Origin of the sequence: Streptomyces sp. NRRL F-5126 (assembly GCF_000721265.1) — a bacterium.
Classification (GTDB): Bacteria; Actinomycetota; Actinomycetes; order Streptomycetales; family Streptomycetaceae; genus Streptomyces.
This window is the reverse complement of the sequence record NZ_JOFZ01000002.1, coordinates 112,802-339,966: the sequence shown is the minus strand read 5'-3', so window position 1 is coordinate 339,966 and position 227,165 is coordinate 112,802. Positions and strand designations below refer to the sequence as shown.

General features: G+C 72.3%; 201 protein-coding genes, 1 tRNA gene and 1 pseudogene (2 of these 203 running past the window's edge). 82 read left to right on the top strand and 121 right to left on the bottom strand.

Annotated features, from left to right (window positions below; all coding sequences use genetic code 11):
- Positions 1-351: the 5' portion of a methylmalonyl Co-A mutase-associated GTPase MeaB gene (gene meaB, locus IH48_RS0105770; protein ID WP_030899969.1), read on the bottom strand. It extends 606 nt beyond the left edge of the window; 351 of the gene's 957 nt are visible here — the first part of the coding sequence; it begins with the start codon at positions 349-351; its stop codon lies beyond the left edge, outside the window.
- 55 nt (positions 352-406) lie between these two features.
- The gene (locus IH48_RS0105765) at positions 407-1,606 is read right to left on the bottom strand and encodes an acetyl-CoA C-acetyltransferase (RefSeq protein WP_030899968.1); all 1,200 of its coding nucleotides are present in this window, start codon (positions 1,604-1,606) and stop codon (positions 407-409) included.
- Between the two features lie 172 nt (positions 1,607-1,778).
- On the opposite strand from IH48_RS0105765, the gene mce reads away from it, so the two are divergent.
- The 7 genes from mce to IH48_RS0105730 all read left to right on the top strand — a co-directional run bounded on the left by mce (position 1,779) and on the right by IH48_RS0105730 (position 11,118).
- Positions 1,779-2,207, top strand: a complete 429-nt coding sequence (gene mce / locus IH48_RS0105760) for a methylmalonyl-CoA epimerase (RefSeq protein ID WP_030899967.1) — start codon at positions 1,779-1,781, stop codon at positions 2,205-2,207.
- 156 nt (positions 2,208-2,363) lie between these two features.
- Positions 2,364-6,080 carry a polarized growth protein Scy gene (gene scy, locus IH48_RS0105755; RefSeq protein WP_030899966.1) on the top strand — a complete coding sequence of 1,239 codons (3,717 nt, stop codon included), beginning with the start codon at positions 2,364-2,366 and terminating at the stop codon, positions 6,078-6,080.
- Between the two features lie 125 nt (positions 6,081-6,205).
- Complete coding sequence (locus tag IH48_RS0105750) at positions 6,206-7,144, top strand: cellulose-binding protein (RefSeq protein ID WP_030899965.1); 939 nt, start codon at positions 6,206-6,208, stop codon at positions 7,142-7,144.
- A gap of 94 nt (positions 7,145-7,238) precedes the next feature.
- The gene (locus tag IH48_RS0105745; RefSeq protein ID WP_030899964.1) at positions 7,239-8,270 is read left to right on the top strand and encodes an ABC transporter ATP-binding protein; all 1,032 of its coding nucleotides are present in this window, start codon (positions 7,239-7,241) and stop codon (positions 8,268-8,270) included.
- 3 nt (positions 8,271-8,273) lie between these two features.
- Positions 8,274-9,053, top strand: a complete 780-nt coding sequence (locus tag IH48_RS0105740) for an ABC transporter permease subunit (RefSeq protein ID WP_030899962.1) — start codon at positions 8,274-8,276, stop codon at positions 9,051-9,053.
- Positions 9,054-9,178: 125 nt separating this feature from the next.
- On the top strand, positions 9,179-10,270 hold the full coding sequence (locus tag IH48_RS0105735; RefSeq protein ID WP_051839278.1) for an ABC transporter ATP-binding protein: 1,092 nt from the start codon (positions 9,179-9,181) through the stop codon (positions 10,268-10,270).
- Positions 10,267-11,118 carry an ABC transporter permease subunit gene (locus tag IH48_RS0105730; protein ID WP_030899957.1) on the top strand — a complete coding sequence of 284 codons (852 nt, stop codon included), beginning with the start codon at positions 10,267-10,269 and terminating at the stop codon, positions 11,116-11,118. The genes IH48_RS0105735 and IH48_RS0105730 overlap by 4 nt, the downstream gene beginning before the upstream one ends.
- 58 nt (positions 11,119-11,176) lie before the next feature.
- Here the strand turns inward: IH48_RS0105730 and IH48_RS0105725 are convergent, their stop codons facing one another.
- A complete protein-coding gene (locus IH48_RS0105725) occupies positions 11,177-11,509 on the bottom strand; it encodes a hypothetical protein (protein ID WP_030899954.1) in 333 nt (110 codons plus the stop codon).
- Between the two features lie 239 nt (positions 11,510-11,748).
- Here IH48_RS0105725 and IH48_RS0105720 point away from each other — a divergent pair, with 239 nt between their 5' ends.
- A complete protein-coding gene (locus tag IH48_RS0105720) occupies positions 11,749-12,792 on the top strand; it encodes an LLM class flavin-dependent oxidoreductase (protein WP_051839230.1) in 1,044 nt (347 codons plus the stop codon).
- A 197-nt stretch (positions 12,793-12,989) separates the two neighbouring features.
- Here IH48_RS0105720 and IH48_RS0105715 read toward each other — a convergent pair whose 3' ends face one another.
- Positions 12,990-13,382, bottom strand: coding sequence for an SCO5389 family protein (locus tag IH48_RS0105715; RefSeq protein WP_030899949.1), 393 nt, complete (start codon positions 13,380-13,382; stop codon positions 12,990-12,992).
- Between the two features lie 213 nt (positions 13,383-13,595).
- On the opposite strand from IH48_RS0105715, the gene nucS reads away from it, so the two are divergent.
- A complete protein-coding gene (gene nucS, locus IH48_RS0105710; protein ID WP_030899946.1) occupies positions 13,596-14,255 on the top strand; it encodes an endonuclease NucS in 660 nt (219 codons plus the stop codon).
- Positions 14,256-14,309: 54 nt separating this feature from the next.
- Here the strand turns inward: nucS and IH48_RS0105705 are convergent, their stop codons facing one another.
- From IH48_RS0105705 to IH48_RS0105690, 4 genes are all read right to left on the bottom strand, one after another.
- Positions 14,310-16,883: an ATPase AAA gene (locus IH48_RS0105705; protein ID WP_030899944.1), complete on the bottom strand. Its 2,574-nt coding sequence runs from the start codon at positions 16,881-16,883 to the stop codon at positions 14,310-14,312.
- Between the two features lie 207 nt (positions 16,884-17,090).
- Positions 17,091-17,414: an STAS domain-containing protein gene (locus tag IH48_RS0105700; RefSeq protein ID WP_030899941.1), complete on the bottom strand. Its 324-nt coding sequence runs from the start codon at positions 17,412-17,414 to the stop codon at positions 17,091-17,093.
- A gap of 225 nt (positions 17,415-17,639) precedes the next feature.
- A complete protein-coding gene (locus IH48_RS0105695) occupies positions 17,640-18,488 on the bottom strand; it encodes a 3-hydroxyacyl-CoA dehydrogenase family protein (protein ID WP_030899940.1) in 849 nt (282 codons plus the stop codon).
- Positions 18,489-18,680: 192 nt separating this feature from the next.
- Complete coding sequence (locus IH48_RS0105690) at positions 18,681-19,319, bottom strand: TetR/AcrR family transcriptional regulator (RefSeq protein ID WP_030899937.1); 639 nt, start codon at positions 19,317-19,319, stop codon at positions 18,681-18,683.
- A 97-nt stretch (positions 19,320-19,416) separates the two neighbouring features.
- Here IH48_RS0105690 and IH48_RS0105685 point away from each other — a divergent pair, with 97 nt between their 5' ends.
- The 3 genes from IH48_RS0105685 to IH48_RS0105675 all read left to right on the top strand — a co-directional run bounded on the left by IH48_RS0105685 (position 19,417) and on the right by IH48_RS0105675 (position 21,651).
- Positions 19,417-20,199 carry an ABC transporter ATP-binding protein gene (locus tag IH48_RS0105685; RefSeq protein ID WP_030899935.1) on the top strand — a complete coding sequence of 261 codons (783 nt, stop codon included), beginning with the start codon at positions 19,417-19,419 and terminating at the stop codon, positions 20,197-20,199.
- A gap of 65 nt (positions 20,200-20,264) precedes the next feature.
- Positions 20,265-21,044, top strand: coding sequence for an ABC transporter permease (locus IH48_RS0105680; protein WP_051839228.1), 780 nt, complete (start codon positions 20,265-20,267; stop codon positions 21,042-21,044).
- Positions 21,045-21,078: 34 nt separating this feature from the next.
- Positions 21,079-21,651, top strand: coding sequence for a cob(I)yrinic acid a,c-diamide adenosyltransferase (locus IH48_RS0105675; protein ID WP_030899930.1), 573 nt, complete (start codon positions 21,079-21,081; stop codon positions 21,649-21,651).
- A 28-nt stretch (positions 21,652-21,679) separates the two neighbouring features.
- Here the strand turns inward: IH48_RS0105675 and IH48_RS0105670 are convergent, their stop codons facing one another.
- From IH48_RS0105670 to IH48_RS0105630, 9 genes are all read right to left on the bottom strand, one after another.
- A complete protein-coding gene (locus IH48_RS0105670; RefSeq protein ID WP_030899927.1) occupies positions 21,680-22,465 on the bottom strand; it encodes an ABC transporter permease in 786 nt (261 codons plus the stop codon).
- Positions 22,462-23,466, bottom strand: coding sequence for a daunorubicin resistance protein DrrA family ABC transporter ATP-binding protein (locus IH48_RS0105665; RefSeq protein WP_037841057.1), 1,005 nt, complete (start codon positions 23,464-23,466; stop codon positions 22,462-22,464). The genes IH48_RS0105670 and IH48_RS0105665 overlap by 4 nt, the downstream gene beginning before the upstream one ends.
- Before the next feature lie 74 nt (positions 23,467-23,540).
- Complete coding sequence (locus tag IH48_RS0105660; RefSeq protein ID WP_030899921.1) at positions 23,541-24,383, bottom strand: DUF4097 family beta strand repeat-containing protein; 843 nt, start codon at positions 24,381-24,383, stop codon at positions 23,541-23,543.
- A 97-nt stretch (positions 24,384-24,480) separates the two neighbouring features.
- The gene (locus tag IH48_RS0105655) at positions 24,481-24,996 is read right to left on the bottom strand and encodes a hypothetical protein (RefSeq protein ID WP_030899919.1); all 516 of its coding nucleotides are present in this window, start codon (positions 24,994-24,996) and stop codon (positions 24,481-24,483) included.
- Between the two features lie 284 nt (positions 24,997-25,280).
- The gene (locus IH48_RS0105650) at positions 25,281-25,727 is read right to left on the bottom strand and encodes an NUDIX hydrolase (RefSeq protein WP_030899916.1); all 447 of its coding nucleotides are present in this window, start codon (positions 25,725-25,727) and stop codon (positions 25,281-25,283) included.
- Between the two features lie 38 nt (positions 25,728-25,765).
- Positions 25,766-26,320, bottom strand: a complete 555-nt coding sequence (locus IH48_RS0105645) for a dTMP kinase (protein WP_234434151.1) — start codon at positions 26,318-26,320, stop codon at positions 25,766-25,768.
- 73 nt (positions 26,321-26,393) lie between these two features.
- Positions 26,394-27,419, bottom strand: coding sequence for a radical SAM protein (locus tag IH48_RS0105640; protein WP_030899911.1), 1,026 nt, complete (start codon positions 27,417-27,419; stop codon positions 26,394-26,396).
- A gap of 54 nt (positions 27,420-27,473) precedes the next feature.
- The gene (locus IH48_RS34275; protein ID WP_051839226.1) at positions 27,474-27,821 is read right to left on the bottom strand and encodes a hypothetical protein; all 348 of its coding nucleotides are present in this window, start codon (positions 27,819-27,821) and stop codon (positions 27,474-27,476) included.
- A 157-nt stretch (positions 27,822-27,978) separates the two neighbouring features.
- Positions 27,979-28,380, bottom strand: a complete 402-nt coding sequence (locus IH48_RS0105630) for an ATP-binding protein (RefSeq protein ID WP_078849526.1) — start codon at positions 28,378-28,380, stop codon at positions 27,979-27,981.
- 241 nt (positions 28,381-28,621) lie between these two features.
- Here IH48_RS0105630 and IH48_RS0105625 point away from each other — a divergent pair, with 241 nt between their 5' ends.
- The 4 genes from IH48_RS0105625 to IH48_RS0105610 all read left to right on the top strand — a co-directional run bounded on the left by IH48_RS0105625 (position 28,622) and on the right by IH48_RS0105610 (position 33,104).
- On the top strand, positions 28,622-29,491 hold the full coding sequence (locus IH48_RS0105625; protein ID WP_030899906.1) for a DUF5753 domain-containing protein: 870 nt from the start codon (positions 28,622-28,624) through the stop codon (positions 29,489-29,491).
- Positions 29,488-29,706 (top strand): DUF397 domain-containing protein, encoded by a 219-nt coding sequence (locus tag IH48_RS0105620; RefSeq protein WP_030899905.1) that lies wholly within the window; start codon positions 29,488-29,490, stop codon positions 29,704-29,706. Before IH48_RS0105625 ends, IH48_RS0105620 begins: the two co-directional genes overlap by 4 nt.
- A 310-nt stretch (positions 29,707-30,016) precedes the next feature.
- Positions 30,017-30,895 carry a metallophosphoesterase family protein gene (locus tag IH48_RS0105615; RefSeq protein ID WP_030899903.1) on the top strand — a complete coding sequence of 293 codons (879 nt, stop codon included), beginning with the start codon at positions 30,017-30,019 and terminating at the stop codon, positions 30,893-30,895.
- A gap of 343 nt (positions 30,896-31,238) precedes the next feature.
- Complete coding sequence (locus IH48_RS0105610) at positions 31,239-33,104, top strand: glycoside hydrolase family 18 chitinase (RefSeq protein WP_030899899.1); 1,866 nt, start codon at positions 31,239-31,241, stop codon at positions 33,102-33,104.
- Between the two features lie 117 nt (positions 33,105-33,221).
- On the opposite strand, the gene IH48_RS0105605 is transcribed toward IH48_RS0105610, so the two are convergent.
- The 31 genes from IH48_RS0105605 to IH48_RS0105455 all read right to left on the bottom strand — a co-directional run bounded on the left by IH48_RS0105605 (position 33,222) and on the right by IH48_RS0105455 (position 65,699).
- On the bottom strand, positions 33,222-33,668 hold the full coding sequence (locus IH48_RS0105605; protein WP_030899895.1) for a DUF2550 domain-containing protein: 447 nt from the start codon (positions 33,666-33,668) through the stop codon (positions 33,222-33,224).
- Positions 33,669-33,809: 141 nt separating this feature from the next.
- Complete coding sequence (locus IH48_RS0105600) at positions 33,810-34,181, bottom strand: F0F1 ATP synthase subunit epsilon (RefSeq protein ID WP_030899893.1); 372 nt, start codon at positions 34,179-34,181, stop codon at positions 33,810-33,812.
- Positions 34,182-34,321: 140 nt separating this feature from the next.
- A complete protein-coding gene (gene atpD, locus IH48_RS0105595) occupies positions 34,322-35,764 on the bottom strand; it encodes a F0F1 ATP synthase subunit beta (protein WP_030899890.1) in 1,443 nt (480 codons plus the stop codon).
- On the bottom strand, positions 35,764-36,684 hold the full coding sequence (locus IH48_RS0105590; RefSeq protein WP_030899888.1) for a F0F1 ATP synthase subunit gamma: 921 nt from the start codon (positions 36,682-36,684) through the stop codon (positions 35,764-35,766). The genes atpD and IH48_RS0105590 overlap by 1 nt, the downstream gene beginning before the upstream one ends.
- Positions 36,685-36,704: 20 nt before the next feature.
- Positions 36,705-38,297, bottom strand: coding sequence for a F0F1 ATP synthase subunit alpha (atpA, locus tag IH48_RS0105585; protein ID WP_030899886.1), 1,593 nt, complete (start codon positions 38,295-38,297; stop codon positions 36,705-36,707).
- 148 nt (positions 38,298-38,445) lie between these two features.
- Positions 38,446-39,264, bottom strand: coding sequence for a F0F1 ATP synthase subunit delta (locus tag IH48_RS0105580; protein WP_030899882.1), 819 nt, complete (start codon positions 39,262-39,264; stop codon positions 38,446-38,448).
- Entirely contained in the window at positions 39,261-39,806 is a 546-nt protein-coding gene (locus IH48_RS0105575; protein WP_030899880.1) for a F0F1 ATP synthase subunit B, read from the bottom strand. The genes IH48_RS0105580 and IH48_RS0105575 overlap by 4 nt, the downstream gene beginning before the upstream one ends.
- A 36-nt stretch (positions 39,807-39,842) precedes the next feature.
- Positions 39,843-40,094: an ATP synthase F0 subunit C gene (gene atpE, locus IH48_RS0105570; RefSeq protein ID WP_030899878.1), complete on the bottom strand. Its 252-nt coding sequence runs from the start codon at positions 40,092-40,094 to the stop codon at positions 39,843-39,845.
- Positions 40,095-40,177: 83 nt separating this feature from the next.
- On the bottom strand, positions 40,178-40,984 hold the full coding sequence (gene atpB / locus IH48_RS0105565; protein WP_030899875.1) for a F0F1 ATP synthase subunit A: 807 nt from the start codon (positions 40,982-40,984) through the stop codon (positions 40,178-40,180).
- Positions 40,985-41,287: 303 nt separating this feature from the next.
- The gene (locus IH48_RS0105560; protein ID WP_030899872.1) at positions 41,288-41,758 is read right to left on the bottom strand and encodes a hypothetical protein; all 471 of its coding nucleotides are present in this window, start codon (positions 41,756-41,758) and stop codon (positions 41,288-41,290) included.
- Positions 41,759-42,086: 328 nt separating this feature from the next.
- Complete coding sequence (locus IH48_RS0105555) at positions 42,087-43,424, bottom strand: MraY family glycosyltransferase (RefSeq protein WP_037841128.1); 1,338 nt, start codon at positions 43,422-43,424, stop codon at positions 42,087-42,089.
- Positions 43,425-43,582: 158 nt separating this feature from the next.
- On the bottom strand, positions 43,583-44,854 hold the full coding sequence (gene glyA / locus IH48_RS0105550; RefSeq protein WP_030899867.1) for a serine hydroxymethyltransferase: 1,272 nt from the start codon (positions 44,852-44,854) through the stop codon (positions 43,583-43,585).
- A gap of 86 nt (positions 44,855-44,940) precedes the next feature.
- On the bottom strand, positions 44,941-45,594 hold the full coding sequence (locus tag IH48_RS0105545) for a low molecular weight phosphatase family protein (protein WP_030899865.1): 654 nt from the start codon (positions 45,592-45,594) through the stop codon (positions 44,941-44,943).
- Positions 45,591-46,238: an L-threonylcarbamoyladenylate synthase gene (locus IH48_RS0105540; RefSeq protein WP_030899863.1), complete on the bottom strand. Its 648-nt coding sequence runs from the start codon at positions 46,236-46,238 to the stop codon at positions 45,591-45,593. The genes IH48_RS0105545 and IH48_RS0105540 overlap by 4 nt, the downstream gene beginning before the upstream one ends.
- 136 nt (positions 46,239-46,374) lie before the next feature.
- Positions 46,375-47,214, bottom strand: coding sequence for a peptide chain release factor N(5)-glutamine methyltransferase (gene prmC / locus IH48_RS0105535; protein WP_030899860.1), 840 nt, complete (start codon positions 47,212-47,214; stop codon positions 46,375-46,377).
- Positions 47,215-47,303: 89 nt separating this feature from the next.
- Positions 47,304-48,383 carry a peptide chain release factor 1 gene (gene prfA, locus IH48_RS0105530; protein ID WP_030899857.1) on the bottom strand — a complete coding sequence of 360 codons (1,080 nt, stop codon included), beginning with the start codon at positions 48,381-48,383 and terminating at the stop codon, positions 47,304-47,306.
- A 132-nt stretch (positions 48,384-48,515) separates the two neighbouring features.
- On the bottom strand, positions 48,516-48,755 hold the full coding sequence (gene rpmE / locus IH48_RS0105525; RefSeq protein WP_030899854.1) for a 50S ribosomal protein L31: 240 nt from the start codon (positions 48,753-48,755) through the stop codon (positions 48,516-48,518).
- Between the two features lie 162 nt (positions 48,756-48,917).
- Positions 48,918-49,976: an LCP family protein gene (locus tag IH48_RS0105520; protein WP_051839224.1), complete on the bottom strand. Its 1,059-nt coding sequence runs from the start codon at positions 49,974-49,976 to the stop codon at positions 48,918-48,920.
- A 188-nt stretch (positions 49,977-50,164) separates the two neighbouring features.
- Entirely contained in the window at positions 50,165-52,249 is a 2,085-nt protein-coding gene (gene rho, locus IH48_RS0105515) for a transcription termination factor Rho (RefSeq protein ID WP_030899848.1), read from the bottom strand.
- A gap of 403 nt (positions 52,250-52,652) precedes the next feature.
- Complete coding sequence (gene thrB, locus IH48_RS0105510; protein WP_030899845.1) at positions 52,653-53,570, bottom strand: homoserine kinase; 918 nt, start codon at positions 53,568-53,570, stop codon at positions 52,653-52,655.
- A 252-nt stretch (positions 53,571-53,822) separates the two neighbouring features.
- A complete protein-coding gene (thrC, locus tag IH48_RS0105505) occupies positions 53,823-54,914 on the bottom strand; it encodes a threonine synthase (RefSeq protein WP_051839222.1) in 1,092 nt (363 codons plus the stop codon).
- A 6-nt stretch (positions 54,915-54,920) separates the two neighbouring features.
- On the bottom strand, positions 54,921-56,213 hold the full coding sequence (locus IH48_RS0105500) for a homoserine dehydrogenase (RefSeq protein ID WP_030899840.1): 1,293 nt from the start codon (positions 56,211-56,213) through the stop codon (positions 54,921-54,923).
- 111 nt (positions 56,214-56,324) lie between these two features.
- On the bottom strand, positions 56,325-57,698 hold the full coding sequence (lysA, locus tag IH48_RS0105495; protein ID WP_030899837.1) for a diaminopimelate decarboxylase: 1,374 nt from the start codon (positions 57,696-57,698) through the stop codon (positions 56,325-56,327).
- A 14-nt stretch (positions 57,699-57,712) separates the two neighbouring features.
- Complete coding sequence (nrtL, locus tag IH48_RS0105490; protein WP_030899834.1) at positions 57,713-58,723, bottom strand: ArgS-related anticodon-binding protein NrtL; 1,011 nt, start codon at positions 58,721-58,723, stop codon at positions 57,713-57,715.
- Positions 58,724-58,817: 94 nt separating this feature from the next.
- Complete coding sequence (locus tag IH48_RS0105485) at positions 58,818-59,249, bottom strand: response regulator (protein ID WP_051839220.1); 432 nt, start codon at positions 59,247-59,249, stop codon at positions 58,818-58,820.
- A 166-nt stretch (positions 59,250-59,415) separates the two neighbouring features.
- On the bottom strand, positions 59,416-60,804 hold the full coding sequence (locus IH48_RS0105480) for an LLM class flavin-dependent oxidoreductase (RefSeq protein WP_051839219.1): 1,389 nt from the start codon (positions 60,802-60,804) through the stop codon (positions 59,416-59,418).
- A complete protein-coding gene (locus IH48_RS0105475; RefSeq protein ID WP_030899824.1) occupies positions 60,804-61,622 on the bottom strand; it encodes an ABC transporter ATP-binding protein in 819 nt (272 codons plus the stop codon). Before IH48_RS0105475 ends, IH48_RS0105480 begins: the two co-directional genes overlap by 1 nt.
- The gene (locus tag IH48_RS0105470) at positions 61,598-62,635 is read right to left on the bottom strand and encodes an ABC transporter permease (RefSeq protein ID WP_234434142.1); all 1,038 of its coding nucleotides are present in this window, start codon (positions 62,633-62,635) and stop codon (positions 61,598-61,600) included. The genes IH48_RS0105475 and IH48_RS0105470 overlap by 25 nt, the downstream gene beginning before the upstream one ends.
- Before the next feature lies 1 nt (position 62,636).
- A complete protein-coding gene (locus tag IH48_RS0105465; protein ID WP_051839214.1) occupies positions 62,637-63,704 on the bottom strand; it encodes an ABC transporter substrate-binding protein in 1,068 nt (355 codons plus the stop codon).
- A gap of 79 nt (positions 63,705-63,783) precedes the next feature.
- Complete coding sequence (locus IH48_RS0105460; protein WP_030899817.1) at positions 63,784-64,272, bottom strand: flavin reductase family protein; 489 nt, start codon at positions 64,270-64,272, stop codon at positions 63,784-63,786.
- A 125-nt stretch (positions 64,273-64,397) separates the two neighbouring features.
- Positions 64,398-65,699, bottom strand: coding sequence for an ROK family transcriptional regulator (locus tag IH48_RS0105455; protein WP_030899813.1), 1,302 nt, complete (start codon positions 65,697-65,699; stop codon positions 64,398-64,400).
- A gap of 317 nt (positions 65,700-66,016) precedes the next feature.
- Here IH48_RS0105455 and IH48_RS0105450 point away from each other — a divergent pair, with 317 nt between their 5' ends.
- Positions 66,017-66,820, top strand: coding sequence for a VOC family protein (locus IH48_RS0105450; RefSeq protein WP_030899810.1), 804 nt, complete (start codon positions 66,017-66,019; stop codon positions 66,818-66,820).
- Between the two features lie 30 nt (positions 66,821-66,850).
- On the opposite strand, the gene IH48_RS0105445 is transcribed toward IH48_RS0105450, so the two are convergent.
- A complete protein-coding gene (locus IH48_RS0105445) occupies positions 66,851-67,747 on the bottom strand; it encodes a polysaccharide deacetylase family protein (RefSeq protein WP_030899807.1) in 897 nt (298 codons plus the stop codon).
- 241 nt (positions 67,748-67,988) lie between these two features.
- Between IH48_RS0105445 and IH48_RS0105440 the strand changes: the two genes are divergently transcribed.
- From IH48_RS0105440 to IH48_RS0105430, 3 genes are all read left to right on the top strand, one after another.
- Positions 67,989-68,552 carry a MarR family winged helix-turn-helix transcriptional regulator gene (locus IH48_RS0105440; protein WP_051839212.1) on the top strand — a complete coding sequence of 188 codons (564 nt, stop codon included), beginning with the start codon at positions 67,989-67,991 and terminating at the stop codon, positions 68,550-68,552.
- Positions 68,549-70,216 (top strand): MDR family MFS transporter, encoded by a 1,668-nt coding sequence (locus tag IH48_RS0105435; protein ID WP_051839211.1) that lies wholly within the window; start codon positions 68,549-68,551, stop codon positions 70,214-70,216. Before IH48_RS0105440 ends, IH48_RS0105435 begins: the two co-directional genes overlap by 4 nt.
- A 69-nt stretch (positions 70,217-70,285) precedes the next feature.
- The gene (locus IH48_RS0105430; RefSeq protein ID WP_030899799.1) at positions 70,286-70,822 is read left to right on the top strand and encodes a GNAT family N-acetyltransferase; all 537 of its coding nucleotides are present in this window, start codon (positions 70,286-70,288) and stop codon (positions 70,820-70,822) included.
- On the opposite strand, the gene IH48_RS0105425 is transcribed toward IH48_RS0105430, so the two are convergent.
- The 12 genes from IH48_RS0105425 to IH48_RS0105370 form a co-directional block, all read right to left on the bottom strand.
- Positions 70,785-72,776, bottom strand: a complete 1,992-nt coding sequence (locus tag IH48_RS0105425; protein ID WP_030899796.1) for an alpha/beta hydrolase family protein — start codon at positions 72,774-72,776, stop codon at positions 70,785-70,787. The two genes, IH48_RS0105430 and IH48_RS0105425, sit on opposite strands and share 38 nt — an antisense overlap.
- Positions 72,773-74,017: a M20 family metallopeptidase gene (locus IH48_RS0105420; protein WP_051839210.1), complete on the bottom strand. Its 1,245-nt coding sequence runs from the start codon at positions 74,015-74,017 to the stop codon at positions 72,773-72,775. Before IH48_RS0105420 ends, IH48_RS0105425 begins: the two co-directional genes overlap by 4 nt.
- Positions 74,014-75,051, bottom strand: a complete 1,038-nt coding sequence (locus tag IH48_RS0105415) for an ABC transporter ATP-binding protein (RefSeq protein ID WP_051839208.1) — start codon at positions 75,049-75,051, stop codon at positions 74,014-74,016. The genes IH48_RS0105420 and IH48_RS0105415 overlap by 4 nt, the downstream gene beginning before the upstream one ends.
- Positions 75,048-76,088 carry an ABC transporter ATP-binding protein gene (locus tag IH48_RS0105410; protein WP_078849524.1) on the bottom strand — a complete coding sequence of 347 codons (1,041 nt, stop codon included), beginning with the start codon at positions 76,086-76,088 and terminating at the stop codon, positions 75,048-75,050. The genes IH48_RS0105415 and IH48_RS0105410 overlap by 4 nt, the downstream gene beginning before the upstream one ends.
- Positions 76,085-76,945 (bottom strand): polysaccharide deacetylase family protein, encoded by an 861-nt coding sequence (locus IH48_RS0105405; RefSeq protein ID WP_051839206.1) that lies wholly within the window; start codon positions 76,943-76,945, stop codon positions 76,085-76,087. Before IH48_RS0105405 ends, IH48_RS0105410 begins: the two co-directional genes overlap by 4 nt.
- The gene (locus IH48_RS0105400) at positions 76,942-77,739 is read right to left on the bottom strand and encodes an SDR family NAD(P)-dependent oxidoreductase (RefSeq protein WP_051839203.1); all 798 of its coding nucleotides are present in this window, start codon (positions 77,737-77,739) and stop codon (positions 76,942-76,944) included. Before IH48_RS0105400 ends, IH48_RS0105405 begins: the two co-directional genes overlap by 4 nt.
- Positions 77,736-78,728 (bottom strand): ABC transporter permease, encoded by a 993-nt coding sequence (locus tag IH48_RS0105395; protein ID WP_078849501.1) that lies wholly within the window; start codon positions 78,726-78,728, stop codon positions 77,736-77,738. The genes IH48_RS0105400 and IH48_RS0105395 overlap by 4 nt, the downstream gene beginning before the upstream one ends.
- On the bottom strand, positions 78,725-79,684 hold the full coding sequence (locus IH48_RS0105390) for an ABC transporter permease (RefSeq protein ID WP_030899774.1): 960 nt from the start codon (positions 79,682-79,684) through the stop codon (positions 78,725-78,727). The genes IH48_RS0105395 and IH48_RS0105390 overlap by 4 nt, the downstream gene beginning before the upstream one ends.
- Positions 79,681-81,264, bottom strand: coding sequence for an ABC transporter substrate-binding protein (locus IH48_RS0105385; RefSeq protein WP_051839201.1), 1,584 nt, complete (start codon positions 81,262-81,264; stop codon positions 79,681-79,683). Before IH48_RS0105385 ends, IH48_RS0105390 begins: the two co-directional genes overlap by 4 nt.
- A 49-nt stretch (positions 81,265-81,313) precedes the next feature.
- The gene (locus tag IH48_RS0105380) at positions 81,314-82,540 is read right to left on the bottom strand and encodes a threonine synthase (RefSeq protein ID WP_030899769.1); all 1,227 of its coding nucleotides are present in this window, start codon (positions 82,538-82,540) and stop codon (positions 81,314-81,316) included.
- A gap of 552 nt (positions 82,541-83,092) precedes the next feature.
- Complete coding sequence (locus IH48_RS0105375) at positions 83,093-83,776, bottom strand: GntR family transcriptional regulator (protein WP_051839195.1); 684 nt, start codon at positions 83,774-83,776, stop codon at positions 83,093-83,095.
- A gap of 67 nt (positions 83,777-83,843) precedes the next feature.
- Entirely contained in the window at positions 83,844-84,908 is a 1,065-nt protein-coding gene (locus IH48_RS0105370; RefSeq protein ID WP_030899764.1) for a YeiH family protein, read from the bottom strand.
- 93 nt (positions 84,909-85,001) lie between these two features.
- Here IH48_RS0105370 and IH48_RS0105365 point away from each other — a divergent pair, with 93 nt between their 5' ends.
- On the top strand, positions 85,002-85,931 hold the full coding sequence (locus IH48_RS0105365) for a LysR family transcriptional regulator (RefSeq protein WP_234434141.1): 930 nt from the start codon (positions 85,002-85,004) through the stop codon (positions 85,929-85,931).
- A gap of 152 nt (positions 85,932-86,083) precedes the next feature.
- Positions 86,084-87,481 (top strand): APC family permease, encoded by a 1,398-nt coding sequence (locus IH48_RS0105360; protein ID WP_051839193.1) that lies wholly within the window; start codon positions 86,084-86,086, stop codon positions 87,479-87,481.
- Positions 87,482-87,511: 30 nt separating this feature from the next.
- Here IH48_RS0105360 and IH48_RS33045 read toward each other — a convergent pair whose 3' ends face one another.
- On the bottom strand, positions 87,512-87,790 hold the full coding sequence (locus tag IH48_RS33045; RefSeq protein WP_158710251.1) for a WXG100 family type VII secretion target: 279 nt from the start codon (positions 87,788-87,790) through the stop codon (positions 87,512-87,514).
- A 232-nt stretch (positions 87,791-88,022) separates the two neighbouring features.
- Here IH48_RS33045 and IH48_RS0105350 point away from each other — a divergent pair, with 232 nt between their 5' ends.
- Entirely contained in the window at positions 88,023-89,300 is a 1,278-nt protein-coding gene (locus tag IH48_RS0105350; protein WP_030899753.1) for an FAD-dependent oxidoreductase, read from the top strand.
- Between the two features lie 30 nt (positions 89,301-89,330).
- On the opposite strand, the gene IH48_RS0105345 is transcribed toward IH48_RS0105350, so the two are convergent.
- Positions 89,331-89,765 carry an OsmC family protein gene (locus IH48_RS0105345; protein ID WP_037841048.1) on the bottom strand — a complete coding sequence of 145 codons (435 nt, stop codon included), beginning with the start codon at positions 89,763-89,765 and terminating at the stop codon, positions 89,331-89,333.
- A gap of 219 nt (positions 89,766-89,984) precedes the next feature.
- Here IH48_RS0105345 and IH48_RS0105340 point away from each other — a divergent pair, with 219 nt between their 5' ends.
- Positions 89,985-91,391: an APC family permease gene (locus tag IH48_RS0105340; protein WP_051839191.1), complete on the top strand. Its 1,407-nt coding sequence runs from the start codon at positions 89,985-89,987 to the stop codon at positions 91,389-91,391.
- A gap of 41 nt (positions 91,392-91,432) precedes the next feature.
- Here the strand turns inward: IH48_RS0105340 and IH48_RS0105335 are convergent, their stop codons facing one another.
- Together IH48_RS0105335 and IH48_RS0105330 are read right to left on the bottom strand one after the other, a co-directional pair.
- On the bottom strand, positions 91,433-93,364 hold the full coding sequence (locus IH48_RS0105335) for a Xaa-Pro dipeptidyl-peptidase (protein WP_078849499.1): 1,932 nt from the start codon (positions 93,362-93,364) through the stop codon (positions 91,433-91,435).
- Positions 93,365-93,450: 86 nt separating this feature from the next.
- Positions 93,451-94,338: an alpha/beta fold hydrolase gene (locus IH48_RS0105330; RefSeq protein ID WP_030899741.1), complete on the bottom strand. Its 888-nt coding sequence runs from the start codon at positions 94,336-94,338 to the stop codon at positions 93,451-93,453.
- A gap of 101 nt (positions 94,339-94,439) precedes the next feature.
- Between IH48_RS0105330 and IH48_RS0105325 the strand changes: the two genes are divergently transcribed.
- Positions 94,440-94,919: a MarR family winged helix-turn-helix transcriptional regulator gene (locus tag IH48_RS0105325; protein WP_030899738.1), complete on the top strand. Its 480-nt coding sequence runs from the start codon at positions 94,440-94,442 to the stop codon at positions 94,917-94,919.
- Positions 94,920-94,961: 42 nt separating this feature from the next.
- Here IH48_RS0105325 and IH48_RS0105320 read toward each other — a convergent pair whose 3' ends face one another.
- The 4 genes from IH48_RS0105320 to IH48_RS0105305 form a co-directional block, all read right to left on the bottom strand.
- The gene (locus IH48_RS0105320) at positions 94,962-96,575 is read right to left on the bottom strand and encodes an MFS transporter (protein ID WP_030899735.1); all 1,614 of its coding nucleotides are present in this window, start codon (positions 96,573-96,575) and stop codon (positions 94,962-94,964) included.
- A gap of 80 nt (positions 96,576-96,655) precedes the next feature.
- A complete protein-coding gene (locus IH48_RS0105315) occupies positions 96,656-97,663 on the bottom strand; it encodes an NAD(P)/FAD-dependent oxidoreductase (RefSeq protein ID WP_030899732.1) in 1,008 nt (335 codons plus the stop codon).
- Positions 97,664-97,819: 156 nt separating this feature from the next.
- Complete coding sequence (locus IH48_RS34270; RefSeq protein ID WP_051839189.1) at positions 97,820-98,458, bottom strand: hypothetical protein; 639 nt, start codon at positions 98,456-98,458, stop codon at positions 97,820-97,822.
- Between the two features lie 238 nt (positions 98,459-98,696).
- A complete protein-coding gene (locus tag IH48_RS0105305; RefSeq protein WP_030899726.1) occupies positions 98,697-99,305 on the bottom strand; it encodes a TetR/AcrR family transcriptional regulator in 609 nt (202 codons plus the stop codon).
- A gap of 97 nt (positions 99,306-99,402) precedes the next feature.
- On the opposite strand from IH48_RS0105305, the gene IH48_RS0105300 reads away from it, so the two are divergent.
- The 6 genes from IH48_RS0105300 to IH48_RS0105270 all read left to right on the top strand — a co-directional run bounded on the left by IH48_RS0105300 (position 99,403) and on the right by IH48_RS0105270 (position 108,530).
- Positions 99,403-100,167 (top strand): SDR family NAD(P)-dependent oxidoreductase, encoded by a 765-nt coding sequence (locus IH48_RS0105300; protein WP_030899724.1) that lies wholly within the window; start codon positions 99,403-99,405, stop codon positions 100,165-100,167.
- A gap of 633 nt (positions 100,168-100,800) precedes the next feature.
- Positions 100,801-104,994 carry a carboxypeptidase regulatory-like domain-containing protein gene (locus IH48_RS0105290; protein WP_037841114.1) on the top strand — a complete coding sequence of 1,398 codons (4,194 nt, stop codon included), beginning with the start codon at positions 100,801-100,803 and terminating at the stop codon, positions 104,992-104,994.
- A gap of 128 nt (positions 104,995-105,122) precedes the next feature.
- On the top strand, positions 105,123-106,010 hold the full coding sequence (locus IH48_RS0105285; RefSeq protein WP_030899721.1) for a TetR/AcrR family transcriptional regulator: 888 nt from the start codon (positions 105,123-105,125) through the stop codon (positions 106,008-106,010).
- A gap of 58 nt (positions 106,011-106,068) precedes the next feature.
- A complete protein-coding gene (locus tag IH48_RS0105280; protein WP_199809894.1) occupies positions 106,069-106,962 on the top strand; it encodes a 3-keto-5-aminohexanoate cleavage protein in 894 nt (297 codons plus the stop codon).
- Between the two features lie 54 nt (positions 106,963-107,016).
- Entirely contained in the window at positions 107,017-108,021 is a 1,005-nt protein-coding gene (locus IH48_RS0105275) for a 3-hydroxyacyl-CoA dehydrogenase NAD-binding domain-containing protein (protein WP_030899718.1), read from the top strand.
- Entirely contained in the window at positions 108,018-108,530 is a 513-nt protein-coding gene (locus IH48_RS0105270) for a thioesterase family protein (protein ID WP_030899717.1), read from the top strand. The genes IH48_RS0105275 and IH48_RS0105270 overlap by 4 nt, the downstream gene beginning before the upstream one ends.
- A gap of 54 nt (positions 108,531-108,584) precedes the next feature.
- On the opposite strand, the gene IH48_RS0105265 is transcribed toward IH48_RS0105270, so the two are convergent.
- Positions 108,585-109,196, bottom strand: coding sequence for a TetR/AcrR family transcriptional regulator (locus tag IH48_RS0105265; RefSeq protein WP_030899715.1), 612 nt, complete (start codon positions 109,194-109,196; stop codon positions 108,585-108,587).
- Positions 109,197-109,312: 116 nt separating this feature from the next.
- On the opposite strand from IH48_RS0105265, the gene IH48_RS0105260 reads away from it, so the two are divergent.
- Both IH48_RS0105260 and IH48_RS0105255 read left to right on the top strand, forming a co-directional pair.
- Positions 109,313-109,738, top strand: coding sequence for a nuclear transport factor 2 family protein (locus IH48_RS0105260; RefSeq protein WP_030899713.1), 426 nt, complete (start codon positions 109,313-109,315; stop codon positions 109,736-109,738).
- Positions 109,735-110,613 (top strand): NAD(P)H-binding protein, encoded by an 879-nt coding sequence (locus IH48_RS0105255; protein ID WP_030899711.1) that lies wholly within the window; start codon positions 109,735-109,737, stop codon positions 110,611-110,613. Before IH48_RS0105260 ends, IH48_RS0105255 begins: the two co-directional genes overlap by 4 nt.
- Positions 110,614-110,672: 59 nt before the next feature.
- Here the strand turns inward: IH48_RS0105255 and IH48_RS34265 are convergent, their stop codons facing one another.
- On the bottom strand, positions 110,673-114,851 hold the full coding sequence (locus IH48_RS34265; protein ID WP_051839187.1) for a S53 family peptidase: 4,179 nt from the start codon (positions 114,849-114,851) through the stop codon (positions 110,673-110,675).
- 178 nt (positions 114,852-115,029) lie between these two features.
- Here IH48_RS34265 and IH48_RS0105240 point away from each other — a divergent pair, with 178 nt between their 5' ends.
- Positions 115,030-115,998, top strand: a complete 969-nt coding sequence (locus IH48_RS0105240) for a winged helix-turn-helix transcriptional regulator (RefSeq protein WP_030899708.1) — start codon at positions 115,030-115,032, stop codon at positions 115,996-115,998.
- A gap of 104 nt (positions 115,999-116,102) precedes the next feature.
- On the top strand, positions 116,103-116,900 hold the full coding sequence (locus tag IH48_RS0105235) for an SAM-dependent methyltransferase (protein WP_030899706.1): 798 nt from the start codon (positions 116,103-116,105) through the stop codon (positions 116,898-116,900).
- A gap of 42 nt (positions 116,901-116,942) precedes the next feature.
- Here IH48_RS0105235 and IH48_RS0105230 read toward each other — a convergent pair whose 3' ends face one another.
- Complete coding sequence (locus tag IH48_RS0105230; RefSeq protein WP_030899704.1) at positions 116,943-118,796, bottom strand: glycoside hydrolase family 76 protein; 1,854 nt, start codon at positions 118,794-118,796, stop codon at positions 116,943-116,945.
- Between the two features lie 268 nt (positions 118,797-119,064).
- Here IH48_RS0105230 and IH48_RS33040 point away from each other — a divergent pair, with 268 nt between their 5' ends.
- From IH48_RS33040 to IH48_RS0105215, 3 genes are all read left to right on the top strand, one after another.
- Positions 119,065-122,298, top strand: a complete 3,234-nt coding sequence (locus IH48_RS33040) for a lectin (RefSeq protein ID WP_037841047.1) — start codon at positions 119,065-119,067, stop codon at positions 122,296-122,298.
- A 267-nt stretch (positions 122,299-122,565) separates the two neighbouring features.
- The gene (locus IH48_RS0105220) at positions 122,566-124,323 is read left to right on the top strand and encodes a putative Ig domain-containing protein (RefSeq protein ID WP_051839186.1); all 1,758 of its coding nucleotides are present in this window, start codon (positions 122,566-122,568) and stop codon (positions 124,321-124,323) included.
- A gap of 90 nt (positions 124,324-124,413) precedes the next feature.
- Positions 124,414-125,394 carry a helix-turn-helix domain-containing protein gene (locus IH48_RS0105215; RefSeq protein ID WP_030899699.1) on the top strand — a complete coding sequence of 327 codons (981 nt, stop codon included), beginning with the start codon at positions 124,414-124,416 and terminating at the stop codon, positions 125,392-125,394.
- A gap of 11 nt (positions 125,395-125,405) precedes the next feature.
- Here the strand turns inward: IH48_RS0105215 and IH48_RS0105210 are convergent, their stop codons facing one another.
- From IH48_RS0105210 to IH48_RS0105185, 6 genes are read right to left on the bottom strand one after another with little or no spacing between them, the layout of a single operon-like run.
- The gene (locus IH48_RS0105210) at positions 125,406-126,383 is read right to left on the bottom strand and encodes a formylglycine-generating enzyme family protein (RefSeq protein WP_030899697.1); all 978 of its coding nucleotides are present in this window, start codon (positions 126,381-126,383) and stop codon (positions 125,406-125,408) included.
- 46 nt (positions 126,384-126,429) lie between these two features.
- Positions 126,430-127,938, bottom strand: a complete 1,509-nt coding sequence (locus tag IH48_RS0105205; RefSeq protein WP_078849497.1) for a sulfatase-like hydrolase/transferase — start codon at positions 127,936-127,938, stop codon at positions 126,430-126,432.
- Positions 127,935-128,936 carry an aliphatic sulfonate ABC transporter substrate-binding protein gene (locus IH48_RS0105200; RefSeq protein ID WP_030899693.1) on the bottom strand — a complete coding sequence of 334 codons (1,002 nt, stop codon included), beginning with the start codon at positions 128,934-128,936 and terminating at the stop codon, positions 127,935-127,937. The genes IH48_RS0105205 and IH48_RS0105200 overlap by 4 nt, the downstream gene beginning before the upstream one ends.
- A gap of 21 nt (positions 128,937-128,957) precedes the next feature.
- Positions 128,958-129,761: an ABC transporter ATP-binding protein gene (locus tag IH48_RS0105195; protein ID WP_107059242.1), complete on the bottom strand. Its 804-nt coding sequence runs from the start codon at positions 129,759-129,761 to the stop codon at positions 128,958-128,960.
- A complete protein-coding gene (locus tag IH48_RS0105190) occupies positions 129,758-130,615 on the bottom strand; it encodes an ABC transporter permease (RefSeq protein WP_030899691.1) in 858 nt (285 codons plus the stop codon). The genes IH48_RS0105195 and IH48_RS0105190 overlap by 4 nt, the downstream gene beginning before the upstream one ends.
- On the bottom strand, positions 130,602-131,885 hold the full coding sequence (locus tag IH48_RS0105185; RefSeq protein WP_030899689.1) for an ROK family transcriptional regulator: 1,284 nt from the start codon (positions 131,883-131,885) through the stop codon (positions 130,602-130,604). Before IH48_RS0105185 ends, IH48_RS0105190 begins: the two co-directional genes overlap by 14 nt.
- A 391-nt stretch (positions 131,886-132,276) precedes the next feature.
- Here IH48_RS0105185 and IH48_RS0105180 point away from each other — a divergent pair, with 391 nt between their 5' ends.
- Entirely contained in the window at positions 132,277-133,641 is a 1,365-nt protein-coding gene (locus IH48_RS0105180) for a family 43 glycosylhydrolase (protein WP_030899688.1), read from the top strand.
- Positions 133,642-133,661: 20 nt separating this feature from the next.
- On the opposite strand, the gene IH48_RS0105175 is transcribed toward IH48_RS0105180, so the two are convergent.
- From IH48_RS0105175 to IH48_RS0105165, 3 genes are read right to left on the bottom strand one after another with little or no spacing between them, the layout of a single operon-like run.
- Complete coding sequence (locus tag IH48_RS0105175) at positions 133,662-134,183, bottom strand: copper chaperone PCu(A)C (RefSeq protein ID WP_030899687.1); 522 nt, start codon at positions 134,181-134,183, stop codon at positions 133,662-133,664.
- On the bottom strand, positions 134,180-136,522 hold the full coding sequence (locus IH48_RS0105170) for a heavy metal translocating P-type ATPase (protein ID WP_051839184.1): 2,343 nt from the start codon (positions 136,520-136,522) through the stop codon (positions 134,180-134,182). Before IH48_RS0105170 ends, IH48_RS0105175 begins: the two co-directional genes overlap by 4 nt.
- The gene (locus IH48_RS0105165; RefSeq protein ID WP_037841046.1) at positions 136,522-136,758 is read right to left on the bottom strand and encodes a hypothetical protein; all 237 of its coding nucleotides are present in this window, start codon (positions 136,756-136,758) and stop codon (positions 136,522-136,524) included. The genes IH48_RS0105170 and IH48_RS0105165 overlap by 1 nt, the downstream gene beginning before the upstream one ends.
- Positions 136,759-136,946: 188 nt before the next feature.
- On the opposite strand from IH48_RS0105165, the gene IH48_RS0105160 reads away from it, so the two are divergent.
- The gene (locus IH48_RS0105160; RefSeq protein ID WP_030899682.1) at positions 136,947-137,741 is read left to right on the top strand and encodes a hypothetical protein; all 795 of its coding nucleotides are present in this window, start codon (positions 136,947-136,949) and stop codon (positions 137,739-137,741) included.
- 137 nt (positions 137,742-137,878) lie between these two features.
- Entirely contained in the window at positions 137,879-138,487 is a 609-nt protein-coding gene (locus IH48_RS0105155) for a sigma-70 family RNA polymerase sigma factor (RefSeq protein ID WP_030899680.1), read from the top strand.
- A 60-nt stretch (positions 138,488-138,547) separates the two neighbouring features.
- On the opposite strand, the gene IH48_RS0105150 is transcribed toward IH48_RS0105155, so the two are convergent.
- The 4 genes from IH48_RS0105150 to IH48_RS0105135 form a co-directional block, all read right to left on the bottom strand.
- The gene (locus IH48_RS0105150) at positions 138,548-139,261 is read right to left on the bottom strand and encodes a DUF5134 domain-containing protein (protein WP_030899678.1); all 714 of its coding nucleotides are present in this window, start codon (positions 139,259-139,261) and stop codon (positions 138,548-138,550) included.
- Positions 139,258-140,679: a PepSY-associated TM helix domain-containing protein gene (locus IH48_RS0105145; RefSeq protein ID WP_030899676.1), complete on the bottom strand. Its 1,422-nt coding sequence runs from the start codon at positions 140,677-140,679 to the stop codon at positions 139,258-139,260. Before IH48_RS0105145 ends, IH48_RS0105150 begins: the two co-directional genes overlap by 4 nt.
- A 187-nt stretch (positions 140,680-140,866) precedes the next feature.
- Positions 140,867-141,256, bottom strand: a complete 390-nt coding sequence (locus tag IH48_RS0105140; RefSeq protein ID WP_030899674.1) for a hypothetical protein — start codon at positions 141,254-141,256, stop codon at positions 140,867-140,869.
- A complete protein-coding gene (locus IH48_RS0105135; RefSeq protein ID WP_030899672.1) occupies positions 141,249-141,980 on the bottom strand; it encodes a DUF2249 domain-containing protein in 732 nt (243 codons plus the stop codon). Before IH48_RS0105135 ends, IH48_RS0105140 begins: the two co-directional genes overlap by 8 nt.
- Positions 141,981-142,085: 105 nt before the next feature.
- Here IH48_RS0105135 and IH48_RS0105130 point away from each other — a divergent pair, with 105 nt between their 5' ends.
- The 11 genes from IH48_RS0105130 to IH48_RS0105075 all read left to right on the top strand — a co-directional run bounded on the left by IH48_RS0105130 (position 142,086) and on the right by IH48_RS0105075 (position 152,708).
- Positions 142,086-142,757: a helix-turn-helix transcriptional regulator gene (locus tag IH48_RS0105130; protein WP_030899671.1), complete on the top strand. Its 672-nt coding sequence runs from the start codon at positions 142,086-142,088 to the stop codon at positions 142,755-142,757.
- 82 nt (positions 142,758-142,839) lie between these two features.
- Complete coding sequence (locus tag IH48_RS0105125; RefSeq protein ID WP_030899670.1) at positions 142,840-143,211, top strand: cupin domain-containing protein; 372 nt, start codon at positions 142,840-142,842, stop codon at positions 143,209-143,211.
- Between the two features lie 77 nt (positions 143,212-143,288).
- Entirely contained in the window at positions 143,289-143,723 is a 435-nt protein-coding gene (locus IH48_RS0105120; protein WP_030899668.1) for a hypothetical protein, read from the top strand.
- A gap of 219 nt (positions 143,724-143,942) precedes the next feature.
- Positions 143,943-144,863 (top strand): dihydrodipicolinate synthase family protein, encoded by a 921-nt coding sequence (locus IH48_RS0105115; RefSeq protein WP_030899666.1) that lies wholly within the window; start codon positions 143,943-143,945, stop codon positions 144,861-144,863.
- 20 nt (positions 144,864-144,883) lie between these two features.
- Positions 144,884-146,602 carry an L-arabinonate dehydratase gene (gene araD, locus IH48_RS0105110; protein WP_030899665.1) on the top strand — a complete coding sequence of 573 codons (1,719 nt, stop codon included), beginning with the start codon at positions 144,884-144,886 and terminating at the stop codon, positions 146,600-146,602.
- 143 nt (positions 146,603-146,745) lie between these two features.
- On the top strand, positions 146,746-147,411 hold the full coding sequence (locus IH48_RS0105105; RefSeq protein WP_078849495.1) for a GntR family transcriptional regulator: 666 nt from the start codon (positions 146,746-146,748) through the stop codon (positions 147,409-147,411).
- Between the two features lie 146 nt (positions 147,412-147,557).
- Complete coding sequence (locus IH48_RS0105095; RefSeq protein ID WP_078849494.1) at positions 147,558-148,823, top strand: extracellular solute-binding protein; 1,266 nt, start codon at positions 147,558-147,560, stop codon at positions 148,821-148,823.
- A gap of 14 nt (positions 148,824-148,837) precedes the next feature.
- Positions 148,838-150,004, top strand: a complete 1,167-nt coding sequence (locus IH48_RS0105090; protein WP_078849520.1) for an ABC transporter ATP-binding protein — start codon at positions 148,838-148,840, stop codon at positions 150,002-150,004.
- Complete coding sequence (locus IH48_RS0105085) at positions 150,001-150,969, top strand: ABC transporter permease (RefSeq protein ID WP_078849493.1); 969 nt, start codon at positions 150,001-150,003, stop codon at positions 150,967-150,969. Before IH48_RS0105090 ends, IH48_RS0105085 begins: the two co-directional genes overlap by 4 nt.
- Positions 150,966-151,823, top strand: coding sequence for an ABC transporter permease (locus IH48_RS0105080; protein ID WP_030899655.1), 858 nt, complete (start codon positions 150,966-150,968; stop codon positions 151,821-151,823). Before IH48_RS0105085 ends, IH48_RS0105080 begins: the two co-directional genes overlap by 4 nt.
- Positions 151,824-152,051: 228 nt before the next feature.
- Positions 152,052-152,708 (top strand): phosphoribosyltransferase, encoded by a 657-nt coding sequence (locus IH48_RS0105075; RefSeq protein WP_030899653.1) that lies wholly within the window; start codon positions 152,052-152,054, stop codon positions 152,706-152,708.
- 10 nt (positions 152,709-152,718) lie between these two features.
- On the opposite strand, the gene IH48_RS0105070 is transcribed toward IH48_RS0105075, so the two are convergent.
- Entirely contained in the window at positions 152,719-153,066 is a 348-nt protein-coding gene (locus tag IH48_RS0105070; RefSeq protein ID WP_267885302.1) for a hypothetical protein, read from the bottom strand.
- A gap of 3 nt (positions 153,067-153,069) precedes the next feature.
- On the opposite strand from IH48_RS0105070, the gene IH48_RS0105065 reads away from it, so the two are divergent.
- Together IH48_RS0105065 and IH48_RS0105060 are read left to right on the top strand one after the other, a co-directional pair.
- Positions 153,070-153,843 carry a methyltransferase domain-containing protein gene (locus IH48_RS0105065; protein ID WP_030899649.1) on the top strand — a complete coding sequence of 258 codons (774 nt, stop codon included), beginning with the start codon at positions 153,070-153,072 and terminating at the stop codon, positions 153,841-153,843.
- Between the two features lie 409 nt (positions 153,844-154,252).
- A complete protein-coding gene (locus IH48_RS0105060; RefSeq protein WP_030899648.1) occupies positions 154,253-154,465 on the top strand; it encodes a hypothetical protein in 213 nt (70 codons plus the stop codon).
- Between the two features lie 168 nt (positions 154,466-154,633).
- On the opposite strand, the gene IH48_RS0105055 is transcribed toward IH48_RS0105060, so the two are convergent.
- From IH48_RS0105055 to IH48_RS33035, 8 genes are all read right to left on the bottom strand, one after another.
- Positions 154,634-155,653 carry an alpha/beta hydrolase family esterase gene (locus IH48_RS0105055; protein ID WP_051839182.1) on the bottom strand — a complete coding sequence of 340 codons (1,020 nt, stop codon included), beginning with the start codon at positions 155,651-155,653 and terminating at the stop codon, positions 154,634-154,636.
- Between the two features lie 70 nt (positions 155,654-155,723).
- The gene (locus IH48_RS0105050) at positions 155,724-156,428 is read right to left on the bottom strand and encodes an amino acid ABC transporter ATP-binding protein (protein ID WP_030899641.1); all 705 of its coding nucleotides are present in this window, start codon (positions 156,426-156,428) and stop codon (positions 155,724-155,726) included.
- A 95-nt stretch (positions 156,429-156,523) separates the two neighbouring features.
- On the bottom strand, positions 156,524-157,276 hold the full coding sequence (locus IH48_RS0105045) for an amino acid ABC transporter permease (protein ID WP_030899640.1): 753 nt from the start codon (positions 157,274-157,276) through the stop codon (positions 156,524-156,526).
- Positions 157,277-157,289: 13 nt separating this feature from the next.
- On the bottom strand, positions 157,290-158,183 hold the full coding sequence (locus IH48_RS0105040; RefSeq protein WP_051839180.1) for a transporter substrate-binding domain-containing protein: 894 nt from the start codon (positions 158,181-158,183) through the stop codon (positions 157,290-157,292).
- The gene (locus IH48_RS0105035) at positions 158,180-159,010 is read right to left on the bottom strand and encodes a creatininase family protein (protein WP_051839178.1); all 831 of its coding nucleotides are present in this window, start codon (positions 159,008-159,010) and stop codon (positions 158,180-158,182) included. Before IH48_RS0105035 ends, IH48_RS0105040 begins: the two co-directional genes overlap by 4 nt.
- A 142-nt stretch (positions 159,011-159,152) precedes the next feature.
- Positions 159,153-159,839, bottom strand: a complete 687-nt coding sequence (locus IH48_RS0105030) for a FadR/GntR family transcriptional regulator (RefSeq protein ID WP_199809893.1) — start codon at positions 159,837-159,839, stop codon at positions 159,153-159,155.
- 812 nt (positions 159,840-160,651) lie between these two features.
- A complete protein-coding gene (locus IH48_RS0105020) occupies positions 160,652-161,080 on the bottom strand; it encodes a PIN domain-containing protein (RefSeq protein WP_030899630.1) in 429 nt (142 codons plus the stop codon).
- A complete protein-coding gene (locus tag IH48_RS33035; RefSeq protein WP_037841045.1) occupies positions 161,077-161,334 on the bottom strand; it encodes a type II toxin-antitoxin system Phd/YefM family antitoxin in 258 nt (85 codons plus the stop codon). The genes IH48_RS0105020 and IH48_RS33035 overlap by 4 nt, the downstream gene beginning before the upstream one ends.
- 130 nt (positions 161,335-161,464) lie before the next feature.
- Between IH48_RS33035 and IH48_RS0105010 the strand changes: the two genes are divergently transcribed.
- The gene (locus IH48_RS0105010) at positions 161,465-162,028 is read left to right on the top strand and encodes a GNAT family N-acetyltransferase (protein ID WP_158710250.1); all 564 of its coding nucleotides are present in this window, start codon (positions 161,465-161,467) and stop codon (positions 162,026-162,028) included.
- On the opposite strand, the gene IH48_RS34260 is transcribed toward IH48_RS0105010, so the two are convergent.
- From IH48_RS34260 to IH48_RS0104990, 4 genes are all read right to left on the bottom strand, one after another.
- Positions 162,029-162,481 carry a GNAT family N-acetyltransferase gene (locus tag IH48_RS34260; protein ID WP_078849490.1) on the bottom strand — a complete coding sequence of 151 codons (453 nt, stop codon included), beginning with the start codon at positions 162,479-162,481 and terminating at the stop codon, positions 162,029-162,031.
- An 88-nt stretch (positions 162,482-162,569) separates the two neighbouring features.
- On the bottom strand, positions 162,570-163,319 hold the full coding sequence (locus IH48_RS0105000; protein ID WP_030899625.1) for a dienelactone hydrolase family protein: 750 nt from the start codon (positions 163,317-163,319) through the stop codon (positions 162,570-162,572).
- Positions 163,320-163,555: 236 nt separating this feature from the next.
- A tRNA-Arg gene (locus IH48_RS0104995) sits at positions 163,556-163,627 on the bottom strand.
- 74 nt (positions 163,628-163,701) lie between these two features.
- Positions 163,702-164,577, bottom strand: coding sequence for a Ku protein (locus IH48_RS0104990; protein WP_030899623.1), 876 nt, complete (start codon positions 164,575-164,577; stop codon positions 163,702-163,704).
- Positions 164,578-164,627: 50 nt separating this feature from the next.
- Here IH48_RS0104990 and ligD point away from each other — a divergent pair, with 50 nt between their 5' ends.
- The 5 genes and pseudogenes from ligD to IH48_RS0104965 all read left to right on the top strand — a co-directional run bounded on the left by ligD (position 164,628) and on the right by IH48_RS0104965 (position 170,369).
- Positions 164,628-165,521: a non-homologous end-joining DNA ligase gene (ligD, locus tag IH48_RS0104985; RefSeq protein WP_030899621.1), complete on the top strand. Its 894-nt coding sequence runs from the start codon at positions 164,628-164,630 to the stop codon at positions 165,519-165,521.
- Positions 165,522-165,637: 116 nt separating this feature from the next.
- Complete coding sequence (locus tag IH48_RS0104980) at positions 165,638-165,946, top strand: zinc ribbon domain-containing protein (protein ID WP_030899618.1); 309 nt, start codon at positions 165,638-165,640, stop codon at positions 165,944-165,946.
- Between the two features lie 206 nt (positions 165,947-166,152).
- On the top strand, positions 166,153-166,635 hold the full coding sequence (locus IH48_RS0104975; RefSeq protein WP_030899617.1) for an SH3 domain-containing protein: 483 nt from the start codon (positions 166,153-166,155) through the stop codon (positions 166,633-166,635).
- 105 nt (positions 166,636-166,740) lie between these two features.
- Positions 166,741-168,078, top strand: a pseudogene (locus IH48_RS0104970) (FtsW/RodA/SpoVE family cell cycle protein); the annotation flags it as partial.
- Positions 168,079-168,893: 815 nt separating this feature from the next.
- On the top strand, positions 168,894-170,369 hold the full coding sequence (locus IH48_RS0104965) for a penicillin-binding transpeptidase domain-containing protein (RefSeq protein WP_030899613.1): 1,476 nt from the start codon (positions 168,894-168,896) through the stop codon (positions 170,367-170,369).
- A gap of 474 nt (positions 170,370-170,843) precedes the next feature.
- On the opposite strand, the gene IH48_RS0104960 is transcribed toward IH48_RS0104965, so the two are convergent.
- A complete protein-coding gene (locus IH48_RS0104960; protein ID WP_051839174.1) occupies positions 170,844-171,803 on the bottom strand; it encodes an ADP-ribosylglycohydrolase family protein in 960 nt (319 codons plus the stop codon).
- A gap of 237 nt (positions 171,804-172,040) precedes the next feature.
- Here IH48_RS0104960 and IH48_RS0104955 point away from each other — a divergent pair, with 237 nt between their 5' ends.
- The 4 genes from IH48_RS0104955 to IH48_RS0104940 all read left to right on the top strand — a co-directional run bounded on the left by IH48_RS0104955 (position 172,041) and on the right by IH48_RS0104940 (position 175,850).
- Positions 172,041-172,997, top strand: coding sequence for an AurF N-oxygenase family protein (locus IH48_RS0104955; protein WP_030899609.1), 957 nt, complete (start codon positions 172,041-172,043; stop codon positions 172,995-172,997).
- A gap of 35 nt (positions 172,998-173,032) precedes the next feature.
- Complete coding sequence (locus tag IH48_RS0104950; RefSeq protein ID WP_030899607.1) at positions 173,033-173,761, top strand: TetR/AcrR family transcriptional regulator; 729 nt, start codon at positions 173,033-173,035, stop codon at positions 173,759-173,761.
- A gap of 10 nt (positions 173,762-173,771) precedes the next feature.
- Positions 173,772-174,053: a hypothetical protein gene (locus tag IH48_RS0104945; protein ID WP_030899605.1), complete on the top strand. Its 282-nt coding sequence runs from the start codon at positions 173,772-173,774 to the stop codon at positions 174,051-174,053.
- A 657-nt stretch (positions 174,054-174,710) separates the two neighbouring features.
- Positions 174,711-175,850, top strand: coding sequence for a C40 family peptidase (locus tag IH48_RS0104940; protein ID WP_030899603.1), 1,140 nt, complete (start codon positions 174,711-174,713; stop codon positions 175,848-175,850).
- 12 nt (positions 175,851-175,862) lie between these two features.
- On the opposite strand, the gene IH48_RS0104935 is transcribed toward IH48_RS0104940, so the two are convergent.
- From IH48_RS0104935 to IH48_RS0104920, 4 genes are all read right to left on the bottom strand, one after another.
- Entirely contained in the window at positions 175,863-176,507 is a 645-nt protein-coding gene (locus IH48_RS0104935) for a GTP-binding protein (protein WP_030899601.1), read from the bottom strand.
- Positions 176,488-176,877 carry a DUF742 domain-containing protein gene (locus IH48_RS0104930; protein ID WP_030899599.1) on the bottom strand — a complete coding sequence of 130 codons (390 nt, stop codon included), beginning with the start codon at positions 176,875-176,877 and terminating at the stop codon, positions 176,488-176,490. Before IH48_RS0104930 ends, IH48_RS0104935 begins: the two co-directional genes overlap by 20 nt.
- Before the next feature lie 74 nt (positions 176,878-176,951).
- Complete coding sequence (locus IH48_RS0104925; RefSeq protein ID WP_030899598.1) at positions 176,952-177,467, bottom strand: roadblock/LC7 domain-containing protein; 516 nt, start codon at positions 177,465-177,467, stop codon at positions 176,952-176,954.
- Positions 177,464-180,532 carry a nitrate- and nitrite sensing domain-containing protein gene (locus tag IH48_RS0104920; protein ID WP_234434138.1) on the bottom strand — a complete coding sequence of 1,023 codons (3,069 nt, stop codon included), beginning with the start codon at positions 180,530-180,532 and terminating at the stop codon, positions 177,464-177,466. Before IH48_RS0104920 ends, IH48_RS0104925 begins: the two co-directional genes overlap by 4 nt.
- A gap of 383 nt (positions 180,533-180,915) precedes the next feature.
- Between IH48_RS0104920 and IH48_RS0104915 the strand changes: the two genes are divergently transcribed.
- Positions 180,916-181,695 (top strand): protein phosphatase 2C domain-containing protein, encoded by a 780-nt coding sequence (locus IH48_RS0104915; protein ID WP_030899593.1) that lies wholly within the window; start codon positions 180,916-180,918, stop codon positions 181,693-181,695.
- A 590-nt stretch (positions 181,696-182,285) separates the two neighbouring features.
- Here the strand turns inward: IH48_RS0104915 and IH48_RS0104910 are convergent.
- Positions 182,286-182,780 carry a MarR family winged helix-turn-helix transcriptional regulator gene (locus tag IH48_RS0104910; protein ID WP_078849488.1) on the bottom strand — a complete coding sequence of 165 codons (495 nt, stop codon included), beginning with the start codon at positions 182,778-182,780 and terminating at the stop codon, positions 182,286-182,288.
- 209 nt (positions 182,781-182,989) lie between these two features.
- Here IH48_RS0104910 and IH48_RS0104905 point away from each other — a divergent pair, with 209 nt between their 5' ends.
- Complete coding sequence (locus IH48_RS0104905) at positions 182,990-183,874, top strand: lysozyme (protein WP_030899588.1); 885 nt, start codon at positions 182,990-182,992, stop codon at positions 183,872-183,874.
- A 104-nt stretch (positions 183,875-183,978) separates the two neighbouring features.
- Here IH48_RS0104905 and IH48_RS0104900 read toward each other — a convergent pair whose 3' ends face one another.
- Positions 183,979-186,804, bottom strand: coding sequence for an AfsR/SARP family transcriptional regulator (locus IH48_RS0104900; protein WP_030899586.1), 2,826 nt, complete (start codon positions 186,802-186,804; stop codon positions 183,979-183,981).
- A gap of 83 nt (positions 186,805-186,887) precedes the next feature.
- On the opposite strand from IH48_RS0104900, the gene IH48_RS0104895 reads away from it, so the two are divergent.
- Positions 186,888-187,436: a hypothetical protein gene (locus tag IH48_RS0104895; RefSeq protein WP_158710249.1), complete on the top strand. Its 549-nt coding sequence runs from the start codon at positions 186,888-186,890 to the stop codon at positions 187,434-187,436.
- 217 nt (positions 187,437-187,653) lie between these two features.
- Here the strand turns inward: IH48_RS0104895 and lon are convergent, their stop codons facing one another.
- Complete coding sequence (gene lon / locus IH48_RS0104890; RefSeq protein ID WP_030899580.1) at positions 187,654-190,065, bottom strand: endopeptidase La; 2,412 nt, start codon at positions 190,063-190,065, stop codon at positions 187,654-187,656.
- Between the two features lie 228 nt (positions 190,066-190,293).
- Here lon and IH48_RS0104885 point away from each other — a divergent pair, with 228 nt between their 5' ends.
- From IH48_RS0104885 to IH48_RS0104870, 4 genes are all read left to right on the top strand, one after another.
- A complete protein-coding gene (locus IH48_RS0104885) occupies positions 190,294-191,031 on the top strand; it encodes a hypothetical protein (RefSeq protein WP_051839273.1) in 738 nt (245 codons plus the stop codon).
- Between the two features lie 139 nt (positions 191,032-191,170).
- Positions 191,171-191,908, top strand: coding sequence for a response regulator transcription factor (locus tag IH48_RS0104880; RefSeq protein WP_030899575.1), 738 nt, complete (start codon positions 191,171-191,173; stop codon positions 191,906-191,908).
- A complete protein-coding gene (locus IH48_RS0104875) occupies positions 191,905-193,038 on the top strand; it encodes a sensor histidine kinase (RefSeq protein ID WP_078849487.1) in 1,134 nt (377 codons plus the stop codon). The genes IH48_RS0104880 and IH48_RS0104875 overlap by 4 nt, the downstream gene beginning before the upstream one ends.
- A 375-nt stretch (positions 193,039-193,413) precedes the next feature.
- On the top strand, positions 193,414-197,256 hold the full coding sequence (locus IH48_RS0104870; protein ID WP_030899570.1) for a multifunctional oxoglutarate decarboxylase/oxoglutarate dehydrogenase thiamine pyrophosphate-binding subunit/dihydrolipoyllysine-residue succinyltransferase subunit: 3,843 nt from the start codon (positions 193,414-193,416) through the stop codon (positions 197,254-197,256).
- Positions 197,257-197,320: 64 nt separating this feature from the next.
- Here the strand turns inward: IH48_RS0104870 and fxsT are convergent, their stop codons facing one another.
- The 8 genes from fxsT to IH48_RS0104830 form a co-directional block, all read right to left on the bottom strand.
- Entirely contained in the window at positions 197,321-200,341 is a 3,021-nt protein-coding gene (gene fxsT, locus IH48_RS0104865) for an FxSxx-COOH system tetratricopeptide repeat protein (RefSeq protein WP_030899567.1), read from the bottom strand.
- A gap of 123 nt (positions 200,342-200,464) precedes the next feature.
- Positions 200,465-201,964, bottom strand: a complete 1,500-nt coding sequence (locus IH48_RS0104860) for an aKG-HExxH-type peptide beta-hydroxylase (RefSeq protein WP_420705447.1) — start codon at positions 201,962-201,964, stop codon at positions 200,465-200,467.
- On the bottom strand, positions 201,961-203,157 hold the full coding sequence (locus IH48_RS0104855; RefSeq protein ID WP_234434136.1) for an FxsB family cyclophane-forming radical SAM/SPASM peptide maturase: 1,197 nt from the start codon (positions 203,155-203,157) through the stop codon (positions 201,961-201,963). Before IH48_RS0104855 ends, IH48_RS0104860 begins: the two co-directional genes overlap by 4 nt.
- Positions 203,158-203,365: 208 nt before the next feature.
- Positions 203,366-203,614, bottom strand: coding sequence for an FxSxx-COOH cyclophane-containing RiPP peptide (gene fxsA / locus IH48_RS33025; RefSeq protein ID WP_037841044.1), 249 nt, complete (start codon positions 203,612-203,614; stop codon positions 203,366-203,368).
- Positions 203,615-203,770: 156 nt separating this feature from the next.
- Positions 203,771-207,286 carry an SAV_2336 N-terminal domain-related protein gene (locus tag IH48_RS0104845; protein ID WP_234434135.1) on the bottom strand — a complete coding sequence of 1,172 codons (3,516 nt, stop codon included), beginning with the start codon at positions 207,284-207,286 and terminating at the stop codon, positions 203,771-203,773.
- 7 nt (positions 207,287-207,293) lie between these two features.
- Positions 207,294-208,313 (bottom strand): AAA family ATPase, encoded by a 1,020-nt coding sequence (locus IH48_RS0104840; RefSeq protein ID WP_030899560.1) that lies wholly within the window; start codon positions 208,311-208,313, stop codon positions 207,294-207,296.
- Positions 208,314-208,461: 148 nt separating this feature from the next.
- Positions 208,462-210,537: a trypsin-like peptidase domain-containing protein gene (locus IH48_RS0104835; RefSeq protein ID WP_030899558.1), complete on the bottom strand. Its 2,076-nt coding sequence runs from the start codon at positions 210,535-210,537 to the stop codon at positions 208,462-208,464.
- Positions 210,534-211,019: a CU044_2847 family protein gene (locus tag IH48_RS0104830; RefSeq protein WP_030899556.1), complete on the bottom strand. Its 486-nt coding sequence runs from the start codon at positions 211,017-211,019 to the stop codon at positions 210,534-210,536. The genes IH48_RS0104835 and IH48_RS0104830 overlap by 4 nt, the downstream gene beginning before the upstream one ends.
- 172 nt (positions 211,020-211,191) lie before the next feature.
- Here IH48_RS0104830 and IH48_RS0104825 point away from each other — a divergent pair, with 172 nt between their 5' ends.
- From IH48_RS0104825 to IH48_RS0104815, 3 genes are all read left to right on the top strand, one after another.
- Complete coding sequence (locus IH48_RS0104825; protein WP_030899554.1) at positions 211,192-211,374, top strand: DUF6104 family protein; 183 nt, start codon at positions 211,192-211,194, stop codon at positions 211,372-211,374.
- A gap of 141 nt (positions 211,375-211,515) precedes the next feature.
- A complete protein-coding gene (locus IH48_RS0104820) occupies positions 211,516-212,421 on the top strand; it encodes a DUF4097 family beta strand repeat-containing protein (protein ID WP_030899552.1) in 906 nt (301 codons plus the stop codon).
- A 1-nt stretch (position 212,422) separates the two neighbouring features.
- Positions 212,423-213,475, top strand: coding sequence for a PadR family transcriptional regulator (locus IH48_RS0104815; RefSeq protein ID WP_030899550.1), 1,053 nt, complete (start codon positions 212,423-212,425; stop codon positions 213,473-213,475).
- A gap of 33 nt (positions 213,476-213,508) precedes the next feature.
- Here IH48_RS0104815 and IH48_RS0104810 read toward each other — a convergent pair whose 3' ends face one another.
- On the bottom strand, positions 213,509-214,471 hold the full coding sequence (locus IH48_RS0104810) for a zinc-binding dehydrogenase (RefSeq protein ID WP_030899548.1): 963 nt from the start codon (positions 214,469-214,471) through the stop codon (positions 213,509-213,511).
- A 98-nt stretch (positions 214,472-214,569) separates the two neighbouring features.
- Entirely contained in the window at positions 214,570-215,805 is a 1,236-nt protein-coding gene (locus IH48_RS0104805) for an NAD(P)-dependent malic enzyme (protein ID WP_030899546.1), read from the bottom strand.
- 418 nt (positions 215,806-216,223) lie between these two features.
- Between IH48_RS0104805 and IH48_RS0104800 the strand changes: the two genes are divergently transcribed.
- Genes IH48_RS0104800 through IH48_RS0104790 form a run of 3 tightly spaced genes read left to right on the top strand, consistent with a single transcriptional unit; the run spans position 216,224 to position 218,905 of the window.
- On the top strand, positions 216,224-217,156 hold the full coding sequence (locus tag IH48_RS0104800; RefSeq protein WP_030899544.1) for an ABC transporter substrate-binding protein: 933 nt from the start codon (positions 216,224-216,226) through the stop codon (positions 217,154-217,156).
- Between the two features lie 49 nt (positions 217,157-217,205).
- Positions 217,206-218,147, top strand: coding sequence for an amino acid ABC transporter permease (locus tag IH48_RS0104795; RefSeq protein WP_030899542.1), 942 nt, complete (start codon positions 217,206-217,208; stop codon positions 218,145-218,147).
- The gene (locus tag IH48_RS0104790; RefSeq protein ID WP_030899540.1) at positions 218,144-218,905 is read left to right on the top strand and encodes an amino acid ABC transporter ATP-binding protein; all 762 of its coding nucleotides are present in this window, start codon (positions 218,144-218,146) and stop codon (positions 218,903-218,905) included. The genes IH48_RS0104795 and IH48_RS0104790 overlap by 4 nt, the downstream gene beginning before the upstream one ends.
- 193 nt (positions 218,906-219,098) lie before the next feature.
- Here the strand turns inward: IH48_RS0104790 and IH48_RS0104785 are convergent, their stop codons facing one another.
- Positions 219,099-219,896, bottom strand: a complete 798-nt coding sequence (locus IH48_RS0104785; protein WP_030899538.1) for a class I SAM-dependent methyltransferase — start codon at positions 219,894-219,896, stop codon at positions 219,099-219,101.
- 90 nt (positions 219,897-219,986) lie between these two features.
- Between IH48_RS0104785 and IH48_RS0104780 the strand changes: the two genes are divergently transcribed.
- Positions 219,987-220,616, top strand: a complete 630-nt coding sequence (locus tag IH48_RS0104780) for a CGNR zinc finger domain-containing protein (protein WP_030899535.1) — start codon at positions 219,987-219,989, stop codon at positions 220,614-220,616.
- Here the strand turns inward: IH48_RS0104780 and sodX are convergent.
- On the bottom strand, positions 220,520-220,948 hold the full coding sequence (gene sodX / locus IH48_RS0104775) for a nickel-type superoxide dismutase maturation protease (protein WP_037841043.1): 429 nt from the start codon (positions 220,946-220,948) through the stop codon (positions 220,520-220,522). The two genes, IH48_RS0104780 and sodX, sit on opposite strands and share 97 nt — an antisense overlap.
- Before the next feature lie 149 nt (positions 220,949-221,097).
- Here sodX and sodN point away from each other — a divergent pair, with 149 nt between their 5' ends.
- Entirely contained in the window at positions 221,098-221,493 is a 396-nt protein-coding gene (sodN, locus tag IH48_RS0104770; protein ID WP_030899529.1) for a superoxide dismutase, Ni, read from the top strand.
- A gap of 194 nt (positions 221,494-221,687) precedes the next feature.
- On the opposite strand, the gene IH48_RS0104765 is transcribed toward sodN, so the two are convergent.
- On the bottom strand, positions 221,688-221,900 hold the full coding sequence (locus IH48_RS0104765; RefSeq protein WP_030899526.1) for a hypothetical protein: 213 nt from the start codon (positions 221,898-221,900) through the stop codon (positions 221,688-221,690).
- Between the two features lie 144 nt (positions 221,901-222,044).
- Between IH48_RS0104765 and IH48_RS0104760 the strand changes: the two genes are divergently transcribed.
- Entirely contained in the window at positions 222,045-223,409 is a 1,365-nt protein-coding gene (locus tag IH48_RS0104760; protein WP_051839173.1) for a WD40 repeat domain-containing protein, read from the top strand.
- Between the two features lie 243 nt (positions 223,410-223,652).
- Here the strand turns inward: IH48_RS0104760 and IH48_RS0104755 are convergent, their stop codons facing one another.
- Positions 223,653-224,504, bottom strand: coding sequence for a helix-turn-helix transcriptional regulator (locus IH48_RS0104755; RefSeq protein WP_030899521.1), 852 nt, complete (start codon positions 224,502-224,504; stop codon positions 223,653-223,655).
- Between the two features lie 85 nt (positions 224,505-224,589).
- Here IH48_RS0104755 and IH48_RS0104750 point away from each other — a divergent pair, with 85 nt between their 5' ends.
- Positions 224,590-225,375 carry an SDR family NAD(P)-dependent oxidoreductase gene (locus IH48_RS0104750; protein WP_030899519.1) on the top strand — a complete coding sequence of 262 codons (786 nt, stop codon included), beginning with the start codon at positions 224,590-224,592 and terminating at the stop codon, positions 225,373-225,375.
- Positions 225,376-225,469: 94 nt separating this feature from the next.
- Here IH48_RS0104750 and IH48_RS0104745 read toward each other — a convergent pair whose 3' ends face one another.
- On the bottom strand, positions 225,470-226,357 hold the full coding sequence (locus IH48_RS0104745; protein ID WP_030899516.1) for a GNAT family N-acetyltransferase: 888 nt from the start codon (positions 226,355-226,357) through the stop codon (positions 225,470-225,472).
- A 92-nt stretch (positions 226,358-226,449) separates the two neighbouring features.
- On the opposite strand from IH48_RS0104745, the gene IH48_RS0104740 reads away from it, so the two are divergent.
- Positions 226,450-227,165: the 5' portion of a M55 family metallopeptidase gene (locus tag IH48_RS0104740; protein ID WP_030899515.1), read on the top strand. Its footprint extends 115 nt past the window's final position; 716 of the gene's 831 nt are visible here — the first part of the coding sequence; its start codon is at positions 226,450-226,452; its stop codon lies beyond the right edge, outside the window.

The window sequence follows — 227,165 nt, the reverse complement described above, 5'->3', positions numbered from 1 at the left end:
CGTGGCCATCGAGCGGATGTAGACGCCGGGGTCGGACGCGTGCTCCGCCATGCGGACGCGGTCGCCGAGCAGCGCGCCGCCCGAGAACGGCGACGACGGGTCGACGGCCAGCACGCCCACCCGCCTGCCCGCCTTCCGGTACGCGGTGACCAGGGCGGACGTCGACGTGGACTTGCCGACGCCGGGCGAGCCCGTGAGACCCACCACGTACGCACCGCCGGTGAGCGGTGCGAGGGCCGCCATCACCTCGCGCAGCTGCGGCGATGCCCCCTCGACAAGGGAGATCAGCCGGGCCACCGCGCGGGGCCTGCCCGCCCTGGCCTGCGTCACGAGCTCGGAGACGTCCACCACTGCCCGGGTCCTCCCGTGTTCCGTGTCACTTCGCCGCGCGTTACCCGCCCGCGCGTTACTTCGCCACGCGCACGATCAGCGCGTCGCCCTGGCCGCCGCCGCCGCACAGCGCGGCCGCGCCGACGCCGCCGCCGCGCCGCTTCAGCTCCAGCGCGAGGTGGAGCACGAGGCGGGCGCCCGACATGCCGATCGGGTGGCCGAGGGCGATCGCGCCGCCGTTGACGTTCACCAGGTCGGGCGACACCCCCAGGTCCTTCATGGACTGTACGGCGACCGCGGCGAACGCCTCGTTGATCTCGATGAGGTCGAGGTCGCCCACGCCGATGCCCTCCTTGCCGAGCGCGTGCTCGATCGCGTGGGACGGCTGGGACTGGAGGGAGTTGTCGGGCCCCGCGACGTTGCCGTGCGCGCCGATCTCGGCCAGCCAGGAGAGCCCGAGCTCCTCGGCCTTGGCCTTGCTCATGACGACGACGGCCGCGGCGCCGTCCGAGATCTGCGACGAGCTGCCCGCGGTGATCGTGCCGTCCGCGGAGAAGGCGGGGCGCAGCCTGGCGAGGCCCTCGGCCGTGGTGTCCGGGCGGATGCCCTCGTCGGCCGAGACGAGGACCGGCTCGCCCTTGCGCTGGGGGACCTCGACCGGCACGATCTCGGCGTCGAACACGCCGTTCTTGCGCGCGGCCGCCGCACGCTGGTGGGACCTGGCGGCGAACTCGTCCTGCGGGGCGCGCTCGATGCCGAGGCGGGTGTTGTGCTTCTCCGTCGAGGCGCCCATGGGGATGTCCTCGTACGCGTCGGTCAGGCCGTCGTGCGCCATGGCGTCCAGCACTTCGAGGGAGCCGTACTTGTACCCCTCGCGGGACTTCGGCAGCAGGTGCGGCGCGTTGGTCATGGACTCCTGGCCGCCGGCGACCACGATGTCGAACTCGCCGGCGCGGATCATCTGGTCGGCCATGGCGATCGCGTCGAGCCCGGACAGGCAGACCTTGTTGATCGTCAGTGCGGGCACGGTCATGGGGATGCCGGCCTTGACGGCGGCCTGGCGGGCGGGCAGCTGGCCGGCGCCGGCCTGCAGCACCTGCCCCATGATCACGTAGTCGACCTGCTCGGGCCCGACGCCGGCACGCTCCAGCGCGGCCTTGATCGCCAAGCCGCCGAGATCCGCCCCGGAGAAGGATTTGAGCGAGCCGAGCAGCCGCCCCATGGGCGTGCGGGCGCCCGCGACGATCACTGACGTGGTGGTGTTCGATCCGGACATGAGCACGATCCCCTTTGCGTGCGGCCCGGCCGCCGGCCGGCCCTGAAGGTCCCTGACAGTGTGAACGACGGTTAACTTCCAATGTAGCGGCGGGCACGGACATCGGTCACCGGCCGGTCCGTGTGACGGCGCGCACGTTGCGTCACCGGCCGTACCGCGCTGGACTTGGCGGATGCTGACGCGCATCGACCACATCGGAATCGCCTGCCACGACCTGGACACGAACGTCGAGTTCTACCGCTCGACGTACGGCTTCGAGGTCCTCCACACCGAGGTCAACGAGGAGCAGGGCGTGCGGGAGGCCATGCTCCGCATCAACGGCACATCGGACGGCGGCTCGTCGTACCTCCAGCTACTCGAACCCGTGCGGGAGGACTCGGCCGTGGGCAAGTGGCTGGCCAGGCACGGGGAGGGCGTCCACCACATCGCGTTCGGCACCGGGGACGTCGACAGCGACTCCGAGGCCATCAGGGACAAGGGCGTCCGCGTCCTGTACGACGAGCCCAGGACGGGCACGATGGGCTCACGTATCACCTTTCTTCACCCGAAGGACTGCCACGGAGTCCTCACGGAACTGGTCACCTCCGCCACGGAGCACTGACTTCGCGTGTCCCGGGCCCGGTAGAGTGGGCCGGGCCGGGGCCGGGCCGGGGCGGCGCCCCCACCGATGATCTGACACCATTCCCCCGGGGGGCCGTTCACCTAGGACGGCGCTCGCTCAGCAGAGTTGCGACCAGGGGACGGATGGGACCGCGCAGTGCGGGGCTACGAACGCCAGGAGAGCCACCGGGCTGACGACCAGCTCTCGCGGATCGAAGCCGAGATGGACCGGCTGCGGACCGCGCGGGAGAAGGCCGTCCAGCACGCCGAGGACCTCGGTTACCAGGTCGAGGTCTTGCGCGCCAAGCTCCACGAGGCGCGCCGCAACCTCGCGATGAGGCCCTCCTCCTATGACGGCGCCGATCTGGGCTACCAGGCGGAACAGATGCTCCGCAACGCCCAGATGCAGGCCGACCAGCTGCGCTCGGACGCCGAGCGCGAGCTGCGGGACGCGCGCGCCCAGACGCAGCGCATCCTCCAGGAGCACGCGGAGCACCAGGCCCGCCTCCAGGCCGAGCTGCACGAGGAGGCCGTGCAGCGGCGCCAGCGCCTCGACCAGGAGCTCGCCGAGCGCAGGCAGACCGTCGAGTCGCACGTCAACGAGAACGTGGCCTGGGCCGAGCAGCTGCGCGCCCGTACCGAGTCGCAGGCGCGCAGGCTCATGGAGGAGTCGCGCGCCGAGGCCGAGCAGTCCCTGTCGGCGGCGCGCGCCGAGGCCGCACGGGTGGCCGACGAGGCCAGGCAGCGCCTCACCGCCGAGGCGGAGACGGCGCGCGGCGAGGCGGAGGCCCTGCTGCTGCGCGCCCGCAGGGACGCGGAACGGCTGCTGAACGCCGCCTCGACCCAGGCGCAGGAGGCCACGAGCCACGCCGAGCAGCTGCGCACGACGACGGCAGCCGAGTCCGACCAGGCCCGCCGGCAGGCCGCCGAGCTGGGCAAGGCGGCGGAGCAGCGCGTCCAGTCGGCCGATGAGCGGCTGCGGGAAGCACGCGCGGAGGCCGACAAGCTCGCCGCCGAGTCCAAAGAGGACGCGGCCAAGCGCCTCGCGGACGCCGAGTCGCAGAACGAGCAGCGCACCCGCACGGCGAAGGCGGAGATCGCGCGTCTCGTCGGCGAGGCGACCGAGGAGGCCGAGGCCGCGAAGGCGGAGGCGGAGCAGGTACTCGCGGACGCGCGAGCTGAGGCCGACAAGCTCGTCTCCGAGGCCGGGGAGAAGGCCCGCTCGGCGGCCGCCGAGGACACCGCCGCGCAGCTCGCCAAGGCGGCCCGTACCGCGGACGAGGTCCTCACCAAGGCGTCCGACGACGCCAAGGGCACCCGGCGCAAGGCGGGCGAGGAGGCCGAGCGGATCCGCCGCGAGGCCGCCGCCGAGGCGGACCGGCTGCGCGCGGAGGCCGCTGAGGCCGCCGACCAGCTCAAGGGCGCCGCCAAGGACGACACCAAGGAGTACCGCGCCAAGACGGTCGAGCTGCAGGAGGAGGCGCGCCGGCTGCGCGGCGAGGCCGAGCAGCTGCGCTCCGAGGCGGTCGCCGAGGGCGAGCAGATCAGGAGCGAGGCCCGCAGGGAGGCCGTCCAGCAGATCGAGGAGGCCGCCGGGTCGGCCGAGGAGCTGCTGACGAAGTCCAGGGCCGACGCCGACGAGCTGCGCTCGGCCGCGAGCGCCGAGAGCGAGCGGGTGCGCACGGAGGCCATCGAACGCGCCACGACGCTGCGCAGGCAGGCCGAGGAGACCCTGGAGCGCACGCGCGCGGAGGCCGACCGGCTGCGCGCCGAGGGCGAGGAGCAGGCCGAGGCGGCGAAGACCGCGGCCGAGGAGGCCGCGGCCCGGCTGCGCGAGGAGACCGAGCGCGGCGTCGAGGCGCGCAAGGCCGAGGCCGCCGGCGAGCTGACACGGCTCCACTCGGAGGCGGAAGAGCGCGTGGAGGCCGCCGAGTCCGCGCTCGCGGAGGCCCGCGAGGAGAGCGAGCGCATCCGCCGCGAGGCCGCCGAGGAGGCGGAGCGCCTGCGGTCCGAGACCGCGGAGCGGTCCAGGTCGCTGAGCGACCAGGCCGAGCAGGAGGCGGAGCGGCTGCGCACGGAGGCGGCGTCCGACGCGTCCGCGTCCCGCGCGGAGGCGGAGAACGTGGCGGTGCGGCTGCGCTCCGACGCGGCGGCCGAGGCCGAGCGGCTCAAGACCGAGGCGCAGGAGAGCGCCGACCGGATCAGGAGCGAGGCGGCGGCCGCCGCCGAGCGGGTGGGCACGGAGGCGGCCGAGGCGCTGTCGGCCGCCCAGGAGGAGGCGGCGCGGCGCCGCCGCGAGGCCGAGGAGCTGCTGGACTCGGCGCGCGGCGAGGCGGGGCGCGAGCGCGAGCACGCACGCGAGCAGAGCGAGGAACTGCTCGCCGCAGCACGCAAGCGCGTCGAGGAGGCGCAGGCCGAGGCACGGCGGCTGGCCGAGGAGGCCGACCGCGGCGCGACGGAGACGGTCGCGGCGGCCGAGCAGACGGCGCAGCAGGTGCGGGACTCCGTCGCGGGCCTGCACGACCAGGCGGAGCAGGAGATCTCCGGGCTGCGCTCGGCCGCCGAGCACGCGGCGGAGCGCACGCGCACGGAGGCGCAGGAGGAGGCCGAGCGGCTGCGGGCCGACGCCCACGCGGAGCGCGAGCGCGCCACCGAGGACGCGAACCGCATCCGTACGCGCGCCCAGGAGGAGTCGGACGCGGCGCAGGCCCTCGTCGAACAGACCGTCAACGAGGCGGCTGCCGAGGCGGACCGGCTCCGCGCGGAGGCCACGGAGCACGCACAGCGGCTGCGGACCGAGGCCTCTCAGGCGCGCGCGTCTGCGGAGACGGACGCCTCCCGCACCCGCGCCGAGGCGCGCGACGACGCGAACCGCATGCGTACCGAGGCTGCCGCGCAGGCGGACCGCCTCGTCACGGAGGCGACCGCCGAGACGGAGCGCATGCGCGCGGAGGCGGCGGGTACGGTCGGCTCGGCCAGGCAGGCCGCGGAGCGCATGCGCGCCGAGGCCGAGCAGATCAGGGCCGACGGCGAGGCGGAGGCCGAGCGGCTGCGCGCCGAGGCGCAGGCCGAGGCCGACCGGGTGCTCGACGAGGCGCGCAAGGACGCCTCCAAGCGCCGCTCGGACGCGGCGGAACAGGCCGACCAGCTCATGAAGGCGGCCCAGGAGGAGGCGCTGCGCGTCGCCACCGAGGCGGAGGCGGGCGCTGACGCCATGGTCGGCGCGGCACGCAAGGAGGCCGAGCGCATCACCGCGGAGGCCACCGTCGAGGGCAACACGGCCGTGGAGCGGGCGCGTACGGACGCCGACGAATTGCTGGTGGGCGCGCGGGGGGATGCCGCCGCGCTGCGGGAGCGCGCCGAGGAGGCGCGTGCCCGGGTGGACGCCGAGATCGAGGAGCTGCACGAGCGGGCGAGGAGGGAAACCTCGGAGCAGCTGAAGACGGTCGGCGAGCGGGTGGATACTCTGATGAAGGCGGCGAACGAGCAGCGCGCCGAGGCCGAGCAGAAGGCCAAGGAGGTGCTCGCCGCTGCCGATTCGGAGGCGAGCAAGGTCAGGATCGCCGCGGTGAAGAAGGCCGAGGGCCTGCTCAAGGAGGCCGAGCAGAAGAAGGCCGGACTCGTCAGGGAGGCCGAGCAGTTGCGTGCGGAAGCCGGCCGGGACGCCGAAAGGATGGTCTCGGAGGGCAAGCACGAGCTCGACATCCTGGCGCGCAGGCGCGCGGACATCCAGACCGAGATCTCGCGGGTCCAGGACGTGCTCGAAGCACTCGAGTCGTTCGAGGGCCCGGGCGGCTCCGGCAAGGACGGCACCGTCAAGGCGGGCGCCACGGCCGGGCCGACGCGTTCGAATGGTAAGCCTTCGGACGGGTAGTCAGGAGCGAACCACTCAAAAGGCTGGACATTCTGCATACCAAAGCCGCATCGACGCGTTGACACGCCGTACAGGCCCCTAGGATTCCCCCTATCACCTCACCGGTCTCTTTCGACAGGAACCCCATGAGCGACACTTCCTCACCCTTCGGCTTCGAGCTCGTGCGGCGTGGTTACGACCGCGGTCAGGTGGACGACCGCATTACCAAACTCGTCGCCGACCGGGACAGCGCGCTGTCCCGTATCACCTCTCTGGAAAAGCGCATCGAGGAGCTCCACCTCGAGACGCAGAACGCCCAGGCCCAGGTCAACGACGCCGAGCCGTCGTACGCCGGGCTCGGCGCGCGCGTCGAGAAGATCCTCCGCCTCGCCGAGGAGGAGGCGAAGGACCTGCGTGAAGAGGCGCGCAGGGCCGCCGAGCAGCACCGTGAGCTCGCCGAGTCGGCGGCCCAGCAGGTGCGCAACGACGCGGAGTCGTTCGCCGCCGAGCGCAAGTCGAAGGCGGAGGACGAGGGCGTCCGCATCGTCGACAAGGCGAAGGGCGACGCGACCACGCTGCGTGCCGACGCGCAGAAGGACGCGCAGTCCAAGCGCGACGAGGCGGAGGCCCTGTTCGAGGAGACGCGGGCCAAGGCCGCCCAGGCCGCCGCGGACTTCGAGACGAACCTGGCCAAGCGCCGCGAGCAGTCCGAGCGCGACCTGGCGTCGCGTCAGGCGAAGGCGGAGAAGCGCCTGGCGGAGATCGAGCACCGCGCCGAGCAGCTGCGCCTTGAGGCCGAGAAGCTGCGTACGGACGCGGAGCGCAGGGCCCGCCAGACGGTGGAGACCGCGCAGCGCCAGTCCGAGGACATCGTCGCGGACGCGAACGCCAAGGCGGACCGCATCCGCAGCGACTCGGAGCGCGAGCTCGCGGCCCTGACCAACCGCCGCGACTCGATCAACGCGCAGCTGACGAACGTCCGTGAGATGCTCGCGTCGCTGACGGGTGCCGCGGTGGCCGCGGCCGGTACGCCCGCCGACGAGGAGCCGGTCTCCCGCGGCGTGCCGGCGCAGCAGTCCCGCTGATCCGGGCACGGTACGCGGACCGTTCGGTAACAGTTCTGTCAGCCCCTCGCCACCCCGGTGGCGGGGGGCTTTGCGCCCCTCTAGGTTGGCCAGCATGATCGAGGTCGAGGGGCTCACGAAACACTACGGCCGCAAGCTGGCGGTCGATCACCTGTCCTTTCAGGTGCGACCAGGCGTGGTGACGGGTTTTCTGGGGCCGAACGGCGCCGGCAAGTCCACCACCATGCGCATGATGCTGGACCTCGACAACCCGACGAGCGGCTCGGTCCGCATCAACGGCCACGGCTACCACGACCTGCCGGACCCGCTGAAGCACATCGGCGCGCTGCTCGAGGCCAAGGCGATGCACGGCGGGCGTACCGCCTACAACAACCTGCTGTGCCTGGCCCAGAGCAACCGCATCCCGCGGCGCCGGGTCGACGAGGTGCTCGACATGGTCGGGCTCACGGCCGTCGCGAAGAAGAAGTCGAAGGGGTTCTCGCTCGGCATGGGGCAGCGCCTCGGCATCGCCTCCGCGCTGCTCGGCGACCCCGAGATCCTGATGTTCGACGAGCCGGTCAACGGCCTCGACCCCGAGGGCATCCACTGGATCCGCAACCTGATGAAGGCCCTGGCCGCCGAGGGGCGCACGATCTTCGTGTCGAGCCACCTGATGAGCGAGATGGCGCTGACGGCCGACCACCTCATCGTCATCGGCCAGGGCCGGCTGCTCGCGAACACGTCGATGGCGGACTTCATCCACCAGAACTCGCGCAGCTACGCGCGTCTGCGATCGCCGCAGCCCGAGCAGCTGCGCGAGGTCCTGCGGGACGCGGGCTACACGGTGACCGAGGCCGGCAGTGGGGCGCTGGAGATCGACGGCGCCGAGACGGAGCGCCTGGGCGAGCTGGCGGCCGAGCACCGGATCGTCCTGCACGAGCTGAGCGCGCAGCGCGCGTCGCTCGAAGAGGCCTTCATGCAGATGACCGCCGAGTCGGTGGAGTACCACGCGCACACCGGCGGCGAGGAGCCGGGCGGTCAGCAGCCGCCCGGGGGCGGCTGGGGGCAGCAGGAGGCCCCGCAGCCCGCCTGGGGGCAGGGCTGGAACCAGGGCGGGCACGACGGCCGCCGCGACAAGGAGATCTGAGCGATGGCATCCGCAGCGGCGGTCCTCCAGTCCGAGTGGACCAAGATCCGCACGGTCTCGTCCACGACGTGGACGCTGATCAGCGTGTTCCTGGCGACCGTGGCGATCGGCGGCGTGATCTCCGCCGTCTCCAACTCGACCTTCGGCGACCTCTCGGACGCCTCACAGGCGACCTTCGACCCCACGTTCACCAGCTTCGCCGGCATGGTCCTCGGCCAGCTCGCGATGGTGGTCTTCGGAGTGCTGGTGGTCGGCTCCGAGTACTCCTCGGGCATGATCCGCACCTCGCTGGCCGCCGTGCCGAAGCGGGCGACGTTCCTGTTCAGCAAGATCGGCGTGGCGGGGCTGCTCGCGCTGGTCGTCGGGCTGCTCACCGGCTTCGTCGCGTTCTTCATCGGCCAGGCGCTGCTCGGCGACCACAGCACCACCATCGGCGAGCCGAACGTGCTGCGCGCGGTGATCGGCAGCGGGCTCTACATGTGCCTGATCGCGCTCTTCTCCATGGGCATCACGGTGATGCTGCGCAGCTCCATGCTGTCGCTGGGGATCCTGATGCCGTTCTTCTTCCTGGTGTCCAACATCCTCGCGGCCGTGCCGAAGGCCAAGGACGTCGCCCACTACTTCCCCGACCAGGCCGGGCAGAAGATCCTTCAGGTAGTGCCGGACGCCACGAACGGGGGCGGCGGCTCCTACGGCCCCTGGGGCGGCCTCGGGATCATGTGCGCGTGGGTGGTCGCGGCGCTGATCGGGGGCTACCTGGTGCTGCGCAACCGCGACGCGTAGCGGATCACGCGCGCTGAGTGCGGGCGCGGGACGCGGGCGCGGGCCCGCGTGGTCGGGCTTGGCCCGTTCCGCGCCCGTACGGATATCCTCGCTGGTGCGAGTACCGACCGTCGATGGGGCTGGAGATGATCGAGGCCGCCGGCCTGACCAAGCGCTTCGGCGCCAAGACCGCCGTTCACGACCTCACCTTCGAGGTGCGTCCCGGGCACGTGACGGGCTTCCTCGGTCCCAACGGCTCGGGCAAGTCCACGACGATGCGCATGATCGTCGGCCTCGACCGGCCGACGAGCGGCACCGTCACCGTCGGCGGCCTGCCGTTCAGGCAGTCGCCGAACGCGCCCCGCAAGGTGGGCGCGCTGCTCGACGCGCAGGCCGTGCACGGCGGGCGCAGCGCGCGCAACCACCTGCTCTCGCTCGCCCAGCTGTCCGGCATCCCGGCCTCCAGGGTCGAGGAGGTGCTCGACGTGGTGGGCCTGCGCGACGTGGCGGGCAAGCGCTCCAAGGGGTTCTCGCTGGGGATGGGGCAGCGGCTCGGCATCGCCGCCGCGCTGCTCGGCGACCCACAGGTGCTGCTGTTCGACGAGCCGGTCAACGGCCTCGACCCCGAGGGCATCTACTGGGTCCGCACGCTGATGAAGCGGCTCGCCGCCGAGGGCCGCACGGTCCTGGTCTCCTCGCACCTGATGAGCGAGATGGCGGTGACGGCGGACCACCTGCTCGTGATCGGCAGGGGCAGGCTGCTCGCCGACATGAGCGTGCGCGAGTTCATCTCGCGCAACTCGGCGGACTTCGCGCGCGTGCGGCTCGCCGACGACGCCGCCGGACGCCGGGGAGAGCTGATCGCGGCCGTCGCGGAGGCGGGCGGCAGGGCGCTGGCGGAGCCGGACGGAGCGCTGCGCGTCACGGGGATCGGGCTGCCCCGCATCAGCGACCTCGCGCACAAGGCTGACATCAGGCTGTGGGAGCTCTCGCCGCACCACGCCTCCCTCGAAGAGGCGTACATGCGTCTGACGCAGGACGTGGTCGACTACCGCTCGACCGACGACGAGCTCGCTGGGTTCACGCACCCCGAGGACGACGGGCAGCCGCTCGACGGTGTACCCGGGCCGCCCGAGGTGCCCGAGGTGCCGCAGCAGGGCTGGTACGCACCCCCGCCGCCGGGCCGGGCACCCCACGGCCCGCGGCAGCAGCACGCCACGAACGAGGACACGCGTTGAACACCCCCTCGACCCCGTACCCGCCGCACGCCGCCACCCCCCAGGACGCGGGCGGCTACGTGTCGCCCATCGAGGTGCGCAGGGCGCACCTCGGGGACGCGATCCTCGCCGAGTGGACGAAGATGCGGTCCGTGCGCTCCACGATGTGGACGCTCGGCGCGCTGGTCGTCGTGGTGCTCGGCGTGGGCACGGTGATCCCGTGGGCGGTACGGAGCGACACCCCCGGCCCGCAGGGCGACCCGCCGCTCGCGTACGGCTTCTTCGGTGTGCTGCTCGGCACCGTCTGCGTGATCACGCTCGGGGCGCTGTCGTTCTCGTCCGAGTTCGCCACCGGCCTGATCCGCACGACCCTGACGGCCTGCCCGAGCCGCGCCCGGGTGCTGGCGGCCAAGACGGCGGTGTACTTCTGCCTGGTCTTCGCCCTGACGCTGGTCCTCACCGTGATCGCGGGCATCTTCGAGGTGGTGATCCTCGACTCGCCGAACCCGGCCCCGCTGGTGTGGGCGCCCGCGACGGTCGGGGTGAGCGTCTACATGGCGCTGCTCGGGGTCCTTTCGCTGGCCGTGGGCGCGATGGTGAAGCACGCGGCGGGCGCGGTCACGGCGATGCTCGGGATCGTGCTGCTGCCCCTGGTCGTCGCGATGTTCCTGCCCACGCCCCTCAGCGGCGTCAGGTCGGTGCTGCTGAACTACTCGATCCCGAGCCAGCTCGTGTCCTTCTACGGCGCGTTCGACGGCTTCGCCAACGGGTCGCAGCCGAGCGGCTGGGTGTCGCTGTGGATCCTGCTCGCGGTCGTCGCCGTGGCGATGGCCGGGGCGTATGTGGCCCTGGACCGGCGGGACGTCTGAGGCCGCGGCCGCCGAGCGGCGCGCGGGGCGTCCGTAGCGGGGCGTCCGTGGCAGCGCGTCAGTAGCGTGGCGCGTTCCTGGAGCGCTGGACGCGGGCGCCGCGCCGGTCCTTCGCGTTCCAGCACGACTGGTGCCAGTGGCGCCTGTCGTCGACGCCGCCGTACTCGGGCCAGGCCACGACGTGCGGCACGTGCGACGGGATCTCCTGGTCGCAGCCGGGGCACCGGTAGCGCTTGCCGGCCGCGCTGGCCCCCGCCACGTGGCGCACGGCCCAGTCCTCGCCCTGCCACGACTCGGTCCGCTGGAACCCGCCGTACCGGCTGCCCGCGTCGCCGCCGCCCCGGTCGGTCGGCATCTCGCCGCCTCGTGGGCGGTTGCGACGTGGGGACATGAGGCACCTCACGGGGCGTACGGCAGGACTGGCAGGACTGCGTTCCAGCGTAAGGGCTCCGTTACGGGCCGAGGGCGCACGGCGGCACGGCCGGGCGGCGCCATGGTGCCCTTTTCGCCACAAACAGGGGGCAATTACCGGACAATCGCAAGATCTTGGTCCTCAGCCGTGCCTTTGGCACGTGTCAGGCGTTACTGCCGGGAGAGGGGAGCCGCTTCGGCCGCGAGGAGGCGAAGGCGATGCGTGTGGGGAACGAGACCCGTACGAGAACGCGCCTGGGGACGTTTGTGCTGGCAGCGCAGTTCCCCGGGCAGGGACAGGGCGAGGCGCTGCACCGAGCCGTACGTACGGCGCAGGCCGTGGAGGACGCGGGGCTCGACGACGTGTGGCTGGCCGAGCACCACTTCGTCCCGTACGGCGTCTGCCCCTCGGCCGTGACGCTCGCCGGTCTGCTGCTCGGAAGGACGCGGCGCATCCGGGTGGGTACGGCCGTCAGCGTGTTGCCGAACACGCATCCGGTGACGCTCGGCGAGCAGGCGGCACTGCTGCACGTGCTCTCCGACGGCCGGTTCTCGCTCGGCGTCGGCCGGGGCGGGCCCTGGGTCGACCTGGAGGTGTTCGGAGCCGGTCTCGCCGCCTTCGAGCGCGACTTCCCCGAGGCACTCGACCTGCTGCTGCGGTGGCTGCGCGAGCCCAGGGTCGACGCGCTCGGCCCGCGCTTCGCATTCCGCGAGGTGCCCGTCGTACCGCGCCCGGACGAGCTGCTCGACGTGCCGGGCCCCGAGGTGGTGGTGGCGTGCACGTCGCCGAGGAGCGTGCGGCTGGCGGCCGAGCGCGGCCTGCCGATGCTGCTCGGCATGCACGCCGACGACGAGGAGAAGGCCGGCATGGTCGCCCTCTGGCGCAGGCACGCGCGCGAGGCGGGGCACGACCCCGGGGGCGCGCACGTCTCCGTGGGGGTGGCGCAGCTCGCGGACAACCGTGCGGAGGCCACGGAGGTACTCCTCAAGGCGATGCCCGGCTGGCTGCGCCAGGGGCTCGGCGCCCACACCACCGTGGACGGAAGGCGGCGTTCGATGCGTGACCCGCACGACTACACCGAGCTGCTGTGCGCGCTGCATCCGGTCGGGCCGCCCCGGCTGGCCGCCGACCGGCTCGCCGCGACGTCGGAGCGTACGGGCGTCACGCGTTTCGCCCTGATGGTGGAGGGGTCGGGCGACCTTGCCGCCACCGAGGAGAACGTGCGGCGCCTGGGCGCCGAGGTCCTGCCGCAACTGGTGTGACGTGGGGGGTTTGTGGGGCACGCAAGGCCTGGCCGAATCCAGTGGGTCACCGACCGGTCACACCGGCGTGCGCGCCCGCGCGCGGCGCGTGGCGGGCCCACCGGCCCGCGCGGTGCGGGCCGCCGCGGGCCGCCCCGCACCGATCACCCCCTCCGGTGCGAGGCGGCCGCGCCGCCGGGAACGCGGCTGCGTGCCCGTCAGCAGTCCCTCAGTTCGGGCGACTGGTTGAGCAGCTGGGCCCGCACGGACGTGAAGCGGGAGAGCCGCTCGTCGACCGACGGATCCAGCGGGAAGACCGCCACGCGGTGGCAGTTCTGGAACGCGAGACGCACTCCGAAGTGGCGCTGGAGCGCGCCCCGTATGGAGTCACTCGCGAGCGCGCGCAGCAGCTGACCTCGTGCGTGCTCGTCCGGCGGGGGCGTCTGGTTGTCGGCGAACTCGCCGCCGTCGACCTTCAGCTGGGCCACCAGTGAGCTGATCATCTCCCACGCGTAGGGCAGGGAGGTCCGTACGCAGTCGACGAAGTCGGCTTCGTCGACCTCACCTCGCTCAGCCTGCTCCAAGAGCGCCGGTGAGACGTCGAGCGACATGGGTTCTCCTCTCGCGACCCCGCGATCGAGGTCTGACGGGCAGGGACTGGAGGCCGGGGACGACGCAGAGTGCACGACTGGCGACCTCCTGCTTACACGTTAGGCGCGCCGCCAGGCACGCACCAGGCAGATGGGAGCACAACCGGCCACAGCGGAACGGGGCTTGTGGGGCGAATCGCGTCCTGGGACAGCAGTCGAGTAGCGTTGCGGACCATGCGTCTCGTCATCGCCCGCTGCTCCGTCGACTACGCGGGCCGGCTCACCGCCCACCTTCCGTCCGCTCCACGCCTCATCCTGGTCAAGGCCGACGGCAGCGTGTCGATCCACGCCGACGACCGTGCGTACAAGCCCCTCAACTGGATGTCGCCGCCCTGCACGCTCAAGCAGGCCGACGGCGTCTGGACCGTCGTCAACAAAGCGGGCGAGAAACTGATCATCACCATGGAGGAGGTCATGCACGACTCCTCGCACGAACTCGGCGTGGACCCCGGCCTGATCAAGGACGGCGTGGAGGCCCACTTGCAGGAGCTGCTCGCGGACCGCATCGAGACCCTGGGCACGGGCTACAGCCTGATCCGCCGCGAGTACCCGACGGCGATCGGCCCCGTGGACATCCTCTGCAGGGACGGCGACGGCGGCACGATCGCGGTGGAGATCAAGCGGCGGGGCGAGATCGACGGTGTGGAGCAGTTGACGCGCTACCTCGATCTGCTGAACCGCGACCCGCATCTGGCGCCGGTGAAGGGCGTGTTCGCGGCGCAGGAGATCAAGCCGCAGGCGCGGGTGCTGGCGACGGACCGCGGCATCGGCTGCGTGGTGCTCGACTACGACGCGCTGCGCGGCATCGAGGACGACAAGCTCCGCCTGTTCTGATCCGCGGGACCGCCCGCCGGACCGCCCGCCGGGCACCCCGGCGGGCGGCGGACGTCACTGCGCGGACCGCGAGGCCGACGCGGACTGCGCCGACTGCGCCGACTGCGCCGACTGCGCCTGTCCCCCGCCGGAGACCGTGTTCGAGGGGGACGTGCTGCTCGGCGGCGGTGACGTCGGGGTGGGCGACGTGGAGGGCGAGGTGGAGCCGCTCGGGGAGGTCGACGGCGACGTCGGCGAGCCGCCTGTCGGCGAGGACGAGGACGGCGTACCGGGCGACGTCGACGTGCTGCCGCCGGTCCCGGACGGCGAACCGGAATCCCCGCCGCCCGTCGTGGTGCCGGTGCCCGTTCGCGAGTGCGACGACCCGCCCGGCGCTCCGCCGCCGGCCCCGGGCGACGACACGGCGCCTGACGGCCCCGATGCGGACGGCGACGACGGGACGAGGCCGGCGCCGCCGTCGGACGGCGTCGCGTGCGAGTGCGTCGCCCGCGGCGCGTCCGTCGCCGGCTCCTGCGGCGGGAGCCCGTCGCCCTCGGGATCCGACTGCTCCGTCGCCGTGTGGGTGGACTGCGGGCTGTCGTCCGACGCCATGCCCAGGGTCACGACCGTGCCCATCACCGCGGCGAGCACCGCCCCAGCGCCCGCGGCGACCATGTTGCGCTTCGCGCCGCCGATGAGCCTTCGCCCGCCGCGCGGACGCGGCACGGGACCTGACACCACCGGCTCCCGCAGCGGCGCGGTCTCGGCCGCACCGGACGGCAGGGCCGCCACGATCGGCGTGGGCTGCGTCTCGTGCGGCTGCGTCTCGTAGGAGTTCGCCGGACGCGGCGTCAGGGCCACGGGCATCGTGCCGAGTTCCAGGTCGGACACGAGCGCGAGCGCCCGCCTGCCGGCCACCGTGCCGCTCTTGTCGGCGACGATGCCGCGCATGCCGATGGACGCCTCCAGTTCGGCCCGCGCCCTGTCGAGGTTGCCCGCGCACAGCGCGAGTACGCCGAGCTCGTGGTGGAAGTACGCCTCCTCGGCGACCTCGCCCGCCGCGCGTGCCGCGCCCTGCCCGGCCCGCAGCGCCTTCTCCCACAGCCCCCAGCGCAGCCCGGCGAGGAGCACGGGCGCTGCGCTGCGCGCCAGCCGCACGGCGGTGCCGGCCGCGTCGGGCACCAGCGGGCCCATCGCGGCGAGCACCGCGTCGCCCTCCTGTGCGACACGCTCGGCGGTGACGGAGGGGTGCCCCGTCCACCAGGTGTAGTGCTCGGCGGCGGCGCGCGCGTGCCCGGCCGCGTCGTCCCCGTAGCCGTACGCGAGCAGTTGCGCGGCGACGCCGGGCGCGAGGCGGTAGCGGCCGCCGACGGGGGTGAGCAGCGCGCAGGCGAGGAGTTCGCCGAGCGCGGCGTCGGCGTGGGTGTCGCCCACCAGCGCGGGCAGGTGTGCCTGGTGCGGCACCTCGCCGCCGAGCGCCACCGCGAAGCGGAGCGTCTCGCGCGCGGACTCGCTGAGCCGGGAGGCGAGCAGGCCGGCCGGCGCCGCTCCCTCGCCGAGACTGGGCAGTGGGACGTCCTGCCCGCCGTCCGCGCCCGGCGCGGTGTCGAAGGCCGGGTCGAACGGGGTCTCGGCGGCCGTGGCCGCGGGCCCTTCCGGATGCTCGGCATGCCCGGTGAACGCCTCGAACTCGTCGAACCGCTTCGGCGCGGCCCTGAGCCGGTCGCGCTGCCGCAGCAGCGCCCCGGCCTGGACGAACCGCAGGGGCAGGCCCTCGGACTCGAACCAGAGGTCGCCTGCCCAGTTCTTCTCCGCCTCCGTCAGCGGCCGCTCGACGGCCCGTTCGAGTATGTCGAGGGATGCGGCGCGGCCGAGGCCCGCCAGCAGAACGTCCTCCACGCCCGCGCCGGGCGACGGGGCGGGCACGTCGGGCGTCACGGCGAACAGGAAGGCGCACTCGGGGGTGGCGGACAGCAGGTCGTCCAGCGCCTCCCCGCCGATCTCCAGGTCGTCCACGAGGACGACGGCGCCTATCTCCCGCACAGCGGCGAGGAGTTCGACGCGGTGCGGCCGGTGGAGCGCGGGCGAGCCGAAGACCGTCGCGTAGAGCTCGTGGAGCAGGTCGGTCGCGGTGCGGCGGTAGCCGTTCAGGCGTATCAGCCCGTCGGGCGCGAGGGTCGCACAGCGTGCGGCGACGGCGTCGAGCAGCGCGCTGCGGCCCGAACCGGGGACGCCGAGCAGGCGTATGGAGCGCCCGCGGCCCAGCAGGCTGACGAGCTGGTCGTGTTCGGCCTCCCGCTCCAGCAGCGGCAGCGGCGGTGCCGCGGGCCCCGGCGGCACGGAGGGCCGTCCCGCACGCCGCAGGGCCGCGCGTTCGTGTGCGTCGCGCCGCACCGGCGGACCGGGGTGCTGCCCCGGCGCGCACGGCTCGATCTCGCTGCCGTCCACCGGGTTGACCGTGACGAGGAAGTCGCCGGATATCAGCTCGGCCGTGCGGGCGGGGTGCACGGCGGAGGTATGGGCGCCCGGCAGCTGCCCCGGGACGGCCAGGGCGGCCTCGCGCCGTGCCGGCCGGCGCTCCGGGAGTGCGGCGGGCCTGCGCTCCTCGCCGGGCCCGTGCTCCTCGGGTCCCGCGCTCATCGGGTCCATCGGCAAATCCCCCAGATCGTGGCAGTGCGGGGCCGGACAGCGAACCCCCGCACTGTATCCAGGAACGCCCGGGACAGCAGAGGCAGGTGGGGCAGGAAAAGCAGGCCCTGCCGGCAGCCGAGGAGGGTGCCCAGCTCAGCGCGGTGCCGGGCGCACCGCCGGCTCGTCGAACCCGACGCCGGCTTCCCGTACGCGCGGGCCGGCGTCTCAGACGCGCGGCAGCGACTCGGCGGCGAGCCCGCCCTCGATGGCGAGGATGCGGTGCAGGCGCGTGGCCACCAGCAGGCGCTGCATCTGCGGCGGCACGCCGCGCAGCACGAGCCTGCGGCCGCATCTCCCGGCGCGCCGGTGCGCGCCCATGATGACGCCGAGCCCCGTGGCGTCCCAGGAGTCGAGGCCGGTCAGGTCGAGCACGAGGTCGCCGACTCCGTCGTCGACGGCCGCGTGCAGGACCGTTCGGGCGTCCGCCGCGCTGCGGACGTCGAGGCGTCCCCCGACGACCAGCTCGGCGTGGTCGCCCCTGATGTGCATATGCGCTCCCCGAGAGTGCCGTACCGCTGCGTGCCGGCAGCGCCTGCGTCGCGCGCGCCGGTTTCGGCCTCGCGCCGGTTGCAACAACTGACTGCCCGAGGGGCCGGGAAGTTGCCGCCTGTAAGCGAACCGATATCGAACTCGCCTCCTTCTCACTCGATCGGGTGAGTGGATGCGGTCCGTCGTCGTGCCCGCCGCTTACGAAAGTCCCGTCCTTACGAAAATTCAGTGCTCGTAGAAGCCCTGCCCGCTCTTGCGCCCGATGTCACCCGCGTCCACCATCCGGCGCATCAGCTCGGGCGGTGCGAACTTCTCGTCCTGCGACTCGGTGTAGATGTTGCCCGCGGCGTGCAGCAGGATGTCGACGCCGGTGAGGTCGGCCGTCGCGAGCGGACCCATGGCGTGGCCGAACCCCAGCTTGCAGGCGAGGTCGATGTCCTCGGCCGTGGCGACGCCCGACTCGTAGAGCTTGATCGCCTCTACCACGAGGGCCGAGATCAGCCGGGTGGTGACGAAGCCGGCCACGTCGCGGTTGACGACGACGCAGGTCTTGCCGACGGACTCGGCGAACTCCCGCGCGGTGGCGAGCGTCGCGTCGCTCGTTTTGTAGCCGCGCACCAGCTCGCACAGCTGCATCATCGGCACGGGGGAGAAGAAGTGGGTGCCGACGACGCGCTCGGGGCGGGTGGTGCCGGCCGCGATCTTCGTGATCGGGATGGCGGAGGTGTTGGAGGCGAGCACGGTCTCCTCCCCCACGATCGCGTCGAGCGCGCGGAAGATCTCGTGCTTCACGTCGAGCTGTTCGAAGACGGCCTCCACCACGAGCTCCGCGTCCGCCACCGCGTCGAGGTCGGTGGTCGTGGTGATCCGGCCGAGCGCGGCCTCGGCGTCCGCCGCCGCCATCCTGTCCTTCGCGACGAACCGGTCGTACGAGGCCTTGATGGCGTCCGTGCCCCGGGTGAGGGCCGCGTCGGTGACGTCACGCAACACGACGTCCCAGCCCGCCTGGGCGGAGACCTGCGCGATGCCGGATCCCATCAGCCCTGCCCCGATGACCGCGAGCTTCCTCGCCACGACACACCTCTCGATTCTCCCGGGCGAGCAGCCGTGCCCTGACGGCCGGGCCGCTCTGTCGCTCCCTGACGCGCGCCGACAAGTGGGGCGCTCTGCGGAGGTTAGCGGTCATCGGCGGCCGTGTGGCGGTTCAGAGACACGCGTCACGTCTCACATGACGGACATCACACCGACGTGCCGCGGCGCGCCGGTTCAGGCGGTGCGCACCGCGTACGAGAGCACCGGCTCGCCCCACATCTCCTCGATGTCGTCGAGCAGCACCAGCGCGTCCCGCGAAACCGCGTCAGGCGTACGGGACTTGACCATCTCGCGCCCGATGAACCCCATCAGCGTGCTCTGCAGCCAGGCCAACTGACCGCCCACCAGCAGTGGCAGCGGGTCGTCCGCCGTGGCGCCGGCCTCCTCGCGCAGTGTCGCCTCGATGTTGTCCAGCGCCTCCTGCTGGATGTACCACAGGCGTGCCTTGAGGGTGGGCGCACCGTGCACGACCTTCATGAACCGGTCGTAGCCGGCGATGAGGCCCACCCTCGGCGACACCGCCTCGACCTCGTCCCGCATCTCCCGCAGGACGGCGCGCGCCGCGGACTCGCCGACGTCCCTCCCGCGCACGAACCGCGAGAGCCGCTCGACCACGCCCTTGCCGCGGTCGAGGAACAGGTCCTCCTTGGCCGGGAAGTAGTTGTACACGGTGTTGACGGAGACGTCGGCGGCCTCGGCGATCTCGGCGATGGTGACCGTGACGAAGCCGCGCTCCAGGAACAGGCCGGTCGCGATGTCGGAGATCTGCTGCCTGGTCTGCCGCTTCTTGCGCTCCCTGCGCCCCTCTTCCATGCATCCATCTTGCGCCATGGCAAGGTTCCCACAAGTTTGCCATGGTTCAAATTTTTAAGTCATTGCAAGTTTGCGTTCGCTCTGTTTTCCTGGAGCCATGCCAGTCATCACGACCTCCGGCCTCAGCCGGACGTTCACCACGAAGCGCGGCCCGGTAGAGGCGGTGCGCGGCGTCGACCTGTCCGTCGAGGCGGGCGCGATCCTCGGGTTCCTCGGGCCCAATGGCGCGGGCAAGACGACCACGCTGCGCATGCTCACCACGCTCCTCCCGCCCACGGGCGGCACGGCATCGGTCGCCGGGTGCGACCTCGCGTCGGACCCCGCGGGAGTCCGGGCGCGCACGGGGTACGTGGCACAGTCGGGCGGCGTGGACCCGCAGCTGACGGTGCGGGAGGAGCTGGTCACGCAGGGGCGGATGTACCGCCTCGGCAGGGCGGAGGCGGCCGCGCGCGCCGTCGGGCTCGCCGGGCAGCTCGGCCTCGACGAGCTGCTGGACAGCACAATCGCCACGCTCTCGGGCGGCCGGCGCCGCCGTCTCGACATCGCCATGGGTCTCGTCCACACGCCCGAGGTGCTGTTCCTCGACGAGCCCACGACGGGCCTCGACCCTGGCAGCCGCGCCGACCTGTGGGACCTGGTACGGCGCGTACGCGACGAGCACGGCACCACGGTCGTCCTGACGACGCACTACCTGGACGAGGCCGATGCCCTCGCGGAACGCCTCGTGGTCATCGACAAGGGCACCGTCGTGGCGCAGGGCACCCCGCCCGCCCTGAAACTCGCGCACGCGGGGTCCATCGACGCCTCGCTCCAGGACGCGTTCCTCGCGATCACGGGACGCGGCCCCGCGGAACGCGACGCCGCGCCCGTGGCCGTATGACCCGGCCGTCCTCCTCACCTCGCCTCGGAGCCCCCATGCCCGGCACCACGCCCGCAACGACAACGATGCACACCGCCGCCGGCGCACAGGAGCCCCTGCGCCGCCTCGCCGCCGACACCGGCCTGGTCTTCGGCAGGTACGCGCGCCAGACGCTGCGCTCCCGCTTCCAGATGCTGTTCGGCACGCTGACGCCGCTGCTGTACCTGGTGTTCTTCGGACCCCTGCTGACCCACATGCCGCTGGGGTCGAGCGGCGGCTCCTGGCAGGTGCTGGTGCCGGGGCTGCTGATCACACTGGGCCTGTTCGGCGCCACCTTCTGCGGTTTCGCCGTCATCATCGAGAAGAGCCACGGTGTGGTCGACCGGATGCGCGTCGCCCCCGTCAGCCGCCTCGCGCTCCTGCTGGGCCGCGTACTGCGGGACGCCGCGCTGTTCACGTTCCAGGCCGTCCTGCTGATCCTCGCGGCGCTCGTCATGGGGTTGCGCGCGCCGCTCGCGGGCGTGCTGATCGGCCTGGCGTTCGTCGCCGTCCTGACCGTCTCGCTGGCCTCGCTGTCGTACACCCTCGCCATGAAGGTCCGCACACCGCAGGAGTTCGGCCCGGTGATCAACGCCGTGACGATGCCGTCGATGCTGCTGTCGGGGCTGATCCTGCCGATGTCGCTCGCGCCCGGCTGGCTGGACGCGCTGTCGCACTTCATGCCGTTCCGCTACCTCGTGGACGCGGTGCGCTCGGCGTTCACCGGCCGGTACGCGACGCCGGAGATGGCCTACGGCGTGCTGGTCGCCGCCGCTCTCGCGGCCCTCTCCCTGGCCGCCGGCACGCGCGCGTTCCGCAGGGCGTGAGCGCCGGCGGCGGCCCCGTGCCTACCCTGAGGGCATGGTCAATCTGACGCGCATCTACACCCGCACCGGCGACAAGGGCACCACCGCACTCGGCGACATGAGCCGGGCACCCAAGACCGACCCGCGGATCGGCGCGTACGCCGACGCCAACGAGGCGAACGCCGCGATCGGCACCGCGATCGCGCTCGGCGGGCTGCACGAGGACGTCGTGAAGGTACTCGTGCGCGTGCAGAACGACCTGTTCGACGTCGGCGCCGACCTGTCCACGCCGGTCGTCCCCGACCCCAAGTACCCGCCGCTGCGCGTCGAGCAGCAGTACATCGACAAGCTGGAGGCGGACTGCGACCGCTACCTGGAGGGTCTGGAGAAGCTGCGCAGCTTCATCCTGCCCGGCGGCACGCCGGGCGCGGCCCTGCTGCACCAGGCGTGCACCGTGGTGCGCCGCGCCGAGCGCTCGACGTGGGCGGCGTTCGAGACGCACGGCGAGACGATGAACCCGCTGGCGGCGACGTACCTGAACCGCCTGTCCGACCTCCTGTTCATCCTGGCGCGCGTGGCGAACCAGGAGGTCGGCGACGTGCTGTGGGTGCCGGGCGGCGAGCGCTGAGCGCCGCACGCGCGGGTGGCCGTCCCGGCTACTTCGGCCCGCGGTCGAAGACCGACTTCGACCAGTAGTGGCCGAGCGTGCAGAGAGCCAGGCACCAGGCGAGGGCGATCCACCAGTTGTCGCCGATCGCGGTGCCGAGCAGGAGCCCGCGCAGGGTCTCGATGGCCGGCGTGAACGGCTGGTACTCGGCGATCGGCCGGAACCAGCCCGGCATCGTGGAGGCCGGGATGAAGGCGCTCGAGACGAGCGGCAGGAGGATCAACGGCATGGCGCTGTTGGAGGCCGCCTCGGCGTTCGGGCTCGCCAGGCCCATCGCCACGGCGATCCAGGTGAGCGCCAGGGCGAACAGCGCGAGCAGCCCGAACGCCGCCAGCCACTCCAGGGGCGTGGCGTCCGCGGAGCGGAAGCCGATGGCCACGGCGACGCCGCCGACGAGGACCAGGCCGGCGAGGGCCTGGAGCACGCTGCCGGCGACGTGCCCGATGATCACGGAGCCGCGGAGGATCGACATCGTGCGAAAACGGGCGACGATGCCCTCGGTCATGTCGGTGGCGACGGACACCGCGGCCCCGATCACCGTCGAGCCGATGGTCATCATGAGGATGCCCGGGACGATGTAGGCGATGTACGCGGAGCGGTCGGCGCCGCCGCCGATGCCCGCGCTCATCACGTCGCCGAAGATGTAGACGAAGAGGAGCAGCAGCGCGATCGGCGTGAGCAGCAGATTCAGGGTGAGGGACGGATAGCGCCGCGCGTGCAGCAGGTTGCGCCGCAGCATCGTGCGGGAGTCGCGGGCGGCGAGGGACAGGCTCATCGGGCATCCTCACTGGGCTCGTTGGGCTCGTTGGTCTGGTCGGGTACGTTGGCGCGGCCCGTCAGGGCGAAGAACACGTCGTCGAGGTCGGGGGTGTGCACGGCCAGCTCGTCCGCCTCGATGCCGGCCGCGTCCAGCCGGTCGAGGAGGGAGCGCAGCTCGCGCTGGCTGCCGTCGCTGGGGACGCGCAGCGTGAGTTTCTCGTCGTCCCGGGTGGCGGCGCGCAGCGTGGCGGCCGCGCTCTCGTAGGCGACCGGGTCGGTGAACCCCAACCGCACGTGCCCGCCGGAAATGAGCCGCTTCAGCTCGCCGGGGCTCCCCTGGGCCGCGATCTTCCCGTCGTCGAGGACCGCGACGAGGTCGGCGAGGTGGTCGGCCTCGTCCAGGTACTGGGTGGTGAGGAAGACGGTGACACCGTCGGTGACGAGTTCGCGGATGATGCCCCACATGGTGTTGCGGCTGCGCGGGTCGAGGCCGGTGGTCGGTTCGTCGAGGAAGATGATCCGCGGTCTGCCGACCAGCGTCATGGCGATGTCGAGACGGCGCTTCATGCCGCCGGAGTAGCTCTGCGCGGGCTTCTTGGCAGCCTCGACGAGCTCGAACCGCTCCAGCAGCTCCGCCGTGACCCGCCGCCCCTCGCGCTTGGGCAGATGGTGCAGGTCCGCCATGAGGAGCATGTTCTCCTCGCCGGTGATGAGCCCGTCGACGGCGGAGAACTGCCCGGTGACGCCGATCGCCGCACGCACCCCGTCCGGCGACGTGACGATGTCGTGGCCCGCGACCTGGGCCTGCCCGCCGTCGGGGGCGACGAGCGTGGAGAGGATCCGCACGGCTGTGGTCTTGCCGGCGCCGTTCGGTCCGAGCAGCGCGAAGACGGATCCGGCCGGGATGCGCAGATCGATGCCGTCGAGGACGGTCTTGCCGTCGTACGACTTGTGCAGGCCGACGGCCGAGACGGCGGCAGGAGAGCGCGGATCGCCACTCCGGGAAGACATGGGCATGACAGCAGAACCCATGGAGGCCTGCCTTTCGATGGCTGAAGGGGATCGGGGTGGTGAGTCGACGTGCCCGTCGCTCAGACTCGGGCACGCAGGATGTCGATGTTGCCGAACCGGGTACGGGCACGGATCTTGACGGTGTCCTCCGCCGCCTCCGGGGCGTCGGACGTGGCGAGCGCGTTGCGCACCTGCCCGGAGTCCGAGTGGAGGTCGAGCCACGCGGCCGTGCCTTCCCTTACGCCGACCTCGATGGCGCCGTACGAGGTCTCCAACTGCAGGCTGCCGCCGGCCGCTTCCGCCACGCGCAGGGCGCCGTAGGCGGTTTTCGCCGTGACGGAGCCCTCAGCGCGCCGGATCTCGATGTCGCCGTTGGCGCCGCTCACCCGCAGCTCGCCGGTCGTGGCACCGACGGTCGTGGTGCCATGCGAGTTCTTCAGCACGGCAGAGCCGTCGACGAGGCCGACGCGCAGGCTGCCTGAGCTGGTGGTGATCTCGGCCGCGCCCTCGACCCGGTCCACGGTGATCGAGCCGTGCGACGCCTTCAGGTTCAGCGGGCCGGTCGCGTCGAGGCGCACGTCTCCGATGGACGTCTTCACGCGGACCTCGCCGAGCAGGCCCTCGCCGAGCACCTGTGTGCACTCGCCGGTCACGTCGACGTGCGAGCCGGTGGGCAGTTCGACCGTCACATGGACGTCGCCGGTGGGCCCGATGAGACGGCGTTCCCTGGTGCTGACGGTCAGTACACCGCTCGCGTACGCGACATCGGTCTGCTCAGCGGCGCGCACGTCCTTGTCCTTCTTGGGATTGGCAGGCCGCACGACGACGACGGTGTCGAGGCGCTTACCGGCGGTGAACTGAACGGACCCGCAGCCCACATGAGCGGTGGCCCGGATCGGTTCGGGAGTGTCGAAAGTAGGCATGGGCGTCCCGTCCTCTTGGGTCTTCGACGCGTCCCCGCTGGTGGGACGTGGTGTGAGTGAAGTGGTGCGGGTGATGTGGTACGGGCGGTGGGCGCGTCTAGCGCACCCATCCGGTGAAGCTCTGTCCGAGGTTCCGGGTCCGCCCGGTCGCACGTGGCCGGGCGGACCCGTCGACGGCGGCCGAGACGACCCGGACCAGCCACGCGTTGGCCGACAGGCCCTCGCGGGCGGCCGCCTCCTCGGCGCGCGCCTTGAGTCGGGCCGGCAGGCGCAGGTTGACGCGGGCGATGCCGCCCTCGTCACCGTCGTCCGGGGCCGGGGCCGCGAGCTGTTCGAGGGGTGCCGCCGGTTCCGCGGGGACGCCGTCGGTGGGCGGCGGTGTCACCACAAAGTCCGGATCGAGCCCGCGCAGCCGTACGTCGACGGAGCCGGGAGCGAGTTCGCGGGTGATCTCCTCCATCGCGGCGGAGAGCACATTGAGCATGGCCAGCCGGGTCGCCGACTCCAGCGGAGCGGTGAGCCTCTCGGCCAGCGCACGGGCTTCGTCGCCGCCGGCCTCGGCAGCCACCGCCAGTTCACGGCGGAGCGAGTCGACATACGGGGTGAGATCCATGACGCCATCATGGCGCCTAGATGGCGTCATGTGCAAGCCCTATGGCGTCAGGCGCGCGGCGGCATTTCGCTATACCGCGCTTGAGCTGCGTGGATATGCGCCATCTGACCACGTGGACCATGACGCTATCCATGGCGTCAGCGATTGCCGCAGCGCCGATCAGCACAGCCCTGGCGCCATGTGATGCCACATGGCGCCAGGGGGCGCCACCGGTATTCCAGGCCGGTTCCGCGTGCACTGTCCCAGCGCCGCCGGACACGGTGCTGGAGTCGTGGCAGTCGCGGTCAGCGAAAACGGCTGAGCGAGTGCTCGGCGAGGAGCAGGGCGAGCGGGCCTCCTGGCAGGAGGAAGCGCCCGTCGGTGGCCGCTGCGGTCAGCGCGTCTTTGAAGGGCCACCAGGAGAGTTTGAAGTCCTGTTCTGTCTCGGTGAGTTCCTGCGCGCCAAGGGTGAGACGCCGGGCGAGGAAGAGGGCGACGCGCGCGGAGTCGCCGAGCGTGACCGCGTGGCTGGCGAGGTGCTGCCATGACTGCGCCGTGACGCCGGCTTCCTCCCGCAGCTCTCGGCGAGCGCAGTCCTCGGGGGTCTCTCCCTGCTCCTGGCGGCCGCCGGGGAGGAAGATGTACTCCCCGCCATGCCGGGGGAAGGGGGCGGACAGGATGGCGACGTGGTCTTGGCTGTCGAGTGCGACGACGACGGATGCGTTGGGGCTGCGGTGCGGGGGCGCGTCCATGGGCCGCGAGAATACTCCTGACTCAGGGCGGTCTGTCGTCATTCGTCCACGCTCTTCATGTGGTGGGTGATCAGGTCGGCGAGTTGCGCCGGGCTGCGGTCATCGGTGTCGATCAGGACGGCGGTGGGGTCCTGGGCGGCGGTGGTGTCGAAGTTGGCCCTCAGGCGTTGAAGTCGACCGGGGACGTTCATCATGTCGTCGTCGTCGCGGTTGCGGTCGCCCTTCGCGGCCATCCGCGCGGTCAGCGTGGCGTCCGTGCATCGCAGGTAGAACGTGTGGTCGGGCTGCACGAAGTACGGTGCGAATGGCGCGATGAGACCTCTCACCTGTTCGATATCGAGTAGGTGGACGGCGGAGTGGTAGGCGATGACCGAGGAGACGTACCGGTCCGCGACGACCGGCCCGCGGGCCAGGTAGCAGCGGATCAGGTCGGTGGAGTGCAGGACACCGGAGAGGTAGAACGCGAACTGCGCCAAGGCCCCGGCCTGCTCGTTGATCACCGGGGCCCACGGGGTGTGCGGCTCGGGCACCGTGTGCAGGGACGGTGCGCCGAGGCGCTGTGTGAGGAGTCGGGCGAGCGTCGACTTCCCGATGCCCGAGATCCCTTCGAGGACGACGAACGGGCCCGTGCCCGGTTGCCGGGGGTGTACGCGCCGTAGAGGAGGCTCACAGGGTTCCCTCCGTGAACGCTTCGAGGTGCCGGGCGACGGCGGCGGTGAGGGCGTCCGGGTCGGCGAGCAAGGGCCGGACGTCCAGGCGCAGGTCTTCGCGCAGAAGGCACGGCTGGACGCCGCCAGCGTGGTCCAGGCGCAGCGCCCACAGGCCTTCGATGCACTGGCGCCGCACGGGGCAGGTGCCGCACTGGCCCACGTGGTGGCGGCCGAGGTCGCGTTGGATGACGTCGATCTCGATGCCGTCGATCCGGAAGACCCGCCGTCCCTGTCCGACGCCGGCGATCTCTGTGCGCTCGTCGCGGGTGAGGGTGCGCAGGTGGTCGATGATGCCGGAGGCGGAGATCGCCGAGGAGCGGTGGGCGGCGTTGAAGTCGGTGTCCACCAGCTCGATGAACTGCACTGGTAGACGGCGCTGAAGCGCGTATTCGAGGATCGTCAGAACCTCGTGCTGGTTTTCCCGCTGCAGCAGGGTGTTGAGCTCGACGCGCTCGAACGTCTCGCGGGCGGCTTCGATGCCGTCGAGGATCACGTCGATACCCGCCGTGGACTTCGCGATCTTGTACAGGGACTCGTCGGAGAAGTAGTGCAGCGACACCTTCACCTTGTCCAGCGGGGTGGTGGCCAGCCAGGCCTGATGCCGGCGGACGAGGGTGCCGTTCGTGATGAGCGTGTACGAACCGGTCGGCCCGGGGTCAGGGAGACGACTGAGGACGGACCGCGCGAGCGGGGAAACCAACGGCTCCCCGCCGGTGAAGTAGACCCTCCTCAGTCCGGACGCGATCACGGCACGCAAGACGTTCAGGTAGTCGTCGGCGCTCAGGACCCGCGCGCGCGGCCGTGCCGTCCGGTCGGCGTGCGTGACCGGCGGAGGAACATCGCCTTCGTTGTGGCAGAACCAGCATCCGAGGTTGCAGCGGGGAGTGAGCGAGACGCGGAACTGACCGTGCAGAGCTGCGAAGTTGTGCAGTGCAGTGAGGTCGACGTCTGGTGCTACAGGCGGTAAGAGCGGAAGCGTCATGGCGGTTGCTCTACTTTCTTGTCGTGGTTCGAACTGGTCAGCGAGCGGCGTGGCTCAAGCTGCGACGCCATGCGCGCCGCTGCGAGGCGGGCAGCACGGCCTGCTGGGCATATAGGGCGACGGCGTGTTCTCGGGCACTGCGAGAATGAGCAGACGCGTCGCATGGTCGCAATCGGTGACCTCTACTCGGCAGGGGCGTCCCTCCGAGAGGTCCCGTATCGTCGTCTCGTACCGCTCAGGGGCCCCAAGCCACTCCCCCAGGCGGTGCACGGGCACGTACGACGGCGCGGGCGCCATGGGGGCGGTCGCGTAGACGGGCGAGAACGGGTCGGGGTTCAGCGCCCGCACGAGTTCCTTCACGGTGCGGGTCAGCCAGCGTGCGGCGAGTCTGGGCGAGCGCACCTGAGCGTTCCTGAGAAGGAAATCGCCCGGATGGCCGTCTTCAAGGCTGGTTGCGATAGCCGCGCAGCGCACCCGCCGCGGCAAGGCGGGTGCGCTCACCACGTTTTCCGCGCCCGCCTGCACGACGCCACGCCTTCGAGGAGTCCCCCACATGCCGTCACGGCAACTCGGCCCAGACGCGTTTGCCGTCGGGCAGGTCATCGACTCCCCAGGACTCGGCGAGCGAGTTCACGATGAGCAGTCCGCGCCCTCGCTCGTCGTCCAACCCGCCTCCTGGGTACGGACGATCGCGCGACCGGTCGTACACCTCGACACGGACACGCTTGGGCGACACGTCGAGAGACACGATGAGCGCCTCGCCGGGCTCGGTCCCGTAGCGGACAGCGTTGGTCACGAGCTCCGAAACCGTCAACACAACGTCCTCGACGCGGGCGAACCGACCGCGTGTACGTAACACCTCGTAGGCAAAGTCACGAGCGCTCCGCACGGCCTCAGGGTCTCCGTCGAGCATGAGAAGCAACGGATCAACGCTCGTTGTTTTGTCCGCTTTTACGGGCATGTTCACCGCGCAAATCTCCTCGCATCGGCACGCCAGGACACAACTAACTGCTGCCGAAGACACACAGTGAGTGAGCTTCTACTCGACACAGCTTGCACTAGGCGATTGAGTTTGCGCAACATCTCTAGGTTAGATTTGCAAAATTGCATATTCAGTCGAGAGGGCAGAAGCATCCCAGGTGACACGGCCTGCGCAGGGACGGCAGACTGTCAGTCACGACGACAGCGGAGGAGATGAAGCCATGAGTGCGCCTACCGTTCGCCGGCGCAGACTCGGCGCGAAGCTTCGCGCCCTTCGCGGCTCCGACACGACCCTCCAAGAGGTGTCCCAGCACTCGCGTGGGACGTGGACGGTAGCCAGGCTGTCGCGGCTCGAAACGGCAAAGAGCCGCGCGAAGGCCTCAGACGTCGACGAACTCCTCGACCTGTACGAGAAGATGGGCCGAACCGTGAGCCCCGAGCTTCGTACGGCTCTGCTGGCACTCACCCGCCAGGGGAACCAGCGGGGTTGGTGGCACTCGTACCGCGGCGTGCTCACACCCGTCTATGAGGACCTGATCAGCCTGGAGGCTGAGGCCACATCCTTGGAGACGTGGCAACAGGGCGCCATTCCCGGGCTACTGCACACACCCGGCTACGCCCGCGAGGTCATCCGGGCCACCGCCATGTCAGAGGCCGTGGAAGCGCGCGTCGACGCTCTCGTCCAGGTCCGCCTCGCGCGGCAGGCCGTCCTCACCGCCGATGAAGCCCCGCTCAGCCTGTGGGCCGTCATCTCCGAACACGCCCTTCAAGCTCCGTCGCACAGGGAGGGCGTCATGCATGACCAGCTCGGGCGCCTTCTCGACCTGGCGGAGCGCCCCAACATCAACATCCAGGTTCTGCCCACCGCTACGGCGCCACACGCAGGCGTGGTCGGCAACTTCACCATCCTCGGCTTCGACGACTACACAGACCTCGACGTTGTCCACCAGGAGAGTCTCACCTCGACGCAGTACATCGAGGACCGGGGACAGGTCGCCGTCTACCGGGACGCATACGCACGGCTGCAAGCGGCGGCACTGCCCGTAGAAGCATCCGCAGCTCGCATCACAGAGATTAGGAAGAACGCATGAGCCACATCGACGACGCATCCACCCTGCCCGTGACCTGGTGGAAGTCCTCGCGCAGCGATACCGGCGCCCAGTGCGTCGAGTTCGGCATCGTGGACACATCCACCGAGGCCGTGGCCATACGCGACAGCAAGAACCCGACCGGCCCTGCCCTCCTGCTCCCCCACGCGCCCGTCAACGGGCTTGTCGAAGCGCTCAAGCGCGGCGAGCTGCACTAAGGCGCGATAGACGATCCACCAACACCAGGGCCTCGCTCGGGGAGTTCGAGAACGGGGCCCCTGGTGTTGTCGACCGCGCAAGTACTCGGCGCTGCCGTCTGGGCTCCCGATGCCGACTTGGCCAGCATCCGAGAACCGTACTGCGGTGGAGCTGCGTCTGCACCGACGGAGCGGGCCGGGCCGCACACCGGGCGGATCCCGCGCTCACACCGGCGCCGTCGATTTCTTGAGCACAGGCAGACAAGACCTGTTGGAGCGGGTAGCGAGAAGGGCCCTGGCTCGCGCAGGTGCCGGAGACTAACTTCAGAGTATGCGGATCTTGCATCTCTCTGACACCCATCTCGATCGGTCCGACGGTCCTGATGCCGACGGAGCCGATGGTGCTATGGCACTCCGCCGCCTGTTGACGGAACTGAGCCATCTGCACGACCTCGACGCGGTGATGGTCACCGGCGACATCGCGGACGACGGTTCCCCCGACGCATATGCGCGGGCATGCGAACTCCTGTCCGACTACGCCCACCGACGAGGGGCGAACGTCTTCTACACGACCGGCAACCACGACGAGCGCACCGCATTCGCCGAAGTGCTGGGCAGCGGCCACGCCCAGCCAGAGGCGGTATACGAGGGAGCGGCGGGTGAGAGGGCTGGGGCAAGCACCGTCGCCGGATGGCGACTGGTCACGCTGGACACGCTCGTTCCGGGCAAGGGCTATGGTCGCCTGGACGGCGGCCAACTCGACTGGCTCCGCGTAATGCTGACCACTCCGGCACCGTGGGGCACCGTCCTGGCGTTCCACCACCCACCGGTCGCCCTGGATGTCGACGTCCAGCAGGCGCTCGGCCTGCGGAACAGCGCGGAGCTGGCCGAAACGATCCGCGGAACCGATGTCCAACTCATCCTGTGCGGGCACTTCCACCTACAGATTCTGGCACGCCTGGAACAGGCGACCGTGTGGGTCACGCCGGGCGTCGTCAGTCGCATCGACCTGACCGCCCGCCCCGGCACTGAGCGCGCCGTCCACGGCCCGTCAGCCTCACTCGTCCACCTCGGAACCACCAACGGGCCACTCATCCATACGCTGCATGCCCGAGACCCGCGCATGGGCGAGACGATCTACGAGGCCGATGAGGAGGAGATGCGCGAGGCCATCGAAAGACTCGGCCCCACCATTACGGGACTGCGCTGAATCCGAGGCTCTGCGGAGCACCGCCCGCCCGGCGCCCGCGCTGATCGGCAGACGGCGGGACCAGTCGGGACCAGTTCGGTCGGCCGCCGGCATCAACTCGGCCGAAGTCCCTTGTATGCGTCTCCCGAAGCCGCCTCCGGACGACCGGACGGCCCAAATCCGGGGCCAGTTCCTCGCCGCCGCCCCATGAGACCTTCCATGTCGTCGGCGACTTTGGTCTGGACCTATTGACGAGTGGTCCAGACCATTCTAGTGTCCCGGGCACGTCAAGGCTCCGGCCGGCGTCCGGCCGTGCCCGAAGCCACCACGAACTGTCCGGTTCGCATTCCCAGGAGCACCCGTGATGCCTTTCCGTACGCTCCCCCATCCCCGACTCAGATCGAGAACCGCCGCGGCGCTCAGCGCCCTGCTGCTGCCGCTCGCCGCGCTGGTGGCCCTCACCTCACCCGCCCACGCAGCCGCCGCGTCCACCTCGGCCACGGCGACATTCGTCAAGACGCAGGACTGGGGCACCGGTTTCGGTGGCCAGTGGACCGTGAAGAACACCGGCACCACCACCCTGTCCTCCTGGACCGTCGAGTGGGACTTCCCCACCGGCACGTCCGTCACCTCCGCGTGGGACGCCGATGTCACCCACTCGGGCAACCACTGGACCGGCAAGAACAAGAGCTACAACGGCACCCTGGCGCCCGGCGCCTCCGTCAGCTTCGGCTTCAACGGCGCCGGTCCCGGCGCGCCCAGCTCCTGCACGATCAACGGAGGCTCCTGCGACGGCGGCCCGTCGGCGCCCGGTGACAACCCGCCGTCCGCGCCCGGCACGCCCACCGCTTCGTCCGTCACGGACACCTCGGTGAAGCTCGGCTGGGCCGCCGCCACCGACGACAACGGCGTCAAGAACTACGACGTCCTGCGCGACGGCACGAAGGTCGCGACCGTGACCGGAACGTCCTACACGGACACCGGCCTGACCGCGGGCACCGACTACTCGTACACCGTGCAGGCGCGTGACACCGCCGGCCAGACGGGTCCTGTCAGCGGCTCCACCGCCGTGCACACCACGGGAGGCGGCACCGACCCCGGGGACCCGGGTACCACGGGCAAGGTCAAGATGGGGTACCTCACCGACTGGGGCACCTACCAGCGCAACTACCAGGTCAAGAACCTGGTGACCTCCGGCTCGGCGGCCAAGATCAACACCATCAACTACGCGTTCGGCAACGTCACGGGCGGCAAGTGCGCGATCGGCGACGCCTACGCCGACTACCAGAAGACGTTCACCGCGGCCAACAGCGTCGACGGCACCGCCGACACCTGGGACCAGCCCGTCGCGGGCAACATCAACCAGCTGCGCGAGCTGAAGAAGAAGTACCCGAACATCCGCATCCTCTGGTCGTTCGGCGGCTGGACCTGGTCCGGCGGGTTCGGCCAGGCCGCGCAGAACCCGGCCGCGTTCGCCCAGTCCTGCTACGACCTGGTCAAGGACCCGCGGTGGGCCGACGTCTTCGACGGCATCGACATCGACTGGGAGTACCCGAACGCGTGCGGCCTGTCCTGCGACACCAGCGGCCCTGACGCGCTCAAGTCCCTGACGCAGGCGCTGCGCGCCAAGTTCGGCAGCGACGCCCTGGTCACCGCGGCGGTCACGGCAGACGCCTCGTCCGGTGGCAAGATCTCCAAGCAGGACTACGCGGGCGCCGCGAAGTCCCTCGACTGGTACAACGTGATGACGTACGACTTCTTCGGCGCGTTCAGCCCGAAGGGGCCGACGGCCCCGCACTCGCCGCTCACGTCGTACGACGGCATCCCGACGCAGGGCTTCGACTCGGCGGACGCCATCGCCGCGTACAAGGCGCAGGGCGTGCCGGCGAGCAAGCTGCTCCTCGGCATCGGCTTCTACGGCCGCGGCTGGACGGGCGTCACGCAGGACGCGCCCGGCGGCACGGCGACAGGAGCGGCGCCCGGCACGTACGAGGCGGGCATCGAGGACTACAAGGTCCTCAAGAACACCTGCCCGGTCACCGGGACGGTCGCGGGCACGGCGTACGCACACTGCGGCAGCAACTGGTGGAGCTACGACACGCCCTCGACCATCGCGGGCAAGATGGCCTGGGCGAAGCAGCAGGGCCTGGGAGGCGCGTTCTTCTGGGAGTTCAGCGGCGACACCGCGAACGGTGAGCTGGTGACGGCGCTGTCCAACGGCCTCGGCTGAGGCGCGTACAGCAAGCTGATGGGGCGGCACCCTGCGGTGCCGCCCCATCACGCCTCAGGCCACATTCACTCTCCCCCGGACTTCGTCCGGGGGCACCCCCATCCAGAGAGCCGCCAATCAGGCCACATTCACTCTCTGGCCAGGCGGCGCCGCCTCCAGCCAGGCGAGGAAGCCCGTGAGCGCGTCGTCGCTCATCGCCAGTTCGAGGCGTACCGACCCGTGCCTGCACGCCAGCACCACCGCGTCCGACAGCAGCGCCAGCTCCTCCTCGCCCTCCGGGGCGCGGCGGGCGAGCACCTCGATCGCCGAGCGCTCCAGTGAGCGGCGCGGGCGGGGCGCGTAGGAGAAGACGCGGAACCAGTTGATGCGGTCGCCGTTGTAGCGGGCCACCCCGTACACCCAGCCCTTGCCGGACGGGTCGGGTGTCTCGGGCAGGTTCCAGCGGACGCTGCAGTCGAAGGTGCCGCCGGAACGCTGGATGAGCCGCCGGCGCAGACCGAAGACGAAGAGACCCAACGCAACCAGGGCGACGACCAGCGCCGCGACAAGCAGAGCGAGGGTCATCTACACCGACCTCCTCGCCTCATCCGGTCCGTCCACGCACCTGACCTGCTCCGTCCCTGCCACCCGCACCGCCTCAGCCGCGGCCCGGCTGGAGGTGTCCAGCGCGAAGCCGCGGCTGAGGGGTGAAGCAATCGGGCGGCGCTACTTCGCCGCCACCGCACGCATCCGGACGTCGGCGCGCCGCTCGGCGACCGCGTCTTCGTCCGACTTCGCACGCGCCAGCGCACGCTCGGCGCGCTCGGGGTCGATCTCGTCCGCCAGCTCGGCGACCTCCGCGAGCAGCGAAAGCTTGTCGTCGGCGAACGACAGGAACCCGCCGTGCACCGCGGCGACGACCGTGCCGCCGTCGCTCGTCCTGATGGTCACGGGGCCTGACTCCAGCACCCCGAGCACCGGCTGGTGACCGGCCATGATGCCGATGTCACCTGAGCTGGTGCGCGCGACGACCAGGTGGGCCTCGCCGGACCACACGTTGCGGTCAGCCGCGACCAGCTCCACGTGCAGATCAGCCAAGGGGGGCTCCTCGGGTCAGCACCCGGCCGTTCGACCGGGTGTCGATGTCAATTCTAGAGGGTGCTCGGGTGAGCGCCGGGAGCGGGGCTGCCGAATGCCGGCGGCCCCGCTCCCACGAGTGGTACGTGCGGCCCTCGGCGTCAGGAGACGCCGAGCTCCTTCGCGTTCTTCTTCAGGTCCTCGATGCCACCGCACATGAAGAAGGCCTGCTCGGGGAAGTGGTCGTACTCGCCGTCGCAGATCGCGTTGAACGCCGCGATCGACTCGTCGAGCGACACGTCGGAACCGTCGACGCCGGTGAACTGCTTGGCGACGTGCGTGTTCTGCGACAGGAACCGCTCGACGCGACGGGCGCGGTAGACGGTGAGCTTGTCGTCCTCGCCGAGCTCGTCCATGCCGAGGATGGCGATGATGTCCTGGAGGTCCTTGTACTTCTGCAGGATCGCCTTGACGCGGCTGGCCGTGTCGTAGTGCTCCTGCGTGATGTAGCGCGGGTCCAGGATCCGGGACGTGGAGTCCAGCGGGTCCACGGCCGGGTAGATGCCCTTCTCCGAGATCGGCCTGGACAGCGTCGTCGTCGCGTCGAGGTGCGCGAACGTCGTGGCCGGGGCCGGGTCGGTGAGGTCGTCGGCGGGCACGTAGATCGCCTGCATCGAGGTGATCGAGTGGCCGCGCGTCGAGGTGATGCGCTCCTGGAGGAGGCCCATCTCGTCCGCCAGGTTCGGCTGGTAGCCCACCGCGGAGGGCATGCGGCCGAGCAGGGTGGAGACCTCGGAGCCCGCCTGCGTGAACCGGAAGATGTTGTCGATGAAGAACAGCACGTCCTGGCTCTGCACATCGCGGAAGTACTCCGCCATGGTCAGGCCGGCCAGGGCGACCCGCAGGCGGGTGCCCGGGGGCTCGTCCATCTGGCCGAAGACCAGCGCGGTCTTGTCGATGACGCCGGACTCGGTCATCTCCTCGATGAGGTCGTTGCCCTCACGGGTGCGCTCGCCGACGCCCGCGAACACCGACACACCGTCGTGGTTGTTGGCGACGCGGTAGATCATCTCCTGGATGAGCACCGTCTTGCCCACGCCGGCGCCGCCGAACAGGCCGATCTTGCCGCCCTTGACGTACGGGGTCAGCAGGTCGATGACCTTGATGCCGGTCTCGAACATCTCGGTCTTCGACTCGAGCTGGTCGAAGTTGGGGGCCTTGCGGTGGATGGACCAGCGCTCGGTGATCTCCGACTCGGCGCTCGGGTCGTTGAGCACCTCGCCGAGGGTGTTGAAGACGCGGCCCTTGGTGACGTCGCCGACGGGCACGGTGATGCCCGCCCCGGTGTCGGTCACCGGGGCCTGGCGGACCAGGCCGTCGGTGGGCTGCATGGAGATCGCGCGGACCACGCCGTCACCCAGGTGCTGGGCGACCTCCAGGGTCAGCGTCTTGCGCTTGCCCGCGTCGGCCGGGTCGTCGACCTCGACCGTCAGGGCGTTGTAGATGTCCGGCATCGCGTCGACGGGGAACTCCACGTCGACGACCGGGCCGATGACCCGGGCGACGCGGCCCGTGGTGGTCGGCGCCTCAGCTGTGGTCGTCATTACTTTTCACTCCCCGCGTTCGCGTCGGCCAGGGCACTGGAGCCACCGACGATCTCGCTGATTTCCTGGGTGATTTCGGCCTGGCGGGCCGCGTTGGCGAGCCGGCCGAGCGTCTTGATCAGCTCACCGGCGTTGTCCGTCGCCGCCTTCATCGCGCGGCGCGTGGCCGCGTGCTTGGAGGCCGCGGCCTGGAGGAGCGCGTTGTAGATGCGGCTCTCCACGTAGCGCGGCAGCAGGGCGTCGAGGACGCCCTCGGCCGACGGCTCGAACTCGAACAGCGGCAGTGCCTCCGGCTTGCCGACGGCCTCGGTCGAGGGATCGTCCTCAAGACGCAGCGGCAGCAGCCGCGGCCCGACGGGCGTCTGCGTGAGCATGGACTCGAACTCGGTGAACACGATGTGGAGCTCGTCCACGCCGCCCTCGGCCGTGTCCTGCTGCACCGCCGCGATCAGCGGGGCCGCGATCTCCTTGGCGTTCGCGTACACGGGGTTGTCGGTGAAGCCGGTCCACGACTCCATGACCTTGCGCTCGCGGAAGCCGTAGTAGGCGACGCCCTTGCGGCCGACGATGTAGCTGTCGACCTCCTTGCCCTCGCCGCGCAGCTGCTCGGTGAGCCGCTCCGCCGCCTTGATCACGTTGGAGGAGTAGCCGCCGGCGAGGCCGCGGTCGCTGGTGATGAGCAGCAGCGCGGCACGGGTCGGCGAGGCCGCCTCCGTCGTCAGCGGGTGCTTGGTGTTCGACCCGGTCGCCACCGCCGTGACGGCGCGCGTCAGCTCCGTCGCGTACGGCGTTGAGGCCGTCACCTGGCGCTGCGCCTTGATGATCCGCGAGGCCGCGATCATCTCCATCGCCTTGGTGATCTTCTTGGTCGCGGTGACGGATTTGATGCGACGCTTGTAGACCCGGAGCTGCGCTCCCATGAGTCAGGTCCCTTCCGTCGTCACTTGGCCGAGTCGGCCGGGGCTTCGTCGCCGAGCAGCTTGCCGTCCGACGTCTCGAACTGGCGCTTGAAGTTGTCGACGGCGTCGCCGATGGCGGTGATGGTGTCGTCGGACATCTTGGCGCCCTCGGCGATGCTGGTGAGCAGCTCCTTGCGCTCGCGGCGCAGGTGCTCGTGCAGCTCCGCCTCGAAGCGCCGGATGTCCTCGACCGGGACGTCGTCCATCTTGCCGTTGGTGCCGGACCAGATGGAGACGACCTGCTCCTCGACGGGCATCGGCTGGTACTGCGGCTGCTTGAGCAGCTCGGTCATCCGCTTGCCGCGCTCCATCTGCTGCTTGGAGGCCGCGTCCAGGTCGGAGCCGAAGGACGCGAACGCCTCCAGCTCGCGGTACTGGGCGAGGTCCACGCGGAGCCGTCCCGACACCTGGCGCTGGGCCTTGTGCTGGGCGGAGCCGCCGACGCGTGAGACCGAGATGCCGACGTTCAGCGCGGGGCGCTGCCCGGCGTTGAACAGGTCGGACTCCAGGAAGCACTGGCCGTCGGTGATGGAGATGACGTTGGTCGGGATGAACGCCGAGACGTCGTTGGCCTTCGTCTCGACGATCGGCAGCCCGGTCATCGAGCCCGCGCCCATCTCGTCGGAGAGCTTCGCGCAGCGCTCCAGCAGGCGGGAGTGCAGGTAGAAGACGTCGCCGGGGTAGGCCTCGCGGCCCGGCGGGCGGCGCAGCAGCAGCGACACGGCGCGGTAGGCGTCGGCCTGCTTCGACAGGTCGTCGAAGACGATCAGGACGTGCTTGCCCTGGTACATCCAGTGCTGGCCGATGGCCGAGCCGGTGTACGGGGCGAGGTACTTGAAGCCGGCCGGGTCGGACGCGGGGGCCGCGACGATCGTCGTGTACTCGAGCGCGCCGGACTCCTCAAGGGCACCGCGCACGGACGCGATGGTGGAGCCCTTCTGGCCGATGGCGACGTAGATGCAGCGGACCTGCTTGTTCTCGTCGCCCGAGCGCCAGTTGTCGCGCTGGTTGATGATCGTGTCGACGGCGAGCGCCGTCTTGCCGGTGCCGCGGTCGCCGATGATCAGCTGGCGCTGGCCGCGGCCGATCGGGACCATCGAGTCGACGGCCTTGTAGCCGGTCTGCATCGGCTCGTGCACGGACTTGCGGACCATGACGCCGGGAGCCTGCAGCTCCAGGGCGCGGCGGCCCTCCGTCTCGATCTCGCCGAGGCCGTCGATCGGGGTGCCGAGCGGGTCGACCACGCGACCCAGGTAGCCGTCGCCGACCGCCACGGAGAGGACCTCTCCAGTGCGGGTGACGGGCTGGCCTTCCTCGACGCCGTCGAACTCGCCGAGGACGATCGCGCCGATCTCGCGCTCCTCGAGGTTGAGGGCGAGGCCGAGGGTGCCGTCCTCGAACTTCAGCAGCTCGTTCGCCATGGCTGAGGGCAGTCCCTCCACCCGGGCGATGCCGTCGCCGGCCTGGCTGACCGTACCGACCTCCTCGCGCGAGGCCGCGTCCGGCTGGTACGACTGGACAAAGTTCTCCAGCGCGTCCCGGATCTCCTCCGGCCGGATCGTGAGCTCCGCCATCTGGGTTCCCTGCTCTCCTTGTTGGGCCCGAAGTTTCTTTGGGGTCTGGGGGCGACCCCCAGGAATCTTCTGCAATTTCTGCACGGCCCAACCGGGCCGCTCCCTGCTCATTACCGTTGTGTCGCCGCGCTGCCCGGCGGTGACGCCGTCAGCGGCCGCCGAGCTGCCGGTTCGCCTCTTCGAGGCGCTCCTGGACCGTGCCGTTGATGACCTCGTCGCCGATGCGCACCGAGATCCCGCCGAGGACCTCGGGGTCCACATCGAGATTCAGGTGCATCTGCTTGCCGTACAGCTTCGCCAGCACGGCTCCCAGCCTGCGCTGCTGTCCGTCGGTGAGCGGGACCGCCGAGGTGACCACGGCGACCATCCGATCCCGGCGGGCGGCCGCGAGCCCGGACAAGGACCTGAGTCCGTCCTCCAGGCTACGGCCACGCGGCCGTGTGACGAGACGCTCGACGAGGCGGACCGTGACCGCGTCGGCGCGACCGCCGAGAAGCCTGGTCAGGAGGGTGGCCTTGGCGGAGGCCGGTGCCGCCCTGTCCGTGAGCGCCGCCCGCAGGCCGGCGTCCGACTCGACGATGCGGCCGAACCGGAACAGCTCGTCCTCGACGTTGTCGAGGCGGCCCGCGCCCTGCGCCGCCGTGAGGTCCGCGGTGGCGGCGAGCTCCTCGATGGCGTCGACCAGGTCGCGCGACTGCGACCAGCGGGACCTGACCATGCCGGACACGAGATCCGCAGCCGCGGACCCGACCTGCCCGTCGAGCAGCCGCCCGGCGAGCGCGGCCTTGGCGTCCTCGCCCTGGACCGGGTCGGTCAGGACGCGGCGCAGCGCCCTCTCGCGGTCGAGCAGCGACGTCACGGCGGCCAGGTCCTCGGCGAGGCCCGCCGCGTCGGCCGACGGCGCGTCGGTCAGGGCGTCGAGGCGCTCGCGCGCTGCGGTGAGCGCCTCGCGGCTCGCTCCGTTCATCGCGTCGCCTCTACGTTCGCGGCACTGCCCTCGAGCTGGTCGAGGAACCGGTCGATGGTGCGGCTCTGCCTGGCGTGGTCCTCAAGGGACTCGCCGACGAGCTTGCCGGCCAGTTCGGTGGCGAGCTTGCCCACGTCCTGGCGCAGCGCCACCGCGGCGGCCTTGCGGTCGACCTCGATCTGGGTGTGGCCGGCGGCGACGATCTCCTCGCGCTGCCGCTGCCCCTCTTCCCGCATCTGCTGGATGATCGTGGCACCCTGCTCGGTCGCCTCCTGGCGGAGCCGCGCGGCCTCGTGCCTGGCCTCGGCCAGCTGTGCCTTGTACTGCTCAAGGGTCTGGTTGGCCTCGGCCTGCGCCTCGGCCGCACGCTCAATGCCGCCCTCGATCGCGTCGTGCCGCTCCTCCAGCGTCTTCTGGATGTTCGGCAGGAGCTTCTTACCGAGGAAACCGAAGACGATCAGGAAGCAGAGGATGCCGACGACGAGTTCCGTCATGTCCGGGATGAGCGGGTTCTGCGCCCCCTCGGCGGCCAGGAAGGTCATCATGTCTGAACCTTTCGTCGAATCGGGATCGGGCTACTAGGCCGGGAAGATGAAGGGGACGACCAGGCCCAGCAGCGCCAGGACCTCACAGAGGGCGAAGCCGAGGAACATGTTGGTGCGGATGACGGGCATGGCCTCGGGCTGGCGGGCCATGGCCTCGATGGAGTGCCCGAAGACGACACCGATACCGACACCGGGGCCGATGGCGGCGAGACCGTACGCGACGGCACCCAGGTTGCCCTTGATCGAGATGGAGTTGGCGGCGAGGTTGACAAGCTCGGCAGACATCTTCCTGTCTTCCTTATGTGTGCGGGTCCGCTGGGGGGCTTCCCAGCGGAAGTCGGATTGGTGGGGCCGGCAGACCTGGGGGGTCAGTGACCCTCCTGGATCGCTCCCTGGATGTAGATGGAGGTGAGGAGCGTGAAGATATAGGCCTGGAGGAACTGGATCAGGACCTCGAAAGCGGTCATGCCGATGGCCAGGACGAACGACCCGGCGGCGACCGCGGACATGATCGACGGGGTGAGCAGGTACCAGGTCGCCGCGCTGAACATCACGATCAGCATGTGGCCGGCGAACATGTTGGCCCACAGCCGCACCGCCAGCGTGAACGGGCGGGTGATCACGTTCTGGATGAACTCCAGCAGGATGACGAGCGGCCGGATCCACCCCGGCAGACCCTCGATGTAGACGAGGTTCTTGACGCCGCCCTTGAAGCCGTTCTTCTTGAACGTCAGGTACAGGTACGTCACCCACACGCAGAACGCGAGGACGGCGGGGTAGGCGAACCGCGACGTGGCCGGGAACTGCGCCAGCGGGATCACCGACATGATGTTCATGATCCACACGAAGAAGAAGATCGACGTGAGGAAGGGCACGTACTTGGAGCCCTCCTTGCCGATCACGTCGCGCGCGATGCTGCGGGCGATGAAGTTGTAGCCGATCTCGCCGATCAGCTGCATCTTGCCCGGGACGAGCTTCGGCTTCCTGAACGCGAGCCAGAAGAGCCCCACGACGATCACCATGCAGATGACCGACAGGAGCATCGACTTCGTGAACTCGATGCCGCCGATGGTCAGGAAAGGCTTGAAGTCGAACGAGTTGAGGCCCGGCGCAGGGAAGCCACATCCGGTGTAGAGGTGGCATCCGCTCTCAGCGAGCAGCGTGTGGGCACTCACCCGTGACTCCTTCGTCGTGATGCATGGGAAACGGCAACCTTGTGTGTCAGCGCGGCGGATGAAGCCGCGGTTCGGCACGGGAGACGTGGTGTGGCGGTGCCGCCGCGATCCACGGGAAGTGTCGGCCGAGGACCGGGCAGTCCGGCTGTCTCGCTGTCGCCACAGCAGTCGGTCCGGTCGACTCGGAAACGCCGCGAGCCGTCAGAGATGGTTTCCGCCCTGCTCGTGAGCAGCGGTCGGACCCCGCGGCCGCAAGCGCTTCCGGACGATAGCAGATCGCTATCAGCCCTCTTCACGCCGGTCTCAAGCCGCATCGTAGGACTTCGCCTTCGACGCGCGTCCGGCCCCCTTGCCGGCGGCCGGCTTGCCGGGGAACGTCGCCTCGGTGTCGACGTAGAGCATCTTGGCGGTGAGGCTCTGCTTGACCTGGCCGCCCACCCAGGACAGCGCTGTCACCAGCAGTGTCAGGGCGAAGGCCCGCGCGTTGAACAGCGTGGTGTCACGGAAGACGATGATGAAGACGCCGATGAGCAGGATCTGCACCGCGTAGACCAGGAGTCCCGCCGTCATGGCGACCTGGGGGGTGTCCCGCGTCAGGCGCATCAGCGCGGCCGTGCCCGCGCCGAAGAAGACAGCCACGACGGCAAGCGCGACAAGTCCGCCGATCAGGCCCTTCTCACCGGCGACGATGGCGCTGACAACAGTGGCTACGACTCCCACGGGACCGGCGATGATCGCCGAACCCCGGAGAATCCGGGCGTCGTTGGACTGCATGAGGACAGCTCCAGCGGGACTTGGGGGTGGGTGTGCAGACGGTGGAGGACGGTGACGCGTCGACTCTCCGACGTCGCACAGAGGTTAGCTCCCCGGCCTGACAGACCTTCGGGTGCACCCCACCCGAAGGGCCGTTCCTGCCAAGGCCTTTCGGTGTCCCTCACCTGGTAGTGAACGGTATCACAAACTATTTGATGAGGTCTTTACCTCTTTGGTGTGCTGACTGTCACACGTGAGGGTCATTCCGCTCGCGTGTGCAGGACACGACAGCCCTCAACGTGCTAATGAGGCCGATTGTCCGCAATGACCCGTTCTCTACTTGTAGAGGTCAACGAGTTGACTCGGCTTTCCCGCGATCGGTGAGACGCGAACGAGCGCTCAGCGCCGTCGCTCCGTTGACGCCGACGGGCATGGGCGCCGGCTGCCCGGATTCTTCGGCACTTCCCTCCGTGTTCATGCCATCACCATCCGCCATGCCTTCGCGTCTGCGTGAGCGGCGGTAGCGGGGCGGCACGAACGACTGGGCCCAGTGCGGCGCGCGCGGCCTGAACCGCGGCAGCAGCAGGAGCACGAGGCCCACCGCGCTCAGGCCGACCAGCAGGGGCAGCACCCATGTCGAACCGTCCGCCGAGTACATGACCGAGTAGAGGACGACACCGAACGCGATCAGCGCCGACCAGAAATACATGATCAGCACGGCACGGGTCTTGGAGTGCCCGATGTCCAGCAGCCGGTGGTGCAGGTGGCCGCGGTCGGCCGCGAACGGCGACTTGCCGTTCCAGGTACGGCGCACGACGGCGAGCAGCAGGTCGGCGAGCGGGATGGCGATGATCGTCAGCGGCAGCAGCAGCGGGATGAACACCGGCAGCGCCGCGTGGGTCGCGCCGCGCGTGCCGCCCTCGAACAGCTTGAGGATGTCCGGGTCCACCTGGCCCGTCACCGAGATCGGGCCCGCGGCGAGCACGAGGCCGATCAGCATGGAGCCCGAGTCGCCCATGAAGATGCGGGCGGGGCTCATGTTGTGCGGCAGGAAGCCGAGGCACATGCCCATGAGGATCGACGCGAACAGGGTCGCGGGCGCGGCGGCCTCGATGCCGTACCCGTACCAGAGGTGGTACGCGTGCAGGAAGAACGCGGCGGCCGCGATGCACACGACGCCGGCGGCGAGGCCGTCGAGGCCGTCCACGAAGTTCACCGCGTTGATGGTGATGACGACGACGGCGACGGTCAGCAGCGTCGACTGCCACTGGGTGAGCGAGACGGTGCCCACGCCGGGGATCGGCAGCCAGAGGATGGTGAGGCCCTGCATGACCATGACGCCCGCGGCGATCATCTGCGCGCCCAGCTTGATCAGCGCGTCGATCTCGAACTTGTCGTCCAGGACGCCGATCAGCCAGATCAGCGCCGCGCCGGAGAGCAGCGCGCGCGGCTCGTTGGACTGCGCGAAGACCCCGTTGAGGTTGTGCAGGTTGTCGGCGACCAGCAGACCCGCGCACAGCCCGAGGAACATGGCCACACCGCCGAGGCGGGGAGTGGGCTCGCGGTGCACGTCACGGGAGCGGATCGCGGTCATCGCGCCGACCGCGACGGCGAACTTCCGCACCGGGCCGGTCAGCAGATAGGTCACCGCAGCCGTCACACAGAGCGTCAGCAGGTAATCACGCACGGGCTGCCCCACAAGTATCGCTGGCCATCAGCCCCACACCCTAGCCCTCGCCGCGTACGGACCGCCTCACAGGCGAGGACACCGCGGAGGGCCGCGGCGGTTGCACGTCGGGCAACCGCGGGCGCGCTCAGGGGCCGCCGCACCGGAGCCGCGGCAGTCTACGAAGTATAGGGCGGGAACAGCCCCGCAAGATCACGCACTTCCCCGCGCACCGCGCGCACCCGCCGCTCGCCACCGGTCAGCGCCGCCCCGAGCAGGGCCGCGATCGCACGCATCTCGTCCTCGCGCATGCCCTGAGTGGTCACGGCGGCGGTGCCGAGGCGCAGGCCGCGCCGTGCGCCGCGCGGCAGCACGCAGGTGTCGAGGACCATGCCGGCGGCGGCCAGGCGGGCCCGGGCGGCCCTGCCGTCCATGCCGAGCGGCGCCGGGTCGGCGCCGATCAGGTGGGTGTCGGTGCCGCCCGTCGTGATGTCGAGGCCCTCGGCGGCGAGCGCGTCCGCGAGGACGCGGGCGTTGGCGACCACGCGGCGTGCGTACGAGGCGAAGGCCTCCGTCGCCGCCTCGCCGAACGCGACGGCCTTGCCGGCGATCACGTGCATCTGCGCGCCGCCCTGGCTGAACGGGAACACCGCGCGGTCCACCCGCCCCGCCAGCCGCTCGCCGCACAGGACCATCCCGCCGCGCGGGCCGCGCAGCACCTTGTGCGTGGTCGCGCAGACGATGTCCGCGTACGGCACGGGGCTGGGCGCCACGCCGCCCGCGACCAGGCCCATGGGGTGCGCCTCGTCCGCGATCAGGTACGCGCCGACCTCGTCGGCGATCTCCCGGAACGCGGCGTGGTCGATGTGGCGCGGGTAGGCGATGGATCCGCACACGAGGGCCTTGGGATGGTGCGTGCGGGCGAGGGTGCGCACCTGGTCGTAGTCGATGAGTCCGGTGGCGGGGTCGACGCCGTAGCCGACGAAGTCGAACCAGCGGCCGGAGAAGTTGACGGGCGCGCCGTGGGTGAGGTGCCCGCCGTGCGGCAGCCCGAGCGCGAGCACGGTGTCGCCCGGCCTGAGCAGCGCGGCGTACGCGGCGAGCACGGCGGAGGATCCCGAGTGCGGCTGGACGTTGGCGTGCGCGGCGCCGAACAGGGTGCTCGCGCGGGAGACGGCGATCCGCTCGGCGGCGTCGGCCATCTCGCAGCCGCCGTGGTGGCGTGCGCCCGGGTAGCCCTCGGCGTACTTGTTCGCGAGCGGTGAGGCGAGTGCGGCGAGCACGGCCGCCGAGGTGAAGTTCTCGGCGGCGCTGAGCTGGAGGCTGTCCGCCTGGCGGCGTGCCTCGCCGAGCAGGACGTCGGCGATCTCGGGGTCCTGGCGGCGCAGGGCGCCCGAGGCGTCGGCGAAGGCGCCGGACGGCGGCGTGTACGCGGAGGCTGTGACCGACATGGGGCGCTCCTGTCGGCTGTGGGCGGGTACGTCCCAGGGTAGAGCGGGGGCGCGCATGCCGCGCGGGGGCCGGAGCGCGGCGGGGCTCAGAGCGCGGCGGGGACGCCCGTCAGGGCCGTCACGACCGGGTCGAGCGCCTGGTGGATCTCGTCGCCGATGGAGCGGAACAGGGTGATCGGGGCGCCGTACGGGTCGTAGACCTCGTCGGCCTCCGGGCTCGGCGCGAGCAGCCAGCCGCGCAGCGCGGCCGCCGCCCTGACGAGGGCACGCGCGCGCTCCACGACGCCGTCGTCCAGCGGGTCGGGCAGGGTGGCGGGGTCTATCGCCCGCACCAGCCGGGTGAACTCCTTCAGGGTGAAGGTGCGCAGGCCCGCCGAGTGGCCCATCGAGATGACCTGCGCGCGGTGGTCGCGCGTGGCCGTCAGGACCAGGTCGGCCCTGATGACGTGCTCGTCGAGCAGCTCGCGCCCGACGAATCCTGCCGTGTCCGCGCCGAAGTCGGCGAGCACGGCCTCGGCGTTGGCCTCCATGGGGGCGCCCTCGTGCCCCCAGGTGCCCGCGCTCTCCACGACAAGTCCGCCGGCCAGCCGCTCGCCGAGGCGGGCGGAGAGGGCATGCCGGTTGAGCCGCTCGGTGATGGGCGAGCGGCAGACGTTGCCGGTACTGACGTGGAGGATGCGGAACGTGCTGCCGCCTCCGTGTGCGGTGTCCGCTATGCCACGCCCCTCAGGGAGGGTCAACTGGCCACCTCTAGGTCGGGGGCCACCTTGCGGAGCTCGTCGGCGTCGAGCGCGCCGGCGCGCAGCAGGACCGGCACCTTCCCGGTGACGTCGACGATGGACGACGGCACGTTGCCCGGCGTGGGGCCGCCGTCCAGGTACACGGAGATGGAGTCGCCGAGCATGTTCTGCGCCGCGTCGCAGTCCTCGGGCGCCGGGTGCCCGGTCAGGTTGGCGCTGGAGACGGCCATCGGGCCGACCTCCGTGAGCAGTTCGATCGCGACGGGGTGCAGCGGCATCCGCACGGCGACGGTGCCGCGGGTGTCCCCGAGGTCCCACTGCAGCGACGGCTGGTGCTTGGCGACGAGGGTGAGCGCGCCGGGCCAGAACGCGTCGACCAGCTCCCACGCCTGCTCGGAGAAGTCCGTGACGAGGCCGTGCAGCGTGTTGGGCGAGCCGATGAGCACGGGGCTCGGCATGGAACGGCCCCGGCCCTTCGCCTCCAGCAGGTCGCCGACGGCCTCCGCCGCGAACGCGTCGGCGCCGATGCCGTACACCGTGTCGGTGGGCAGCACGACGAGCTCCCCGCGCCGCACGGCGGACGCTGCCTCTCGCAGACCGGTGGTGCGGTCGGTCGCGTCGTTGGTGTCGTAACGCCGTGCCATGTTCACAGGCTCCTTCGGTTTCCTGGGCCCGGTTCGCCGCCGGGCGCTCGGTGCCGCGGCGGGCGGCCGGCCGCGTCAGGCCGTGCCATGCGCTCCCCCGGTCCCCCGTTCGCGGCCACATTCTGCACCTCGCCGGTCACGGCATCGCCCTGCGGGCGGTCGCGAACCGTGGCCGGTTGTTGAGATCCGGGTGGTCGGCCGCGTCGGCCCAGCCGGCCTCCTCGCTGAAGATCCACGGCACCTGGCCGCCCTGCGTGTCCGCGTGCTCGATGACGACGAGCCCGCCGGGGCGCAGCAGCCGGTGCGCGGTGCGTTCGATGCCCCGGATGGTGTCGAGGCCGTCCTCGCCGGAGAACAGCGCCATCCTGGGGTCGTGGTCGCGCGCCTCGGGCGCCACGTACTCCCATTCGGTGAGCGGGATGTACGGCGGGTTGGAGATCACCAGGTCGACCTGGCCGTCCAGTTCGGGCAGCGCGCCCAGCGCGTCGCCCGCGTGCACGGTGACCCGCGACCCGTCGGCGTTCTTGCGTGTCCACACGAGGGCGTCGTCGGACAGCTCCACCGCGTGCACCGTCGAGCGCGGCACCTCCTGGGCGATGGCCAGCGCGATCGCGCCCGAGCCCGCGCACAGGTCGACGACGACGGGCTCGACGACGTCCATCGCGCGCACGGCGTCTATCGCCCAGCCCACCACGGACTCGGTCTCGGGGCGGGGCACGAAGACGCCCGGGCCCACCTGGAGTTCCAGGTAGCGGAAGAAGGCGCGGCCGGTGATGTGCTGGAGGGGCTCGCGCGCCTCGCGGCGTGCGATCGCCTCCCAGTAGCGCGCGTCGAAGTCGGTGTCGCCGACGGTGTGCAGCGCGCCGCGCTTCACACCGTGCACGTACGCGGCGAGCTCCTCCGCGTCGAACCGCGGCGACGGCACGCCGGCGTCCGCGAGCCGCCGGGTCGCCTGGGCGACCTCGGCGAGCAGCAGGCTGCGCGGTGCGGCGGCGCGGCGTGCCTCCCGTGGCGCGCCGTCGCCCCCGGGGGGCCCGCCGTGTGGTGGCTGCACGCTGGTTCCTCCTACTGGGCGGCGGCGAGCTTCGCGGCGGAGTCCGCGTCGACGCACGCCTGGATCACGGCGTCGAGGTCGCCGTCGAGCACCTGGTCCAAGTTGTACGCCTTGAAGCCGACGCGATGGTCCGAAATGCGGTTCTCGGGGAAGTTGTACGTCCGGATCTTCTCGGAGCGGTCCACGGTGCGCACCTGGCTGCGCCGCGCGTCGGCCGCCTTCGACTCGGCTTCTTCCTGGGCTGCGGCCAGCAGCCGTGAGCGCAGGATGCGCAGGGCCTGCTCCTTGTTCTGGAGCTGGCTCTTCTCGTTCTGGCAGGAGGCCACGACGCCGGTGGGCAGGTGGGTGATGCGGACGGCGGAGTCGGTCGTGTTGACGGACTGGCCGCCGGGGCCCGAGGAGCGGTAGACGTCGATGCGGAGGTCGTTCGGGTTGATCTCGACGTCGATCTCCTCGGCCTCGGGCGTCACGAGGACGCCCGCGGCCGAGGTGTGGATGCGGCCCTGCGACTCGGTCGCGGGCACGCGCTGCACACGGTGCACACCGCCCTCGTACTTCATCCGCGCCCACACGCCGCCCGCAGGCTCGGTGGCGCCGCCACCGCCCTTGGTCTTCACCGCTACCTGGACGTCCTTGTAGCCGCCGAGCTCGGACTCGGTGGAGTCGAGGATCTCGGTCTTCCAGCCGGTGCGCTCGGCGTACCTCAGGTACATGCGCAGCAGGTCCCCGGCGAACAGGGCGGACTCGTCGCCGCCCGCGCCGGCCTTGATCTCCAGGATGACGTCCTTGTCGTCGCTGGGGTCGCGCGGCACGAGCAGCAGGCGCAGCCGCTCGGTCAGCTGGTCGCGGCGCTGTTCGAGCTCCTTGACCTCGGCGGCGAAGTCGGGGTCCTCGGTGGCGAGCTCGCGCGCGGTGGCGATGTCGTCGCCCGTGCCCTTCCAGGAGCGGTAGGCGCCGATGATGGGCGTCAGTTCCGCGTACCGCTTGCCGAGCCTGCGCGCGTTGGCCTGGTCAGCGTGGACCGACGGGTCGGCGAGCTTCTTCTCCAGATCGGCGTGCTCGCCGACGAGGTCCTCGACCGCCTCGAACATCGGGGTCTCCTGAAGGGGGGTGAAGTGGAGCGGGAGCCGGATGGGTGGGGTGCCGGGCGGGCTGCCCGGGACGGCAAAGCGCCGGCCCCGGCGCCCCTTGGCGGGGCACCGAGCGCCGGCGCGTGGTGCTCGCTACTTCTTGGCGGAACCGGCCTTGCCGGACGCGGCGCCCTTGCCGAAGCGGGCCTCGAAGCGGGCCACGCGGCCACCGGTGTCGAGGATCTTCTGCTTGCCCGTGTAGAACGGGTGGCACTCGGAGCACAGGTCGGCGCGGATCGTGCCGGACTCGATGGTGCTGCGGGTGGTGAACGACGCGCCGCAGGTGCAGCTGACCTGGGTCTCGACGTACGCGGGGTGGATGTCGCGCTTCAAGGGTTTCTCCTAGTTCTGGGGAGGGTGCCGGGTCGCACGCGCTGACTGCGCGTACGTGAACCGGGACCGGCGGCCCAGTCTGCCAGCACTGTCCGCATCTCCCAAAACCGGAGTCCTGCACTCCTTGTTCCCGGCATTCCGACCGGGCCTTCGCGGGAGGGCTCAGGGCGCGCTCTTGACGATGCCGTTCGCGTCGCCCGTGTCGCCGGCGGAGTCCTTGGTGGCCGAGTGCGGGATGGGCCGGTCGGCGCGCAGCGCCTTCCACACGGTGTCCGCGCCGGGCCGTAGCGGCACCACGCGGTTGGGGTCGGCCGGGTCGTACTTCACCGGCAGAGTGATCATTGTCACGTTCTTGGCGGACAGGTCCTGCAGTCCCCCGGCGAACCCGATCAGCTCGTTGACGGAGTCGAGCTGCGAGTCGGGGGTGATGGACTTCGTCGCGGTGTCGGCCAGGTCGAAGAGCTTCTTCGGGTCGCTGAACAGGCCGACGCCCCTGACCTGGCGGATGAGCGCCTTCATGAACGCCTGCTGGAGCTCGATGCGCCCGAGGTCGCTGCCGTTGCCGACCGCGTGCCTGGTGCGCACGAGGCCGAGCGCCTGCTCACCGTCGAGGGTGTGGGTGCCTGGGCCCAGGCTGAGGTGGCTGTCCTTGTCGTGGATGGCCTTCGTCGTCGTGACCTTGACGCCGCCGAGCTGGTTGATCAGCTTCTTGAAGCCGGTGAAGTCGACCTCGATGTAGTGGTCCATCCGGATGCCCGTCATCTGCTCGACGGTCTTGACGGCGCACGCGGGCCCGCCGACCTCGTATGCGCTGTTGAACATGGCGGACGGCTCGGCCGGCGCCGTGCCACCCTTCTTCGCCTTGCAGGCGGGCCGGTGGACGAGGGTGTCGCGCGGTATGGACACGACGGCGGCCTTCTTGTGGCCGTGGTAGACGTGCACCACCATCGCCGTGTCGGAGCGGGCACCCGAGGCCTTGCCGTACTTGGCGTTCGCCCCGGCCCGCGAGTCGGAGCCGAGTACGAGGATGTCCTCGGAGCCGTTGTCGACGTTGCGCGGCCGGTGGTCGCCGAGCTGGGCGTTGATGTTGATGCCGCTGAGGTTGCCGTTCAGGCGGGCGTACAGGTACCCGAGACCGCCCAGGATGACGGCGACCAGCACGACGAGAGTCCAGATGACGCCCTTGAGCGTGCGGCGACGGCTGCTCCGGTCGGCGGTCATGGTCTCCCTCGGCTGTCGGCCCGGTCGTGCCGCCCCTGCCGTGGCCCGGGGCCCGGCACGCCTCCTGTTGCCGCGTGGTCCTCCTGTGCCGTTGTCGAGATCCAGCTCACAAAAGGGTCGCACAAAGGTGCCCCCTCGCGCCTGCGGAAGCGCGAGGGGGCACCTTTGTGTGCTCTGCGACCTGCCCGTCAGTCGTTGCCGTTGCCCGGCATCGGGGTGGTCTTCTGGATCTGCAGCAGGAACTCCGCGTTCGACTTCGTCTGCTTCATCTTGTCCAGCAGCAGCTCGATGGCCTGCTGCTGGTCGAGCGCGTGCAGCACCCTGCGGAGCTTCCAGACGATGGACAGCTCGTCCGAGCTGAGCAGGATCTCCTCCTTGCGGGTGCTGGACGCGTCGACGTCCACCGCCGGGAAGATGCGCTTGTCGGAGAGCTTGCGGTCGAGCCTGAGCTCCATGTTGCCGGTGCCCTTGAACTCCTCGAAGATGACCTCGTCCATCCGGGAGCCCGTCTCCACCAGCGCGGTCGCGAGGATCGTCAGCGAGCCGCCGTCCTCGATGTTGCGCGCTGCGCCGAAGAAGCGCTTCGGCGGGTAGAGCGCCGTCGAGTCGACACCACCGGACAGGATGCGGCCCGAGGCGGGCGCCGCCAGGTTGTAGGCGCGGCCCAGGCGGGTGATGGAGTCCAGCAGCACGACCACGTCGTGGCCGAGCTCCACGAGGCGCTTGGCGCGCTCGATGGCGAGCTCCGCGACCGTGGTGTGGTCCTCCGCGGGACGGTCGAAGGTCGAGGAGATGACCTCGCCCTTGACCGACCGCTGCATGTCGGTGACCTCTTCGGGACGCTCGTCCACGAGGACGACCATCAGGTGGCACTCGGGGCTGTTCACCGTGATGGCGTTGGCGATGGCCTGAAGGATCATCGTCTTGCCGGTCTTCGGCGGGGCGACGATCAGGCCTCGCTGGCCCTTGCCGATCGGGGCGACGAGGTCGATGATCCGCGTCGTCAGCACGCCGGGGTCGCTCTCCAGGCGGAGCCTGTCCTGCGGGTACAGCGGCGTCAGCTTCTGGAACTCGGAGCGGCCGCGGCCCGACTCGGGCGCCATGCCGTTGACGGAGTCGAGGCGGACCAGCGCGTTGAACTTCTCGCGGCGCTCGCCCTCCTTCGGCTGCCGCACGGCGCCGGTGACGTGGTCGCCCTTGCGCAGGCCGTTCTTGCGGACCTGCGCCAGCGAGACGTACACGTCGTTGGGGCCGGGCAGGTAGCCGGAGGTCCTGATGAACGCGTAGTTGTCGAGGATGTCGAGGATGCCCGCGACGGGGATCAGGACGTCGTCCTCGGCGACCTGCGGCTCGCTCGCGAAGTCGTCGCGGCCCCTGCGCCCGCGGCGGTCGCGGTAGCGCCCGCGCCTGCCGCGGCGGCCGCCGCCGTCCTCGTCGAAGTCGTCCTGACCGCCGCCCTGGCGGTCCCTGCGGCCCTGCTGGCCGCCGCCGCCCTGGTCGTCGCCACCCTTGCCCCTGCGGCCCTGGCGGCCGTCCCTGCGGTCGCCGCGGTCCTGCCGGCCGTCGCCGCCCTGGCGGTTGTCCTGCTGGCCGTCACGGCCGCCCTGGCCGCGCTCCTGGCGCTCGCCGCGGCCCTGCCGGTCCTGGCCGCCCTGGCGGTCCTGGCGACCGTCGCCGCCGGCCTGCCGGTCCTGCTGGCCGCCCTGTCCGCGCTCGTGGCGCTCGCCGCGGCCCTGCTGCTTGCCGTCCTGCTCGGGCGCCTGCACGGCGGCCTCGGCCTTGGCGTCGCCCTGCGGCTCCGCCTTGCCGTCCTGGCCCTGCTCGGGGGCGCCCGCCGGGGCCGTGGCCCTGCGCCTGCGGCGCTCGCCGCCCGCGGGCTGCTCGTCGCTCGCCGGCTGGCCGGGGATGTCGATCTGCTGCTGCGCCGCGTCGGCCGCCGCGGCGCCGTCGGACTCGCCCGTACGGGTACGGGACGTGGCGCGGCGCTTCGGCTTCGTCTCGGCGCCCGCGTCCGCGGCCTTGGCCGCCGGAGCTCCGCCGCCGGCCTGCGCCTCCTTGATGACCTCGATCAGCTGGCTCTTGCGCATCCGCGCGGTGCCCCTGATCCCGAGGCCGGACGCGACCTGCTGCAACTCGGCCAGGACCATGCCGTCGAGGCCGGTGCCGGAGCGGCGGCGCCGTGCGGTGGTGCCAGAGGCAGCACCTGCGGCGGGCGCGGTCGTGTCGACGTTGTCGTCGGCAGACACGCCCATCAGATCGGTGGTGTCGCTCACGAAGGGTCCTTCCCTGGAGCGGACGTCGGCCTTCTGGCTCGGCGACCGGTTGTGCTGTCCGACAACGGTCCTGGCTTGTTGACCGTGTCGGGACGGTGGTCCCGCCGGGTACGGCGGAGAAACTTGCGTGCGTGCCATGGGTCCCGGCCCGAGGCTCCCTGCTCGCCCCACTGCGGGGATGAGCGCGGAAGGTCGTGCCGGCTCCGGTGCGTGCTCAAAACTGCTCAGGCAGGCTGCTCAGGCAGTTGAGGAGGCTCCCGGATGAACGGGTGGTCCCGACTGGGGACGCAAAGCACCGAGCCGTAACCGGCTCCGGGTGCTGTATTGAGGTTAACACTACCGGCACCAACAAACATTCCCCCTCTCACTCACCGGCAATCGCGATCCCGCAATACCGGGCCTGCTAGGACCCGAGCGGCAGGACGCTCGCGCCCGCCGCGTCGAGGGAGAGCCGGTTCGCGGCCCACCCCTCGCCCGCCAGCCGTGCGACCTTGTCGGCCGCATCGTCCTCGACCAGCGCGATGACCGTGGGCCCCGCGCCGGAGATCATCGCGGGGACGCCGTCCCCGCGCAGCCTGTCGACGAGTACCAGGCTCTGCTCCATCGCGGGCTGCCTGTACTCCTGGTGGATGCGGTCCTCCGTGGCGGGCAGCAGCAGCTGCGGACGGCGCGTCAGCGCCTCGACCAGCAGCGCCGCACGGCCCGCGTTGGCCGCCGCGTCCACATGGGGGACCGTGCGCGGCAGCAGGCCGCGCGCGGTCCGGGTGAGCACCGGCGCGTCGGGCACGAACACCACGGGGACGACGGACGGCGCCGGGTCCATCCGGATGGCGCGCGCGGCCCCGTTCTCCGTCCAGGCGAGTGTGAACCCGCCGAGCAGGCAGGCCGCGACGTTGTCCGGGTGGCCCTCGATCTCGGTGGCGAGTTCGAGCAGGGCCGTGTCGTCGAGCCTGGCGTCGCCGCCTATCGTCACCGCGCGGGCCGCGACGATGCCCGCGCAGATGGCGGCGGAGGACGAGCCGAGGCCCCGCCCGTGCGGGATGCGGTTGGCGCAGACGACCTCAAGTCCCCTGGGCTGCCCGCCCAGCAGGTCGAACGCGGTGCGCAGCGCGCTCACCAGCAGGTGGCTCTCATCGCGCGGCAATGACGAGGCGCCCTCCCCCGCGATGTCGATGTGCAGTCCCGTGTCGGCGACGCGCACGACGACGTCGTCGTAGAGCCCCAGCGAGAGGCCGAAGGCATCGAAGCCCGGGCCGAGGTTGGCGCTGGTGGCGGGGGTGCGCACCCGTACGGCGGCGGCGCGGAAGGCGGGACCGGCCATCGGTTGGACGACTCTCCTTGTACCTGCGGGATCGGTTGTACCTGCGGGGATCGGCTTCGTGCTTCCGCGTGTGGCGCGCGGAAGCACACCCGCTCAAAACGGCCGCCGCGCGCGCGGCAACACCGCGGCGTGTGCGGCGGGGTGGGTCCTCCCACCCTACCCAAGGAAGGATGCGCCGCGACACAGGGCGCACAGGAGGCGCACGGTGCGTGTCGCAGGCGGCACCGTGCGCCCGCGCCGCGGCGGCGGCCCTCAGGCCAGGCCGAGTTGGTCCGCTGCGGCTGCGGCGTCGACGGGTACGGTGACGGGCTGCGGCGCCCCCTGGACGGCCCAGTCGGGGTCCTTGAGGCCGTTGCCCGTGACGGTACAGACGATCCGCTGCCCCCGATCGACCCGTCCCTCCTCGGTCGCCTTCAGCAGGCCGGCGACGGACGCGGCGGAGGCGGGCTCGACGAAGACGCCCTCCTGGGCCGCCAGCAGCCGGTATGCGCGCAGGATCTGGCGGTCGGTCACCTCGTCGATGGCGCCGCCCGACTCGTCGCGCGCGTCCAGCGCGAACTGCCAGGACGCCGGGTTGCCGATGCGGATGGCGGTGGCCACGGTGTGCGGCTCCTTGACGACCTCGCCGCGCACGATCGGCGCGGACCCGGACGCCTGGAAGCCCCACATGCGCGGGGTGCGGGCTGCGGGGCCGTCCGCGGCGTACTCCTTGTACCCCTTCCAGTACGCGGTGATGTTGCCGGCGTTCCCCACGGGCAGGACGTGCAGGTCGGGGGCGTCGCCGAGCGCGTCGACGATCTCGAAGGCCGCCGTCTTCTGCCCCTCGATCCTGGCCGGGTTGACCGAATTGACCAGGGATACGGGGTAGTTGTCGGCGAGCGAGCGCGCCAGCGTGAGGCAGTCGTCGAAGTTGCCGTCGACCTGGAGGATGCGCGCGCCGTGCACGAGCGCCTGGCCCATCTTGCCGAGGGCGATCTTGCCCTGCGGCACGAGGACGGCGCAGACCATGCCGGCCCGTACGGCGTAGGCGGCGGCCGAGGCGGACGTGTTGCCGGTGGAGGCGCAGATGACGGCCTGCGCGCCCTCGCCCTTGGCGCGGGTGATGGCCATGGTCATCCCGCGGTCCTTGAAGGAGCCGGTGGGGTTGGCGCCCTCGACCTTGAGGTGCACCTCGCAGCCGGTCAGCTCGGACAGGACCTGTGCGGGGACGAGCGGCGTGCCGCCCTCCCTGAGGGTGACGACCTCGGCGCCGTCCTCGACGGGGAGCCGGTCGCGGTACTCCTCGATGACGCCGCGCCACTGGTGGGTGCCCTGTGCGGGGCCTCGGTCGACTGCGATGGTCATGGGTCCCTACTCCCCTTCAACACGCATGATGCTGGCGACACCGCGCACGGTGTCGAGTCCGCGCAGCGCTTCGACGGTGCCCGAGAGGGCGGCGTCGTGCGCGCGGTGTGTGACCACGACGAGGGATGCCTCGCCGTCCTTGCCCTTCTGGCGGACGGTATCGATGGAAACGCCGTGCTCGGCGAAGACCGTGGCGACCTGGGCGAGCACGCCCGGTTTGTCGGCGACGTCGAGGCTGATGTGGTACCGGGTGACCACGTCGCCCATGGGGCTCACCGGGAGCCTCGTGTACGCGGACTCGCCGGGGCCAGTCGCCCCGGCGAGCCGGTTGCGGCACACGGCGACGACGTCGCCGAGCACGGCGGACGCGGTGGGCGGGCCGCCCGCGCCCGGGCCGTAGAACATCAGCTGCCCGGCGGCCTCGGCCTCGACGAAGACGGCGTTGTAGGCCTCGCGCACGGAGGCGAGCGGGTGGCTGAGCGGGATCATCGCCGGGTGGACGCGCGCGGTGACGGACCTGCCGTCGGCGGCGCGCTCGCAGATGGCGAGGAGTTTGACGGTGCAGCCCATGCGTTTCGCGGAGGCGAGGTCGGCCGAGGTGACCTCGGTGATGCCCTCGCGGTGGACGTCGTCGAGGCGGACGCGGGTGTGGAAGGCGATCCCGGCGAGGATCGCCGCCTTGGCGGCCGCGTCGAACCCCTCCACGTCGGCGGTCGGGTCGGCCTCCGCGTAGCCGAGCGCGGTGGCCTCGTCGAGCGCCTCGGAGTAGCCGGAGCCCGCGGTGTCCATCCGGTCGAGGATGAAGTTGGTGGTGCCGTTGACGATGCCGAGCACCCGGTCGACGCGGTCGCCCGCGAGGGACTCGCGCAGCGGGCGCACCAGCGGGATGGCGCCCGCGACTGCGGCCTCGAAGTAGAGGTCGCGGCCGCCGCGCCCGGCCGCGTCGTACAGCGTGGTGCCGTCCTCGGCGAGCAGCGCCTTGTTGGCGGACACGACGGACGCGCCGTGCTCGAAAGCGGTGGTGATGAGCGTCCTCGCGGGCTCGATGCCGCCGATGACCTCGACCACCACGTCGATGTCGCCGCGCTTGACCAGGGCCGTCGCGTCGGTCGTGACGAGGGCGGGGTCGATGCCGTCGCGCACCTTGCCGGAGCGGCGCACGGCGATGCCGGCGAGTTCGAGCGGAGCGCCGATCCTGGCGGCGAGGTCGTCCGCGTGCGTCGTCATGATGCGGGCCACCTCTGTGCCGACCACGCCGCAGCCAAGCAGCGCCACCTTCAGCGGACGCGTACGCATCATCCGACCTACGCCTTTCGTCGTGCCCCGCGGTCAGGGGCGGGGATGTCCACCAGTCTCACGCACCGGACGGAAGTTTCCGGCCGCCGTCCAGAATCCGAGATGTTTGTCTCGTCAACCGACGTCGAGACGGAAAAGATCTTCTTCCGTCTCGCGCCGGACGATGACCCGCGCCTCGCCGTCGCGCACGGCGAGCACCGGCGGCTTGAGCGCGTGGTTGTAGTTGCTGGCGAGCGAGCGGCAGTACGCGCCGGTGGCCGGTACGGCGATCAGGTCGCCCGCGGCGAGGTCACCGGGCAGGTAGGCGTCGCGCACGACGATGTCGCCGCTCTCGCAGTGCTTGCCGACGACCCGTACGAGCATCGGCTCGGCGTCGGAGCGGCGCGAGACGAGGGAGACACTGTACTCGGCGTCGTACAGCGCGGTGCGGATGTTGTCGGACATGCCGCCGTCGACGCTGACGTACGTGCGCAGGCCTTCGAGCGGCTTGACGGTGCCCACCTCGTAGAGCGTGAACGCGGTGGGCCCGACGATGGCGCGGCCGGGCTCGACCGAGATGCGCGGGGTGGCGAGCGCCGAGTTCTCGCACTCGTGGGTGACGATCTCCGCCAGGCGCTTGGCGACCTCCTGCGGCTCGCGGGGGTCGTCGGCCGGGGTGTAGGCGATGCCGAGGCCGCCGCCGAGGTCGATCTCGGGCAGCTCGACGCCGTGCTCGTCGCGGATGCCGGCGAGCAGTTCGACCACGCGGCGCGCGGACACCTCGAAGCCGGCCATGTCGAAGATCTGCGAGCCGATGTGGGAGTGGACCCCGGTGAGTTCGAGGCTGTCGAGGCCGAGGATCCGCCGCGCCGCCTCGGCGGCCTGCCCGCCGGCCAGCGAGAACCCGAACTTCTGGTCCTCGTGGGCGGTGGCGATGAACTCGTGGGTGTGCGCCTCCACCCCGACGGTGACCCTGATCTGCACCTTCTGCCGCACGCCCCGGCGGAGTGCGGCGTGCGCGACGCGGGCGATCTCCTGGAAGGAGTCCACGACGATCCGGCCGACCCCGGCGCGGACGGCGCGGTCGATCTCTTCGGGCGTCTTGTTGTTGCCGTGGTAGCCGATGCGCTCGGGCGGCATGCCCCCTGACAGGGCGGTCGCGAGCTCGCCGGCGGAGCACACGTCCAGGTGCAGCCCCTCCTCGGTGAGCCAGCGCACCAGGGCGCGGGAGAGGAACGCCTTGCCGGCGTAGTAGACGTCGGCGCCGGGGCCGAACGCGTCCTTCCAGGCGCGGCAGCGCGCGCGGAAGTCGGCCTCGTCCATGACGTATGCGGGCGTGCCGAACTCCTCGGCGATGCGGGTGACGGGGATGTCCGCCGCGGTGACGACGCCGTCGTCGGCCCTGCGGACGCCGCGCGACCAGACCTTGTCGTCGAGGGCGTTGAGGTCCCCGGGTGCGGCGGCGGCGTCGGACGGCTGGGTGCCTGCGTGCTGAGCGGGAGGGGTCATGGCTGGTGGCTCTCTCAGAGGTGTTCGGGTGCGTCGATGCCGAGCAGGGACAGGCCGCCGGCCAGCACCGTCCCGGCGGCTTCGGCGAGGGCGAGCCGGGCGCGGTGGGCGGCCGAGGGTTTCTCGTCACCGACGGGCAGTGGTGGGCAGTCCGCGAGGCAGCGCAGAACGGTGTCCGCCGTCGTTTCGAGATGGCGCGCGAGCCGGTCGGGCGCGCGGTGGTGGCCGGAGGCCGCGAGCACGCGGGGGTGGTCCGCGAGAACGTCGAGCAGCGTACGGGCCGCGTCGCCGCCAGGCCCTTCCGGGGTCGCCGCCCGCGCCTCCGTGCCGGTGGCCGGGGTGAGGCCGAGGGCGCGCCCGCCGCGCAGCGCGGCCCGGGTGCGGGCGTGCGCGTAGCGGACGGTGAACAGCGGGTTGGTCTCGCGCTGGACGAGCAGGTGGGGTCCCGGCCGCGGGCGGTCGTGCGCCGCGGGGCGCAACTGGGCCCACCGCTCGGCGTCGCGGCCGAGCGCGGCGCGGCCGCACGCGGGGTCCGGGACGACCCGCACGGTCTCGGTGCCGCCTGGCGCGACGCCGGCGTCGGCGCCCTGGGCGCGCAGCAGGCGGACGACGGCGGCCGTCCACGTCGCGGCGCGCGCTTCGGTGGCCGGGGCGAACATATAGCGGCGGCCGGCCAGGTCGCTTCCGTGCCCGTAGCGCGCGCCGTCGGCGCGTATGCGTGCGAGCACGTGCTCGCCGGCCGGGGCGGCGAGCGTGACGTTCAGGAAGCCGGGGCCCGTGATGTCCACGCGGGCGATGCCGTGCGCGCCGGCGATCCGCCGGCCGAGCACCTCGGCGACCTCGCGCGGGGCGCGCCGTGCCTCGGCGGCGAGGCGCAGGGCCGCGTTCGTCGTCCAGTCGCCGCATCCGCCGGGGCGCGGGCGCTCGACGCGGACGCGGTCGGGGACCGTCACGCTGAGCTCGCCGTCGCGCACCGCGCGGCACACGGCGTGCCGGACGGTGAGGGAGAGCTCGGCGGGGGTCACGGGACAAGCGTATGGGAGGACCCGGTGGGTCCCGCCAGCCGGTTTCCCATCCGCGGGTTTCGCACCAGCGGGAACGCGGGGCGGGTGCCGTGTCTCACCGGCGGGCGCGCGGGGCGGGTGCCGCACCCTGGCAGACAGGGCGCACGTGCTCCCCCGCACCCGCGAGCCGCCGCACGAGGCGGACCAGCTGGGCCGGCTCGAAGGGTTTCGCCAGGAAGGCGTCGACGGACGCGCCGCGCGCGGATTCCGCTTCGTGCTGGGTGCCGGCGCTGATGAGCGCGAGCGGCAGGTGGCTGGTGCGCGGGTCGGCGCGCAGGACGGCCGCCGTCCGCAGCCCGTCGAGGCGTGGCATGACGACGTCGAGCGTGACGACGTCCGGGGCGGCCCGGTGCACGACCTCCAGGCATTCGACGCCGTCGGCGGCGGTCATCACCTCAAAACCCTCCAGTTCGAGGTTGACCCTGATCAGCTGCCGGATGACTCGGTTGTCGTCGACAACGAGCACCCTTCCGAACTCGCCTGACACAACTAGAGGGTAGGACGGGCCCGCGCACCGCGTCTGGTTTTTGCCGGTTTCCGGTTCCGGGGCCGGTTCCGCGGGCTCGCTCCCGGGGCGGTTCCGCTCGCGGCGCCACCGGGCCGTGCGCGGCGGTACGGGACCGGCCGCCGTCCCGTACCGCCGCGCGACCGGCTCAGCGGGCGCCGGGTTCCGTCCGGCCGGCCGCGCCGGCGGGCGTGCGGCCCCGCTCCCCGTCGAAGAACCGGTTGGCGGGGCGCGCGAGGCCGTAGTGGTCCCGCAGCGTCGTGCCCTCGTACTCGGTGCGGAACAGGCCGCGCTCCTGGAGGATCGGGACGACGCGGTCCACGAACGCCCCGAGGCCTGAGGGCAGCACGGCGGGCATGATGTTGAAGCCGTCGGCCGCGCCGCACGCGAACCAGTCCTCGATGGTGTCCGCGATCTGGACGGGCGTCCCGGCGAAGGTGCGGTGGCCGCGTCCGCCGCCGAGCCTGCCGATGAGCTGCCTGACGGTGAGCCGCTCGCGCCGCGCGAGGCCGACGATCAGCGTGTAGCGGCTCTTGGCGCCCTCGATCTCGTCCTCTTCCGGCAGCCCGTCCGGCAGTTCCCCGTCCAGGTCGAGCGCGGCGGGGTCGAGCCCGAGGGTCCTGGCGAGCTGCTGCTTGGCGTATTCGGGGACGATCAGCCGGTCGAGCTCGGCGTCGAGTTCCAGCGCCTCGGCCTCGGTGTCGCCGATGACGGGGACGATGCCCGGCAGGATCTTGACGGCCTGGGGGTCGCGGCCGAACGCGAGGGCACGGCGCTTGACGTCCTGGTAAAAGGCGATCGCCTCGTCGAGCGACTGCTGCGCGGTGAAGACGGCCTCCGCGTACCGGGCCGCGAAGTCCCTGCCGTCCTCGCTCGACCCGGCCTGGACGAGGAGCGGGTGGCCCTGCGGCGGGCGTGGGACGTTGAGCGCGCCCTCGACGCGGTAGTAGGGGCCCGCGTGGTCGATGCTCCGCACGCGCGCGGGGTCCGCGTGCACGCCGCGCTCCTTGTCGGCGACGATCGCGTCGTCGGCCCAGCTGTCCCAGAGCTTCTTCGAGACGTCGACGAAGTCGGCGGCGCGCTCGTAGCGCTCGCGGTGCGGCGGGGAGTCGTCGAGGCCGAAGTTGCGTGCGGCGTCGCCGCCGGCCGTCGTGACGATGTTCCAGCCGGCGCGGCCACCGGAGACGTGGTCGAGCGAGGCGAAGCGGCGGGCGAGGTTGTAGGGCTCGTTGTAGCTCGACGAGGCGGTGGCGATCAGGCCGATACGGCGGGTGGCGCCCGCGAGCGCGGTGAGCAGCACCGTGGGTTCGAGCTTGCCCGCGGGGCGGCGCCCTGGGTCGCCCGCCAGGACGGGGCTGTCGGCGAGGAAGACCGAGTCGAGGCAGCCGCGTTCGGCGATGCGGGCGAGGTTCTTGTAGTGCTCGATGTCCGTGCTCGCGTACGGGTCGGACTCGGGCAGGCGCCACGACGCCTCGTGGTGCCCGGTGGACATGAGGAACGCGTTGAGATGGAGGCGGGGTCGGTCGGCCTCGGGCATCAGCGGGGCTCCTTCGTCTTCGTCAGGTCGGGGCCGTCGGTCGCGGTCGCCCGGCCGGCGACGCCGAGGGCGGCGAGGAGGGTGTCGCGGAGGTTCTGGAAGCGCGGGTCCCGGCGGGTGCGCGGGGCGGGCAGCTCGACGGCGAGGTCCACCGCGATCCGGCCCTCGTCCAGCACGAGGACGCGGTCGGCGAGCTCGACGGCCTCGTCCACGTCGTGGGTGACGAGCAGGACCGCGGGCCTGTGCCGCTCGTACAGCTCGCGCAGCAGCGCGTGCATCTTGATCCTGGTGAGCGCGTCGAGTGCGCCGAAGGGCTCGTCGGCCAGAAGCAGTTCGGGTTCACGTACGAGGGCCCTCGCGAGGGCGGCGCGCTGCTGCTCGCCGCCGGACAGCTCGTGCGGCCAGGCGCGTTCGCGTCCCGCGAGGCCGACCTCCGCGAGGGCCGTCACCGACCGCGCGCGGGGGCCGGGCCCGGTGAGCCCGAGTGCCACGTTGTCGGCGACCCGCGCCCACGGCAGCAGGCGTGAGTCCTGGAAGGAGAGTGAGACCCGCTCGGTCACGTCCAACAGGCCCGAGCCGGCGACGCCGTCGTCGAGGCCGGCGACCGCGCGCAGGAACGTGGACTTGCCCGAGCCGCTGCGGCCGAGGAGCGCGACGAACTCGCCGGGCTCCAGCGCCAGGTCGATGCCGTGCAGCACGACACGGTCCCCGTAGCGGCGCACCACCTGCTCGGCGCGCAGGGCGTAGGAGGCGGGGGCGTCCGGCGCGGGCCGTTCGGGCCGTTCGGGGGCGGTCAGCCGGCCAGGGTGCGTCGCCATGACAGCGCCCTCCTCTCGGCGGCGCGCACGGCGGCGTCGGTGACGTACCCGAAGACGCCGTACACGACGAGGCCGACGATGATCACGTCGGACTGGGCGTACTGCTGGGCCTGGAACATCATGTAGCCGATCCCGCTGGTGGCGTTGATCTGCTCGACCACGACGAGGCCGAGCCAGGACGAGGTGACGCCGAGCCGCAGTCCTACGAAGAACCCGGGCAGCGCGCCGGGCACGACGACTTTCCTGACGAACTGCCACCTGGTCAGCCGCAGCACGCGGGCGAGTTCGACGTAGCGGCCGTCGATCGAGGTGAGGGACGTGTGGACGTTGACGTAGACGGAGACCGCGACGCCCAGCGCGACGACGACGACCTTCATCGACTCGCCGATGCCGAGCCAGAGGATCATCAGCGGCAGCAGCGCGAGTGACGGGATGGCCCGCTTGATCTGCAGCGGCCCGTCCACGAGGTACTCGCCGGTGCGGCTGAGCCCCGCGACGAGGGCGAGCAGCACGCCGGCGCCGACGCCGAACAGCAGGCCGAGTCCGGCGCGCTCCAGCGATACGAGGACGTTGCTCTGCAGCCGCCCCTGGGCGATCAGGTCGCCGGCGGTGGACAGGACGTCGCCGGGCCCGGAGAGGATGCGCGGGTCGAGCTGCCCGAGCGCGGATGCGGCCCACCAGACGGCGACGACGAGCACGGGCCCGATGAGCCGCCCGAACGGAAGGCCCTTCCCTGGCGCGAGGCGCCGCCGCGTGCGGGAGGCGGGTGCGCCGTGCCCGGCCGCCCCCGCCGCGGTTCGCCGCACCCGGGCGGCGAGCAGGGCGCCACGCCCCGGCGCGCCGCCGCGCCCGATCCCACGGCCCGGGGCGGGGCGGGCAGGTGCCGCGGCCCGGGGAGAGGCCGCGGCGCTCAAGGGCCCGGCGGGCGCGGCGCCGGGGGGACCGGTGGGGCCGGTGCGGTGATCCGTGTCGACGTCGGGGGCCTCGTGGACGTGGGTGGGGGTGTCCGCCATCTCATGCCTCCCTGTACGTCGCCGGGACGGCCGCCGCCGCGAGGTGCTCGAAGCGGTGGTCGAAGAGGGCTCCCGCGTCCGTCTTGGGGATGAAGCCGCCCGCCGTCAGCAGCGCGGACGTCTCCTCCTCCCACGCCACCGCCTTCGTCCAGCTCACCGGGAACACCGGCTTGCCGAGCGAGGAGACGATGCGCTTGCCGTCGGCGGCGGTGACGCCCTGGTCCTTGACGTAGTACGCGTCGATCCAGGCCTGTTCGTGCTCCCAGGCCCACACCGCGCCCTTCGCCCACAGGGGCACGAAGTCGCGGACGGCTGCCGCCTTCGCGGGGTCCGCCAGGACGTCCGTGGGCGCCCACAACACGTTGAGCAGGTCGAGCACGTCGGTGCGTACGGCGCGTGCGCCGTCCTTCGCGTACTGGTCCAGGTACTTCGTCAGCGTGGGCTCGCCCAGCGGTGCCACATCCACCTGCCGGGACTGCAGCGCGGTGAGGAACTGCGTGCTCGGCAGCGCCACGAGCGTCACGTCCTTCACCGACATGCCCCGCTCCTTGAGGGCGCGCAGCACGACCACCCCCTGCGCCTGGCCCTGGGAGAAGGCGATCCGCTTGCCGGCGAAGTCACCGGCGCTCGCGATGCGCGAGCCCGGCGCCGTGGCGAACCGGTACAGCGGGCGGTTCCTCACCTGGACAGCGACGATCCGGTTGGCGACGCCGATGGCGGCCGCCTGGAGGGGCGGGATGCCCGCGTTGTCGGCGAGGTCGATCGAGTGGGCGCGGAACCCCTGGATGATGTCGGGGCCCGCCCCGAGGTTCGGCCACTGCGCCACCGTGAACGTCAGCCGGTGCCCGAGCCCTGACCCGGCGAGTTGCAGCTGTGTCGGGCGGCTCGCGATGGCGAGTCTCGTGCCCGGCGGTGGCGCCCCCGAGGGGAGCGCCGTGGCGGGCGACGCGGCACTGACCGTACGGTTCGCGCCGGCGCACCCGGCCAGCGCGAGTCCGGCCCCGCCCACGAGGGACAGGAAGGAGCGGCGCTCGAAGGCGCGACGATTCATGGTCGATTGCACAGGCATGATTCCTTTTCCGTCATGATGACCCGCGGTGTCTCCGGGCCGGAAATCAATTCGTTTTCTCCGCTTCGCACGACAGAATTCACAGCGTGCGGTAGTCGCCGTCGTGGAAGACCAGCGGGCTGCTCTCCTCGTCCACCCACGCCTCCTCGACGCGCGCGATGACGATCCTGTGGTCGCCCGCGGGTACCGCCCGCTCGACACCCACCCGCAGCCATCCGGCGACGCCGTCGAGCAGCGGGTCGCCCGACTGGTGCCTCGACCACCGGGTCGGCGGGCCGAACCTGTCGATGCCTCTGGTGGCGAACCGGCGTGCCACTTCCTGCTGTTGGGCGGCAAGGAAGTTGATGACGACGCTCGGCGCGCGTTCGACGTGCGGCCAGGACGACGATCCGGTGCCGATGCCGAAGACCACGAGCGGCGGGTCGAGCGACAGCGACGTCAGCGATGTCGCCGTGAACCCCACGGGACCTCGGCCGGCGTCCGCGGCGATCACCACGACGCCCGCCGGGTGGTTCCTGAAGACGCGTCTGAAGAATTCAGGGGCTATTCCCGGCACGGTTGTGGACATGGGTCTCCCTCGAAGGAAAGTGAATGCCGAAAGGCCACGAGCGGATCGGACAACTGGCGTCCGAGATCTCATGGATCCATCATCCGGCGCTTTTTCGGGCCCGGTCAACAATGCAACTCTTTGAATTAAGTCCGGTTATTGGGAAATTGCTCCAACGGGTCCGTGTAGAGGGCGTGCAGCGCCACCGCGCTGCCCGCCGTGGCGAGTACCGATCGCGGGAAACTGCTGGGCACGACGACGCGCTGCGCGTCCGCGGTGCCCAGCGAGCGCGAGCACCTGGCCGCCTCGCGGCGCAGCGCGCCGAGGCAGCGAGGAAGGCGGCAGGACCCGGGCTCGACGACCACGAGCACCGCGGGGTCGAACAGGTCGACGAGCAGCGCGGCTGCGCGGCCGGCCAGCCGCGCCCGCCGCACGAACAGCGCGAGCGCACGAAGTTCTCCGGCGAGCGCGGCGTCGAGCAGGGCGCGGAACGACGGCACGGGCAGCCCGGCCGCGGCGGCGCGCCCCAGCATCGCCCGCTCGGACGCCTCGGCGCTCAGGCAGCCGTACCCGCCGCAGACGCACCGCATGGGGGTTTCGCCGCGCTCCACCCCCACCGGAAGGTGGGCGACCCCGCCCGACCCGGCGCGCGGCCCCTCGTGCACGGCTCCGCCGGTGCTGAACGCGGCGTCCACCACGGCCCCGACGAACAGCACGACGGCGCTCGCGCGGGCCGCGGTGCGTACGGCGGGCTCGCCGAAGAGCTGCTCCGCGCGGGTCAGTGCCCGCACGTGGCTGTCCACCTCGACGGGCAGACCGCTCGCGGCTTCGAGCCGCGCGCGCACGGGCACGTCCTGCCAGCCGAGCAGCGGGTGGTCGAGGACCACGCCGGCCGCCGGGTCCACGCGGTACCCGGTGGCCACGCCGAGCGCCGTCACGCGGCGGCCGTCCGCATGGCGGTCGACGAATTCCGGGATGTGGGCCGCCAGGGGTCCGAGTACCCGCTCGGGCGTGCGGCCGGGCGCCGGCGGGTGCGGCAGTCGTTCCTGACCCACCACCCGGCCGCGCAGGTCGGTGAGTGAGAGCGTCGAGCACGCGACGCCGATGTGCGCGCCCGCCGCCAGCGGCCCGTCCTGCTCGATCTCCATCGGTACGTGCGGGCGGCCGAGCCCGCGCGGCCCCGCCGTCTCGGGGGCCTGCCTGATCAGCCCGCGGTCGAGCAGCCGCGCGCAGTGGCCCGTGACGGAGGCGGGCGAGAGCCCGGTGAGCCGCGCCACGGTCGAGCGCGCGACGGGCCCGTGGTCCAGCACGGCGCGCAGCACGGCGCCGGCGCCCGGCGCACGACGCGGCGCCGGCAGGGCGGTGGCCGCCGCCGCGGCTTCGGCCCTGCGCAGCGGCGCGGTGGGACGCAGGCGGGGAGGGCGCGCAGAAGGATCGGTTCTGTCCACAAGGGCCTTCCAGGTCCTGAAGGGTTTGACGTACTCCCCCGCCTGCCTGGCGGCGGGAGCCGTGCGAGTCCTCAGACCTGGTGACACGCGGCGGAGCACACGCGCTTGAGGTCCACATGACCCCGCGTCGTCAGGTGCGTCGTCCGCTGCATGGGGAGCAACGTAGCCGGGGCGTGGGGCAGTCCTCAAGACCCGCCCGCATCCTGGACGCCCCGTCTCACCGTCGCGCGCACGGCGAGCCGTACGGACACGGCGCCGGGGAAGGAGAAGTCTGTGTCTGCCCACCCCGCCCTGCAGAAAGGTCTTGAGGACGACTCATGGAGCGCTCATCCCACACCCCGGTCCCGTCGAGTGCCGTGTCGGGGGCGCCCTGCTGGGTGAGCCTGATGACGCACGACCTCGGGTCGGCGCAGGACTTCTACGGTGCGGTGCTCGGCTGGCGCTTCCGCCCCATGGCGCTCGGCGAGGAGTTCGCCGTCGCGATCGCCGAGGACGGGACGCCCGCCGCGGGCATCGGCGCGATCGCGACCAGCCTGCGCGCGGCGGTCGCCTGGGTCCCCTACTTCGCGGTGGCCGACGCGGACGACACGGCGGCCCGGATCCGCGAGCGCGGGGCCACCGTGGCGGTGGGCCCGCTCGCGATGACGATGGGACGTGCGGCGCTGGCCGCCGACCCGCACGGTGCGACGTTCGGCTTCTGGGCCGGCATGACGATGCCGGGCTGGGCCGTCGGGCGCGGCGGCGCGCCGGCCACGCTGCGGCTGCGCACGCGCGACGCGTTCGCGGCGGCCATCTTCTACGGCGAGGTGTTCGGCTGGGCCGGGGAGTCCGGCTCCGTCGTCGACGTCCGCTACGAGCAGGACCACGTGCGCGTGGAGGAGGGCGGGCACAGCGTCGCCGAGCTGTACGGGGGGGCGCTGGAGAGCCCGCCCGACCCGCACGTTCGGCCGCGCTGGGAGGTGCACTTCCCGGTGCGCGACGTCTCCGCTGCGGTCGGCGCGGCGCAGGCCGCGGGCGGCTCGGTCGTGGTGCCCGCGGCGCGCGACGCCGCGCACGACGCGGCGCTCGTGGCGACGCTGCGGGGCCCGGACGGGGGCCTGTTCACGGTGACGTCAGCCTGACGGCCGGGCCCGCCGAGCCGCCTCGTGCGGTCAGAGGCCGCACTCCCGCTTGACGTACTGGGCGAGTTGTTCGTGTGTCGCGTACCAGAGGTCGTACTGCCCCATGTGGTCGAGCAGTTCGCGCAGGACGGCGAAGCGTGAGCGGTGGCCGACGACGTGCGGGTGCATGGTGAGCTGGAAGAGGCCGCCCTCCTCCAGCGCCAGGTCGAACTCGTCCCGCCACAGGGACAGCACGCCGCGCGGCGGGGTGTAGGGGCGTGAGGAGGTGTAGCGGTCCATGGTGAAGTACGGCGCGTCGTCGCGGATCCACTCGACCGGGATCTCCACCATGCCGGTCGGCTCGCCGTGGTCGAGGATCTCGTAGGGCTCGTCGTCCGCCATCAGCGACGAGTCGTACAGCAGGCCGAGCTCGCGCGAGATGGCCAGCGTGTTGTCGGAGAAGTCCCAGGACGGGGTCCTGATGCCGACCGGGCGCTTGCCACTGAGCGTTTCGAGCGTGTCGGCGGCGCGGAAGGTCAGTTCGCGTTCGTCGGCCCCGGCGAGCTGCATGTTCCGCTCGTGGATCCAGCCGTGGAGCGCCACTTCGTGGCCGTCCTCGACGTATGCCCGCACCTCTTCGGGGTGCAGCAGGCCCGAGACCGCCGGCATGAAGAACGTGGCCGGGACCGACCGGTCGCGCAGCAGGCGCAGGATGCGGGGCACGCCCGTGCGCGAGCCGTACTCGCCCTGGGAGAGCTTGCCCGGCTGGGTCTCGTCGTTCCTCAGCGGGATCGTCTCGTGGTCGGAGTCGAACGAGAGCGCCACGGCGGCCCGCGCGCCGCCCGGCCAGCGGGCGGGGCGCAGCGGCCTGCCCGCGCGTACCGCGCCGACGTGGCCGCGCCACGTCGCCTCGTCCCACTGCCAGGGTTCCCGCTCCGTCGCGCTCATCGCCGCTGCCCGCCTCTCCGGTTCGCTCCCCCGCGATTCTGGCACGGCCGTTTCCGGCCGCGGGGCCGGACCGCGGGCGGTCGTCGAAGAGCCGGAGAGCTGCCCTCCGGCCCCCCTGGGTCCGTGTTCGCCGGCCGCTCCGTAATTGGTCATATGAACGCCACGGATCAGATATAGTTGTGTGAGGCAAGCACTTGTATGACTCATGCACTTGCATGACACAGCCACGGGAGGGCAGGGCATGAGCGGCGTGCCCCCGCAGCACAGCTCCGGCACACCGTGCTCCCCGCCGGGGGGCGCCGCGTGGACGGATCACACCTCGCAGCTGGCCGAGGGGATGGAACGGCTGCTTCACCTGTTCCTCAAGTCGCGCCAGCAGATGCTCGACAAGGCGCGCAAGGATGTCGACTGGTCGACCTTCCTGCTGATGAGTGCCGTGGTGGCGCAGGGGCCCGTGCGCGTCAAGGAGCTCGCCGAGCTCGTGCAGTCCGACCCCTCGACGGTCAGCAGGCACGTCGCCCAGCTCGTACGGGACGGGTTCCTCGAACGCCACGCGGACGCCGGCGACGGGCGGGCGAGCCTGCTCACCGCGACCGCCAAGGCGCGCGAGGCCGTCGACGAGCGCAAACAGCGCAGGAACCTGCACTACGACCACATGCTGCGCGACTGGGCGGACAGCGAGCGCAGCCAGCTCGCCGCGCTGCTGTCCCGCTTCGTCGACGACTTCCTCACTTACAAGACAGAACTCGCCGATTCCGACTGGACTGACGTCCGTCCGGCGACCCGAAAGGAAACGACTCCATGACGTCCACCGCCGACGCCGCGTCGGCCAACGCCGGTCCTGGCAGCCCCGAGAAACCCGGGCCGACCGGCTACACGCACCGCCAGATCATGGTGATCCTCTCCGGCCTGATGATGGGCATGTTCCTTGCGGCGCTGGACCAGACCGTCGTCTCGACAGCCATCTACAAGATCGGTGAGAGCCTCAACGGCCTCACGGCGCAGGCGTGGGTGACCACCGCGTTCCTCATCACGTCGACGATCGCCACGCCGCTCTACGGCAAGCTCTCCGACCAGTACGGGCGCAAGCCGTTCTTCATCTTCGCGATCTCGGTGTTCGTCCTGGGGTCGGCGCTGTGCACCTTCTCGACCTCGATCTACATGCTCGCCGCGTTCCGCGCGTTCCAGGGCATCGGCGCGGGCGGCCTGATGTCGCTCGCCCTCACGATCATCGGCGACATCATCCCGCCGCGTGAGCGCGCGAAGTACCAGGGCTACTTCATGGCCGTCTTCGGCACGTCCAGCGTGCTCGGCCCGGTCATCGGCGGCGCCCTGGCCGGCGCGGACACGGTCGCCGGCATCGACGGCTGGCGCTGGATCTTCCTCATCAACGTGCCGATCGGCATCGCCACCCTCGTCGTCGTGACGAAGGTCCTCCACCTCGACCACGTGCGCCGCGACCACCGCATCGACTACCCGGGCGCGATCTCGCTGATGGTCGGCCTCGTGCCGCTGCTGATCGTCGCGGAGCAGGGCAGGACGTGGGGCTGGAGCTCCACCGGCTCGCTCTCCTGCTACCTCATCGGCGGCGTCGGCATCGTCGCGTTCATGCTGTCGGAGCGGCGCGCGGGCGATGACGCCCTGCTGCCCCTGCGGCTGTTCCGCAACCGCATGTTCGCGCTGGGCACCGCGCAGTCGTTCATCATCGGTATCGGTATGTTCGGCGGCATCACGCTGATCCCGCTCTACCTCCAGCTGGTGAAGGGCAACTCACCCACCAAGGCGGGCCTGCTGACGCTGCCGCTCGTGCTCGGCATCATGCTGCTGTCGCTGGTCTCCGGCCAGATCACGTCCCGCACGGGCAAGTACCGGATCTTCCCGATCATCGGCTGCTTCCTGCTGGTCGTCGGCATGCTGATGCTGTGGCGCATGACGGCCGACAGCGGTCTCGTCTACATCGACGCCTCGATGTTCGTCGTGGGCGCGGGTCTCGGCCTGAACATGCAGACGATCGTCCTCGCGATGCAGAACGCGGTGCCGCCGCGCGACATCGGCGTGGCCACGTCGTCCACCACGTTCTTCCGCCAGATGGGCGGCACGGTCGGTGTCGCGGTCTTCCTCTCGATCGTCTACTCGATCGTGTCCGGCAAGATCGCGGACGCCTTCGCCTCCGCGCAGCACTCGCCCGCCTTCCAGCAGGCCGCGAAGGCGCACCCGGACCAGCTGAAGTCGATGACGCACGCCGGTTCCGGCGCGCTCAACGACACGTCGTTCCTCTCGAAGCTGGACCCGACACTCGCGCACCCGTTCAAGGTCGGCTTCACGGACGCCATTTCGGTGGCCTTCCTCGTGGGCGCGGCGGTACTCGTCATCGCGCTGCTGCTGTCGGCGCTGATCAAGGAGGTCCCGCTGCGCACCACGGCGGGCGCTTTCACCAAGGAAGAGGAGCCCAACCCCAGCGCCGCGTGACGGCGCACGCATGACGGGACGGCCGGGCCCGCGCCGACGGGGCCCGGCCGTGAGTGGTTGGCTACGGGCGTGCGAAACGACAACGACGCGCTCCTGGTCGAGGAGCGGACGGCCGACGACCTCGCCGCGTGCGTGCGCGTGCTCGCCGACGTGCACGCGCAAGGCGCCTACCCGCTGGACTGGCCGGGCGACCCGGCCGGATGGCTCGCCCCCCAGGCGCTGGACGCGGCATGGGTGGCGCGGGACGCCGCGAGCGGCGAGGTGGTGGGCCATGTGGCGCTGTGCCGCGCCACGCCCGACGACCTCGCGGCCGCGCTGTGGTGCGCGGCCGAGGGCGCGGACCTGACGCGGACGGCGGTGGTCAGCCGGCTGTTCGTCTCCCCCGCCGCGCGGGGCAGGGGCGCGGGCGCTCTGCTGGTGCGGCGGGCGGCCGCGGCGGCCAGGGCGGCACACCGGCAGCCGCTGCTCGACGTCGTGGAATCCGACGTGGCGGCGCGCGCGCTGTACGAACGCCTCGGCTGGCGCCTGCTGGCGACCGCGCGGCAGGTGTGGGACGGGGGCCGCACGGTCACGCTCCACTGCTTCGCGGCAGGCGGGCAGCCGTAGCGTCCGCGGCGCGTGACGCGTGGTCGCGCAGCCAGGACAGGATCAGCTCGAGACGGTGCACGCGGTGGTCGGGGCGGCCCGTGGTCGCGAAGCCGTGGGACGCGCCCGGGTAGCGGGCGAGCACCACCTCGTGCCCCGTCCGCCGCAGCGCCGCGTAGAACTGCTCGGACTGCTCGACGGGGCAGCGCTGGTCGCTCTCGCCGTGGATCAGCAGCAGCGGCGTCGTGACGGCGCGCGCGTGCGCGAGCGGCGAGCGGTCCCAGAGCTCCGCGGCGCCTGCCGCGTCCAGGACGTCCGCGCCGCCGAACTCGTGGCGGTTGACGGTGAACCCGTTGTCCGAGGTGCCCGCCTTGGACACGAGGTTGGACAGGGAGCGCTCGGAGACGGCGGCGCGGAAGCGGCCCGTCCTGGTGAGCGTCCAGTTGGTGAGGTAGCCGCCGTAGCTGCCGCCCGCCAGGTAGAGGCGGTCGGGTGCGGCCACGCCCGTGGCCACCGCCAGGTCCGCGAAGGCGCTCAGGTCGTCGACGTCGCCGCGTCCCCAGGCGCCCACGCTCAGCGCCCTGAACGGGGTGCCGCGGCCCGCGCCGCCCCGCACCTCGGGCAGCAGCACGTGGAACCCGGCGGCGACGTAGCTCTGCGTCTCCAGGTCGAAGGCGTTGCCGTAGACCATGTGCGGGCCGCCGTGCACCCGCAGCAGCAGGTCTCCGCGTGCGCCGTGCGGCGAGCGGTAGAGCAGCCCGCGCAACGGGAGGCCGTCCGCCGAGGTGGTGGTCACCTCCTCGGGCGCGACGGGCCGTGCCGCCCGTGCCCACGCGGTGTTGAACGACGAGACGCGCCGCCCCGCCACGTACAGTTCGGCCGGCTGCGTCGCCGATTCGAGGCACGCGGCCGTAACGCCGTCCCTGACGGCGAAGTCCACGACGGACCGTCCCGCCGGGGTGATCCGGCGGGCCGTGCCGTCCGCGCCGCCCTCGTACAGGGCGACCTCGCCCGCCGTCGTCACGGCGAAGACGATGCGCTCCCCCGCCGTCGCGAGCAGCCGGGGCGCGCCCACCGGACGCGCGTCGGCGAGCAGTGCGCGCTCGCACTCCAGGTCCTGGCCGGGGAAGGCGGGACGCCCCTCGTCCGCCCACCACACGCGCGGCGGCTCGACGCTGTGGCCCGCCACGCCGCTGGCGAGCGCGACGGGACGGCCCGACGCGGTGACCGCGAGGGCGCGCACGAGTGAGGGGCACCGCCACACCGGCGCCTCGCCGCCCGTGGCCAGGTCGTGCCGCCACACCTGGGTCGCGGGGTGCGACTCGTCGCTGTGGCGCGGGCGCGCCGCGTAGAACACCCCGCCCCTGCCGTCGGGCGCCAGGCAGCCGAGGCGCGCCTGCTCGCCGCCCGCGCGCAGCAGGCGCGGCGCGCAGGCCGTGCCGTCGCGGGGGATCCGCAGCAGCCACAGCTCGTCGAGGGGCTCGACGGGCCCGGCGGCGCCGTCGTTCTTGTAGCGCAGCCAGTCCACCACCACGGGCGCGGACGCCCGGGACGGGGCCTGAGGTCTGGCGTGGAGCGCGAGCAGGTGCTCGTCGTCGAGCCAGGCGAACTCGGCGGGGCTGCCGTCCGGCGCGCCGTCCAGCGGCGCGGGCTCGCCGCCGCACGCGGGTACGAGCCACAGCCGCCGCGTGCCGTCGCGGTCGCTGCGGAAGGCTACGCGGCTGCCGTCGGGCGCGATCGCGGGCGCGGTGTCGGACCAGGCGCCTTCGCCGCCGGTGAGGGGAGAGGGCGCGGTGCCGGGGGGCGTGGCGAAACGCCAGAGCCTGCTGGTGTAGCGCTCCCTGCCCGCGTCCACGCCCTGTACGGCCGCGACGCTCCAGCCGCCGCCGGGTGCCACATCCGGCGCCCCGACCAGCGCGAGCGCGGCCAGGTCGTCAGGGACGATGCCCCGCACGGGCGCCTCCTCGCCACTCATGCGCGCCCTCCCCCGCCGGCCGTGGCGGACTCGAACTCCGCCTTCGCGCGCTCCAGCGACTCGGGCCGCGTGAACAGCGAGGTGACCACGGCCGCGAGCATCGCTCCCCCGTCGAGCACGGCGGCGTCCGCCTCCTTGCCCGCCGCACCCGCCGCGAACTCCCGCGTGTGCAGGGCAGCGCCCGGCACCGCGCACACGTACGGGTGCAGGGCGGGCAGGAGTTGGCTCACGTTGCCCATGTCCGTGGAGCCCGCGGGCCCTGCCCAGCCGCTGCCCGGAGGGATCGGCCGCCCCAGCGCGCCGAACGCCTCGGCCGCGAGATCCGCGAGCACCGGGTTGGCGAGCACCGGGTCGTAGGCGGGCGCCACCTCATCGAAGGTGTACGACGTGCCCGTGGCGATGGCAGCGCCCCGCACACAGTCGCGTACGGCGTCGAGCAGCCGCCCGCGCAGGTACCCGCTGTCCAGGGAGCGGACGAACAGCTCGACCCTGGCGCGCTCCGGGATGATGTTGATCGACTGCCCGCCCTCCGCCACGCGCGCGTGGATGCGGGAGTCCGGGGTGGTCTGCTGGCGCAGCAGCCCGATCGCGACGAGCAGCAGGGTGGCGGCGTCGAGGGCGTTCCTGCCGCCCTCGGGCGCCGCGGACGCGTGCGAGGCGCGCCCGGTGAAGACCGCTTCCAGGGAGAGGCGGCCCAGGTTCGTGCGCGCCACCGCGTCGTACCCGGCGGCGTGTGCCATGACGGCCGCGTCGACGCCGTCGAGCGCGCCCGCGTCGATCAGCCGCGCCTTGCCGCCGCCGCCCTCCTCGCCGGGGCTGCCGATCACCAGCAGCCGCCCGGGGCTGCCGCGCTCGGCCATGAGCGCCGCCGCGGCCAGGGCGGCCCCCGCGCCGGCGGCCGCGATGACGTTGTGGCCGCAGCCGTGGCCGAGCCCGGGCAGCGCGTCGTACTCGCAGAACACCGCGACGGTGGGGCCGTCCCCGGCTTCGCCGCCGAAGTCGCGGGTGGCGCGGAAGGCCGTGTCCAGGCCGCCGATGCCCGCCTCGACGGTGAATCCGTGCGCGCCGAGCAGCGCGCGCAGCCGCCCCGCCGCCGCGTGCTCCTCGAACCGCGGTTCGGGATCGGCGTGGATCGCGTGGCTCAGCGCCAGCAGTTCGCCCCGCAGCTCCTCGGTGCGGGCGCGTGCCTCGGCCGCGAGGCGCCGCACCGCACCGCCGTCCCCGTACGCGTTGCCCGTCATGCCGCCACCTCCGCCGTCTCGGCGTAGTGGCACGCCACCGTCCGCCCCTCGCCGCCCACAGGACGCAGGCTCGGCTCCTCGGCCCGGCAGCGGTCCGTCGCGAGGGGGCAGCGCGTCGAGAACACGCACCCCTTGGGCCGGTCGAGCGGGCTCGGCAGGTCGCCGGCCGACACGGCGGCGCGCCGCTGCTCGTCGCGGCCCTGCCTGCGCGCACGCGGCCTGGGCACGGTCGCCAGCAGGAGCTGGGTGTACGGGTGGCGCGGATCCGCGAACAGCGTGGACGTCGGGCCCTGTTCGACGACGCGCCCGAGGTACATGACGGCGGTCTCGTGCGCGAGATAGCGCACGAGCGCGAGGTCGTGGCTGATGAACAGGTAGGCGAGGCCGAGTTCCCGCTGCAGCCGCCCGAGCAGGTTGACCACCTGAGCCTGTACCGACACGTCGAGCGCGGACACCGCCTCGTCGCACACCACGAACCTCGGTTCGAGGGCCAGGGCGCGTGCGATGGCCACCCGCTGCCGCTGCCCGCCGGACAACTCGTGCGGGTGGCGCTGCGCGTAGGCGGCGCCCAGGCCCACCAGGTCGAGGAGTTCCGCGACGGTGCGCGCGCCGCCGGGCCCGCCGAGCGGCACGCCGTGCACCCTGGCCGGCTCGGACAGGATCCGCTCGACGGTCATCCGGCCGTTGAGCGCGTCGTAGGGGTCCTGGGAGACGGGCTGGATGTCCCGGCGCAGCAGCCGCAGTTCCTTCTTCGACAGCAGCGCCACGTCCCGCCCGCCGACGGTGACCGTGCCCTCGCTGGGGCTTTCGAGGGCCAGCAGCAGCCGCCCGGTGGTCGACTTGCCGCAGCCCGACTCACCGACGACGGCGACGATGCGGCCCGCGCCGACGGACAGGTCGACACGGTCCACGGCGGTCAGTGTGCGGCGGCCCGCGCGCGTGCGCACCGTGTAGCGCTTGGTGAGGTTGTCGGCCCTGATCAGCGGGGCGCCGGTCGTCTCGCGGCCCGCCACGGCCTGGGGTCGCTGCGTCATGGCGTGCCCTCCTCGTCGGGGGTGCGGCCGCCTTCCGCGGCCGCGGTGTGTTCCGGGTACCAGCACGCGGCGGCGGAACCGCCTGGCGTGATGACGGCCGGCGGCGGCTTCTGCCCGCACTTCTCGCGCGCCTTCGGGCACCGGTCGCGAAACGGGCAGCCCTCGGCGCGCTCGCCGAGCGGCGGCACCCGGCCGGGGATGGTGGGCAGTTCGCCCGCGAGCGGGGCGTCCGGGTCGGGCACCGAAGCCAGCAGGGCGGCGGTGTACGGGTGGTGGGGGCGCTGGAGTACCTCGTCGAGCGGGCCGGACTCCACGACGCTGCCCGCGTACATGACGACCACACGATCGGCGATCTCGGCGACCACGCCCATGTCGTGCGTGATGAAGAGCACGGCCGCGTCCCGCGTCGACTCCCGCAGCAGGGCGAGCACTTGAGCCTGGACGGTGACGTCGAGCGCTGTGGTGGGCTCGTCGGCGACGACGAGGTCGGGCGAGCCGGCCAGTGCGATCGCGATCATCACGCGCTGCCGCATGCCGCCGGAGAGCTGGTGCGGGTGGCTGCGGGCCCGCACGGCGGCGTCGGGGACGCCCACGGACGTCAGCAGTTCCACGGCGCGTGCGCGGCGGGCCGCCCTGCCGTGGGTGCCGTGGATGGCCATGACCTCCTCTATCTGGGCGCCCACGGACATCAGCGGGTTCAGCGCGGTCGCCGCGTCCTGGAAGATCATGCTGACCTTGGCGCCGCGCAGCGGGCGCCACTGCCGCTCGCTCCTGCCGACGAGCTGGAGCCCGTCGAGCACGGCGGAGCCGGTGACGGTGGCGCTGCCCGGCAGCAGCCCGCTGAGCGCGAGGGCGCTGAGCGTCTTGCCGCAGCCCGACTCGCCGACGACGGCGACCGTTTCGCCGCGGCGCGCGGTCAGGGTCAGCCCGTCCACGGCGTCGAGTCCCGGCCCGAAGGAGACGCGCAGGTCGCGCACGTCCAGGACGGTGTCCCCGATGCGTGCGGGTGCGGGCGAGGTGTCGGGTGCCGTCGTCACAGCGGCCACCCCAGGGCGTCGGTGGGGACGTCGAGCGCGGCGGGCTCGCGCGGCGCCGTCTTGGCGTGGTGCGCGGCCAGTTCGCCCGCCGTGCCGATCCAGATGTCTGCGAACTCCTTGGCATCGCTGAGGAGTTGCCGCAGCCACAGGACGCGCGCCGGGCGCCCGGACTGCCAGGGGTGCATGGTCAGGTTCACCAGGCTGCCCGTCTCGCGGGCCCCGGCGAGCTCGGCGTGCCACGCGTCGTACAGGTCGGCCGCGCCGTAGGGCGGGCGGGTCTCGCCGCCGCCGGTGTAGCGGTAGTACACGGCGTCGTCGGTGGCCCAGTCGACGGGGATCTCGACGAGTTCGCCGATGCGGTACGGGCGGTCGTCGCCCATCACCGAGCTGTCGTAGGCGAGTCCGAGTCCTGCGAGGATGTCGAACGAATCGGGCGCCATGCGGAAGCTGGGCGAGCGGTAGCCGGTGGGCGCGGTGCCGCTGATCTCGCCGAGCAGGTCGCGTGCACGGGTCAGGGTGGAGCGCAGTTCGGCGTCGTCCAGGTAGGCGGGCGGCTCGTGGCACCAGCCGTGCAGGGCGAGTTCGTGCCCCGCTGCGTGGATCTCCTCGACCGCGGGGCGGTAGGTCCGCGCGATCCAGCCGGGCACGAAGAACGTGGCGCGCACGCCGGCGCTCTCCAGCGCGTCCAGGATGTTGTGGACGCCGCGGCGCGGCCCGTACCGCCGCTGCTCCAGCTCGGCGACGTCGCCCGGCGGGTCGTTCCGCAGCCGCCACAGCAGCGGCGACTCGCCGTCGAAGTCGAACGTCACGCACAGTCCGGCGCGGCGGCCGTCGGGCCATGGGTAGGTGGCGGTCATCGGCCGTCCTCCTTTTCCGGTGCCGTGGGTGGGGGCGTGTAGTCGCCTGCGGTACGGCCGCCGTCCACCGCGAGGGTGGTGCCTGTCACGAAGGACGCGTCCTCGGAGGCCAGCCACAGCACGGCCGCCGGGGCGTCGCCTGGCCCCGAGGTGCGGCCGAGCGGGATCCTGTCGCGCATGCCGCGTATGTGCGCGTCGGTGAGCGCGCTGACCTCGCTGCCCGGCGCGAACCCGGGCTGGACGGTGTTGATCCGGATGCCGTGCCGTGCCACTTCCAGCGCCATGGAGCGGGTCAGCGTCTCCACGGCTGCCTTGCTCGCCGCGTACACCGAGCCGGTCGGACCGGGGCGTACGGCGGCGCCGGACGAGATGTTGACGATGCGGCCGCGCACGCCCGCGCTGGTCATGGCGCCGATCGCGCGGCGCGACAGCTCGTACGGCGCGACGACGTTCACGTCGAGGATGCGCCTGACCTCGTCGGGCCCGGTGGTGGCGACGGGTGTGCGCGGATACAGGCCCGCGTTGTTGACCAGCACGTCCGGCGCCTGCCAGGTCTCCGCGACGGCGTCGCCGAGGCGTCCGAGGTCCCCGGCGTCGGCGAGGTCCGCGGCGAGGTGCCGGGTGCCGAGGCGCTTCGCCAGCGCGGCGAGCGGTTCCGGGCGGGCGTCGGTGAGCAGCAGGTCGGCCCCGGCCGCCGCGAACGCCTCGGCGATCCACGTGCCGAAGATCCCGGCGGCACCCGTCACCACCACCCGCGTGCCGTTGAATTCGTCCCGGTAGTCGCGCACGGTCATGCCTCCTGTGAAGTGCCGGACGGGGCAGTGGAAGACGGGAGTGTGGGGGACGGGGCCGCCGAATCAGTGGCGCCGCCGGGGCGCAGCCACCCGGGCGCACGGCCGGCGCCCCTCGGGCCGCGCCTGCGAAACGGCTTCCTCGACACGCTGCGGGTGGGGTCGAGCCGGTCGCGCACGGCGTCGCCGAGCAGGTTCACTGCCAGGACGAGGCCGAACAGCGCGAGACCCGGGAAGGTGACGAGCCACCAGGCCGAGGCGACGTAGTTCTGCCCGTCGGAGAGCATCGAGCCCCACGACGCGGTGGGCGGCTGGACGCCGAGGCCGATGAACGACAGCGACGCCTCGAACACCACCATCAGGCCGAGTTCCAGGGTCGCGACGACCACGGCGAGCGGCAGCACCTCGGGCAGCACGTGCCGGGTGACGATCCACCGGCCCGGCGCGCCGACCGCCACCGCGCCGCGCACGAAGCCGCGCTCCCGGGTCTCCAGGACGCCGGCATAGGCGATGCGCGTGTAGCGGGGCCAGCGCACCAGCGCCAGGCAGATGACCACGTTGACCAGGCTGGGGCCGAGCACGGCCACCACCAGGATCGCCAGCAGGAAGAACGGCACCGACAGCGCGATGTCCGCGACGCGCATCACGACCACGCCGACCCAGCCGCGGTACCAGCCCGCGAGCACGCCGACGAGCACGCCGAAGGCGCCGGAGACGACGACCGTGGCCGCCGCGACGGCGATCGACACGCGGGAGCCGTAGAAGGCGCGGCTGAGCACGTCACGGCCGAGCGCGTCCGTGCCCAGCAGGTGGAAGTGGCCGTGGACGGTGGTGAACGGGCCGCTCAGGCGGGCCACCAGGTCCGCGTGGTTCGGGTCGAACGGGGAGATCAGCGGCGCGCACAGCGCCACCAGCACGTACAGGACCACCACCGCGGCGGGGATCAGCCCCCGCCGCCGCCCCGCCCGGCCGGTCGCCTTCTGGCCGCTCATGTCCCGGCCCCCTTTCCGAGTGTGCTGATGCGCGGATCGAGGAACGCGTACGCGAGGTCCGTCACGAGGTTCACCACGATGTACACGAGGGCCGCGAGGATCACGATGGCCTGGACGAGGGGGAAGTCCCGGCCGTCCACCGACTGCACGGTGAGCTGGCCGAGCCCGGGCCAGGCGAAGATCAGCTCGGTCACCACCGAGCCGCCCAGCAGGTTCGCCACTTCCAGCGCGAGGACGGTCAGGATCGGCACGGACACGTTGCGGGCGAGGTGGCGCACCACCAGCCGGGCCGTGCCCGCGCCCTTGGAGCGCGCGGTGCGCACGTAGTCGCGGCCGAGTTGCTCCAGCACGGCGCCGCGCGTGATGCGGGCGACGGTCGCGGCGGACAGCGAGGCCAGTGTCACGGCGGGCAGGATCAGCGAGGTGACGCCGCCGTAGCCGGTGGAGGGCAGGATGCGGAAGGTGACGGAGAACAGCAGGATCAGCAGGATGCCCGTCCAGAACGCAGGCATGGCCTGCCCGACGAGGACGACGGGCATCAGGACGCGTTCGGGCCAGCGGCCCCGGTTCAGCGCCATCACCATCCCGGCGCCGACGCCGAACACCACCGAGAGGAACAGCGCGGACAGCGCCAGGTCGATGGTGTAGGGAACGCGCTGGCCGATGAGGTCGAGCGCCGGCTGGTGCTGGACATAGGAGTACCCGAGGTCGCCGTGCAGGAGCCCGTCGAGGAAGTTCAGGTACTGGTGCCACACCGACACGTCGAGCCCCAGCTGCCTCCGCAGCCGCGCGATGTCCGCGGCCGTGGCGCCCTGCGGCGCCAGCAGCCTGGCCGGATCGCCGGAGAGCCTGAGGGCGAAGAAGACGGCCGTGGTGACGCCCCACAGGGCGATGAGCGCCTGGCCGAGGCGCGTGCCGAGGTACCCGGCGGCGGTGGCCACTGCTCCTCGGTTCATGGTGTGAACCTCATGTCGGCCACGTAGAAGCTCTGCTGGGCATCGGGATGCCACAAGAGCCGCTTGTTGGCCCCGTAGATGGAGTAGATCTGGAAGAGGCCGACGCCCGGCGTGTCCTTGTCGAGGATGCCGTAGGCCTTGGCGTAGAGGCGGTCGCGTGCCACCGGGTCGATGGTCCTGCGCGCCTTGTCGACGAGCGCGTCGAAGTCGGGGTTGTGGTACGAGCTCCACACCGTGCCGCTGCGGAACAGCGGGTAGGCCACGCCGTCCGCGTCGAGGCAGGAGCAGGACCACTGGCCGAAGCGGATGGAGCCCCAGTCGTGCGCGGGGCTCTGCACCTTCTTGAGGTAGGTGGCCTGGTCGGAGTTGACGATGGAGACCTTGAGACCGGCGTCCTGGATGTTCGCCTGGATGACCTGCACGATCTGTGGGTCGTACGTGGGCGACGTGGCCATCACCACGGTCTTGCCCGCGGCGCCGGCCTCCTTGATGAGCGCCCGGGCCTTCGCCGGGTCGTACGTGTAGGGGGCGAGCTGCTTCGGATAGCCGACGGCGAGCGGTGTGAGCACGCTGTCCACGCGCTTGCCGTAGCCCTGCTCCAGCGCGCTGATCAGGGCCTTGTAGTCGATGGCCAGGCTGATGGCCTGCCGCACCCGCGGGTCGTCGGTCGGGCCGCCCTTGATGGTGTTGAAGGCCAGGTAGCTGACGCGTTCTGTGGGGGCGGACAGCACCTTGAGGTTGCTGGCGGACTTCATCTGGATGGCCGTGTCCGGCGTCATCCCGTCCGCGATGTCCGCCTTGCCCGACGTCAGGTCCGCGACGCGGCTCGCCGGGGACGGCACGGCGCGGAACGTGACGCGCCGGATGGGCGGCTGCGCGCCCCAGTAGGACTCGTTGCGCCGCAGCACGACCTGCGAGCCGGGGATCGCGGAGACGAAGCTGTAGGGCCCCGAACCCATCGGCCGCACGTTGAACCGGTCGTTGCCGACCTTCTTCACGTACGCCTCAGGCACGACCGAGAGCGTGGTGAGGTACGTGAGCAGGGTCGGGGACGGGTACTTGGTCCTGATGGTCAGGGTGTCGCCATGGCCGGTGGCCGAGGCGATGGCGGAGAAGTTGGCGTACTGCTGGCTGCCGAACTTCGGGTCGAGTATCCGCTGGATGCTGAACGCGGCGTCGGCTGCGGTGAGTCTGCTGCCGTCGCTGAAGCGGACGTCGTCGCGCAGGGTGAACACCCAGGTGGTGGGGGTCGTGCGGCGCCAGTGCGTGGCCAGCCAGGGTATGGGCTTGTTGGTCTTCGGGTCGCGGTGCAGCAGCTGGTCGAAGATGTTGCGGTAGACCGAGTACGAGTCGGTGTCGTACTGGAGCCCCGGGTCGAGGCTCGACGGGTAGCCGGCCAGGTCCGCCGTGAGCCGGGCGGACCCGGGGGCCGAGCCGCCGGTGGTGGTGGGCAGCGCGCAGGCGGTCAGTGACGCGGCGAGCAGCGCCGCGAGACCGCCGAGCGCCGCTGCCCGGGGCGCCCGGAGCCCCCGGAACGCGGTGCGTGTCCGGGTGGTCCGGGGTTGCCGGGGAGCGCGCATGGTTCGTCTCCTGCCGGGATGTGCCGGTGGGTTGCCGCCGCTCGGGCGGTCAGCCGGCCGACGGTGTCGGTATGCGGGAGTCGACGGCGAGCGTCGGGACGTCGACCGTGACGGTCTCGGGGTACTTGATGCCGGCGCCGGTGTTGAGCACGACCGTGCGGTCGCCCTCACGCAGCCAGCCCGAGGCCCTCAGCCGCTTGGCGGCGGCCATGCAGGCCGCGCCCTCGGGGCAGATGAACGCGCCTTCGTGGCGGGCCAGTTCGGCCTGCTCGGCGAGGAGTTCCGCGTCGCTGACGGCGATCGCGGTGCCCTCGGTGGCGCGTACCGCCTCCAGCACGAGGAAGTCGCCGAGCGCCTTGGGCACGGTGATGCCGAAGGCGACGGTGTGCGCGTCGGGGAACGGCACGCTCTCGTCCTTGCCGGCCTCGTACGCCTCGACGATGGGCGCGCACCCCTCGGCCTGCACGGCGACCAGGCGCGGCAGGTCGCCCTTGAGCCAGCCCAGCTCGCGCATCTCCAGCAGGGCCTTGTAGATGCCGATGTGGCCGACGCCGCCGCCCGCCGGGTAGAGGATCACGTCGGGGGCGTGCCAGCCGAGCTGCTCGACGATCTCGTACCCCATGGTCTTCTTGCCCTCCAGCCGGTAGGGCTCCTTGAGCGTGGAGACCTCCTGGTAACCGGTGCGCTCGGCGACGGCGGCGGCCACGAGCTTGCCCGCGTCGCCGATCAGGCCGTCCACCAGGTAGAGCTCGGCGCCGGCCACGACGCACTCGGCCCGGGTGATCGCCGGCGCGTCCACGGGCATGGCGATCAGGCTCTTCATCCCGGCGCGCGCCGCGTACAGGGCCCAGGCGGCGCCCGCGTTGCCGTTGGTCGGCATGGCGACGCCGGTGACGCCGAGCTCCTTGGCCCGGGAGACCCCGGCGGCGGCGCCGCGCGCCTTGAAGGTGCCGGTGGGCACCAGGCCCTCGTCCTTCATCAGCAGGCCGGGTACGCCGATGGCCGCGCCGTACGACGGCAGGGGCAGCAGCGGGGTCATGCCCTCGCCGAGCGACACGATGTTCGCCTCGTCCCTGACGGGCAGCACCTCGTGGTAGCGCCAGAGGTCGGCGGGGCGGGTGGCGATGTCGGCGGGCGTGACGGTGGCCGCGACCTGTTCGAGGTCGTAGCGCGCGAGCAGCGGCGCTCCGGCGTCGCTCACGCCCTGGACCTGGTCGGCGTCGTAGCGCTTGCCGGTCTTGGAGCATTCGAGGTGGCTGAGGGCGGAGTGCGGCATGGGTCTCCTCGTAGGGACGGGCAGGAGTGGTTTGGATTTTGGATTCAAATCATGGGCCCGTCAAGGGTCTGTCTCAACCCTTGTCGGGATGCCCAAACCCCGCGGCGGGCAGGCGACGCCCGCACCGTGCGACCGCCCCATTCGGGCCCGAGGGCGCGCCGTGCGGGCCCCGGGGTTCCCGCCGGGCCGCAGCGGGCGCGGGGACACCGGCCCCGGGGCGACCGGATAGGCACCCGCCGGGCCGTGGCGGGCGGACACGTCCGCGCAGCGGGGCGCCCGCCGGCTACCGGCGAGAGCCCACCCCACGCACGACGGGCGGGAAACGGCCGCACCGTTCGGGCCCCGGGATGCCCGCCGGGCCGCAGCTGGAGGCCGCCCCACGCACGACGGGCGGGAAACGGCCGGGCCGTTCGGGCCCGGGGGCGCGCACGGCAGGCCGCGGGCGCGGGGACACCGGCCCCCGGGCCACCGGGTCGCGGCGGCCTGCCGCCCCACGCGGGGCGGGGCGGCAGGCCCGGGGCGCTGCGGCCTGCACGGCCGCGCGGGGCCGGGTCAGTCCGCGGGGCGGTACGGGGTCGGGGACTCCGGCGTGACGACGCCGCCGAACGCCTCCGCCGCGCGGCGGACATGCCGGCGCGAGAGGCGTTCCGCGAGCGCGGAGTCCCCGGCGGCGACCGCGGCCATGATCGCCTCGTGCTCGTCGAGCGCCTCGGGGACACGCCCCGGCACCTTGGACGACGAGCCGGAGGCGAAGCGCAACTGCCCGCCCAGGTTGTCGAGGATCTGCGCGAGGCGCGCGTTGCCCGAGGCGTGCCAGATCGCGCGGTGGAAGGCGACGTCCACGGCGCTGTAGCCCTGGCCGCCGTCCTCGTCAAGCACCCTGCGCTGCTCCTCGTACAGCGGCCGCAGGACGCGGTGTACGAACCCCTCGGCGTCCGGGGAGCCGGCCGCGTTGCGCGCGGCGATGCCGTCGAGCGCCTCGCGCAGCTCGTAGATCTCCCGCATGTCCTCGATGGCGACCTCGGGGACGAAGTAGCCGCGGTGCGGCACGGCGACGAGGAAGCGGTCGCGTTCGAGCCCGGCGAGCGCCGACTTGATGGGCGTGGGCGACAGCGCGAGCCGCTCGGACAGCAGGCGCACCACCACCTTGGAGCCGGGCGGCAGCTCACCGTCCACGAGCATCTGGCGGATCTCCCGGTACGCCTGCTCCTTGTAGGTCTGCCGCTCGATCGCCATGGGACCGCATCATGGCATCCGCCCGCCCCCGTGACCAGCGCGTCCCCGCCGCGCGGCGGCCGGAAGCTCACAGCGCCGCGACGCGCACCCCCGCGTAGGCGATCGCCGCCACCAGCGTCCAGGACGCGAGGCCGAGGACCAGGCTGCGGCGGCCCGTGCGGAAGAGGGCGGGCAGGTGGATGCCGGTGCCGAGCCCGAAGAGCGCCGCCACCAGCAGCACGGACTGCACCGACTTCGCGTCCGCGAGGACCCGCGGGGACAGCAGCCCGGTGCTGGTCACCGCGATGGCCAGCAGGAAGCCGGCCACGAACAGCGGCACGGGCGGCGGCATGCGGTGCTCGGCGGGCCGCTCATCGACGGGGACGCCGGCCGCGGAGCCACCCGCACCGGGGCCGCCCGCCCCTCCCGCGGGAACGAGGACACGCCGGCGGCGGCGCACGGCGAGACCCACCGAGGCGACCAGCGGCGCGAGCAGCACCACGCGTGTCAGCTTCACCACGACGGCGGTCGTCAGCGCCCCCGGCACGCGCTGCGCCGTCGCGACCGTCTGGCCGACGTCGTGCACGCTCGCGCCCACCCAGGAGCCGAAGTCGGCGACGTTCAGCCCGAGCGGGCCGCGCAGGGCGGGCAGGACGACGATCGCGAGCGTCCCGCAGAGGGTGACCAGTGCGACGGCGACGCCGGTGTCCTCCTCGTCGCCGCCCGCCACGGGCTCCATCGCGGCGACCGCGGAGGCGCCGCAGATCGAGAACCCGGTCGCGACGAGCAGGCCACGCGCCGGTGACACGCCGAGCCACTTCGCCATCAGCTGCGTGCCGGTGAAGGTGACGGCGACGGTCACCGCGACCACCGCGAGGCCGCGCCCGCCGAGGTGGGCGAGTTCGGGCAGCGAGAGCTGGAGGCCGAGCAGCACCACGGCGCACCGCAGCAGCCGCTTGCCCGCGAGCCTCGTGCCGGCGTGCAGCACGGGCCGGTGCAGGTGCAGGTTGGTGACGAGCGCGCCGAGGATCACCGCGACGATGGACGGGTTGAGCGCGGGCACCCAGTGCGCCACCGCGTACGCGACGACGGTTGCCGCGGCGGCCGCCGCTATGCCGGGGGCCCAGGCGGGACGGGGCAGGGAGGTCTTCATGCCCTCCACCCTGCGCGGGGGCGCACGGGCCGGAGTAGTCTGCAATTGCTTGTGGGAGTCACAAGTATCGCTTGTCACCGAAAGACCGGCCTCTTGCTGAGCACGCACGTCCCCGACCTGATCGACCTCCAGATGCTGGCCTCCGTCGCCAGGAGCGGCAGCCTCCGCCTCGCCGCGGCCGAGCTCGGCGTGTCGCAGCAGGCGCTGTCCCAGCGCGTACGGGCGATGGAGGGGCGCGTCGGCATCTCGCTGCTGAGCCGCGGCCCGCGCGGCTCCCAGCTGACCGCGGGCGGCCGGCTCGTCGAGCAGTGGGCGTCGCGGGTGCTGGACGCGGCGGCCGAACTGGACGCGGGCATCACCTCGCTGCGCTCCGACCGCGCGGGCCACATCAAGGTCGCCGCGAGCCTGACCGTCGCGAGCCACCTGCTGCCCCGGTGGATGGTCGCCCTGCGCGACCAGCAGCGCCTGACGGGCAGCCCGGCGACCAACGTCGAGCTGGAGGCGAGCAACAGCGTGGCGGTCGCCGAGTCGGTGGAGCGCGGCACGGCGGACGTCGGGTTCGTGGAGGGCCCGCGCGCGCCGCTCGGCCTGCGCTCCCGCACGGTCGCCAGGGACGAGCTGCTGGTCGTCGTGGACCCCTCGCACCCGTGGGCGCGCCGCCGTTCGCCCGTCACCGCGGCGGAGCTCGCGGCGACGCCGCTCGTCATGCGCGAGGAGGGTTCGGGCACGAGGGAGGCGCTGGCCGCGGCGCTCACCGCGGCCGCGCCCGGCACCCCCCAGGCCGAGCCGGTGCTCGAACTCGCGGGGACGGCGTCGGTCAAGTCCGCGATCGCCGCGGGCGCGGGGCCCGGCGCCCTGTCGTCGCTCGCCGTGGCCGACGACATCACGCTGGGCCGCCTGCACGCCGTGCCGGTACGCGGCGTGGGTCTCGTGCGCGACCTGCGTGCGGTCTGGGCGGGCGGCCCGCAGCCGCCGCAGGGGCCGGTGCGCGACCTGATCGCGCTGGCGTCGCGGACGCGCTGACGGCCGCGGGCGGGCGCCCGGTACGCGGCGCTGGTACGCGGCGCCGGTACGTAAACGACCTTCGGCGCAGGTCGGACGCGCTGCGTCCGGTGCGGTGCCCGGAGCGATCTTCTGCGGTACGGTCGCCGCCCCGCCCCAGGAGGAGGCACGCGATGGCGCTCAGGACGACCGGGCAGGACGGCGGCAGTGGCGAGGCCACGCCGCCGCGCACGCTGCGGGCCGCCGCGATCGGGCCGTGGAACGTGCTGGCCATCGCCATCTCCGCCATCTCGCCGACGACTTCGGTCTTCCTCGTCTACGGCTCCGGCATCGCGTCGGCCGGCACGGGCATCGTCTGGGCATTCGTCATCGGCGCGGTCATCGCGCTCGCCATGTCGCTGTGCTACGCGGAGGTGGGCTCCGTGTTCCCGTCGGCGGGCGGCGCGTACGCGATCGTGCGCCGCGCGCTCGGGCCGGTGTTCGGCGGCGTGGCGGCCGTGCTGTTCCTGCTGCTCGGGCTGGTGTCGACGGCCTCGATCCTGGTGTCGTCCGCGACGTACCTGTCCTCGCTCGTGCCCGGCGGCCTGCCGGTCGGTCTTGTGGCGCTCGGCATGATGGTGCTGGTCACGGCGCTGTCGCTGGGGAAGATCGCGCCGGCGAGCTGGGTCGCCGGCGCGATGCTGGTACTGGAGCTCGCCGTCGTGCTGGTCTTCACCGGCTTCGCGTTCGCCCACGCCTCGGGCGCGAACCACCCGTTCACGGCGCCGTCCGTGGCCGTCCACGACGGCACGCGGGGCGGCCTGCTGACCGGCGTCGGCGCGGCGGGCATGCTCGCGGCGGTCGTCCCCGCGCTCTTCGCGTTCAACGGCTACGACTGGCCGCTGTACTTCGCGGAGGAGTCACGCGGCACGCGCCGCGCGCTGCCCCGCGCGGTCGTCGTCGCGGCCGTGGTCGCCGTGGCCGTCGAGGTGGCGGCGGTGATCGCCGCGACGTACGCCGTGCACGACCTCGGCGCCACGGCGGCCGACGACTCGCCGCTGTCGCTGATCGCCCACCAGGTGATGGGCCCGACGGGCGCGACGGTGCTGATCGTCGGCGTGGTGATCGCGATGTTCGACACAGGCCTGGCCGCCAACCTCGGCTACGCGCGCGCCTATTACGCCGCGGCACGCGACGGCATGCTCCCCGGCCCGCTCGGCCGTGTCTTCGGCCGCGTCTCGCGCGGGACGCACGTGCCGGTGTGGGCGATCGCGTTCCTCTTCGTCGGCAACGGCGTGCTGTGCGTGTTCAGTTCGCTGGAGGACCTGATCACGTTCACCGGTGTGGTGATCGTGACGATGTACCTGCTGGTGGCCGTGTCCGCGCTGGTCTGCCGGATCCGCGACCGCTCGCTGCCGCGCGCGTTCCGCCTCCCGCTGTGGCCGCTGCCGCCGCTGCTGGCGATCGCGGGCGTCGCGGTGGCGCTCACCCAGCAGTCCCCCCGCGACCTGGCCGTCGCCCTGGGCATCGCGGCGGCGGCCCTGGCCGGTTACACCCTCTTCCGCCGGCGCCTCCCGGGCCGCCTGGACTGACCGGCAGCGCCCGGCTCAGTCACCGGTGACTCAACGGCCGCCCCACATCGCCTTGTTGGCTGCCTTCGCCGACGAGTAGTTGCCGTGCGCCGTGGCCGCGGCCTTGTGCAGGGCGTGGAGCGCGCGGTGCAGTTCGGTGGATGCCTTGCGCCACTCCGTGTACGTCGTCTCGAACGCGCCCTTGGTCTCGCCCTTCCACTTCTCGGCGAGCCCCTTGACCACGCCGTCGAGCGTCTTCAGCTCACGGTCCAGGTCGGTGGCGAGGCCTTCGAGTTCGGTCTTGGCCTCCACCAGGGTCGTCAACGACACTCGCATCCTGCCGCCCTGCATGCCGGCTCCCCTCGACGCACGGTGGGACAGAGGTTCGAACATTGCCACGGACGCCCACCCTCCGTCGCACCCGCCGCCCACTCTTGGCCCGGAGATTGTCTTCGCTTGGAGAAGTGATGACCCGTTCATGGGTGTTGTTATTCATCGCTCGATGAATAACATGGCCGCACCGGACGGAGAGACACCGGACAGACGCGGAGGTGGGCACGACATGACCGAGGCCGAGCGCAGGCGGTGCGTCGTGGTCGGCGGCGGGCCCGCGGGGATGGCGCTCGGGCTGCTGCTCGCCCGCGCGGGCATCGGCGTCACCGTCCTGGAGAAGCACCCGGACTTCCTGCGCGACTTCCGCGGCGACACGATCCACCCGTCGACGCTGACGCTCCTCGACGAGCTCGGGCTCGGCGAGTGGTTCGCCGCCGTGCCGCACACCAGGGTCGGCAGGGTCACCCTCCCACTCGGCGACGGCCGCACGATGACCGTGGCGGACGTGTCGCGCCTGCGGGTTCCCCACCCCTACGTCGCCATGGCGCCGCAGTGGGACTTCCTCGACCTGCTCGCCGACGCGGGGGCACGCGAGCCGTCGTTCGACCTGCGGATGCGGCACGAGGTGACCGGCCTGCTGCGCGAGGACGGCCGGGTCAGCGGGGTCGCGTACCGCAGGGCGGACGGCACGGCCGGACGGCTGCGCGCCGGACTCGTCGTGGCGGCCGACGGCCGCGGCTCGGTGACGCGGCGCCACGCCGGGCTGCGCCCGCGGGAGTTCCAGGTCCCGGTGGACGCCTGGTGGTTCCGGCTGCCCCGGCACGAGGAAGAGGCCGAGAACCAGCTCGTCCCCCGGATGGGCGGACGCCGCTTCGCCGTCGCGCTCCCCCGCGCCGGGTACTACCAGATCGCCTACCTCGCCCCGAAGGGCGAGGACGTGCGGCGGCTCGGCATCGACGGCTTCCGGCGCGAAGTGGCGGCGGTCTGCCCGAAGTTCGCCGACCGGATGACCGAACTCGCGTCGCTCGACGACGTCAGGTTCCTGGACATCAGGCTCGACCGGCTGCGCCAGTGGCACACCCGGGGCCTGCTGTGCATCGGGGACGCGGCACACGCCATGTCGCCGGTGGGCGGCGTCGGCGTCAACCTCGCGGTGCAGGACGCGGTCGCGGCCGCCGGCCTGCTCGCCGGGCCGCTGACGCGCACGGCCGCCGGCGAGGTGCGGGGCCGCGAGCTGGCGAAGGTGCGCGCACGGCGGCTGCTGCCCACCGTGGCCACGCAGTCCCTGCAACAGGCCCTGCACAGGGGGCTGATCCGTCCGGTGATGGAGGGCAGGCGCGAAGGCCCGCCGGCGGCCGTGGCCGGCCTGCTCGACCGCTTCCCCGCGCTGGCGGCCGCGCCCGCCTACGTGGTGGGCGTCGGCGTACGCCCCGAGCACGCGCCGGCCTTCGCACGGCGGCCCCCGCTCCCGCCGCGTACGCCCCGCTCGGAGGGCGCCGGGCACTGAGCCGCGCCCGGCCCGTCGCTCCTGCCCCTGTCACTCCCCGGCGGTGCCGGCCTCCGGCCCGCCCGTCGCAATGTCGAGCGTCACCGGCGTGCCCTTCTCGATCGTGCGGCTCACGGTGCACTCGCGCTCCACCGCCGTCCGTATCGCGGCCGCCAGGCGCTCGCGCGCTGCGGCGTCGAGGGACGACAGGTCGACGTCGAGCGCCACGTGCAGCGCGTCGTACTCATGGCTGCCGGGGCGGCGGTCGTTGTCCACCGTCGCGACGAAGGGCGCGTCCTCGCCCGAGCGGCGCACGACGAGCTCCTCGACGGTCACGGCGGCGCAGCCGGCGGCGGCGAGCTGCAACAGCTCGCCCGGGGTGAAGGAGCCCTCGGCGCCCACGCGGCCGATCCGCACCGAGGCGCCCCGCGCGTTGTGCGCCGTGAACTCGTGTGATCCCGTCCGTTCGATCCGCAGATCAGCCATGAATGTTCCCCGATCCCTTCCCTGCCGCGCCCAATCGCCGTCGGCACCAACCGTGGGCACCCGGGCTTTGTTCCCCGCGCAGCTCGCCTTTTATACCGTCTTCCGCTATTTTGTTCCCCTTGCCGGCGTTGCCGAGTGGTCCCCCGGAATGAATCAGGGACGACGGCACGTTGCCGCTGAACCGCACCGTGCGCACGTCCCCGACCTGGAGCTCCCCCCATGGCATCCGAGGCCCCGATCCACCTCCGACGGACGCTTTCGGTCAAGGACCTGATCGTCTACGGCCTGCTGTTCATCGGCCCGACCGCGCCGATGGGCGTCTTCGGCGTGCTCGACGCCAAGAGCGGCGGGGCCACCGCGCTCGTCTTCGTCGTCGCCACGGTCGCGATGGGCTTCACCGCCTGGTCGTACGCCCGCATGTCGCGGGCGGTGCCGCGGGCCGGGTCGGTCTCGGCGTACGCGACGGCGGGGCTCGGCCGCTGGCCCGGGTTCTTCGCCGGGTGGATGGCGGGGCTCGACTACCTGTTCATCCCGGCCGTCGCCGCGCTCTTCACCGGCATCGCGACCCACTCCCTGGTGTCGGGCGTGCCGACGTGGCTCGCTACGGGCGTGGGCATCATCGTCTTCACGGCCCTCAACCTCGCGGGTGTCGGCATCGCCGCACGCGTGGGCATGATCATGCTGGTCATCGAGGTGGTCGTGCTCGCGATGTTCATCGTCGGCGCGATCGTCGTCCTCGTCCACGACGGCCCGAGCAGGGGCTGGCTCTCCCCGCTGGCCAGTACGTCGAACCTGGCGATCGGCGGCGTGCTCGGCGCGGTCTCGGTCGCCGTGCTGTCCTTCCTCGGCTTCGACGCGATCGCGACGTTCGCCGAGGAGAACACCGGAAGCTCACGGCAGGTCGGCAGGGCCGTGCTGTTCTGCCTGGCGCTCGCGGGCCTGCTGTTCGTGGCGCAGACGTACCTGGCCGACCTGGTCAGCGACGTCAGCCCGCAGCACCTGGCCGCGCACCCCGACGAGCAGGGCACGGCCTTCTACACGGTCATCAGGCACGCGATCGGCGGCTGGTTCGGCACGACGGTCAGCGCCGTGAAGGCGGTGGGCCCGGTGTTCTCCGCGCTGGTGGCGCAGGCGGCCGTGAGCCGCCTCATGTACGGGATGGCACGCCAGGGCCACCTGCCGTCCTGGCTCGGCCGCGTCAACCCGCGTACGCGCACGCCGCGCGCGGCGATCCTCGTCTCGGCGGCCGCGACGCTGATCCTCGCCATCTGGGCGGCGACGCAGCCCAACGGCCTCGACACGCTGTCCTCGATGGTGACCGTCGGCGCGCTGGTCGCGTTCGTGCTGCTGCACGCGTCGGTGTTCGGCTACTTCGTGGTGCGGCGGGAGACCAGGGCGGGCTCGGCGGGCGTCAGGACGGCTGCGACCGTCGTGCCGGCGCTCGGCGTGGCGATCATCATCGCGCTGCTGATCAAGGCGAGCCACCTGGCCCTCGTCGTCGGCGCGTGCTGGCTGGCGGTGGGCATCGCCGTGGCCGTCGCGCGGTACGTGACGGGACACCGCGGCGACCCGTCGGACGGTGCGCCGTCGGCGCCGTCCGACGAGACGGACGCGCGGACGCCGTGAGGCGCGGGGGGCCGCGCCTCACGGGTCCGACGCGCGGCTTCCTACTTGAAGGACCGGTGCGGCGCCGGCAGCACCACGTGTGACGGCCCGTGCCAGGCGCGCGGCGCGGGCAGGTGGCCGAGCCGCCCGTCCCCGCCGACGACCGGCAGGGTGATGCCGCTCGCCGCGAGGTCCACACTCACGGACGCTCCGGTGGCCTTGTCGCTCTGGATGTCGTCGTCCGTGCCGAGGAGTATCAGGCCCAGCCGGTGCCCGGCCTTGAACCGGTAGTCCTGCGGCAGCGTGCCCCAGCGCACCCGGTAGGACTTCCCCGGTTTCAGCGCGGACGGGTGGCTGAGCGAGTTCCGGTTCTGGGCGTCGATGTAGCCGCGCGCGACGACGTTGACGTCCGACGTCACCGTGTCGGTGACGACCTGCCGGTAGCAGGCGTCGTCGACGGCGGTGGACTCGCCGTGGCAGTCCTCGGTGGTCAGGGTCTTCACCCCGGCGCCGGGGCCGAGGTAGTTGACGCGGGTGTCGGTCCCGTAGTCCACGAGGAGCGCGCCGATGTTCGCGGTCGGCTTGTCGAGGCTCACCTTGAGGCTGACCTCCGGCGTGCCCGACACGCGTACGTCACGGGGCAACGGCGGGGTCGCGTAGGCGAGGCGTCCGGGCCGCGAGGCGGTCGGGTCGCTCACGGCGTCGGCCTCGGACAGCGCGGTGTCGGTGTAGGAGGCGCTGCCGGCGGACGGGGCGAGGCCGAGCGCGCCGTCGGCGCCGGGCCGCAGGGTGACGTCAGTGGTGCCCGGCGCGGGCCAGTCGGCCTGGGTGGTCCACTGGTCGGGGCCGGTCTCCAGGTCGACGCGCGGCTGCTTCATGATGCCGTTGGGCAGACGCCACAGCCAGTGGTCGAACCACTGGTGCAGGGTGTCGACCCACGCGTCGCGCCGGTAGTCGAACGGGTCGACGTGCCCGTACTGCGACAGCCACACCTTGCGCGGCACGTGGTGCGCGGCAAGCCCGGCCCACCAGGTGGAGAACTGGTTGGGCTTGACGTTCATGTCGTTCAGGCCCTGGCTCGCGAAGACCGCGGCGTGCACCTTGCTCACGTCGGCGACGGAACCGGATCGGTAGTCGCGCTCGTTCCAGAACGCGTTGTAGTTCCCGGTGGCATCGTCCTGCCCGGCGGCCATGTCCTGGCGGACGGCGGCGCACTTGGCGGGCGGGTCGGTGTCGACGACGCTTGCGAGGCCGTCCTCCTCGCCGCGCGACAGCAGCGTCCCGTTCATGCGGCTGTAGTCGTACCAGGAGCTGATGGCGGATATGGGCACCACCGTCTCCAGGCCCTTCACGCCGGTCGCGGCGACGGCGTTGGCGAGGGTCCCGTCGTAGGACTTGCCGATCATGCCGGTGCGGCCGTTCGTCCAGTCCGCCCTGACGCGCTTGCCGTGCGCGTCGTACGCCGTGGCACGGCCGTTGAGCCAGTCCACGACGGCCTTCCCGCCGAGCACGTCGGAGGCGCCGCCCGAGGTCGGGCAGCCGTCGGACTTCGTGGTGCCGTCCATGTCGACCTCGACGACGGCGTAGCCGCGCGGCACGAAGTAGTTGTCGTAGTACAGCGGGAACTTGGCCGGATCACCGTTCGCGTCGTACGTCTTGTGCTCGGACTCGTTGCCGCGCCCGAGGTTGTCGTAGTACGGGCTCTCGTCCATGATCACGGGCACCCGGAACCGGGGCCCGCTCTCCTTCGGCCGGATGATGTCGACCCTGATCAGGTCCTTCTTGCCGTCGTGGTCGGAGTCGACGCTCGACTGGACGTTCACGTGTTCGCGGATGGCGTCCTGGTAGGAGAAGACGGGCTGGGTGCCGTCGGCGGTGACCTTGATGGAAGGTTTCTGCGCCGCATGGGCGGCGGGCAGGCCCGCCGTGCCGAGGGCGGCCGCGAGGGCGATCGGGACGAGGACTCTTCGGGTTCGCCGTGATGAGTTCCGCACGCACTACCTCCTGGGGGTTGGCGCGCGAACTCTCCCGCAGCCACCGCGCCCCCCACAAGCCCCATTCGCGCCAGGCGCCGGCCTTCTCAGGGCGCGTCGATGCGCTCCGTGAACTCCTCCATGGCCTTGGCCAGTTCGCGGGGAGCCTCCAGGGCGACGTAGTGGCCGACGCCGTCGAGCGACACCGAGTCCACCTCGCTCGCCGCGGCCCGGGCCATGGTGTCCAGGGTGAGGGAGCCCGCGCGGGCCCCGACCGCGAGGACGGGAGCGTTCAGGCCCGGTGTTCGGGCGAGGGCCGTGATCTCGGGGCCCTCGCGCAGCATCGAGCGGTAGAGGCCGATGGCGCCACGCCATCCGCCGGGCCGCGCGTAGGTGCGGGCGAACTCGTCGATGTCGGCCGCGGTGATCGCTCCCGGAACCGCGCTCAGGGCCGGGAACAGGAAATCCTCAAGGAACGCGCGCTCGCGGCCGGTCAGCAGCATCTCGGGGATGCCGGGTGCGGCGAGTACCCCGATGTACCAGACGCCACCGTGGGTGACGTCCGCCAGCGCCTCCATGCCGAAGCCGGGCAGGCCCGTCTCGATGGCGGTGAGGCTGAGCACGTCCCGCGGGTGCGTGGTCGCGAGGCGGAACACGCTCGCCCCGCTGATGTCCTGCCCGGTGAGGTGTACGGGGCCCACGCCCAGGTGCTCGATCAGCAGGTGCAGATCCTCGGCCGTGGCAGAACTGCCGTATGTGCCGGGCCCGTTGCCGGAGTCGCCGAAGCCGCGCAGGTCGACGGCGAACACGCGGTGGCGGGCGGCGAGCAGCGGGATGAGCCGGTGGAAGGACCACCAGGTCTCGGGAAACCCGTGGACGAGCAGGATCGGGGATCCGCCGGTCCCCGCCGCCACGTAGTGCAGCGTGGTTCCGTTCACGTCGGCGTGGTGGTGGGTGACGCCCGGGATCGTCGCACCGACTGGGGTCGTGGTCATCGCAGCTCCTCAATTGGACAACCTGGTTACCCATATATTAGTCAACCAAGTTGTCCATCCGCAAGGCGCGAGGCCGCTCCCGCACCCCGTACGCTGCTGCCATGTCCCGCTCCGGTGCCGATCTCGCGTTGCTGCTGCTCGGGGGCTTCCGTTCGCTGGTGGACGAGGCGACCGCCGAACTCGCCCGGCGCGGCCACCAGGACGTGCGTCCCGTCCACGACTTCGCCATGCGCGCCATCGCCGACGGCGCCGACGACGCCACGCGCCTCGGCCGCCGTCTGTCGGTCTCCAAGCAGGCGGCCGCGAAGACGGTCGCGGTACTGCGGGAACGCGGGTACGTGACGCGCGAGGCCGACCCTCTCGACGGCCGCCGCAAGCGCCTCCAGGTCACCGCCCTCGGCTTCGAGGTGCTGCGCCAGGGCGAGGAGATCTTCGACGAACTGCGCGAACGCTGGGAGCGACGGATCGGCCCCGCCGAACTCGAGCGCATGGAAGCGCATCTGGCGACCCTGGCCGGTGCCTCTCCCATCCGCTTCGACACGCCCGCCTGGATGGCGCGCGACCTCGGCGAGCCGTCGTAGCCGGGCGGCGTCGTGCTCTGTCCGCACAAAGTTCCCGCGCGGTCAGCGAACGGCGACGCTGTCCACGTCCCCGGACTCGGGGACCGCCTCGGCACCGGTCTCGAGGGGCGCGGTGTTCTTCGGGCCGCGCAGAGCGACGTAGAGGAGCAGGGCGGCCATGACGGCGGCGCCGACCCACATGGACTGCTGCCAGCCGTCGACGAAGGACTGCTGTGCGGCGTGGATCAGGTCCTGGGCGTGGCTTCCGGTCCTGGGCGCGACTTCAATGGCGTTGGCGATGCCTTCGCGTGCGGTCTCGGCGGTCCCATGGGGAATGCCGTCGAGCCTGCCATCGATGGAGCCGCGGTAGCCGTTGGCCAGGAGCGCGCCGAGCATGGCGACGCCCAGGGCGGTGCCGAACTCGCGGGTGACGTCGTTGAGCGCGGAGGCCACGCCCTGCTTGGCACGGGGTAGTGAGCCGGTGATGCCCTCGGTGGAGGGCGTCATCGACAGACCCATGCCGACGCCCATAGCGAGCATGCCGGCCAGGATGGACGGGTAGCCGCCGTCGACAGACACGAACAGCGCCATCAGCGCCAAGCCGAGCGTGGCCAACGCGACGCCCAGCGCCATGGTCGAGCGGGCTCCGATCTTCGCGGCCATCTTCGGGGCCAGCCCCGAGGTCATCATCATCATGACGGCCATCGGCATCATCGCCACCGTGGACAGCAGCCCGGACCAGCCGAGCACGGCCTGGAAGAATGGGAAGAGGACCACGGCGATGCCGGCCTGGATGCCGAAGACGACCAACAGGGTGATCGAACCGGAGGCCAGGCCACGCTCACGGAAGAGGCGTACGTCCAGCAGCGAGGCGTCGCGGCGGTGCAACTCCCAGGCCACGAAGGTGACGGCGGCGACAACGCCGACTGCCAGGCTGATCAGGGTGACAGGGGCGCTCCAGCCGCGCTCGGGCCCTTCCTGCAGGACGAAGATGAGTCCGATCACGGCGACGGTGGAGACCAGCGCACCGGTTGTGTCGAAGGAATGCTTGGCGCGCTCATGGGAGTTGGGCACCGATTTCAGTGTCATCGCGAGCGCCACGACGGCCAGGACCACGGGCAGCACGAACAACCATCGCCAGTCCGCCACGTCGACCAGCAGGGCGGAGAGGAACATACCCATGATGCCGCCGCCTCCGGCGACACCGGTCCAGACACCGATCGCCTTGCCGCGCTCCTCCTCGGGAAAGGTGGAGGTGATGACGGCGAGAGTGATCGGCATGATCATCGCGGCGCTGATACCCGCCGCCACGCGCGCGACGATCATCACCCCGGCCGACGGGGCAAGTCCCGCGACGACGCCCGCGGCGGCAAAGATGATCAGGCCTGTGATCAGCATGGGCTTGCGGCCCAATCGGTCACCGATCGCGCCGAGCGGGAGCAACAGCGCGGCCAGGGCGAGGGTGTAGATGTTGATGATCCACAAAACGGTGGTCTGTGAGGCGCCGAAATCGACGGCCATGTGCGTCTGGGCGACGTTCAGCCCGGACACCGAGGCAACGACGGCCATCAGCGCGATCGAGACGGTGATCAGGATCGCGCGCAGCTGACGCGCATCCGGCGCGCCCGCGCCGCCGGCCGGCGTGCCCGGTGCCTCGGGAGGCTGATGGGTACTCATGGTTTCCCTCCAAAAGGGCATGCGGAATCAGCGCCGGACCGGGGCCGGTCGCCGGATTGGTGAGACGGGGGGCTTGCCTGTCAGCCGGTGGCCTTCTGCGCGGCGGCGAGCGCGGCGTCGGTGTCCGCCGTGGCCAACTCGGCGTTGATGTGGGAGCCGGCCAGGGCTCCGGCCGCAGCGGAGGCACCGACCTGGGCGGTGAGGTCGGCGGCGTTGCCGGCCACCCACACGCCCGGGATCGCGGTGATACCGGCCATGGCCGAGGCGAAGTGGTGGCCCATGCCGTCGGGCAGGTCCTCCATCGGCAGCTTCAGCCCGTCCAGGCCCTCGGTACGGGCCTGCATCCGCGTGGCCACGGCCAGAACCCGCCGCCCGACGAAGGTGCCGTCGGTCAGGCGGACGCCGGCGAGGGCGCCGTCGTTGTCGTTGACGACCTCGCCGACGTCGGTCTCGACGACCTGAATGTCGCGGGCGGCGAAGCGGGCGCGGGTCGCGAGGTCCAGGTCGGTGCCGCGGGTGAAGTAGACGAGGTCATCCGTCAGCTGGCGGAACAGCCAGGCGTGGTGGACGGAGGCAGGGCCGGTGGCGAGGATGCCGATGGGCTCGTCGCGCACCTCAAAGCCGTGGCAGTAGGGGCAGTGCACCACGCTGTGGCCCCAGTGCTCGGCCAGACCCGGCACTTCGGGCAGCGTGTCGCGCAGGCCGGTGGCCACCAGCACCCGGCGCGCGGTCAGTGCGCGGCCGTCGTCCAGGGTGACGGTGAACCGCAGATCGCCATCGGCCGAGGGGGCGGCGGCTTCAGCCGCGGCCACCTCCCCGAAGACGATCCGGCCACCGTACTGGCGTACTTGCAGGCGGCCGCGCTCGAGGATCTCGGACGGCGGGGTGCCGTCCAGGACCAGGAAGCCGTGCATGGCTGCCGCGGGGGCGTTGCGTGGCCTGCCGCTGTCGATCACGACGACCGAGCGGAGTGAGCGGGCCAGCATCAACGCGCCGTTCAAGCCGGCGGCGCCGCCGCCGATCACCGCGACGTCCACGGTCTCGGTGGGTAGTGCGTCGCTCTCGTAGTGGGAAGTCTGCGCAGACATGTCACGCCCTCTCGCCGTGCCGGCCCCCGTGCTGGACCTTCTGCATCGACGTTAGGCCTGTTTTGCATCAAAGGCATACATCATTGCCTATGACGCAAGAAGATGGACGTCTGGACAGCCTCGTACGCAAACGGATCCGCGCCGCCCCGCGCGGGGTTACGAGGCGGTGGGATCCTGGAGGACGAAGGTGGTCTTCGTCCCGGCCGGCGGCTTGGCGCCCTGCCAGGTGAGCGACGCCCGGCCGAAGTAGGTGTCGCCGCTCTTCAGCGGCGAGCTGTTCACCACCGACAGCGTGACCTTCACCGGGTAGGTGTGCGCGTGGCCCGTCGCGCAGTCCGGGTCGCAGTCGTTCAGGAAGAACTGGCCCGTGGCCGTCGCGGTGGCGGAAGGCGTCGGGCCGTCGTCCGGGCTGCCCGTCAGAGTGTTGTGGCCCCAGTGGCTCCACGTCAGGTTCTGGAGCCCGGCGGTGCTGTCGCTGCAGGCGAGGAGGATGGACTTCGGACGGATCTCCAGCTTGGAGAGCGACTTGGCGCAGTCGATCACCCCGGGCACGGAGTCCGACGCGGACCCTCCTCCGGTGTCGGAGGAGCCGGCCGGAGATGAGCTCGGCACGCTGGGAGGGCTGGACGAGGTGGGCGGGGCGGAGGGTGTGGGCGAGGACGGTACCGAGGACGCCGAGGGAGTAACGGCGCCGGAGGCGTCGTTCGATCCCGGGCCGCAGGCGGTGAGCGCCAGTCCGGCGGTGACGAGGGCGGCAACCGGCAGGATTCCGCGGCCGAGGGTCCTGGAGCTCATGAGACTTCCTTCTTTCGGTGTGGGGGTCGGCGAGGTGCCGATGTCGTGCGTTCCCGCGCCCGAAAGATCCTCGCAGGCGATTGGAGCCCAGGTCAGCCCCCGTTACGGGCCTGTGCCGGAACGTTGCGCGCCCCATGACAATCCGCACGGGCCCTCACCGCCGAGCCTGCCCCCTGGCGGGCGTTCCTCGGGTTCGCCGCCGCGCACGCCGGCTGACCGGTATCCGCATGCCGGCCCCTCAGGCCGGCGGCCAGTCCCGCAACGCCATGTCCGCCACCCGCCGCAACTCGTCGCGCGTGGCACCGCCCGCCGCCTGGACGGCGATGCCGTTGCCGACCGTCATGAGGTAGCGCGCGAGCAGCCCGGGGTCGGCGTCCTGCGGCAGATCGCCCTCGGCCCGGGCCTGGCGGAAACGGTCACGCAGGCGCTCCGTGCCCTCGTTGCGCCAAGCCGTGAGGGCGTCGCGGGCGTTGGCCGCGGAGCCGCCCGCGGCGAGTGAGACCTGGACGCCGAAGCACCCGCTGGGGCAGTCGGGCCGGGTGGTGGCCTCGGCGGCGCCCAGGAGCATCGCAGCGGCCACCTGCCGGGCGGTCGGCTCCAGCAGGGCACGGGCCACGTACGACGCGGGCCCTTCGGTGTAGCGCTCAAGCGCCCTGCGGAACAGCTCCTCCTTGTTGCCGAAGGCCGCGTACATGCTGGTGCGGGTGATGCCCATGGCGCTGGTCAGGTCGGTGAGGCCTGCGCCCTCGTAGCCCTTCTCCCAGAACACCCGCATGGCCCGCTCCAGGGCCTCGTCGGCGTCGAAGCCCCTCGGCCGACCGATCGGCGCCCTCCGCTGCGTACCCATGGGCGCCATCCTATCTCTTCTGTACCGACCGGTGCAGAACCATGCTACGGTCATATTCAGTATCGATCGGTACAGATTTATTCGGAGGTAAGTCGCGATGGGAAAGCTCGACAACAAGACCGCGGTCGTCACCGGCGGCGGTACCGGCATCGGCCTGGCCACCGCCGCACGCCTGGCGGACGAGGGTGCGCACGTGTTCATCACCGGCCGGCGCAAGGCAGAGCTCGACAAGGCCGTCGAGGCCATCGGCGCCGCGCGGGTCGCCCCGGTGGCCGGGGACGTCTCGGACCTGGCGGACCTCGACCGCCTCTACGACGCTGTCCGCGCACGCGGCCGCGGCCTCGACGTGGTCTTCGCGAACGCGGCGACCGCCTCGCTCGTGCCCCTGGAACAGATCACCGAGGAGGACGTCGCCCACATCTTCGACGTCAACGTGCGGGGCACGCTGTTCACCGTCCAGAAGGCCTTGCCCCTGCTCAACGACGGCGCCTCGGTGATCCTCAACGCCTCCACCGCCGCCGACAACGGAGCGGAGGCTTTCGGCCTGTACGCGGCGTCCAAGGCCGCCGTACGGACGTTCGCGCGGACCTGGGCCAACGAGCTCAAGGGCCGCGGCGTGCGCGTCAACGCCATCTCGCCGGGACCCGTCAACACCCCCGGGATCACCAACCTGTTCGGAGGCGAGGAGGGCGAGGAGGGCGCGGCCGGCGCCGCCCGGGAGAAGCTCGCGGGCGACACCGCGCTGGGCCGGATGGGGCGGCCCGAGGAGATCGCCGCCGTCGTGGCGTTCCTCGCGTCGGACGAGAGCAGCTTCGTGCTCGGCGCCAACTTCTACGCCGACGGCGGCGAGAACCAGATCTGAGGCCCACCGCGTCGGCCCCGCGGGTTCGCCTGCGCGGGGCCGATCGCCGCCGGCACCGGCCGAGGCGGCCACACCGGCCGCGGCTTTCGGCCACTGCCCGGCCGAACGGACGGGGCCGGGCCCGCCCCCAGGACCGATTCGGCCGCCCCGTCGCATCCCACCGCCCCTTGCGCCCCTCCCATTCTTCGCGCGTGGACTTTCCGGGTCGGCGGCGCTTTCCGGCCTTCGGCCGCAGCGGCCTTTCCCGCCCAATCCGGGCGGCTCGTCCGGCCCCGGAGCCACCCGGCGGGCTCCGTGCGTGGCGCCGTGCGGGCCGCGCGGTGCGACGGCACGCGCGCCGGGATTGGCGCATTGCCGTCCTTGCGCCATCCCATCGATGTGCCTTCACCGAATTCTCACCACTCGCGACGAGTCCGGTGGACGAAGAAGCGGTTTCACGCCAGACGCCGATGAGCCCAACACCAGCTTTATGCAACCTCATTGACTTTTGTTGACCGTTCATCGTCAATGGTCTGGGAGATTTCCTCTTCACGTTCTCCGCACACGTCACGCGGAGTTCGTGCACCTCACAGGGAGAGCATCTTGAACAGATCGCTCAAGCCGAGACCGCCCAGGAGACCCCTCGGGCGGCGGATCCCCGCCTGGCTGGCCGTATTGGGCGCCGCCGCGCTCATACTCGTCGGCGTGCAGGCCCCGACCGCTCAAGCGGCCCGACCCGTGGCCGCCGACAACGTTATCAACCACCACACCGCACCGGCGGCACCCGCGAAGGGTGCCGCTCAGGTGTCCGTGCACGGCAAGTCCTCCAAGGTCGAGCCTGCCTGCACCACGCAGCCGAAACCCGGCTACGCCACCTGCTACGCCCTGCGCCGCACCGACATCAGCCCCGTCAAGGGGCTGTTGAAGGGCGACGCCACACCCAGCGGGTTCGGCGCGACCGACCTCCAGTCCGCCTACGACCTGCCCGCGAACGGGGGCGCCGGCCAGACGGTCGCCGTCGTCGACGCGCAGGACGACCCGAACGCCGGGGCCGACCTCGCCGTCTACCGCGCGCAGTACGGCCTGCCGGCCTGCACCTCCGACGACGGCTGTTTCACCAAGGTCGACCAGCGCGGGGGCACCGACTACCCGGCACCGGACCCGGGCTGGGCCGGGGAGATCTCCCTCGACCTGGACATGGTCTCCGCCGCCGCGCCCAACGCGCACATCCTCCTGGTGGAGGCCGACAGCGCGTCCTTCGAGGACCTGGGCGCCGCCGTGGACGAGGCCGTCGCGCTGGGGGCCAAGTACGTCTCCAACTCGTACGGGACGAGCTACACCGCTTCCGGCGGCGGCGAGGACCCGAGCGAGGCCACCACGTACGACCCGTACTACAACCACCCGGGCGTGGCGGTCGTCGCGTCCTCGGGCGACGACGCGTACGGCGTGGCCTACCCCGCCGCGTCGCCCTACGTCACGTCCGTCGGCGGCACCGCGCTGACCCGGGACGGCGGCACGGACCGCGGCTGGTCCGAGTCGGTGTGGCACAACAGCTACGGCGGTCCGGGATCGGGCTGCTCGGCCTACGAGGCGAAGCCCGCCTTCCAGACGGACACCGGCTGCGACAAGCGCGCCGTGTCGGACGTCTCGGCGGTCGCCGACCCGGTCACCGGCGTGTCGGTGTACGTCACGTACGGCGGCTCCGGCTGGGCCGTGTACGGCGGCACCAGCGCTTCCTCGCCGCTGATCGCGGGCGTGTACGCCGCCGCGGGCACCCCCGCGGACGGCACGTACCCCAACTCCTACCCCTACGCGGCCGCGAAGGGCACGCTGAACGACGTCACCAGCGGCAGCAACGGCACCTGCAGCCCGTCCTACCTGTGCACCGCGACCACGGGCTACGACGGTCCGACGGGTCTCGGCACCCCGCACGGTGTCGCCGCCTTCACCGAAGGGGCGCACGGCAGCCTGTCGGGCACCGTGACGGACGGCTCCACCGGTGACGCGGTGTCAGGGGCGACCGTGACGGCGACGGCCGGCGACACCACTGTCCGCGCGAAGACCGAAGCCGACGGGACGTACTCCCTGACCCTGGCGCCGGGCTCCTACAGCCTGTCGGTGGACGCCTTCGGCTACGCCACCGCCTCCGAGCCGGCCGTCAAGGTCGACGACGGGGCCACCGTCACCAAGGACGTCACCCTCACCGCCGTCGGCCGCCAGACCGTCTCCGGCAGGGTGACGGACGGGTCCGGGCACGGCTGGCCGCTGTACGCCCGCGTCAGCGTGGGCGACGACGCGTCGGTGTGGACCGACCCGGCGACCGGCGCGTACACGCTTCCGCTGCCGTCGGACCACGACTACACGCTCACCGTGACGAGCGCCTATTCGGGCTACCGGTCCGTCACCAAGAAGGTCTCCGTCAAGGATGCGGCGGTTTCCGCCAGTGTCTCCGTGCCTGTCGACCCGTTCGCGGGCGGGACGCCCGGTTACACCTTCAAGGACGACGGCACCACGGAGCCCTTCGACTCCACGACCGCGGCGCCGGAAGGCTGGAGTGTCGTCAACGCGCCTGACACCGAGGGTGGCTGGCAGTTCGACGACCCGGGCGGCCGGGGCAACCACACCGGCGGCGACGGTGCGTTCGCGATCGTGGACAGCGACCACCTCGGCAGCTCGGCCACCCAGGACACCTCGCTGGTCAGCCCGGTCTACGACCTGAGTGGCGCCGAGGCCCCCGAGATGTCGTTCCGTACCGACTACAAGTCGTACTCCGGACAGCAGGCGACCGTCGAGGCCACCTCGGACGGCGGCAGCACCTGGACGACGGTGTGGACCGCGCCGGCACAGGACGTCACGGGCCCGGACCAGGTGACCGTCCCGCTCAAGGACTTCGCGGGCAAGTCGTCGGTCCGGCTGCGCTTCCACTACACCGGGCACTTCGCATGGTGGTGGCAGGTCGACGACGTCATGGTGGGGCAGCGGCTCGCCCAGCTGCGGCCCGGCGGCCTCGTCGAGGGTGTCGTCACCGACGCCAACACCAAGGACGGTCTCGTCGCCGCGAACGTCAGCGGCGCCGACGGCTCGCAGGTCGGCGCGGCCACGGCGGCCACGCTGGACGACCCGAACCTGCCGGACGGCTTCTACTGGGCGTTCGCGACGCCCGGCAAGCAGCCGCTGACCGCCTCGAAGCACGCCTACACCGACCGCACCAAGCAGGTGGCGGTGGCAGCCGACTCGGCCGTCAAGGCCGACTTCTCGCTCAAGGCGGGACGGCTGGAGGTCAAGCCGGGCAAGATCGGCGCCTCGGTGAAGTGGGGCGGTGGCAAGACGAAGCGCCTCACCGTCACGAACACCGGCTCCGAGCCGGCGACTCTCGACATCGCCGAGGGGTCGGGCACCGTCACACCGGCCGGCCACGGCGCACCGCTGCAGAAGGTCAAGGGTGACTTCTCGCCGCTGTCGGCCGCGGCCCACCAGGCGAAGAAGGCCAGGCCGAGCCTGACCGGTCCTTCGGACGACGCCTGGCAGAGCGCGGGCGACCTGCCGACGAACCTCCAGGACCTGGCCGCCGACACGCACGACGGCAAGGTCTACGCGGCCTTCGGCTTCAACGGCGCCGCCGACGTCAAGTCGCTCTACAGCTACGACCCGGGCACGGGCGCGTGGACGCAGGGCGCCTCGGCGAGCGACACGCGCGAGTCGCCGGCCCACGGATTCATCGGCGGCAAGTGGTACATCGCCGGCGGCTGGGGCGCGAGCGGTGACCCCGACGGCAAGCTGGAGATCTACGACCCCGCGGCCGACGCCTGGACGACCGGCGCCGAAGAGCCCTCCCCGCTGGCCGGAGCCGGCTCCGCGGTCCTCGACGGCAAGCTGTACGCCGTCGGCGGCTGCACCGGGTCCGCCTGCGGCTCGACCGCGGTGAACGTGTACGACCCGGCGGCCGACTCCTGGTCGACCGCCGCGCCCTACCCGGTGCCGGTCTCCTGGGAGGCGTGCGGAGCCATCAAGGGCGAGCTGTACTGCGCCGGCGGCAACTCCGACGCGGCCGGCGCCCTGGACTCCGCCTACGTCTACGACCCGGCGGCCGACTCCTGGAGCGCTCTGCCCGACCTGCCCACCGCGCTGTGGGCCTCGTCGTACACGGCGGCCAACGGCCAGCTGCTGGTGACCGCGGGCGTCGAGGGAACCGCCCTGACCAACAAGGCGTTCGCCTACGACCCGGCGGCCGGTGCCTGGTCCGCCCTGCCCAACGCCAACCAGGCGAGCTACCGGGGCGGCGGCGCGTCCGGCTTCTACAAGGTCGGCGGCGCGGTCGGCAACGGGCAGCCGATCAGGACGGTCGAGTTGCTCCCCGGCTACGACCAGCAGGGCGGCGGCGACGTCAGCTGGCTGTCCGAGGGCAAGGACCACGTCACCCTCAAGCCCGGTGCCACGGCCAGGGTGGCCGTCACGCTGGACGCCTCCGTCCCGGACATCACCCAGCCCGGAACCTACGGCGCCGAGCTGACGCTGTCCTCGGACACCCCCTACGCCCTGCCGAGCGTTCCCGTGACGCTCACGGTGGCCCCGCCCAAGACCTGGGGCAAGATCACCGGCAAGGTCCTGGGTTCGGACGGCAAGGGCGGCACCGCCGCGCTGGCGGGCGCCACGGTCCAGATCGATTCGTGGGCCACGCACTACACGCTCAAGACGGGCGCCGACGGCACGTACCAGCTCTGGCTCGACACCCGTAACAACCCGCTCACCCTGATCGTCGCGAAGGACGGCTACCAGCCGAAGACATCCAGGGCGAGGCTCAAGAGAGGAGGGACGGTGACGGTGGACTACACGCTCGACAAGGCGTAACGCCTGCTGCACGCGATGCCGTTGCGGTACTGACTGATGCGTCAGTCAGTACCGCAACACCACGTCCAACAGGTATTGAGAGGACACGCGATTGCGTTTTCCTCAACTGAGCCCTACGGTGGCTCACCATGCAGCAGCACGAGGAAGTGGCGCAGCGCGTGCGCGAGGTGATCGGCGCGGCCGGTTGCAGCCAGCGCGAGTTCGCGCGCCGCATCGTGATGGACCCGTCGAAACTGTCCCGATCGCTCAGGGGCACCCGCCGGTTCGCCGTCGCGGAACTCGCGCGCATCGCGGACGCGGGGAGCGTGGACGCGGGCTGGCTGCTCGGCTCGGGAGCCGTCTCTGCCCCTACGACGGTCGCCGCCCCGGCCGTCCCTGCGGCCGCTGCCGTGTCGCGTGACGCGCGGCCTGATGGCGGGCGTCCGCTGCAGATCGTCAGGGAGACGGTGCGGCTCATCGCCCGGCACGGCTTCCACGCCGTGCGGGTCGCCGACATCGCCGACGCCTGCGGGACGAGCACGGCCGCCATCCACTACCACTTCCCCGGCCGCGCCGAGCTGCTGGAGGCCGCCGTGCGCTGGTGCATGGACGAGGACACCGCGCGCCGATCCGCCCGCATCGCCGAGGCGGACAGTGCGGCCGACGAGTTGCGCCAGCTCATCGAGTTGCAGACGCCGGCGACCCCGCGCCAACGGGAGCAGTGGCTGGTCTGGCTCGACCTGTGGGCGCAGGCCGCGCGCTCCACGGCCGTCGGCCGGCTGCACGCCGAGTACTACCGGCAGTGGCGGTCGACCGTCGCCGACGTGATCGGACGGGGCATCGCGCAGGGCGTCTTCCGCGACGTCGACCCGGAGTTCAGCGCCCTGCGGCTGACCGCGATGATCGACGGCCTCGCCGCCCAGGTGCTCGCCTCGCCGACCAGTGAAGGACCCCATGCCCCGGACGGCGACGGCACCAGTGCGGACGACATGCGTACCGCGCTTCTCGCCTACGTCGAAACCGAGTTGAGCGCGTAGTCCGCCGCGTCCCGCGCGCGCATCCGAAAGCCCCGACCGCACGAGCGGAGGATCCCCCATGCCCATGAACGACTCTGTCATCATCACCTGCGCCCTCACCGGCGCGGGTGACACCGTCGGCCGCAGCCCGCATGTTCCCGTCACCCCCGAGCAGATCGCCCGTTCCGCGGTGGAGGCCGCCGGGGCGGGGGCCGCCGTGGTGCACATCCACGTACGCGACCCGGAGACCGGCGCGCCCGCGCGCGACCCCCGCCTCTACCGCGAGGTGGTCGAGCGGGTGAAGGAGACCGGCACGGACGTCGTCATCAACCTGACCGCGGGGATGGGCGGCGACCTCGTCATCGACCCCGAGGAGCCGCTCACCCGGCTGCCCGGGACCGACCTCGTCGGCGGCATCGAACGGCTGCCGCACGTCGAGGAGTTGCTGCCCGACATCTGCACCCTCGACTGCGGTTCGCTGAACTTCGGCGACGGCAGCAACCTCTACGTCTCCACCCCGGACATGCTCCGCACGGGCGCCAAACGCATCCAGGAGCTGGGCGTGCGCCCCGAGTTGGAGATCTTCGACACGGGACAGCTGTGGTTCGCCAAGCAGCTGCTTGCTGAGGGGTTGCTGGACGATCCGACGGTCTTCCAGCTGTGCATGGGCATCCCGTGGGGCGCGCCCGCAGAGCCGGGCGTGCTGAAGTCGATGGTCGACATCCTCCCGCAGGGCGCGCAGTGGGCGAGCTTCGCACTGGGCCGCATGCAGATGCCGTGGGTCGCCCAGTCCATCCTGCTCGGCGGCAACGTACGGGTCGGCCTTGAGGACAACCTCTACCTCAGCAAGGGCGTCAAGGCGACGAACGGACAGCTCGTCGAACGCGCGGTGCGCATCACCGAACTGCTGGGCGCGCGGGTGGCCACACCCGACGAGGCCAGGCAGCGGCTCGGCCTCAAGCCCCGCTCGTGACGCCCCCGATCCGGTCCCTCTTCTCCCCCACCGCACGACGTCAAGGACCCCACCATGACCGAACCCCGTAACCCGCTGCCGCCCCCGCCCGAGGAAGTACGCCGTGTCGCCTGTGTCGGCGCCGGTGTGATCGGTGGCGGCTGGGTGGCCCACTTCCTCGCCCGCGGCTACTCCGTCACCGCCTGGGACCCCGCTCCTGGCGCCGAGGACAAGCTGCGCCGCCTGGTCGACGCCGCCTGGCCGGCGCTGACCCAGCTCGGGCTCGCCGAAGGGGCGTCCGCCGAGCGGCTGACCGTGACGTCAACACTCGAAGAGGCGGTCGCCGGCGCCCAGTTCGTGCAGGAGAGCGCGCCGGAGAAGCTCCAGCTCAAACGCGAGCTGCTGGCCCGGATCGACGCCGCCGCGCCCGCGGAGGCCGTGATCGCGTCGTCGACGTCGGGCTACCCGATGACCGACATGCAGACGGAGGCCGCCAACCCGGGGCGGCTGCTCGTCGGGCACCCGTTCAACCCGCCGTACCTGATACCGCTCGTCGAGGTCGTCGGCGGTGAGCGCACGGACAGGGCGGCCGTGGAGTGGGCCTCCCGCTTCTACGAGGTGGCCGGGAAGTCCGTCATCACCATGGATCGCGAGCTGCCCGGTTTCATCGCCAACCGCCTGCAGGAAGCGCTGTGGCGCGAGGCGCTGCACATGGTGAACAACGGCGAGGCGACGGTACGGGACATCGACGCCTCCATCACCGAAGGCCCGGGGCTGCGCTGGGCGTTCATGGGCCCGTGCCTCACGTTCGCGCTCGCGGGCGGCGAGGGCGGCATGGGGCACATGCTCGACCACTTCGGCCCCTCGCTGAAGTCGCCGTGGACCCGTCTTGAGGCGCCCGAGCTGGACTCCGCGCTGCGTACGGCGATGGTCGAGGGCTGCGACGAGGCGGCGGGCGGGCGCACCATCGCGCAGCTCGTCGCGGAACGGGACCAGGGCGTCATCGATGTGCTGCGCGCGACGGGCAGGCTGACCGGTGCCCAAGCCGGAGCCTCCCGCGAGCGGGGTGGTGACGCATGACCGAGCGCCTGCCGCTGTTCCGCGCCACCGTCCGGCCCGAGTGGATCGACTACAACGGGCACATGAGCGAGGCGTTCTACGTCCTCGCCTTCGGGCACGCGACGGACGCCATGATGATCGAGACGGGCCTGGGGCCGGGCTACCGTGAGCAGAGCAACTGCTCGCTCTACACCGCCGAGGCCCACCTGCGTTATCTGCGGGAGGTCGCGGAGGGCAGCGAACTGGCCATCCGCACGCGGGTGCTTGGCGTCGATGCCAGGAAGGTGCGGTTCGCGCACGAGATGCGTGTGCAGCCAGCCGACGGCAGCGGTGCCGACGCCGTGGACGGTGCGCCCGTCGCCACCATCGAACTGCTCGGCATCCACGTGGACCAGGGCGCGGGCCACGCGGCCCCGCTCCCCGACGCCGTCCGCGAAAGGTTCGACGCGCTCACCGAGGAGCCGCCGGAGTGGGCGGGCCGCGCCATCGCTCCCGTGCCGAAGGCACAGGACGAGCCAACTCCCCGGTAGGCGGCCCGCGTGCACGGGAACGGGCCGGGACCCTGGCGGGGTCCCGGCCCGTTGTCACACTCCGCCCAGCACCCTGGCGGCGAACACCGCAAGCTGGGCCCGCAGTTCCTCGCGCGTGGCGCCCTCCTGGCCCGCCAGGTGCTCGACGAGATCGGCGCGGGTGGCGGCGAGCAGTGCGTGTGCAGCGAAGTCGGCGTCCGCGCCTGAGCCTGCGTCCGAGCCCCCGTCCGTGAAGCCGGGGACGCCTTTCAGCACCGTACGCAGCAGCGTGTGCCACTGCTCGTAGTGCCCGGCCTGGTAGGGGCTGCCGCTCCCCGCGCCCTCAAGGGCCAGCGCGAGTTGGCGGTTGTCCAGCTTGAAACACAGCAGGGCGTCGAGCACGGCGGGCAGCCGCCGGCGCGGAGGGGCGCCGGGCCCGAGGGGCGGCGGTCCCGACTCGACCGCCTCCGCGAGCGGTTCGAGACGCGCCTGGTACAGCGCGCGGATCAGGCCGACGCGATCGCCGAAGGCGCGGAACAGGGTCCCCTTTCCCACTCCGGCGGCCGCCGCGATGTCCGCCATCGTGACCTCTTCGGCGCTGTCGCGGTTCGCGAAGAGATCGTCGGCCGCCGCGAGGACGGCCGCCCTGTTGCGGGCCGCGTCCTTGCGGGGTTTGCGCTCGGGCATGGGCCTCCTCCGGCCTGTCGTGCGCCGCATCGCCGCTTGCGAAGCGGACCCTGGGTCCGTATCGTTAAAACCGGACCACAGGTCCGAATCTGTATCATATCGGAAGGAGCGAGCCCTTGCCCGCGCACACCTCACCGGCGGACATCTACCGCCACGGCCTGCGGCTGCTGCTGGCCAAGGACATGGACGGCTGGGCCGGCCTGTGGGCCGAGGACGGCACCATGGAGTTCCCCTTCGCGCCCCCGGGCCGGCCGAGGCTGCTGGAGGGACGGGAGGCGGTGGCCGCCTACATGAGCGGCTATCCCGACCACATCGACCTGCACGACTTCACCGACGTGCGCATCCACGAGACCACCGACCCGGCGACGATCGTGGTCGAGATGCGCGGCGTCGGCCGCCTGGTAAGGACCGGCGGCCCGTTCGACATGCGCTACATCGCCGTCGTGGCCTTCGCGGACGGGCGCATCACCTCGTACCGCGACTACTGGAACCCGCTCGCCGTCCAGGAGTCCGGCGCCGACTTCACCGGGAGCGCCCGGTGACAGCGGCGTCCGCCGGCGCCACCCTCGTGATCGGCGCCACCGGCACCACGGGCAGCCGCGTCGCCGCCCGGCTCACCGCCGCGGGTCATCGCGTCAAAGCCGCGAGCAGAGGTGCGGGCGGAGGCCCGGCCCACGTCGGGGGCCCGATGGCGGTCCGCTTCGACTGGTACGACCCGGCGACGCACGCCGCCGCGCTGGACGGCGTCGACCGCGTCCATCTCACCCCGCCCGTCGGCGACTTCGACCCGGCGGCGGTGATGCTGCCCTTCCTGCGGCGTGCGCGCGACGCGGGGGTGCGCCGCGCGGTGCTTCTCAGCAGTTCCGCGGTGCCGAGCGGCGGACCCGCGGTGGGGGCCGTGCACGAGGCACTGCCCGGCCTGTTCGACGAGTGGGCGGTGCTGCGGCCGTCCTGGTTCATGCAGAACTTCACCGGGAGCCACGTGCACGCGCACAGCATCCGGGAGCAAGGCACGATCACCACGGCCACCGGCGCCGGGCGCGTCGCGTTCGTCGACGCCGACGACATCGCCGCCGTCGCCGTACAGGCCCTGACCGCCGATCTCGCTCCCGACACCGACCTGGTGCTCACGGGGCCGCAGGCCCTCAGCCACGACGACGTCGCCGCGATCATGACGGAGGCCACCGGCCGCCGCGTCGTGCACCGCCACGTGACCCACGAACAGTTGCGAGATCGCCTCGCGGCGGAGATCCCACGGGACTTCGCCGCGATGCTGGCGGACATGGAGCGCTCGATCGCCGAGGGCGCGGAGGACCGCACCACCGACACCGTGCAGCGCGTCACCGGCCGGCCTCCGTGCTCCTTCCGTGCCGTGGTGGAGCGGGAGTCGGGCCCGGCGGACACGCCCCCGGCATGACGAACGCCGGGCACGCTCCGGGGGGAGCGTGCCCGGCGTCGTGGGCGGTGCGGGCGCGGCTACTTCGCCGCGGCCAGTGCCGCGTCGATCCCGGCCTTCGGCGAGCCCAGGCCGGTCACCGTGTCGTAGCCGTCGCCGGCCGTGCACTCGCTGCCGCAGGCACCGTTCGACCCCGCGGTGATGTCGCTCAGCGCGTCACCCAGGCCGTACACGGCGGCGTGGGCGGTGTCCCCGCCCGCGCCCGCCACGGCCAGCGGCTTCTCGCCCGCGGCGGCACGCAACTGGTCGGCGGCCGTGACGATGCCCGCCCAGATCGGCGAAGAGAGGCTGGTGCCGCCGACCTCCAGCCACTGCGCGGTACCCGTGGCCGAGGTGTAGACCGCGACCCCGGTCCGGGGGTCGGCGACGAAGGAGACGTCAGGGGTGGCGCGGTAGGGACTGGACTGCACGCCGTCCTGGTAGGCGGGGCGCTGCTCGAAGTAGCTCAGGCCGCCGCCGGTCGAACTCCACGCCGTCTCGCTCCGGGTGGAGCCGTCGTCGCCCAGTACGAGGTGCGTGCCGCCGATGGCCAGCGCGTACGGGTTCGTACTGGAGTAGCCGGCCGGGTAGCCGGCGTCTCCGGTGGACTGGGTGCACACCGACTGCCGCAGCTCGCAGTGGCCGTCGTAGAAGGACTCCTCGGAGAACTCCGGCATCCCCCAGCTGTTGTTGACGGCCGCCGGGTGGTAGGACGCCGCGGTGTCGACGGCCCGGTTGAGTGCCGCGGCCGACGCGTCCGCGGCCTCCACCAGGACGATCTTCGCCTTGGGCGCCACCGAGTGCGCCCACTCGATGTCCAGCGCGGCCTCCTCGTTCCAGTTGGCGTTCGTCTGCGGCTTGGCGCCTTCGGCGTACACCTGCTCGAAGTCGAAGCAGTCGGTGCCCTTCGCGACGCTGTCGCAGGTCTGCGGCAGCCCGAAGTGCGCGGCGAAGTGGTTGAGGTCGGCCTTGGCGCCGGGGTAGTCGTACGCCACCGTGATCGCGGTGGTCTGTCCCGTGCCGTCACCGGTGAGCCCGAGCCGGGCGCGTATCTGCTGCGGTGTGTAACCGGCCGTGGTCTCCGTGTCGTTTGCGCCCTCGGCCTTCAGGGAGCGCTGAACGTGCATCGGGGCGACTGCGGTGCCGATGGGGAGGGTCCTGACCTCGACCGCCTGCGCGGTGGCCGGGGCGGCGGGGGCCTTCTGCGTGGCCTTGGGCTCGGTCGTGCCTGCCGTGGACCGCCCCGTGGACCGGGCCGTCACCTTCTCGACGGTGATGCCGTGCTGGTAGCTGTCGATCGCGAAGGAGTCGGCGCCGAAGCCGCCGACCTGCTGGTTGAGGTCGTAGGCCGACCAGTCGCGCTGGAGCGCGATCAGGTCGGTGCCCTTGCCCTTGCCGAGGTCTACGGGCGTGACGGAGCCGGCGAACAGCGCGAACTGCTCGCTGTCGGCGTAGGTGAACTGCGACTCGTCCTTCGGGAACGGCAGCGAGTAGACGCCCAGTCCGCCGGTCCCTGAGACGAACTTCTCCTGGCCGTCCGTGGAGGTGGCGAACGCGGCCTGGAACACGTTGGCCATCGTGCGCACACCGAACCGCGAACCGCCGTCGGCCGGGTAGACCGTCATGAGGTTGGTGTGCAGTTCGACGAGCCCGTACGTCGGGGAGGCGGCGAAGCCCTGGAACGTCGGGGAGCCCGTGGAGTCGTCGCTGGAGAGCACCTTGCCGGTGGCTCCGTCGACGATCTGGACGAGGTGTCCGTCGGTGGAGGGCGCGTCGCCGCCGAAGGCGAAGGCGACGCCCTGACCGTCCGCGCCGGGGATGTACGGGCTGGCGAACGCGCCTGACTGCTGCTCGATCCAGGACGCGGCGGCCGACTTCGGCTGCTCGCTCCACAGTTCCTTGCCGTTCGTGGCGTCGAGTGCCACGGCCGTCGGCGCCGGGTCGGTCGGCCCGGTGCCGAAGGCGCCGCGCGCGCCGCCGTATTCCAGGTAGAGGCGGCCGTCGGCGTCCGTGGCCGGCACGGAGTAGCGGACGTCCTTGCCGGAGGTGCCGGCCGGCCGATAGCTCCATACCTTGGCGCCGTCGGAGGTGTAGGCGGTGAGCGCGGTGCCGGAGGCGACCACCGAACCGCGGGCGATGGCGACGCCGGGCTGGAACGTGCCGGTGTCCACCTGGCCGGTGATCTTCCCGTCACCGGGCCGCAGGACGGCGAACCCGTGCGACGTGGCGGCCACGACGCGCTGCGCGGTGTGGCCCGCGCTGTCCTTCAGCTTCCCGAGGCGCAGTTGGCGCACCGAGGCGTCGACGGCGCTCTTCCACAGGATGCGCGGCTGCGCGGCCTTGAGGGTGCGGCCGTCGAGGGCGAACACACCGTGGCTCTCGCCGCCGACGACGAGGTCCTTGACGCCGTCGCCGTTGACGTCGGTGGCGACCGCGGCGTACGTGTCGGCCAGCAGCGGAAGCGCCGTGGCCTTGCCGTTGGCCGGGTTCGTGCGGTACGCGGTCAGGCCGTAGCCGACGGTCAGCAGGCCGCCGTGGTAGGGCGTCACCTGGTCGCCGACGACGCTGCCGTCCTTGTGCCAGGCCGTGCGGCCGTTGCGTGCGTCGAACGCGATGAGCCGGCTGTGTGCCGGCGCCTCGGGCCGGTTGCTCGTCTCGGGGCCGGCGTCGGCGACGGCGGCGTAGACGCTGCCGTGGCCCCTGCTGTCGTAAGTGAGCGAGAGCGTGGGCGCGTTGGCGCCGCCGATGGTGCTCGACGTCTGGTGCGTCCAGGTGGTGTGTCCGTGCTTGTCCAGCGCGGAGACGGAGCTCTGCCCGTCGGTCAGGTCCGCGTTGATGCCGAGTTCGGCGACGGCGTAGCGCGGCTGCTTGCCGTGGGCGCCGGAGTTGACGGCGAGCGCTTCGGGGATGACGCCGGAGCGGTGGGTGATGACCGATCGCTTGCCGGACGTGATGCCCACGGTGGTCAGGTCCCAGCCGACCGCGTCGAGCGGGTCGTTCTGCTCGGCGACGAGGATCTTGTCGGAGCCGGGGTCGCGCTGCACGATGCGCGGGTAGCCGGGGGTCTTGGTGTCGGAGACGGCGCGGCCCGTGCCGGTGTCGACGACGACCACGTGCCCGTCGGCGGGACGGGGGTTGCCGAGGCCCATCGGGGTGTCGGTCCAGCCGGCGGTGACGAGGCCGTCACCCGCCGGCTCGACGTCGCTCCACAGCGCCCAGGGCGCCTTGGTGCTGTACGTCCACGCCTTCTTGCCGGTCAGCTTGGACTTGCTCGCGGCGTGGAAGCTGTAGGCGACGAGGGAGCTTCGGCTGTCGCCCTGCTCGGCGACCGGGTCGTTGCCCCAGTCGGGTCCGGTGGCGTCGGCGGCGATGAGCTTGCCGTCCTGGACGGTCAGCGAGCCGACCTCGCCGGGCAGCAGCGTGTGCCAGAGCATCGCGCCGGTGCGTCCGTCCAGCACGGAGACGAATGTGCCTGACTGGAGGTCGGAGCCGGGAGAGGTGAAGGGACGTGCGGGGGACGCGCCGACGCTGTACGCGACGGCGATGTCGTCGACGCCGTCGTGGGTGAAGTCGGCCTGCGCGAACGGGTGGGTGCCGAGCGCGCTCGGCTGGTACGGGTCGTAGCCCTGGAACAGGACCGGCGAGAACTCCTCGGCCTGACGGGCATTTACGGGCTTGACCCGCCAGTCCTTGTAGAGGGAGTGGCTGGTGCGCTGCCAGACGGGGTTGCCGTTCGCGTCGTAGCGTGCGACCTCGCCGCCGCTGAAGACGCCCACCCAGTCGGAGGTGCCGTGCAGTGCCAAGGTGGAGGCCGCACCCCTGGGGGTCTCCCAGCTGCTCTCCTCCTGGAAGCCTGCGGAGGAGCCGGAGTCCGTTGTAGCGCTGTGCGGGGCCGCCTTGGCGCCGTTCGTGGCGCCGGATCCCTGGGGCGACGCGTCCTTGCCGCTGCCTGTGCCCGAGGGCCCGCCGGAAGCGGCTCTCGCCGCGGCGACGAGGCCGGGGGTGCCGTCCGTGCGCGGCGTGTACTGGTCGCTGAGCTTCTTCAGGGCGCCGGCGGTCAGGCGTACGGAGTGGTGGCCGGTGGCGGGGTCCGCGTGGGCGGCCGGGGCGCTCAGCAGCGCGACGGAGGTGGCGAGCGCCGCCACGATGCCGGCCGGGCGTATGCCGGGGCGTGCGGTCGGGCGTATGCCCGGGCGTTCGGGTTTCCTTCTGGATGACATCAGGGTCGATCACTCCTGCTGGGCTGGCTGGGCGCCCGGGGACTTGACGGGGCGCCGGAAACTCTTGCAGTGGCCATGCAGATGAGGCGAGGGATCATCGTGGCCGCTACCGGTCAATGACCGATCCTGGCCACGCGATAGCGTGGGCCCGGACGGGAATCGCGGGAGGCCAGGAGGCATGGTGCTTGAGCCGGTCTGGCCCGACGGCGCGTCGGAGGACGCCTACCGGCTGCTCCTGCGGCGGCAGCGGCTGACCAGCAGGGAGCTGGCCGAGCGGCAGGCCATCTCCGTCGCGGCGGCGCGGCGGGTGCTCGACCGGCTCGTTGCCGCGGGCCTCGCCTCCTCCGCCGGGCGTCCCGCTCGCTACACGGCCGTCGACCCGCGCCGCGGCCTGACCGCGCTGATCCGGGCACGGCAGGCCGAACTCGACAGCGCCGCGTCCTCCGTGGAGGCATACGCGGCGGAGTACCACGAGCGCGCCATGCGGGGCGACCCGCACCAGCTGGTCGAGGTCATCGACGGGGCGGCTGCCGTCACGGCGCAACTCGGCGAGCTGATCCTCGGCGCCGACCGCGAGGTGCTCGCCTTCGACTCCCCCCCGTACCTGGGCAGTTCGCCCAAGCCGCCCGACGTCGAGAGCGAAGCGCTCGCCCGCGGCGTGACGATACGGGCCGTGTACGCCACCGAGGCCCTCGACGTGCCCGAGCGTGCCGCGTCCATCAAGGAGGCCGCGGCCATGGGCGAGCAGGTGCGGCTCGTGCCGAGGGTGCCGCTGAAGATGGTCATGGTGGATGGCAGGGCTGCCGTACTCCCGCTCACCGCCAGTGACTTGGGCACGCGGGCCTCCGCCGTCCTCGTCCGCCAGTCCCGCCTGCTCGACGCGCTCAGCGAGCTCTTCGAGGCGAAGTGGGAGCAGGGGGTGCAGGCCTTCGGCGCCGTGCGGTCCACGGACACCGAGGGTCTCGCGAAGGAGGACCGGCTGCTGCTCTCGCTACTGAACGCCGGGCTCAAGGACGAGGCGCTGGCACGCCAACTCGGCGTGAGCGAGCGTACGTTGCGCCGCCGCACGGCCGACCTGGTGGCGCGCCTCGGCGCCACGAGCCGCTTCCAGGCAGGGGCCCAGGCGGTACGGCGCGGCTGGCTGTGAGGACGGTGCCCGGCCTGCGCTCGGCCCCGGTCAGGGCCAGTGTGCGAAACTGCCGTCAGCCGGTCGCGGACGCGGGCCGTCGCAGTCGTCGAGAGGAGCGCAACGTGACGCACAGGGGCTTCCGCGCCGGGGACATCGACACCAGCAAGCCGCATCCGGCCCGCATCTACGACTACCTGCTCGGCGGCAAGAACAACTACGAGCTCGACCGCGAGGCCGGCGACCAACTCGTCGACGCTGCACCCGAGGTGCGCGTCGGCGTGCAGGCCAACCGGGCCTTCCTGCGGCGTGCCGTGCGGTACGTGGTCTCCAGCGGCGTCCGGCAGATCCTCGACATCGGCACGGGCCTGCCCACCTCGCCCAACGTGCACGAGACCGCGCACGAGGTGGTGCCCGACGTGCGGGTCGCGTACGTCGACAACGACCCGATCGTGAACACCTACGCCAACGCGCTGCTGAGCGACTCGGGAGCGACCGGCGTCGCCCTCGGCGACCTGCGCGAGCCCGCCGCCGTGCTCGACGACCCCGAGGTACGGCGGCTCATCGACTTCGACCAGCCGGTGGGGCTGCTGCTCATCGCCGTGCTGCACTTCCTCACCGACGCGGAGGACCCGGCGGGTGTCGTCGCCACGCTGCGCGACGCGCTGCCCGCGGGCAGCTTCCTCGTCCTGTCGCACGCGACCGGCGATTTCGCCGACCGCAGCGAGGCGCAGGCCGTCTACACGCGCGCCACCGCCACCCTGAACCTGCGGCCGCACTCCGAGGTGGAGCGGTTCTTCGACGGCTTCGAGCTCGTCGGGCCCGGACTGGTGCAGGTCCCGTTCTGGCGCCCGGACGCCACGCCGCCGGAGGGCTCCGAGGAGATCGGCTTCTACGGTGGCGTGGCGCGCAAGGCCGGGTGAGACGCGTGCGCACGCGGCGCGAGCGGCGTCAGCCGCGGGCCGTCAACCGGCCGCCGCGAGCAGTGCGCTCAGCGCCGATGCCTGGGTGCGCCAGTCCCTGGCGTTGGGGTGGTCCGACGACGTCGCGCCCGACCACCGCTCGCCCAGCCGGTTGAGGGTGTCCCGGTCGGCGGACCAGATCGAGTCGGCCTGGGTCGTCGCGAAGGAGCGGTAGGCGCCGCCCGTGACGCCGTCGAGGTCCTGCAGGTAGCGCATGAACACGCCCTTGAACTGCTTGCCGTTGTCGTCGCAGTCGGAGGTGACGGCGTCACACTTGTCGGTCAGGATGCCGCCCGTCGTCAGCGCGGGCGAGCCGATCGCCGCGTCGGCAAGCGCCCGCGCCTGGGCCAGCGCCGAGGCGTCATGCGTGGCGCGCCACACCTCCACGCCGGCACCGATCGCGAGCCCCTGGTTGTAGGAGTACACCGTCTGCCCGTTGTTCTCGCACGTGGACGTGTTCAGGCCGTCGTTGACCAGCCCCGACGAGTTGATCAGGCCGCTGGACACGTACCACTTCCATGCCGTGGACGCCCGGCCGAGCCAGAGTGTGTCGCCGGGGATCCGGTTGTGCAACTCCGCCGTGAGGCGCACGTAGAGGCCGTTGGTGACGGCGTTCTTGTACGTCTTCTCGCGGTCCCACCACACACCGCCGCCGCAGGTGTCGTCCCAGTAGCCGTTGACGTAGGAGGCGATGGTCTTCGCCTCGTCCAGGTACTTGGCGTCGCCCGTGAGGTCGTACGCGTCGATCCAGGCGAGCGCCCACCACTCCGTGTCGTCCGTCGCCCGGCTGATGAAGTCGCCCTCGATCGGGTCCGAACTCCGCGCGCCTGCCGGGAAGGTGCCCTTGTTGATCTCGAAGCTGCGGTCGATGATCCACTCGTACGTGGTGTCGCCTGTCTGCCGCATGTAGTCGATGACGGTGGCGAGGGCGACCGCCGAGTTCCACCAGCTGGACTTCCAGTAGGCGGTCCGGGGATCGTAGGACCACATCAGCGCGTCCGCCGCCGCGGCGGCGCGTGAGGCGGCCGGCCTGGCCCAGGCGGTGCAGCTGCCGTTCTGCCCGGTGACGGCACGGCCGCAGGCGCGGACCGCGCCGCCGTACAACCGGCCGAGCGGGTCGGACGTGTTGATCTTGTCGGTGGTCGTCGACGTGGCGCCCGCGGGGACGCTCGTCCTTGACATCGAGGAGCCGTCCGGCCAGGTCGCGCCCGCGTCCCAGGACCGGTCGAGCCACACCTCGTCCCCCGCAGCCCCGCCCCGCAGGGTCGCCCATGCCATCCCCGCGTCGTCCATGTGCAGGGCGATGACGCGCCCCTCCAGGGTGGTCGCGGGCACCGGCTGGGCGTCGCCGGTGCCCGATCCGGGGGACGCGCCGTCGCAGCGTTCTGTGCACACGCTCAGGTGCGCCCAGTTCGTACAGGCGACGCCCTGGGCGTCGCCACAGGCGCGCAGCACGGCGCGGCGGTGGTTCGTGGGGTCGTAGAGGTTGTACATGAGCGTGCGGGTGCCGGTCCAGGTGGACGGGATGGACGCCTTGCCGAGCAGACCGTCCCAGGTCTTGCCGCCGTCCCACGAGCGGTCCAGCCACACCGAGTCGTCGAGCTGCCCGTCGTCGATGCTGGCCCAGGCCATGCCATCGGGGTCGGACACGTGCAGTTCGATGCGGCGCCCGTTCTCCTCCTTGTTGGGCACTGGGAACGTTTCGGCCCGCGCCTGGGAGGGATCGCGGGTGTCGCAGTACAGGGCGCAGACCTGCGTCGCCGCGTGCGCGTGCTGGGCGGAGGACAGCGCGAGGGACTGGAGGCACGCGACGAGCAGGGCGAGCAGTGCGAGGGGCACGAACCGGGTTCTTGCCATCAGGATCCCCCATCGTCCGCGGGCCGCCTGCGTCCTTCGGCGTTCTCCCGGTATTGAGGCACCGTTGTCATGTCCAGTCAAGACTGCCCCGCGCGGACCTGGGTCGCGGCGCCGCATGGTCAACTATGCGTCAGGACAAGGGATTTGCCCGGACCATTGACGCGCCCCCGTGCGCTGGCTACGTTGCCGAGAGCGCTCTCCACGTTGAGTACCTGACAACGTTGTCTTCCCGTCAAGGAGTACCACTCACCCCCCAGGAGAGAAATCCATGAATCCCCCCTCAGCGGGCGCGACTCGCCCGCGTCGGCGCAGATCGCTCCCCCGCCGTCGGCGCCTCACCGGCTTCCTCGCGGCCGGCGCGGGCGCCGCGCTGATGTGCACGTTCGCGATGCCCGCCCAGGCCGCGCCCGCCGCCGTGCACGCGGCGGCGAAGAAGGCCGACGCGCTGGTGACGTCACCCGCGTCCCTCGTGAACCCGTTCATCGGCACCTCCAACCAGGCCAACGACTTCCCCGGCGCCGACGTCCCGTTCGGCATGGTGCAGTGGAGTCCCGACACGCCGTCGCGGCCGCCGGGCGGCGGGTACGAGTACAACGACTCGTCGGTCACCGGCTTCAGCCTGACCCACATCGCCGGGCCCGGCTGCGGCGCCGCCGGGGACGTGCCGGTGCTGCCGACCGTGGGCGCCGTGGACAACTCGGCCACTGACTCCTTCTCGCACGGCAACGAGTCCGCCTCGGCGGGCAGTTACAAGGTCGCGCTCGACAACAAGGTGACGACCGAGCTGACCGCGACCACCCGCAGCGGCATGGCGCGCTTCACCTTCCCGTCGACGACCAGCGCGAACCTCCTGTTCAAGCTCTCCGGCAGCCAGAACGGCGCGTCCTCGACGCAGTTCAACGTGGTCTCGGACACGGAGGTGAGCGGCCAGGTCACCAGCGGCCACTTCTGCGGCGCCGGCAACACGTACACCGTCTACTTCGACATGGTCTTCGACAAGCCGTTCACCGGCCAGGGCACGGCCGCCGCGAAGTCCGCGGGGACCCTGCACCCCGAGTCCACCAAGCGCGCGTCGAAGAACGCGCCGGAGAAGGCGAACAAGCCGACGCTCCACGGCACGATGCCGAAGGCCCACGGCAAGGCGGCGACCGGGTCCGCCGCGCCCGACGCCGCCGCGTCCAGCGCGCATGTCACCTTCGACACCACCTCGGACCCGGTCGTCCAGGCCAAGGTCGGCGTCTCCTACGTCTCGGTCGCGAACGCGGTCGCCAACCGAAGCGCGGAGAACCCCGGCTGGAACTTCGACAGCACCCGCGCCGCCGCGCAGAGCGCCTGGAACTCCGCTCTCGGCAAGATCAAGATCGGCGGCGGGACAGCCGACCAGCAGAAGATCTTCTACACCGCGCTCTACCACTCGCTGCTGCACCCCAACGTCATCAGCGACACCAACGGCCAGTACTACGGCTTCGACGGGAAGACCCACACCGTCGACTCCGGCCACCACGCCGCGTACGCCAACTACTCGGGCTGGGACATCTACCGCTCCCAGGCGCAGCTGGAGGCGCTGGTCGACCCGCAGGCCGCGTCGGACACCGCGCAGTCGATGGTCGACGACTACGCGCAGACGGGCATCTTCCCCAAGTGGTCCGAGGACAACGGCGAATCCTACGTGATGGTGGGCGACCCGGCCGCCGCGATCATCGCCGACTACCACGCGTTCGGCGCCACGGACTTCGACACGAAGGCCGCTCTTTCCGACCTGGTCAAGCAGGCGAGTACCGCCAACAACGACCGGCCGGGCCTGAACTACCTGAACGCGCCGGGCTACGAGCCGCACGACGGCAGCTACGGCTGCTGCAACTTCTACGGCCCCGTCGCCACGACGCTGGAGTACAACACCGCCGACTTCGCCCTCTCGGCGTTCGCGGGCGCGCTCGGCGACACCGCCAACCAGCACACGTACGCCAACCGCGCCCAGGACTGGCGCGGCACGCTCGACCCGTCCTCCGGCTTCGTCGAGCCGCGCGACGCCGACGGGACGTGGGTGAACGGCTTCGACCCGACGAGCGGCACCGACATGGTCGAGGCCGACTCATGGATCTACACCGGCATGGTGCCGTTCGACGTGGCCGGGCTCGCCACCGCCAAGGGCGGCAACACCGCGATGAACCACTACCTGGACAGCGTGCTGCGCAGCTACACCGGAGCCGACGGCTACGCGTGGGTCGGCAACGAGCCCAGCATCGAGCTGCCGTGGGAGTACGACTACACCGGTGAGCCGTACAAGACGCAGTCGACGGTGCGCTCGGTGCAGGATCAGATCTGGGCCAACAGCCCGAGCGGTCTCGCCGACGGCAACGACGACCTCGGCGCGATGAGCGCGTGGTACGTGTGGTCGGCGCTCGGGATGTTCCCGATGACGCCGGGCACGTCCGACCTCGCGCTCGGCTCGCCGGTGTTCACGCAGGCCGTCGTCACGCTGCCCTCGGGCAAGACCCTGACGATCAACGGCAACGGCGCGGCGGACAACGCCCCGTACGTGCAGTCTGCGACGTTCAACGGGTCGGCGTGGAACAACGCCTACGCGCCGACAACCGCGATCACCGACGGCGGCACCCTCAGCTACACCCTGTCCACCAGCGCCGACACGGACTGGGCGGCCGGCTCGGCCGCCGCGCCGCCCTCGTACGGCGGCGATGTCGCCGCTCCCCCGAAGCCGCGGGTCGGGGCCGTGAAGTCGGCGGGCGGCCAGTGCGTCGACGACGCCAACTCGTCGACGTCCAACGGCTCGGCGATCCAGATCTGGGGCTGCGACAACACGGCGGCGCAGGACTGGGTGATCGCGACCGACGGCACCCTGCGCACCCTGGGCAAGTGCCTCGACGTCTCCGACTCCGGGACGACGAGCGGCACCAAGGTCCAGCTCTACGGCTGCAACGGCTCGGGCGCCCAGCAGTGGAAGCCGGGGGCGAACGGCTCGCTGGTCAACCCCGAGTCCGGGCTGTGCCTCGACGATCCCAGCGGCTCCACGACCGAGGGCACCAGGCTGCAGATCTACACGTGCAACGGCAGCGGGGCGCAGAACTGGACGCTGCCCGCCGCCCCGGCCGCCCGCACGGGGGCGGTCACCGCCGGCGTGGGCTCGAACCTGTGCCTGGACGACAAGTCGGCGGGCACCGCCAACGGCACACCCGTCCAGATCTACACCTGCAACGGCGGCGGCGCGCAGGACTGGACCGTGAGCGCGGACAGCACGCTGCGGGTCGAGGGAGGATGCCTGGACGTGTCCAACAGCGGTACGTCCAGCGGCACACCCGTGCAGTTGTGGAACTGCAACGGCAGCGGCGCCCAGCAGTGGCGGGCCACGGCGAGCGGCCAGTTGATCAACACACACTCGGGGCTGTGCCTCGACGACCCGGACTCGTCCACCGCCAACAGCACGCAGCTGCAGATCTACACCTGCAACAACAGTTCGGCGCAGAAGTGGACGCTCCCGGCCTGACCGGCCACCACAAAAACCGCGCCACCGCGCCACCGCGGATGCCCGCCGGCCGCACCACGGCCGGCGGGCATCCGCGTGTACGGGCAGGGTGAGGAGCAATTCGCTGTCGGGTTCCCGACGTTGTCGGATCCCTCCGCTGTGGGATGCCCTGCGACGGGCCTAGGGTGCCGTCCGCCCACCGCCGATGGGGCCGGTCCGGTGGCGCCCGCCTCCCCAAGCGGCGCCACCGTACCGACAACTCCCGGCACCCCCCATGGAGAGGACATCATGAAGCGCAGACTCATACCCAGGCTGGCCGGCTTCGCGACCGTCGCGCTGACGACGGCCACCTCGGGGCTCGCCCTCCTGCCCGCGAGCGCGTCGGCGAGCGAGCCGTCGATCCAGCCGGCCGCCTGCGCCACCCCGCAGGCGGGCCACGCCAACTGCTGGGCGGAGCGGCTCACCAGTGTGCGGGGCCGCAAGGGCCTGCAGAAGTCGGCGCCGTCGGGCTACGGCCCCTCGGACATCCAGGCCGCCTACGACCTGCCCCAGGCGGGCAAGGGCGCCACGGTGGCGATCGTCGACGCCTACGACGACCCCAACGCCGAGTCGGACCTGGCCACGTACCGCAGCCAGTACGGCCTGCCGGCCTGCACGACGGACAACGGCTGCTTCAGCAAGGTGAACCAGCGCGGCGGCACCTCGTACCCGAAGGGCGACAGCGGCTGGTCGGCGGAGATATCGCTCGACCTGGACGCGGTGTCGGCGGCCTGCCCGCAGTGCCACATCCTCCTCGTCGAGGCGGACGACAACAACGACAACAACCTGTACACCGCGGTCGACGAGGCGGTGGGTCTCGGCGCCAAGTTCGTCTCCAACTCCTACAGCTCCTCCGAGAGCTCCGGCCAGACGCAGAGCGACAGCCACTGGGACGTACCCGGCGTGCTGTTCGCCTTCGCCACCGGCGACAACGGCTACAGCGGCGGTACCCAGTACCCGGCCTCGGCCACGAACACCCTTGCCGTCGGCGGTACTTCGCTGCGCCGCGACTCCAGCGCGCGGGGCTGGGGCGAGTCCGTGTGGAGCGGCGCGGGATCCGGCTGCTCGGACTACGAGACGCAGTCGTCCTGGCAGGCGGACGTGAACACCGGCTGCCGCGGTGAGGCGAACTCCGACGTGTCCGCCGTCGCCGACCCGCAGACGGGTCTCGCGATCTACGACACCTACGGGCAGAGCGGCTGGGCGCAGTACGGCGGCACCAGCCTGGCGACCCCGCTGATCACCGCCATGTACGCGCTCGCCGGCACCCCGGGCGCGCAGGACGACCCGGCCTCCTACCCCTACGCGCACACCGATCAGCTCAACGACGTCACCTCGGGCAGCAACGGCAACTGCGGCTCGGCGATCTGCTCCGCGCGCACCGGCTGGGACGGCCCCACCGGCCTCGGCACGCCTGAGGGCGTCGGCGCGTTCACCCCGGGCGGCAACCAGCCGCCCCCGACCGGCGACCTCAAGGTCACGAACCCGGGTGCGCAGACGGCCACGGCCGGTACGGCGATCACCCCGCTGAAGAACTCGGTCTCCGGCGGCACCGCGCCGTACACCTGGTCCGCCTCCGGCCTGCCCGGCGGCCTGTCGATCGCCTCCTCGACGGGCACGGTCGGCGGGACGCCCACCACGGCCGGCACCTACCGCGCCACGCTCACCGCCAAGGACAGCAAGGGCAAGACCGGCACGGCATCGTTCACCTGGACCGTCAAGGGATCGGGCGGCGGCGGCACGGTCACCGTCACCGACCCGGGGCAGCAGGTCGGCTTCACCGGCTTCCAGGCCTTCCCGCTCCAGATGCGGGCCACCGACAGCGACAACGAGCCGCTGACCTACTCGGCCACCGGCCTGCCGCCCGGTATCACCATGAGCTCCGCCGGCGCCGCCTCCGGCACGCCGACCCGGGCCGGCACGTACTCCGTCACCGTCAAGGCCGCGGACGCCGACGGCGCCTCCGGCTCGGCCACCTTCTCCTGGGTCGTGTACCAGGGGATCTGACCGGGGAACCCGCGGCGGCACGCACGCCCCGAACGTGCGGCCGCCGCGGGCCCGCCCGGTCCCGCGTACCAAGCCGTAAGGTGCCGCTCCATGACCCATCTGCTGAAGCCGGTCGGGCTCGGCCCGGTGGAGAGCGACGTCTACCTCCACCTGCTGTCCCACGCCCACGCGGCAGTGCCCGGCATCGCCGGGGCCCTCGGCCTCACGGCGCCGCGGGTGCGCACCGCGCTCTCCCGGCTGACGTCGGCCGGGCTCGCCAACCGGCTGATCGGCCGCCCCGCGCGGTACGTGGCCGCGCCGCCCGAGGTCGCGCTCGACTCGCTGGTGCTCCACCACCACCAGGTGCTCGACGAGCTGCGCGCCCAGGCCCGCGAGCTGTCGCTGCGCGCCAAGGTCGCCGCCGGCACGCAGCCGGGCGACCTCATCGAGGTACTGGACGGCGCCGACGCCGTACTGCGCACGCTGACCAGGCTTGAGCTCGGCGCCCGACACGAGGTGTGCATCATCGACGCGCCGCCCTACCTCTCACCCGGCACGCTCAACACCAACGAGCTCCAGGCGCTGGCACGGGGCGTGGCCTACCGCGGCATCTACCACGCACCCACGCTCGCGGCCCCCGGCACGCTCAGGCTCCTCGACCGCTACCTCGCGGAGGGTGAGCAGGCTCGGACGCTGCCGGACATCCGCATGAAGATGCTGATAGCCGACGGCGAGCTGGCCGTCGTCCCGATCAGCTTCACCGGCGACGACGCCGCCACCCGCCTGCTGGTGCGGCCCTCCCCCGTGCTGGACGCGCTGAAGCTCGCGTTCGAGGCGCTGTGGAACCGGGCCACCCCGGTCGGCAGGGCGTCCGCGGAAGACGCCCCGAGTGGCGGCGGGCACCCGCTGTCGCCGCGCGACCTCGCCATCCTGCGCCTGCTGGCCAGCGGTGCCAAGGACCGCAGCATCGCCCGCGCCCTCGACGTCACGGAGCGCACCGTGGAGCGGCGCGTGGCGGAGATCGTGCGGATGCTGGACGCGTCGACCCGGTTCCAGGCGGGCGTCCAGGCAGCCGCACGGGGCTGGCTCTGACGGGCGGGGGTTCAGCCGGTGGCCGGCGCCCTGTCGTTGGCGCAGCGGAAGCCCATGTTGCCCGACGAGGAGTCCGGGGTGTTGGAGGAGCGTGCGGCTACCCGGTAGCGGTTGCAGTAGGAGTCGTGGCACAGGTAGGAGCCGCCGCGGATGACCCGCGCCGTCCCGGCCTGCGGGCCCTGCGGGGCGTCGGTGGCGGACTCGGCGTAGTAGGAGGGCGAGAACCAGTCGCCGCACCACTCCCACACGTTGCCCGAGGTGTTCCACAGGCCGAAGCCGTTGGGGCGGTAGGCCTTGACCGGCGCGGTGGTCAGGTAGCCGTCCTCGGCCGTGTTGACGTCGGGGAACCGGCCCTGCCAGATGTTGCAGCGCCACCGTCCGCCCGGGGTGAGGTCATCGCCCCAGGGGTAGCGGCGGCCGGACAGCCCGCCGCGTGCCGCGTACTCCCACTCGGCCTCGGTGGGCAGGCGCTTGCCTGCCCAGCGTGCGTAGGCGGCGGCGTCGTTCCATGAGACGTGGACGACAGGGTGGTTGTCGCGGCCCTTGGTGTCGGAGCGTGCGCCGTCGGGCCGTCGCCAGTGGGCGCCGCGCACGTTCACCCACCAGGGGGCTCCGGCCGCGCCGCCGAGGATGTCGGACGACGGCGCGTCGACCGCGAGGTGGAAGACGGCGGAGGAGCCGTAGCGTTCCGCGTCGGTGACGTGGCCGGTGGCCTTGACGAAGGTGGCGAAGTTGGCGTTGGTGACGGCGGTCGCGTCGATGTGGAACGACGGGAGGCGCACCGCGTGGACGGGTGTCTCGCCGTCGGCGGGGTAGCCCTCGCCGAAGCCGTCGCCCATGGCGAACTCGCCGCCGGCCAGCAGTACCTGCCCGCGTTTGGAGAACGCTCCGGCGGTGGTTTGCGGACCCCGCCGTGCCACCTGGTGTGACGCGGCGGGGTCGGCCGGTGCGGCGGCCGGGGTGCAGCAGGGGTGGTGCTCGCTGGTCATGGTTCGTGGTCCTCGGTCGCGGTGCCGGCGCCCGTGCCGCCGTGTGCTATGCCTGGTAGGTGGATTCGTCGAGTCCGCTGAGGGTCGGGTCGTGTTCCACCTCTCCCACGTCGTACATCGACGTCATCCAGTGGTAGAAGTTGTCGCCGCGCTCGCGCAGTACGCCGTACAGCCGGCGCATCATCCGTGAGCGTACCTCCGCGTGCTCCGGGTCCGCGTAGACGTTGCGCAGCTCGTCGGGGTCGTCGTGCAGGTCGTAGAGCTCGTTGACGGAGTCCGGGTTGACGACGAGCTTGTACCGGTCCTCGCGCAGCATCCGCTGCGGGTAGGGGAAGTGGTGGCCGTGGAACTCGCAGACGATGTCCTCGTCCCACTCCACCTCCTCGCCCTGGACGAGCGGCAGCAGGCTGCGCGAGTCGACGGCGGGCTTGGGGTCGACCCCCGCCAGTTCGAGGATGGTCGCCGTGCAGTCGAGCAGGGAGACGAACTCCCGCCGTACGACGCCGCCGGGCGCGCCCGGCACGCGGAGCAGGCCGGGCGTGCGGTAGATGTCCTCGTACATCGCGGGGCCCTTGTCGTGCAGCCGGTGGGAGCCGGTGAACTCGCCGTGGTCGCAGGTGAAGAACACCGCGGTGTCGTCGACGAGCCCGAGCCGCTCCATGGCCTCCATGACCCGGCCGATCTCCCGGTCGATCAGCGACACGTAGCCCCAGTAGACCGCGATGAGTTTGCGGGTCTGCTCGATCGGCATGGTGTCGAACGTCCAGTGCGCGCTGTAGTTGCGCTGCACGGGCGGTTTGCCGTCGAAGGTCTCCGCGATGGACGCCGGCAGTTCCACGTCCGCCGGATCGAACATGTCGAAGTACGCGTCGGGGAGTATGTACGGCAGGTGCGGCCCGAAGAAGTGCAGGGCGAGGAAGAACGGCTGCTCGCGCTGGCGCGCGTCGGCGGCGTACCGCTCCAGCCTCTCGATGGCGCGGGTGGCCAGGTAGTGCTCGAAGGTGGCCTCCACCGGCTGGTGCAGCCGCGCGGCGAGCAGGTTGCCGGGGCCGCCGTTGGGCAGGACGCCGCGGATACGGTCGCTGATCCGGTAGGGCGGCAGGTCGCGCTGCGCGAGGTAGTCCAGGTAGTCGGGGTTGTCCACCGGGTTGTGCCAGCCGGGCAGTTCCGGCCCGTCGAATCCGTAGTCGGCGGCGGTGCGCCGGTTTCCGGCGTGCCACTTGCCGATGAGGCCGCAGTTGTAGCCCTTCTCCCGCAGTGCGCGGGAGAAGGTGAACTGGTCGTCGGCGAGGTCCTCGATGTAGCCGACGTTGCGCTCGCGGTTGGCGAGCAGTTTGTGGCGGAAGGGGGCCTGCCCGGTCAGCAGGCTGGCCCGTGCGGGTGTGCAGATCGCGGTGGGTGTGTACCAGCGGTCGAAGCGGGTGCCGGTCGCGGCGAGTTCGTCGAGGACCGGGGTGCGCGCCAGCGGGTTGCCGTAGCAGCCGAGGGTGTCCGCACGGTGCTGGTCGGTCATGAGGAAGAGGATGTTCTTGCCCGCGGGGGCGGCAGGCGTCACTTGCCGGCCCCGGTGAAGAGGTCGCCGGTGTAGTACGTCTTCGGGTCCACGGGCTTCTTGAGCTTGCCCGCCTGGACGAAGTAGTCGTTCAGGCCCGTCAGCCACTTGTCGATGGTGCCGTTCTTGGTCAGTGTGTCCAGCTTGTCGAGGCTGAGCACCTTGTTGTTGGAGGCGTCCGCCTTCACCTGGTCCTCGGGGATGGAGAGCTTGTCGGCGGTGAGCTTGATGGCCTCGTCCATGTGCGCGGAGCGGTAGGCGATCGCGTCACGCAGCACGGCGAGCACCTTCTTCGACTCCTTGGGCTTCTTGGCGACGAACTGGTTGCTCGCGACGAACGCCGTCGGGAAGGCGACCTGCTTGGAGAAGTCGGAGTCCTTGGCCAGCTCGACCATGTCCGGGACCTGCTTCTTGATGGTCGCGGCGGCCGGGTACCAGAAGCCGGCCGCGTCGACCTTCTTGGACGAGAACGCCGAGACGATGGTCGACGGGTCCATCGGGACGGTCTTGATGTCCTTCTTCGTCATGCCGGCGTTCTTCAGGGCGAGGGTGAGGATCATGTCCCCCGAGGTTCCCTCGGGCACGGCGACGGTCTTGCCCTTGAGCTGCTTCATCGAGGTGATGCCCGGCTGCGCGATGACGCGGTCGGCGTCGCCGAGCGTGTTGATCGCGACGACCTTGGCCTTGCCCTCCGCGGGCAGCCACATCGCGCCGGGGCCGATGTAGCCGAGGTCGAGGCTGCCGGCGCCGAGGGCCTGGATCTGCAGGGGCCCGTTGGTGAAGACCTTCGTGTCGGCCGAGAGGCCGTGCTTGGCCCACATGCCCTTGGCGTCGGCGATGGCGATCAGGCTGGTGCCGTTGAAGTCGCCGATGTAGCCGACATGCACCGTCTCGCCGCCCTTGCCCCCGGAGGAGTCGCCGCCGCAGGCGGTCAGCAGGGCACCGGCGGTGAGGCAGGCTGTCGCGGCGGCCAACGCGCGGTGTGAGGTCGTGAGTCGCATGGGTGTGTCCTTCGGGATCGGTCAGTGGGTCGTGGACGGCATCGGGGCGGCGGTGCGGCCGTCCTGGTGGTAGACGGAGTGCCACACGCGGTTGCGCAGCGCGGTGAACTCCGGGCTGAGGCGGAAGTCCTCGTCGCGGGCTGCGGCGCCGACCTCGACGACGTCGTAGATGCGGCCGGGCCGCGCGGCCATGACGATCACTCGGTTCGCCAGGAACACGGCCTCGTCGACGTCGTGCGTGATGAACAGGACGGTGCGCTTCTCCTTGCTCCAGGTGTCGAGGAGCTGTTCCTGCAGCTTGACCCGGGTGAGCGCGTCGAGCGCGCCGAACGGCTCGTCCATCAGCAGGATCGACGGGCCTACGGCGTACGCGCGGGCGATGGCGCACCGCTGCCGCATGCCGCCGGAGAGCGTCTTGGGCAGCGCGTCGGCGAATTGTTCGAGTCCCACAAGGGCGATGAAGTGCTCGGCGCGCTTTCGGCGTTCTGCCTTGGGCACGCCCGCGGTGCGCAGGCCGAACTCGACGTTCTGCCGGACCGTGAGCCAGGGAAAGAGGGCGTACTGCTGGAAGATCACACCGCGTTCCGGCCCGGGCCCCGACACCGGTGATCCGTCGACGAGTGCGCGTCCCGTGGTCGGCTCGTCGAGGCCGGCGAGGATGTTCAGCAGGGTGCTCTTGCCGCATCCGGAGGGGCCGACGACGGTGACGAACTCGTTGTCCGCGATGTCGAGGGAGAGGTTGTCGAGCGCGGTGAACGTGTCGCGTCCCAGCGCGAAGGTCTTGGTGACGCCCTGGACGGATATCTTGGCCGCGTTGCTGGTCATCGGCGCTCCTGCCATCCGGTGAGCTTGCGTTCCGCAAGGAGCAGGAGCCGGTCCATGAGCAGACCGAGTATCCCGATCGAGATGAGGCCGACGAAGATCGTCGGGAGGTCGTAGTAGAGCTCGGCGTTCTGCATCCGGTAGCCGAGGCCCTGCTGGGCGGCGACCAGTTCGGCGGCGACCAGGGTCGCCCAGGACGAGCCGAGGCCCACCCGCATGCCCACGAGGATGAACGGTGTGGAAGCGGGCACCACGACACGCGCGAAGATGGTCGTGTCCTTGGCGCCGAGCACCCGGGCGGCGTTGATGAGTGTGCGGTCGACGTTCACCACGCCCTGGAAGGTCGAGATGACGCAGGCGAGGAACGAGGCCAGGAAGATGACGAAGATCTTCGGCGTCTCGCCGATGCCCATGACCACGATGGCCAGCGGGATGATGGCCAGCGGCGGGATGGTCCTGAAGAACTGGATCCACGGCTCGATCAGACTGCGCAGCACGCGGTACCAGCCCATGAGGAAGCCCACGGGGATGGCGACGGCCGTGCCGAGCGCGAAGCCGACGACCACGCGCATCAGGCTCGCGGACACGTCCTTGGCGTAGGTCCCGTTGCCGATCAGCGTCCCGGCCTTCGAGATGACCTCGGGCGGCGTCGGCAGTTTGAGTCCTGCGGCTGCCAGGGCCCACCACAGCCCGATGCCCAGCGCGATGGACAGGGCGTTCAGGGTGAGGAACAGCGCGCTCTTGCGCGGCCGCGGCCGCGGTGCGTTCCCGGCACCCTGCCCGGCGTCGGAGGCGGTGGCCGCCGCGGGCGCCTCCTCGGCTGTGGCTTTGGCGCCCTGCTTGTCAAGGACGGACATGGGCGGCTCCTTCGGTGGTGGAGTTGGGTGCGTCGGGGGCATCGGTCCCCTCCTTCACGTCGGTGCTCTCCGGATAGCCCGCGAGGAGGGGGGAGTTGTGGAAGACCGCGGCGAGGGCTCCGATGGCGCCGTCGTCGTCCGACAGCCGCGCCGCCTCGACGACGGGGCCGGCCGACGCGACCGGGAAGAGTTCGGCGGCGAGCGTGGCGGCGACCTGTTCCACGAGGACGGGCGCGAGCCGGGTGATCTCGCCGCCGATGACGACCTTGGCGGGGTTGAGGGTCATCGTCGCCGCTCCGATGACGCGCCCCAGCGCGGCGGCCGCCTCGCGCAGCACCCGGTCGGCGACCGGGTGCGCGGCGGCCACGGCCGCGGCGAGGTCCTGGAGGTTCTCCAGCTGGAGGCCGAACTGCCAGCAGGCGGCGAGGATCCCGGGCACGGAGGCCACCGTCTCCAGGCAGCCGCGCTTGCCGCACCGGCACGGCCGGCCGGCCGGTTCCACCGTGACGTGCCCGAGCTCGCCCGCGAGCCCTGCCGAGCCCGTGACCAACTGGCCGCCGACGACGAGCCCGCCGCCGACGCCGTCGGAAAGGCGCACGTACACGAGGTCGGCGACGCTGTCGGGGCCGCTGATCGCCTCGGCGAGTGCGGCGAGGCGGGTGTTGTTGTCGACGATGACCGGCGCGTCGAACCGTTCGGCGAAGGCCACGTCGACGCCTTCGGGCGCCGGGCGGAGCACGGGCGCCCCCGAGGCGGCGCGCGGACCGGCGGAACCGGCGGGCCCGTCCGGGGCCGGGTAGGGCCCGGGCACGCCGATGCCGATGCCCTGGATGGCGCCGAAGTGGATGCCCGACTCGGCGCTCAGCCGGTCGACGAGACCGAGCGCGAGATCGGTGCGCGTCCCCCAGGACGCCGCACCGTCGTAGCGCACGGCGTCGGACGCCATGACCTCGTGCGAGGCGTCGGCGATGACGACGTGGACGCGCCGGTGGCCGAAGTCGACGCCCATGAACTGCGCCGACGCCGGGTCGAGCGCCAGCCGTTCGGCCGGCCGCCCGCTGCCCGCGCGCCGTGAGGCGTCGGTGTCCACGACGACGATGGCGCCCCGCTGGAGGAGGCTGCCGGTGATCTCGGAAAGCGTGGTGCGCGACAGGCCGACGACCCGGGCGATCTCGCCGCGGCTCATGGCGCCGTTCTCCTGCAAGGCACGCATCACGCGGTCCTCGTGGGTGCGCCTGACCAGTACGTGCACTCCGGTGGGCAACTGCATGCCGGTCAACGTAGGGAGGCCGGGAAATTCCGTCAACACTCCGACAGAAAAAAGCGTGAAACAGTGCGGCGGCGCTCCGGGGCGGGCCGAGGCGGGACTGTCCCCGCACCACCGGACCTCTCAGGGCGTCAAGTTCGGTCCCAACCTCGCCCGTTATCCAATCGTGACACAGTCGTCCGGACCATCCGCATCTCGCGGGACCTGCGGAAACACTCTGGTGCACCGGAGGTTCGAGATGCTGGATGCCACGGATTTTTCGTCCGGTGTGTTGACGGAAATGGAGAGCCGTACACATGCTGTGCGCCGTGCCGACCAGGGACTGCCCCCACCTGTCCCAGCTGCCGGTGCTCCCGGGCATCGGCGTTCCTGACGACAAAGGAGAACGTGACTGATGAGCAGCACAGAGAGCGGGTTCCGCCGGCGCGCCCTGCTGGCAGGTATGGCGGGCGTGGGAGCGGCCGTGGCGCTGCCCACCGCCGCGGCGCAGGCCGCGCCCGCGTCGGCCGGCAGCGCGTCCGGCGCACCGTCCGGGGCGGTCGCGTCCAAAGGCGCCTCGAAGGGCCGCCATCTGTCCAACTGGCCCGACCCCGAGCCCTACAGCCTCGCCGACACCCGGCTCGACCTGTGGCCCCGCGACGACAACTCCTTGATCCTGCCCCTCCAGTTGCGGCCACGCGACGAGGAACTCGGCCGCGTCTGGATGCGGGACTTCTACGTCAACTGCTTCCGCGTCGACGGCCGTCCGCTCTACGTGGCCACGGGCACCACCCGCGTGCCGGGACTCACCGCCGCCGCCCCCTGGAACGACGGCATCTTCGTATGGACCGCCCGCTCCATCGAGGGCCCGTGGCACCTCGCCGACACGACGGGGATCCGGCCGGGCGCGGAGCGCGGCAAGGTGTGGTCGCCCGAGTTCACCGACGAGAACAAGGCCGGGCGCACCGTCGTCGCCCCGTGGCAGGAGTACTGGCACGACGACCAGTTCGGCAAGCGCGGCGAGGTCTGGGCCCCCGAGATCCACCGCTTCCGCGACACCTGGTACATCGTCGCCTGCATGGGCGACCACTCCCAGCTGGTCGGCTCCTTCATGCTGGTGAGCGACGGCGGCGTCGAAGGCCCCTACCGGCTCATCGAGGGCAACGTCGACAAGCCCTTCGGCGACTCGTTCATCGGCGGCCCGAAGTTCATCAAGCCCGGCGCCTACCACCACATCGACGGCAGCATGTACTCCGAGGGCGACGACGCCTGGCTCGTGCTCCACAACGACCTGTACGCCAAGTTCAGGGACGACATGGAGGACATCGTTCCCAACACCGGCCTTCCCACGTTCCAGCAGCACCCGTACTCGCCCGAGCCGTACCGCGAGGGGGTGTACATGTTCAAGTACGGCGGCAAGTACTACCTCGTCCAGAGCGCGTGGGACTGGACGTCCGTCAACGCCGACGGCACGGTGCGGCAGGCCTACGACACCGGCGGAGCGGGGCACACGCAGTTCCAGTACGACGCGGTCGTCGCCGTCTCGGACAGGTTCGAGGGCCCGTACTCCGAGCGCTGGACCATGGGTGTCGGCACCGGACACAACAACATCTTCGAGGACCACCACGGCGGCCTCTGGTCGACGTTCTTCCGCAACCCCAACGCCGGCTACTGGTCCAATCCGTCACGCGTCGACGACGGCGCCGCGGCCGGGGTCGTGCGGCTGGAGTGGACCGGGCGGCCGGACGGCCGCCTTTACGTGGAGCGCGGGAAGCGCTGACGTACCGGCGGACGCGAGGTTCAGCCGCCCAGGCGGATCACCACGGCGTCGGCCCTGACGTCCCCCGCGTACGCGAAGTGCAGGACGAACGGGATGTGTTGGCCCAGGCGTAGGGGGCGCCGCAGCCGGACCATGACGTCCTGGTCGTAGGCGTGCATGCGGACCGTGCCGTGCGCGGGGACGGGGAGGGTGACGCCCATGCTCATGGTCCCGGCGTGGTGCGCGGTCACCGTCCTGGCGAGGACGGCCGGTCCTGTGGCGGCCGACGTCACCGAGGTGAGTGTGTCGTTTGTGGGTCCCGTGTTCTCGATCCGGAAGAAAGCGGCGGTGGTCCGCGCGCCGAGCAGCGGCCGGTAGACGGTGCCTCGGGAGACGGTCACGTGGCTGGGCCTCGCCGCGTGACCGCTCCTCGACCACGCGGTGAGGCCGAGGAGCGCGAGCGCGCAGCACAGGACGGGGACCGCGAGGGCACGCAGTCCGCGCGCCGCCGCCCGGGCCCCGTCCACGGCGGGCAGCGCCCGGGGCCGGTTCGCGTCGCTCATCGCGCGCCCCCGCGTCCGGCCGCGCTCCCCCGGCCGGCGTGCGCGCGTGGCCCCAGCGCGGCACGGGGTGTTCGGCGCGGCCCGGGCCGCCAGGTGCGCAGGCGCAGGCTTGACGCGACGACGAGGACGGAACTGGCGGACATGGCGGCAGCCGCGATCATCGGAGCGAGCAGCCCGAGGGCGGCAAGCGGCAGGGTGACCGCGTTGTACCCGAAGGCCCACAGCAGGTTGCCCCGCACGGTCGTCATCGTCCGCCTGGCCAGCAGGACGGCGTCCACCAGGGCCTCGATGCCGTCCTCGCGCACGAGTGTCACGTCGGCGGCGCCGATGGCCGCGTCCGTGCCGCCGCCCATGGCGATGCCGAGGTCGGCGGCGGCCAGCGCGGCCGTGTCGTTGACGCCGTCACCGACCACGGCGACACGCTGCCCGCGCCCGCGCATGTCCCCCACGAGCCGCGCCTTGTCCTCGGGGCTCTGACACGCGTGCACCTCGGTGACGCGCAGCCGGCCTGCGACGGCGCGCGCCGGGCCCTGCCCGTCTCCCGTGGCGAGGACGACGGAAAGGCCGAGGCGGCGCAGCCGCTCGACGGCGCGGTAGGCGGAGGGCCGCAGCATGTCCCCGATCTCGATGAGCAGTTCGGGACGCTCGTCCACGACGGCGACCACGGCCGTGTGCGCGCGGGAGGACGCCGCGTCCCGCGCTCGCGCGAGTTCCTCCGGCAGGTCGCCCGCCGCGCTGCGCACCACCACGCGGCGGCCCTCGACCGTGCCGCGCACGCCCGAGCCCGCGGCGGCGGCGAAGTCCGTGACCGTCGGGAGTTCGGCCCCGGCCGGCCGGCGGCGTGCGTGAGCGGTGACGGCCCGTCCCACCGGGTGCTGCGAGGCGTGCTCGACGGCTCCCGCCAGGCGCAGCGCGACCAGCTCTCCGCAACCCGCCGGGTCGGCCGTCACCGAAAGGACCGACATGCGGCCGGTCGTGAGGGTGCCCGTCTTGTCGAGCACCACCGTGTCGACGCGCCGCAGCGTTTCGAGCGCGCGTGGGCCCGAGACGAGGACGCCGAGCCCGGCGCCGCGCCCGGTCGCCGCGAGCAGGGCCGTCGGGGTGGCGAGTCCGAGCGCGCACGGGCAGGCGACCACCAGGACGGCGACGGCCGATGTCACCGCGGCGTGCGGGGACGCGCCCGCGCCGAGCCAGAACCCGACGACGGTGACGGCGAGCGCGACGACGGTGGGCACGAACACCCCGGCGACGCCGTCCGCCACGCGCTGCGCGCGCGCCTTGCCCGCCTGGGCGTCGGCCACCAGCCGGGCGATACGGGCGAGCCGGGTGTCCTCGCCGACCGCGGTGGCCCGCACGACGAGGCGGCCGCCGGCGTTGACCGCGGCGCCGGTCACGGCGTCGCCCGGCCCGACCTCGACGGGCTCGCTCTCGCCCGTCACGAGGGAGAGGTCGACGGCGCTGCGCCCCTGCGTCACCACTCCGTCCGTGGCGACGCGTTCGCCGGGACGCACGGCGAACAGGTCGCCCACCCGCAGGGTTTCCGCGGCGGCGCGGTGTTCGCGTCCCCGGTCGTCGAGGACGCTCGCCTCCTTGACGGTCATGGTGGCGAGCGCACGCAGCGCGGCGCCCGTGCCCCGCCTGGCGCGCCCCTCAAGGGCCCGTCCAAGCAGCACGAACAGCGGGACGCCGACCGCGGCCTCCAGGTAGATGCCCGGAGCGCCCGGGTCCGTGGCGGGCGCGAGCGAGAAGGGCATGCGCATGCCCGGCTCACCGGCGCCCCCGGCGAACAGCGCGTACACGGACCAGCCGAAAGAGGCGGCGACGCCGAGGGACACGAGCGTGTCCATGGTGGCGGCCGAGTGGCGCAGTCCGCGCAGCGCGCGCCGGTGGAAGGGCCAGGCACCCCAGGTGGCGACGGGCGCGGCAAGGGCGAAGGAGAACCACTGCCAGTCGCGGAACTGCAGCCCGGTCACCATGGACAGCACGAGTACGGGGACGGCGAGCAGCGCCGTCAGCAGGAGCCGGGTGCGTGCGGCACGCTCCTCGTCGTCCGCCTGCGTGCCGGCGCCGCCGTACGACTCGTGTGTCCCGTCGTTCGGGCGCCGGCGTACCTCGGCCTGGTAGCCCGCGCGTTCGACGGCCGCGATCAGGTCCCCGGGCGTCACGCCGGCGCCGTGGTGCACGCGGGCGGTGCCGGTCGCGAGGTTGACGGTCGCGCTCACGCCGTCGATGCGTGCGAGCCGCTTCTCGACGCGCGCCACGCAGGCCGCGCACGTCATCCCGGTCACCGTCAGGTCCGTTGTGGCCGGCCTGGTCGCGCCGGCGGTGTCATGGGCCATCACATGCCGCCCATGCCGGACATGCTGCCGGGGCCGCCGGTACCCGTGGCCCCTCCGCCGCTCCCGGTGCGGTGCAGGCCGGGGGCGGCGGGCCCGGCGGCGGAGCCGACCGCGTACGCCACGGTGAAGACGGCGGCCAGCAGGACGGCGAGCCCGAGCAGCGGGAGGAGCCCGAAGAGAGGTGCGCCCGCTGCGCGGCGGCGTGCTGCCGGTGCGGGAAGGAGGGGGGTCGTCACAAGTGATTCCTGGGAAGCGTGCGGAGGTTGGGAAAGCCGGACCGCGGGTCCCCTTCGGCATCACGCGGGTCCCGTTCCGCATCAGTAGTCGTACGGGAGGCGCGCCGGGTTCCCGCGTCTACGCGTCGACGGGCGCCACAACCCGGGCGCACCGGCCCCGGGCCGCGGGTGACACCATGAGGGGCACCATGCCTGCCGAACGCGGAGTGCGAGCGCTGAGGGCCGCTGTGTTCGCGGCCGTCTGCGTGCTACTCGGCGCCATCGGCCACGAGCTGATGTCCGGCATGGCACTGCCCTGGTGGGCCCTGGCCGGTGGCGCCTGCGGCACGGCGCTCGCCGCATGGTCCTGCGCGGGCCGGGAGCGGTCGGCGCCATGGGTCGTGGCCTTCACCGTGGCGGTGCAGGCCGCCCTGCACACCTGCTTCACCCTGGCCCAGTCGGCCACCGCGGCGGCCGCGGGGCCGCGGCCGCCGTCCTTCACCGTCCAGTGGGCGCGCTCCCTGATCTGCGGCCCTGACGCGCACTCCCTGACGCTGCGCGAAGCGACTCGCGTCACCGTGAGTGCCGGCCTCGGCGCCCATCCGTCGGCCCCGCCGCCCGGGATGGGCTCGATGGCGGACCCAGGCGCGATGGCGGGCATGGGCGGCATGGGAGGCATGCGGGGCGGCCAGCACGGACACGCGGCGATGGGTCTCCTGCCGCACGGCATGTCGGGGACGGGCATGCTCGCCGCGCACCTGCTGGCCGCGCTGGCGTGCGGCCTGTGGCTCGCCCACGGCGAGCGTGCGGCGTTCCGCCTCCTGCGCGTCCTGGCCCAGTGGTTCCGCGCCCCGCTCGTCCTGCCCGTCCCGCACCGCGCCGCGACACCGCGGCGGCCCCTGCCCGCGCTCCCCCGCGACCACGGCGTGCGCCGGCCGCGGCGGCTGCTGCTCACACACTGCGTCATCACGAGGGGCCCGCCGGCCGCGTCCGCTGTCGTCTGACAGCAGGCCGTCCCGGGACCGCGCCCCGCGGCCCGGGCATCCCGCCGTGCCCGCACGGCGGTCCCCTCACCGTGGCGGCGGTGCGGCGCGCGTGCGCACCCGCGGCCGCCGCGGAACTCCGCGAAGGAAGCAGACCGATGACTCCTGCTCTCCACGCGCCCCCGAGGCCGAGCGACGCATCGATGACCGCTTGGGCCCTGGCAGCGCGCGACGGCGACCACGACGCCGTCGACCACTTGGTGCGCGCCGTGCACCGTGACATCCGGCGCTACGTCGCGTACCTCGCCGACGATCCCCAGGCCACCGACGACCTGACCCAGGACACGTTCCTGCGGGCGCTCGGCAGCCTCAGCCGCTTCGAGGGGCGCTCGTCCGTCCGCACGTGGATGCTGACCATCGCGCGGCGCGTCGTCGCCGACTCCATCCGCCGCGCCGGGTCGCGCCCGCGGCTCGCCGACCGCGACGACTGGCAGCTCGTCGCCGAACAGGCCCAGGACGGCCCGCTCTTCCCCGTCGAGGACCGCGTCGTCCTGCGTGAACTGCTCGGCGCGCTGTCCGAGGAGCGGCGCAGGGCGTTCCTGTTGACGCAGGTGCTCGGCCTGCCCTACGAGGAGGCCGCACTGGTGTGCGCCTGCCCCGTGGGGACGGTGCGCTCACGGGTCGCCAGGGCGCGCAGGTCACTGGCCGTGATGGTGCTCGACGGGGCGGGCGGAGAGGAGGCGGCGGCGTCCGGCACCGCGGCATGAACGAGTGGCCTCCGTCCCCGGGTCCTGGGGACGGAGGCCACCGTGCGGCCCTGCGATCCGTCAGGCCAGAACGGCCAGCATGACCGCCATGCCGAGCGCCATCGCACCGTGGCAGCACAGGTCGTATGCGGCCAGCCCCTGGCGGGCAGCCGCCGGGGGCGCCGCGGCGGGCAGTGCGGGCCCGCCCGCCGTGCGGGGCGCGAGACGCGCCCCGTCGAAGCCCCTGGCCAGCCACCACAGGGCGAGGACGAGGAAGGCCAGGGCGAGCAGCCAGGCCACGGTGGCGTCCGGTCCCCGCAGCGTCATCGTGGCGGTGCTGCCGGGGGCGGACATGTCCATCCCCGGCATGTCCGCCATCGCGTCCCCCGCGCCGCCCGCGCCCGGCATCGGACCGCCCGCCATCGCGGCGGCCATCCAGGCCATCGCGCCCATCGCCAGCGCGTGCGGCAGGGCGTGGCCGAGCCCCCGGGCCAGGCCGCCCCGCGGAGCCCGTACGAGCCAGGCACGCGCAAGAGGAACCGCCGGGAACCAGGCGGCCGCCAGAACGAAGAACACCACCTGGGGGACGGCCGGCACGCGCATCCCGGCCGGCCACACCATCACGGCCATCGCGACCGCCATCACGGCGTGCAGGGCGTGCGCGACCCGGTCGGTGGCACGGTGCCCGTGCGCCCCTGCAGTGCGCGGGCCGGCGGCCACGCGCCAGGCCGCGTACGCGGCGATGGCGGCGAACAGGGCCGTCATCAGCCACTTCAGTCCGGTGGCCGCAATCACAGCGCCACCCTCCTTCGCTGTACGGCACCGGCGACGAGGTCGGCGCAGAGGAACAGTGCGAGCGGGATGCCGAACAGCGGCAGGTAGTACCCGAGCACGCACACCGCCACCGCGACCGGGGCGAGCACACTGCCTGGCAGCCTGCGCCACGCCCCGCGCGACGGAGGGCGGCCGAACACGGGTTTCCGAGTCCTGGTCGGCCTGCGCCGCCACCACATCCGGTATCCGAGCAGCACCATGGCGATCAGGCACACCGCGAGCACGGCGAGCACGATCTGGTTGGCGAGTCCGAACAGCAGGCCCATGTGGGCGTCGATGCCCCACCGGGTCAGCTTGGCGAGTACGGGGTAGTCGGCGAAGCGCAGATGCGCCGTCACCGCCCCCGTCGCGGGATCGACGGCGACGGAGTCCTGGCCCTCGGGCCACGACCTCTTGTTCTCCTTGACGACGTACGCGACCCCGGGCTTCGCGGGCGGCGTGACCAGCAACGGGCCCGCAAGACCCGCCCGGTGTCCCGCGCCGATCGCGGCGTCGATGCCGACATCGCGCGTGCCGGTGGCCGGTGCTGTGCCCTGCCGTTGGGGGAGGGCGGTCGACACGGACGGGGTGCCGCCCTTCAGGGAGTCCTGCACCTTCCCGATGCTCGCTCCGGCATGTGCCGACCAGGTCAGGCCCGTCGCGGACAGCGCGAGCAACCCCACCGACACCCACAGCCCGATGGCGCCGTGCCAGGACACCGTGCGCCGGCGGCCGCCGCCGGACCGCGGCAGCAGGGTGTGCCGCAGCCGCCGGGCGCGCCGTGGCGACCCGAGCCGGAGGGCCAGGCCGCCGAGCACCTCGACCCACAGCCAACTCGCAGCGAACTCACTGTAGTTGCGGCCGATGTCGCCGAGGTGCAGGTTGCGGTGGAGGCTGTCGAGCCAGGCACGCACCGGGAGCCAGTCCCCGTTGGTGCGCAAGGTGCCGAGCACCGTGTCGTCGTACGGGTCGACGAAGGCGGTGGTGGTGTCGCCGTCGGGCAGGCCGGGGACGGTGAACGCGACCCGGGTGGACGAGGTGGCCGTGGCCGCCGGCTCCACGGACTCGAGAGTGCCGTTCGGCACGGCCTCACCCGCGGCGCGCACCTGGTCCGCCACGGGGCGCGGACTCCCGGCCGGGGCAACCGTCAACTCGTGCCGATAGATTATGTGTTCGAGCTGCGGCGTCGTCGTGTACGCGAGCCCGGTGACCGCGGCGACGATCAGGAACGGGCCGATGCAGACGCCCACGTAGAAGTGCAGGCGCATCAGCAGTGGGCGCACACACCGCCAGGCACCCACCCCGCCGGGTTCGGGGCCGGGCACGGGGCCGGGAGCCGCGCCCCGGCGCCCGGCCGCCTCCGGCGGCGCCGGGGACGCCGCCGCGAGATCACTTGTCACGTTGGGGAACCTTCCCTGAGGGGCACACCGGCGCCTCCGCCGGACTCCCCCAGGAAGTCGCGCGCCCCGGGCGGGCCGATCCCCCGGGCGGACGTGACGATCGCCATGCCGCCCGCGGGGAACTCCCGAGGCCCGCCGTCCCACTCACCCGGCGCCCACGTCCCATGTGGCGAGCGCCGGGCTGCCGTCAGTCCGGCCGCCGGCCGATCCGCATCCCGGGCCTGCGCCGGTGGACGGTCATGTAGTCCAGGCCCTCCGCGCCCGCGGTGACGCTGCGGGACGAGCCGTGCGGCAGCCAGCACAACGCTCCGGGGGCCAGCCGCACGGTGCCGTCGGGCGCGTCCAGGCTCCCGTGGCCCGCGATGACGAGCAGGAGCACGTCGAGGTCGGGCTCGGCGTGGGTCTCGATGTGCTGGTCCCCCACCAGGTGAATGACGTTGGCGTCGAGTTGACGTCCGGACTCGGCGAGCTTCCACAGCGCGCCCGCGGGCGCCTGCGGTCGCGCCGTGAGGGCGTGGACGTCGCAGAGGAGGGCGGGCGCCGGCGCCGCGGTGGGCTCGGGGTGCTGGTCAGGCATCCGTGGACGCCTTGCCGATCCGTACCCGCCACACCTCGGGGCCGGATTCGACGTAGTCCCAGGTGTGGGCGCCCGGGTGCGTGGCCTCGAACTCGCGGCGCAGCGGCTTGGGGTCGTGGTTGTTGACGAGGGTGAAGGACTCGCCGGGGGCGAGGCGTGCGTAGCGGGCGAAGATCCGCGGATGGCGCTGTCCGTGCCGGATCTCGCGCACGTCGATCACCTCGGGCGCGTCGAGCGAACCGCCGTCGAGCAGGGTACGCAGGTCGGCGACGAGGGTGGGCAGGTCGGCCCCCGGCATGGCCGCGAGCGCGGGCAGCAGGACGGTCTCCTCCGCCGCCAGGTGGACGGCCAGGACCGCTTCCACCGCCCGCGCGGCCTCGACCGCGGCGGCAGCGTCGGGGAAGGCGGCCAGCGCGCCGATGCGCGCGTCGAGTGCCGCGGAGCCGCCGCGCAGGGCCCGGACGAGCAGGCGTGTCTCGGCCGCGCCCGAGGCAGCCGCGTACAGCGTCTGGTCTGCGGCCGCCAGGTACCGGCGCAGCTCACCGGTGCAGAAGGCGACCAGGGCCGCGTCCACGGGGGCGCCGGAACTCCCGTCCTTCGCCGGCTCCGTGAAGCCGGCGAGTTCGGCGCGCAGCCGCTCGTGCACGTCGTGGACCTCTGCCCGTGCCCGCACACCCGGGTCGGTCTCTGTCGCGTCAATGTAGATCTCGGATGACGGTGCCACCTCGGAGCTCCTTCCGTCCCTGACTCTCTTCGTACCTGACTCTCGCAGCGACGATTATTACATGTACCATTTGGAGAAACCGACCGCCGGTGTGAGGAGCGCAGCGTGAGCCATGACGACGAGTGGCAGCGCCTCTCCCCGCGCCGCCAGGCCGTACTGGACGCCGTGCGCGACGCCGACGCCCCGCTGGGTGTCGCGGACGTCGCCGACCGGCTCGCCGTCCACCCCAACACGGTCCGCTTCCACCTCGACGCGCTCGTGGCCGAGGGCCGCGTCGAACGGATGGTGGAGCAGCCGTCAGGGCCCGGGCGGCCTCGCACCGTCCATGTCGGGCGGCGCGGAATGGACCGCGGAGGGGCGCGTCGCTACCGCCTGCTCGCCCGAGTCCTGCTCGGCCAGCTGGCCTCGACCGGATCCGGGGCCAAGGCCGCGGCCACGGATGCGGGACAGGCCTGGGGGCGCTACCTGGTCGAGCAGCTGCCGCCTCCCCGCCGCCCGTCGGCGCGGGAGGCGGTCGGCCGGCTCAACGCGATGCTGGCCGATCTGGGCTTCGACCCGCAGCCGGTCGGCGACGTCGCGGCACCGGACGTCCGGTTGCGCCACTGCCCCTTCCTCGAACTGGCCGAGGAGTACGGCGAGGTCGTGTGCCCGCTCCACCTGGGCCTGATGCAGGGCGCGTTGGCGGAACTGCGCGCGCCCGTGGAGGCCACTCGCCTCGAACCGTTCGCCGAGCCCGACGCGTGCCTGGCACACCTGACGGCCACCGGGGCCGCATAGCGCCGCCCCGGCCCCCAACCCCGTGATCCCGCGCCCGCACACCTGCGGCCCGCACGTCCGATCGACCACTCAGGAGCACTCCATGCATGTCGCCGACAGCGGTTCCACCCAGCGCCGACGCGCCCCCATTCCGGGCGGCCCCGTCGCGGCACCGCTCATGGACACCACGACGTCCGACCGTGTCGCGGTCGTCCACGTGGAGATCCCGGCGGGCGGTGGAATGCCGGAGCACGACCACGGGCCCTCCCAGATCGTCCTGATCCCCCTCTCGGGCCCGGTGGAGCTGCGGCACGGCACGGAGCTGCACACCCTGACCCCTGGCGCGGCCGCGCACATCGACACGGGCGAACGGGTCAGTCTCGCCAACCCCGGTACGGACACGGTGTCGTTGATGGTCGTGGCCTCCCCGCCGGAGTTCGCGTCCCGGCTGGCGGCCTGGCCGCTCGATCAGTAGCCCGAGCGCCGGGGCCGGCCGCGTTCGCCGGCCCCCTTTCCCGCTCTCCTACAAGAAAGAAAGTACGAACAGCTCCGATGATCACCCTGTCAGCGGGCATAGCAAGCGCCGTCACCTTCGTCTGGCTCGGCATGGTGCTGGCGATCTCCTTCCTCGAGGCGCCGTTGAAGTTCGGGGCCCCCGGGGTGACGATCCCGATCGGCCTCGGCATCGGCCGCAGGGTCTTCCGTGCCCTCAACCTCTCCGAGGCCGTCCTGGCGCTGGCGGTGATCATCACCGTCGCCGCCAGCGCACCCCCGGTGGCGGTCATCGTGAGCACCGCCGTCGCCGCGGCGGTGCTCGCCGCGCAGCTCGCCGTCGTCCGCCCGGGTCTGAACCGGCGCTCCGACGCCGTGCTCGCCGGCGAGGATCCGGCGCTGCACCGCTCCCGCGCCCACCTCTACTACGTGGGTCTCGAGGTCGTGAAGGTGGCGGCGCTGATCGCGCTCGGCTGCACCGTTCTGTCCGGCTGAGCCCACCCGGAAGCCGACCCTGCGCACGCGGGCCGGAGGCCTCATATACGGTTCGTCATCCACCATTGTCCCGAAAACCCCTGTAGCAACCGTGCGTTCCCGGGTATTGACGGGAGCCTGCCGGGCGCTGAAAGGTGGGATCGTATATGAGACACGGTACGTCCCCCGGGGGCACATGACGTCCCTTCACGGGGCGTGCCTCTCCCGCGGAGGCCAGTGATGAACGTGCACGAACACGGCACACAGCGGGCCGCGCTCGCTGACGTGGTGGCGGTCCCGGTCACACCGTTCACCTCCGCCGGCGGCGGTCTGGACGAGGACGCCTACCGGGCGCTGCTGCGCAGACTGCTCGACGCGGGCGTCACCACGCTCGTCCCGAACGGCAACACCGGCGAGTTCTACGCGCTCGAGCCGGCGGAGCGCCGTGCCGTTGTCGAGATCACCGCCGCGGAGGCGGGCAGCGAGGCGCAGATCATCGCCGGTGTCGGCATGGACACCCCGACCGCCGTCGCCGCGGCCGAGCACGCCCGCGAGTCGGGCGCCCACATGGTGATGGTCCACCAGCCCGTCCACCCCTACGTCTCCCGCGGCGGATGGGTCGACTACCACCGCGCGATCGCCCGGGCCGTACCCGAACTCGGCGTCGTCCCCTACGTGCGGGACCCGCGGATCACCGGGGCGGAGCTGGCCAGGCTCGGCGAGCTGTGCCCGAACGTGATCGGCGTGAAGTACGCCGTGCCGGACGCCGCGCGCTTCGCCGCCGTCGCCCGCGACGCCGGCCTCGACCGCTTCGTGTGGGTCGCGGGTCTCGCCGAGCTGTACGCCCCCGGCTACTTCGCCTCCGGCGCGACCGGCTTCACCTCGGGGCTCGTCAACGTCGCCCCCGCACTCTCGCTGGCCATGCTGTCGGCGCTGCGCGGAGGGGACTTCGCCGCCGCGATGGAACTGTGGGCGCGGGTACGCGACTTCGAGGAGCTGCGCGCCCAGGACTCCAGTGCCGACAACGTCAGTGTGGTGAAGGAGGCGCTGCACCTGATGGGTCTTTGCGGCCGCGACGTGCGCCCGCCGAGCCGCGTGCTGCCACCGGAGCGCAGGGAGCTCGTCGCCGCGGCCATCAAGACGTGGGGGGCGGACGCGTGACGCCGTCCGAAGGGCCGTGCGTGAAGACGCCCGAGCAGCTGCGCAGCCACCAGTGGTACGGCACCGAGGGGCTGCGGTCGTTCAGCCACCGCGCCCGCACCCGGCAGCTCGGCTACCTGCCGGAGGAGCACCTCGGCAAGCCGGTGATCGCGATCCTCAACACGTGGAGCGACATCAACCCCTGCCACATGCACCTGCGCGAACGGGCCGAGGCGGTCAAGCGCGGCGTCTGGCAGGCCGGCGGCTTCCCGCTGGAGTTCCCGGTGGCGACGCTCTCCGAGACCTTCCAGAAGCCGACACCGATGCTCTACCGGAACCTGCTCGCCATGGAGACCGAGGAACTGCTGCGTTCCTACCCGGTCGACGGCGCGGTGCTGATGGGCGGCTGCGACAAGACCACGCCCGCCCTGCTGATGGGCGCGGCGAGCGTGGACCTGCCCGCGGTCTTCGTCCCCGCGGGCCCCATGCTGCGCGGCCACTGGCGCGGCGAGACGCTCGGCTCGGGCACCGACATGTGGAAGTACTGGGACGACCGGCGCGCCGGGCTGATAGGCGACCGCGAGCTGGGCGAACTGGAGTGCGGTCTCGCCCGCTCCCCCGGTACGTGCATGACGATGGGCACCGCGTCCACCATGACGGCCGCCGCCGAGGCGCTCGGCCTCACGATCCCCGGCGCGTCGTCCATCCCGGCCGTCGACTCGGGGCACCACCGCATGGCCGCGGCCGCGGGCCGCCGCGTGGTCGACCTCGTCTGGCAGGACCAGCGGCTTTCGCGCTTCCTCACCCGTGGCTCCTTCGAGAACGCCGTCACCACCGTGATCGCCCTGGGCGGCTCCACCAACGCCGTCATCCACCTGATCGCCATGGCCGGGCGCTCGGGTGTGCGGCTCACCCTCGACGACTTCGACGCGATCGCGCGCTCCACGCCGGTGCTCGCCAACGTCCGCCCGGGCGGCGCCTACCTGATGGAGGACTTCCACTACGCGGGTGGCCTGCCCGGCCTGCTCGGCCGCCTTGGCGACCGGCTCGACCTCGACCGTCCCACCGTCACGCACGCCACACTGCGCGAGCAGCTCGACGGCGCCCTCGTCCACGACGACGACGTCATAAGGCCGCCGGACAACGCGCTCGCGGCGGAGGGCGGCATCGCCGTACTGCGCGGCAACCTGGCCCCTGACGGCGCGGTCGTCAAACACATAGCGGCCGAGCCGCACCTGCTCAAACACACCGGGCCCGCCGTGGTCTTCGACGACTACCGGCAGATGCAGAAGACCATCGACGACCCGTCCCTCGGCGTCACCGCGGACTCGGTGCTCGTCCTGCGCGGCGCGGGACCGCTCGGCGGCCCCGGCATGCCGGAGTACGGGATGCTGCCCATCCCGAAGTACCTGCTCGAACAGGGGGTGCGGGACATGGTGCGGATCTCCGACGCGCGGATGAGCGGAACGTCCTACGGGGCGTGCGTGCTGCACGTCGCACCGGAGTCGTACGTCGGCGGCCCGCTCGCGCTCGTCCGCACCGGGGACCTGGTCACACTGGACGTGCAGGCGCGCACCCTGCGCCTTGAGGTCGACGACGAGGAGCTGGCGGACCGAAGGGCCGCCTGGCAGGCCCCGGGCCCGCGCTACGGCCGCGGATACGGAGCCCTGTACCAGGAGCAGATCACCCAGGCGGACGCCGGCTGCGACTTCGCCTTCCTGTCACGCCCGGGCGAGGTCCCCGACCCCTACGCGGGCTGACACGCCCGCCGGCGGCGGGAGTTCACCACGATCATCCGCTGCTGCGCAGCCTCTTGACCACGCATCCGCGACACCCTACCGTCCCGCACATCGTATATGAGATCTCTGGCCGCACGAGGTCTCCCGGCTCTGGAGCAACAACCGTGTCCGACGCACTCGCCCGTAGGGGCCACGCCCACCCCGGCACCCTGCCGTCCCGTACGGAGGTGGTGCTCGAAGCGATCAAGCACGCCATCCTGACAGGGGAGTTGAAGCCGGGCCAGGCCCTGGTGGAGAGCGATCTCGCCGAGCAGCTCGGCGTGTCGAAGACACCGGTACGTGAAGCGCTGAAGACACTCGCCGCCTCCGGGCTCGTCAACATGAGCCCGTACAAGGGCGCGGCGGTCCGCGCGGTCGACCGGACGCACGCCCGCAGTGTGTACGACATGCGCCTGCTGCTCGAACCGACGGCGGCGGCCAGGTCCACCGCCGCGGGACGGGTCCAGGAGGACGCGAAGGCCGCACTCGACCTCGCCGACCGGGCGCAGGACACGGCAGAACGATCGCTGGCCAACCGGGCGTTCCACCGTGCGATGTACGCGGGCTGCGGCAACCCGCTGCTGGTGAGGTCGCTCGACGAGCTGCGCGACCAGACGGCGCTGCTGTCCACCGCGGCGTGGTCCACGCGGCCGTCCTGGGACCTGGAGGCCGCCGAGCACCGCACGATCCTCCAGGCCGCCGAGGCCGGGGACGCCGAGCGCGTGCGCGATCTGATGCGGAGCCACATCGCCGCCTTTGTGGCACGGAACTTCCCTGAGGGGGAGGCATGAACGCGCCGACCTGATCCCACCTCTCCCGATCCGCGTCCCCCCGTCGCAAGTGTGGTCACGCCCGAACACACCGTCACCTGTGGTCCCCGAGGAACAGCGCTTCCACCCCCCACCCCACCACTTCCGACCGAAGGGCTCCGCCTGCCATGTCCGCACACAGCGACTTCCCGACGCGAGACTCCCGCAGCCTGCCGAGAGCGCTGTCCCGCCGCCGGGTGCTCTCCACCTTCGCCACGGCGGCCGCGGCGGGACCCGTGCTCGCCGCCTGCTCCGCGCCGAGCAGCGGCACGTCCGACAAGAAGGCCGCGCCGAGCGCCCTGGCCAGCGCGCCGTCCAAGCCGGTCACGCTGAACATCCTGGACGTCGCGGGCAACCTGGCGCTCACCCAGCCGATCATCGACGCGTTCAAGGCCAAGCATCCCGAGATCGTCGCGAAGGTGACCACCTCCACCGGGACCGCGCCCGAGCTCGCGCCGAAGGTGCAGGCGCAGCAGCAGGCCGGGAACGTGCAGATCCAGCTCGTCCTGTCCGGCACCGACGGGCTGGCAGCCGGGATACAGAAGGGTCTGTGGTACGACCTCAAGCCGTACTACGACCGGTTCCTGCCGGGCCTGATGGCCAACTACCAGCCGGCTGCCGCCTCGATGGCCGCGCTCGCGCAGGACCAGGGCGTCGAGCTGGTCTGGTACCCGTCGGGGCCGCTGCTCGAGTACGACCCCGCCAAGCTGCACACGCCGCCCACCACCACCGACGCGCTGCTCGACTGGGCCAAGGCGAACCCGGGCAAGTTCCAGTACGCGCAGCCGCGCAACTCGGGCCCGGGGCGCACGTTCCTGATGGGCCTGCCCTACCTGCTGAAGGACTCCGACCCGACCGACCCAACCAACGGCTGGTCCCGCACCTGGGCGTACCTGACCGAACTCAACAAGTACGCGGCCCAATACCCCTCCAAGACGTCGGCGACGATGACGAACCTGGCCCAGGGCACCGTCCACCTCCTCGCCACCACCACCGGCTGGTACATCAACCCGCGCGCGCTCGGCACGGTGCCGAAGTCGATGACGGTGGCGAAGTTCGACAACCTGACCTGGGTCAGCGACGCGCAGTTCGCCATCATCCCCAAGGGTGTCTCGAACGACGAACTGGTGGCCGCGCTGCGGCTGATCGCGTTCATGCTCACGCCGGAAGAGCAGGCCGTGACGTACGACAAGGGCTACTTCTACCCCGGCCCCGCGGTCAAGGACGTCTCCCTCAGCCAGGCCCCGGCGTCGTCGCAGGCGGTCATGGCGAAGTACGGCGACTCGCGCTTCGACGGCTGGATCAAGGACAACCCGATCAAGAACTCGCTGCCCGCCACCGCGCAGGTCACGGCGTTCGACCTGTGGGACAAGAAGATCGGCTCGACGAAGTGAGTGCGGTGACCGACATGACCGGCACGACAGCGGAACCGAAGGGGGCGCCCGCCCCGAGAGCCGCGGGCAACCGGCCCGAGTCCCAGATAGGCGAGTTGCGCATCAGCGGCCTCAGCCGCGCGTACGGAGCGCACACCGCCCTGCACCCGCTCGATCTGACCATCAAGGGCGGCGAGTTCGTCGCGCTGCTCGGCCCGTCCGGATGCGGCAAGACCACGGCCCTGAACTGCCTGGCCGGCCTCCTGCCGCTCACCTCGGGACAGATCGAGCTCGACGGCAGGCGGATGGACACCGTGCCGCCGGAGAAGCGCGGCTTCGGCATGGTCTTCCAGAACTACGCTCTCTTCCCCCACCTCACCGTCCGCGCCAACGTGGCCTTCGGGCTGAAGATGCGCGGCACGGGAAAGGCGGAGACCGGGCGGCGGGTCGACGAGGTGCTGCGCCTCGTCCAGCTGACCGAGCAGGCGCACAAGCACCCCGGTCAGCTCTCGGGCGGCCAGCAGCAGCGCGTGGCCATCGCGCGCGCGATCGTCATGGAGCCTGCCCTCGTCCTGATGGACGAGCCGCTGTCCAACCTGGACGCGGCGCTGCGGCTGGAGATGCGCAGCGAGATACGCCGCATTCACCAGGAGTTCGGGCTCACCACCGTCTATGTGACGCACGACCAGGAGGAGGCGCTCTCCCTGGCGGACCGGCTGGTCGTCCTGCACGCCGGCCGGGTCAGCCAGATCGGCACGCCCGCCGAGCTCTACGAGCACCCTGCCGACCCGCACGTGGCCGCGTTCATGGGCTACCGGAACATGCTGACGCTGCACGTCGTCTCGTCGCACGGCACGGAGGCGGTCGTCCAGCGGCCGGGCCTGCGGCTCGCCGGGACCGTCGTCGGTCAGGAGCCGGTGGCGGCGGGCCAGGAGGTCACTGTCGCCATCAGGCCGGAGGACCTGCGGATCGCGCAGGACGGCGAGGAACCCAACGCCGAGGCCGTGGCCGAGGTCGTGGAGTACCACGGCCGTGCGCTGCATGTGGAGGCGGTCACGCGCGAGGGCGACCGCATCCACGTCAAGGCGCAGCGCGAGATCCGGCCGGGTGACGCGCTCGCCGTCGCGGTGGACACGGACCGGGCGCTGCTCTTCCCGGCGCCGGCGCCGGCCGAATCGCCCGGCGAGGAGGTCCCCGCATGAGCGGCCTGCCCCTGACGCCCACGCCCGCGACTCCCCCTACCGGGAGTCCCCCCACCGGGACTCCCCCGTCCGCCCTGGCCGAGCGACGCGGCAAGACGGCCCTGCGCCACCGCCTGGCCGAACGCGGCGTCGATCGGACCCTGTTGCTCGTGGTGCCGGCGGCGCTCGCGATGATCGCCCTGTTCTGCTACCCGTTCCTCTACGGCCTCCAGCTCTCCTTCCAGCCGACGAAGGGCGGCGCGCTCGGCGCGTACCAGCAGTTCTTCTCCGAGCCCTTCTCCCGCAAGTCCATCTGGGCCACCTTCTCGCTCGCCATCCCCGCCGCGCTGATCAACGTGGGGGTCTCGGTGCCGATCTCGTACCGGATGCGGCGCGACTTCCGCGGCAAGCGGCTGCTGCTCGCGCTGCTGGTCGTCCCGATCACCCTGGGCACGGTCCTCACGGCCGAGGGCATCCTGGAGTTCTTCGGGCCGGCGGGCTGGTTCAACCGCACCCTGCACCTGCTGGGGCTCGCCGACTCGCCGGTGAAGCTGACCATGAACTACACGGGCGTGCTGCTGTCCCTGATCATCAGCGGCTTCCCGTTCGCCTACCTGCTGACCCACTCCTACCTGTCCGGCATCCACCCGAGCCTGGAGAGAGCCGCCTCCACACTCGGCGCGGGCTGGTGGCAGCGGTTCCGCTACATCACACTCCCGCTGCTGCTGCCGGGCCTCATGACCACGTTCTCGCTGAGCTTCGTGATGGCCTTCGCCGTCTTCCCGTCGGCGATGATGGTCGGCGACCCGAACGGCTCGACCCACGTCATCTCCATCGAGGCCTACCAGGCGGCCCTGGAGCGCTTCGACTACGCGCAGGGCAGCGCGGACGCGATGATCATGACCGCGCTGATGCTCGTCGTCCTCGGCGTGATCGCGGGCCTGCGCTCCCAGCTGTACCGCGGATCCACCGGAGGCAAGGGATGAGCGCTCAAACGATCGGCGTCGCACGCGCACCGAGGCGCGGCATCACACTGCGCCCCGGGGCGTGGCTGACGTGGGCCGCGCTGGTGTTCTTCTTCGTCAACCTGCTCGGTGTCATCGCCACCGTGCTGCTGAACTCGTTCGGCGGCCGCTGGTTCGCCAGTTGGCTGCCGTCCGGCTGGACGGGCCACTGGTACGGGGACGCCTGGAAGGAGTTCAACCTCGGGCGGGTGCTGGGAACCACCGTCGAGGTGACGTTCCTGGTGGTGCTCGTCTCGCTGGTGCTGGCGGTCCCGGCGTCGTACGCGCTGGCGCGCCAGGACTTCCCGGGCAAGAAGCTGCTGACGATCCTGTTCGTGCTGCCCATCCTGGTGCCGCCGATCGCGTACGGCATCCCCATGGCGACCGTGCTGTACAAGGTGCACCTGGCGGGGACGCTCACGGGCGTGGTGCTCGCGAACCTCGTGCCGTCCATCCCGTTCGTCATCTTCACGATGACACCGTTCATCGAGCAGATCGACCCGAAGATCGAATCGGCGGCCCGCATGTGCGGGGCGTCCACCTGGACGGTGCTGACCCGCGTCCTGTCCCCGCTGCTGCTCCCGGGCATGCTCGCGGCGGGGATCCTGGTGCTGGTGCGGACGTTCGGCATGTTCGAACTCACCTTCCTGACGGCAGGATCGACCAGCCAGACGCTCATCGTGGCGCTGTTCTCGGCGGTGAACTCGGCGGGCATCCGCTCCACGCAGTCCATCGACGCGATGGCGGTCCTCTACACGGGCACGATGGCGGTCCTGCTGCTGGTGGCGCTCCGCTTCGTCAACCCGACTCAGCTGATCGCGCGTTCGTCGGACTGACACGGGCACCCGCACCCCGGAGGGGCGCGGTGGCTCAGGGTACTCCCCCGCGCACACCGCGTCCCTGTCCAGGGCCCACACCGGGCTGGGCCCGCTGCGTGTAGGCCACCCTTTTCGTGGTACTCCGTCCGGCATGGCCGGTATCGGGCTCGGCAGCGTCGGCGCCGTCGTCCCGGCACCGGGCGGTGGCCTTCAAGACCGTCCGAGAAGGAGAGGCGGCATCCTGCCATGCGCTTTCACAGTCGCCAGGCGGCCGGCCAGGAGCTCGGTCTGAGGCTCGCGGAGTGGGCGGACGACGGCGAACTGCCCCAACCCGTCGTCCTCGCGCTGCCCCGCGGCGGTGTGCCGGTGGCCACCCAGGTCGCCCGGGCCATCGGCGCACCCCTGGACGTGCTCGTGGTACGGAAGATCGGTGTGCCCGGCAGGCCGGAGTCGGGCGTCGGCGCGGTCGCGGGCGACGACCCGCCGGTGTTCGACCAGCAAGGTCTGTGGATGACCGGTCTCAGCGAGGACCGGCTGGCCCAGGACGTTGCCCGGGAACGTGCGGAAGTGCAACGCCGCGCCCAGGTCTACCGCGGCGACCGTGCCATGCCCGACGTCGGCGACCGCACTGTGATCGTCGTGGACGACGGCCTGGCCACCGGCGCCACCGCACGCGCCGCCCTGCGCCACCTTCGGCGCCTCGAACCCGCGCGGCTGGTACTCGCCGTCCCCGTCGGCGCCCCCGGCACGGTCGCCGAGATGCGCTCGGAGGCCGACACCGTCATCTGCCTCCTGCAACCACCTGACTTCCAGGCGGTCGGCCTCTGGTACGACGACTTCGACCAGGTGGGCGACGACGAGGTCATCGCCATGCTCGCCGAGTACCGCACACTCGCCACCTGACGAGCGGCGCCTACGGCGCGGACCCGTCGGCGGGTGACGCGGGCAGGAAGGCGATCCGGCCCGCGGCCGGTTGCTGGGACCGCTTCGTCGCGGGGGTGAACGCCTGCACCGGGTGCTCGGACCACATCGCGACGAACTCCGTGCTGGCGGCGGTGAGCGCGCGCAGCAGTTCCCGCACCCGCGGGTCGTGCGGACAGCGCCCGACCGCGGCGCGGAACTGCCCCAGGATGTCCGTGGACTCGCGCCGCCAGTACACGTGGCGGGCTCGCCCTGCTCGTGCACGTCCTCGTCGGCGGGTCCCGGCGCCACGAGCGGAGTGTGCCGTAGCGCCGCGGCGGCTCCGGCTGCTTGACTGCACACCATGCCGCGAACGCTCGGACAGCCAAGACCCGACTCCGCCGCCTACATGCTGCGGGCGGCCGCCGGCCAGGCCGGACGCGCGTACAAGCAGGTCATGCTGGACCTGCTGGACGTGCGGCCGGGCCAGACCGTGCTCGACGTGGGCTGCGGCCCCGGCACGGATCTGCAGTCGCTCGCCGACCGCGCGGGCCCGGACGGCACGGTGATCGGCGTCGACCACGACCCGGCGATGCTGGCCCGGGCCCGCGGCCGTGTGGCCTCCCTGCCGACGGTCGGCATCCGCGAGGCTGACGTGCACGCGCTGCCGGTCGATCCGGAAACGGTGGACCGCGCCAAGGTCGACCGTGTTCTCATGCACGTCGCGGACCCTTCGGCCGTCCTCGCCCAACTCCGTCGCGTGGTCCGCCCCGGCGGCCGCGTCGCCCTGGCCGAACCGGACTGGGACACGCTCGTCGTCGACGCGGACGACCTGGAGACGAGCCGCGCGTTCACCCGCTTCACCACGTCACAGGTGGTGCGGAACTCCGCCATCGGACGCGGGCTCCCCCGGCTCGCCGAGCAGGCGGGGTTCGCCGTCGAGACCGTACGGACCACGGCGCCGGTCTTCCGCGACGTCGACGAGGCCGACCACGTCCTGGGCCTCGGGCGCAACATGCGGAAGGCCATCGACGGCGGACACATCGACGAGGCCAGGGGCCTGCGCTGGTTCACGTCGCTCGCCCAGGGACCGTTCTTCGCCACGTTCACGCTGGTGACGGTGGCCTGCACCCGCTGAAACCGAGGCGCTCTTGCGCCGCAGATCGCGCCCGGTGCTCAGCGCCGCGGCGGCCGGCAGGCCGAGTGCCAGGGCCTGGCTGAGGGAGCCGGGGCCTGGGGCGGCCCGTACGCCGGTCACGAGATCCTGCCCCGCCGCGAGGGCCAGACCGCCACCGACGCACAGCAGCGCCGAGGCCGGCCGGCGTGCGCTCGGCAGGACGGCGGTCCGTGCGGTGACGACGACGAGGACGCACACCCGGTAGGCGCCGAACCCCGTCACACCTGCGGCGACCCCGCTCCACGCCATCAGGCACATGCCGCGGCCGGCGGCGGTCGGCGCGGCGAGTGTGCGCACGGCAGCTCCGGCCAGGCGGCGGAGGGCGAGCGCCTCACCCCGCGGCGGCGGAAGCGGCCCGAACAGGGCGACGGTGAGCACCCGGCGGGTCCGGCCGCCCAACGTCTCGGGCCAGTCGCTTGGATGCGGCCAGAGCCGTACGGACCCGCTGCTGATCGCCTGGTTCCTGATCGCCGAGGCGGCGTTCAACTTCGCGCTCTGCATGATGGCCAACGCGGCGGCGGGCTTCATCACGCGCCCGCCGCGCATCCGCCGCCGGATCGCCGCGACGTCGGCGGTCGCGTGATGCGTCGCGCTCGTGCCGGCGGTCGCGTTCCACGCGGCGCTCTGGTCGGCCCTCGGCTCGGGCCCCTGACGGCCCCGGCCCTGGAGGCGCTCACCCTGGGCGCGGGCCTGGCCACGACGCCGGCCACGGCGGGGCCGCTCCCGGCCCGCTGCCCGGTCCTGGCTCGACTCAGCTCATCGCGCGTTCGTCGGAATGACACCGTTCACCCAGCGGGTGAGTGCGGAGGAAGGTGAGCATCAGCGATGTGGCGCTGATGGTCTGGGTAGCGCCGGCCGAGCTGCCGCCGGGCCAGACGTGGCCACCGCCGGCGATGCGGTAGTGCGTGACGCCCGCATGGTCCTGGCAGTGGCTCCAGCGCAGTCCGGTCACGTCGGCCTTGTGGAAGAAGGTGTGCGGCCCGGTGGTACAGCCGTCCTGGCGAGCCCACTGGGCCGCCCAGTCCATGACCGGGGGGAGGTCGCGGCTCGGGTCCCCCGCATAGGGGATGACGGTGTCGCCTGTGCCGTGGAAATCGAGTACGGGTACCGGGCGCGCGGGCGAGCAGCCGTGCTGTCCGTACAGTGCGCCGGAGACGACGGTCACCGCGGCGATCCGGCGGGACATCGAGCAGGCGAGTCGGGCGGCGAAGGCACCGCCGTTGGATTTCCCGGCGAGCATGATGCGGGACGGGTCGACGCAGAGCGTCTGCTGGAGGTGGGTGATGAGGTCGCTGACGAAGAGGGGGTCGTCGGCCATCTCCGGGGTGCTGTACGGGGCTCCGGGCCAGGCGGCCTCATGGGTTTTCCCGGTGCCGGGCAGGCCTTGGGGGTAGACGGCGATGGTGTGCGGGTCGGTGACGGCCGTGACGTCGGCCTGCGAGATGCCGGACTTTCCCCGTCCGTGGAAAACCAGGACCAGTTGGTCGGGCCGGTCGGGCCTGTACCCGGCCGGGATCTGGAGAACGTAGTCGCGGGTACGGCCGCCGGAGTCGATGGTCTGTGCTGCACGGGTGCCGGGCGTGGCCGGCGGGCGCAGGCCGCAGCCTGTGGTGGGCAGTTCGTGGTCCACCACCGCTGTGGAAGGGGCGCCGGTGACGCCCGGGGCCGGTGCCGCCGCTTCGGCGGGGGCCGCCGCGGCGGATGCCGCGGCGGCCAGAGCCGCGGCGATGGCGAGGGCGCGCAGGCGCCCGGCGATCGGGGAGAAGCGCATCGTCCTGCCTTACTGCTGTGAGCGGTTGGCTGTGAGCTGACGGCTGTGAACGGGGCGGTCAGGGCATGGGTCAGAGGACCTGGTCGAGGAAGCCGCGCAGACGCTCGTTGCGAGGCGAGTCGAAGAACGCGTCCGGGGCGGCGGTCTCCAGCAGCCGGCCGCCGTCGAGGAAGGCGACCTGGTGGGCCGCCTCGCGGGCGAAGCGCATTTCGTGGGTGACCACGATCATGGTCATGCCCTGGGCGGCCAGGTCGCGCATGACTGCCAGCACGCCTTTGACCAGTTCCGGGTCGAGCGCGGAGGTGGCCTCGTCGAAGAGCATCACCTCCGGGTCCATGGCCAGCGACCGTGCGATGGCGACACGCTGTTGCTGGCCGCCGGACAGCTGGGCGGGGCGGCGGTCCTCAAGACGGTCGAGCCCGACCTCGGCCAGCCGTCGCCGGGCGATCGAGACCGCTTCCTCGCGTGGCCTGCCGAGTACGCGCTGGAGCGCGAGGGTCACGTTGTCCAGGACGGTGTGGTGCGGGAAGAGGTGGAAGCGCTGGAAGACCATGCCGACGCGGGTTCTGATCCGGTCGACGTCGGCCCCGGGTTCTGTGATGGCCTCCTGGCCGATCAGCACCCGCCCGGAGTCCGGCCGTTCGAGGAGGTTCGCGCAGCGCAGCAGCGTGGACTTGCCCGACCCGGAAGGACCGATGACGCAGGTGGTCGTACCGCCCTGGACCACCAGGTCCACCCCGCGCAGCACCGGGGTCGGGCCATAGCTCTTGCTCACGGACTCGTACCTGACCGCGGTGGGGGCCCCGGCACCGGGAGCGGTGGTCGCGCCTGAGGTCCGCCGGGAGGCCGGGGCCGAACTCGGCGAGTTGCTCATGTGAGTACCTCCTGCGGCGGTGCGGTCTCGGCGGGCGCGGCGGCGGACGGCGACCTGCGGCCGTCGCGCAGCCGGCGGTCCCAGGCGTTGACCGCGTAGGTGAGCGGGATGGTGATGGCCAGGAACAGCACACCGGCGGCGACCAGCGGGGAGAGCGAGGCGTCGTTGGTCGAGGCGTCCTGGGCGATCGCGAACATCTCGCGCTGACCGGTGACCAGGCCCAGCAGGTACACCAGTGCGGTGGCCTTGATGACGAGGATGAACTGGCCGGTCAGTGCGGGCAGTACGCTCCGGAAGCCGATCGGGATGACGACCAGGCGCATCGTCGAGCGGTGTGACATGCCCAGGCTGCGGGAGGCCTCCACGATCCCGGGGTCGACGCTCTGGAAGCCCGAGCGGAAGATCTCCGCCATGTATGCGCCCTCGGTGAGTCCGATGGCCAGCGCGGCGTATCCGTAGGTCCAGCCGCCGAAGACGTTCAGTCCGGCGAGTGGCAGGCCCTGGCCGATCAGGTAGATGCTGAGGATGTGCGGGAGCCCGCGCAGTACGTCCACGTAGGCGCGGCAGGGAGCCCGTACCAGCGCGGTCCGCGACATCAGGCCGGCCGCGAGGAGGATGCCGACGATCAGTCCGATGACGCTGGCGAGCGCGGCCAGCAGCACGGTGTTGCGCAGGCCGACCTTGAGCAGCGAGGGGAAGACCCCGCCGATCAGGTGGAGGTTGAAGAAGGTGTCCAGGAACTGGTGCATGTGGATCGGCCCCCTATGACGGGCTCGGGGAGCCCGCCGCGACCTGCTTCATGCCGGGGTAGTCGTCGAGGAGCTTCTGCGGGATCTTGCTGCCCGGCGGGTTCCACTTCGCGTAGAGCTTGGTGTAGGTGCCGTCGGTCATGACCGAGGCCAGCGCCGTGTTGAGTCCCTTGAGCAGCTTGCGCCGGTCCTTGGCCACCGGGAATGCGCTCATTCCGCTGGTGATCGGGGGCGTGGCGGTGAAGCCGGCGTGCTGGCGCAGCAGGGTCTGCGTGGTCGTCACCCCGGTGAGCAGGCCGTCCACCTGGCCCGCGACGAGGGCGTTCGTGCTGGCGGCGACACTGGGGAACTGCTTCACGACCACCTTCGGGTCGAGTTTCTGGATCAGCGGGATCAGCTCGCTGCCCTGGGTGATCGCCACGGTCTTGCCGTTGGCCGCGGCCACGGTCGCGATCGGCTCCTTCTTCAGCGACAGCAGCCGCGCCTGGCTGTATCCGACGGCTGTGGTGAAGGCGGCCTGCCGGGAGCGGTCGGGGGTGACCAGGGTGCCGAAGGCCGCCGCGTCGTACATGTGGTTGCGTACGTCCGGCAGCATGCTGTTGAAGCTGGTCGCGACGTAGCCGGCCTTGAGGCCCATTTTCGCGGCCACCGCCTTGGAGAGGTCGACCATGAAGCCGGCCGGCTGTCCGTTCTGGATGAAGGAGACCGGCTTGTCGTCCGAGCGGTAGGCGAACTTGATCCGACCGGCCGATATCGTCCCGTACTTGTTGGACGCGGCCGAGGAGCCTGAACCGCCGCAGGCGGTGAGCGACAGCGAGAGCAGGCCGAGCGTTGCGGCGGCGAGGACGGTGCGGCGCTGAGGTGTGCGGCGCTGAGGTGTGCGGCGCACAAGGGCGTGGGAAGTCATCGGGCCTCCAAAGCCCGCTCGTCGGACACGGGCGGGTGGGGAACACGGTCGGGCAGGGCGATGAAGCCTTCGAGGAAGGCGGCGACGCGGTCGACGACGGTGGTGATGATCCGCTTTCCCGCCTCGGGGTCGGCGAGCCGTCCGTCGCCCAGGTTGCCGTCGGCGCTGAGCACGTCGTAGGCCTGGGGGAAGTGGATGTGCGGATGGCCGCGGCTCAGCCGGCCGGCCGGCTCGAGATCGTCCAGCGCGGCGCTTCCGCGGGTGAGCCACCCGGACTGCACGAGGGTGGGATCGGCGAACATCGCCTGGGAGGTCTCGATCTCGCAGCTGTGACCGCGCACCCGGCTCTGCGCCAGTTCGGCCGTCACGTCGGAGGCGACAGCGGTCACCCCGCTCCACGCGATGTGCAGGTCCTGGAAGTCCGCGCGCAGCCGGGACACGGACAGGTCGACGGCGGAGTTGTTGCCGCCGTGCCCGGTCAGCACGAACACCCGGCGCCAGCCGTGCCGGTAGAGGCTGGTGACGAGTTCCTGGACGACGGCCATGAGGGTGGGGCCTGTCAGGGTCAGCGTCCCGGGGAAGGCCATGTGGTGCTCGGACAGGCCGACGGGAACGGCCGGTGTGATCACCACGGACGGCGAAAGGCGTTCGGCGACCATGTCGGCGACGGCCTCCGCCCTTGTGGTGTCGGTGCGCTGGGCCAGCCCGCGGCCGTGCTGCTCGCACGCGCCCAGCGGGATGAGCGCGACGGGTGCGACGGCGCGCAGCCGATGTATCTCCGGCCAGGTGAGATCTGCCAGCCGGTGTGATCGGGGTTCGTTGGTCATCAGTGTCCCGGTTCGAGAGGGTGGAAGTGCCGCGCGGGCGTGGCGAGCAGCCCGCCGTGGCCGGAGTTGCTCGTCCGCTGCGGCGGTAACCGGCGTGGGGCGGGAGCCCACGCGAAATCGAGTCGTTGAGGACGTCGCCGGCTCAGGACCGGGCGATGTCCGCGCGCAATTGCTCGAGGTGTGCGCGGGTCAGCTGTTCGGCCGCCGGCGCGTCGCCGTCCCGGACGGCACGCAGGATCGCCGCGTGCCCCTCGAAGTCCCACTGGCGGTCGTGGATCATCCGCCGCACCCGGCGCTGCTCGCGGCTGCGGACCGCGAGCAGCGAGTCCACCACCTCGAAGAGCACCTGGTTGCCCGAGCTCTTGGCCAGTTCGCGGTGGAAGTTCAGCTGCGGCCGGGGGTCGCCCGGTTCGCGGGTGGCGGTCTCGCAGGCCAACTCCAGGCGCTCCAGATGCTCTTCGGTGCGGTGGACGGCGGCCACGGCCGCGATGCCGGGCTCGATGACGAGCCGGGCCTCGACCAGCTGCAGTGCCAGCACCTCGTGGTCGGGGACGGCGGAGTTGGGGTTGGGCATCAGGGTGCGGTGGATGCCCTCGCCGACGTAGACGCCGGCGCCGTGGCGCAGGACCACCGCCTCGGTGGCCTGCAGGCGGCGCAGCGCCTCGCGCATGGTGGGCGGTGTCACGGAGAAGCGGGCGGCCAGCTGCTTCACGGTCGGCAGTGGCGCCCCCGGGGGCAGTGACTGCTCGGCGATCAGATCCAGCATCCCGCCGACGAGCCGCTCGGAGAGGGTGACCGTCGACATCGCTGCCGTGTCCGCGTCGCGCATGGTGTGCCTCCCGGTCGGCCGTATTTGCTAAGTGAATAAATCACTTGGTCAATCGGCCGTCAAGAGGTGTGACAGCACGCGTCTGGCCAGTACTGGTGGGAATCAGCGCGACCGAACACTGATGACTGAGTGCGACGATCGCCCCCGACGCCGTCCGCCGTCGTAACCCGCCTCGATTCAGGCGCCCTTGAACTGGGGATCGCGCCCGGCGCTCAGCGCCGGGGAGCCAGGTAAGCGAGCGTCAGGACCCCACCGGGAGAGCCGGGCCCGGGAGCGGTCCGGACGACGGCCACGAGATCCTGGCCCGCCGCGAGGGCCGGCCCGCCACCGATGCACAGGAGGGCCGAGGACAGCCGGTGCGCGCTCGGCAGGACGGCGGTCCGCACGGCGACAGCGACGAGGACGCCCACCCGGTGGGCGACGAATCCGAGAGTGGCCCAGCAGTGGATGCGCAGCCCGACATCGCCGAACCCCGCGCGGCGCTCCGGCCGCCCCTCGGCTCGGGCCCGGCCACGGCGTTGGCCACGGCGGCGCTGCTGCCGCCCCGCAGCCCGGGCCCGCCACAGGGTCTGCGCGGTATCGGGTTTCGGTCAGCCACACCGGACGCGGAGTCGGGCCGCGGCCTGTACATGGTCTCGGCGCTCGCGACCCGCTGGGCGGTGACGCCGCGCGACACCGGCGGACCGGGCAAGACGGTATGGGCGGAGGTCCGGATCGGAAATTCACCCAAGGGGGACGGGCTGATCAGCCGGGCGGACAAGGCAGCGCATGAGCTGCCCGCCATCCCCGTCCCCGGCCGGGCCAGGCGGTGTTCACCGGTCGTCAGGCCAGAGACGGAACGCTGCATGGCCGGTCAGCGGGCGCACTGTCCGGAAGTGCCGGCGATCCAGGGTCAGGACGGCATCCGTCCGGTACTCGGCGGCCATGACGACGTTCATGGTGTCCGTGAGCCCGATCTGCGGGTAGCGGCGCATCGTGACCAGCGCGGTCGACAGGTGCGGCTCGACCTCGGGCACCGCGTACCGCCGCACTGCGGCGCGGTCCCGGATGTGGGCGAGCGCACCGTGCGCGGCGTGAGGGCCGACCCTCGTGGTCAGTAGGTAGTCGAGTTCGGCCAGCACCAGAGGCGTCACCACCAGGTGCGAGGCGGCCGCCACCGCCGCGCGGCACTCCTTGTGCTCCGCGTCGGTGCCGTCGTAGTAAGCGAACAGTCCTGAAGTGCCGGCGATCAGTACGGTCACGCGCCGAACCCCTCCAGGTAGCCGCCTCGACCCGCCGACCAGTCCACGGGTGCCGCACTGTGGAACACCGGCGCCTCGTCGTCCTCACCCATGGAGTCGGCCGGGTAAGGCGGCACAGGGAGGACCTCATCGCCGACAGGGGCGAGCACGGCGACCGGACGTCCGTTCTTGGTCACCGTGATGCGCTCGCCACGCTCTGCGGCGGCGAGGATCTTCGATGCGTTCTGATTGAACTCACGGGCGGTCGTCTCCATGTACTACAGAGTAGTACATGGAGACGTGGTGTGCGCTGCGTGGATCGCCGGCGCTCAGGCGACGGGCCACCGAATCCGAGGACAGGAAACCCGCTCGACCACGAGCCGGCGTCGGGGCTTGGATACGGCCATGCATCTCGACTTGAGTCTCGGAGACGGCCTGCGCGGGCGAGCCCTGGCCGGTGACCACGCCGCGCTGCTGGTCGAGGCGACTTCCGGGGAGAGGGCCCCGTCCCTGTGGGCAGGCCGACCTGTAGGCCCCTACTCCCTGTACGACGCACAGAAGGCCTTGTCGCAGTGGGACCCGTCAGCCGGCGGTCAGTTCTCCATCGGGATCCTGCGCGGGCAGCGTCTGCTCGGTGCTGTCGGCCTGATGCCGGACGGTCCCGGAAGCATGGAGCTGGCGTACTGGATCCGGCCGGAAGAACGGCGCCGTCGCCTCGCCTCACTGGCCGTGCCCGCGATCACGTCCTGGGCACACGATGCCCTCGGCGTCCCCAGGATCTGGCTGGAGATCAACCCACTCAACGAGCCGTCACTCCACCTCGCCCAGCGTGCTGGGTACCATTTCGAACAACGCCTGCCCCGGCACTGCCGTGCATGGTCGTCCGAGGACGCCGAGCAGGACACCTGGCACGACTGCCTCATCTGGACCCACCTCGGCGGGCAAGCACCCGCCACCACGGACCGCTGATCAGGCGGACACGAGGGACAGGCGCAGTCGCTCGCGCATGTGGCAGGGGCTGCGCAGGCGAGGCTCCCTTTCTCCGGTCGAACGAAACCCAGTGCGCTCATAGAGCCGCCGCGCGTGGTCGTTGCCATCGACGACGGTCAACGACACGAACTCGGCGCCCTGTTCTCCGGCCCAGGCGAGTACGGCGTCGACCAGGGCCTCTCCGACACCCTGTCCCCGCCATGCAGGGTCAACCCACATCGCATCGAGTTGAAGCTCGACCGAGGTGGGGAAGGGCGGGGCGACTGCCGCCACGATCCCCACTGGTTGCCGTCCAGCCCATGCCAGAAGCCAGACGCTGTCCGCGATCCGATCACGCCAAAAGCTCTCCGGTCGAGCTCGTTCATCCTCGAACGTCGAGCCGAACGCGTCGGGGTCCGCGTCGAGGGCGTGCAGTCGAATCGCCCTCAGCACAGTCCAGTTCTCTCAGGCCACCCTTCCCACTCTCACCATGGCGTTCATGCTGCGCTCACCGGCGCCTTCGCGACCACGACGGACAGCGTCAGCCGTTCTTCAGCGTGCGGTCGAGGAGGGCGAGGAGGCGGTCCCAATGGCGCTTCAGGGCAGCGGGGTTGAAGGCATCGGTGTCGGACATGGTGAAGCCGTGGACGGTGTCGGCGTAGATCTCCGTGGTGTAGCTGACGCCTGCGGCGTCCAGGGCCTGGTCGAGCTCGCTGATGGCCTCGGGCGACATGTCGCCTTCGGCGAGGCCGAGGTGGACCTCAGCGGTGAGTTGAGGGAGGAGACGGTGCGGGCTGTCGGGCGCCTTGGTGGCCAGGAAGCCCGGGTGGAACCCGGCGAGGGCGGCCACCCGGTCGGGGTGGGCCGTCGCGGTGCGCATCGCATAGGCGGCGCCGATGCAGTAGCCGATCACGGCTACCGGTCCCGTGCCGGCCTCCGGCTGGGCGGCAAGAAACCGCAGGTAGGCATCAGCGTCACGCAGGACCTGTTCGACGGTGTGCTCCTCGATCAGGGGCATCAGGCGAGCGATGATCGCGGGCCGGGTCTCTTCCCCGATGTGCGCGGGGAGTTCGATCACCGGCGCCGTGCCGTGCCGGTAGTGGAAGTTGGGGACGAGTACGTAGTACCCGTATTCGGCCAGTTCGCGGGCTCTCCGCTCCAGCTCGGGCCGCAAGCCGAACGCGTCCGTGTACAGCAGCACTCCGGGGTGCCGCTCGCCGTGGTCGGGGAAGGCCGCGAACGCGTCGGCCTGGCCGTCGGCAGTGGGGACAAGCAGTGTCTTGGTGGGCATGGATACTCCTGTCGTCGTTGACGTGTCGAGCGTGGTCAACGTGACAGAGGCGGAGCCCGCGCGACGATCAAAGGATCGCCGGGTCACCAATCCGTGCGTGGCATGATGCCGTCCCGGTGTTCATCGCCGCCCAACCTAGCCCGCCGGGTGACGCCGGCGCCACCGCGTGCGCACAGCAAAAGACCCCACCGTCAGCATCTCCGCTGGTGGTGAGGTCCAGGCACACTCGCACAGTGTGCCCCCGGCAGGATTCGAACCTGCGCACACGGCTCCGGAGGCCGTTGCTCTATCCCCTGAGCTACGGGGGCGCTGCCGCCCCTCGGGGGCGACGACAGGAACCCTACCAGCTTCCGGGGCTCCCTCGTGAACTGGTATTTCGCGGTCACGCCGAGGTTTTCCTGCCTGTCTTCTTCTGCGCCTTCTTGCGCGGCTGCTTGCGGTCCCCCAGGTGTGTGACCTCGGCGTTCTCGTCCCCCTGCTCCCCCGCCGCCTCCTGGGCCGCGCGGACGCTCTTCTCCAGGGCCGACATCAGGTCGATCACCTTGCCGCCCTTCTCCTCACGCGCCGGCGTCGGCGCGGGAGCGCCCTCGGCCTTGGCCGTGACCAGTTCCTCGACCGCCTCGCGGTAGTCGTCGTGCAGGGTGTCCAGGTCGATCTCGCCGAGCGTGTTCATCAGGGCGTCCGCCAGGTCCAGTTCCTTGTCGCGTACCGAGACGTCCGCGTCGGGGGCCGCGCCCTCCGCGCCTCGGATGTCTTCCGGCCACAGCAGGCCGTGCATCGCGATCACGTCGTCCACCACACGCAGCATGCCCAGGCGTTCGCGGCCCCTGAGCGCGAACTTGGCGATGGCGGCCTTCTCGCTCCTCTTCAGCGCCTCGCGCAGCAGCGTGTAGGGCTTGGCGGCCGGTGCGCCGTTCGCCTGGAGGTAGTAGGCCGTCTCCATCTGGAGCGGGTCGATCTTGTCCGCCGCGACGAACGCGACGATCTCGATCGTCTTCGCCGTCGGCAGCGGCAGCGCCGCCAGGTCCTCGTCGCTGATCGGGATGATGGATCCGTCAGCGTCCTCGTAGCCCTTGCCGGTCTCTGCCGTGGTGACCTCGTGGTCGTCCAGCTCGCACACCTTGTGGTAGCGGATGCGCCCGCCGTCCTCCTTGTGGATCTGCCGGAAGGACACGGAGTGGTTCTCGGTCGCGTTCATCAGTTTGATGGGGATGCTGACCAGCCCGAAGGAGATGGCGCCGTTCCAGATCGATCGCACTGCTCATCCCTTTCGAGAATCATGACCCTATTGCGTGGAATTCTTAGTTTATGACGCCTATCACGGAGGTGGAGGGACGGCGGCTCACGCTCAGCAACCTCGACAAGGTGCTGTACCCCGCCACAGGCACCACGAAGGGTGAGCTCCTGCACCACTACGCCCGCACGGCCGCACCCCTGCTGGCCCACCTCGCCGACCGCCCGGCCTCGTTCCTGCGCTACCCGGACGGCGCCGAGGGCGAGACGTTCTTCTCGAAGAATCCGCCGCCCGGTACGCCGGACTGGGTGAGAGTCGCCGATGTCCCGCGCTCCGCCCGCCGGGGCGGCGATCGGGGCCGCCAGGTCGTCGTGGACGGGCTCGCGGCCCTGATGTGGGCGGCAAACCTGGTCGTGGAGTTCCACACTCCGCAGTGGCGGGCCACCGCCCCTGCCGTCGCCGACCGCATCGTGTTCGACCTCGACCCGGGCGCTCCCGCGTCCGTCGCCGAGTGCTGCCGCGTGGCGCTGTGGCTGCGTGAACGCATGGACGCCGACGGTCTTGACGCCTGCGCCAAAACGTCAGGCGCCAAGGGGGTGCACCTGCTGGTGCCCATCAGGACCGCGCCCTCCGCCGACGTGTCCGCGTACGCCAAGAAGCTCGCCCAGGAGGCGGAGGCCGCGCTGCCGTCGCTCGTCGTGCACCGGATGACGCGCTCGCTGCGCCCGGGGAAGGTCTTCGTCGACCACAGCCAGAACAGCGCGGCCAAGACGACTGCCACGCCCTACACCGTCCGCGCGCGCGTCGAACCCACCGTCTCGGCGCCCATCACCTGGGACGAGGTGGCCGCCTGTGCGGAGGGACGCGCGCGCCTCGTCTTTTTCATGGACGACATCCCCGGGCGGCTGGACGAGTACGGGGATCTGATGGCGCCGCTGTTCGAGGGCGGCGGGACGCTCCCCTCGTAACGGCCGCCCCCGGCCGCCCCCGGCCGCTCCCCTGGAGAAGAGTGTCAGTGGCGTGCGGGAGACTCATCAGGACGGCGCATGAGGCACGTCCCCCATCCGAAGGAGTCATTGCGATGATCATTCTGTTCGGCACCAGGACGTACCTGCAGCAACTCGCGATCCTCACGCTCGTCTGCGGCCGGTGCGGCAACCCGTCCGCGCACACACTGCGCAAGCGCGTCCTGAAGTTCACCCTCTTCTTCATCCCGCTGTTCCCGATATCCACCAAGTACGCGATGCAGTGCACGTTCTGCGGCGCCGAACAGCAGGTACCCAAGGAGCAGGCGGACGGGCTGCTCGCCACGGTCGCCCAGAGCGGCGGCGCGGCGCAGCCGCAGCCGGGGGTCGGGCAGCACGCGCCGCACGGGAGCGGGCCGGTCGCGTAGGGCGGCCACCACGGCCGCCCCGTCCCGTTCGGGGCCGTGCGGTGGGGTGTGCTCACGCGGCCGGCACGGAATCCCGCCGAGGGCAACTCCTGGACGTGTGCGCAGCGTGAAGTTTTGCGGGCTCTATGTGACGAAACTAGCGTGAATCGGGCGAGCCACTGGCCGGAATCGCCGGCTTCTCGCCCCCCAGGTCACCAGGAGTAACGATGCCACGGCGTTCCCTCGGCCTCCGTGCCACCACCCTCGCCGCAGTCACCCTCGCCGCCACCGCCGCCCTCGCCACCGTCCCCGCGGCCGCCGACGAGCCCCCGGCGAACCACACCACCCAGAGCCAGCAGGCGCCCCACAGCAGCCAGGCCCTTCACGACCAGCAGGCGCCGAACCACGCGCAGGCGCCGAACGGGCGTCAGCAGCCGGCCAACGAGGCGTGGAACGGGGGCAACGACGACGGCGGGCGTTACAAGGGCCGGGTCGTCGCCCACGGCGGCCTCTACCTGCGCGACAAGCCGACGCGCAGCAGCCGCATCGTCGGCCTGGCGAAGTACGGCAGCATCGTGCACATCTTCTGCAAGACGCGCGGTGACAACGTCGACGGCAACAACCGCTGGTACCTGCTGACGGACGGCACGTGGGCGTGGGGCTCCGCCCGGTACATCGACAACATCGGGCCGGCTCCGCGCTGGTGCTGACCCGTCAGGCGCATGAGTGAGGCGGCAGAGCCGTGCGCCGTATCGACATGCCTTATATCGTTACATAAACAGACATAAGGCATGTCTGCTTGCTACGTTGCCGCCATGTCCGCACCGACACAGCCCGCGCCCCGTGCCCTCGCAGGCCGGGGCGTCGAGCTGCTGCTCCTCGTCTGCGCCGTCCTCGTGGCGGTGTCCGGGTATGCCGCCGTCGGGCTCGACAGGGACGGCGCCGTCCCGCCCGACGTCGCCGGTTACGCCCTGGGGCTCGGGGTGCTCTCGCTCCTCGCGCACCTCGTGGTCCGCTTCCTGGCGCCGTACGCCGACCCGCTGCTGCTGCCGATCGCCGTCCTGCTCAACGGGCTCGGGCTCGTCCTCATCTACCGGCTCGACCAGGAGGCGCCCGGCGATCCGTCGGCCCCCACCCAGCTGGTCTGGTCGGCGCTCGGGATGGCGCTGTTCATGGCGGTGGTCGTCATGGTGCGCGACCACCGGGTGCTCCAGCGGTACGCGTACCTGTCGGTCGTCTGCGCCCTCGCCCTGATGATCGTGCCGATCCTCTTCCCCGCCGTGAACGGCGCCAAGATCTGGATCAGGATCGACCAGCTCTCCATCCAGCCGGGCGAGTTCGCCAAGGTACTGCTGGCGCTCTTCTTCGCCTCGTACCTCGCCGCCAACCACCGCACCCTGGCCTGCACGGGACGCCGCTTCGGGCGGCTGCAACTGCCGAACGGGCGGGTACTGGGGCCTCTGGTCACCGTGTGGCTGCTGAGCGTCGTCGTCCTCGTGTTCGAACGGGACCTCGGCACCTCGCTGCTGTTCTTCGGCGTCTTCGTCATCCTCCTGTACGTCGCGACGGGGCGGACCGGCTGGATCGCGATCGGCCTCCTGCTCGCCGCCGTCGGCGCGTTCGCCGCGGGGACGCTCGAACCCCACGTGCACAACAGGGTCGAGGACTGGCTGCACCCCTTCGCCTCCATCGACGCGGGCATCGGCCCCGGCCAGCTGGCGCAGTCGCTGTTCGCCTTCGCGGCGGGCGGGATCACGGGTACGGGCCTGGGCCTCGGCCACTCGACGCTCATCGGGTTCGCCACGAAGTCCGACTTCATCCTGGCCACGGCGGGTGAGGAACTCGGACTTCTGGGTCTCAGCGCGATCTTCCTGCTGTACGGGCTGATGGTGGCGCGGGGCCTGCGCACCGGGCTCGTGTCGCGCGATCCGTTCGGCCGGCTGCTCGCGGTGGGGCTGTCGTCGCTCCTGGCGCTCCAGGTCTTCGTGATCGCCGGCGGCGTGATGGGGCTGATCCCGCTGACCGGCATGGCGATGCCGTTCCTGGCCCAGGGCGGCTCGTCCGTCGTCACCAACTGGGTGATCGTGGCGCTGCTGATGCGCATCAGCGACTCGGCGCGCAGGCCGGGGCCGGTGGAGGCGCGGGAGCCCGTCGAAGGCTCCGGCCGGCCGTCGCCCGGCGGGGACTCCCCCAGCCGCCCGGCTCTGCTGGTCCTGCCGCCGGACGGCCGACGAGACGGCGGCGTACGGGAGGTGGGCGTACGGGGGCAGAAGCTGCGAGAGAAGGTCCTGAAAACGGTGCGGCTCAGGGGGCCGCGGCGTGCGGGGGCGCGGCTCGGGGCGCTGCGGCGTGCGAAGGCGCGGCCGGTACGGGCCGCGAACGGGGTCGAGGAAGCGTCGGCCGGCTCCGGCGCGCGTGACGCGGGCGCCCGGTCGCGTGTGCCCGTCCTGGACGCAAGCGCCGCGCACGGCGATCGGCGGGCAGAACGGCGGCCCGGCGCCACAGCGCCGAAGGCGGAGGCGCAGGCGGGGACGAGGCCGAGGCCGGGGGCGAGGGCGGAGACGAGGGCGGGCGCAGGCGCGACCGCCATGGCGCGGGGGCGGGACGCCCGTACCGCGGTTTCGACCCTGGAGACGGACGCGGCCGCCACGGACGGTCCCCGCGACGCGGATCCGGCCGGCCCCGACGCGGCCGCCAGCACGAACCCGGCATCCGCCACAGCACCGGCACCGGCACCGGCACCGGCGTCTGCACCGGCACCGCGTGACGCCCCGGCCCCCGACCAGGACGGCGCGCCGGCGGCGCCGTCACGCGCCCGCACGCCCCGGCCCGTGCTCGGGCCGGGAGCCGAGCCCGGCGGCTGGTGGAGCGGAAAATTCCGGATCGTCCGGCGAGCGGCGGGCAGCCCGCGCCGGAAGTCCGGTGCTCCCGAGGGCGAGCGCGCCCACGCACCGGAAGGCGGCAAGAGGTGACCCGCCAGATCAGGCACACCGCCGCCTTCTGCCTCCTGCTCCTGGTCGCGCTGCTGGCCAACGCCGTGCGGCTGCAAGGCGTCGAGGCGGAGAACCTGGACAAGCACCCCGGCAACCCCCGCCCCACCGTGCAGCGCTTCGGCAGGCCACGCGGCAGCATCCTGGTGGACGGCTCGCCCGTGACGGGCTCCCGCGACACCCACCAGCGCCTCAGGTACGAGCGGACGTACACGCAGGGCCCGCTGTACGCACCCGTCACCGGCTACGTCTCACAGACGTACGGCTCGACGGGGATCGAAAACGCCGAGGACGGCATCCTCGGCGGCTCGGACCCGCGCCTCGCACCCCTCTCGTTCTCCGGGGACCACGCCCACGGGCGCAGCGCAGGCGGGACGGTCGTCACCACGATCGAGAAGTCGCTGCAGCGCGCCGCCTACACCGGGCTCGACGGGCGACGGGGCGCCGTCGTGGCGATCGAGCCGGCGAGCGGCCGGATCCTCGCGCTCGTCAGCAGCCCGTCCTACGACCCCGGCGTGCTGTCCGGCACGGGCAGCCGGGTGACGGACGCGTGGTCGCGCCTGAACCACACGGACACGCAGCCCATGCTCAACAGGGCGTTGAACCAGAGCTACCCGCCGGGTTCGGCGTTCAAGATCGTCACGGCTGCGGCCGCGCTGGAGTCCGGTGTCGTCAAGGACGTGGACGCGCCGACCGGCATCCCCGCGCCCTACCCGTTGCCCGGCACGAGCACGAGCCTGCCCAACGAGGCGGACGGGTGCGGCAACGCGTCGCTGAAGTACGCGATCACCTGGTCGTGCAACACGGTGATGGCGGGGCTCGGCGTGAAGGTCGGTCTGGCGAAGATGGTCGGCACGACCGAGAAGTTCGGCTTCAACGACCCGTCTCTGCGCATTCCGTCGCCTGTGTCCGCCTCCCGTTTCGATGAGCACATGAGCCCGGACCAGCTGGCGCTCTCGTCGATCGGCCAGTACGACACGACGGCGACGCCGCTCCAGATGGCGATGGTCTCGGCGGCTGTCGCCAACGACGGGGTGCTGAGGTACCCGCGCCTGGTGGACCACACCGAGACGGCGTCGGGCCGTCTGGTGTCGCGTGACCCGGACCGTACGTACAAGCGGGTGATGAGCGCGACGACGGCGCGGAAGCTGCGGCGGATGATGGTGAACGTGGTGCGGACCGGCACGGGCGGGAACGGCGCGATCAAGGGCGCGACCGTGGGCGGCAAGACGGGCACGGCCCAGCACGGCGTGGGCAACGCGGGGTTGCCCTACGCGTGGTTCATCGCGTGGGCGCAGGCCAAGGACGCGGCGTCGCCGGCGGTGGCGGTCGCGGTCGTGGTGGAGGACGCGGAGGCCGACCGGGCGGACATCAGCGGGGGCGGGGTGGCGGCGCCGATCGCGAAGTCGGTGATGAAGGCGGCGCTGGCGCGGGATCGCGCGGGGCGCGGGTAGCGTCCGGCACGATCCCGTGCGCGCTCGGGAGCGCCCGCCGGGCGCTCGGCGCGGGCAGCGCCAGGGCCGCGCGTGCTTCACGCTCCCCGTCGTTCGGGTGGGCCGCGCCGCAGCGCCGCTCGTGAGCGCCTCTCCCCGGGGAGGAGGCCGCCGGCCCCCGCCCGCGCCCGTGGTGCGCTCGGCCCGCCGCGTTGGGGCCCGAGCCCGGGCGCCCGCACCGGGCGGGCCGCGCGGGGGCGCGCCCACGCAGCGGCGCCGGCACGCTCGGCGTCGGTAGCCCCGCCTTTGGCGGCGGCCTGCGATGCGCAGTGGTGCCCGTCCGACGGCGAAGACAACGCTCACCTACGGCACCCGGGCCGAGCACCGCTCCGGCGGCGCCATCACGCCAGGGTGTCGCTCAACGGCGCTGGGGAAGCGCACAACTCACGCGGCGGGCCCGCCGCAACCGCCTGGCTCTGCCGGAGGCAGGATGGTTCAGCGCGAGCCATCGCGCTCCGCGGAGCCTGCGGGCTCCGCGGGCCCGGCGGGCGTGAGGGGCTCCCGGCGGCGGCGCCAGTCCGCGGGCGTGGCCGAGATGCCCGTGCGCGCGCCGACGATTCCCCCGGTGATCGCGCAGGTGGTGTCGACGTCGCCGAGGGCTTCGGCCGTCGCCCACAGCGCGCCGGCGAGGTCGTCGTGGTGCCTGGCCGCCGTCCAGACGGCGAACGGCACGGTGTCGTCGGCGCGTATGCGGCTGCCGTTGCCCAGCGTGTCCGCCGCGCGGGCCGGTTCCGTCGTGAAGGGTGTCTCGCAGGCACGCTCAAGGCCGTCGCGCACGGCGCCGCGGGGCGTCGCCGCCGCGACGGCGTCCAGCGTCAGCTCCCCGCGCGCGGAGAGCGCGGCGGCCACGGCGACCGCCACCGCGCCCGCGACGCCCTGCGGGTGGGCGTGGGTGACCTCGGCGGAGAGGGCGGCCTGCTCGGCCGCGCGCGGGAGGTCGTCGGCGAACCAGGCGCCCAGCGGGGCCACGCGCATAGCGGCGCCGTTGCCGAGGCTGCCGCCGTCGAACAGCCCGGGCGCGAGCGTCCGCCACGACGCGGGTTCGGCGAGCAGCGCGGGCAGCAGGACGTGCATGCCGTACCCGTAGCCGCGCCCCGAATGGGCGTCGTAGGCGAGGCCGAAGCAGGCGGCGAGGCGGTCCTGGTCGATCGTGCCGCGCTCGACGAGCACGCGGTGGACGGCGAGTGCGAGAGCCGTGTCGTCCGTCCAGCGCCATCGGGGCTCGTCGGGCGTTCTTCGCCGCCTGATCTGTTCGCGGGCCTCCTCGGGCTCGCGGAACCGGGAGAACCACCGCTCGCCGAAGGCGTCGCCCATGGCGAGCCCTTCGAGACTTCGGCGTGCGGCACCGGGGCCGCCGGGCGAGTCGACGGAGCCGGCGGAGGAGATCGCGGTCATACGTCCATCGTGACGCGCCGGGGCCGGATCACGCCGTGCGTTTCCGGCCTGATCCGTTCCGTTCCGGCCACTCCGCACAGTCCCGGCACGGCGTGGGACCGTCACCGCACCCCCGCCCTTGCTAGACGCGGAGTCAACAAGTGCCGTCCAAGGGATTGACGGCTCTGCTGACAAGCAGTCTCATAGGGGGTGACCGCCGGTAACTCGGCCCCTCAACCGACCGAGGAGGCACGCACCATGACGACCGCGCCCGCCCGACCGAGCCGCGACTCATTGATGAACGACCCCGTCCTGCAAGATGCGTTGGGGCCGCTCAAGGACCGTGAGCAGATCGCCAAGCGGCTGCTCGAGTCGTCCGCCAAGCACTCCTTCGACCCGGACGCGGAGCTCGACTGGGAGGCCCCGCTCGACGAGGGCAAGTGGTTCTGGCCGCCCGAGCTCGTCTCCCTCTACGACACCCCGATGTGGCGTCGGATGTCCGAGGAGCAGCGGATGGACCTGGCGCGCCACGAGGCGGCCTCGCTGGCGTCGCTCGGGATCTGGTTCGAGATCATCCTGATGCAGCTGCTCGTGCGGCACATCTACGACAAGTCCGTGATCAGCGACCACGTCAGGTACGCGCTCACGGAGATCGCGGACGAGTGCAGGCACTCCAAGATGTTCGCGCGCATGATCAAGAGGGGCGGCGCGCCCGCCTATCCGGTGCCGCGCGTGTACCACAACATGGCGCGCGCGCTGAAGACGGTGTCCACGACGCCTGGTTCCTTCGCGGCGACGCTGCTCGGCGAGGAGATACTCGACTGGATGCAGCGGCTGACGTTCCCCGACGAGCGGGTGCAGACGCTGGTGCGCGGTGTGACGCGGATCCATGTCATCGAGGAGTCGCGGCACGTGCGCTACGCGCGCGAGGAGTTGCGCCGGCAGATGGTGACGGCCCCGCGCTGGGAGCGGGAGTTCACCCGGGTGTCGAGCGGGCAGGCCGCCCGCGTGTTCTCGGTCTGCTTCGTCAACCCGCAGGTGTACGAGAACGTCGGCCTCAACAGGCGCGAGGCGGTCGCGCAGGTCAGGGCCAGCGGCCACCGGCGCGAGGTGATGCAGTCGGGCGCGAAGCGGCTGACGGACTTCCTGGACGACATCGGCGTGCTGCACGGCCCCGGCAGGGCGCTGTGGCGCAGCTCGGGCCTGCTGGCCTGATCCCGCGGCGCGGGGCCAGTGGTTACGCTGAACCCATGACCGCCGCGACGCCCGCACCGCCTCCCGCCTACCGCAGGCTGAGCGTGGAGCGGCGCCGTGCCCAGCTGCTGGATGCGGCGCTCACGCTGTTCGCGCACCGCACGCCCGAAGAGGTGACGCCGGAGGACGTGGCGGCCGCGGCGGGCGTGTCGCGGCCGCTCGTGTACCGGTACTTCCCCGGGGGCAAGCAGCAGTTGTACGAGGCGGCCCTGCGCTCGTCGGCGGACGAGCTGGAACGTTGCTTCACCGAGCCGCCGGTGGGCCCGCCCACGGACCGGCTGAAGCGGGTGCTCGACCGCTACCTCGCGTTCGTGGACGAGCACGGCACGGGTTTCAGCGCGCTGCTGAGCGGCGGCGGCGTGTGCGAGACGTCGCGCACGACGGCGATCGTGGACGAGGTGCGCCGGGCCGGGGCCGATCAGATACTGCTGCACCTGGGCGCCGTGCGGCCGGGCCCACGGCTGCGGATGCTGGTGCGCACGTGGATCGCGGCGGTCGAGTCGGCCTCCCTGACGTGGCTGGACGAGGAGAAGCGGCCGGATGCCGCCGAGTTGCGCGACTGGCTGGTCGACAACCTGGTGGCCCTGCTCGCGACGACGGCGACGCGCGACGCGGAGACGGCGGAGGCGGTTGCCGCGATGTCGGCTCAGGAGACGGCGGACGGCGCCGTCGCCTCGCTGGCGCGCAAGCTGGCCCCGCTGGTGCGCTCGATGACTTCCGGGTGAGACTGGTGGGGTGAGGAGCGAGAACACCCTGTTCGTCGGCGGCCCGCTGGCCGGGCGCGTGCTGCCCGTGCTGACGGGGCTGACCGGGCAGCCACCGAAGTGGTACGACGTCCCGGTGCCCAACGAGGGGGACGCGCCGCCCACCGTGTACACCTACCGGCGTGTCGCGGCAGGCTTCACCAAGCGGCTGGGCCTCCAGCGTGGCTGGACGTACGAGTACGCCCCGGCGGGCCGCGTGGCGGACGGCCCCCGCTGGCCGTGGACCCGCAGGCCGCCGCGCGCGGACCGCTGAGCCTGCCCCTGAGGTGCGCGGGCTCAGCACCCAGCCTGTCCGGGCCCGCCCCGGGGCGTGTTGGCTCGTTGTGCAGGAGCTGCCCGGGACGGGCCGCACAGCTGACCAAGCCCGCTTGGACAGGCACCACGCCCCGCACGAAGCGCTGGGCGGCCCCCGGGCCCGCGAAACTGCCGCGCACACCTGACCGGCCCCACCGACCGTGGACCGGCCCCGCGCCCCGCCCACCCCGGTCCGGGCCCGTTGAGGCCTGCCCCGCACGAGTTGTCCCCTCGGGATGCCGGCTCCCAGGCTGCTGCGGCGCTGCCCCTGGGCCCTCCTGGCGCGGGCGGCCCAGGCGCCGATCTCCGAACCCCGGGCGGCAGTCGGCGGCCGAGCTCGGCGGGCTCCCCCACAGCCTCCGGCGGCTCCTGCGCCCGGGGGCGGGCGCCTACGCCGCAAGGGTGGACGCACGCGCGCCGCCGGGGCGCACGCACGTCGCGCGTTCGCGTGCAAGGCGCACCGCCGGGGTGGTGCCGGGTGCAGCCCAGAGGGTGAAATTCCTCCCCCGTCCAGACGACTCGTCAGGTAATCGCATGGTGTGGCGTTCATGAATCCGCCGAGCGCCGCGCGTGAAACACCACCCCGCGGCTCGTTCCCGCCCCCACCGGAGGTGACATGTCGCGCCTGCGATCCGCCCGTGCAACGGTCGCGGCGGCCGCCGCGATCACCGCGCTGACCGTCGTCCCCACGTCCGCCGCCACGCCGCCCGCCGCTCCCGAGCCCGGCGGTGTGGCGGCGCTCCTCACTCAGCTCAAGACCCTCTACCAGCAGGCCGAGGCCGCCGACGAGGCGTACAACGCCACCGCGCAGGCCCTCACCAAGCAGCGCGCCGTCGCCGACAAGGCCGGCAGCGGCCTCGACCGGGCCAGGGCCGCGCTCGACCGCAGCCGCGGCGCGGCGGGCGCCCTGGCACGCGCGCAGTACCGCGGCACGCCCGAACTCTCCGGCTACCTCCAGTTGCTGCTCGGCGACGACCCCGAGCGCGCCGTCGAGGAGCAGCACATGCTGGCCCGTGCCGCGCGCGGCAACGTGGCCACGCGGGCGCGGCTCGTGTCGAGCATGCGCCACGCGGACACGGCGGTCGTCGCCACCCGCACCGCGCTCGCGAAGCAGCAGCAGCTGGCCGCGCGCAAGAAGCAGCAGCGCGACTCGGCAGAGGCCAAGCTGCGCCAGGTCGAGGCGCTGCTCGCCGGGCTCAGCCCTGACGTGCTCGGCCGGCTGGCCGCGCTCGACCGCAGCGGCACGGACAAGGCCCAGCAGGACCTCGTGGACTCGGGGGCCCTCGGCCCGCAGGGCGAGGCCGCGAAGACCGCCACACCGACCGCGGCGGGGGCCGCGGCGCTGCGGTACGCAGTGGCGCAGATCGGCAAGCCGTACGAGTGGGGCGCCACGGGCCCCGGCGCCTTCGACTGCTCGGGCCTGACGTCGCAGGCGTGGGCGCACGCCGGTGTGCACGTGCCACGCACCAGCCAGCAGCAGTGGCACGACCTGCCGCGCGTGCCGCTCGACCGGCTGCGCCCCGGCGACCTCGTAGTCTACTTCCCGAAGGCCACGCACGTGGCGGTGTACCTCGGTCACGGCAAGGTCGTCCAGGCCCCGCGCCCGGGTGGGCACGTCAAGGTGTCGCCGATCGCCGCGAACCCGCTGCTCGGCGCGGTGCGCCCGGACGCGTCGGGGACCGTGCTCAGCCCGGCCGCCTACCGGCCGCCCCGGCTGCCGGTAGGCGCCGGCACTGGCTCGGACGCGGATCTGTGATCGGGCAGGCGGCTACCGCCCGCCCGTCTCGAGCGCGTGCCGTACGAGCGTCATCAGCGACTCCACGGCCGACACCCGCTGGCGTGCGTCCATGATCAGCAGCGGGACGCTGTCCGCGACGGACAGCGCGTGCCTGACGGCCGCCGGGTCGAACGCCTCGGCGCCCTCGAAGTGGTTCACCGCGACGATGTAGGGAAGACCGCAGGTCTCGAAGTAGTCGAGCGCGGGGAAGCAGTCGTCGATGCGGCGCGTGTCGACGAGGACGACCGCGCCGATCGCGCCGCGCACGATGTCGTCCCACATGAACCAGAACCGCTGCTGGCCCGGCGTGCCGAACAGGTAGAGCACGAGGTCGTTGTCGAGCGTGATGCGGCCGTAGTCCATGGCGACGGTCGTGGTGACCTTGTCAGGCACGGCGGTGAGGTCGTCCGTGGCCGCGCTCGCCGCCGTCATCAGCGACTCCGTGCGCAGCGGCGGGATCTCCGACACCGAGCCGACGAACGTCGTCTTGCCGACCCCGAAACCGCCCGCGATCACTATCTTCGTGGCGACGGGCGCTCGTGACCGGTCGAGCTGCCAGGACCGCGGGCTCTCGTCCGGCTCGGAGACGGCGGCGGCCTCGGTGTCTGCGGTGTCGTCAGAGACGGCGGAGTCCACTCAATACCCTTTCCAGCAGTGCATGGTCCGGCTGTTCGGTGCCGTCGTGGCCGGTCCCGTACACCCTGATCCTTCCCTGGTCGGCGAGGTCGCTGAGCAGCACCCTCACCACGCCGAGCGGCATTTTCAGCAGCGCCGCCACCTCCGCGACCGTCCGCATGCGACGGCACAGCTCCACGATCGCGCTCACCTCGGGCATCACCCGGGAGGAGCCGCGGCGCGGCGGCTCCGCACGCCCGGCGGGCGCCTCGGTCGCCGCGACGAACGTCTCGACGCGCAGGACGTGTTCGGCGCGCGTGCGGCCCCCGGTGAGCGAGTACGGCCGCACGCGGGACGACGGGGACGACTGGTTCGCGACACGGCAGCGCACGCCGCCCCGGGGCTCCGCGGGCGTGCGCCCGTCCCTGGTGGCCGCCGCCTGCCCGCAGCGGGTGGGCGACCGGCTCACCGGCCGCTCCCCGTGACACCCTCGACGCCGCCCGCGACCGACCTGCGCAGTTCGCCGCGCAGCGCGGGTGTCAGTACGTGCCCGGCGCGGCCCACGAACAGCGCCATGTGGTAGGCGACCACGCTCATGTCGCAGTCCGGGGCGGCATGCACCCCGAGGAGAGAGCCGTCGCTGATCGCCATGACGAAGAGGCTGCCGTCCTCCATCGCGACCATCGTCTGCTTGACGGGTCCACCCTCCATCAGCCTGGCGGCGCCGATGGTGAGGCTGCCGATGCCGGAGACGACCGTCGCCAGGTCGGCGCTCGAACCGCGCGGGCCCTCCTGACGCCCGGCGGCCGCGGCGGCGGCCGCCTCTTCCGTCCGCCCCGGGTCGGACGACAGGAGCAGGAGCCCGTCCGACGACACGACGGCGACGGACCGCAGGCCGTGGACCTCCTCCACGAGGTTGTTCAGCAGCCAGTGCAGGTTGCGTGCCTCGCTGCTCAGTCCGCATGTGCCGGTCGCAGTCAACTGCGCGCCTCCTCGACTGTGTCCCCCGCCGCTTCGGTGTGCTGCCCGGCCGCCTGGTCCCGGGCCGTCAGGTGCTCGGTCGTCCGTGCCTGGGGTATGCGGGGCGTGTAGGGCAGCGGTTCGTAGGCCTGCCGGCCGTACGGCTGCCGCTCGTAGCCCTGCGCCTCGTCGCTGTGCCGCACGTCGCCCTGCTGCGACGCGGCCTGCTGCCCGGTGGGCGGCTCCTGCTCGTACGGGTGCTGCTGCGCCTGGGGCTGCCGGGTGGCGGCCTGGCGGATCTCCTCCTCGGCCTCCTGGCGCCCCGCCCTGGCTCCCGAGTGGAAGCCGCCGAGCCTCCGGCGCAGCTCCTCCGGGTCGACGCCGCGCTTGCGTACCGGGGGCGCGCCCGCCGACCTGACGGCCTTGGGCACCCGCTTGGGCAGCTCACGGCTCGCGGCCGCACGCTGCGGCAGGCGCATGGCGAAGGTGTCCTGGTCGAGGCCGTCACCGCCGGCGGGGGCGGCCGCCGCGCGCTCGTGGGAGTCGGGACCGGCGGCGTACGGGTCCTGGGCAGTGCCGCGGCCCGGCGCCTGGTCCGGCGCCTGAACGGGCGTGCGCGCGGCCGGTACGCGCGGCTCGCCGCCCGGCACGGACCCGGCGGTCTCCGGGGCGATCGCTCCCGCGCTCTCCGCCGCTCGTACGGTCGCCTCGGCGGCCAGGATCAGCGGGTCACGCGACGCTTCGTACGGCGCCCGTTCGCGCCCCGCGGCCGCGCCCGGGCGCTCGGGGAGCGCCCGGGGTCCCGACACGGGCACGAACTCCGGCAGGCCGGGTTCGGCGTCGCTCTCCGGCGCAGCGGCGCTCCCCGGCTCCGCCGCGCCGGCCGCCACCTCGGTATCGCCGGGCTCGGCCGCTTCCGGCACTTCCGGCGGCACCACGTTCCGCGGCAGGACGACGACGGCGGTCGTGCCGCCGCCCTGCTGCTGCCTGCGCAGTTCGACGCGGACGCCGTGGCGGGCGGCGAGCAGGGAGACCACCCGCAGCCCGAGCCCCTCGCCCGCCTCGTCCGCTTCCGTCGGGGCTTGCGTCAGGGCTTCGTGGTCCGGCGCGGTCAGGCGGGCATTGAGCTCGGCGAGCCGCTCGCCGGCGACGCCCTCGCCCTGGTCGACGACCGAGAGCATCACCTCGCCCGTCTCCAGCAGCCACCCCGACAGCTCGACCGCCGCTCCGGGCGGCGAGAACGAGGCCGCGTTCTCCAGGAGTTCGGCGACGAGGTGGCTGAGGTCGTCGGCGGCGGCCCCGGAGACGCGGGCCTGCGGCGGCAGGGTCTGGATCGTGACGCGCTCGTAGCGCTCGATCTCGCTGACGGCGGCACGCAGCACGTCGACCAGCGGGACGGGTTCCGCGTGGGCGTGCACCTGCCGGTGCTCGGCGAGGACCAGCAGGTTCTCGCTGTGCCTGCGCATGACCGTGGCCATGTGGTCGAGCTTGTAGAGCGTGCCGAGACGCTCGGGGTCCTGCTCGCGCTCCTCCAGCGACTCGATGACGCCGAGTTGGCGCTCCACCAGGCCGAGGTTGCGCAGCGAGAGGTCGACGAAGGTGTGGCGGACGGTGTGGCGCAGCCGCCTCAGGTGGTCGGTGGTGTCGGCGATCCGGGCCTGGAGCCCCGCGCGCTCCTCGGCGGCGAGGGCTGCGGCGCCCAGGTCCGCGGCGGCTTCCTTGCGGTCGTGTTCCGCGCGGTCCCGTGACTCGGGCGCGGCGCCCTCGGCGAGGCGGGCCGTGAGCGAGAGCACGGTGCTGTGGAGTGCGTTGAGCGACCGTGCCACGTCGGCGAACTCGTCGTTGCGCCCGGTGAACCGCACCGGTTCGCGCGTGGCGGGACGGGCCGCGACCCGGGCCGCGCCGAGCCGCACCGCCGCGAGCGGCCTGGTGAGGGTGCGGGCGACCGCGACGGACACGGCGACGGCGAGCACCAGGCAGCCGGCCAGGAGCGCGGCCCGCAGCTCCAGGTCGCGTACGGCGCTGTCGCGGAGCTTCTCGAACCCCTTGAGTTCCCGTGCGTCGAGCCCCGACAGTGCGCCCCGCATCCGGTCGATCCTGGCGGTGAGCGCGGTGTTGAGCTTGTCGCGGTCGGTGTCGAGTGCGGAGTCCGGCAGTCGCGGGGCGGCCGTGAGCCTGCCGAGGTATTTCTCGGCGGACGTGGTCCCGGCGCCTGCGACGGTGGACTCGTACGCCTGGCGGGTGGAGGCGGAAGCGGCGGCGTCGAAGTCCGCGAGGGCGGCGAGCTCCCCTACCCGCGCCTGCTGGGCCGCCGCGCTGAGCGCGTCCCGCGCCTTCTCGGCGGAACTCCCCGAGTGGCCGGTGGTCACCGTCAGCCCGGTGATCGGGTCGGTCGTGGTCCGCGTCCGGTCGTCGGGGATGGTGAGCGCGGCGACGAGCAGCCCACGGGTGGCGGACGCCTGGTCGGCGGCGCGGCCGAGCGAGGCGGCCGCGCGCGCGTCGGGGGCCGCGTCCGCCGGGGCGTGGTCGGCGACCTGCTCGAAGACGCCTCCCAGGGAGGCGATGATGCGGGAGTAGGCGGTGTACGTGGCGGACGCCCGGCCGTTGCCCGTCACCGCGGCCTTGCGCGCCGGCTCCAGGGTACCCAGGCTCTTGAGGGCGCGGGCGGACGCGGACGCGCCGCTGGTTCGGGACGTTCCGCCGGATTCGGCGGCGAGCGCGCGGAACTCGGCGATCCCCCGGTCCACCCGTTCGCCTGCCGCCGTCAGGCCGTCCGCGCTCCCCTCGCTGCCCTGCTCGCCGCCTGTCGACTCTCCGCTGTGCGACTCGCCGTCCTTCGACGGCCGGCCGGCGGCGACGAAGACGACGGCCTGGTCGCGCTCGTCGGCGAGGGAGCCGGCGAGGGCGACGGCCTGGCTGTCCAGCCGTGCGAGGGTGACGAGCCGCTGGGCGTCGTCGAGCCCCGTCCAGCCGTGCAGCACGGCGGGGGTGCCGGCGGCGAGCACGGCGACGCCGACGACCGCGACACCGGCGACGAGCCGGGTGCGTACCCGCTTGGGGCGCCCCACCGGAGTGCCGCTGTGCACACCGCCGTTCCCCCGAGGCCGCTTGTTCTGCACCGGTGCTCGCATTCTCGACTCGTCCGCCCATGAAGCAGGGGTGACGGCGGGTCACGACGAGCCACCCCCGGCCCCTGGCACGGCTCCCGACAATTGCAGTGCTTTTGGGAGGAAGACGCGCATCGGCCGACCCGCCACCTGAACGAGTGAACATCACGGAGGAGTTGGCCTTCAAATTCCCCCGACGTGCGCGGGGGCGCGGTGCGGCGCGCCGAATGGACCTCTGACGCGCCCTTTGCAAAGATGCCCGCCCGCAACCGTGGGACGGCCTTCCGAGTGATCGTTTTTCGGCCTCGTGTCCCGCGACCCGCGCCGTCACACCGCGGTACCGCTCCGGCAGACTGGGGATCATGCGCATCGAACAGGCGACTGCACCAGGAACGGCCGCACGCCCCAATGAGGACTGGACTTCCGTGGTCCTGCCCGCGGCGGGCGAGGGCGGGGCGCTCGTCCTGCTCGACGGTGTCACACCGCCCGAAGGGGACGACGGTTGCGTGCACGGGGTCCCGTGGTTCACGGCACGCCTGGGCGGAACTTTGGCTGAACTGTGCGGTTCACGCCGTGACATGACACTGACGGAGATCCTGGCCCGGGCCATCGCCCTTACGGCGGCCAAACACCGTGACACCTGTGAACTTTCTCACCCGCGCACGCCGCAGGCGACGGTGGTCGTCGCGCGCTGGGGCGCGGCTCCCGGGGGCGTGGTCGAGCACCTGGTCCTGTCCGACTCCACGCTGCTGGTGGAGGGGCGCGACGGTCGGGTGCGCGCGGTGGTCGACGACCGGCTCGACCACATCCCGGCGGAGGTGAAGCGGTCGGTCGCGTCCACGGACGCGCTGCGGAACGCGGAGGGCGGCTTCTTCACGGCGGCGGCGGACCCGTCGGCGGCGGCGAAGGCGGTCACGGGCAGCACGCCGGCCGCCGAGGTGCGGTCGCTGCTGGCGATGACGGACGGCGCGGCACGGTGGGTCGAGAAGTTCGAGCAGGGCGGCTGGGCGGAGTGCCTCGCGCTGGTGCGCGAGAGCGGCCCGCAGTCCCTGATCGACCGCGTACGCGCGCTGGAGACGGACGCGCGGCAGGTACGGGGCAAGAGGCACGACGACGCGACGGCGACGTACGCGGAACTCTGACGCGCCGCCCTGCGGGCCGCGCCCGGCGGTTCCGCGTCCGGCCGCGGGATCCGGCTCCGGGGGCGCGTCCATGCGCCGAGGCACGTCCAGCAGTCCCCCGGCGCGTACAGCGCACCGCACGGGGCGCGGCGGCCACGCGGGAGGCGGACCACGAGATCCGGGGACCCCGCCCGCCCCGGACAACGATCACGCCGGGCGGACCTGCGGGGCGCGCCTTACGGCGCAAGCACGCGGCAAGCCGCACCCGGGAGGCGCGTCCGGTCACCGGAGGTGCGCCCGCGGGGCAGGCCGGCCTGGCACGGCACCCGCGCAGGGACGCCGGCCCACCCGGCGGGCGGCGCCACCGGGTCCGGGTCCGGGCTCGCCCCGAGCCCAGGGCGCCCCGCCCAGGGCAACGGCGACGCACGCCCGCAGGGCGCGGCGCCCCATGGGGGCGCGTCCGATGGGGCGGGGGTGCTCCGCCCGCCCGCCGCGGCGCCGGGCCGGCGTCACTCGTACGAGACGTTTGGGCGACGGCCCGTCACCCGCCCGCACGAGCGGCCCCGTCACTCGATCGAGTTACCTGTTGCCCGGGGCCCGACCGAGGCCCCTCAGCTCGCCGCGCGGGCGTTCAGCTGGTGCAGCAAGCGGGCCAGTTCGGCGACCTCGTCCCGGTCCCAGTCGGCGAGTTTCCGCACGTAGCGGCCCCTGCGGGCGTCCCGGACGCGGCGGAAGCGGCGCAGGCCCTCGTCCGTGACGCGCAGCAGTGAGGCGCGCCCGTCGGCCGGGTCCGGCTCGCGCGTGATCAGGCCGAGGTCCTGGAGCGCTCTGAGCTGCCGGCTCATGGTCGCCTTCCCCACGCCGAAGTACGCCGAGAGCTCGGTGGCGCGCTGCTGGCCGGTCTCCTCAAGGCGCACGAGCAGCCCGTACGCGGCGGGCTCCAGATCCGGGTGCACCTCGCGGGCCATCTCACCCGAATTGGCCCTGGCCCGGCGCAGGAAGACCGCCAGCTCACGCTCCAGATCCAGGAACTCCGGATCCACCGCTTCCCCGCCCACCGGCGAAGGTTCGTTCCCGGTCCCGCTTCCCTGCACGTCAGCAGCCATCGCGCGCTCTTCCCGCTCCTGAGAGTTCGCCGAAACCGTGGCCATCGCCGCGGCTCTCCGCATCTTCGCAGGCCGTTAGTCCATCGGCAGCAGTGCACCTCCGGGCCGTGGCAAGGTCGACCTACGTAGCGTTGCACGGTGACATGTCCATTTTGACGACTTGTCGGCACAGCAAGAGATCCCCCCACCGAGGTTTTCGGAGGCACGCAATGTCCGTGCGCAGACCCGGAAAGAACGGCGGCCGCGGCACACTGATCGCGGCGGCCGCGGCTCTCCTGGCCACGTTCGCTCTTCCGCTCACTCTCCCCGGCGTGGCGAGCGCCGAGGTCTCCCCCACGGCCGGCGGGCACGCGGCCTCCCCGGCCGCCGACAGAGCGCCCGCCCGCGGCAACGCGTACATGGGCATGGGCGTGCTCTCCCACGACGGCACGGGCCACGCCCCCGTCGCCCGCCGCGAGGCCGCCGTCACCCAGACGGAGGGCGTCGACGTCTCCAGCCACCAGGGGAGCGTCAACTGGTCCGCGCTCAAGGGCAGCGGCGTGAAGTGGGCGTACGTGAAGGCGACGGAGGGCAACTACTACAAGAGCACGACGTTCAACCAGCAGTACACCGGCTCGTACAAGGCGGGCCTGATCCGCGGCTCGTACCACTTCGCCACGCCCGACGTGTCGAGCGGCGCCAACCAGGCGGAGTACTTCGTCGCGCACGGCGGCGCCTGGTCCAAGGACGGCAAGACCCTGCCGGGTGTCCTGGACATCGAGTGGAACCCGTACGGCGCGTCCTGCTACGGCCTCTCGAAGTCGGCGATGGTCGCGTGGATCAAGGACTTCACGACGACGTACAAGGCCCGCACGGGCCGCGACGCGGTGATCTACACCGCGACCAACTGGTGGAAGCAGTGCACCGGCAACTACGGCGGCTTCGCGAAGACGAACCCGCTCTGGGTGGCCCGCTACGACTCCTCGCCGAAGCCGCTGCCGGCGGGCTGGGGCTTCCAGACGATCTGGCAGTACACGTCCACGGGCGCGACGGTCGGCGACCACGACAAGTTCAACGGCGCGATGGACCGCCTGCGCGCCCTCGCCAACGGCTGACCTCGTCCGCCCCTCCCGTCGCACCACGGCGGCCCCGGTCCGGCATCCACCGGCCGGGGCCGCCGCCCTGCCCGGCAACGAGCCCGAGCGGAACGCTCAGCCGTCTACTCGATACGCCCGAGGCTCCGCTCGATGCGATCGGCGTCGGCGGAGCGGTTCTGTGCGCGGCACAGGTCCAGTGCCTCCTGCCAGGCGGAGCGTGCCGCGACGGTGTCGCCGCGTGACGCGTGCAGCCCGGCCAGCCGGTCCAGGGTGTCGACGACTTGGTATGTGTGGTGATGCGCGCGGCGCAGGTCGAGCGCCGCGCGGTAGTGGTCGAGGGCCTCGGGGATACGGTCCGCGTGGTGCGCGATGTAGCCGAGGCTGTCGAGAGTGGCCGCTTCGGCGTTGCCGTCTCCGCGCACGCCGGGCCCCTTGCGCATCAGGTCCAGGGCATCGCGGCAGTACTGCTCGGCTTCGCGCAGGTCGCCGAGTTGGGCGGTGCACCAGCCGAGCGCGTTGAGCGCCACCGCCTCGCGCATCGGGTTGCCCGTGCGACGGCCGAACTCGACGGAGGCGCGTGCGTGGACTTGCGCCTGGGCGGCGTCACCGGTTCGGGCCCATGCGATGGTCAATGAGTTGTGGGTGGCGGCTTGCTGGGCGACGTCGCCGGACCGGTCGGCGCTCTCCAGGGCCAGGCGCAGGTGGTGCAGGGCCTCGTCGAACCGGCCGGCACCGATGAGCGCGTTGCCCAGGTTGCGCTGGATGCGGGAGAGCGCCTCGGGCGACCCGGTACGCTCGGCGGCCGTCACCGCGAGCCGTGCCATGCGCAGCAGGTCGTCGAGGTGGCCGCCGCGCATGAGGAAGTCGGAGAGCCAGAAGGCGAGGTGCCAGGCGGGCTCGTCCCAACCGAGGTCCGCGGCCATCTGCTGGGCGGCGAGCAGGCAGTCGCGCTCGGCCTCGAACCACGCCGATGCCTGCTCCGTGCCGTCCGGCCGGTAGGGCGTGCAGTGTTCGGCGGCGGGCTGGCCCTCCACCGGCGCGATGTCGGGGTCGAGGCAGCGGGCGGCGGCCTCGGCGCTGCGGGTGTAGAAGTCGACCACGCGGCGAAGCGCCTGGTCGACGGCCTGTTCGTCGAGGCATCGGGCCTGCTCACGTGCCGCCAGTCTGACCAGGTCGTGCATCCGGAAGCGCTCGCCGTTCTCCCGCTCGACCAGGGATCCCTGCTCCAGAGCGCGCAGGACGGTACGGGCCGCCGGGGCGGGCAGGCCGATCAGTGCGGCCGCGGCGTACACAGTGGTATCGGCCCCCGGCGCGGCACCGAGCAGCGCGAAGGCACGGGCCTGATCCGCGGCGAGCGTTCGCAGCGACCAGGAGAGGACGGTCGGCAGGCTCGCGGCGGGGTCGCCGTCGTCGAGCGCGCTCAGCGTGCTGTCAGGGTTGCCCAGCTCGGCGGCGAGAATCGAGAGGGGTTCCGCGTTTCCGCGGGCGCGTGAGGAGACGATGCCGAGGGCGAGCGGCAGTCCGGCGCAGCGGTGCAGTATCTCGTCGGCGGCGTCGGGGTCGGCTGCGAGCGGGTCGGGACCGAGCCGGTGTGCGAGCAGTTCACGGGCCTGGGCCCGGGTGAGCGGGGCGAGGCGCAGGGTCTGTCCCCCGTGGCGGGTGTCGAGGCCGCTGAGCCGCCGGCGGCTGGTGACCAGGACGGCCGAGCGGCCGCCACCCGGCAGCAGCGGCTCGATCTGCGCGGTGTCCGCGGCGTTGTCCAGGACGAGGAGGACGCGCTTGTCCGCGACAAGGCTGCGGAACAGCGCCGTTCGGGCCGCCAGGTCGGGCGGCAGCCGCTCCGGGGAGACGCCGAGCGCACCGAGGAACCCGCGGAGCACCGTGCCCGGCGGCAGTGGTTCCTCGGCGGGCGAGAAGCCGCGCAGGTCGATGAAGAGCTGGCCATCGGGGAATGCGGCCTGATGGCGGTGTGCCCAGTGCAGGGCGAGCCAGGTCTTGCCGATCCCGCCGGTTCCGACGATGGCGCGGATCCCCGGGTCGCCACCGCGGACCTGCTCGCGGCCGGAGGGAGGCAGCAGGGCTGACAGCCGGGCGAGGTCCGCGTCGCGTCCGGCGAGCCGGGCGGGGCCCGGCGGGAGTTGGCGCGGCACGGGAGGCCCGGACCGCGCGTCGGACCGCGCGTCGGATCGCGGCCGCGGAACCGGCGGGGAGTGCAGCAGTCCCGGGTCCCCTGTGAGCACACGCTGATGCAGACGCTGCAGGTCGGAGCCCGGGTCGGTGCCGAGTTCCTCGGCGAGCCTGCCGTACAGCGCCCGGTAGACGTCCAGGGCATCGGCGTTGCGCCCGGCGCGGTACAGCGCGAGCATCAACTGCCCGGCCACGCGCTCGTCCAGCGGATACAGCTCCGCCTGGCGTGCGAGAGCGGGCAGTGCGTCCATGTGCCTGCCCAGCCGCAGCGCCGCGTCCGCCCGGTCCAGTTCGGCCACGCGCCGCTCGCCGTCCAGCGTCGCCCGCCACGAGAGGGCCCAGGGGCTGTCGAGACCGGCCAGCGCCTCGCCGCGCCACAGCGCCAGCGCCTGATCCAGGGCGGCGATGCGCTCGGCGTCCTCCAGCCGGCCGGCCCGCGCGACGAGTCGGCGGAAGCGGTGGACGTCCACGTTCTGAGGGTCCGTGTCCAGGACATACCCGCCGGCCCGACGCGTGATCAGCTCCGGTGCTCCGGCGGACGCGAGCGCGGAACGCAGGCGCGACACGTAGCCGTAGAGCACCGTGCGGCCGCGCCGGGGCAGGTCCTGTCCCCAGACGCGCTCCGCGAACCGGTCGGCGGGTACGGGGTGGCCCGCGTCGGCCGCGAGCACCGCCAGGACCAGCCGCTGCCGCGGATGCCCCAGGTCCACGGCCTGCCCGCCGCTGAACGCCTCGACCGCGCCGAGCACGTGCAGTTCCATCCCGGCCCCCTTGGCGTGACGGTTCCCGAACCGGCGGTCGCGACCTGCCTGTTCAAGGTCTCCCGAAGGTTACGCGAAGACACGTGCGGCAGCGTGGTCGTAGCGGCGAACGCGACCGCCGCATGCGCCGCCGGGCGGTGCGGCGGGTGGGAGTTCGGCGGCAACTGCTGGAAGGAAAGCGCTCCATGGGAAATGTGGTACGCAAGCGATTGGCGAGTCTCCTGGTGACCGCCGGAATGATCTCGACGACGGTGCTGATGGGCGCCGGTGACGCGAACGCCACCGTTCTCAATCACGTCGACGCCTACCTCTACAGCGGCAGCAAGGTCTCCGTGCACACCTGGTTGGACGTGTCCTGGGACTCGGGGGAGATGACAGTCTCCAACTTCGGCGACAAGGACGACCTCCGGGACGGTTGGGGCGCCGAACTGATTGTCCAGGACTACAACAGCAACGTGGTGGAGCATCTCTACAACAACCACGGCTCCGGACATATCGTCAGGTCGTCATCCTCACACCACGTCACCGGAGGAAACGCCAAGGGCCTCATTCTCTCGGCCTGCCGCGCACATTCCAGCACAGTCACCTTTGACAGGTGCAGGGCCGTTTTCTGGACCAATCCATACAATTAGCACTGAACTCTCCGCCGGTCCGGTGTGTTGAGGCTCCCGCACGGGGGACGGGAGCCTCAACGCCGGAGCATCCGCCTTGCCGGCGGAGTCGGGACACGGGCCCGCGCGTTGGCCGAGGGGCCCGGGGCCGCCCGGCGCCGGACGCGGGCGCGCCCCGGAGGCCGGGCCTCCGGGGCGCGTCGTCGCGGCCGTCTCGCCCGCGGGGGGCGGGCGGGGGTCAGGCCGCGGCGGCGACCGGGACCTCCGCCGGGGACAGGGCGATGTCCAGGACCTGGCGGACGTCCGTGACCGGGTGGACCTCCAGCTTCTCCAGGACCTCCGCCGGGACGTCGTCCAGGTCCGGCTCGTTGCGCTTCGGGATCACGACCGTCGTGATGCCGGCCCGGTGCGCGGCCAGAAGCTTCTGCTTCAGGCCGCCGATGGGCAGGACCCGGCCCGTCAGGGACACCTCGCCGGTCATGGCCACGTCCGTGCGGACCAGGCGCCCGCTGAGCAGCGACGCGAGAGCCGTCGTCATCGTGATGCCCGCGCTCGGCCCGTCCTTCGGGACCGCGCCCGCCGGGAAGTGGATGTGCACGCCCCGGTCCTTGAGGTCGCCGACCGGCAGTTCGAACTCCGCCCCGTGCGAGCGCAGGTACGACAGCGCGATCTGCGCCGACTCCTTCATCACGTCCCCGAGCTGGCCGGTCAGGGTCAGGCCCGCGCCGCCCGTCTCCGGGTCGGCGAGTGACGCCTCGACGTAGAGGACGTCGCCGCCGGCGCCGGTGACCGCGAGGCCCGTCGCCACGCCCGGCACCGCGGTGCGGCGCTCCGCCGGGTCCTGGGCGGACTCCGGCACGTGGTGCGGCCTGCCGATCAGCCCTCGCAGGTGCTCGGCGCCGAGCTCGGCCGGCAGTTCGCGCCGGCCCAGTTCGTGCTCGGCCGCCACCTTGCGCAGCAATCTGGCGACCGCGCGCTCCAGGTTGCGCACGCCCGCCTCGCGGGTGTACTCCCCCGCCAGCCTGCGCAGCGCGTCGTCGCCGATGGCGACCTCGCCGGCCTCCAGGCCCGCGCGCTCCAGCTGCCTGGGCAGCAGGTGGTCGCGGGCGATGGTGACCTTCTCGTCCTCGGTGTAGCCGTCGAGCGTCACCAGCTCCATGCGGTCGAGCAGGGCCTCGGGGATCGCTTCGAGGACGTTGGCCGTGGCCAGGAACACCACGTCGGAGAGGTCGAGCTCGACCTCCAGGTAGTGGTCGCGGAAGGTGTGGTTCTGCGCCGGGTCGAGGACTTCGAGCAGCGCGGCGGCGGGGTCGCCCCTGAAGTCCGAGCCGACCTTGTCGATCTCGTCGAGCAGGACGACAGGGTTCATCGACCCGGCCTCCTTGATGGCGCGGACGATGCGTCCCGGCAGCGCGCCGACGTAGGTGCGCCGGTGGCCGCGGATCTCCGCCTCGTCCCGCACACCGCCGAGCGCGACGCGGACGAACTTGCGGCCCATCGCGTGCGCGACGGACTCGCCGAGCGACGTCTTGCCGACGCCGGGAGGGCCGACCAGGGCGAGCACGGCGCCGCCACGGCGCCCGCCGACCACGCCGAGGCCGCGCTCGGAGCGGCGCTTGCGCACGGCCAGGTACTCGGTGATGCGCTCCTTCACGTCGTCGAGCCCGGAGTGCTCGGCGTCCAGGATCTCCTGGGCGCCCTTGATGTCGTACGCGTCCTCGGTGCGCTCGCTCCACGGCAGTTCGAGCACGGTGTCGAGCCAGGTGCGGATCCAGGAGCCCTCGGGGCTCTGGTCGCTGGAGCGCTCCAGCTTCTCGACCTCCTTGAGTGCGGCCTCGCGCACCTTCTCCGGCAGGTCGGCGGCCTCGACGCGGGCGCGGTAGTCGTCGGACTCGTCCTCCTCGCCGCCCCCGCTCAGGTCGCGCAGCTCCTTGCGCACGGCCTCGAGCTGGCGGCGCAGCAGGAACTCGCGCTGCTGCTTGTCGACGCCTTCCTGAACGTCCTTCGCGATGGACTCCGCGACGTCCTGCTCGGCCAGGTGCTCGCGCAACTGGAGCGTGGCGAGCTTGAGCCGCGTGACCGGGTCGACGGTCTCCAGCAGCTCCACCTTCTGAGCGGTGGACAGGAATGGCGAGTAACCGGAATTGTCGGCGAGGGCGGACACGTCGTCGATCTGCTGGACGCGGTCCACCACCTGCCAGGCGCCGCGCTTCTTCAGCCAGTCGGTGGCGAGCGCCTTGTACTCCTTCACCAGCTCCGACACGGAGCCGGGCAGCGGGTCGGGCACCGTCTCGTCCAGGCTGATGCCCTCGATCCACAGGGCGGCACCCGGGCCGCTCGTGGCGGCACCGACGCGCACCCGGCCGCGGCCGCGGATCAGGGCACCCGGGTCCCCGTCCGACAGCCGTCCCACCTGCTCGACGGTGCCGAGCACGCCGGTCGACGCGTAGGAGCCGTCGATGCGGGGCACGAGCAGCACCTGCGGCTTGCCCGCGCCTGCGCCGCGCGAGCGCGCGTCGGCCTGGGCGGCCTCCACGGCGGCGCGTACCTCGGCGTCGGACAGATCGAGAGGCACCACCATGCCGGGGAGCACGACCTCGTCGTCGAGCGGCAGCACGGGAAGCGTGAGCGGTGTGGAAATGGCAGCCATGATCTCCCCTTCGGCAGTCAAGTTGAGCTATGCAGACTCAATGCTTATGAGTGCCCTGGTGTTCCCCGAGGGCCTTCGTGTTCGCCGTGGGCGATCACGGGCAGGGATTCAGCCGCGCGCTCGAGCCGCGGCCGGTGAGGCGGCAACGCGGGGTGGGAGCCGAGCATTCCTGGCCCGGCGCCGCTCGCTGCGAGGATGGGCCGCGTCCCCGAGAGAGTGGAGCCCGACGTGACCGAACCGCCCGCGCCCGTTCCCGGCCCCGCCGCGCGAGGCAGCGCGCCGGGAACGCCCGTCACGCTGGACCGGCGCGAGGGCGCCGAGGGCGAGATCGCCCTGCGCAGGCGCGGCGGCCCCGACGGGGACGTGTGGGAGATCATCGTCAACGGCACGTTCCTGATGGACACCTCGGACGGCCGCTCGGAGCGGCTGCTGGTCGACGCCGCGATGCGCGCGCTGCCCGAGGAGCGCAGGGCCGCGCGGCCCTCCGTGCTGATCGGCGGGCTCGGCGTCGGGTTCTCGCTGGCGCACGCGGTCGCGGACGACCGCTGGGGCAGGGTCGTGGTCGTCGAGCGCGAGCAGGCCGTCATCGACTGGCACCACGAGGGCCCGCTGGCACGCGTGTCGAAGTCGGCACTGGTCGATCCGCGGACTGTGATCCTGCACACCGACCTGTTGGAGTACGTACGCACCACATCGGACAGGTATGACGCCATGTGTCTGGACATCGACAACGGCCCGGACTGGACGGTGACCGAAAGTAACGGCTCCTTGTACGCCGAGGAAGGACTCGCGGCGTGCAAAGCCCTGTTGAACCCTTTCGGCGTGCTTGCCGTCTGGTCTGCGCAACCGTCTCCGACCTTTGGCGATGCGTTGGGGAATGCCGGATTCAGCGGGGTAACCGCCGAAGAGGTGCCAGTTGCCCGGGGCGTACCGGACGTGGTTCATCTCGCTGTTCGCACTGCGTAGCCGAGAAGGCGTCGATGCCTCTACGCTGCTCCACGAAATACAGGATCCAACGATTCCCGTCACCCCCCAGTCAGGCCTGGACGTGGATCGGCGGATCGAGGGCATACGGAGCGCGGTGAACGCGTACCAGGGGCGGGCGATGGAGCAGACACAAACGAGCCACAACGGAGTGGGAGCCACGCCGGGCGCTCAGCGTCGGGTCCTCGTCGTGGAGGACGACGCGACCATCGTCGACGCCATCGCGGCCCGCTTGCGGGCCGAGGGCTTCCTCGTCCAGACCGCGGTCGACGGCCCCGCCGCCGTCGACGCGGCGGAGGCGTGGCAGCCCGACCTGATGGTGCTCGACGTGATGCTGCCGGGGTTCGACGGACTCGAGGTGTGCCGCCGCGTGCAGGCGCAGCGCCCGGTCCCGGTACTGATGCTGACGGCGCGCGACGACGAGACGGACATGCTCGTCGGCCTCGGCGTCGGCGCCGACGACTACATGACCAAGCCGTTCTCCATGCGGGAGCTCGCGGCCCGGGTGCACGTCCTGCTGCGCCGTGTGGAGCGCGCCGCACTGGCGGCCGTGACGCCGCGCAGCGGCATCCTCAGACTGGGTGAACTGGAGATCGACCACGCGCAGCGCCGGGTGCGGGTGCGGGGCGACGACGTCCACCTGACGCCGACGGAGTTCGACCTGCTGGTCTGCCTGGCGAACACGCCGAGGGCCGTCCTCTCGCGCGAGCAGCTGCTCGCCGAGGTGTGGGACTGGGCCGACGCGTCGGGCACGCGGACGGTCGACAGCCACATCAAGGCGCTGCGCCGGAAGATCGGCGCCGAGCGCATCCGCACGGTGCACGGCGTCGGGTACGCCCTGGAGACCCCGGCACCATGAACCTGGCGGGCCGCACGCCGGGGTACGGACGCGCGTCGGGACGGGAGCGGGCCGGACGCCGCAGGGAGTGGTGGAGCGTGCGGCCCTTCTCGATCAAGGCGAAGCTCGGCACCCTGGTCGTGGTCTCCGTCTTCATCACCACAGGGCTGCTGATGGTGGCCCTGCGCACCAAGACGGAGCTTCGGTTCATCACGGTCTTCTCGGTGATCGCGACGCTGCTGATCACGCAGTTCGTGGCGCACGGCCTGACCGCGCCGCTCGACGAGATGAACACGGTCGCCAAGGGCATCTCGCACGGCGAGTACACGCGGCGCGTGAGCGGCGCGGACCGGCGCGACGAGCTGGGCGACCTGGCCTCGACGATCAACCTCATGGCGGACGACCTGGAGGCGGTGGACCGGCACAGGAAAGAGCTGGTCGCCAACGTGTCGCACGAGCTGCGCACGCCGATCGCGGCGCTGCGCGCCGTCCTGGAGAACGTGGTGGACGGCGTGTCGGCCGCCGACCCCGAGACCATGCGCACGGCGCTCGGCCAGACCGAGCGGCTCGGCCGCCTGGTGGAGACGCTGCTCGACCTGTCGCGCCTGGACAACGGCGTCGTCCCGCTGAGGGCGACGCGCTTCGAGGTGTGGCCCTACCTGTCGGGGATCCTCAAGGAGGCCAACCTCGCGGCGGCGCAGCGCGGCACGAGCTCCGGCTCAGGGCTGCACACGAGGACGGACGTCCACCTGCACCTGGACGTGTCGCCGCCCGAGCTCACGGCGTACGCGGACGCGGAGCGGCTGCACCAGGTGGTGGCGAATCTCATCGACAACGCGGTCAAGCACAGCCCGCGGCACGGCCGCGTCACCGTGCGGGCGCGCCGCGGCGAGGATCCGGAGTCGCTGCACCTGGAGGTGCGGGACGAGGGGCCCGGCATCCCCGAGGCGGAGCGCAGCAGGGTCTTCGAGCGGTTCAACCGCGGCCGGGCGAAGACGCAGGGCGGCGGCAACGACGGCGGCACGGGGCTCGGCCTCGCGATCGCCCGCTGGGCGGTGGACCTGCACGGCGGCCGGATCGGTGTGGCCGAATCGACGCAGGGCTGCCGGATACGCGTCACCCTCCCGGGAGTGCCCGACCAGCGCGGTTGACGGCCGGCCGCCTCCCCTTTCGCCGACCGGCGCCACGGCCCGGAAACGGTCCCGGAACGGCCGGAACAGGCCGAGAAAATGTCTGGGAAGGCGATTGACGAGCGGCATGGCGTGGGTACAACGCGATCAGGACCGACTACCGCACCGGCTATGTGATCCAGGCCACCGTCGCGGCGCCCCGTGGCTTTCGGGAGCGCGTACGAACCGTGGCCTGGCAAAAGACGTTAGTTTCCCGCCAAAGCGCGCGCCGAAACCCCCTTCGGGATGTGACGTGCGCGACGATGGCCCGTCCGGTCTGCATCCGGGAGCTCGGTAGGCGTAGCCTTGATTTCCGCTGTCCACCACCTTGTGAAGCGGAAGAGGGCGGTTCACGCCGTGTCGTCTCAGTCCACCAGTAACACGAGCATCTCGACCGATGGCCAGGACGGACAGGGTGCGAACCCTGCCGCCGCCTTCGGGCCCAACGAGTGGCTTGTCGACGAGATCTACCAGCAGTACCTCCAGGACCCGAACTCCGTCGACCGTGCCTGGTGGGACTTCTTCGCCGACTACAAGCCGGGTGGTTCCGGCGCGGCGGACAAGACCGCCGCCCCCTCCGCGACCGAGGCGCAGGCCCAGCCCGCGGCGCCGTCGGCGCCCGCGGCCCCGGCGACGCCGGCCGCCCCGAAGGCCCCGGCGCAGCAGGCCCCGGCGCAGCAGGCTCCCGCACAGCAGGCCCCGGCCGCAGCGAAGCCCGCCCCGCGTACGCCGGCGCCCGCCGCGCCCGTGCAGGCCCCGGCCGCCCCGGCGCAGAAGGCCGCCGCCGCGAAGCCCGCGGCCGCCAAGGCCGCGCCCGCCGCGGAGCGCGAGGCAGGACCCGAGTACGTGACGCTGCGCGGCCCGTCCGCGGCCGTCGCGAAGAACATGGCGGCGTCCCTCGAACTGCCCACGGCGACGTCCGTGCGCGCGGTGCCGGTGAAGCTGCTGTTCGACAACCGCATCGTCATCAACAACCACCTCAAGCGCGCCCGGGGCGGGAAGATCTCCTTCACGCACCTCATCGGGTACGCGATGGTGCAGGCCATCAAGGCCATGCCGTCGATGAACCACTCCTTCGCCGAGAAGGACGGGAAGCCGACGCTGGTCAAGCCCGAGCACGTCAACCTGGGCCTCGCGATCGACCTGGTGAAGCCGAACGGCGACCGCCAGCTCGTCGTCGCGGGCATCAAGAAGGCCGAGACGCTGGGCTTCTTCGAGTTCTGGCAGGCGTACGAGGACATCGTCAGGCGCGCCCGCAACGGCAAGCTGACGATGGACGACTTCTCCGGCGTCACGGTCTCGCTGACGAACCCGGGCGGCATCGGCACGGTCCACTCGGTGCCCCGCCTGATGCCCGGGCAGAGCGTGATCCTGGGCGTCGGCGCGATGGAGTACCCGGCGGAGTTCCAGGGAACGTCCCAGGACACCCTGAACCAGCTGGGCGTCTCCAAGGTCATGACGCTGACCTCGACGTACGACCACCGGGTCATCCAGGGCGCGGCCTCCGGCGAGTTCCTGCGGATCATCAGCCGGCTGCTGCTCGGCGAGGACGGCTTCTACGACGAGATCTTCGAGTCGCTGCGGATCCCCTACGAGCCGGTCCGCTGGCTGAAGGACATCGACGCGTCCCACGACGACGACGTGACGAAGGCGGCCCGCGTCTTCGAGCTGATCCACTCCTACCGGGTGCGCGGTCACGTCATGGCCGACACGGACCCGCTGGAGTACCGCCAGCGCAAGCACCCCGACCTGGACGTCACGGAGCACGGCCTCACCCTGTGGGACCTGGAGCGCGACTTCGCGGTCGGCGGCTTCGCCGGCAAGTCGACGATGACGCTGCGCGACATCCTCGGCGTGCTGCGCGACTCGTACTGCCGCACCATCGGCATCGAGTACATGCACATCCAGGACCCGAAGCAGCGCAAGTGGATCCAGGACCGCGTGGAGCGCTCGCACTCCAACCCGGAGCGCGAGGAGCAGCTGCGCATCCTGCGCCGCCTCAACGCGGCCGAGGCGTTCGAGACGTTCCTTCAGACGAAGTACGTCGGCCAGAAGCGCTTCTCGCTTGAGGGCGGCGAGTCCGTCATCCCGATGCTCGACGCGGTCCTGGACGCGGCGGCCGAGTCGCGCCTCGACGAGGTCGTCATCGGCATGGCCCACCGCGGCAGGCTCAACGTGCTGGCGAACATCGTCGGCAAGTCGTACGCGCAGATCTTCCGCGAGTTCGAGGGCAACCTCGACCCGAAGTCGATGCACGGCTCCGGCGACGTGAAGTACCACCTGGGCGCCGAGGGCACGTTCACCGGGCTCGACGGCGAGCAGATCAAGGTGTCGCTCGCGGCGAACCCGTCCCACCTGGAGACGGTCGACCCGGTCATCGAGGGCATCGCGCGCGCCAAGCAGGACATCATCAACAAGGCGGGCACGGACTTCACGGTCCTGCCGGTCGCGCTGCACGGCGACGCGGCCTTCGCCGGCCAGGGCGTCGTCGCGGAGACGCTGAACATGTCGCAGCTGCGCGGCTACCGCACCGGCGGCACCGTGCACATCGTCATCAACAACCAGGTCGGCTTCACCGCCGCACCCGAGGCGGCCCGCTCGTCGATGTACGCGACGGACGTGGCCCGCATGATCGAGGCGCCGATCATCCACGTGAACGGCGACGACCCGGAGGCCGTGGTCCGCGTCGCGCGGCTGGCCTTCGAGTTCCGCCAGGCGTTCAACAAGGACGTCGTCATCGACATGATCTGCTACCGCCGCCGCGGCCACAACGAGGGCGACAACCCGCAGTTCACGAACCCGCAGATGTACAACCTGATCGACAACAAGCGCTCGGTGCGCAAGCTGTACACCGAGTCGCTGATCGGCAGGGGCGACATCACGCTTGAGGAGGCCGAGCAGGCGCTCCAGGACTTCCAGGGGCAGCTGGAGAAGGTGTTCGCGGAGGTCCGCGAGGCCACCTCGCAGCCCCCGGAGACGGTCGTGCCGGACGCGCAGGCCGAGTTCCCCGTGACGGTGCGGACCTCGATCTCCCAGGAGGTCGTGAAGCGGATCGCCGAGTCGCAGGTCAACATCCCCGACCACATCCACGTCCACCCGCGGCTGATGCCGCAGCTGCAGCGCCGCGCCTCGTCCGTCGACGAGGGCACGATCGACTGGGGCACGGGCGAGACGCTGGCCATCGGCTCGCTGCTGATGGAGGGCACCCCGGTCCGCCTCGCGGGCCAGGACACCCGCCGCGGCACGTTCGGCCAGCGCCACGCGGTCCTCGTCGACCAGCAGTCCGGCGAGGAGTACACGCCGCTGCAGTACCTGGCGGAGGACCAGGGCCGCTACAACGTCTACGACTCGCTGCTGAGCGAGTACGCGGCGATGGGCTTCGAGTACGGCTACTCGCTGACCCGCCCGGACGCGCTGGTGATGTGGGAGGCCCAGTTCGGCGACTTCGTCAACGGCGCGCAGTCGATCGTCGACGAGTACATCTCGGCCGCCGAGCAGAAGTGGGGCCAGACGTCCGGCGTCACGCTGCTGCTGCCGCACGGCCACGAGGGCCAGGGCCCCGACCACTCCTCGGCCCGCATCGAGCGCTTCCTCGCGCTGTGCGCGCAGAACAACATGACGGTCGCCGTGCCGACGCTCCCGTCGAACTACTTCCACCTGCTGCGCTGGCAGGTGCACAACCCGCACCACAAGCCGCTGATCGTCTTCACGCCGAAGTCGATGCTGCGGCTCAAGGCCGCGCAGTCGAAGGCCGAGGAGTTCACCACCGGCGGCTTCCGCCCGGTGATCGGCGACGACAGCGTGGACCCGAACGCGGTGCGCAAGGTGGTCTTCACCGCGGGCAAGGTCTTCTACGACCTGGACGCCGAGCGCAGGAAGCGCGGCGTGACGGACACCGCGATCATCCGCCTGGAGCGGCTGTACCCGCTGCCGGGTGCGGAGCTGCAGGCCGAGATCGCGAAGTTCCCGAACGCGGAGAAGTACCTGTGGGCGCAGGAGGAGCCGGCGAACCAGGGTGCCTGGCCGTTCGTCGCGCTGAACCTGATCGACCACCTGGACCTGGGCGTCGGCGCGGACCTCCCGCACGACGAGCGGCTGCGCCGCATCTCGCGCCCGCACTCGTCGTCGCCGGCGGTGGGCTCGAAGAAGCGCCACGAGCAGGAGCAGGAGCAGCTCGTCCACGACGTCTTCGACGCGTAGGACAACCTGAAGGGCCTGGCCCCCGCGAGGTTCTCGCGGGGGCCGGGCCCTTCGCCGTTCCGCGTCAGATGATCTGGGGCTCGAAGTCCCAGTAGGGCCGGGTCCTCGACCGTGCCGACATCGTGTGCGGGTGCTGGGGGCCCAGCGTCGAGGACAGGTCCTCCAGCGCCTCCGCCTCCGTCTTGTCGGCCGCCTGGCGGTCGCCGAGGGTGCGCAGGTCCGCGGCCACCGCGACGCGGGCCGACAGCGTGAGCGGGTGCGTGCGGCCCAGCGCCTCGGCCGCCCGGGACGCCGTGTCCGCGCTCAGCTCCGCCGCCGATTCGACGTCGCCGCGCAGGCTGCGCATCTCCGACGCGTTGATGGCGCAGCCCAGCGTCCACGGATGGTCGTCGCCGACCGCGGCGCGCATCCCGGCGAGCGCCTGCTCGGCCAGCTCGCGTGCCTGGTCGCGCTCGCCGACGGCCCGCATGATCAGGGCCTGGTTGGACCGGGTGCCCACCGCGAACGGGTGGGCGGCGCCGAGCAGCAGCGTGTAGCCGTCCACCACCCGTTCGCTTATTTCCCTGGCCTGGTCGATGTCGCCGTGCTCGCGGGCGAAGCAGCTCTGCGCGGCCGCGAACCGCAGGGTGTCGGGGTGGCCCTCGCCGAGTACCCGCTCGCTGCGTTCGAGTACGCCGGTGAACAGCTCGGCCGCTTCCCGTCGCCGACCGATGCGGTAGAGGGCCAGGGCGAGGCTGTGCTCGGCGTTCAGCGTCTGCGGGTTGTCGGAGCCGAGGACGAACCGGTGCACCCGGACGCTCTGCGCCTGGAGCGACTCCGCCTCGTTGTAGCGGCCGAGCAGGCGCTGGTCGCTGGAGACGTGGATCTCGGAGAAGAGCGACCAGCGGTGGCGGGGCTTGAGCAGGCGCCGCCGCGCGATGAGGGTCTTCATGTCCAGGTCGAGTGCGTCCTGGTACCGCCCGAGCAGGCGCAGCGAGACGGCCGCGTTGTTCTGCGCGTTCAGGGTGCGGGCGTCCTGCTCGCCGAGCAGGTCCAGGTAGGCGTCGAGCACCCAGTACGAGATGGTGAGGGCCTCGTCGTAGCGGCCCAGGCCGCGCAGGTCGGCCGCGAGGCTGCCGGCCGCCCTCAGGTGGGTGAGGTCGCTGGCCCCGTGGTTCTCCCTGAGGTAGTTGACGGCGGTGCGCTCGATCGCCTCGCAGTGGGCGTAGTCCCCCACCGCGCGCAGCAGGTTGGCGTAGTTGTGGGTGAGGTCCCAGATGCGCGGGTGGGTGTCACCGAGCTGCGCCTTCCACGCGTCCATCGCGCGGGTGCTGAGCGTGATGCCCGGCGTGTACTCGCCCGAGTAGTACATGTACTGGAGGCAGTCGAGCACCAGGGTGTGCATGGCGGGGCTGGTGGTCTGCAGGACGTCGGCCCACTTGAGATGGGGCACGATCTCCGCGTACTCCGGCCACATCCTGGAGTCGGTGGGCTGCCCCGGGTCGGCGGCCGCGAGGGCGCGCCGCACGACCTCGATCAGCTCGTCGTGCTCCTCCTGCGGCATGTCCTGCCGGATGATCTGGTGCACGAGCCGGTGCATGTAGAGGGTGTCGCCCGGCACGGCGCCGAGGCCCTCCGGCATCGTCTCGTGGATCTCGCGGTCGCCGACACCGGCGGCGCGCACGACGGCGTACTGGCGGAGCTTGTTGATGGCGGCCGCCCAGCGCACGGAGTTGCCGACGAGCCCGCGCAGGGACTCGGGCAGCTCGTCGGCCGGCAGGTCGCGCACCAGGCGCACGGGGATGGCGCCGGGTGCGAAGAACGCGCACAGGCGCAGCAGGGTGACGGCCTCGGGGACGGTCTCCCTGAGCCTGTTCAGCAGTATCGACCAGCTCGTGCGGAAGGGGGTCGGGAAGTCGCGGGAGACCCGCACGACGTCCTCGTCGATGCCCTCCTGCTCCAGCAGCGCGATGTACTCGTCGACGGTCATGTCGGAGTCGTTGAGCCAGCCGGCGGTCTGGTCGAGCAGCAGCGGGAGGTCTTCGAGCGCCTCGGCGAGGCGGTCGGCCTCGCGCGCGGTCAGCCGCGGTGCGCGGCGCAGGACGAAGGAGACGGACTCGTCGCGGTCGTAGGCGGGCACTTCGAGGAGGAGGCTGTTGTGCTGCGCCCAGTCGGGGTTGCGTGCGGTGATCAGCACGTCGCCCGGGCCCTCGGGGACGAGGTCCCAGATCTCCTCGGGGTCGTCGGCGCCGTCGAACACGATCAGCCACCGCCCGTACGGGTCGCCCTTGCGCAGGGCGATGCGGGTGGCGCGCAGCCGCTCGCCGTAGTCGACGCCGGTGGACAGGCCGAGTTCCGGAGCGAGTTGGGCGAGACGCTGGCGGCAGACTGCCCGCTTGTCGGCCGCGACCCACCACACCACGTCGTACTCGGCGCCGAAGCGGTAGACGTACTCGGCGGCGAGTTGCGTCTTGCCGACGCCCGACATGCCGTGGAGGGTCACGACCCGGGCGCTCTCCTCGGCGCTCTTGAGCGCGTGGTACGCGTCGTTCAGCAGCGGCTCCCGGCCGGTGAAGCGGGTGTTGCGGCGGGGGACGCCGCCCCACACGTCGGACGGGTCGTTGGGGAACCGCGGCCCCTTGCGCGTGCCCGCGGTGGCGGGCAGCGGGTCGGCCGGCATGCCGAGCCTGGCCAGTACGCGGCGCTCGGCCTCCTGCTCGCCGACGGTGGTGAGGTCGGCGGCGGCGAAGACGGCGGTGGCGGGCGGCAGCGCGTCGGTGGTGACGGAGACGGCGGCGAAGCGGCCGGGTTCCGATGCCACCACCTCGGTCAGCGCCGTGTGCCACTCGGCCTGGGTGCGGGGGCCGAGCTGGAAGTACCAGGTGGACAGGATGACCAGCACGGGTCCTGGCGCGAGCGTGAGGGCGCGCAGCGAGTCGGCGAGCGGTGTGCCCTCCTGGGGGTCCCACCGCTGGTAGACGACGGCGTGCCCGCGGCGCTCCAGACGATCCCCTATCCAGGCCGCCCACACGCGGTTGTACCCGGCGAAACTGATCGTCACGGTCTGCGGCCCGGACTCTGCAACCCTCTTGCGTGCTCCGGGCATTCAACCGTCTCCCCGCGTCGTGTTGGGCGCACCTGACATACCGTCGAGCTTACGGCCTGGAGGGCGACGGAGGGTGCATGAAGGGGCTACGCCGTGCGGTTGGGCGCGGACACACCGGAAGGTTCATGCGTCCGGTCGCCCCCCGGTGGCGCCCCGCGCGTCGCGGCGCGCCTGTTCCCCGCCCCCACCGCTGTGGTGGCGCTGGCGCCAGATGGCCCGTGCGGTCGAGACGTAGGCGCGGGCGCGCGCCGCGTGGCCTGCCGGTGGCGGGGCGTCCGCCAGGCGGCCGAACGCGGCGGTCATCTCGTCGACGAGGACGCGGCCTTCCGGCGTGAGCGCGCGGGACGCGTCGAGCACCGGCAGGACCGCCGCCACCTGTTCGGCGCAGCGGGCGTGCTCCGCCCAGGCCAGGTCGCGACTCGTGGTGGAGCGCGCGGCGAGTGCGTAGCGCTGCCAGTAGTCGGCGAGCGCGAGGTGCGAGTAGGCGCCCTGGAGCAGCCCGTCGAAGGGGCGCGGATCGGTGCGCCAGGGCGCGAAGTACGCCTCCGCCGGGCCCTCGTCGTGCAACCGGACGGCCGCGCTGAGCGCGGACAGCTTGGTGTGCTGCAGTTCGTGCACGAGCGTGGCCGCGAAGTAGGCGGGGGTGGACGGCCGGCTGCACAGCACCGCGCCGAACGCCTCGCGCCGTGTGCCGCTGCAGTGGGACGCGGTCTCCCCCGTGGGCCCCGTGCCCGGCGGCCGGGCGAGCGGCACGAGGCAGCGCAGCAGGAGCGCCGCCTCCGTGGTGCGGTGCGCCCCGCCGATGCTCAGGACGGCCTCCGTGCCGGCCCACGAGGCGGCCCAGGCGGCGCGTGCCGCCGCGTCGAGTCGGGTGACGGCACCGAGGCCGTGCCGTTCGAGGCCGCTGCCCGCGGTGCGGTAGGGGTCGAGGTCGTCGAGGACCACCGCGGGCGCGCCAGGCAGCAGGCCCGGGAGGGTGGAGAGCGGCAGCCAGCGCGGGGCGTCGGAGCGGGCGCGTCCGCCTGACGTGCGCACGGTGACGGTGGGGGTCGCGGGTCCCTGCCGCAGTGTCAGTCCTTCGCCGTCCGAGGCCAGCTCGACACTGGCACCCGGGTGGGTGCGCAGCGCGCCGAGCGTGGGCAGGACGAGCAGGTCGCCGTGCGCGGTCAGGCGCGTGGCGAACGGCGCTCCCGCGCGGGCCGCCGCGGCGGCGGCGAGCGCGCCGAAGTGATCGAGGTCCTGGGCGTGTTCGTGGACGGCCCCCGGCCCGGCCGCGGTGAGCCCGTACAGGCAGCGCTGCGCCCAGGGCCCGATGAGCGGGTGCAGCAGGACGCCGCGCACGGCGGCCCTGTCGGCGCGCTCGGCCGCTTCGAGCAGCGCCCAGTGCTCCCGCAGCCGGTCGAGGGCGGCGGGGGGGCAGACGTCGGCGGGGGCGGCGGCGGCCGCGTCGAGCACTGCCCTGAGACGTACGGTCCTGCGTGCCCGCTGGTCGCGTACGAGCAGGGCGATGGCGTCGTGGCCGCCTTCGGTGCGGCCGAGTTCGCGCAGCAGCCGCGCGGGGAACGGGGGCGCGCCCGAGGCGGCGGGCGGCGTGCGCTCGGCGGTGTTCAGGCTGGAGTTCACGTGCCGCTCCCCACGGCGGCCGCCGCGAGCCGCGCCGCGGTGTGCCGGATCAGCCGTTCGAGGTCGGCGCAGTAGACGGACGGGTGGCGGAAGCCCGCGCCTGCCAGGTAGCGGTGGGCGTAGTGGCCGCCGCCGCACACGGTGACGAGCGGGCAGGCGACGCAGGCGGGGGCGAGCGCGGCCGCCCCCGCCTGCCGGGCGGCGACGGCCGGGTGGCGCAGCGCCTCGTCGAAGCTGTGGCGGAACACGTCGAGGCCGGTCGCGGCGGCGCCTTCGTACGCGGACTTCACCGAGTCGACCTGCTCGATCGAGCCGTCGGTCTCCACGACGACCGAGTTCAGCGGGTCGAGGCCGAGCGACTCGGTGGCGCCGGGGAAGCCGAGCAGCAGGCCGAGGCACTCCTCGAACAGCCGGATGCGCACCTCGCGACGCCCCGCGTCGAACCAGCGGTCGAAGACGGCGCACAGCCAGTCGCCGTACGGGGTGGGGCGCGCGGTGCGCGGGCCGGCGGTGTCCGGGTCGCCGGGAGGCAGTCCTGGCGGCGGTGCCGTCCAGTTGCCGTGCGGCAGCAGCAGGTCGAGCACCGGTGGTTCGAGCGCCAGCAGCGATTCGTACACCTCGACGGGGTCGGTGCGCGGGTCGACGACGGTCAGGACGCCCGCGTACGCGCCCGGCGCGCGGCGCGCGAGCAGCCGCACACCGCGCTCGGCCGCGGCCCACGACGGGCGCCCCGCGTGGTCGACGCGCAGCGCGTTGTGTGCGGGCAGTCCGCCGTCGAGGCTGACGCCGACGCGCAGCCCGTGCCGGGCGAGCGTGTCGATCCTGCGGGCGTCGAGGAGGGTGGCGTTGGTCTGGACGCTCGCCCGTACGTGGCACCCGGCCGGAACGCGCTCGCGCACCAGGCCGGTGAACGCGGCGAGCCGGCCGGTCCCGGCGAGCAGCGGTTCGCCGCCGTGCAGGACCAGCGCGACGGCGGGCAGGGCGTGGGCGCGCGCGTGCTCGGCGATCCTGGACGCGGTGCGGTCGAGCACGGCGTCGCTCGCGCGGGCGGGGCGGGCGCGCCAGGACGTGTCGGGGCCCTCGTACAGGTAGCAGTAGCGGCAGGCGAGGTTGCACCTGCCGTGCGCCTTCACGATGAACTGGGCGAAGGGAACGGGCGTGCCGGTGTCCTCCGGCGTCACCCTGCCAGTCACGAAGAACCCCCGATGCTGTGCGACCCGCGAAGCGGCGCGGGTCGGCCCGTTCGCTTCGGTGCGGATACCTACGAGACGGGATATGTCTGCCGCGCGGGCGTCCGAACCGGTGGCCGGAGATGTTGTCCGGTTCATGAGCAGCCGGGACCGAAATCGTACGGCTGTCCGGCACTCCGGCCGCGCTGCCGGTGCCACCGGCACATGCCGGTCAGAACGGGGAGCTGGTGAAGCCCCAGAGCATCTCGCGCGGGCGTTCTGCGCGCTCGCGCAGTTCGGCGACCATCTCGGTGAGTACGGGGTGGTCGAGCGTGCGCAGGGTCTCCAGGTCGACCTCGGAGAGGTCGGGCAGCGCGCCCGCCGCCTCCTCCTCCCCGCCTCCGGCCGCCTGGGGCGGCCCTTCGCCGTCCGCGGCGTCGTGGCTCGTGGCGCGGGCTGCGTGGCTCAGCGGTTCGGTCATCGTCTCTCCCCGTGGTCGACGCACGTATGTCGCGTGTGCGTGCTCCGCCTCCTGCCGTACTCGCAGGCAGGCAATCAAAACCGTTCAGCAAGTCGCCAATTGCGGTCGCTCACCGTCGTTCACGGTCGTTCACAACCAACTATCACCATTGAACGCTCAACTCTCCAGCTCCGCCAGACGGTCCAGCGTCCTGCGCGCCTCCTCGCCGCCGCCTTCGGGGAGTTTGCGCCACTGCTCGCTCGCGGCGCGGTACGCCTCACGCGCCGCACGGGGCCGCCGCGCCTCCTCGTACGTCCTGCCGCGCCCGTGGTGCGCGCGCGCCTGGATGACGACGGCCTCCCGCGCCCTGGCGTCGCGCGCCGGCGTCCCGCCGCCGGCCTCGTCCTCGGCCGCCCGCGCCGCCTCCGCCGCGTCCCTGAACGCTTCGGCCGCCTCGTCGAGCCGGGTCGGCCGCTGCAGCACGCGGTGCGCGTCGAAGCGTGCCTCGCCCAGTTCGAGCCGGCATCCGGCCCGGGTGAGCGGGTCGCGCGCCTCGCGGGCGGCCAGCCCGAACAGGTACTCGGCCTCCCGCAGGTCCACCCGGTCCTCCGCGATCCTGTGCCGGATCATCAGCGCCCGCCCCAGCATCAGCAGACGGCCCGCCAGGTGCGGGTCGTCCGGCGCCGTCTCGGCCCTGCAGTCGCGCAGGACCTGCACCGCCGCGTACACGTGTCCCGGCCCGTCCGGCAGGGTGGCGCGCCCGAGGAGGGCGCTGCCCCACTCCGCGAGCACGCCCGCGTGGGCCGGGGTGTCGCGCGGGATGCCGCGGGCCGCGAGCTCGAACGCCCTGATCGCCTCCTGGAGTTCCGTGACGTCGCCCGCCGCCGCGGCGTCCGCGCCGCTCTCGTACCTGGCGACCCTGATGCGGCCCTCCCTGAGCCTGAGCCGCGCGCTCAGCCGCTCGTCGCGGACGATGCCGAGCGCGCGGCCGACGAGCGCGAGCCCGTCGTCGAGGCCGTCTCCCGACGCCAGCAGGGCGTCCGCGAGGTCCAGCACGGTGGTTGCCTGCGTGCCGCCCGTCTGCGCGGCGCCGTCCTGCGCGCCCAGCGCCGTGCGCAGCGAGCGCGCCGCCTGCTTCGCGTACAGCTGTGCCTGCTCGGCGTCCTCCGTGGCACCCGAGAGGCGCAGCAGCGTGCGGCCGAGCGCGAGGGGCAGGGCCGCCGGGCGGTCGCGCTGGTCGGGCCAGCTGTCGGAGAACGCCTCCAGCATGCCGACCGCGCTCTGCAGCAGGGCACTGTCGTGGCCGAGGCGCCACTCGGTCTCCAGCGCCCGCACCCGCTCCAGCGTCAGCCGCAGGGCGTCGGCCGGTGCCATGCCGGGCGCCGCGCAGGCGAAGCTGTACTCGCGGTCGGCGCGCTGGAGCAGCGCGAGGGCGCCGCCGGCGTCGCCGCGCCTGATCAGGTCGTCAGCCGCCGCGTGCAGGATCCCGGCGAGCACCGCGCGCCCGCGTGCGCCGCCTGAGCGGTCGATGGCCGAGCGAGCCGCCCGCTCCGCCTCCTTGAGCAGCCCGGCGCCGCCCTGCACCTCCCACAGCCGCAGCAGGCAGGACGCCAGCGTGGTGCGCACGGCGGTACGGTCCTCCCCGCCGGAGCCGTCCTCCCCCTCCTCCCCTTGCTCCACGTCTGCCTGCAGCGCACGGCGCAGCAACTGGACGGCGTCGACGAGGTGCTGCACCATGCCGTCCGCCTCGTAGTCCCTGACCAGGCTCCACGCGGAGTTGACCGCGTCCGGCGCGGTGGGACCCTCGCCCGGCTCAGGGACGAAGCGGTCGGGCAGCGGCATGAACTGCTCCAGTACATGGGCCGCGACCTCGGCGAACGGGTGCGGCACCGCCGACCCGGCGCGGCGGGCCCGCGCCGTGTCCGCGCCCTCGCCGTCCGCGGACAGCCTCCCCGCGCCGTAGCCGGACCGCGGCAGCGGCCAGTCGGTGCCCGAGCGCCCGCTGTCGAGCTGCGCGGCGGCGACGGCCGGGAAGTTCCAGCTGCCCTTGCCGAAGTGCCGCTCGATGTACTCGGAGCAGTGCTTCAGGACGAGCATGGCCTCCTCGCGCGTGAGCGGCGCGAGCAGTTCGTCCTGGACGCCGGGCTCGAACACGTACCAGGGGCCGCCCTCGGACGGCGCCTGCCTGTCGAGCCGCAGGAGCCCGCCGAGCAGCACCTCCGCCAGCTCGGCGGGGCCGGAGTCCGGCAGCATCGTGCGCTGCACGAGCTGCATCACGGGCATGTACAGCGGGGCGGCCGCCAGGTATCCGGCGAGCCGGCCCGCGTCCCGGGAGGCGGCGGAGCGGAACCTGCGGACCACCTGCGCCGCGTGCAGCGGCCGCCCGACGCGCGGCTGGGGCGTGGCGCTCTGGTCGGGGCGCACCCAGCCGACCGCCCCGTCGGTGTGCCCCGCACCGCCGCCCGACAGCAGCCGGGCCCAGGCGGCGAGCGACGCGGGCACGGGCGGCAGGACGGGGACAGCCACCGCGCCCTCGGCGCGCGCCGGCGGATTCCCGCCGACCAGGCGGAGCGTCGCGGAGCCGGCGCCCTCGCCGCGCGCGAGCACGCCGTACGTGACGGGCAGGCCCGTGCGCGACCACAGCCGCTGGGGCAGTGGCTGGAGCACCGCGACGGGGCCCTGCCCGGACAGCCGGTACAGCAGGCGGTGCGCCTGGCCGCTGTACCACAGGGGGCCCGCGCAGTCGCTGACGAGGACCGTGATCCTGCTGCCCGTGGGGTCGGCGAGGCGGTCGGTGGGACCGAGCGCCGACGCACGCGGGTCGAGGGCGCTCGAGACGGCGGGCTCGCCGTCCTGGCCCTCGTGCAGGTACCGCACCTCGACATTGCGGAAGGCGCCCAAATGGCTGAATATCTCTTCGAGTTCGGCGACGAGACGCTGCCACACCCGCATCGAGGACGACACGTCCATCACGAGCTGGAGGTCCACCTCGGGGCGGCCGGCGGCCCGGTGGACGGGCATGATCAGTCCGCCCGCGCGTGCCGACAGCTCGGCCGTGGCCGTCTCGTCCAGGATGTTCTCGACGGGCGCGGTGGCGGGCCGGTAGCGCTGCAGCGGGCGCAGCGCGCGCTGGAGTTCGAGCGTGCCGGGCAGGGCCCCGGCGGCGGGCACGCCGAGGGGCAGCAGGGCGCCGCCCTGGCGGGCCGCCCCCCGCGGGCCGCGGCCCGCGGACGGGCCGCCGCGCCCCGGCACGTCCGCGGTGCTGCCGCCGCCCGGCAGCCCCTGGCGGGGCGCGCCGAGGGCGATGCGCGGGTCGGCCGCACGGCGCGGATGGCCGGGTGCTCCTGTGCCGTTCACGGGGGCAGTGTTCCCGTCTCCCGCGGCGCCTGTCACGCCCTTCGGGCCGTTTTCGCCCGGGCGTGCACCGTCCTGTGCCTCCCCGGGTACCCCGGGCGGGTGTGCGTCGTCCTCGGGCCGCTCGTCCCGTGGCCCGCACGGCAGGTGTCCGGCGAGCCAGAGCGCGTCGCACAGCTGGCGCGCGTCCGGGTCGAGGCCCGCCTGGCGCAGCCGCGCGACGAATCCGGACAGCGCGGCGCGCCGCCCGGCCCCCTGCGCCGGGGGCTGGTCCTGCGCGGGTGCGGTACGTCTGTCCTGCCCCGGTGCGGGGCCGCGCTGTGACCGCTCGCCGGACATCACGCCCTCACCTCGGCCGGTCGAGGCGCTGGATCAGCAGGTCGGCGAGGCGCTCGCGGCTCTGCGGCGCCGCGATGCCCGTCAGGTAGACGGCGTTGAGCAGCTGGTCGGTGGCGATCTGCTGGCGCTGCGAGCGTTCGAAGAACTGCGAGATGAGGTCGTCGCCCGCGCGCGCCGCCTCCTCGCCGAGATGGGCCCTGACGAACGTCGAAAGGCGCTGGTGGTCGGGGCGGCCGAGCTCCAGGTGGATGCAGCGGCGCAGCAGCGGGGCCGGGAAGTCGCGCTCGCCGTTGCTCGTGAGGACGACGAAGGGGAACGCGCGGCACTGCACGCGGCCGCCCTTGACACTCACCTTGGCGCCCTCGTGGTTGAGGACCTGCGCCTCGCCGTCCGGCAGCCGGTCGGCGATGCGTTCGAGCTCGGGGATGGCGAACTCGCCCTCCTCCAGCACGTTCAGGAGGTCGTTGGGCAGGTCGATGTCGCTCTTGTCGAGCTCGTCGATGAGCAGGACGCGCGGTGCCGCGGACGGCAGCAGCGCCGTGCCGAGTGGGCCGAGTCTGATGTAGCTGCCTATGTCCGCCGTCGGGTCGGTGCCGGGGGCCGCAAGGTGCGAGGCGACCTGTACGTCCTGGAGGCGTGCGATCGCGTCGTAGTGGTAGAGCCCGTCGACGAGGCGGGTCCTGCTGACGATCGGCCAGCGCAATACCCGGCCCAGGCCGAGCTCCGCCGCGACGGAGTGCGCGAGCGTCGACTTGCCCGCGCCGGGACTGCCCGTGACGAGGAGCGGGCGCCGCAGGTAGAGCGCGGCGTTGATCATCTCCAGTTCCTCGGCGCCGGGCCTGTGCAGTTCGGCCCTGTGCCGGTGCACGCCCAGGCGCCGGTCGGCCGACTCGTCGTCTTCCGTCTCGTGCGACGAGGCGTCACGACCGGTGAAGTCCCGCCACGGCGGGGGCGGCGGCAGCCGTGTGATGCCCTCGTGCGGTTCGCCCGCGCCGCGGTAGATGAGCCACTCGCTGGATTCGCTCATAGCGTGTTCCTCATGGTCGTCACTGGGCTGTCCGGGGTCGGGGCCGTACGGTCGTGGAGGCAAAGGCGGGAACGCGGGCCGCGGCCACGGGACGCGAAGACCCGTGCCATGTCACTCACGGTGCGGCGGCGGGCGCCGGGCGCGCCGCTCACGGCGCGTTGAGCAGCAGGCCGGGGCCGGGCAGCGGATGGCGCGGGTCGTCGTAGTACAGCGCCACACGGTCCGACCAGTACGTCTCGGTCCTCTTGTCCCACACGCCCTTGCGCAACTCGTGGATTCTACCGGGGAGATGGCTTGCCGTGCGTGCTTCGGCGACCGCGAGCGCGGCCCGCCTGTGCACGTCGGCGCAGAGCGTCTCGGGGCCGCTCTCGGGCGCGCGGCGCAGCAGCACGACGCGGTAGCCGCTGCGGGCGAGACGGCCGAACCCCTCGGCCGTCTCCGCGTCGGGCCGCTGCGCGTAGTGGCACACGACGGGCACCGTGTCGGGCGCCAGGGAGCGCAGCCGGTCCTCCCGCTCGACGGCCGCCGGCACGCCGTCCTGGCAGTCGACGTCACGCGCGCGCATCGCGACCGCGTGCAGGTGGTCCCAGCGCGCCTGCTCCTCGGCCGGGTCGTCGGACGGCTCGGGGTCGAGGCAGCGCACCACCACCGGGCGTGCGGCCCCCAGCGGCGGCGCGCCGGTGGCGAGGCTCCAGCGCTCCACGTCGAGGCCGAGCGCCGCCTGCGCCAGCGCGACCTGGAGCACGGCCGGCTCGTCGGGCTCGTCGCACTGGCGGAACGCCTCGGCGAGCGGGCCCGCGAGGTGGGCGGGCAGCTCGTCGAGGCGCGTGCCCGTCCCGTCCCCTATCGCGTCCACCTCGCCGTTGAAGTGCGCGACGCCGACGCGCCAGTCGTAGCTGTCGCGCTCCCAGCCGCGCGGCTCCAGTTCGAGCAGGACGCTGGTGCGCTCGCCGGGTTGCGGCCGCTCCCCGTACGCCGGCTCAGTCCGCCGCTGCTCGCGGTCGGTGCGCTCGCGGCTCTCGTCCCACAGCTGCCGCAGCTCGGCGCGGAAGAAGCGGGTGAGGCGGTCGAGGGCCAGCTCGCGCACCCACGTCCACAGCTCCCACTCGGCCTGTGCCGTGGCCGGGGTGACGTAGGGCCGCTCGGCGGCGACGGCGCTCATGCAGTACCGCAGCACGAGTTCGAGGTCGACGGGGCCGCCGTGCGTCTCGCGCAGTTCGCCCAGGCCGTCGCGCCAGCTGCGCGGGGCGGGCACGGGCTGCGCGCCGCGGCCGCCGCGCCTGCCGGAGGCACGGTCGAGCAGGTCGAGCAGGTTGGACGTGGAGACGGGCGGCGGCAGTTCGGCGAGCCTGCCGAGCAGTTCCGCTCGCTGGGCGGGGCTCAGCACCCGGCCCGTGCCCTCCTCGAGCCTGCCCTGGACGTCCGTCCAGCTCTCCTCGGGGCCCGGGTGGTGGTGGCGGTCGCGGTGGTAGCGGTCGTGCGCGTGGCACACCGCCTGGTACGTGTCGTGCGCCTCGTCCTTGAGCAGCCCGGCGGGCCCAGGCAGGGATCTCAGCTGCTCGATGCCGACGGCCGTCCCGCCGCTGCCGCCCACGCTGCGCGACTTGATCACGCCGATCACCTGGCCACGCCGCGGATCGATGACGGGCCCGCCCGACATGCCCTCCGTGAGCACGTCGTCGCCGAGGCGGATCTGCGAGCCGACCACGCCGAGGTCGTGCCCGCGGGCGCTGAGCACGAACTGCAGCTCACCGTCGACCTCGGCCCACCCCGCCCACAGCACGGTGCCGCCGTCGAAGCGCCTGGTGACCCGCTCTGCGAGGTAGGCGCAGGGGTGCTCCGTGGGGCTGTCGAGCCGGATGAGCGCGAGGTCGGGCGACGGGACGCGGCGGCCCGCCGCGGGCACCCGTGCCTCCCCCTCGGGCAGCACGGCGGCGAGGGTGCCGCTCACCGCGGACTCACCCCCTCCGTCGGGGTTCGCGAACACGACGTCCACCTGGCACGCCTCCCCCTGCCTCTCGCCCGTCAGCGCGACATGGGCGCACGTCAGGACCCAGCTGGGAGCGACGAAGAACCCGCTGCCCAGGAAGGACCCCGGCCCGTGGGGGTCATACCCGTGCGTGGGTCGATGGATGCGCACCGTCGCGGCCGTCACGAGGCTCGCGAGGGCGGCGAGGGGTTCGTCCGGGTCGTAGAAGGCGCCCGGTCCCTCGTCGTGGCTCATGTCGCGCTCCCGTCAGCGGCCGCGCCGCCGCCGGGGTGCGCCGTTGCGCCGGGGCCCGCTCCGGCGGGCGCGCCCGGCTGCGGGGGCACGGGGGCGCTCACGGGGGCGCTCGCGGGTTCCGGCGCCGTGAGGTCGGGCGGCCCGCCGTGCCAGTTCAGGGTGACGGTGATGCCGCCCTTGGCCTCGCCGTCCGCGATGAGGCCCACGACCTTGCCCGGCTTGGCGGTCAGCTCGATGGAGAACTCCACGCTCACCTCGTCGGGCCGCACCGCGCGCAACGGCTCGGCCAGCGACCTGGCGACGCTCGCCACCAGGTCCTTGAGGTCCTCGACGCGCGCGGCGACCCGCTCCCCCGCGCCGACGTCCGAGAAGACCAGCTCGCCCGAGGGCTCCTCCAGCGCGTCGGCGCCGGAGATCCTGGCCCATACGGGCGTGCCGTCAGGCATCTCCACGCGCGTCACCCGGCCACCGGTGTCCACCACGACTCCCCCGTTCCTGACGCCCCGTCCGTGCCGAACCCGAGGCCCGCAGGGTAGCGGGGACGGGCACGTCGGCGCGAGATCGGCGGCGCGCCACCGAGACGGACGCGGCAGGCCGCAGCCCCGGTTCCGGCCGCGTCCACGCGGCCCGAGTGCACTCCTTAGGCTGACGAGCATGTACTTCACTGATCGCGGCATCGAAGAGCTCGCCTCACGCAGGGGCGAGGAAGAGGTCACCTTCGAGTGGCTCTCCGATCGACTGCGCACGTTCGTCGACCTGAACCCCGACTTCGAGGTGCCGGTGGAACGCCTCGCGACATGGCTGGCCCGCCTGGACGACGAGGACGAGGACGACTGAGAGGAGCACGGCAGTCGCGATTGACTTCCGCCATCCGCGATATATCGTGTTACGAGGAAGACGCGATATGTTGCGTCATGCCCTGGCGGCCGCACGGGCGCACGGGCGTCAACCGACGGGATGCGGGGTCATTCGATGGCGATGTCGACCTGGAAGGTCTCGGACGCGCAGGAGCTCACCTTCGACGGGGTGAAGCACGTGCGCGTGCGCGTCGTGAGCGGCGCTGTCAACGTCGTCGGCACGGACGAGGCGGCGCTCGCCGCGCAGGGCGGTGCGCGGCTCGAGGTCTCCGAGATCGAGGGACCACCGCTGATCGTGTCGTTCGACCGCGGCACCCTCACCGTCGGCTACGAGGAGCCGCCCTGGCAGGGGTTCCTCTCGTGGCTCGATCGCAGGGGCAAGCGGCGCAGCGCCGTTGTCTCGCTCGCCGTGCCGTCGTCGGCGGCCGTGGAGGTCGGTGCCGTGGACGCGGCTGCGGTGGTCTCCGGAGTGCGGGGGCGTGCGGACGTGCACGGCGTCACCGGCGACACGACGCTCGTCGGGCTGTCCGGCGGCGTGCGCGCCGAGACGGTCTCCGGCACGGTGGAGGCGCAGGCCGTCACGGGCGAGCTGCGCTTCCACTCGGTCTCGGGCGACCTGACAGTGGTCGAGGGCACGGGCGCGTCCGTCCAGGCGGACTCCGTCAGCGGCAACATGGCACTCGACCTCGACCCGGCGGGCGGGGCCACCGACATCAAGCTGTCCACCGTCTCCGGCGAGGTGGCGATCCGGCTGCCGCACCCCGTGGACGCCGAGGTGCTGGCGAACACCGCGAGCGGCCGCGTCAGCAGCGCGTTCGAGGACCTGCGGGTGACGGGCCGGTGGGGGGCCAAGAAGATCACCGGCAGGCTCGGCTCCGGCAGGGGCAGCCTCCGCGCCACCACGGTCTCCGGGTCGATCGCGCTGCTGCGCAGGCCCTCCGAGGACGACGGGCCCGATCCGCACGGCGCGCCGCACGAGGCACCGCACGACAACCCGGCCGGCGCCACCGGCGAGAAGGAGCTCTGACATGGCCCCCGTCTTCGCGCACGGCCGCCTGCGCCTGTACCTGCTGAAGCTGCTCGACGAGGCGCCCCGCCACGGCTACGAGGTGATCAGGCTGCTGGAGGAGCGCTTCCAGGGCCTGTACGCGCCGTCCGCGGGCACGGTCTATCCGCGGCTGGCGAAGCTGGAGTCCGAGTCCCTGGTCACGCACACCACCGAGGGCGGCCGCAAGGTCTACTCGATCACGGACGCGGGCCGCGCTGAGCTCGCGAGCCGCAGTGGCGAACTCGCCGATCTCGAACTGGAGATCCGCGAGTCCGTCTCCGAGCTGGCGGCCGAGATCCGCGACGACGTGCGGGGCGCGGCGGGGCGGCTGCGCAGCGAGATGCGCGCGGCGGCGAGCGCCCCGGGCAACGGCGCGGGGCCCGAGCAGGGCGGCGGCGAGGATCCGTGGCGCACCGCGAAGGAGGAGATGCGCCGCGCGAAGCAGGGGTGGAAGGAGCAGGCGCGCCGGGCGAAGGACGAGTCGCGCAAGGCGCGCGAGGAGGCACAGCGCGCACGCCGCCAGGCGAAGGAGACGCAGGACTTCGCGCGCGACGAAATGCTGCGCATGGCCAGGCAGGTGCAGGACCAGGTGCAGGGCCACTTCGCCCGGGGCGACTGGCCCACGGGCGTACGGGAGGGCCTGTCGGAGATCGTGGGCCAGCTCGGCAGCCTGGCCAAGGGCGGGGGCTGGCCGGCCACCCCGGCGGACGACCGCGAGCACGGCGCCGCGCCGTCGGACCGCACGGAGCCCAAGGCGCCGCCCTCGGACACCGCGAACGCCGCCCCCACCGCCGGGTCCACCGCGCCCGGCGGGGACGCGGCACCGTCCTGGGCCGCCGACACGCCGTCGACGGACAACCCGGAGCGCGACCTGGAGCGCCTGCTCGACCGCTTCCGCGACGACGTGCGCGACGCGTCACGCGACCACGGCGTGACGTCGGCCCAGCTGGGCGAGATCCGCCGCCACCTCTCGACGGCGGCGGCGCACATCACGGCGCTCCTGACGCTCAGGGGCGACGGCACCCAGCTCTGACCGCATGCGTCCCGCAGGGGCTCGCGCGCGGGCTCACGTCGTCAGCACGAGCTTGCCGAACAGGTCGCCCGACTCCATGCGTTCGAACGCCTCGCGGGCCCGGGTCATCGGGAGGACGTCGTCGATGACCGGGCGCACGCCCGTCGCCGCGCAGAACGACAGGAGGTCCTCCAGTTCGTCCTTGGAGCCCATCGTCGAGCCGACGACCTTGAGTTCGAGGAAGAAGATCCGGGTCAGCTCCGCGTTCGTGGGCCGGTCGCCGCTCGTCGCGCCCGAGATCACCACCGTGCCGCCGGGCCGCAGCGACTTGACGGAGTGCGACCACGTGGCCGCGCCCACCGTCTCGATCACCGCGTCCACGCGCCGCGGCAGCCGCGCGCCCGGCTCGAAGGCGGCCTCCGCGCCGAGCCGCACGGCGCGCTCCCGCTTCGCCTCGTCGCGGCTCGTGGCGTACACGCGCAGCCCGGCGGCGCTCCCGAGCACCACGCACGCCGTGGCCACGCCGCCGCCCGCGCCCTGGACGAGTACCGAGTCGCCGGGCCTGACACCCGCGTTGGTGAACAGCATCCGGTACGCCGTGAGCCACGCCGTCGGCAGGCAGGCGGCCTGCTCGAAGGTCAGCTCCGGCGGCTTGGGCAGGACATTCCACGCCGGCACGGTGACCCGCTCGGCGAACGTCCCGTCGTAGGCCTCGGTGAGGATGGACCTGCGCTCGGTCGGGCCCACGCCGTGCCCGCTCTCGCCGATGACGGAGTGGACCACGACCTCGTTGCCGTCCTCGTCGAGGCCCGCGGCATCGCAGCCGAGGGTCATCGGCAGCCGGTCCTGCGGCAGGCCCACACCGCGCAGCGACCACAGGTCGTGGTGGTTGAGGGACGCGGCCTTCACGGTCACGGTCGTCCAGCCGGGGCGCGCCTCGGGCTCGGGACGCTCCCCCAGCTCAAGGCCGTTGAGGGGCTGGTCTTTGTCGATGCTGCTTGCGTAGACGGCGAACATGCGAAGACGATAGGCGCGCCCCGCCACCGCGCGGAACAGGCCGCGGAAGTGAGACGCGCCCCACCGTCCTGCCCGCCGCCCCAGCGGCGGGCGGCACGTCAGCGTCGCGCGACGCCGTCCGCCCGCGCGGCGGCCGCGACCGCCGCCGTGACCGCCGGGGCCACCCGCTCGTCGAACGGCGACGGGATGACGAAGTCGGCCGCCAACTCGTCGCCGACAACGTCGGCCAGCGCCTCGGCCGCGGCGATCTTCATGCCCTCGGTGATCCTGGACGCCCGCACCTGGAGCGCGCCCGCGAAGATGCCGGGGAACGCGAGCACGTTGTTGATCTGGTTCGGGAAGTCGCTGCGGCCCGTGGCCACGACCGCCGCGTACTTGTGCGCGACGTCCGGGTGGACCTCGGGGTCCGGGTTGGCCATGGCGAAGACGAAAGCGTCCTTCGCCATGGACGCGACGGCCTCCTCGGGGACCGTCCCTCCCGACACCCCGATGAACACGTCCGCGCCGTCGAGCGCCGAGGCGAGCGGGCCCGTGAGGCCCGCCCTGTTCGTGAGCTCCGCGATCTCCCGCTTGACGTCCGTCAGATCGTCGCGATCGGCGCTGACGACGCCCTTGCGGTCGGTCACCGCCACGTCGCCGATCCCGGCCTCCAGCAGGAACTTGGCGATCGCGACACCGGCGGCGCCCGCGCCCGAGATCACCGCGCGCAGGTCGCCGAGCGCGCGTCCGGTCAGCCGCGCGGCGTTGCGCAGGGCGGCCAGCGTGACGACGGCGGTGCCGTGCTGGTCGTCGTGGAAGACGGGGATGTCCAGGCGCTCCTGCAGCCTGCGCTCGATCTCGAAGCACCGGGGTGCCGCGATGTCCTCCAGGTTGACTCCGCCGAAGGACGGCGCGAGGCGGAGGACGGTCTCGACGATCTCGTCGGCGTCGGTGGTGGCGAGCGCGATCGGCACCGCGTCGACGCCGCCGAACTGCTTGAACAGGATGGCCTTGCCCTCCATCACGGGCAGCGAGGCCTCCGGGCCGATGTCGCCGAGGCCGAGCACCGCGGTGCCGTCCGTCACGACCGCGACCACCTGGGACTTCCAGGTGTAGTCGTGCACGAGCTCCGGCTTCTCGGCGATCGCGGTGCACACGCGCGCCACTCCGGGGGTGTAGGCGAGGGACAGGTCGTCCCTGTCGCGCACGGGCACGGTGGCCTGCACGGCGAGCTTTCCGCCGCGGTGCAGGGCGAACGCCGGGTCGAAGGGCGCGTCGGTCCCGCTGTCCGTCGCGCCGGCCGTCGCACTGTCCGTCTCCGCGCCGCTGCGCGGGTTGACGATCTCCGCTGCCATGTGGTGTGTCCCCTTTTGCATCGTTCGGTCGAGGGTGGTGCCGGGGTGTCCACTCCTGGTCGAGGAGCGGTCGACGTGCCGCACGCACGTCTTCACGTCCGGTGTGGGGGAAAGCGTCATTCATACCCGACGGTGGCGTTGCCACGCGCCGCGGATCACTCCGTGGGCGGCCGGAGATTCTCCGGCCGGGGAAAGACATCCCGCAAGAAAGGTTCCCGCCGCGGTGCGCGGCCGGGTGATGGTTCGGGGGGTGACCCGTTACCCGATTTTGACATGCCCGGCGCTCTGATGGGGTCGGTCCGAATGGCAAGATGCCGTAATCACACACGGTCGCGACACCCGAAGAAGCGTGCCCGTCCACCTGGCACACACCGCCATCGCCGTCACGGCAGCGTGACCCACCGTCGGAGGACCTGACATGAGTACCACTTCCCGCACGATCGCCCTGCGGTCCCGCGTCGCCGCCGTCGGAGCGGTCGCGGTCGCGGGCGCCCTGGTCCTGACCGGCTGCGGCGACCAGACGAAGAAGTCCAGCGGCGGCGCGGACAGCGCACCGCTGCACGACATGCTGCCCAAGGACCTCGCCACCAAGGGCGTCATAAAGGTCGGCTCCGACATCGCGTACGCACCCGTCGAGTTCACGGACAAGTCGGGCAGGACGGCCGGCGTGGACCCGGACATCGCCGCGGCGCTCGGCAAGCAGCTGGGGGTGAAGTTCCAGTTCAACAACGGCAGCTTCGACACCCTGGTGACGGGTCTGCGGGCGAAGCGCTACAACCTCATCATGTCGGCGATGACCGACACCAAGGACCGCCAGAACGGCGTCGAGGGCGGCAAGAAGGTCGGCCAGGGCGTCGACTTCGTCGACTACTACAGCGCCGGCGTCTCCATCTACACCCAGAAGGGCAAGACGGAGGGCATCAACGGCTGGAGCGACCTGTGCGGCAAGACGATCGTCGTGGAGCGCGGCACGGTCTCCGAGGACCTGTCCAAGGCCGAGGCGAAGAAGTGCCCGGCGGGCAAGACGGTCAAGATCGAGTCGTTCGACACCGACCAGCAGGCCGAGGTGCGTCTGCGCAGCGGCGGCGCGGACGCGGGTTCAGCCGACTCTCCCGTCGCGTCCTACGCGGTCAAGACGTCCGGCGGCGGCAAGGACTTCCAACTGGTGGGCAAGACCGTCCAGGCCGCCCCCTACGGGATCGCGGTGACGAAGGGCGACACGAAGCTCGCCAAGGCGCTGCAGGCCGCGGTGAACGCGATCATCACGAACGGCGAGTACCAGAAGATCCTGCAGAAGTGGGGCGCGCAGGACGGCGCCATCACCGCGTCCACGATCAACGGCGGCAGCTGACGTCCGAGGGGGAACCGAGGGCCGAGAGGACCGAGAGGCAGACAGTGCAGTGAGTGTCGACATGAACAAAGAGGCGGAATCCGCCGGCGCGCCACCCGCGCCGCCGGAGGCGATCCGCGCCATCCCGGTCAAGCACTACGGACGGTACGTGTCCGGCTTCATAGCCGTCGCCGTGCTGGCCCTGATCATCTACGCGTTCTCCCAGGGGAAGGTGAACTGGGGGGCGGTCCCCGACTACTTCCTCGACGGGCGCGTGCTGGGCGGCGTGGGCAAGACGCTGCTGCTGACCGTCCTGGCGATGCTGATGGGCATCGTGCTCGGCGTCATCCTGTCCGTGATGCGCCTGTCGAAGAACCCCGTGACCTCGTCGATCTCGTGGTTCTACATCTGGTTCTTCCGCGGCACGCCGGTCTACGTGCAGCTGCTGGTCTGGTTCAACCTCGGCCTGGTCTTCGAGTACATCAACCTCGGGCCCATCTACAAGGACTACTGGTCGTCGTTCATGACGCCGTTCCTGACGGCGCTGCTCGGCCTCGGCCTCAACGAGGCGGCGTACATGGCGGAGATCTGCCGCGCCGGACTGCTGTCGGTGGACGAGGGCCAGACCGAGGCGTCCCAGGCGCTCGGCATGTCGCACGGCAAGACGCTGTGGCGGATCGTGATCCCGCAGGCGATGCGCGTCATCGTGCCGCCGACGGGCAACGAGGTCATCAACATGCTGAAGACGACCTCGCTCGTCTCGGCGGTGCAGTACTCGGAGCTGCTGCGGGTGGCGCAGAACATCGGCCAGACGTCGGGCGCGGCGGCGGAGATGCTGTTCCTCGCCGCCGCCTGGTACCTGATCCTGACGACCGTCTTCAGCATCGGCCAGTTCTACCTGGAGCGGTACTACGCACGCGGGTCGAGCCGCTCACTGCCGCCGACACCGTGGCAGCGGGTGCGCACGAACCTGCTGTCCCTCAGCAACCGCGCCGGAGGGGGTGCCGCATGACCGCGATGGTGAAGGCCGAGGGCGTGCACAAGTCGTTCGGCGCCGTGCAGGTGCTCAAGGGCATCGATCTGGAGGTGGCACCGCGCGAGGTGTTCTGCCTGGTCGGCCCGTCCGGCTCCGGCAAGTCGACGTTCCTGCGGTGCATCAACCACCTGGAGCAGATCAACTCCGGTCGGCTGTACGTCGACGGCGACCTGGTCGGCTACCGGCAGCAGGGCGAGAAGCTCTACGAGCTCCGCGACAGCGAGGTGGCACGCAAGCGCCGCGACATCGGCATGGTCTTCCAGCGCTTCAACCTGTTCCCGCACATGACGGCCATCGAGAACGTCATGGAGGCGCCGGTCCAGGTCAAGGGCGAGGCCCGGGCGTCGGCGCGGGAGCGCGCCGGGCGGCTGCTCGACCGCGTCGGCCTCTCGGACAAGGCGGGCAACTACCCGTCGCAGCTCTCCGGCGGCCAGCAGCAGCGGGTGGCGATCGCCCGCGCCCTGGCGATGGAGCCGAAGCTGATGCTGTTCGACGAGCCGACGTCGGCGCTCGACCCCGAGCTGGTGGGCGACGTACTCGACGTCATGCGCGACCTGGCGTCGGACGGCATGACGATGATCGTCGTCACCCACGAGATGGGCTTCGCCCGCGAGGTCGGCGACGCGCTCGTGTTCATGGACGACGGCGTGGTGGTCGAGTCGGGCCACCCGAGGGACGTGCTGACGAACCCGCAGCACGAGCGGACGAAGGCGTTCCTGTCGAAGGTGCTGTGACGGTCCGTCGCCCCGCGGCCCGTGCCGGGGACGCGGGGCGACGGCGCGCGCCCGGATGCGTGCGCGGCGCGCGGGGGCGGCCCCGCCCGCTCCGGCACGGGGCTCACGCGATTCCACCGGGCGCTTCCGCCCGCCGGCCGGGCCGCCGGGCTCGGCGGCTTGGCGGCTTCGCGGCCCGGAAGCGACTCGGCGGCTACTTCAGCGCGAGGACGAGCGTGTCCGACGGGGATGCCCACACCGCGCGCGCCTCGCCGAAACCGGCCGCGAGGAGCGTGCGCACGTGCCAGTCGGGCGACGGCATGTCGCCGTCCGCGTGGCTGCCGTAGATGCGGTACCGCTCGGCGGTCGCCTCGGCGAGCGCCGGCTCCTCGGCCGCCTTGGCCCACCACTGCTCCCAGTCCAGCGCGCCCGCCGCCTTCGCGCTGTCCATGCCGGCGTGCCGGTGCGCGCGCTCGGCCGCGTCGATGCGCGGGGTCCCCTCGTGCGCCATGTGGTCCGCGTTCATGAAGACGCCGCCGTCGCGCGTGAGGCCGGCGATCCGCCCGTACAGCTCGGTCAGCGGGCCGGCGTGCAGCCAGTGCAGGGCGGTGGCGGTGAGCACCGCGTCGTACGAGGAGTGCGGCAGCGCGCGCGTCCAGCCGGGGTCCTTGAGGTCGGCCGTGACGAACGAGGCGCGCTCGTCGCCCGCGAAGTACCCGCGCGCGATGGCGAGGAGTGCGGGGTCGAGGTCGACGCCGGTGCTGGTTGCCCCGGGGAACCGGCGCAGCAGCCTGTCCGTGATACTTCCCGTACCGCACGCGAGGTCGAGCACCCGTGGCTCGGGCCCCACCAGGGCCTCCACCATGTCGAGCATGACCCGGAACCGCTCCTCGCGGTCCGGCATGAACCACTCCTGCTGGCGATCCCAGCTCTCCTGCCAGGCACGCCAGTCCGTCCCGCCCGCCGCTTCCCGTGCGTCCCGCGCGTCCTGTGTCTTCCGTACACCCGGCATGAAAACCTCCGCCTCCGTAATACCCTGAACAGGACGACACCCATTACGCCCTCTTCCCGGAACCATAGAACGCCGCCGTAAGGACTACAAGTGGATTTGGCCTCTTACTCGGATTACGCGGTGCGCCTCGTCAACACCGAGGAGCCGCTGCGGGGCACGGACACGCTCACCTCCGTCGACGCCGTACGCGCCCTGTTCGGCACGGCCTCGCAGGTGGCGCGCAGGTCGACGGACGCGGACGTCACGCGCCTGAGGGCCGTGCGCGGACGGCTGCGCGCGGTCTTCACGGCGGCGGACGAGGGCGACGAGCGGCTCGCCGTCGACCTCCTGAACGCGCTGCTGCTGGACTTCCCCGTCAGCCCGAAGGTCTCGGGCCACGACACCCTCAACGCCGAGGGCAGGCCCGACTGGCACATGCATCTCGCGGAGCACACCTCGAACGCCACGGCCGCGTACGCGGCGACGGCCGCCATGGGCCTCGCGTTCCACCTCACCGGGTACGGCGTGGACCGGCTCGGACTGTGCGAGGCCGCCCCGTGCCGCAACGCCTACCTCGACACGTCGACGAACCGCTCGCGCCGCTACTGCTCCGACCGCTGCGCGACCCGCGCCAACGTCGCCGCCTACCGGGCGCGCAAGCGCCTGGAGACGGAGCGGTCGGCGAGCACGGGGCGCACGGCCGAGGCCAGCCAGGCCGCCGTCGCACGCACGGAGCGGTGATCCTCCGTCCGCGGCCGGTACCTGCCGCGGACCCGGCCGAGCAGCAGTTCGTCGGGCACGGTGCCGAACAGCCGGCTGTCGCCCTCGGCCGCCGGGTTGTCGCCCAGCACCCACCAGCCGCCCTCCCGCCGCTCGACGAGGCGCTTGACGATGAGGAGGTCCTGCTGGAGCGGGTGCTTGAGCACGGCCACGTCACCGGCCTTGACGGGCGCCCGGTACTGCACGAGGAGCCGGTCGCCGTGCTTGAGCGTCGGATACATGGAGGGACCCGTCACCTCGGCGATCCCCAGCGGCACTCTCGCGTCCCGCGGCTCCCGCACCGACTCGGTCATCCCGGCACCTCCCGGTCACTCCTGCACTCGGTCGTCGGTCCAATTCTGATGCCGGACTTTTGTCGTAAGCCCCACGGGGCACTCGCGAAAGCGGGCTTCTCACAGAGTAATGTCCCACCTGAGAAGACGATCACGAGGAAGGACAGCTCATGCTCTCCCGCCTGTTTGCCCCCAAGGTGAAGGTCAGCGCCCACTGCGACCTCCCCTGCGGCGTCTACGACCCTGCCCAGGCCCGTATCGAGGCGGAGTCCGTCAAGGCCGTCCAGGAGAAGATGGCCGGCAACGACGACGCCCACTACCAGATGCGCGCGACCGTCATCAAGGAACAGCGCGCCGAACTGGCGAAGCACCACGTCTCGGTGCTGTGGAGCGACTACTTCAAGCCCCCGCACTTCGAGAAGTACCCGGAGCTGCACCAGCTCGTCAACGACACCCTCAAGGCCCTGTCGGCCGCGAAGGGCTCCGCGGACCCGGCCACCGGCCAGAAGGCCCTGGACTACATCGCGCAGATCGACAAGATCTTCTGGGAGACCAAGAAGGCCTGATGCCTGGCCAGGCCGTCTGACCTGCGCTCCCGCCGGTCATGTCGTCCACCTGTCCGCACCCGGTCCGCAGGCCGCCGCGCACGGCGTCCATGACGGACCGGGTGCGGTCTTCTTCGCCCGGCCGCGCCGGCCGCGCCGGCCGCGTCCCGGGGCCCGGCCGATCACCGCACTGTCCGGGTGCGGGGCCGCCGGCGTCACCGCGCGGGCGCGCTCGTGGTGAGCAGCGTCCTGAGGTACGCGTTGTGCGCCCGCAGGAGCCGAACTGCGCGGTCTGTGCCGTCGGTCAGGAACGGCAGGACCGCCAGCGCGGGGACGGTGGCGGCGAGGGCCATCAGCAGGGCCGGGGCGAGCAGAGCGACCAGCAGCACGCGCCGAAGCGGGCCGATCAGCAGTGGAAGCGGTGTCATGCCTCCAGCACAGCCCGGCCGGCCGCCGTCGGCGTCATGCCACGAACGAACCCGTACCGAACCGAACTGCGGCGAACACCGCCGAACGGCGCTGGTACACCGGGCTCTTCCCTATCCTGGTGGGCACGCGCCAGGAGGTGACGGGTGGCCGACCGCGACGCCGTGCACGGCAACGCCGCTGCGCCGGAGGACGACTTCGGGCGGCGGCTGGCCGTGTTCGCCGCCGACCTGAAGGCACTGCGGATCGAGCGAGGCAACCTGCCGCTGCGGGAGATCGCCCGGCGCGCTCCCCGGCACCGGCCGCTGTCGGCGGCGGCGGTGAGCGAGACGCTGAACGGCAAGCGGCTGCCGCGCCTGGACTTCCTGATGGCGCTGGTACGGACACTGCTCGCCCACGACCATGAGGGCCGCCCGTATCCGCTCGGCCGCGACGACCCACGCCTGGAGGTCTGGCGCACGCGCTGGCGCGACCTGGAGCTGCTGCGCACGGCGCGGCCGCCCGCGGCCCGCCGCCCTGCCGCGCCGAAACCGGACCCCGATCCGCCGCTCCAGGCGCCTGCGGTCGCCGCCGCGGCCGACGTACCCGCTACCCGCCTCCTGTTCGGCGAACAGAGCTACGGCGTGCGCTCCTTGGCGTTCTCACCCGACGGGAAAATCCTCGCCACCGTGAAGGACGACCCGCTGGTGCGGCTGTGGCACGCGGCCACCGGCGGGCCCGCGGGCGCCCCGCTCACCGGGCACGGGGACGGGGTCAGGTGCGTGGCGTTCTCCCCCGAAGGCCGGCTGCTGGCAACGGCGGGCCGCGACCGGACCGTGCGGCTTTGGGACCCGCGCACCGGTGCGCCCGTCGGCGAGCCACTCGCGGAGAACAGCGCGCTCTTGGCTCTTGCCTTCTCCCCCGGCGGGAGCCTGCTGGCCACCGGGGGCTTCGACGGGACCCTGCGGCTGTGGGACGCGGCGACCGGGAAACCGGCCGGCGCCCCGCTCGCTGGGCACGCGGGTGGGGTCGAAGCCGTGGCGTTCTCGCCGGACGGACGCCTGCTCGCCTCCGGGGGCGCCGGTGCCACGCTACGGCTGTGGCGCCCGGACGGCAGCGAGCAGGAGGGCGAACCGCTGATCGGACACAGCAGCGAGATCCGGGCCCTCGCGTTCTCACCCGACAGCCGCCTGCTGGCCTCCGGCGACTGGGACGGGACGGTCCGCCTCTGGGACCCGCGCATCGGTGTGCCCGTCGGCGATCCGCTCACCGGGCACCGCAACGCGGTCCGTGGCCTGTCGTTCTCGCCCGACGGGCGGCTGCTGGTCTCGGTCAGCATGGACCGCACCGTCCGCCTGTGGAACCCGGTGTCCCGTGGCCCGTTCGGCCCACCTCTCACCGGCCACGCGTGCGCCTTCCGCGCCGTCGGCTTCTCCCCCGACGGCCGCTTCTTCGCCGCCGGCGGCGACGATGAGCCGGTGGGCCTGTGGGCGACGGCGGATCTCGCCGAGATCCCGGCCGGCGCCGGTTGACCACCGTGCCCCCGGTGTCCGCGAAGGCGACCGCCTCGTAGGCACCGATGAGGGCGGCAGCCCCCGGCCGGGTGCCCGGCCGGGGGCTGCCGCCCAGCACCGGCGTCTCGGCGTGCGGCACGTGCACGGCCGCGGTCTCGGTCTCGGTCTCGGTCTCGGTCTCGGTCTCCGACGGCACGGGGACGGACCCCGGCCCCACCAACTCGGCCCGTACCGTCTTCCCGGCGCCCGCGACGGGCGCCGCTACCGCGGGTAGTCGGCGGCCTCCGTCCCGAGGACGTTCAGAAGGGCCAGGGCGTCGGCCCCGGGGGATCCCGGCGGCGCGCTGTAGAGCACGAGGTGCTGGTCGCTGTCCTTGAGTGCGAGCGTGTCGCAGTCGACGGTGATCTCCCCGACGGCCGGGTGGTGGAAGGTCTTGGTGAGCGTGGCAGCGGCCTGCACGTCGTGCCGCTCCCAGAGCCGTGCGAAGTCGGGGCTGCCGCCGCGGAGTTCGTCGACGAGACCGGTCACCGCGGGGTCGGTGGGGTAGCGGGCCAGGGTCGCGTGGAGCTCCATGACGACGTGGTGGCGGAACTCGGCGGCGTTGGAGAGCCCGTACAGCGTGGCATCGGGACGCTGCGGCGCGAGGAATGCCCGGCGCGCGAGATTGCGGTCTTCCGGGGCGACCACGGCGAAGTCCTCCATGAGCGCGGCCGTGAGCCGGTTCCAGGCGAGCACCTCGAATGCGGCGGACATGACGAAGGCGGCCGTCTGCGGCAGCCGATCGAGGAGGGCGAGGATGCTCGGGCGGACGTCGCGCCGGTGCAGCCGGGCGCCGGTCGGCGCGGTACCCGCAAGAACGTGCAGGTGGTCGGCCTCGGCGTCGGTGAGCCGCAGCGCGCCCGCGATCCCGGCGAGGACCTCGCCCGATGGTCGCGGCGCCCTGCCCTGTTCGAGCCGGATGTAGTACTCCGTGGAGATGTGCGCGAGGACCGCGGCCTCCTCGCGCCGCAGACCCGGTGTGCGGCGACGCGGGCCGGAGGGGAGGCCGACGTCCTGCGGCCTGAGCCGCTCGCGGCGGCTGCGGAGGAACGCCCCGAGCTCCTGTTTGTCCATACGGCAAGTGTGCGCGCTGCCCGGCGGCGGATCCTGGTACTGCTTGAGCCTGTATCCGGCCCGGGCGCGGACCGACGCTGTTGTCATGACGAACAACACGGACATCTCACCCATCGGCCTGCTGACCGGCAAGGTCGTCTTCATCACCGGCGCCAGCCGCGGCATCGGGGCGGCCGCGGCCAGGCTCTTCGCCGCCGAGGGCGCCGCCGTCGTGCTCGCCGCCCGCAGCACCGGCGCCCTCGAAGGCATCGCCGCCGAGATCCGCGCCGCCGGCGGCGTCGCCGACGCCGTCACCCTGGACCTCGCCGACCGCGCGAGCATCCGCGCCGCCGTCGACCGCGTCGAGGAGCTGCACGGCCGGCTCGACGGCGCCTTCAACAACGGCGCGGTCCCGCAGCGGCAGCCCGGCCCCGTCGACGCCGTCAGCGACGAGGACATCGACGAGCAGTTCACCGTCAACTTCCGCTCGCACTGGACCGCCATGACCGCCGAGGCCGCGCTCATGCGACGCAACGGCGGCGGTGCGATCGTCAACACATCGAGCATCGGCAGCCGCCGCGCGAACCCCGCCCTGCCCGCGTACGGAGCCATGAAGCGCGCGCTCAACAGCCTCACCGAGACGGCTGCGGTGAACTGGGCCAGTGATCGTGTCCGGGTCAACGGCATCACCCCCGGCGGCACCTCCACCGAGATGATCGACTCCTGGGAAGCCGCGACTCCCGGCATCATCGAGCGGATGACCGCGACGATCCCGCTCGGCCGGATGGCCGAGCCCCGGCAGATCGCCGAGGCGGCCGCGTGGCTGCTCAGCGACCGGGCCTCGTACGTGACCGGCGCGATCCTGCCGGTCGACGGCGGCGCCGGCGCCTGAGCAGGGGCCGCACACGCTGCCGGGCGCCTGCCAGTCATGCAGCGGCGGATGTCGCCCGGCACTGGTGGCAGGCGGCACTGGGCCGACGGCGACCTCACCCGGCCTTCGGTACGCGGGAGGGGAACCTGTACCCGGCGAAGTCGGCGATGTGGACGTACCCGATGCGCTGGTAGAGGGCGTTGCTGGTGGGGTTGTCCGGGTCCGTGAACAGTACGACGTCCGTCGCGCCCGCGGCCAGCGCGGCCTCGCTCACCTTGGCCGTCACGCCTCCTGCGTAGCCGCGGCCGCGGTGGTGGGCCGGGGTGTAGACGGGGTCGATGCGGACCATGCCGCGGATGACCGAGGTCGCGGCCGCCATGGAGACGGGGGTGCCGTCCGGGCTCTTCCAGAACGTGAAGTGCCTGTCGCCGAAGCGCGAGTCGTCCCAGGCACCGGCATCTATCAAATCGATGGAGGGCTGCTCCCCGACATCGACGCAGAAGTCCCGGCACCAGCGCACGACTTGCTCGCGGTCCTTGCCCTCCGTGGCGCGCCCTTGGCCTTCCGGGCGCGGCTGCGGCGCGGTGAGTGTGCCGAGGCGGTAGAGGTGCGTCCGCCAGAAGGGCAGCGGCGTCGCGCCCGTGCGTCGCTGCCATGCCTCAGCGAAAGCCCTCGCCGTCTCGTGGTCCGCGAGGACGTTGGTGGGAGCGAGGCCGACGCCGGACAGATGAGCGGCGAGGGTATCCGCCTGCTCCGCGGAGAGGCGCGTGAGGCCGAGACGGCCGCGGGGAGTGAGACAGAAAGCGGCATGTACCTCTGCTCCTGACTCCAACCGGCCGAAGACGGCGCATCGAGCTTCGCGTCCAGCCGCCTTGCGCATCCGCAGCTTCTCGATGTCCGTCAGCGACATGTTGTGCAGGGCGGGGCGTGAGCCCAGGAACTCCCCGGCTCGGACGAGGAAGTCGTCGACGTCTTCGGTGAGGTGCCAGCCATCCGGGAGCATGCGCTCGATGATCCCTGATGTTCTCGACGTGAGGGAACCGAGCGTGCGGCTTCGGACGTCTCCGTAACGATCAAGGTTGAGGAGCACGCGGCATGCGGATCTACATCAGCGCGGACATGGAAGGCATCACGGGGCTCGTCGACTCCGGCGACGTCCAGCCGGGCGGGCAGGACTACGAGCGGGGGCGGCAGATGATGGCGGAGGACGTCAACGCTGCCATCAGGGGCGCCGTCACGGCCGGCGCCACGGACATCACCGTGAACGACGCGCACGGCCCCATGCGCAACATCCTGCCCGAGGCCCTGCACCCGGCGGCCCGCCTGATCCGCGGCAAGCCTAAGCAGATGGGAATGCTCGAAGGCCTCGCCCCCGAACACGACGCCGCGGTCCTCGTCGGGTACCACTCGCGGGCCGGAGCACTCGGCGTGCTGAGCCACAGCTTCATGGGGCACGAAATCGAGGACATCTGGCTTGACGGACGCCCCGTGGGCGAGATCGGGCTGGCCCACGAGACCGCGGCCGCCGTCGGGGTGCCGGTGGCGGTCCTCACCGGCGACGACCGCGCATGCGCGGAAATGGCGGACTGGGACGCCTCTGTCGCCACCGTGGCCGTGAAGCGCGCGCGTGACCGCTTCGCGGCCGAGCTGCGTCCGGCGCACGAGGCACGTACGGCCATCGAGGAGGCCGTCGCCTCCGCCCTGTCCGAACTGCCGCCTGCCCCGGCACCCGCCTCGGCCTCGTCCACCCTCGCCGTCCGCTGGCAGTCGGCGTCCGTGGCGTCCACCCTGCTGGGCATCCCGGGGGTCGC

Bases quoted from the DNA above. Each gene is read 5' to 3' on its own strand.
- IH48_RS0105765 (WP_030899968.1), bottom strand. From the start codon at position 1,606: ATGTCCGGATCGAACACCACCACGTCAGTGATCGTCGCGGGCGCCCGC.
- mce (WP_030899967.1), top strand. From the start codon at position 1,779: ATGCTGACGCGCATCGACCACATCGGAATCGCCTGCCACGACCTGGAC.
- IH48_RS0105750 (WP_030899965.1), top strand. From the start codon at position 6,206: ATGAGCGACACTTCCTCACCCTTCGGCTTCGAGCTCGTGCGGCGTGGT.
- IH48_RS0105745 (WP_030899964.1), top strand. From the start codon at position 7,239: ATGATCGAGGTCGAGGGGCTCACGAAACACTACGGCCGCAAGCTGGCG.
- IH48_RS0105740 (WP_030899962.1), top strand. From the start codon at position 8,274: ATGGCATCCGCAGCGGCGGTCCTCCAGTCCGAGTGGACCAAGATCCGC.
- IH48_RS0105735 (WP_051839278.1), top strand. From the start codon at position 9,179: ATGATCGAGGCCGCCGGCCTGACCAAGCGCTTCGGCGCCAAGACCGCC.
- IH48_RS0105725 (WP_030899954.1), bottom strand. From the start codon at position 11,509: ATGTCCCCACGTCGCAACCGCCCACGAGGCGGCGAGATGCCGACCGAC.
- IH48_RS0105720 (WP_051839230.1), top strand. From the start codon at position 11,749: ATGCGTGTGGGGAACGAGACCCGTACGAGAACGCGCCTGGGGACGTTT.
- IH48_RS0105715 (WP_030899949.1), bottom strand. From the start codon at position 13,382: ATGTCGCTCGACGTCTCACCGGCGCTCTTGGAGCAGGCTGAGCGAGGT.
- nucS (WP_030899946.1), top strand. From the start codon at position 13,596: ATGCGTCTCGTCATCGCCCGCTGCTCCGTCGACTACGCGGGCCGGCTC.
- IH48_RS0105705 (WP_030899944.1), bottom strand. From the start codon at position 16,883: ATGGACCCGATGAGCGCGGGACCCGAGGAGCACGGGCCCGGCGAGGAG.
- IH48_RS0105700 (WP_030899941.1), bottom strand. From the start codon at position 17,414: ATGCACATCAGGGGCGACCACGCCGAGCTGGTCGTCGGGGGACGCCTC.
- IH48_RS0105690 (WP_030899937.1), bottom strand. From the start codon at position 19,319: ATGGAAGAGGGGCGCAGGGAGCGCAAGAAGCGGCAGACCAGGCAGCAG.
- IH48_RS0105685 (WP_030899935.1), top strand. From the start codon at position 19,417: ATGCCAGTCATCACGACCTCCGGCCTCAGCCGGACGTTCACCACGAAG.
- IH48_RS0105680 (WP_051839228.1), top strand. From the start codon at position 20,265: ATGCACACCGCCGCCGGCGCACAGGAGCCCCTGCGCCGCCTCGCCGCC.
- IH48_RS0105675 (WP_030899930.1), top strand. From the start codon at position 21,079: ATGGTCAATCTGACGCGCATCTACACCCGCACCGGCGACAAGGGCACC.
- IH48_RS0105670 (WP_030899927.1), bottom strand. From the start codon at position 22,465: ATGAGCCTGTCCCTCGCCGCCCGCGACTCCCGCACGATGCTGCGGCGC.
- IH48_RS0105665 (WP_037841057.1), bottom strand. From the start codon at position 23,466: ATGCCCATGTCTTCCCGGAGTGGCGATCCGCGCTCTCCTGCCGCCGTC.
- IH48_RS0105660 (WP_030899921.1), bottom strand. From the start codon at position 24,383: ATGCCTACTTTCGACACTCCCGAACCGATCCGGGCCACCGCTCATGTG.
- IH48_RS0105655 (WP_030899919.1), bottom strand. From the start codon at position 24,996: ATGGATCTCACCCCGTATGTCGACTCGCTCCGCCGTGAACTGGCGGTG.
- IH48_RS0105650 (WP_030899916.1), bottom strand. From the start codon at position 25,727: ATGGACGCGCCCCCGCACCGCAGCCCCAACGCATCCGTCGTCGTCGCA.
- IH48_RS0105640 (WP_030899911.1), bottom strand. From the start codon at position 27,419: ATGACGCTTCCGCTCTTACCGCCTGTAGCACCAGACGTCGACCTCACT.
- IH48_RS0105630 (WP_078849526.1), bottom strand. From the start codon at position 28,380: ATGCCCGTAAAAGCGGACAAAACAACGAGCGTTGATCCGTTGCTTCTC.
- IH48_RS0105625 (WP_030899906.1), top strand. From the start codon at position 28,622: ATGAGTGCGCCTACCGTTCGCCGGCGCAGACTCGGCGCGAAGCTTCGC.
- IH48_RS0105620 (WP_030899905.1), top strand. From the start codon at position 29,488: ATGAGCCACATCGACGACGCATCCACCCTGCCCGTGACCTGGTGGAAG.
- IH48_RS0105615 (WP_030899903.1), top strand. From the start codon at position 30,017: ATGCGGATCTTGCATCTCTCTGACACCCATCTCGATCGGTCCGACGGT.
- IH48_RS0105610 (WP_030899899.1), top strand. From the start codon at position 31,239: ATGCCTTTCCGTACGCTCCCCCATCCCCGACTCAGATCGAGAACCGCC.
- IH48_RS0105605 (WP_030899895.1), bottom strand. From the start codon at position 33,668: ATGACCCTCGCTCTGCTTGTCGCGGCGCTGGTCGTCGCCCTGGTTGCG.
- atpD (WP_030899890.1), bottom strand. From the start codon at position 35,764: ATGACGACCACAGCTGAGGCGCCGACCACCACGGGCCGCGTCGCCCGG.
- IH48_RS0105590 (WP_030899888.1), bottom strand. From the start codon at position 36,684: ATGGGAGCGCAGCTCCGGGTCTACAAGCGTCGCATCAAATCCGTCACC.
- atpA (WP_030899886.1), bottom strand. From the start codon at position 38,297: ATGGCGGAGCTCACGATCCGGCCGGAGGAGATCCGGGACGCGCTGGAG.
- IH48_RS0105580 (WP_030899882.1), bottom strand. From the start codon at position 39,264: ATGAACGGAGCGAGCCGCGAGGCGCTCACCGCAGCGCGCGAGCGCCTC.
- IH48_RS0105575 (WP_030899880.1), bottom strand. From the start codon at position 39,806: ATGACCTTCCTGGCCGCCGAGGGGGCGCAGAACCCGCTCATCCCGGAC.
- atpE (WP_030899878.1), bottom strand. From the start codon at position 40,094: ATGTCTGCCGAGCTTGTCAACCTCGCCGCCAACTCCATCTCGATCAAG.
- IH48_RS0105560 (WP_030899872.1), bottom strand. From the start codon at position 41,758: ATGCAGTCCAACGACGCCCGGATTCTCCGGGGTTCGGCGATCATCGCC.
- glyA (WP_030899867.1), bottom strand. From the start codon at position 44,854: ATGTCGGTCACAGCCTCCGCGTACACGCCGCCGTCCGGCGCCTTCGCC.
- IH48_RS0105540 (WP_030899863.1), bottom strand. From the start codon at position 46,238: ATGGCACGGCGTTACGACACCAACGACGCGACCGACCGCACCACCGGT.
- prfA (WP_030899857.1), bottom strand. From the start codon at position 48,383: ATGTTCGAGGCGGTCGAGGACCTCGTCGGCGAGCACGCCGATCTGGAG.
- IH48_RS0105520 (WP_051839224.1), bottom strand. From the start codon at position 49,976: ATGACCGCCGACCGGAGCAGCCGTCGCCGCACGCTCAAGGGCGTCATC.
- thrB (WP_030899845.1), bottom strand. From the start codon at position 53,570: ATGGCCGGTCCCGCCTTCCGCGCCGCCGCCGTACGGGTGCGCACCCCC.
- thrC (WP_051839222.1), bottom strand. From the start codon at position 54,914: ATGACCATCGCAGTCGACCGAGGCCCCGCACAGGGCACCCACCAGTGG.
- IH48_RS0105500 (WP_030899840.1), bottom strand. From the start codon at position 56,213: ATGATGCGTACGCGTCCGCTGAAGGTGGCGCTGCTTGGCTGCGGCGTG.
- lysA (WP_030899837.1), bottom strand. From the start codon at position 57,698: ATGACCCCTCCCGCTCAGCACGCAGGCACCCAGCCGTCCGACGCCGCC.
- IH48_RS0105480 (WP_051839219.1), bottom strand. From the start codon at position 60,804: ATGCCCGAGGCCGACCGACCCCGCCTCCATCTCAACGCGTTCCTCATG.
- IH48_RS0105475 (WP_030899824.1), bottom strand. From the start codon at position 61,622: ATGGCGACGCACCCTGGCCGGCTGACCGCCCCCGAACGGCCCGAACGG.
- IH48_RS0105470 (WP_234434142.1), bottom strand. From the start codon at position 62,635: ATGGCGGACACCCCCACCCACGTCCACGAGGCCCCCGACGTCGACACG.
- IH48_RS0105465 (WP_051839214.1), bottom strand. From the start codon at position 63,704: ATGCCTGTGCAATCGACCATGAATCGTCGCGCCTTCGAGCGCCGCTCC.
- IH48_RS0105460 (WP_030899817.1), bottom strand. From the start codon at position 64,272: ATGTCCACAACCGTGCCGGGAATAGCCCCTGAATTCTTCAGACGCGTC.
- IH48_RS0105450 (WP_030899810.1), top strand. From the start codon at position 66,017: ATGGAGCGCTCATCCCACACCCCGGTCCCGTCGAGTGCCGTGTCGGGG.
- IH48_RS0105445 (WP_030899807.1), bottom strand. From the start codon at position 67,747: ATGAGCGCGACGGAGCGGGAACCCTGGCAGTGGGACGAGGCGACGTGG.
- IH48_RS0105440 (WP_051839212.1), top strand. From the start codon at position 67,989: ATGAGCGGCGTGCCCCCGCAGCACAGCTCCGGCACACCGTGCTCCCCG.
- IH48_RS0105435 (WP_051839211.1), top strand. From the start codon at position 68,549: ATGACGTCCACCGCCGACGCCGCGTCGGCCAACGCCGGTCCTGGCAGC.
- IH48_RS0105425 (WP_030899796.1), bottom strand. From the start codon at position 72,776: ATGAGTGGCGAGGAGGCGCCCGTGCGGGGCATCGTCCCTGACGACCTG.
- IH48_RS0105420 (WP_051839210.1), bottom strand. From the start codon at position 74,017: ATGACGGGCAACGCGTACGGGGACGGCGGTGCGGTGCGGCGCCTCGCG.
- IH48_RS0105415 (WP_051839208.1), bottom strand. From the start codon at position 75,051: ATGACGCAGCGACCCCAGGCCGTGGCGGGCCGCGAGACGACCGGCGCC.
- IH48_RS0105405 (WP_051839206.1), bottom strand. From the start codon at position 76,945: ATGACCGCCACCTACCCATGGCCCGACGGCCGCCGCGCCGGACTGTGC.
- IH48_RS0105400 (WP_051839203.1), bottom strand. From the start codon at position 77,739: ATGACCGTGCGCGACTACCGGGACGAATTCAACGGCACGCGGGTGGTG.
- IH48_RS0105395 (WP_078849501.1), bottom strand. From the start codon at position 78,728: ATGAGCGGCCAGAAGGCGACCGGCCGGGCGGGGCGGCGGCGGGGGCTG.
- IH48_RS0105390 (WP_030899774.1), bottom strand. From the start codon at position 79,684: ATGAACCGAGGAGCAGTGGCCACCGCCGCCGGGTACCTCGGCACGCGC.
- IH48_RS0105385 (WP_051839201.1), bottom strand. From the start codon at position 81,264: ATGCGCGCTCCCCGGCAACCCCGGACCACCCGGACACGCACCGCGTTC.
- IH48_RS0105380 (WP_030899769.1), bottom strand. From the start codon at position 82,540: ATGCCGCACTCCGCCCTCAGCCACCTCGAATGCTCCAAGACCGGCAAG.
- IH48_RS0105375 (WP_051839195.1), bottom strand. From the start codon at position 83,776: ATGGCGATCGAGCGGCAGACCTACAAGGAGCAGGCGTACCGGGAGATC.
- IH48_RS0105370 (WP_030899764.1), bottom strand. From the start codon at position 84,908: ATGAAGACCTCCCTGCCCCGTCCCGCCTGGGCCCCCGGCATAGCGGCG.
- IH48_RS0105360 (WP_051839193.1), top strand. From the start codon at position 86,084: ATGGCGCTCAGGACGACCGGGCAGGACGGCGGCAGTGGCGAGGCCACG.
- IH48_RS0105350 (WP_030899753.1), top strand. From the start codon at position 88,023: ATGACCGAGGCCGAGCGCAGGCGGTGCGTCGTGGTCGGCGGCGGGCCC.
- IH48_RS0105345 (WP_037841048.1), bottom strand. From the start codon at position 89,765: ATGGCTGATCTGCGGATCGAACGGACGGGATCACACGAGTTCACGGCG.
- IH48_RS0105340 (WP_051839191.1), top strand. From the start codon at position 89,985: ATGGCATCCGAGGCCCCGATCCACCTCCGACGGACGCTTTCGGTCAAG.
- IH48_RS0105330 (WP_030899741.1), bottom strand. From the start codon at position 94,338: ATGACCACGACCCCAGTCGGTGCGACGATCCCGGGCGTCACCCACCAC.
- IH48_RS0105325 (WP_030899738.1), top strand. From the start codon at position 94,440: ATGTCCCGCTCCGGTGCCGATCTCGCGTTGCTGCTGCTCGGGGGCTTC.
- IH48_RS0105320 (WP_030899735.1), bottom strand. From the start codon at position 96,575: ATGAGTACCCATCAGCCTCCCGAGGCACCGGGCACGCCGGCCGGCGGC.
- IH48_RS0105315 (WP_030899732.1), bottom strand. From the start codon at position 97,663: ATGTCTGCGCAGACTTCCCACTACGAGAGCGACGCACTACCCACCGAG.
- IH48_RS34270 (WP_051839189.1), bottom strand. From the start codon at position 98,458: ATGAGCTCCAGGACCCTCGGCCGCGGAATCCTGCCGGTTGCCGCCCTC.
- IH48_RS0105305 (WP_030899726.1), bottom strand. From the start codon at position 99,305: ATGGGTACGCAGCGGAGGGCGCCGATCGGTCGGCCGAGGGGCTTCGAC.
- IH48_RS0105300 (WP_030899724.1), top strand. From the start codon at position 99,403: ATGGGAAAGCTCGACAACAAGACCGCGGTCGTCACCGGCGGCGGTACC.
- IH48_RS0105285 (WP_030899721.1), top strand. From the start codon at position 105,123: ATGCAGCAGCACGAGGAAGTGGCGCAGCGCGTGCGCGAGGTGATCGGC.
- IH48_RS0105280 (WP_199809894.1), top strand. From the start codon at position 106,069: ATGCCCATGAACGACTCTGTCATCATCACCTGCGCCCTCACCGGCGCG.
- IH48_RS0105275 (WP_030899718.1), top strand. From the start codon at position 107,017: ATGACCGAACCCCGTAACCCGCTGCCGCCCCCGCCCGAGGAAGTACGC.
- IH48_RS0105270 (WP_030899717.1), top strand. From the start codon at position 108,018: ATGACCGAGCGCCTGCCGCTGTTCCGCGCCACCGTCCGGCCCGAGTGG.
- IH48_RS0105265 (WP_030899715.1), bottom strand. From the start codon at position 109,196: ATGCCCGAGCGCAAACCCCGCAAGGACGCGGCCCGCAACAGGGCGGCC.
- IH48_RS34265 (WP_051839187.1), bottom strand. From the start codon at position 114,851: ATGTCATCCAGAAGGAAACCCGAACGCCCGGGCATACGCCCGACCGCA.
- IH48_RS0105240 (WP_030899708.1), top strand. From the start codon at position 115,030: ATGGTGCTTGAGCCGGTCTGGCCCGACGGCGCGTCGGAGGACGCCTAC.
- IH48_RS0105230 (WP_030899704.1), bottom strand. From the start codon at position 118,796: ATGGCAAGAACCCGGTTCGTGCCCCTCGCACTGCTCGCCCTGCTCGTC.
- IH48_RS33040 (WP_037841047.1), top strand. From the start codon at position 119,065: ATGAATCCCCCCTCAGCGGGCGCGACTCGCCCGCGTCGGCGCAGATCG.
- IH48_RS0105220 (WP_051839186.1), top strand. From the start codon at position 122,566: ATGAAGCGCAGACTCATACCCAGGCTGGCCGGCTTCGCGACCGTCGCG.
- IH48_RS0105215 (WP_030899699.1), top strand. From the start codon at position 124,414: ATGACCCATCTGCTGAAGCCGGTCGGGCTCGGCCCGGTGGAGAGCGAC.
- IH48_RS0105210 (WP_030899697.1), bottom strand. From the start codon at position 126,383: ATGACCAGCGAGCACCACCCCTGCTGCACCCCGGCCGCCGCACCGGCC.
- IH48_RS0105200 (WP_030899693.1), bottom strand. From the start codon at position 128,936: ATGCGACTCACGACCTCACACCGCGCGTTGGCCGCCGCGACAGCCTGC.
- IH48_RS0105195 (WP_107059242.1), bottom strand. From the start codon at position 129,761: ATGACCAGCAACGCGGCCAAGATATCCGTCCAGGGCGTCACCAAGACC.
- IH48_RS0105190 (WP_030899691.1), bottom strand. From the start codon at position 130,615: ATGTCCGTCCTTGACAAGCAGGGCGCCAAAGCCACAGCCGAGGAGGCG.
- IH48_RS0105185 (WP_030899689.1), bottom strand. From the start codon at position 131,885: ATGCAGTTGCCCACCGGAGTGCACGTACTGGTCAGGCGCACCCACGAG.
- IH48_RS0105180 (WP_030899688.1), top strand. From the start codon at position 132,277: ATGAGCAGCACAGAGAGCGGGTTCCGCCGGCGCGCCCTGCTGGCAGGT.
- IH48_RS0105175 (WP_030899687.1), bottom strand. From the start codon at position 134,183: ATGAGCGACGCGAACCGGCCCCGGGCGCTGCCCGCCGTGGACGGGGCC.
- IH48_RS0105170 (WP_051839184.1), bottom strand. From the start codon at position 136,522: ATGGCCCATGACACCGCCGGCGCGACCAGGCCGGCCACAACGGACCTG.
- IH48_RS0105160 (WP_030899682.1), top strand. From the start codon at position 136,947: ATGCCTGCCGAACGCGGAGTGCGAGCGCTGAGGGCCGCTGTGTTCGCG.
- IH48_RS0105155 (WP_030899680.1), top strand. From the start codon at position 137,879: ATGACTCCTGCTCTCCACGCGCCCCCGAGGCCGAGCGACGCATCGATG.
- IH48_RS0105140 (WP_030899674.1), bottom strand. From the start codon at position 141,256: ATGCCTGACCAGCACCCCGAGCCCACCGCGGCGCCGGCGCCCGCCCTC.
- IH48_RS0105125 (WP_030899670.1), top strand. From the start codon at position 142,840: ATGCATGTCGCCGACAGCGGTTCCACCCAGCGCCGACGCGCCCCCATT.
- IH48_RS0105120 (WP_030899668.1), top strand. From the start codon at position 143,289: ATGATCACCCTGTCAGCGGGCATAGCAAGCGCCGTCACCTTCGTCTGG.
- IH48_RS0105115 (WP_030899666.1), top strand. From the start codon at position 143,943: ATGAACGTGCACGAACACGGCACACAGCGGGCCGCGCTCGCTGACGTG.
- IH48_RS0105095 (WP_078849494.1), top strand. From the start codon at position 147,558: ATGTCCGCACACAGCGACTTCCCGACGCGAGACTCCCGCAGCCTGCCG.
- IH48_RS0105090 (WP_078849520.1), top strand. From the start codon at position 148,838: ATGACCGGCACGACAGCGGAACCGAAGGGGGCGCCCGCCCCGAGAGCC.
- IH48_RS0105085 (WP_078849493.1), top strand. From the start codon at position 150,001: ATGAGCGGCCTGCCCCTGACGCCCACGCCCGCGACTCCCCCTACCGGG.
- IH48_RS0105080 (WP_030899655.1), top strand. From the start codon at position 150,966: ATGAGCGCTCAAACGATCGGCGTCGCACGCGCACCGAGGCGCGGCATC.
- IH48_RS0105075 (WP_030899653.1), top strand. From the start codon at position 152,052: ATGCGCTTTCACAGTCGCCAGGCGGCCGGCCAGGAGCTCGGTCTGAGG.
- IH48_RS0105065 (WP_030899649.1), top strand. From the start codon at position 153,070: ATGCCGCGAACGCTCGGACAGCCAAGACCCGACTCCGCCGCCTACATG.
- IH48_RS0105055 (WP_051839182.1), bottom strand. From the start codon at position 155,653: ATGCGCTTCTCCCCGATCGCCGGGCGCCTGCGCGCCCTCGCCATCGCC.
- IH48_RS0105045 (WP_030899640.1), bottom strand. From the start codon at position 157,276: ATGCACCAGTTCCTGGACACCTTCTTCAACCTCCACCTGATCGGCGGG.
- IH48_RS0105040 (WP_051839180.1), bottom strand. From the start codon at position 158,183: ATGACTTCCCACGCCCTTGTGCGCCGCACACCTCAGCGCCGCACACCT.
- IH48_RS0105035 (WP_051839178.1), bottom strand. From the start codon at position 159,010: ATGACCAACGAACCCCGATCACACCGGCTGGCAGATCTCACCTGGCCG.
- IH48_RS0105030 (WP_199809893.1), bottom strand. From the start codon at position 159,839: ATGCGCGACGCGGACACGGCAGCGATGTCGACGGTCACCCTCTCCGAG.
- IH48_RS33035 (WP_037841045.1), bottom strand. From the start codon at position 161,334: ATGGAGACGACCGCCCGTGAGTTCAATCAGAACGCATCGAAGATCCTC.
- IH48_RS0105010 (WP_158710250.1), top strand. From the start codon at position 161,465: ATGCATCTCGACTTGAGTCTCGGAGACGGCCTGCGCGGGCGAGCCCTG.
- IH48_RS0105000 (WP_030899625.1), bottom strand. From the start codon at position 163,319: ATGCCCACCAAGACACTGCTTGTCCCCACTGCCGACGGCCAGGCCGAC.
- ligD (WP_030899621.1), top strand. From the start codon at position 164,628: ATGACGCCTATCACGGAGGTGGAGGGACGGCGGCTCACGCTCAGCAAC.
- IH48_RS0104975 (WP_030899617.1), top strand. From the start codon at position 166,153: ATGCCACGGCGTTCCCTCGGCCTCCGTGCCACCACCCTCGCCGCAGTC.
- IH48_RS0104960 (WP_051839174.1), bottom strand. From the start codon at position 171,803: ATGACCGCGATCTCCTCCGCCGGCTCCGTCGACTCGCCCGGCGGCCCC.
- IH48_RS0104955 (WP_030899609.1), top strand. From the start codon at position 172,041: ATGACGACCGCGCCCGCCCGACCGAGCCGCGACTCATTGATGAACGAC.
- IH48_RS0104950 (WP_030899607.1), top strand. From the start codon at position 173,033: ATGACCGCCGCGACGCCCGCACCGCCTCCCGCCTACCGCAGGCTGAGC.
- IH48_RS0104940 (WP_030899603.1), top strand. From the start codon at position 174,711: ATGTCGCGCCTGCGATCCGCCCGTGCAACGGTCGCGGCGGCCGCCGCG.
- IH48_RS0104915 (WP_030899593.1), top strand. From the start codon at position 180,916: ATGCGCATCGAACAGGCGACTGCACCAGGAACGGCCGCACGCCCCAAT.
- IH48_RS0104910 (WP_078849488.1), bottom strand. From the start codon at position 182,780: ATGGCTGCTGACGTGCAGGGAAGCGGGACCGGGAACGAACCTTCGCCG.
- IH48_RS0104905 (WP_030899588.1), top strand. From the start codon at position 182,990: ATGTCCGTGCGCAGACCCGGAAAGAACGGCGGCCGCGGCACACTGATC.
- IH48_RS0104900 (WP_030899586.1), bottom strand. From the start codon at position 186,804: ATGGAACTGCACGTGCTCGGCGCGGTCGAGGCGTTCAGCGGCGGGCAG.
- lon (WP_030899580.1), bottom strand. From the start codon at position 190,065: ATGGCTGCCATTTCCACACCGCTCACGCTTCCCGTGCTGCCGCTCGAC.
- IH48_RS0104880 (WP_030899575.1), top strand. From the start codon at position 191,171: ATGGAGCAGACACAAACGAGCCACAACGGAGTGGGAGCCACGCCGGGC.
- IH48_RS0104875 (WP_078849487.1), top strand. From the start codon at position 191,905: ATGAACCTGGCGGGCCGCACGCCGGGGTACGGACGCGCGTCGGGACGG.
- fxsT (WP_030899567.1), bottom strand. From the start codon at position 200,341: ATGCCCGGAGCACGCAAGAGGGTTGCAGAGTCCGGGCCGCAGACCGTG.
- fxsA (WP_037841044.1), bottom strand. From the start codon at position 203,614: ATGACCGAACCGCTGAGCCACGCAGCCCGCGCCACGAGCCACGACGCC.
- IH48_RS0104845 (WP_234434135.1), bottom strand. From the start codon at position 207,286: ATGTCCGGCGAGCGGTCACAGCGCGGCCCCGCACCGGGGCAGGACAGA.
- IH48_RS0104840 (WP_030899560.1), bottom strand. From the start codon at position 208,313: ATGAGCGAATCCAGCGAGTGGCTCATCTACCGCGGCGCGGGCGAACCG.
- IH48_RS0104835 (WP_030899558.1), bottom strand. From the start codon at position 210,537: ATGAGCCACGACGAGGGACCGGGCGCCTTCTACGACCCGGACGAACCC.
- IH48_RS0104825 (WP_030899554.1), top strand. From the start codon at position 211,192: ATGTACTTCACTGATCGCGGCATCGAAGAGCTCGCCTCACGCAGGGGC.
- IH48_RS0104820 (WP_030899552.1), top strand. From the start codon at position 211,516: ATGTCGACCTGGAAGGTCTCGGACGCGCAGGAGCTCACCTTCGACGGG.
- IH48_RS0104815 (WP_030899550.1), top strand. From the start codon at position 212,423: ATGGCCCCCGTCTTCGCGCACGGCCGCCTGCGCCTGTACCTGCTGAAG.
- IH48_RS0104810 (WP_030899548.1), bottom strand. From the start codon at position 214,471: ATGTTCGCCGTCTACGCAAGCAGCATCGACAAAGACCAGCCCCTCAAC.
- IH48_RS0104805 (WP_030899546.1), bottom strand. From the start codon at position 215,805: ATGGCAGCGGAGATCGTCAACCCGCGCAGCGGCGCGGAGACGGACAGT.
- IH48_RS0104800 (WP_030899544.1), top strand. From the start codon at position 216,224: ATGAGTACCACTTCCCGCACGATCGCCCTGCGGTCCCGCGTCGCCGCC.
- IH48_RS0104790 (WP_030899540.1), top strand. From the start codon at position 218,144: ATGACCGCGATGGTGAAGGCCGAGGGCGTGCACAAGTCGTTCGGCGCC.
- IH48_RS0104785 (WP_030899538.1), bottom strand. From the start codon at position 219,896: ATGCCGGGTGTACGGAAGACACAGGACGCGCGGGACGCACGGGAAGCG.
- sodX (WP_037841043.1), bottom strand. From the start codon at position 220,948: ATGACCGAGTCGGTGCGGGAGCCGCGGGACGCGAGAGTGCCGCTGGGG.
- sodN (WP_030899529.1), top strand. From the start codon at position 221,098: ATGCTCTCCCGCCTGTTTGCCCCCAAGGTGAAGGTCAGCGCCCACTGC.
- IH48_RS0104765 (WP_030899526.1), bottom strand. From the start codon at position 221,900: ATGACACCGCTTCCACTGCTGATCGGCCCGCTTCGGCGCGTGCTGCTG.
- IH48_RS0104755 (WP_030899521.1), bottom strand. From the start codon at position 224,504: ATGGACAAACAGGAGCTCGGGGCGTTCCTCCGCAGCCGCCGCGAGCGG.
- IH48_RS0104750 (WP_030899519.1), top strand. From the start codon at position 224,590: ATGACGAACAACACGGACATCTCACCCATCGGCCTGCTGACCGGCAAG.
- IH48_RS0104745 (WP_030899516.1), bottom strand. From the start codon at position 226,357: ATGCTCCCGGATGGCTGGCACCTCACCGAAGACGTCGACGACTTCCTC.